The sequence below is a fragment of the Flavobacterium aerium genome (assembly GCF_030766725.1).
Lineage (GTDB): Bacteria > Bacteroidota > Bacteroidia > Flavobacteriales > Flavobacteriaceae > Flavobacterium > Flavobacterium aerium.
The window spans coordinates 1-230,686 of sequence record NZ_JARQWR010000008.1; the positions used below are offsets into that span (position 1 = coordinate 1).

The 230,686-nt window shown below is 33.2% G+C and carries 181 protein-coding genes, 7 tRNA genes and 1 pseudogene (1 of these 189 cut by a window edge); 126 read left to right on the forward strand and 63 right to left on the reverse strand.

What is annotated here, in order from left to right:
* Positions 1–383: 383 nt before the first annotated feature.
* On the forward strand, positions 384–1,724 hold the full coding sequence (locus P6733_RS11750; RefSeq protein ID WP_306353095.1) for a sigma-54-dependent transcriptional regulator: 1,341 nt from the start codon (positions 384–386) through the stop codon (positions 1,722–1,724).
* On the opposite strand, the gene P6733_RS11755 is transcribed toward P6733_RS11750, so the two are convergent.
* Entirely contained in the window at positions 1,704–4,142 is a 2,439-nt protein-coding gene (locus tag P6733_RS11755) for an ATP-binding protein (protein ID WP_306353096.1), read from the reverse strand. The two genes, P6733_RS11750 and P6733_RS11755, sit on opposite strands and share 21 nt — an antisense overlap.
* A gap of 102 nt (positions 4,143–4,244) precedes the next feature.
* Entirely contained in the window at positions 4,245–5,387 is a 1,143-nt protein-coding gene (locus P6733_RS11760) for an acyl-CoA dehydrogenase (RefSeq protein ID WP_306353097.1), read from the reverse strand.
* Between the two features lie 96 nt (positions 5,388–5,483).
* Between P6733_RS11760 and P6733_RS11765 the strand changes: the two genes are divergently transcribed.
* From P6733_RS11765 to P6733_RS11795, 7 genes are all read left to right on the forward strand, one after another.
* The gene (locus P6733_RS11765; RefSeq protein WP_306353098.1) at positions 5,484–6,557 is read left to right on the forward strand and encodes an anhydro-N-acetylmuramic acid kinase; all 1,074 of its coding nucleotides are present in this window, start codon (positions 5,484–5,486) and stop codon (positions 6,555–6,557) included.
* Between the two features lie 120 nt (positions 6,558–6,677).
* Positions 6,678–7,904 carry a Glu/Leu/Phe/Val dehydrogenase dimerization domain-containing protein gene (locus P6733_RS11770; RefSeq protein ID WP_306353099.1) on the forward strand — a complete coding sequence of 409 codons (1,227 nt, stop codon included), beginning with the start codon at positions 6,678–6,680 and terminating at the stop codon, positions 7,902–7,904.
* Between the two features lie 267 nt (positions 7,905–8,171).
* On the forward strand, positions 8,172–9,056 hold the full coding sequence (locus tag P6733_RS11775) for an energy transducer TonB family protein (protein WP_306353100.1): 885 nt from the start codon (positions 8,172–8,174) through the stop codon (positions 9,054–9,056).
* A 23-nt stretch (positions 9,057–9,079) separates the two neighbouring features.
* Positions 9,080–10,300 carry a bifunctional folylpolyglutamate synthase/dihydrofolate synthase gene (locus P6733_RS11780; protein ID WP_306353101.1) on the forward strand — a complete coding sequence of 407 codons (1,221 nt, stop codon included), beginning with the start codon at positions 9,080–9,082 and terminating at the stop codon, positions 10,298–10,300.
* Positions 10,301–10,373: 73 nt separating this feature from the next.
* Positions 10,374–10,448 (forward strand) — tRNA-Val (locus P6733_RS11785).
* Positions 10,449–10,548: 100 nt separating this feature from the next.
* Positions 10,549–11,490 carry a hypothetical protein gene (locus P6733_RS11790; RefSeq protein ID WP_306353102.1) on the forward strand — a complete coding sequence of 314 codons (942 nt, stop codon included), beginning with the start codon at positions 10,549–10,551 and terminating at the stop codon, positions 11,488–11,490.
* 52 nt (positions 11,491–11,542) lie between these two features.
* On the forward strand, positions 11,543–11,791 hold the full coding sequence (locus tag P6733_RS11795) for a GIY-YIG nuclease family protein (RefSeq protein ID WP_306353103.1): 249 nt from the start codon (positions 11,543–11,545) through the stop codon (positions 11,789–11,791).
* Positions 11,792–12,070: 279 nt separating this feature from the next.
* Here P6733_RS11795 and P6733_RS11800 read toward each other — a convergent pair whose 3' ends face one another.
* Complete coding sequence (locus tag P6733_RS11800) at positions 12,071–13,417, reverse strand: serine hydrolase domain-containing protein (protein WP_306353104.1); 1,347 nt, start codon at positions 13,415–13,417, stop codon at positions 12,071–12,073.
* Between the two features lie 206 nt (positions 13,418–13,623).
* On the opposite strand from P6733_RS11800, the gene P6733_RS11805 reads away from it, so the two are divergent.
* The 3 genes from P6733_RS11805 to P6733_RS11815 all read left to right on the forward strand — a co-directional run bounded on the left by P6733_RS11805 (position 13,624) and on the right by P6733_RS11815 (position 16,825).
* Positions 13,624–14,664: a sensor histidine kinase gene (locus P6733_RS11805; protein ID WP_306353105.1), complete on the forward strand. Its 1,041-nt coding sequence runs from the start codon at positions 13,624–13,626 to the stop codon at positions 14,662–14,664.
* A gap of 3 nt (positions 14,665–14,667) precedes the next feature.
* The gene (locus P6733_RS11810) at positions 14,668–15,384 is read left to right on the forward strand and encodes a LytR/AlgR family response regulator transcription factor (RefSeq protein ID WP_306353106.1); all 717 of its coding nucleotides are present in this window, start codon (positions 14,668–14,670) and stop codon (positions 15,382–15,384) included.
* A gap of 499 nt (positions 15,385–15,883) precedes the next feature.
* Positions 15,884–16,825 (forward strand): serine hydrolase domain-containing protein, encoded by a 942-nt coding sequence (locus P6733_RS11815; protein WP_306353107.1) that lies wholly within the window; start codon positions 15,884–15,886, stop codon positions 16,823–16,825.
* A gap of 27 nt (positions 16,826–16,852) precedes the next feature.
* Here the strand turns inward: P6733_RS11815 and P6733_RS11820 are convergent.
* Positions 16,853–17,074 (reverse strand): annotated as a pseudogene (locus P6733_RS11820) (transposase); the annotation flags it as partial.
* 84 nt (positions 17,075–17,158) lie between these two features.
* Here P6733_RS11820 and P6733_RS11825 point away from each other — a divergent pair.
* Entirely contained in the window at positions 17,159–18,073 is a 915-nt protein-coding gene (locus P6733_RS11825; protein ID WP_306353108.1) for a DUF5694 domain-containing protein, read from the forward strand.
* A gap of 189 nt (positions 18,074–18,262) precedes the next feature.
* On the forward strand, positions 18,263–18,970 hold the full coding sequence (locus P6733_RS11830; protein ID WP_306353109.1) for a DUF6090 family protein: 708 nt from the start codon (positions 18,263–18,265) through the stop codon (positions 18,968–18,970).
* A gap of 258 nt (positions 18,971–19,228) precedes the next feature.
* Here the strand turns inward: P6733_RS11830 and P6733_RS11835 are convergent, their stop codons facing one another.
* Complete coding sequence (locus P6733_RS11835) at positions 19,229–19,462, reverse strand: SymE family type I addiction module toxin (RefSeq protein ID WP_306353110.1); 234 nt, start codon at positions 19,460–19,462, stop codon at positions 19,229–19,231.
* Positions 19,463–19,603: 141 nt separating this feature from the next.
* Between P6733_RS11835 and P6733_RS11840 the strand changes: the two genes are divergently transcribed.
* From P6733_RS11840 to P6733_RS11850, 3 genes are all read left to right on the forward strand, one after another.
* A complete protein-coding gene (locus P6733_RS11840) occupies positions 19,604–20,029 on the forward strand; it encodes a helix-turn-helix transcriptional regulator (protein ID WP_306353279.1) in 426 nt (141 codons plus the stop codon).
* A 310-nt stretch (positions 20,030–20,339) separates the two neighbouring features.
* Positions 20,340–21,173, forward strand: a complete 834-nt coding sequence (locus P6733_RS11845) for a CBS domain-containing protein (RefSeq protein ID WP_306353111.1) — start codon at positions 20,340–20,342, stop codon at positions 21,171–21,173.
* 166 nt (positions 21,174–21,339) lie between these two features.
* On the forward strand, positions 21,340–25,044 hold the full coding sequence (locus tag P6733_RS11850; RefSeq protein ID WP_306353112.1) for a YobI family P-loop NTPase: 3,705 nt from the start codon (positions 21,340–21,342) through the stop codon (positions 25,042–25,044).
* Positions 25,045–25,487: 443 nt separating this feature from the next.
* On the opposite strand, the gene P6733_RS11855 is transcribed toward P6733_RS11850, so the two are convergent.
* Positions 25,488–26,672, reverse strand: a complete 1,185-nt coding sequence (locus tag P6733_RS11855; protein WP_306353113.1) for a hypothetical protein — start codon at positions 26,670–26,672, stop codon at positions 25,488–25,490.
* Positions 26,673–26,978: 306 nt separating this feature from the next.
* Here P6733_RS11855 and P6733_RS11860 point away from each other — a divergent pair, with 306 nt between their 5' ends.
* From P6733_RS11860 to P6733_RS11895, 8 genes are all read left to right on the forward strand, one after another.
* The gene (locus P6733_RS11860) at positions 26,979–28,118 is read left to right on the forward strand and encodes a helix-turn-helix domain-containing protein (protein ID WP_306353114.1); all 1,140 of its coding nucleotides are present in this window, start codon (positions 26,979–26,981) and stop codon (positions 28,116–28,118) included.
* A 154-nt stretch (positions 28,119–28,272) separates the two neighbouring features.
* Positions 28,273–29,730, forward strand: coding sequence for a serine hydrolase domain-containing protein (locus P6733_RS11865; RefSeq protein ID WP_306353115.1), 1,458 nt, complete (start codon positions 28,273–28,275; stop codon positions 29,728–29,730).
* 573 nt (positions 29,731–30,303) lie between these two features.
* Positions 30,304–31,362: a serine hydrolase domain-containing protein gene (locus P6733_RS11870; RefSeq protein WP_306353116.1), complete on the forward strand. Its 1,059-nt coding sequence runs from the start codon at positions 30,304–30,306 to the stop codon at positions 31,360–31,362.
* Between the two features lie 172 nt (positions 31,363–31,534).
* Positions 31,535–31,942 carry an outer membrane beta-barrel protein gene (locus P6733_RS11875; RefSeq protein ID WP_306353280.1) on the forward strand — a complete coding sequence of 136 codons (408 nt, stop codon included), beginning with the start codon at positions 31,535–31,537 and terminating at the stop codon, positions 31,940–31,942.
* Between the two features lie 106 nt (positions 31,943–32,048).
* Positions 32,049–33,140, forward strand: coding sequence for a hypothetical protein (locus P6733_RS11880; RefSeq protein WP_306353117.1), 1,092 nt, complete (start codon positions 32,049–32,051; stop codon positions 33,138–33,140).
* 106 nt (positions 33,141–33,246) lie between these two features.
* A complete protein-coding gene (locus P6733_RS11885) occupies positions 33,247–33,495 on the forward strand; it encodes a hypothetical protein (protein WP_306353118.1) in 249 nt (82 codons plus the stop codon).
* Between the two features lie 123 nt (positions 33,496–33,618).
* Positions 33,619–34,305 (forward strand): DUF3667 domain-containing protein, encoded by a 687-nt coding sequence (locus P6733_RS11890; protein ID WP_306353119.1) that lies wholly within the window; start codon positions 33,619–33,621, stop codon positions 34,303–34,305.
* Positions 34,306–34,502: 197 nt separating this feature from the next.
* The gene (locus P6733_RS11895) at positions 34,503–35,063 is read left to right on the forward strand and encodes a DUF6642 family protein (RefSeq protein ID WP_306353120.1); all 561 of its coding nucleotides are present in this window, start codon (positions 34,503–34,505) and stop codon (positions 35,061–35,063) included.
* A gap of 13 nt (positions 35,064–35,076) precedes the next feature.
* Here P6733_RS11895 and P6733_RS11900 read toward each other — a convergent pair whose 3' ends face one another.
* From P6733_RS11900 to P6733_RS11910, 3 genes are all read right to left on the reverse strand, one after another.
* Positions 35,077–35,451 carry a YdeI/OmpD-associated family protein gene (locus tag P6733_RS11900; protein ID WP_306353121.1) on the reverse strand — a complete coding sequence of 125 codons (375 nt, stop codon included), beginning with the start codon at positions 35,449–35,451 and terminating at the stop codon, positions 35,077–35,079.
* Between the two features lie 156 nt (positions 35,452–35,607).
* Positions 35,608–36,009, reverse strand: coding sequence for a hypothetical protein (locus tag P6733_RS11905; RefSeq protein WP_306353122.1), 402 nt, complete (start codon positions 36,007–36,009; stop codon positions 35,608–35,610).
* Entirely contained in the window at positions 36,009–36,200 is a 192-nt protein-coding gene (locus P6733_RS11910; RefSeq protein WP_306353123.1) for a hypothetical protein, read from the reverse strand. Before P6733_RS11910 ends, P6733_RS11905 begins: the two co-directional genes overlap by 1 nt.
* A gap of 92 nt (positions 36,201–36,292) precedes the next feature.
* Here P6733_RS11910 and P6733_RS11915 point away from each other — a divergent pair, with 92 nt between their 5' ends.
* The 3 genes from P6733_RS11915 (at position 36,293) to P6733_RS11925 (ending at position 40,753) form a co-directional block, all read left to right on the forward strand.
* A complete protein-coding gene (locus tag P6733_RS11915; RefSeq protein WP_306353124.1) occupies positions 36,293–36,901 on the forward strand; it encodes a TetR/AcrR family transcriptional regulator in 609 nt (202 codons plus the stop codon).
* Positions 36,902–37,099: 198 nt separating this feature from the next.
* Positions 37,100–38,143 (forward strand): NAD(P)-dependent alcohol dehydrogenase, encoded by a 1,044-nt coding sequence (locus tag P6733_RS11920; RefSeq protein WP_306353125.1) that lies wholly within the window; start codon positions 37,100–37,102, stop codon positions 38,141–38,143.
* A gap of 234 nt (positions 38,144–38,377) precedes the next feature.
* Complete coding sequence (locus P6733_RS11925; RefSeq protein WP_306353126.1) at positions 38,378–40,753, forward strand: outer membrane beta-barrel family protein; 2,376 nt, start codon at positions 38,378–38,380, stop codon at positions 40,751–40,753.
* Positions 40,754–40,860: 107 nt separating this feature from the next.
* Here the strand turns inward: P6733_RS11925 and P6733_RS11930 are convergent, their stop codons facing one another.
* On the reverse strand, positions 40,861–42,645 hold the full coding sequence (locus P6733_RS11930; protein ID WP_306353127.1) for an ABC transporter ATP-binding protein: 1,785 nt from the start codon (positions 42,643–42,645) through the stop codon (positions 40,861–40,863).
* Positions 42,646–42,847: 202 nt separating this feature from the next.
* On the opposite strand from P6733_RS11930, the gene P6733_RS11935 reads away from it, so the two are divergent.
* From P6733_RS11935 to P6733_RS11945, 3 genes are all read left to right on the forward strand, one after another.
* Positions 42,848–43,444 carry a porin family protein gene (locus tag P6733_RS11935; RefSeq protein ID WP_306353128.1) on the forward strand — a complete coding sequence of 199 codons (597 nt, stop codon included), beginning with the start codon at positions 42,848–42,850 and terminating at the stop codon, positions 43,442–43,444.
* 129 nt (positions 43,445–43,573) lie between these two features.
* Entirely contained in the window at positions 43,574–44,623 is a 1,050-nt protein-coding gene (locus tag P6733_RS11940) for a sensor histidine kinase (RefSeq protein WP_306353129.1), read from the forward strand.
* A 2-nt stretch (positions 44,624–44,625) separates the two neighbouring features.
* The gene (locus tag P6733_RS11945) at positions 44,626–45,366 is read left to right on the forward strand and encodes a LytR/AlgR family response regulator transcription factor (RefSeq protein WP_306353130.1); all 741 of its coding nucleotides are present in this window, start codon (positions 44,626–44,628) and stop codon (positions 45,364–45,366) included.
* Positions 45,367–45,368: 2 nt separating this feature from the next.
* Here P6733_RS11945 and P6733_RS11950 read toward each other — a convergent pair whose 3' ends face one another.
* From P6733_RS11950 to gldJ, 3 genes are all read right to left on the reverse strand, one after another.
* Positions 45,369–46,274: a DUF6268 family outer membrane beta-barrel protein gene (locus P6733_RS11950; RefSeq protein ID WP_306353131.1), complete on the reverse strand. Its 906-nt coding sequence runs from the start codon at positions 46,272–46,274 to the stop codon at positions 45,369–45,371.
* Positions 46,275–46,422: 148 nt separating this feature from the next.
* On the reverse strand, positions 46,423–47,712 hold the full coding sequence (locus P6733_RS11955; protein WP_306353132.1) for a UDP-N-acetylmuramoyl-tripeptide--D-alanyl-D-alanine ligase: 1,290 nt from the start codon (positions 47,710–47,712) through the stop codon (positions 46,423–46,425).
* Positions 47,713–47,780: 68 nt separating this feature from the next.
* Positions 47,781–49,460 carry a gliding motility lipoprotein GldJ gene (gldJ, locus tag P6733_RS11960; protein ID WP_306353133.1) on the reverse strand — a complete coding sequence of 560 codons (1,680 nt, stop codon included), beginning with the start codon at positions 49,458–49,460 and terminating at the stop codon, positions 47,781–47,783.
* 235 nt (positions 49,461–49,695) lie between these two features.
* On the opposite strand from gldJ, the gene porU reads away from it, so the two are divergent.
* From porU to P6733_RS12005, 9 genes are all read left to right on the forward strand, one after another.
* Positions 49,696–53,556, forward strand: coding sequence for a type IX secretion system sortase PorU (gene porU / locus P6733_RS11965; protein WP_306353134.1), 3,861 nt, complete (start codon positions 49,696–49,698; stop codon positions 53,554–53,556).
* 40 nt (positions 53,557–53,596) lie between these two features.
* Complete coding sequence (porV, locus tag P6733_RS11970; protein WP_306353135.1) at positions 53,597–54,760, forward strand: type IX secretion system outer membrane channel protein PorV; 1,164 nt, start codon at positions 53,597–53,599, stop codon at positions 54,758–54,760.
* A 9-nt stretch (positions 54,761–54,769) separates the two neighbouring features.
* On the forward strand, positions 54,770–55,252 hold the full coding sequence (cdd, locus tag P6733_RS11975) for a cytidine deaminase (RefSeq protein WP_306353136.1): 483 nt from the start codon (positions 54,770–54,772) through the stop codon (positions 55,250–55,252).
* 148 nt (positions 55,253–55,400) lie between these two features.
* On the forward strand, positions 55,401–56,399 hold the full coding sequence (gene pdhA, locus P6733_RS11980; RefSeq protein WP_306353137.1) for a pyruvate dehydrogenase (acetyl-transferring) E1 component subunit alpha: 999 nt from the start codon (positions 55,401–55,403) through the stop codon (positions 56,397–56,399).
* Positions 56,400–56,404: 5 nt separating this feature from the next.
* Positions 56,405–58,072, forward strand: coding sequence for a pyruvate dehydrogenase complex dihydrolipoamide acetyltransferase (locus P6733_RS11985; protein WP_306353138.1), 1,668 nt, complete (start codon positions 56,405–56,407; stop codon positions 58,070–58,072).
* Positions 58,073–58,218: 146 nt separating this feature from the next.
* Complete coding sequence (locus P6733_RS11990) at positions 58,219–58,896, forward strand: SDR family NAD(P)-dependent oxidoreductase (protein WP_306353139.1); 678 nt, start codon at positions 58,219–58,221, stop codon at positions 58,894–58,896.
* 57 nt (positions 58,897–58,953) lie between these two features.
* Positions 58,954–59,547 carry a SprT-like domain-containing protein gene (locus P6733_RS11995; RefSeq protein ID WP_306353140.1) on the forward strand — a complete coding sequence of 198 codons (594 nt, stop codon included), beginning with the start codon at positions 58,954–58,956 and terminating at the stop codon, positions 59,545–59,547.
* Positions 59,548–59,627: 80 nt separating this feature from the next.
* A complete protein-coding gene (locus tag P6733_RS12000) occupies positions 59,628–60,692 on the forward strand; it encodes a mannose-1-phosphate guanylyltransferase (protein ID WP_306353141.1) in 1,065 nt (354 codons plus the stop codon).
* Positions 60,693–60,803: 111 nt separating this feature from the next.
* A complete protein-coding gene (locus P6733_RS12005) occupies positions 60,804–64,598 on the forward strand; it encodes a gliding motility-associated C-terminal domain-containing protein (RefSeq protein ID WP_306353142.1) in 3,795 nt (1,264 codons plus the stop codon).
* A 17-nt stretch (positions 64,599–64,615) separates the two neighbouring features.
* Here the strand turns inward: P6733_RS12005 and P6733_RS12010 are convergent, their stop codons facing one another.
* The 6 genes from P6733_RS12010 to P6733_RS12035 form a co-directional block, all read right to left on the reverse strand.
* Positions 64,616–65,392, reverse strand: a complete 777-nt coding sequence (locus tag P6733_RS12010) for an ABC transporter ATP-binding protein (RefSeq protein ID WP_306353143.1) — start codon at positions 65,390–65,392, stop codon at positions 64,616–64,618.
* Positions 65,389–66,129 carry an MlaE family ABC transporter permease gene (locus tag P6733_RS12015; protein WP_306353144.1) on the reverse strand — a complete coding sequence of 247 codons (741 nt, stop codon included), beginning with the start codon at positions 66,127–66,129 and terminating at the stop codon, positions 65,389–65,391. The genes P6733_RS12010 and P6733_RS12015 overlap by 4 nt, the downstream gene beginning before the upstream one ends.
* A 74-nt stretch (positions 66,130–66,203) precedes the next feature.
* Positions 66,204–67,052, reverse strand: a complete 849-nt coding sequence (locus tag P6733_RS12020) for a glycosyltransferase family 2 protein (protein WP_306353145.1) — start codon at positions 67,050–67,052, stop codon at positions 66,204–66,206.
* 1 nt (position 67,053) lies between these two features.
* Entirely contained in the window at positions 67,054–67,575 is a 522-nt protein-coding gene (locus P6733_RS12025) for a methyltransferase domain-containing protein (RefSeq protein WP_306353146.1), read from the reverse strand.
* 2 nt (positions 67,576–67,577) lie between these two features.
* On the reverse strand, positions 67,578–68,639 hold the full coding sequence (locus P6733_RS12030; protein WP_306353147.1) for a 3-oxoacyl-ACP synthase III family protein: 1,062 nt from the start codon (positions 68,637–68,639) through the stop codon (positions 67,578–67,580).
* Positions 68,640–68,778: 139 nt separating this feature from the next.
* Positions 68,779–69,159, reverse strand: coding sequence for a group III truncated hemoglobin (locus P6733_RS12035; protein WP_306353148.1), 381 nt, complete (start codon positions 69,157–69,159; stop codon positions 68,779–68,781).
* A gap of 230 nt (positions 69,160–69,389) precedes the next feature.
* Between P6733_RS12035 and P6733_RS12040 the strand changes: the two genes are divergently transcribed.
* The 4 genes from P6733_RS12040 (at position 69,390) to P6733_RS12055 (ending at position 74,855) form a co-directional block, all read left to right on the forward strand.
* Positions 69,390–70,421 (forward strand): hypothetical protein, encoded by a 1,032-nt coding sequence (locus tag P6733_RS12040; RefSeq protein WP_306353149.1) that lies wholly within the window; start codon positions 69,390–69,392, stop codon positions 70,419–70,421.
* Positions 70,422–70,477: 56 nt separating this feature from the next.
* Complete coding sequence (locus tag P6733_RS12045; RefSeq protein ID WP_306353150.1) at positions 70,478–72,778, forward strand: hypothetical protein; 2,301 nt, start codon at positions 70,478–70,480, stop codon at positions 72,776–72,778.
* Positions 72,779–72,879: 101 nt separating this feature from the next.
* Complete coding sequence (locus tag P6733_RS12050; RefSeq protein ID WP_306353151.1) at positions 72,880–73,683, forward strand: zinc-dependent peptidase; 804 nt, start codon at positions 72,880–72,882, stop codon at positions 73,681–73,683.
* A gap of 98 nt (positions 73,684–73,781) precedes the next feature.
* Entirely contained in the window at positions 73,782–74,855 is a 1,074-nt protein-coding gene (locus tag P6733_RS12055; RefSeq protein ID WP_306353152.1) for a T9SS type A sorting domain-containing protein, read from the forward strand.
* A gap of 81 nt (positions 74,856–74,936) precedes the next feature.
* On the opposite strand, the gene rpe is transcribed toward P6733_RS12055, so the two are convergent.
* The 6 genes from rpe to P6733_RS12085 form a co-directional block, all read right to left on the reverse strand.
* Positions 74,937–75,599, reverse strand: a complete 663-nt coding sequence (gene rpe, locus P6733_RS12060; protein ID WP_306353153.1) for a ribulose-phosphate 3-epimerase — start codon at positions 75,597–75,599, stop codon at positions 74,937–74,939.
* 211 nt (positions 75,600–75,810) lie between these two features.
* On the reverse strand, positions 75,811–76,674 hold the full coding sequence (locus P6733_RS12065; RefSeq protein WP_306353154.1) for a sigma-70 family RNA polymerase sigma factor: 864 nt from the start codon (positions 76,672–76,674) through the stop codon (positions 75,811–75,813).
* 182 nt (positions 76,675–76,856) lie between these two features.
* Positions 76,857–79,196 (reverse strand): outer membrane beta-barrel family protein, encoded by a 2,340-nt coding sequence (locus tag P6733_RS12070; protein WP_306353155.1) that lies wholly within the window; start codon positions 79,194–79,196, stop codon positions 76,857–76,859.
* Positions 79,197–79,581: 385 nt separating this feature from the next.
* Positions 79,582–81,729 (reverse strand): polyribonucleotide nucleotidyltransferase, encoded by a 2,148-nt coding sequence (locus P6733_RS12075; RefSeq protein ID WP_306353156.1) that lies wholly within the window; start codon positions 81,727–81,729, stop codon positions 79,582–79,584.
* A 146-nt stretch (positions 81,730–81,875) separates the two neighbouring features.
* The gene (gene rpsO, locus P6733_RS12080) at positions 81,876–82,145 is read right to left on the reverse strand and encodes a 30S ribosomal protein S15 (protein ID WP_306353157.1); all 270 of its coding nucleotides are present in this window, start codon (positions 82,143–82,145) and stop codon (positions 81,876–81,878) included.
* Between the two features lie 151 nt (positions 82,146–82,296).
* Positions 82,297–82,752, reverse strand: coding sequence for a GAF domain-containing protein (locus P6733_RS12085; RefSeq protein ID WP_306353158.1), 456 nt, complete (start codon positions 82,750–82,752; stop codon positions 82,297–82,299).
* A gap of 161 nt (positions 82,753–82,913) precedes the next feature.
* On the opposite strand from P6733_RS12085, the gene P6733_RS12090 reads away from it, so the two are divergent.
* The 6 genes from P6733_RS12090 (at position 82,914) to P6733_RS12115 (ending at position 89,750) form a co-directional block, all read left to right on the forward strand.
* A complete protein-coding gene (locus tag P6733_RS12090; protein WP_306353159.1) occupies positions 82,914–83,330 on the forward strand; it encodes an HYC_CC_PP family protein in 417 nt (138 codons plus the stop codon).
* A gap of 72 nt (positions 83,331–83,402) precedes the next feature.
* Positions 83,403–85,649: a TonB-dependent receptor gene (locus tag P6733_RS12095; RefSeq protein WP_306353160.1), complete on the forward strand. Its 2,247-nt coding sequence runs from the start codon at positions 83,403–83,405 to the stop codon at positions 85,647–85,649.
* 24 nt (positions 85,650–85,673) lie between these two features.
* Positions 85,674–86,012, forward strand: a complete 339-nt coding sequence (locus P6733_RS12100) for a cation transporter (RefSeq protein ID WP_306353161.1) — start codon at positions 85,674–85,676, stop codon at positions 86,010–86,012.
* Positions 86,013–86,162: 150 nt separating this feature from the next.
* Positions 86,163–87,506 (forward strand): hypothetical protein, encoded by a 1,344-nt coding sequence (locus P6733_RS12105; protein ID WP_306353162.1) that lies wholly within the window; start codon positions 86,163–86,165, stop codon positions 87,504–87,506.
* Between the two features lie 292 nt (positions 87,507–87,798).
* Complete coding sequence (locus tag P6733_RS12110) at positions 87,799–89,040, forward strand: dicarboxylate/amino acid:cation symporter (protein WP_306353163.1); 1,242 nt, start codon at positions 87,799–87,801, stop codon at positions 89,038–89,040.
* Positions 89,041–89,054: 14 nt separating this feature from the next.
* Positions 89,055–89,750, forward strand: a complete 696-nt coding sequence (locus P6733_RS12115) for a DedA family protein (RefSeq protein WP_306353164.1) — start codon at positions 89,055–89,057, stop codon at positions 89,748–89,750.
* A 178-nt stretch (positions 89,751–89,928) separates the two neighbouring features.
* On the opposite strand, the gene groL is transcribed toward P6733_RS12115, so the two are convergent.
* The 7 genes from groL to miaB all read right to left on the reverse strand — a co-directional run bounded on the left by groL (position 89,929) and on the right by miaB (position 96,639).
* A complete protein-coding gene (gene groL / locus P6733_RS12120) occupies positions 89,929–91,560 on the reverse strand; it encodes a chaperonin GroEL (RefSeq protein ID WP_306353165.1) in 1,632 nt (543 codons plus the stop codon).
* 76 nt (positions 91,561–91,636) lie between these two features.
* On the reverse strand, positions 91,637–91,912 hold the full coding sequence (locus tag P6733_RS12125; protein WP_306353166.1) for a co-chaperone GroES: 276 nt from the start codon (positions 91,910–91,912) through the stop codon (positions 91,637–91,639).
* 139 nt (positions 91,913–92,051) lie between these two features.
* On the reverse strand, positions 92,052–92,423 hold the full coding sequence (gene secG, locus P6733_RS12130; RefSeq protein ID WP_306353167.1) for a preprotein translocase subunit SecG: 372 nt from the start codon (positions 92,421–92,423) through the stop codon (positions 92,052–92,054).
* Positions 92,424–92,426: 3 nt separating this feature from the next.
* On the reverse strand, positions 92,427–93,317 hold the full coding sequence (locus P6733_RS12135) for a tetratricopeptide repeat protein (protein ID WP_306353168.1): 891 nt from the start codon (positions 93,315–93,317) through the stop codon (positions 92,427–92,429).
* Between the two features lie 37 nt (positions 93,318–93,354).
* Positions 93,355–93,861, reverse strand: coding sequence for an LptE family protein (gene lptE, locus P6733_RS12140; protein WP_306353169.1), 507 nt, complete (start codon positions 93,859–93,861; stop codon positions 93,355–93,357).
* 15 nt (positions 93,862–93,876) lie between these two features.
* On the reverse strand, positions 93,877–95,142 hold the full coding sequence (locus P6733_RS12145) for a sigma 54-interacting transcriptional regulator (RefSeq protein WP_306353170.1): 1,266 nt from the start codon (positions 95,140–95,142) through the stop codon (positions 93,877–93,879).
* A gap of 51 nt (positions 95,143–95,193) precedes the next feature.
* Positions 95,194–96,639 carry a tRNA (N6-isopentenyl adenosine(37)-C2)-methylthiotransferase MiaB gene (gene miaB / locus P6733_RS12150; RefSeq protein ID WP_306353171.1) on the reverse strand — a complete coding sequence of 482 codons (1,446 nt, stop codon included), beginning with the start codon at positions 96,637–96,639 and terminating at the stop codon, positions 95,194–95,196.
* 146 nt (positions 96,640–96,785) lie between these two features.
* On the opposite strand from miaB, the gene P6733_RS12155 reads away from it, so the two are divergent.
* The 8 genes from P6733_RS12155 to P6733_RS12190 all read left to right on the forward strand — a co-directional run bounded on the left by P6733_RS12155 (position 96,786) and on the right by P6733_RS12190 (position 107,172).
* Entirely contained in the window at positions 96,786–97,559 is a 774-nt protein-coding gene (locus tag P6733_RS12155) for a hypothetical protein (RefSeq protein ID WP_306353172.1), read from the forward strand.
* 75 nt (positions 97,560–97,634) lie between these two features.
* Positions 97,635–100,151, forward strand: coding sequence for a type I DNA topoisomerase (gene topA, locus P6733_RS12160; protein WP_306353173.1), 2,517 nt, complete (start codon positions 97,635–97,637; stop codon positions 100,149–100,151).
* A 3-nt stretch (positions 100,152–100,154) separates the two neighbouring features.
* Positions 100,155–101,309: a formimidoylglutamase gene (locus tag P6733_RS12165; RefSeq protein WP_306353174.1), complete on the forward strand. Its 1,155-nt coding sequence runs from the start codon at positions 100,155–100,157 to the stop codon at positions 101,307–101,309.
* A gap of 143 nt (positions 101,310–101,452) precedes the next feature.
* Positions 101,453–102,823, forward strand: coding sequence for a T9SS ring complex lipoprotein PorK/GldK (gene porK / locus P6733_RS12170; RefSeq protein WP_306353175.1), 1,371 nt, complete (start codon positions 101,453–101,455; stop codon positions 102,821–102,823).
* 63 nt (positions 102,824–102,886) lie between these two features.
* Positions 102,887–103,537, forward strand: a complete 651-nt coding sequence (gene porL / locus P6733_RS12175; RefSeq protein ID WP_306353176.1) for a type IX secretion system motor protein PorL/GldL — start codon at positions 102,887–102,889, stop codon at positions 103,535–103,537.
* A 44-nt stretch (positions 103,538–103,581) separates the two neighbouring features.
* The gene (gene porM / locus P6733_RS12180; protein ID WP_306353177.1) at positions 103,582–105,126 is read left to right on the forward strand and encodes a type IX secretion system motor protein PorM/GldM; all 1,545 of its coding nucleotides are present in this window, start codon (positions 103,582–103,584) and stop codon (positions 105,124–105,126) included.
* 52 nt (positions 105,127–105,178) lie between these two features.
* The gene (gene porN / locus P6733_RS12185; protein ID WP_306353178.1) at positions 105,179–106,066 is read left to right on the forward strand and encodes a type IX secretion system ring subunit PorN/GldN; all 888 of its coding nucleotides are present in this window, start codon (positions 105,179–105,181) and stop codon (positions 106,064–106,066) included.
* Between the two features lie 68 nt (positions 106,067–106,134).
* Positions 106,135–107,172 carry an NAD(P)/FAD-dependent oxidoreductase gene (locus tag P6733_RS12190; protein WP_306353179.1) on the forward strand — a complete coding sequence of 346 codons (1,038 nt, stop codon included), beginning with the start codon at positions 106,135–106,137 and terminating at the stop codon, positions 107,170–107,172.
* Here P6733_RS12190 and P6733_RS12195 read toward each other — a convergent pair.
* Entirely contained in the window at positions 107,156–107,560 is a 405-nt protein-coding gene (locus P6733_RS12195; protein WP_306353180.1) for a DUF983 domain-containing protein, read from the reverse strand. The two genes, P6733_RS12190 and P6733_RS12195, sit on opposite strands and share 17 nt — an antisense overlap.
* A 78-nt stretch (positions 107,561–107,638) precedes the next feature.
* Between P6733_RS12195 and abc-f the strand changes: the two genes are divergently transcribed.
* On the forward strand, positions 107,639–109,546 hold the full coding sequence (abc-f, locus tag P6733_RS12200) for a ribosomal protection-like ABC-F family protein (RefSeq protein ID WP_306353181.1): 1,908 nt from the start codon (positions 107,639–107,641) through the stop codon (positions 109,544–109,546).
* A gap of 74 nt (positions 109,547–109,620) precedes the next feature.
* Positions 109,621–110,196, forward strand: coding sequence for a hypothetical protein (locus P6733_RS12205; protein WP_306353182.1), 576 nt, complete (start codon positions 109,621–109,623; stop codon positions 110,194–110,196).
* A 70-nt stretch (positions 110,197–110,266) separates the two neighbouring features.
* Here P6733_RS12205 and P6733_RS12210 read toward each other — a convergent pair whose 3' ends face one another.
* Together P6733_RS12210 and P6733_RS12215 are read right to left on the reverse strand one after the other, a co-directional pair.
* Positions 110,267–110,518: a DUF3601 domain-containing protein gene (locus tag P6733_RS12210; protein ID WP_306353183.1), complete on the reverse strand. Its 252-nt coding sequence runs from the start codon at positions 110,516–110,518 to the stop codon at positions 110,267–110,269.
* A gap of 11 nt (positions 110,519–110,529) precedes the next feature.
* Positions 110,530–111,498, reverse strand: a complete 969-nt coding sequence (locus tag P6733_RS12215; protein ID WP_306353184.1) for an App1 family protein — start codon at positions 111,496–111,498, stop codon at positions 110,530–110,532.
* Between the two features lie 70 nt (positions 111,499–111,568).
* On the opposite strand from P6733_RS12215, the gene P6733_RS12220 reads away from it, so the two are divergent.
* On the forward strand, positions 111,569–112,450 hold the full coding sequence (locus tag P6733_RS12220) for a diacylglycerol/lipid kinase family protein (protein WP_306353185.1): 882 nt from the start codon (positions 111,569–111,571) through the stop codon (positions 112,448–112,450).
* 56 nt (positions 112,451–112,506) lie between these two features.
* Here P6733_RS12220 and P6733_RS12225 read toward each other — a convergent pair whose 3' ends face one another.
* The 3 genes from P6733_RS12225 to P6733_RS12235 all read right to left on the reverse strand — a co-directional run bounded on the left by P6733_RS12225 (position 112,507) and on the right by P6733_RS12235 (position 115,009).
* The gene (locus P6733_RS12225) at positions 112,507–112,956 is read right to left on the reverse strand and encodes a KTSC domain-containing protein (protein ID WP_306353186.1); all 450 of its coding nucleotides are present in this window, start codon (positions 112,954–112,956) and stop codon (positions 112,507–112,509) included.
* A gap of 423 nt (positions 112,957–113,379) precedes the next feature.
* The gene (locus P6733_RS12230) at positions 113,380–113,925 is read right to left on the reverse strand and encodes a DUF3575 domain-containing protein (protein WP_306353187.1); all 546 of its coding nucleotides are present in this window, start codon (positions 113,923–113,925) and stop codon (positions 113,380–113,382) included.
* A gap of 88 nt (positions 113,926–114,013) precedes the next feature.
* Entirely contained in the window at positions 114,014–115,009 is a 996-nt protein-coding gene (locus P6733_RS12235; RefSeq protein WP_306353188.1) for a helix-turn-helix domain-containing protein, read from the reverse strand.
* Between the two features lie 891 nt (positions 115,010–115,900).
* Here P6733_RS12235 and P6733_RS12240 point away from each other — a divergent pair.
* Positions 115,901–117,328, forward strand: a complete 1,428-nt coding sequence (locus tag P6733_RS12240; protein ID WP_306353189.1) for an amino acid permease — start codon at positions 115,901–115,903, stop codon at positions 117,326–117,328.
* A 223-nt stretch (positions 117,329–117,551) separates the two neighbouring features.
* Here the strand turns inward: P6733_RS12240 and P6733_RS12245 are convergent.
* The 4 genes from P6733_RS12245 to P6733_RS12260 all read right to left on the reverse strand — a co-directional run bounded on the left by P6733_RS12245 (position 117,552) and on the right by P6733_RS12260 (position 122,500).
* Positions 117,552–117,624, reverse strand: a tRNA-Met gene (locus P6733_RS12245).
* A gap of 118 nt (positions 117,625–117,742) precedes the next feature.
* A complete protein-coding gene (locus P6733_RS12250; protein ID WP_306353190.1) occupies positions 117,743–118,321 on the reverse strand; it encodes a GNAT family N-acetyltransferase in 579 nt (192 codons plus the stop codon).
* Positions 118,322–118,340: 19 nt separating this feature from the next.
* On the reverse strand, positions 118,341–119,183 hold the full coding sequence (locus P6733_RS12255; RefSeq protein ID WP_306353191.1) for a hypothetical protein: 843 nt from the start codon (positions 119,181–119,183) through the stop codon (positions 118,341–118,343).
* Between the two features lie 179 nt (positions 119,184–119,362).
* Positions 119,363–122,500 (reverse strand): choice-of-anchor D domain-containing protein, encoded by a 3,138-nt coding sequence (locus P6733_RS12260; protein WP_306353192.1) that lies wholly within the window; start codon positions 122,498–122,500, stop codon positions 119,363–119,365.
* 521 nt (positions 122,501–123,021) lie between these two features.
* Between P6733_RS12260 and P6733_RS12265 the strand changes: the two genes are divergently transcribed.
* The 4 genes from P6733_RS12265 to P6733_RS12280 all read left to right on the forward strand — a co-directional run bounded on the left by P6733_RS12265 (position 123,022) and on the right by P6733_RS12280 (position 126,427).
* Positions 123,022–123,249, forward strand: coding sequence for a hypothetical protein (locus P6733_RS12265; protein WP_306353193.1), 228 nt, complete (start codon positions 123,022–123,024; stop codon positions 123,247–123,249).
* A gap of 72 nt (positions 123,250–123,321) precedes the next feature.
* Complete coding sequence (locus P6733_RS12270; protein ID WP_306353194.1) at positions 123,322–124,242, forward strand: hypothetical protein; 921 nt, start codon at positions 123,322–123,324, stop codon at positions 124,240–124,242.
* A 1-nt stretch (position 124,243) separates the two neighbouring features.
* Positions 124,244–125,266 (forward strand): grasp-with-spasm system ATP-grasp peptide maturase, encoded by a 1,023-nt coding sequence (gene gwsG / locus P6733_RS12275; RefSeq protein WP_306353195.1) that lies wholly within the window; start codon positions 124,244–124,246, stop codon positions 125,264–125,266.
* Between the two features lie 105 nt (positions 125,267–125,371).
* A complete protein-coding gene (locus P6733_RS12280; RefSeq protein WP_306353196.1) occupies positions 125,372–126,427 on the forward strand; it encodes a hypothetical protein in 1,056 nt (351 codons plus the stop codon).
* Positions 126,428–126,686: 259 nt separating this feature from the next.
* Here P6733_RS12280 and P6733_RS12285 read toward each other — a convergent pair whose 3' ends face one another.
* From P6733_RS12285 to P6733_RS12295, 3 genes are all read right to left on the reverse strand, one after another.
* Positions 126,687–127,226: a DUF3575 domain-containing protein gene (locus tag P6733_RS12285; RefSeq protein ID WP_306353197.1), complete on the reverse strand. Its 540-nt coding sequence runs from the start codon at positions 127,224–127,226 to the stop codon at positions 126,687–126,689.
* 88 nt (positions 127,227–127,314) lie between these two features.
* On the reverse strand, positions 127,315–128,451 hold the full coding sequence (locus P6733_RS12290; protein ID WP_306353198.1) for a helix-turn-helix domain-containing protein: 1,137 nt from the start codon (positions 128,449–128,451) through the stop codon (positions 127,315–127,317).
* Between the two features lie 390 nt (positions 128,452–128,841).
* Positions 128,842–128,914 (reverse strand) — tRNA-Met (locus P6733_RS12295).
* A 118-nt stretch (positions 128,915–129,032) separates the two neighbouring features.
* Between P6733_RS12295 and era the strand changes: the two genes are divergently transcribed.
* Positions 129,033–129,914, forward strand: coding sequence for a GTPase Era (era, locus tag P6733_RS12300; protein ID WP_306353199.1), 882 nt, complete (start codon positions 129,033–129,035; stop codon positions 129,912–129,914).
* 149 nt (positions 129,915–130,063) lie between these two features.
* Positions 130,064–131,122, forward strand: coding sequence for a sensor histidine kinase (locus P6733_RS12305; protein ID WP_306353200.1), 1,059 nt, complete (start codon positions 130,064–130,066; stop codon positions 131,120–131,122).
* Between the two features lie 12 nt (positions 131,123–131,134).
* Here P6733_RS12305 and P6733_RS12310 read toward each other — a convergent pair whose 3' ends face one another.
* On the reverse strand, positions 131,135–131,626 hold the full coding sequence (locus tag P6733_RS12310) for a hypothetical protein (protein WP_306353201.1): 492 nt from the start codon (positions 131,624–131,626) through the stop codon (positions 131,135–131,137).
* Positions 131,627–131,799: 173 nt separating this feature from the next.
* Between P6733_RS12310 and der the strand changes: the two genes are divergently transcribed.
* Positions 131,800–133,110 (forward strand): ribosome biogenesis GTPase Der, encoded by a 1,311-nt coding sequence (gene der, locus P6733_RS12315; protein WP_306353202.1) that lies wholly within the window; start codon positions 131,800–131,802, stop codon positions 133,108–133,110.
* Between the two features lie 64 nt (positions 133,111–133,174).
* On the opposite strand, the gene P6733_RS12320 is transcribed toward der, so the two are convergent.
* From P6733_RS12320 to P6733_RS12340, 5 genes are read right to left on the reverse strand one after another with little or no spacing between them, the layout of a single operon-like run.
* Positions 133,175–133,987 carry a TPM domain-containing protein gene (locus P6733_RS12320; protein ID WP_372339303.1) on the reverse strand — a complete coding sequence of 271 codons (813 nt, stop codon included), beginning with the start codon at positions 133,985–133,987 and terminating at the stop codon, positions 133,175–133,177.
* A complete protein-coding gene (locus tag P6733_RS12325; RefSeq protein WP_306353204.1) occupies positions 133,987–134,424 on the reverse strand; it encodes a TPM domain-containing protein in 438 nt (145 codons plus the stop codon). Before P6733_RS12325 ends, P6733_RS12320 begins: the two co-directional genes overlap by 1 nt.
* Position 134,425: 1 nt before the next feature.
* Positions 134,426–135,025: a LemA family protein gene (locus P6733_RS12330; protein ID WP_306353205.1), complete on the reverse strand. Its 600-nt coding sequence runs from the start codon at positions 135,023–135,025 to the stop codon at positions 134,426–134,428.
* A gap of 12 nt (positions 135,026–135,037) precedes the next feature.
* Positions 135,038–135,367 (reverse strand): MerR family transcriptional regulator, encoded by a 330-nt coding sequence (locus P6733_RS12335; RefSeq protein WP_306353206.1) that lies wholly within the window; start codon positions 135,365–135,367, stop codon positions 135,038–135,040.
* Positions 135,367–136,344, reverse strand: coding sequence for a M23 family metallopeptidase (locus P6733_RS12340; protein WP_306353207.1), 978 nt, complete (start codon positions 136,342–136,344; stop codon positions 135,367–135,369). Before P6733_RS12340 ends, P6733_RS12335 begins: the two co-directional genes overlap by 1 nt.
* Positions 136,345–136,516: 172 nt before the next feature.
* Between P6733_RS12340 and alaS the strand changes: the two genes are divergently transcribed.
* From alaS to P6733_RS12355, 3 genes are read left to right on the forward strand one after another with little or no spacing between them, the layout of a single operon-like run.
* Positions 136,517–139,144: an alanine--tRNA ligase gene (gene alaS, locus P6733_RS12345; RefSeq protein ID WP_306353208.1), complete on the forward strand. Its 2,628-nt coding sequence runs from the start codon at positions 136,517–136,519 to the stop codon at positions 139,142–139,144.
* A 22-nt stretch (positions 139,145–139,166) separates the two neighbouring features.
* Complete coding sequence (locus tag P6733_RS12350) at positions 139,167–140,120, forward strand: GSCFA domain-containing protein (protein ID WP_306353209.1); 954 nt, start codon at positions 139,167–139,169, stop codon at positions 140,118–140,120.
* Position 140,121: 1 nt separating this feature from the next.
* Positions 140,122–140,733, forward strand: coding sequence for a DUF4230 domain-containing protein (locus P6733_RS12355; RefSeq protein ID WP_306353210.1), 612 nt, complete (start codon positions 140,122–140,124; stop codon positions 140,731–140,733).
* Between the two features lie 12 nt (positions 140,734–140,745).
* Here P6733_RS12355 and P6733_RS12360 read toward each other — a convergent pair whose 3' ends face one another.
* The 4 genes from P6733_RS12360 to P6733_RS12375 all read right to left on the reverse strand — a co-directional run bounded on the left by P6733_RS12360 (position 140,746) and on the right by P6733_RS12375 (position 145,635).
* Positions 140,746–142,503, reverse strand: a complete 1,758-nt coding sequence (locus tag P6733_RS12360) for an aromatic amino acid hydroxylase (protein WP_306353211.1) — start codon at positions 142,501–142,503, stop codon at positions 140,746–140,748.
* A gap of 267 nt (positions 142,504–142,770) precedes the next feature.
* The gene (locus P6733_RS12365) at positions 142,771–143,313 is read right to left on the reverse strand and encodes a DUF4136 domain-containing protein (protein ID WP_306353212.1); all 543 of its coding nucleotides are present in this window, start codon (positions 143,311–143,313) and stop codon (positions 142,771–142,773) included.
* Between the two features lie 51 nt (positions 143,314–143,364).
* Positions 143,365–145,356, reverse strand: coding sequence for a urocanate hydratase (locus P6733_RS12370; RefSeq protein WP_306353213.1), 1,992 nt, complete (start codon positions 145,354–145,356; stop codon positions 143,365–143,367).
* 99 nt (positions 145,357–145,455) lie between these two features.
* Entirely contained in the window at positions 145,456–145,635 is a 180-nt protein-coding gene (locus P6733_RS12375; protein WP_306353214.1) for a DUF5522 domain-containing protein, read from the reverse strand.
* A gap of 28 nt (positions 145,636–145,663) precedes the next feature.
* Here P6733_RS12375 and P6733_RS12380 point away from each other — a divergent pair, with 28 nt between their 5' ends.
* From P6733_RS12380 to P6733_RS12415, 8 genes are all read left to right on the forward strand, one after another.
* The gene (locus P6733_RS12380) at positions 145,664–145,990 is read left to right on the forward strand and encodes a hypothetical protein (protein WP_306353215.1); all 327 of its coding nucleotides are present in this window, start codon (positions 145,664–145,666) and stop codon (positions 145,988–145,990) included.
* A 180-nt stretch (positions 145,991–146,170) separates the two neighbouring features.
* Positions 146,171–146,662, forward strand: a complete 492-nt coding sequence (locus tag P6733_RS12385; RefSeq protein WP_306353216.1) for a hypothetical protein — start codon at positions 146,171–146,173, stop codon at positions 146,660–146,662.
* A gap of 201 nt (positions 146,663–146,863) precedes the next feature.
* A complete protein-coding gene (locus P6733_RS12390; RefSeq protein ID WP_306353217.1) occupies positions 146,864–147,775 on the forward strand; it encodes a 1-aminocyclopropane-1-carboxylate deaminase/D-cysteine desulfhydrase in 912 nt (303 codons plus the stop codon).
* Positions 147,768–148,670 (forward strand): glucosaminidase domain-containing protein, encoded by a 903-nt coding sequence (locus tag P6733_RS12395; protein ID WP_306353218.1) that lies wholly within the window; start codon positions 147,768–147,770, stop codon positions 148,668–148,670. The genes P6733_RS12390 and P6733_RS12395 overlap by 8 nt, the downstream gene beginning before the upstream one ends.
* Positions 148,671–148,675: 5 nt before the next feature.
* Positions 148,676–149,962, forward strand: a complete 1,287-nt coding sequence (gene hemL / locus P6733_RS12400; protein ID WP_306353219.1) for a glutamate-1-semialdehyde 2,1-aminomutase — start codon at positions 148,676–148,678, stop codon at positions 149,960–149,962.
* A gap of 125 nt (positions 149,963–150,087) precedes the next feature.
* Positions 150,088–150,765 carry a response regulator transcription factor gene (locus P6733_RS12405; RefSeq protein ID WP_306353220.1) on the forward strand — a complete coding sequence of 226 codons (678 nt, stop codon included), beginning with the start codon at positions 150,088–150,090 and terminating at the stop codon, positions 150,763–150,765.
* Positions 150,734–152,041, forward strand: a complete 1,308-nt coding sequence (locus P6733_RS12410) for a sensor histidine kinase (RefSeq protein ID WP_306353221.1) — start codon at positions 150,734–150,736, stop codon at positions 152,039–152,041. The genes P6733_RS12405 and P6733_RS12410 overlap by 32 nt, the downstream gene beginning before the upstream one ends.
* A gap of 58 nt (positions 152,042–152,099) precedes the next feature.
* Complete coding sequence (locus P6733_RS12415) at positions 152,100–154,508, forward strand: TonB-dependent receptor (protein ID WP_306353222.1); 2,409 nt, start codon at positions 152,100–152,102, stop codon at positions 154,506–154,508.
* 70 nt (positions 154,509–154,578) lie between these two features.
* On the opposite strand, the gene P6733_RS12420 is transcribed toward P6733_RS12415, so the two are convergent.
* Positions 154,579–154,902, reverse strand: a complete 324-nt coding sequence (locus P6733_RS12420) for a hypothetical protein (protein WP_306353223.1) — start codon at positions 154,900–154,902, stop codon at positions 154,579–154,581.
* Between the two features lie 69 nt (positions 154,903–154,971).
* On the reverse strand, positions 154,972–155,433 hold the full coding sequence (locus P6733_RS12425; RefSeq protein ID WP_306353224.1) for a hypothetical protein: 462 nt from the start codon (positions 155,431–155,433) through the stop codon (positions 154,972–154,974).
* Between the two features lie 60 nt (positions 155,434–155,493).
* Between P6733_RS12425 and P6733_RS12430 the strand changes: the two genes are divergently transcribed.
* The 6 genes from P6733_RS12430 (at position 155,494) to P6733_RS12455 (ending at position 160,627) form a co-directional block, all read left to right on the forward strand.
* The gene (locus P6733_RS12430; RefSeq protein WP_306353225.1) at positions 155,494–155,928 is read left to right on the forward strand and encodes a hypothetical protein; all 435 of its coding nucleotides are present in this window, start codon (positions 155,494–155,496) and stop codon (positions 155,926–155,928) included.
* A 234-nt stretch (positions 155,929–156,162) separates the two neighbouring features.
* Positions 156,163–156,543: a hypothetical protein gene (locus P6733_RS12435; RefSeq protein WP_306353226.1), complete on the forward strand. Its 381-nt coding sequence runs from the start codon at positions 156,163–156,165 to the stop codon at positions 156,541–156,543.
* Positions 156,544–156,629: 86 nt separating this feature from the next.
* Positions 156,630–157,439 carry an MbnP family protein gene (locus P6733_RS12440; RefSeq protein ID WP_306353227.1) on the forward strand — a complete coding sequence of 270 codons (810 nt, stop codon included), beginning with the start codon at positions 156,630–156,632 and terminating at the stop codon, positions 157,437–157,439.
* A 53-nt stretch (positions 157,440–157,492) separates the two neighbouring features.
* Positions 157,493–158,539, forward strand: a complete 1,047-nt coding sequence (locus P6733_RS12445) for a cytochrome-c peroxidase (protein ID WP_306353228.1) — start codon at positions 157,493–157,495, stop codon at positions 158,537–158,539.
* 5 nt (positions 158,540–158,544) lie between these two features.
* Positions 158,545–159,504 (forward strand): transporter, encoded by a 960-nt coding sequence (locus tag P6733_RS12450; RefSeq protein ID WP_306353229.1) that lies wholly within the window; start codon positions 158,545–158,547, stop codon positions 159,502–159,504.
* 193 nt (positions 159,505–159,697) lie between these two features.
* On the forward strand, positions 159,698–160,627 hold the full coding sequence (locus P6733_RS12455; RefSeq protein ID WP_306353230.1) for a glycerophosphodiester phosphodiesterase family protein: 930 nt from the start codon (positions 159,698–159,700) through the stop codon (positions 160,625–160,627).
* An 81-nt stretch (positions 160,628–160,708) separates the two neighbouring features.
* Here P6733_RS12455 and lysS read toward each other — a convergent pair whose 3' ends face one another.
* Positions 160,709–162,415 (reverse strand): lysine--tRNA ligase, encoded by a 1,707-nt coding sequence (gene lysS / locus P6733_RS12460; protein WP_306353231.1) that lies wholly within the window; start codon positions 162,413–162,415, stop codon positions 160,709–160,711.
* Positions 162,416–162,660: 245 nt separating this feature from the next.
* Between lysS and P6733_RS12465 the strand changes: the two genes are divergently transcribed.
* The 3 genes from P6733_RS12465 to lipB all read left to right on the forward strand — a co-directional run bounded on the left by P6733_RS12465 (position 162,661) and on the right by lipB (position 164,346).
* Positions 162,661–162,822 (forward strand): YqaE/Pmp3 family membrane protein, encoded by a 162-nt coding sequence (locus P6733_RS12465; RefSeq protein ID WP_306353232.1) that lies wholly within the window; start codon positions 162,661–162,663, stop codon positions 162,820–162,822.
* Between the two features lie 2 nt (positions 162,823–162,824).
* Positions 162,825–163,580, forward strand: a complete 756-nt coding sequence (locus P6733_RS12470; RefSeq protein WP_306353233.1) for a hypothetical protein — start codon at positions 162,825–162,827, stop codon at positions 163,578–163,580.
* A 61-nt stretch (positions 163,581–163,641) separates the two neighbouring features.
* Complete coding sequence (lipB, locus tag P6733_RS12475) at positions 163,642–164,346, forward strand: lipoyl(octanoyl) transferase LipB (protein ID WP_306353234.1); 705 nt, start codon at positions 163,642–163,644, stop codon at positions 164,344–164,346.
* A 196-nt stretch (positions 164,347–164,542) separates the two neighbouring features.
* On the opposite strand, the gene P6733_RS12480 is transcribed toward lipB, so the two are convergent.
* Positions 164,543–165,460 (reverse strand): helix-turn-helix domain-containing protein, encoded by a 918-nt coding sequence (locus P6733_RS12480; RefSeq protein WP_306353235.1) that lies wholly within the window; start codon positions 165,458–165,460, stop codon positions 164,543–164,545.
* 80 nt (positions 165,461–165,540) lie between these two features.
* The gene (locus P6733_RS12485; RefSeq protein WP_306353236.1) at positions 165,541–166,293 is read right to left on the reverse strand and encodes an alpha/beta fold hydrolase; all 753 of its coding nucleotides are present in this window, start codon (positions 166,291–166,293) and stop codon (positions 165,541–165,543) included.
* Positions 166,294–167,052: 759 nt separating this feature from the next.
* On the opposite strand from P6733_RS12485, the gene P6733_RS12490 reads away from it, so the two are divergent.
* Together P6733_RS12490 and P6733_RS12495 are read left to right on the forward strand one after the other, a co-directional pair.
* The gene (locus P6733_RS12490; protein ID WP_306353237.1) at positions 167,053–170,142 is read left to right on the forward strand and encodes a SusC/RagA family TonB-linked outer membrane protein; all 3,090 of its coding nucleotides are present in this window, start codon (positions 167,053–167,055) and stop codon (positions 170,140–170,142) included.
* Positions 170,143–170,149: 7 nt separating this feature from the next.
* Entirely contained in the window at positions 170,150–171,556 is a 1,407-nt protein-coding gene (locus P6733_RS12495) for a RagB/SusD family nutrient uptake outer membrane protein (protein ID WP_306353238.1), read from the forward strand.
* 63 nt (positions 171,557–171,619) lie between these two features.
* Here the strand turns inward: P6733_RS12495 and P6733_RS12500 are convergent, their stop codons facing one another.
* A complete protein-coding gene (locus tag P6733_RS12500; protein WP_306353239.1) occupies positions 171,620–172,219 on the reverse strand; it encodes a ribonuclease HII in 600 nt (199 codons plus the stop codon).
* Positions 172,220–172,414: 195 nt separating this feature from the next.
* On the opposite strand from P6733_RS12500, the gene P6733_RS12505 reads away from it, so the two are divergent.
* From P6733_RS12505 to P6733_RS12530, 6 genes are all read left to right on the forward strand, one after another.
* Entirely contained in the window at positions 172,415–175,483 is a 3,069-nt protein-coding gene (locus P6733_RS12505; protein ID WP_306353240.1) for a SusC/RagA family TonB-linked outer membrane protein, read from the forward strand.
* Between the two features lie 7 nt (positions 175,484–175,490).
* Positions 175,491–176,894 (forward strand): RagB/SusD family nutrient uptake outer membrane protein, encoded by a 1,404-nt coding sequence (locus tag P6733_RS12510; RefSeq protein ID WP_306353241.1) that lies wholly within the window; start codon positions 175,491–175,493, stop codon positions 176,892–176,894.
* A 539-nt stretch (positions 176,895–177,433) separates the two neighbouring features.
* The gene (locus P6733_RS12515; protein ID WP_306353242.1) at positions 177,434–180,394 is read left to right on the forward strand and encodes a SusC/RagA family TonB-linked outer membrane protein; all 2,961 of its coding nucleotides are present in this window, start codon (positions 177,434–177,436) and stop codon (positions 180,392–180,394) included.
* A 14-nt stretch (positions 180,395–180,408) separates the two neighbouring features.
* Complete coding sequence (locus P6733_RS12520; RefSeq protein WP_306353243.1) at positions 180,409–181,818, forward strand: RagB/SusD family nutrient uptake outer membrane protein; 1,410 nt, start codon at positions 180,409–180,411, stop codon at positions 181,816–181,818.
* A gap of 107 nt (positions 181,819–181,925) precedes the next feature.
* Positions 181,926–183,881, forward strand: a complete 1,956-nt coding sequence (locus tag P6733_RS12525; protein WP_306353244.1) for a putative porin — start codon at positions 181,926–181,928, stop codon at positions 183,879–183,881.
* Between the two features lie 143 nt (positions 183,882–184,024).
* The gene (locus tag P6733_RS12530) at positions 184,025–185,386 is read left to right on the forward strand and encodes a pyridoxal-phosphate dependent enzyme (protein ID WP_306353245.1); all 1,362 of its coding nucleotides are present in this window, start codon (positions 184,025–184,027) and stop codon (positions 185,384–185,386) included.
* Between the two features lie 74 nt (positions 185,387–185,460).
* Here P6733_RS12530 and P6733_RS12535 read toward each other — a convergent pair whose 3' ends face one another.
* Positions 185,461–187,137: a PNGase F N-terminal domain-containing protein gene (locus tag P6733_RS12535; protein ID WP_306353246.1), complete on the reverse strand. Its 1,677-nt coding sequence runs from the start codon at positions 187,135–187,137 to the stop codon at positions 185,461–185,463.
* A gap of 199 nt (positions 187,138–187,336) precedes the next feature.
* On the opposite strand from P6733_RS12535, the gene P6733_RS12540 reads away from it, so the two are divergent.
* From P6733_RS12540 to P6733_RS12650, 23 genes are all read left to right on the forward strand, one after another.
* Complete coding sequence (locus P6733_RS12540; RefSeq protein ID WP_306353247.1) at positions 187,337–188,605, forward strand: DUF2851 family protein; 1,269 nt, start codon at positions 187,337–187,339, stop codon at positions 188,603–188,605.
* A gap of 47 nt (positions 188,606–188,652) precedes the next feature.
* Positions 188,653–188,880 (forward strand): PspC domain-containing protein, encoded by a 228-nt coding sequence (locus P6733_RS12545; protein ID WP_306353248.1) that lies wholly within the window; start codon positions 188,653–188,655, stop codon positions 188,878–188,880.
* 27 nt (positions 188,881–188,907) lie between these two features.
* The gene (locus P6733_RS12550) at positions 188,908–189,765 is read left to right on the forward strand and encodes a ComEA family DNA-binding protein (RefSeq protein ID WP_306353249.1); all 858 of its coding nucleotides are present in this window, start codon (positions 188,908–188,910) and stop codon (positions 189,763–189,765) included.
* Between the two features lie 16 nt (positions 189,766–189,781).
* Positions 189,782–190,924, forward strand: a complete 1,143-nt coding sequence (locus tag P6733_RS12555) for an acyl-CoA dehydrogenase family protein (RefSeq protein ID WP_306353250.1) — start codon at positions 189,782–189,784, stop codon at positions 190,922–190,924.
* Between the two features lie 182 nt (positions 190,925–191,106).
* Positions 191,107–192,477 carry an alpha-amylase gene (locus P6733_RS12560; RefSeq protein WP_306353251.1) on the forward strand — a complete coding sequence of 457 codons (1,371 nt, stop codon included), beginning with the start codon at positions 191,107–191,109 and terminating at the stop codon, positions 192,475–192,477.
* Positions 192,478–192,548: 71 nt separating this feature from the next.
* Entirely contained in the window at positions 192,549–192,743 is a 195-nt protein-coding gene (gene rpsU, locus P6733_RS12565) for a 30S ribosomal protein S21 (RefSeq protein WP_306353252.1), read from the forward strand.
* A gap of 70 nt (positions 192,744–192,813) precedes the next feature.
* The gene (locus P6733_RS12570) at positions 192,814–193,710 is read left to right on the forward strand and encodes a tyrosine-type recombinase/integrase (RefSeq protein ID WP_306353253.1); all 897 of its coding nucleotides are present in this window, start codon (positions 192,814–192,816) and stop codon (positions 193,708–193,710) included.
* Between the two features lie 31 nt (positions 193,711–193,741).
* Entirely contained in the window at positions 193,742–194,044 is a 303-nt protein-coding gene (gene hpf / locus P6733_RS12575) for a ribosome hibernation-promoting factor, HPF/YfiA family (protein ID WP_306353254.1), read from the forward strand.
* Positions 194,045–194,136: 92 nt separating this feature from the next.
* Positions 194,137–194,210: transfer RNA gene (locus tag P6733_RS12580), tRNA-Thr, on the forward strand.
* 33 nt (positions 194,211–194,243) lie between these two features.
* Positions 194,244–194,324 (forward strand) — tRNA-Tyr (locus tag P6733_RS12585).
* An 89-nt stretch (positions 194,325–194,413) separates the two neighbouring features.
* Positions 194,414–194,485, forward strand: a tRNA-Thr gene (locus tag P6733_RS12590).
* Between the two features lie 56 nt (positions 194,486–194,541).
* Positions 194,542–195,729, forward strand: coding sequence for an elongation factor Tu (gene tuf / locus P6733_RS12595; RefSeq protein ID WP_306353255.1), 1,188 nt, complete (start codon positions 194,542–194,544; stop codon positions 195,727–195,729).
* 55 nt (positions 195,730–195,784) lie between these two features.
* Positions 195,785–195,855: transfer RNA gene (locus P6733_RS12600), tRNA-Trp, on the forward strand.
* Between the two features lie 16 nt (positions 195,856–195,871).
* Positions 195,872–196,069: a preprotein translocase subunit SecE gene (secE, locus tag P6733_RS12605; protein ID WP_306353256.1), complete on the forward strand. Its 198-nt coding sequence runs from the start codon at positions 195,872–195,874 to the stop codon at positions 196,067–196,069.
* 10 nt (positions 196,070–196,079) lie between these two features.
* Positions 196,080–196,631 carry a transcription termination/antitermination protein NusG gene (gene nusG / locus P6733_RS12610; protein ID WP_306353257.1) on the forward strand — a complete coding sequence of 184 codons (552 nt, stop codon included), beginning with the start codon at positions 196,080–196,082 and terminating at the stop codon, positions 196,629–196,631.
* A gap of 64 nt (positions 196,632–196,695) precedes the next feature.
* Positions 196,696–197,133 (forward strand): 50S ribosomal protein L11, encoded by a 438-nt coding sequence (gene rplK / locus P6733_RS12615; protein WP_306353258.1) that lies wholly within the window; start codon positions 196,696–196,698, stop codon positions 197,131–197,133.
* 13 nt (positions 197,134–197,146) lie between these two features.
* Positions 197,147–197,836, forward strand: coding sequence for a 50S ribosomal protein L1 (gene rplA, locus P6733_RS12620; RefSeq protein ID WP_306353259.1), 690 nt, complete (start codon positions 197,147–197,149; stop codon positions 197,834–197,836).
* Positions 197,837–197,858: 22 nt separating this feature from the next.
* A complete protein-coding gene (rplJ, locus tag P6733_RS12625; protein ID WP_306353260.1) occupies positions 197,859–198,380 on the forward strand; it encodes a 50S ribosomal protein L10 in 522 nt (173 codons plus the stop codon).
* A gap of 61 nt (positions 198,381–198,441) precedes the next feature.
* Positions 198,442–198,816, forward strand: coding sequence for a 50S ribosomal protein L7/L12 (gene rplL, locus P6733_RS12630; RefSeq protein ID WP_306353261.1), 375 nt, complete (start codon positions 198,442–198,444; stop codon positions 198,814–198,816).
* Between the two features lie 129 nt (positions 198,817–198,945).
* Positions 198,946–202,758 carry a DNA-directed RNA polymerase subunit beta gene (gene rpoB, locus P6733_RS12635; RefSeq protein WP_306353262.1) on the forward strand — a complete coding sequence of 1,271 codons (3,813 nt, stop codon included), beginning with the start codon at positions 198,946–198,948 and terminating at the stop codon, positions 202,756–202,758.
* Positions 202,759–202,822: 64 nt separating this feature from the next.
* Positions 202,823–207,124 (forward strand): DNA-directed RNA polymerase subunit beta', encoded by a 4,302-nt coding sequence (gene rpoC, locus P6733_RS12640; RefSeq protein ID WP_306353263.1) that lies wholly within the window; start codon positions 202,823–202,825, stop codon positions 207,122–207,124.
* A gap of 5 nt (positions 207,125–207,129) precedes the next feature.
* Positions 207,130–207,435, forward strand: a complete 306-nt coding sequence (locus P6733_RS12645; RefSeq protein WP_306353264.1) for a DUF3467 domain-containing protein — start codon at positions 207,130–207,132, stop codon at positions 207,433–207,435.
* Between the two features lie 155 nt (positions 207,436–207,590).
* The gene (locus P6733_RS12650; RefSeq protein WP_306353265.1) at positions 207,591–209,018 is read left to right on the forward strand and encodes an APC family permease; all 1,428 of its coding nucleotides are present in this window, start codon (positions 207,591–207,593) and stop codon (positions 209,016–209,018) included.
* Positions 209,019–209,043: 25 nt separating this feature from the next.
* On the opposite strand, the gene P6733_RS12655 is transcribed toward P6733_RS12650, so the two are convergent.
* The gene (locus P6733_RS12655; RefSeq protein WP_306353266.1) at positions 209,044–209,766 is read right to left on the reverse strand and encodes a LexA family transcriptional regulator; all 723 of its coding nucleotides are present in this window, start codon (positions 209,764–209,766) and stop codon (positions 209,044–209,046) included.
* 782 nt (positions 209,767–210,548) lie between these two features.
* On the opposite strand from P6733_RS12655, the gene P6733_RS12660 reads away from it, so the two are divergent.
* The 7 genes from P6733_RS12660 to P6733_RS12690 form a co-directional block, all read left to right on the forward strand.
* A complete protein-coding gene (locus P6733_RS12660; protein WP_306353267.1) occupies positions 210,549–221,174 on the forward strand; it encodes an Ig-like domain-containing protein in 10,626 nt (3,541 codons plus the stop codon).
* Between the two features lie 70 nt (positions 221,175–221,244).
* Positions 221,245–222,177 carry a PorP/SprF family type IX secretion system membrane protein gene (locus P6733_RS12665; protein WP_306353268.1) on the forward strand — a complete coding sequence of 311 codons (933 nt, stop codon included), beginning with the start codon at positions 221,245–221,247 and terminating at the stop codon, positions 222,175–222,177.
* An 11-nt stretch (positions 222,178–222,188) separates the two neighbouring features.
* Positions 222,189–224,123 carry an OmpA family protein gene (locus tag P6733_RS12670; RefSeq protein WP_306353269.1) on the forward strand — a complete coding sequence of 645 codons (1,935 nt, stop codon included), beginning with the start codon at positions 222,189–222,191 and terminating at the stop codon, positions 224,121–224,123.
* 165 nt (positions 224,124–224,288) lie between these two features.
* The gene (locus tag P6733_RS12675) at positions 224,289–227,798 is read left to right on the forward strand and encodes a beta strand repeat-containing protein (protein WP_306353270.1); all 3,510 of its coding nucleotides are present in this window, start codon (positions 224,289–224,291) and stop codon (positions 227,796–227,798) included.
* Between the two features lie 51 nt (positions 227,799–227,849).
* Positions 227,850–228,758, forward strand: a complete 909-nt coding sequence (locus P6733_RS12680) for a hypothetical protein (RefSeq protein ID WP_306353271.1) — start codon at positions 227,850–227,852, stop codon at positions 228,756–228,758.
* A gap of 65 nt (positions 228,759–228,823) precedes the next feature.
* Positions 228,824–230,227, forward strand: a complete 1,404-nt coding sequence (locus tag P6733_RS12685; RefSeq protein ID WP_306353272.1) for a T9SS type B sorting domain-containing protein — start codon at positions 228,824–228,826, stop codon at positions 230,225–230,227.
* Positions 230,228–230,525: 298 nt separating this feature from the next.
* Positions 230,526–230,686 carry the 5' end (the start) of a hypothetical protein gene (locus P6733_RS12690; protein WP_306353273.1) on the forward strand. The gene runs 9,145 nt beyond the window's last position, so only the first 161 of its 9,306 coding nucleotides appear in the window; its start codon is at positions 230,526–230,528; its stop codon lies off the right edge, out of view.

A 230,686-nucleotide genomic window follows, 5' to 3' on the forward strand; every position in this document is an offset into this window, starting at 1 on the left:
CGCAGGTTATACATTAGAAGAAGCTAATGTTGCTGCAGATGGTGAATACAAACTAGTATTAGCAAAAGATGGAGCTAAAGTAACAGCTCTCTTTACTGCGGCTGGAGAATTCATTAGAGAAGTATAAGAATAACTAGGTAAGATGAGTTATTGAAGAATGTAAATTCTTCATCAAAAAGGAGGTCGTGAGATCTCCTTTTTTGTGTTGTGTAATTATCGTATAAAATTTTCCTTAATGTGATGGTTTGTAAGATACTATTTACTTTAAAATGAGATTGTATTCTTAAAATAATTAGGGAAGAAGGTGTATTATAACAGTTATTAACATTTTTTATTAGTATTAAAATATAAATTTGTAAAATATACAATTTAGTGCCCTAAAAATGAGTTCAAAAATTTTAGTTATTGATGATGATACATCATTCTGTTTAATGCTTCAGACCTTTTTACAAAAAAAAGGGTTTGACGTTACGAATGCTTTTACTGCAAGAGATGCTGCTGAACTGGTAAAAAACCAAGTTTTTGATGTAGTCTTGACGGATATTAGATTGCCAGACAGCGATGGGTTAGAATTATTAAAAACCGTAAAGAAAAGCTCTTTTGAAACACAGGTCATTTTAATGACTGGATATACTGATATTAAGACTGCTGTTAATTCTATGAAATTAGGGGCTTTTGATTATGTTAGTAAACCAATCAATCCAGATGAAATCTTACATACGATTAATCTGGCATTAAAAAAGACTGTGGCAAGCAAAGAAGCACCATCAGAAAAAGAAAAGAAGCCACAGACAAGCTCGATTTCTTTTGTGAAAGGTGTAAGTAACCATTCAAATCAATTGCATGAGTATATCAATCTAGTTGCACCTACAAACATGTCTGTGTTAATCATCGGAGATAGTGGAACAGGTAAAGAGTATATTGCACATTCTATTCACGTACAAAGTAAGCGTAAAGACAAACCTTTTATCGCTGTAGATTGTGGGGCTATACCGAAAGAATTGGCTTCAAGTGAATTTTTTGGTCATATTAAAGGCTCTTTTACTGGAGCTATTAATGATAAGATTGGACATTTTGAAGCAGCAAATGGTGGAACATTATTTTTAGATGAAGTTGGGAATTTGTCTTATGAAGTGCAAGTACAATTATTACGTGCTTTACAAGAACGAAAAGTAAAACCAATAGGAAGCAATCAGGAAATAAAAGTTGATATCAGAGTTGTTGCGGCAACAAATGAAGATTTGTCTGAGGCAGTAAAACGTGGAGATTTTAGAGAAGATTTATACCATAGATTGAATGAATTTTGCATTCAAGTTCCTAAGTTATCAGAACGTAAAAATGACTTGATGATTTTTGCGAATCATTTCTTGGCTTTAGCAAATGATGACTTGGAAAAAGAGGTAGAAGGATTTAGTCCGGATGTAATTGACCTTTTCAAAAGCTATGATTGGCCGGGTAACTTACGTGAGATGAAGAATATTATCAAACGTTCGGTATTGTTAGCAAAATCAGCTTGGGTAACGATGGATGTATTACCTCAAGAAATGTTATTGCCGCCTGAAAAAGACAATAATTTTGCCTTATTCTCACAAGAAGATGAAGCTCTGGCTATCCGACAAGCATTAGAAAAAACAAACTACAATAAAACCAAAGCAGCAATACTATTGGATATTGACCGCAAAACGCTGTATAACAAATTGAAGTTATACAATATTGATCTCTAGTTTTAATTTTGAAATTAACGTGGTGCAATTGTCAATGATAGTATTGACATAAGCTTCTATTTCATTAGGGGTCAACTTTAATGTTTTGTCTTCAATTGGTTCAAGTAAAGTTACAATGCGACGAACTTCCATTTGCTTTAGCATTGGAATCATTTTGTGCGCGATACTAGACATTTCATTCGTATCATTTTTTACCTGAGCATCTTTTAATACTTTACAGTTTTCTTCTGTACTCGTAATGAAGGAGTCAATGATTAATTTCAATGAACTCGGATCATTTTGAGTAAATTGATTCAGACTTCTCAAGTTGTATAATTCTCCAGTATTAACCGTTTTTATGGTCGTATTAAAAACGATATCTTCTGTGTTGTTTTCGAATATGTTTTTTATCAACTGAAATAATTCAGGTAATAAGATAGGCTTAGGATGAAAAGCGGTAAAACCACGTTTCGTGAAATCTTCAAGACTTAGGTCCCTTTTTCCTGAAAGAGCAATTACTGGAATGTTAGATATCGATTCATGGCTATTTCGGATTTGCTGTACTAATTCAAAGCCGTCAATTTTAGGCATTTGAATATCACTAAGAACAAGATCAAAACGCTCCTTTTTAAGTATATTGATGACCTGTGACGCATGAACAGTCGTTTTTATTTGTACTGGGTAATTTGAGAAAATTTCTTGCATTAAAGCCAGTTGAATAGAGTCGTCGTCTACAATTAGAATCTTTTTGTCTTTTAAGAAGTCATATTTTTGTGTGAAGAAAGTTTGATTCTCTATAACATCTTCTTTTTTAGTATTCGATTTAACCAGGGGCAATGTGATGGTGAAAATTGATCCTTGACCTTCTTCACTTTCTACAGCGATGCTACCATCAAGTAATTCAAGAATTCTTTTGGCAATTGTTAAGCCTAAACCAGTACCACCAAATTTTTTCTCAATCCCAGAATGCGCTTGGGTAAATTCTTTGAAAATTAATTGTTGTTGGCTTTTTGGGATACCAATTCCTGTATCTACCACTTGTATCTGGATAGTGGGTTGATCCCTATGATTTTCAATAGTAGCTCTAATAGTAACACTTCCTTCTTGTGTAAACTTAATAGAGTTCGTGATTAAATTCGTTAAAACCTGTTTAATACGATAAGGATCAGAAATGTAATTTTGATCTAAATTTTGATCGATGACCCATTTCAATTGAATGTTTTTATTGGTAGCATTCGGTTCAAGTGGTTCACAAGTATTCGCAATGAGTTCCTTAAAATTAAAACTTATACGGTCAATTTTAATCTTGTCATTTTCTAATTTAGAAAAATCAATCAAATCATTTACTAGTTTCAGTATATAATGAGAAGAATGCTTGATATTTTCTAGATATTGTTTCTGTTTGGTGCCTAAATCGGTATTGCGAAGTAAATCGGAAAAACCAATAACACTTCCCAGTGGTGTTTGTATATCATGAGTAACTGTAGCGAGCAACATGGTTTTACTACGCAGAAGGTCTTCTTTTTCGGCGTTCAAATTTTCCAGTTGCATTCTGTATTTCTGACTTTTCGATAAATCCCGAATAATGATTGAAGAAAATATGATTAGTAAAAATAAAGTTACTGCACCAATCCACGCAATGGTTTGCGTAGTGTTTTCAATGGCTATTTTAGATTCATTGATTTTGACATAGGATTTCTGGAGAATTTCTTTTTCTATAGAAGTTAGGATTATCCTCAGTTGATCAGATATGACTCGGTTTTCATCGAGAAGTTTTTGTTCTCTTTTATAGCCCTCACTTTTCAGTTGGTTGTCTTTTATGAGCAAATCGGTTAATATTTTTTCAAAAGCAAAGGTGAGTGAGTCATTGGATACAGGTAATCGACTTAAGGAATCTAATTGTTTTGGAGATAATACTTCGGTTAGGAATTGTCTAATCTGAGTATCATTTTTAAACTGAATAGGTTTTACATTTTTAACCAATGAATCTTTTACATGGTATATTTTGCCAATGGCGCGATCAAAAGTAGTTTTCTGATTGTATAGATTACGGAAACGGATAATTTCGGTAATACTTTTCTTTTTCTTTTTTAAGAGGAATTGAATGGAATCGTACTTAGAAAGCTGGTCAGTTTCTGCGCTGATCTTAATGGTTTCTATTTCGGAATTTACACTGTCAATTAAACTATTGTAGGCTTTAAGATCTTTGATTGAACCAGTAAGAATAGAGGTTCGACCAACAGACTTGGAAGCATATAGATTTGCAATTGCATTACTAATCTGAATGATTTTTTTGTTATCACTATCTACATCTTGACGTGGGGCAGCAATTTTTAAAATTTCGGTATAAACGAACCAAACGGAAACCGTTGCAATGACAAAGACAAGTAAGTAACCTATGATTACTTTAAATTTTAATGATTTTTGTTTTTCACTCATAACTAGAACTAACGCGCATAAACTATTAGAATTGTAAATTTAACGCAAAAAAAATGTCCAACATAGTTGTTGGACATTTTATAAAGATATTTTTAACGAATACTATTCGCTCAAGATACTTCTAGAAATTACAATTTTCTGAATTTCTGAAGTTCCTTCATATATTTGAGTGATTTTTGCATCACGCATCATTCTTTCTACGTGGTATTCTCTAACATAACCATTACCACCATGAATTTGAACTGCTTCAACTGTAGTGTCCATTGCAACTTTAGAAGCATACAATTTAGCCATAGCACCACTTAAATCATAGTTATTGTGGTTGTCTTTGTCCCAAGCAGCCTTCATGCATAAGTGACGAGCAGCTTCGATTTCAACAGCCATATCAGCCAATTTGAATGCAATTGCTTGATGATTACAGATTTCAGTTCCAAAAGCTTTACGCTCTTTAGAATATTTCAATGCCAATTCGTATGCACCAGAAGCAATACCTAACGCTTGAGAAGCAATTCCGATTCTACCACCCGCTAATGTTTTCATTGCGAATTTGAAACCAAAACCATCTTCACCGATACGGTTTTCTTTAGGAACTTTTACGTCATTGAACATTAATGAATGTGTATCAGAACCTCTGATTCCCATTTTTTGTTCTTTAGGACCAATTTCAAAACCAGGCATACCTTTTTCAAGGATTAATGCATTGATTCCTTTGTGTCTTTTTTCCGTGTCAGTTTGAGCAATTACAATATAGAACTCAGCAGTATTACCATTTGTAATCCAGTTTTTAGTACCGTTTACTAAGTAATGATCACCTTTGTCGATTGCAGTTGTTTTTTGAGAAGTAGCATCACTACCAGCCTCAGGCTCAGAAAGACAGAAAGCACCAATGATTTGACCGGAAGCCAAACGTGGTAAATATTTTTGTTTTTGCTCTTCGCTACCAAATGTTTGTAATCCCCAACATACAAGTGAGTTATTTACAGACATTACTACAGAAGCAGAAGCATCAACTTTTGAGATTTCTTCCATGGCAAGAACATAAGAAATAGTGTCTAATCCGCTACCACCATATTCTGGAGAAACCATCATTCCCATAAATCCAAGCTCGCCCATTTTTTTGATTTGCTCAGCAGGAAAAATTTGTTTTTCATCTCTTTCAATGACACCTGGTAATAATTCGTTTTGTGCAAAATCTCTCGCGGCATTACGAATCATCAAATGTTCTTCGGTAAGTTTAAAATCCATAATATTTTAATAATGATATTTAAAATTTGTTTCAAAAAGGTCTCAAATATACTCCATAAATATGATATTGTCAAGAATGATTGTTAATTTTAGGGCATGAAAAAAGAAAGCTACAACGTTATCGGAGTGATGTCGGGAACTTCATTGGATGGAGTGGATTTAGCTCGAATAATTTTCACGAAAGAAGAGGAGCAATGGAGCTTTAAACTCTTTGAAAGTGAAACGATTTCGTATACTGAAGACTGGGTTTTAAGATTACAATCGGCAATACATTATAAGGAAGAACAACTGCAAGAACTGAATGAAGAATATACTCAATTATTAGGTACAATTATTCATGATTTCATTAATCGATATAGACTAAAAGATATAGATTTAGTTTGTTCACATGGGCATACTATTTTACATCAACCAGATAAAGGATTGACCTTGCAGATTGGTAATTTACCACTATTATCTACTTTAGTAAAAGAGAATATTGTTTGTGATTTCAGGATTCAAGATGTAGCAATGGGAGGACAGGGAGCACCATTGGTCCCTATTGGAGATCGATTGTTGTTTTCAAACTATGACTACTGTTTGAACTTGGGTGGTTTTTCGAATGTTTCATTTGAAGAAAATGGAAATAGAATTGCATTTGATATTTCTCCCGTCAATACGATTTTGAATTTTTATGCGAAACAACTTGGCTTTGAATATGATAATAAAGGAAAGATTGCCCGTGGAGGAAAATTGAATGAAGACTTGCTAAATGAATTAAATGATTTAGAGTTTTATGCAAAACAATATCCGAAATCTTTGGGATATGAATTTGTGAATGATACCGTATTGCCAATCATGGAAGACTTTGTACTCTCAATCGAAGATAAGCTCCATACTTTTGTCGAACATATTGCTCAGCAAATTGCCTTGGCTTTATCTCAAAAAGATTCACAATTGTTGATTACTGGAGGTGGTGCATATAATGATTATTTGATTGAGCGCATCCAATATTATTTACCAGCAATGAAAATCGTAATCCCAGATTCTAAAACAATAGAATATAAAGAAGCGCTAATTTTTGGTTTATTGGGTGTTTTGAAGGTTCGAAATGAAGTAAATGTATTGTCCAGTGTTACTGGTGCAAAAAAAGATCATAGTTCAGGAATCCTATTTCTGAAATCAAGTTAAAATACTGAAAATTAAGGATGTTGAGGATTTATCATATTATCGATAAATAAGCTAAGAAAATACGAACGTAACAGACAGATATTTTTATATTTGTGTAATTTTAAAAATAATGCAAAAATCATGAAGGATTTATTAAAGAAATTTGAAAATAAAGAACCAGAAGTAGTATTTAATTGGAAAGATTCAGAGACTGAAGCTGAAGGATGGACTGTTATTAATTCTTTAAGAGGTGGAGCTGCCGGTGGTGGTACACGTATGAGAAAAGGATTGGATATGAATGAAGTACTTTCGTTAGCAAAAACAATGGAAGTAAAATTCTCTGTATCAGGCCCAGCCATTGGAGGAGCAAAATCAGGAATTAATTTTGATCCAAATGATCCAAGAAAAAAAGGAGTATTACAAAGATGGTATAAAGCAGTTTCTCCTTTATTGAAAAGCTATTATGGAACAGGTGGTGATTTGAATGTAGATGAAATCCATGAAGTAATTCCAATGACGGAAGAGTGCGGTGTTTGGCATCCACAAGAGGGTGTGTTCAACGGACATTTCAAACCAACTGAAGCAGACAAAATTAATAGAATTGGTCAATTGCGTCAAGGTGTAGTGAAAGTGATTGAAAATCCATCATTCTCTCCAGACGTAAACAGAAAATATACAATTGCCGATATGATTACAGGATATGGTGTAGCGCAAGCGGTACGTCATTATTACGATGTGTATGGTGGGTCAGTAATTGGAAAAAGAGCAATCGTTCAAGGATTTGGAAATGTAGGGTCAGCAGCAGCATTTTATTTGGCTGATATGGGTGCAAAAGTAGTTGGTATCATCGATAGAGATGGTGGAATTATCAATGAAGAAGGATTCTCATTTGAACAAATCAAAAATTTATTCCTGAATAAAGATGGAAATAAATTGGTTGCAGATAACATGATGTCATTTGAGGAAATCAATGAAAAAATCTGGAAGATTAAAGCCGAAATTTTCACTCCATGTGCTGCATCAAGATTAGTAACGAAAGATCAAGTTGACAATATGATTGCTTCAGGATTAGAAGTAATTTCATGTGGAGCGAATGTGCCATTTGCAGATAAAGAAATATTCTTTGGACCTATCATGGAAGCGACAGATCAAAAGATAAGTTTAATTCCAGACTTTATTTCAAACTGTGGTATGGCAAGAGTATTTGCTTATTTCATGGAGAAAAAAGTACAAATGACCGATGAGGCTATCTTTAGTGATACTTCAGAAATTATTAAAAATGCAATCGTTAAAGCAAATGCATTAAACAGTTCTAAAACGAACATTAGTGCTACAGCTTTTGAAATCGCATTAAAACAATTAGTATAAAAAACGAACCAATACCTTTCTGTAAAGAATTACAATTTCTTTGTAGGTATTACGTTATTAGCTAGATAAGAGTCAATTTTCAGTTATTGTATTTCATGAAGTTTAAGAATAAGCTTTAGATAATGAAGTATAGCAGCTGAAAATTGGCATTTATAATAGATTTAGCACCATTAAAAGTATAGGTTATAAAAATTGGTTTTATTTTTGCAGCAGAATCAAAGGAAAATAATCCAATTAGTGTAAATTGGCCGATAGAATTTAGAATATATGAAATATTTAGAAACAGAGCAGGAAAAAAAATCATTAACAGCAACGACAATATTTTTTGTAATACTGTTTTTGATCTTCTTTTATCTTAAATTCAATATTACAACTACGGTCCCTGAACTTGAAGGTGGCGGTGGCGGCGGAGAATTAGCCATTAATTTTGGGAATAGTGATTTAGGTTCTGGAAAAGAATTTGAATCGATAGATATTGTTCAACCTACTACAAAAGCAACGAAAGTAGCCGATGTTCAGGATGATGATATTGTAACTCAAGAAACTGAAGATGCACCAGTGATTGCTCAGGTTAAGAAAATTATCAAAAAAGAAGTTGAGAAAAAACCGATCATTAAAGAAGAACCAAAACCGAAGCCTTCTAAATCCACAACAGATGCTTTGTCCAGTATATTGAACAGCTCTAATGCAAAAAGTGGTGATGGTGATGACAATGTAGCCGGAAATAAAGGTAAGGCAAATGGTGATCCTAATGCACGTGGCTACAATGGAGGTGGCGGAAGCGGAACAGGAAGTGGCGGTGGAAACGGAAGTGGACAAGGATTAGGTACAGGTAGCGGATACGGTACAGGAAATGGAAGCGGAAGAGGAACCGGGAATGGAAGTTACCAACTTTCAGGGAGAAAGTTTCTTACAAAACCACAACCCCAATATACTTGTAATGAAGAAGGAACTGTAGTCGTTCAGATTTCAGTAAATAAAAGTGGTAAAGTTATTAGTGCAGAGCCAGGAATTAGAGGAACAACCAATGCAGCCAAATGCTTGTTAGATCAAGCGAAAATTGCAGCGATGAATACTGTAATTAATGCGAGTGCTGATGCACCCGATAAACAAGTAGGTAAGATTATCTATAACTTCAAATTGACAGATTAACTAATCGTTATTTCCGTTAGAAAATGAACTATCAAGAAACGCTGGATTGGATGTTTCATCAACTCCCAATGTATCAGCAACAAGGTGCTTCTGCCTATAAAGAAGATTTAACCAATACGATTTTACTTTCTAATTATTTAGGTAATCCTGAACGAGATTTGCGCTGCATACATGTTGCAGGAACAAATGGGAAAGGATCTACCTCACACATGCTAGCATCTATTCTACAGGAAGCAGGATATAAAGTTGGATTGTATACTTCACCACACTTAAAAGATTACAGAGAGCGAATTAAAATAAACGGTAAAGAAATATCGGAAGATTTTGTTACCGACTTTATGAATCTACACCGTTCCTTTTTTGAAGAAAATCAATTGAGTTTTTTCGAAATGACAGTGGGTTTAGCTTTCGATTATTTTAAGAAAGAGCAGGTAGATATTGCCGTTATTGAAGTAGGTATGGGTGGAAGATTAGACTCTACTAATATTATTACACCTTTGATTTCTGTAATAACTAATATTGGATTGGATCATACCCAATTCCTAGGAAATACACTGGAAGCAATTGCAGGGGAAAAGGCAGGAATTATCAAGCCAAATATTCCAGTAGTTATTGGAGAATATACGGTGGAAACAAAACCGATATTTAGTGCGAAAGCAGAAGCTTGTAATGCACCTATTTATTTTGCTTCCGATCTTGTTCATGAAACATATCCTTCAGCATTATTAGGAGATTATCAAATACACAATAAGAAAACGGTTCTGGAGACCATCACTGTTTTACAAAAGGAGAGATTAATTGAGGTTACGGAAGATAATTGCAAGAAAGGCTTATTAAATGTTATCACAAATACGGGATTACAAGGAAGATGGCAACAAATTCAAGAAGCGCCAAAAGTAATTTGTGATACCGCCCATAATAAACATGGCCTTGTCATTACCTTAAATCAGGTAATGAAGGAACAATTTGATACCTTACATATCGTTTTAGGCGTAGTCAATGATAAAAATTTAGAGGAAGTATTGCCTTTATTTCCAAAAAAGGCAAAATATTATTTCTGTAAACCGAATGTCCCAAGAGGATTATCCGAAGCGATTTTGCAACAAAAAGGAGAAGAGTTTAATTTGATTGGAGATATATATAATTCTGTTTCAGAAGCTTATGCTGGTGCGTTGCGAAATGCAGCAAAGACAGACTTTGTGTATGTAGGTGGCAGTACATTTGTTGTAGCAGAAATTTTATAATTTTTTTGATTTTATGCTTGCAAATATCAAAAAGTGTGCTATCTTTGCCATCGCAATCAGGTAATGATTTATCGGGCGATTAGCTCAGTTGGTTCAGAGCATCTGGTTTACACCCAGAGGGTCAGGGGTTCGAATCCCTTATCGCCCACAAACAAAGCTTCACTAGAAATAGTGGAGCTTTTTCATTTTATGTACCTATGGAATATTACACGTATATAATTTATAGTAAAACGAAAAAAATATTAAATTTGGCTTTAGTTTTTTTTTGTTCATTTAGCAATGCTCAAGACCTACAAGCTATTTCTAAAAAACTTGGAGTAGATAAGCTTACAAAAATAGAGCAAACAACTTTTTATATTTCAAAGAAACAAGATTTATCAGGATTAGTAGACGAAAATTTTCAACCTGTTTTTCCACCAATATTTACTTACTACGAATTTTATTCTGGAACTAATTTTATAAAATTAAAATCTATAGATGAAAAATACACTTTATATGATTTAATAAACAAAAAGAAACTACAGGAAGGCAAACAATGGATTTCGCCATTTCATCCTTTAAAGCTGCATGATAGAATTGTAAATTTTTATTATCTAAGAAATGATGAAAGTGAAGACAATCTCCTTTACAATGAAAATAATGATTTAATTAAAAATTTAAAAAGATATTCGATTTCAGTTCTAGGAGGAGAAAACTATGGTGTTTTAATACTTGAAAATTCAGGCCGTAATAATTTGATAGTAATTGATGAAAAAGGAAAAGAAATTTTCTCCTATCCTTATATATATCAACCCTATAAAGAGAAGGATCTTTTTATAGTAAAAAGTGAGAAATCAAATAAATATGGCATTTTAAATCATTTAGGTGAAAAGATAAAGGAAATAGAATTTGATAATATTTTTTTAAAACAAGACATTATTGTTATGAAAAAAAACAATGTTTACATTGTATCCGATTTAAATTTTAATCCAAAATTTAAAATTCCTGATGTACAAGAAATTGATTTTATTTCAGACGATTTAATTTTAATAAAAATCAGTGATGATAACTGGAAGTTAATTACAAAAGATGGAAAAACTAACTTTCAAATAACTGCAAAAAAGATAGAGTATTTCAAAAATGATAAGCTAAAAGTGATTAATGACTTAGAGACTTACTATGTAGATTTACAGGGTAATAGAATACAATAAATAGGTTTAAATTTTTTTAATCAATCGAAATTTTCTTCAAATCCTGTAAAAAATGTTTCGTAAGGACCACAAACAAAGCTCCACTAGAAATAGTGGAGCTTTGTTGTTTTATGTACCTATGGAATATTACATGTATATAATTTATAGTAAAACGAAAAATAGATATTACATTGGGTCTACCGCTAATCTAGTGGAAAGATTAGTTAAGCATAATCAAAACCATAAAGGATTCACCGGAATCAATTCAGACTGGGAGTTGGTCTATTCAGGGAATTATGGAACAAAAGAAGAAGCCTATTAGCGTGAACTACAGATTAAGAAATGGAAAAGTCGAAAGATGATTGAAAAACTTATAAGCGATTTATCTTAATGATTCAGAGCATCCCGATTTCACATGGGAAGGGTTAGGGGTTCGAATCCCTTATCGCCCACTGTGAGGGATAACAGAAATGTTATCCCACTTTTTTTGACATACAAGATATCCCTTTTTCTCCATTTTGAGGATCAGTTGCAAAAGTTCCTCCAAGACAGGGGCTCCTAAATCCCAAGCCAACTATCTATTATAGAAATTCTCCTTATCTTAAATTATTTTCTTACAACTTATTGATTGTTTATTTTGCGTAAGCTTCATCCCAGTAACTTTTCCTTTTTTGTCTACGATAAAATCAAACTCCGCATTATTTTTTCTGGCATAGAATTTATTTTCTCCTTTTCGCTCCAACAAAACTTTTTGGCCGTCTTTTCCATCTTCGTGCATACTTACAAAAAGATAATTGTTTGCCGCTTCACTTATCTGGAATGTTCCCACATTAATAAGCCCGATCAATTTTGCTTTGTATACTCCACTATAAATTTTAGTCACAGTTGCACTTCTACTTTTATAAATTGTAAAATCTGGATTTTGATAGGTTCTATTGAAATACTTAGAGGCTACGCCCAGCACAATTTCATTGAGCGTTATATTGCCGCCATTTGAAAGTATTGAAATAGACAATCTGTCATTTGGAAAATAAGCAGTAAATGAATGAAATTCATCAATGTTGCCAGAATGCCCGTAACCTGTCTTATCATAAAATGGAGTCATGAACAACCCATACCCAATTGATTTCTGATTGATTTTTCCCATTTGCGCCAATGAATTTTCGGAAACCAATTTTCCTTTTAAAAGCCCATCCATTAATTTTGATAAATCTTCAGTAGTGGAAACCACTGCGCCTGCGGCAAATGTAAAACTCGGATGTGTCTCCGTTTCCTTAGTCCATTTTTCTCCATCAAACGAATAAGAGGCATTCCTTTTCGAGTATTCTTTTTCATCGGTTTCGCAATACGTGTTCTGCAGTCCAATTTTATTTGCAATTCTTACATTTAAATTTTCTGAGTAGGGTATACCGGTGATATCTTCTATAATATAGCCCAAGAGCAAATAGTTGGAGTTGCTGTAAGTGCAATCTTCTCCGGGTTTAAAATCTGGCTTGCCTTGCGTAATTAAGTCTAGCATTTGTTTTTTGGAAAATTTTTTCTGCTTGGAAACATAATAATCATCCCATTCCAGGTAATTGTAAATCCCGCTTGTATGACTTAAAAGATTGCCTACAGTAATTTTATCAGCATTTTTAATATCAGGATAATATTGATTAAGCTTTGTATTCAGCGTTAATTTACCTTCTTCTATAAGCTGAAAAGTGATAATTGCCGTAAAAATCTTTGTGATAGAACCAACCCTGTATTTATCAGAATGATCTGCAAATTTATTGAATTCTCCTTTATAGACAGTTTCCCCATTTTTTTGAAGCAGGACACTTCCTGAAAAAGCATTGTTTTGTTGGAATGAACTCATCAGGCTGTCTATGGATTTTGCATAATCTGGATTTTGCGCAGACATAAAACTAAAGACGCTGAGTGCAAGTGTAAGAAAGATTTTTTTCATTTTTTAAATATTTATTTGATACAAATAAAGTGATGCCCTGCACGGTTTTTTATTTTTTTTGACCAATGGCACTGAAACTTGGACATAAAACTTTTATGCGATTTAAGTACTGCTTGTCTATAAAAAACGGCTGTTGGTGTAAAAACCTGCAGGCTACAGCAGAAAATATTTAACTTTACACTTTTACAGAAGCACTAATGAATTCAATGAATAGACTTAATTTTTCTAGGCTCACGCTAAATGTTGTTTTTGTGGGTTTTATAGTATCTGCCAGTGTAAACAATAACGTTAAAAATTTACCCTTGGGCTTTATTCTGCTATACAACATAATGCTTTTTGTACCTGCATGGATCAATAGTTTGTGGCTGCTCCCAAATTTTCGGCTCCATAAGAGTATCATACGCTATACGGTTGATGCAGTTGCACTTTTTTTAATTTCTGTAATCATTTCCGGACAGTATTTGAAATGGCTATATCATCACTTTGATAAAAGTGAATTGAGTGATTTTACAGCATTGGCAGTAACATCCTCCAGTCCGCAATTATTAGAAGAACATCAGCATTACTTTGATGCCTTCCCTGGAATTATCCTGGTAATGTCTGCTATGGCAATCGGTTATGTGCTGCAAGAATATTTATTGAAAATTAAAAAAGAAGAATCTATAAAAGCGCAGCAAAACATTGCAGAGCTTGTTTTGCTGAAATCTCAGATCAGCCCGCATTTTCTTTTTAACGTCCTGAATAGCCTTTATGCCTTATCGCTTAAAACATCTGAAAAAACGCCGGATGTTATTTTAAAGCTTTCCGATATATTGCGATATTCGTTATACGAAACACAAGAAAAAGAAATTTCCATTATCAAAGAAATACATATTCTAAATACATACATTGATATTGAACGATTGAGAATGCCTTCAAACGCAAGCATTTCCTTTCATTACGACGAAGTAAAGGATTCGATTAAAATTGCGCCGATGCTTTTATTGCCACTGGTAGAAAATGCTTTTAAGCACGGAACCGATTCTACTATTGGTGTTTCTTATATTGAGGCTAATTTAAACTGTGATGGCAAAAGGCTATTATTTGAGTGTAAGAACAGTTTTAAAGAACAGGCAACTAAAGATATTGGCGGAATTGGCATTGAAAACATACGCAAACGACTGCAATTGCTTTATCCTACAAAGCATATATTGAAAATAAAAAAAAATAAAGATACCTTTAGTGTTACTCTTGAAATAAAATTCTAACGAATGATGAGAATAAGATGTTTAGTTGTAGATGATGAAAAACTGGCCCAAGAAGTATTAGTTCACCATATTTCAAAATTTGATATTTTGCAGTTGGAAGGTATCTGCAATAATGTTTTTGAGTTGATAAGTTTTTTAAATAGAAATAAAGAAATCGATTTAATTTTTTTGGACATCAAGATGCCCGAAATAAGCGGAACCGATTTTGTTACAATGTTTAACAATCCTCCTGCAATTATCTATACAACGGCATACAGTAATTATGCTGTAGATGCTTTCAGTCAAAGTGCAGTAGATTATCTGTTGAAACCCATTTCTCTTGAACGATTTTCTAAAAGCGTACAAAAAGCAAGTCAATCTTTAAGACCTGTCCAACAAATTAGTTCAGTGCCAGCTGATAACAACAACTTCTTTTATGTAAAAAGTGATAAGCGCCTAATAAAAATTGACCCATCCGAATTGATTTACATAGAAGGCATGCGCAATTACATTTGCCTTTATACAGAAATAGAAAAAATAGTGGTCCACGGAACGCTGATTACAATTGAAGAAAACTTAAAGCACCTAAATTATATCTGCAGGGTACATAAATCTTTTTTTATCAACTTAAATAAAATTAATTATGTAGAGCAGCATACCATTATACTGGCCAATAAAAAATGTATTCCAATTGGACAAAGTTACCGCGACCAGGTCTATGAAAAAATTAGAATAGTGTGAGCTAGATTAAAAAGACGCTTATTATATTTTAATGTACTTACTAAAAACATATAGTCATCTTCATTTTATACATTCAAATTATACATTCAAAAAATGTCAAAATAGGCATTAGGTGTTCGATTCCAATCCCTGACAGCCCACAAATAAAGCTTCACTAGAAATAGTGGAGCTTTGTTTGTTAATATACTTTACAAATTGCTGAGCTTAATTTTTTTACCTTCTCAAAAAAAGCTAAATCTCAATTTATTAAAAAACATCAATCATAGTATTCTGTTTTTTGTGTAGTATTGTAAAGTTTTACGATATATTGTTTAACACGTATAGATTTATAAAGTGACGGGGATTTATAAATTAGGAGACAGTTTACTAAAAGCCATAAAGAAAACAAAATTAAATTATGCAACATAACAGACAACTATTATCAACTTTCATTTTTCTATTATTTCTGACAAATAATTTATTTGCTCAAACCGAGCAAATAAAACAAATTGACTCTTTGATGAAATGGTCAAACCAAATTGGCATTTTTAATGGAAATATACTTGTTTCGAAAAACAATAAAATAATATACAACGCTTCATTTGGATTTACTGATGCTACTAAAACGAATAGATTAACTACTGACTACAGATTTAATATTGGTTCAATTACAAAAGAATTCAGTGCGGTTGCTTTAATGCAATTGAAAGAAGAAGGTAAACTGAAACTGGACGATAAGCTTTCTAGATTTATTCCTGAATTACCAAAATGGGCAAATGAAGTCGCGATTGAAGATTTATTGCAATACACAAGTGGAATACCTAATGTGAATTGGAAAAGTATTAAAAATGACAAAGATCTTTTTGACGGTTTAATGCACATTGACACACTTGATTTTAAACCAGGGACAAATTACGATTATAACAATAATAATATTTTTTTAAGACAGTTCATTGTTGAACGATTAACAGGGATGAATTATAAAGCCTATACAGAAAAATTCATATTCAAACCTTGTAAAATGAATTCATCTGTTATGACACCTTTTGAAAATGAGGAAAATATAGCCAAAGGATTTAACATTGATTTAGTTCAAGACAAAAAAGATTTACCAATAACTGGAGGGATTTACCTCACAACTATTGATTTATTAAAATGGGTAAATTGTCTTCACAACAATAAAGTAATCAATAAAAAATCACTTTACGAAATAGGTCAACAATTTGATTTGCCAGAAACTCAATCAGCTTTGGGGAAAGCAAAGTTTAAAAACGAAAATTTGATTGAGCATTTACATGATGGAAGAGCTGGAAATTATGAGGCAATTTTAGTTTCAGATATTGATGAAAAGTTTACAATAATTCTATTAGACAATAATTATAAAGGAAAAGTTTTTGAGATTTCAGATAAGATCATAGCAATCTTGAAAAACGAAAAATATAGCTTTCCAAAAAATAATTAAGAAATAACGGATCGCCTAACAACCGTAGGTGCTATGCCGCGACAACGATTCGTCTAAGTCATAACGAAGAAACAAATGAACATCCAGACAGTTCGAACAATACTCTATGAACTTTCTATCTGAATTGATATTATTCAAATAACCTACTAAACGGATTTTGAAAAACACCACAGAATCTATGCTTTCCGGGCCTTCTTGTCCATAATGAAACCTAGTTGCTTTGTATAAAAATCGAAAATCAATTGCCTGAATCCAACAAACACAGATCTTACACGAGATTTGGATATTAGGCTTGATTTAAAGACGGTTTTGTACTTGGGAAATTTGTGTTTAATGGAAAAAACTCGCATCTTTAATCCCAAAATTCAAACTTCGTGTAGCGGCATGACGTTGGCTGCTATCATACTGCAGAAACAAAAAAGTAACAACCAAACCAAAATAAAATATATGAAAAGAATAACGTTAATTTTTGCTTTAACTTTTGGACTTATGGCATCTGGACAAACTCAGAAAACAAAAATTTTATTAATTGGAACTATCCATTTTGAAAACCCACATACAGATACATTTGAATTAAAAGTGGACGATTTTTTGAGTGCAAAGCGACAAAGTGAATTAGAAGACTTAACGAATGTTCTATCGAAAACAAAGGCGACTAAAGTAATGATTGAAAGACCAATTGAAAATCAACGTTCTAACGATAGCTTGTACAATTTATACTTGGCAGATTCTAATAAAATTACAGTTTCAGAAAGAGAACAAATTGGTTTTAGGTTAGCTAAAAAATTAAAATTAAATCAAGTAAACTGTATAGATAAATTTTATGGAATGACACATTATAGTTTAATGGCTGAGACCGCAAAAGAAAATGATCAACTTTATTTACTAAACGATTTAGGAGTCCATGCAAAAGCAATGATAAGTGATTTTGATAATAAATTGAAAAAAAATACAATAACAGAAGTTTTAAAATACATAAATAGACCTGAACAATTAAAAAGAAATTTATCAATTTACCTGAGTTTTATGGCAAAGGTTGGAGCAGGTAAAAATTTTGCAGGAGCAGAAGCTGTATCAGATTGGTATCTAAGAAATCTTGCTATTTATTCAAATATTATGAATCAAATTGAACCTTCGGACAAATATGTTGTTCTAATTTTTGGCCAAGGACACATTCCAATATTAAAGCATTTTTTAGAAAACAATGATAGCTTTGATGTTGTGGAACTTAAAAATGTATTAAAATAATAGCGGTCAACTGTTGGAGCTATTGCACAACTTCTAAAAAGAAATAAAGACTCAAAATCTATATAAAAGTAACCTCATTTTAAGCATTTAGAGCGAGGGTTACTTTTGCTTCAAAATTAGCGTCACGTTATACGTGATTTTTAAGCAACAGAAATAACTAATAAACATTTAAAATTACACAAGTAAATTATGCAAGAAGAAGTAAAAAAACATACTCAAAAAATTTACAAAGCTATGAAAGAACCAAAGCACACTTTTGCTGAAAAAATAAAAGAAGTGTCAATAGAAATATTCATAATCGTTTTTGCAGTAACACTCTCAATATGGTTACATAGTTGGAGTGAACATAGACATCAACAAAAAGAAGTTTCTGTTTTTCTAGGTAATTTAAAAAATGATTTGCAAAATGATATAAAAATTTTGGATGAGGAAAAAAAAGCATATGAAGATACAAATCGTGATTATGAAAAAATTTTAGGACTTACAACTCTTCAACTTGATAGTATACAAAAGTCTAATAAGGAAGTTTATTTTCCGATCTATTCACATGGACCAAAAATAAATATTGGTAATTATGAAGGCTTTAAATCTAGTGGTAAAATTGGCTACATTGAAAACGAAAAATTAAAACAGAAAATCTTAAATTATTACCAAATATTTGTTCCGTCAATTAACGAAGTAGACAGGGTTTACAATGATTATCTATTTAAGTGTTTTGACAAAATGATAGAAAATGCAGATAAATCAGAACAAAAACTATATTCAGATCCAAAATTTAAAAAGGCAATAAAATTTCTTATCAAAATTGGTAAAAATAATATAAGGGTTTATGGCCAAAATGTAAAACCACTGGCAAGTGAGCTTATCAAAGAAATTGAAAAAGAAGAGCATAAATAAAAAAGCGAACGCACAGCAACCGCAGTTGTTGCACAACTTCTAAAAAGAAATAAAGTTCCAGAGATCTATATAAAAGTAACCTCGTTTTAAGCATTTAAAGCGAGGTTTATTTTTGCTTCAAAATGGAATTACTAAAAATTACGCACCGTAAATGGGCTCTTTATCCCTTTTTAATTATCATTTAAATGGACTTTAAAACGAAACAAATCCGTTTGTCTATTCTTTTCACTCCTTTGTTTTAAAGGAACAGCACAAACGCTAACGAATGTCAAAACGTTGTTTTTTTGCCAATGTAATAGTCAGTTTACAGTTTTCTACATAAACAACATCGATCAAGTGACCGGGTTTAAAACCACTTTCTTCAAGCCATTTGCCACTCAGGACAACAATGGGAAGCCTAATGGCTCCACCATCTTTTTGGCCACCATATTTATTACATATTGTTAGCTTTCTGGTTTTTAATGATTTTTTATCCTTATTTTTCATGTTCATAATTTTTTAGATTCAATTACAAAACAAGACATTTACAAGCGTGTATAAAACATACGAAATTTGTATTTTACAGCGCAAAATATCGTTTTTTACAACTATTTTGCTACCTTTAACTTTATAGATTATATTAATTTTGAAACCATGACACACACAAGTAGCAACCACAAAATACACCAAGGTCGAAATATAAAACGTTTCCGGGAAATGCTAGGCATAAAGCAAGATGCACTTGCGTATGAACTTGGCGAAGATTGGAACCAACAAAAAATATCTCTCCTCGAACAAAAGGAAGCTATAGAAACCAGCATATTAAACCAAGTAGCACAAATACTGAAAATACCTGTAGAAGCGATAGAAAACTTTGATGAAGAACAAGCTGTGAATATTATTTCAAATACTTTTAACGACGGCTCTTTTTTAAATACAGGTCATACTCCAGTTTTCAATGTAAACCCAATCGACAAAATCATCGAACTTCACGAAGAGAAAATCGTCCTTTACGAGCGCATGCTTAAAGAAAAAGACGGAATGATGTTAAGATTAGAGAAGTTGATTCAAAACAAATAAACAGCATTACAATAGTATAGAAAAGCTTAACCTTTGGTTAGGCTTTTTTTGTGGATTAAAAAGTAATCGCAATTGTTGTGGAGTTAAACTCAGCTAGCAATTAGTTGTATTTGTGTTAATAAAATTTAGCTATTCGCTTATAATTTTTATTAATTTATGGAATACCGTAATTGTATTAACAAAACATTCAATATGTTTGTAAGTCTTATTTACGAAATGGGTCTATTGCGTTTTTTATTCAGTAGGCGCATGGAAAGTTTCGTGAAAAATGGAGTTGTGTATAATGCTAAAAAAAACTAACTTAGAATCTATGGGATTTGAATTATGGTATTCTGAAACTACGAAAATTTCAAGAAAAGGAACAACATTTAGTGAACTTCAAAATATTTTTATCAACAATATAACAACAAAGTTTATTTACGAACCTTTAGCTTGTTGCAAAGTTTCTGACAATGTCATCGAAGTTAAACGAACTTTGGATTTAAGAGACTTTGATACCCTCGGAGTAGTTGATGATTCTGAAAAAAAAATTGGGTATATAATTCATCAAGAGCTCCAAAATGGTAAAATTTTGCAATATGTAAGACCCTTTGAGACTGATATACTTATTTCAGATTCTACTCCAATTTGCGACTTGCTTGATATATTATCTGAAAAAGAATATGTTTATGTTTTAGATAAAAACTCAATCGAAGGTATTGTAACTCGAGCTGACATCAATAAACCAATTGTTAGAATTTATCTTTTTGGTATTATCTCGTTATTCGAGCTGCACTTAAATTATTGGATTAACAAAAACTATATTGAAAGTGAATGGGAGGCAATATTACCAAAAAAAAGAATAACTACAGCTCACGAAATTTACACGCAAAGAAAAGGAAACAATTCACAACTTACAATTTTGGAATGTATTCAAATCTGTGACAAAAAGTTTATATTAATGAAATGTATTACTTTTCTTAAAATCTTTCAATATTCAAAAAATAAGTTTAAAGACTTATTAGAAAATAGTGAAAATATAAGAAATGAATTAGCACATAGCCAGAGTTCAATTATTGCAAATTTAGATTGGAAGAAATTTGTTTTAACAATATCAGCAATAAAAGAATTTCTTGAGCAATCCGAAAAAAAAATAAAAACTTAAAAGCACTACACACAACAGCTGTTACACTCAATTTGGGTATTTGGCTGAATTTAAAGGTGATTTTGCACTTGGAAATCATACATAATAGAAAATTGCTTCTTTAATTCCTAATCTCAATAAACATCGAAACGTTGTTCTTTTGCTAATCTACAACCAAAAATAAATTATGAAAGAAAAACTACTAAATCGTTTAAAAAAATCAATAACTTGGTTAGAGTCAATACATTATAAATATTCACAAAAAAACATAGATGAATTAGGATATTCTTCACTATCACCAATTGATAATGGTGATGAAAATGGACATTATTCGAAAGCAATTATATGGGCTTTAAAAAACCGAAAAAAAGAAGATATTAAAAATATTGCGTTAACTGGTCCTTATGGTTCAGGAAAGAGTAGTATTTTAAAAACGTTTCAAAAAAACTATAAAGAAAATGACTTAAAATTTTTGAATATTTCTTTAGCAACATTCAAGGAAGAAAAACCTGAATTTGATCCAAACGGTAAAGAAATTAAAGTAGATAAAAAAGATTTATTAAGACTTATTGAGATAAGTATTTTAGAACAAATTTTTTATCATGAAGAAGATAGTAAAATACCAGATTCAAGATTTAAAAAAATTAAAAGTTACAGTAGAAAAAAAATAATTATTTATTCATTAGGCTATCTTCTATTTACATTAGCATTATACAATTATTTCAATAATTATTTCATTCAAAGTGTTTTTAAGAATAATGCAATTAATAGTGAAATTTGTGATTTTATTCATTACAGTAGTATACTAATTATAGTAATTGGAATATTTTTCATTATTATGAAATCTGTACGAATTATTAGTTCAATCACAGTTAATAAGCTTATTGTCCAAAATGCTGAAATTGGTATGGGAGATAGCACAAGTAAATCAATCCTTAATCATCATGTTGATGAGATTCTTTATTTTTTTTCTATCAGACCATATAATGTAGTTATAATTGAGGATTTAGATAGATTTCAAGAAACTGAAATTTTCACAAAATTGAGAGAACTTAATTTACTTCTTAATCATTCGGAAAAAACAAAAAGAAAAGAGATTGTCTTCTTATATGCAGTAAGAGACGATATGTTTACTGACAAAGAGCGCACAAAATTTTTTGATTTTATAATTCCAGTAATTCCAGTAATAAATTCTTCTAATTCAAGTGAAATTTTATTAAAAAAGAAAAGCCAATTTAAATATGCTTTAAGCGATAACTTAATTGAAGATATTTCATTTTTTATTGATGATATGAGACTATTACATAACATTTCTAATGAATTTTATTTATATAAAGAAAAACTTAACGGAAATTTAAATCAAGATAAACTATTCGGAATAATAACTTATAAGAACATTTATCCAAATGACTTTATGAAATTAAGTTATAATGAAGGTAGTTTGTACAAAATTTTTAATTCAAAGTTGGTTTATATAAAAAAATTAATCACTGAGATTGAAAAAGAAATTGAAGACATTAAACCTCAAATAATAAAATATGAAGATTTATTCATTAAAAACATTCGTGATTTAAGACTATTTTATGTAGTTAGAATTGTTGAAAAGTTACCCGGTTTTAAATCTTTTATTGTAAATAATCAAATATTGACCTTAGACGAAATTACTAAAGACGAGAACTTTGAATATTTGAAGACTTCTAATTATAGTTATAATCAAATTGTATATAACATAAACTATCGTAATGATAACATCAGAACACAAGTAGGTAATGTTAAAATCTCTGAAATAGAAAATCTAGTTGATTCAACTAAATCCTATGTTAATAGAGAAAATGAAGTAAATGATATTAAAGAAGGGAAAATCAACTCTTTAAAAGACAAAATTCAAGAATTAGAAAAAAAGAAATTAGAAATTAGAAATTCTAAGATTTGTGATCTATTAAAATCTAATAAATCATCTGACATAGAAATTGATGAAAATCTTAATAAAAACCTAATATTAATCCTTCTAAGAAATGGTTATATATCTGAGGATTATATAGATTATATTTCACTATTCCATGAAGAAAGCATAACACGATCCGATTATCAGTTCCATATAAGTGTTAAAAATGCTACAAAACTGCCTTTTGATTATAAACTTACTAAAATTAAAAAATTAATTCCAAAAATTAATCTAATTGATTTTGAAACTGAATTTATTCTAAATTTTTCTTTGATAGATCATTTATTGAAAAATCCAGTGCTTTACAAAAATCAAATTAATGCTATTTTTTCTAAATTAAAAGATGAGTCAGAAATATCAATAGAATTTATTAATGGTTATTATGATGTGTCAGAAAATTTAATTCAATTTATAAAAATACTTTCTGATAAGTGGAGCAATATTTGGAATTTTATTAGTAATAATGAAATTATTTCAGACTCAAATAAAGATAAATTCTTTAAAAGTATTATCGAATATTCAGATATCAAATCAATTATTACCATTTCAAATAAATCCAATCTAAAAAATAAAATCCTTTCAAATCCTGAATTCTTATCAATTACAGAAGATCATACAAAGCTTAAAAATATTATCAAAGAATTAAACCTTAAGTTCAATCATATTGATTTTGATAATTCATCAGTTGAAATGTTAGATTATATTTATCAAAATAATTATTATCAAATCAATACAGAAATGATAAAGTCAATTATTAAAAAATATGGAGAGTTTAACCAAGTAAGTTTTGATAATTCTAATTATGCAATGATTAAAAACTCAAAAGCAATTCAATTAATAGACTATATAGATAATAATATTAATGATTATATCAACGAGTCTTATACACAAATTTCAACAAACATTAATGAAGAAGAAATTCACTTAATTAATCTACTTAATAATGAAAAATTATTATTCGAAAACAAGGTATCAGTAATTGAACAGGTAGAAACTAAAATATCAAAACTGTCATCTATTGACGATAGTAATTTGTATGCAATTTTACTTGAGAAGAATAAATTAATAGCGACTTGGGAAAACTTATTATATAATTATAATAGCCAAGAAATAGTATTGAATGAAGATGAAGAAGAAACTGAAAAGGAAATTTCAGAATCAAGTATAGATTTTATAAACATCATAGAAAATGCTGAGGAATTATCAAAAACAAAATTACCAACAGAAATAAATATATACGGTAAATTTTGGAAAAAATTAATTCAAACTAATGAAGTAGACAACCAATCTTATGACTTTATCACCAAATCTAACCCTTGGTGGCATAGTGATTTAAATTTTTCTGAATTATCTAAAAATAAAATAAAGTCATTGATAAACAATAATTGTATTAATCCTGTTGCTTCAAGTTATATTACATTAAAAGAAAATTTCAATGGATTTAATATTAAATTATTTGAAAAAAATAAAACAAAATATTTTGAAATAATTGACGAAATTACATTTGATAGCAATGATTTAGAATTAATCTTAAAATCTCAAACTTTTAGCAATACAGAAAAATTAACAATTCTAAATTTATGCAGTGATGTAATTATAATTACAGATAATAATTTAATGCTATTGAGTTCAATAATACTAAATGATAATTCTTTTATTATACAAGACAATATTTTAAATTCTATTCTAACAAATAACTCAGTATCGACAATAAATAGACTAAAACTTTTCATTAAGAACGCTGATAAATATGATTTTACATTTATTGGATCATTTTTATCAAGTTTAGGTGGAAATTATTCTTGGATTAATGATAAAAGTTCAAAAGCTAAACTTCCTAAAAATCAAGAAAACAACCAACTTCTAAATATATTAGCCGAAAAAAAATATATTTCTTCATTCACAGAGATTAATTCAGATTACAGAGTAAATCATAAGAAGAAATAAAAAAACAGTTACTAACTAGCCGTTTGGCGAGATTGTTAATTATGTTGTGAATTCACATTTACATTTGGCAAGAAATTTATCTTAACAGAAAATACTCAATTTTAAACGCCTCAACCTTTCCATGTAACAAAACGTTATCTACAAAAAGAACTAAAAAACAATATGCCAGCAATTTCAATAGAAGTTAGAAAAGACCATAACCGAGAAGAAGTTGCAAAAATTATTGATGCAGTTCATTCTGCAATGGTAACTGCTTTTCAAATCCCGGCAGATGTAGTATGAATAAACTCCTTACCTGTTCGGTACAACAAATGTTACTTCAAAATGGGCATCACTAAAAATTACGTATCGTAAACGGGTTCTTTTTAAGCCGTAAGATATGTACCTATGGAATATTGCAGGTATATAGCTGTTGAAAATCTTTCCAGACAGCCTTCAAGACATCATATTTGCTTTTTATTTTTAGAATTCCAAATGATATATAATAAAAACAAAATGAGCCAGATACTAATTACAACTGTAATGAAAATAACCTGAATTGATGGATGCAGATAATTCGGTTTGTAAAACAATTTATCAAGTGTTTGTAATTTGTTTGTTAGCGCATCTCTATCAAAGGTATTTCGAATTGCATTTAGAGGTTCTTGATTGTTGTCTCTGTAATGAAAAGCATCTTTAGTCAAATTCTTTGCTACAATCTGCGTTTCAATATCGTATTTTTTAAGTAAAATAACCAGCTTATCGAAAGAATGAAGTAAAGAGTCCTGTTTGTATTTGTAAAGTAATTTATATCGTGTTACAGCATTCTGATATTTTTGCTTCGCCAAAGGAACTTTATGAATGGGTATAAATACATGCTGGTTCTCAAGAAATATACAAATATCCTGATCATATTGCGGGCTTACTTCTCGGCCCCTATATATAATTTCCGTACTGTCTTTTATTGTTTTTTTAGAAATAATTCTTTCGGTTAATGCTGTTTTGTCAAATCCTAAAGCATCAAAAATAGCGTCTTTCTTGCTATTTAATTTTTCGTAATTAACCGTTAGCACCTTTAATGTATCAATGCTATAATAATTAGATTTTATCGCAGAATATTCTTTATTTTGAGGATCTTGATAGATCGTATCTTTTAGTGCTATTACTGGATAAGGTTTTGGATATAAAATGTTTTCTATATTAAATAATTTCTCAGAACTGTAAGAAGTATATTTATATAAAAAGGGATTCAAAACATTGAGTAAAAGCTTGTCTTCATTATAATTTTTTTCAGATAATTCTTTTTTTAATTTGGTATTTAACCCGAAGCTATAGCTTATGAAAAAAGTAAAAGTGAGAAATGAAATCAGTAATAAAACGGTACCGATTTTTAAAACGTTTACTAGATTATACTTTTGCTTGGAATGATTTCGAAGTAAAAAAAACAGAAATAAAAGTAAAAATAAACCGCTTACAAAGAAGTGAGAAATTGATACATCATCATAAAACTTGAATCTATAATATTCAGTATAAATATTTATTTTCTTTAGTCCCTCAAACTTCAAATAACCATAAATGAAATAGGCTAAGTGTATTACTGCTAATGTAATTATAGATTTGGTTAGGAATTGCTTCAGTTTCTTGTCCATAAATTTGTTTTGAAAAGTACGATATGAAATTAAACAATTTTGGGAGTTATTGAAAGTATAATTAAAATTTATTGTTTTTTTAAATGGATCTTGTTTTGTAATCAGATAAGTCATAAAATATTGAGCTTCAAGTAGTGATAATTGTTAACGGATCTAAAATTAAAATACAAAATCAAAAGTTGAATTTTTTACTATATTTACTTCGAATCTGGCGTAATCCTGCTAAGGCAATAAACCATGGAATAGGATTAGTAACCAAGAATAAACAAACCTACTGGAAATAAACACTGTATAAAAAAATAATGAATGGGAAAGATTGATTTATTAATTATTGTAACTATAATCTCTTTGTTCATTTTATTATTACTTGTATTTTTTCTGGTTACAGTTAAAGCAAAGTACAAGACCAGTAATTTTCTTTTTGCTGTTTTTCTAACCCTAACAGCAATAGATTCCATTGATCCTTTATTAAACCTAGTCGTTAATAATCCTTCCAATCTGGGAATGCTAAGAAACACATTTGCTTTTTTGCAAATTCCTGTTTTTTATCTCTATGTATTATCCGTTTGCTATTCGGATTTTAAGCTTAAACCAAAATATATAATACACCTCCTTCCATTTTTAATTGGGAATATAATTCTATTGCCTCGTTTTTATACAGTAGATCTCGCTTCCAAAATTAGTTTTATTCAAAATCGTCAAGATATGATAGAACTGCAGTTTACTCATATTTTGTTTCATGTTCAGATTGTTATATATATTATTGCTGTTTTTATGATATTAAGAAAAGCAAAAAAACTATATCTAGAGAATTATTCAGGAGCGAGTATTGAATCCCTGAATTGGTTGTTTCAGTTTACTACAGTACTGACTATTTTATATCTGTTAGCCCTCTTAAAAAACATTTTTAAATTTTCAGATTACCCTTATATTTCTGAATGGATAAAAATTGGACTCATACTATTTCAGCTACTGATTATTTGTTGGTACTTGTTTAAAGCATTAAATAATCCAACCCTCTTTAGAAATATCGATTCAAAACTAAAATTGGTCAAGAATATCATTTCTGAAGAAAAAAATAATGAGCAATTAGTTCCAAATGAAAAGGAGTACAATGAAGAGTTGTCGAAATTAAAGGAGTATATGATTGAAGAAAAACCCTTTCTTAATCCTTCTATAACAATTCAAGATATTTCTGCAGCTATTGGAATTCCTGTTCGAGACTTATCTCTTTTGATTAATCATAAATTAGAACAACATTTTTATGATTTTATTAATGCCTATCGAATAGAGAATGCTATGGATATTTTGAAAGATAGTACAAAAAGTAAAGTAACTATTTTAGAAATTCTATACGATGTAGGTTTTAATTCAAAATCTTCATTTAATACAGCCTTTAAAAAACATACTGGAAATACGCCGACTGCTTATCGTAGAGGCTTGTAAAACAGTATTTTGTAGTTACTCGTACAAGTTACTTTAACCACTCGGTCTAATTCTTCATAACAAATGCGTCCGACTACTTTCATTCGGTCGCATAACGTTCATTTCTTTCTCAGATTTGTATCGAAATAAGTTTTTAACCTTAAAACGCGATACAATGAAAACTTCCTTAAAATTCTTAGCAACACTATTATTAATTACTAATTTTTCTTTTGGGCAAGAGGTAACTAAATATGGTTTTCTTACCGACAGTTTAAATATTGAAAAACAATTAGAAAAACATAAACTGCCAGGATTTAGTCTTGTTGTTTTTGAAAATTACAAGATTGTGTATTCTAATCAATTTGGTGTGAAATCAGCAGATTCAAAAGAAAAGATAAATAAAAACACTGCTTTTTCTACAGCATCAATTTCAAAGCCAATTACGGCCCTTCTTTGTTATATGCTTGAAGAGAAAGGATTGATTAATTTAGATGATCCAATAGACAAGTATTTAAAACGCTGGCATTTGCCAAAAAGTAAGTTTACGGAGAATAACAGCCCAACTTGGAGACAATTTCTTAATCATACGGCTGGTACCACTCAAAGTGGATTTGCAGACTATTATGAAGGAGATACAATCCCGACAATAAAACAAAGTCTTTTAGGACAGATACCGAGATATGATAAAGAAATTGATTTCTTGTTTACGCCAGGAACTAGTTGGGAATATAGCGGTGGCGGTTATGTAATTGTTCAAATGGCATTAGAAGATACTTTTAAGAAACCTATCGCAGAACTTGCAGCAGCGTATATTTTTAAACCTTTGGGCATGAAAAATACAACAATGATTCAGCCTAATGAAAAAGGATTTTTAACAAATGTTACTCTTGTTCACGATGAAAATGGAAAAGTTATTAGAACAGGTTTGCCAATCACACCACAAGTTGGAGCATCAGGAATGTGGTCGACACCAACAGATTTAGCGATACTTTCTATTGAGATTCAAAATGCTTTGCGCAACAAAAATAATAAAGTGATTTCTCATAGTATTGCAGAGAAAGTAACAGCAGTAACAGCTTTAAAAAATGCTGTTGGAGGCTGGAGTTACGGTTGGCAAAAATCTTTTGGTTATAACAACTATGATTGGTTTTCATGTAATGGGTCTAATACAGGGGTTGGAGGTAATATTCTTGCTACTATGACAGACGGAAATGGCGTTGTATATCTTGCTAATGGTGAGAAACCAAATCGTTTTCCTGTAATGAATAATACCCGAATAAAGATTTTGACACTGATGGACTGGAATGAAAAAAGAGCTAACGAAGATATTCAGGAAATACCATTAAGTCTAAAAGAAAAATTAATCGGGACTTATGACGATTTCTTATATGGACAGGAAGTGAAAACCAAAATAATAGAAAAGAATAATCGTCTTTATGTCGAATCTCCATTATTGGAACATTTTAAAGGGAAAAATGAAAATGAGTTACGCTATCTAAAAAATGGATTATTTAAAATTGTAGATTATCCTAATTTATTAAAATTTAATTTCAGTGATGGAAAAGTAAATTCTGTAATCTTGATAAGAGATAATATGAATACTGAAATCCAACTCATTAATGAAGAAAAATAACTATTACCAATCATTATTTAGCAATATGGTGGGGATAGAGTCAATAAAATAAGTTGACAACTGTAAATACAGGTTTAAAAGAATGTGACTGTCTATAGGATATAAAATCCTCATATAGACAGTCACATTTTTCGTTGGTAAGACTTTAAAGTTTTTTTGAGAATACGTCTTTAGAATCGTGTTATCAAGTATCAATTCTGTGACCGATATTTACGGTTTTAGAATTGGGATTTCTCGCCTTTCCTCAGTATGCTATTATGGAAAGATTTGAAATGCTATAGATTTAAAAGATACTACAAAATGCAAGAGAACTATTTTAGAGATTCTGTATGATGTAGGTTTTAATTCAAAATATTTTTTTAATACCACTATAAAAATAGATACGAAAAACAGGTTAGATTCTTGTTTTAAATTGTTGATTAATAGTATTTTGTGATTACTCGTACTAGTGTTTTTAATGATTCGTACTTATTTTTACAAACAAATGCGTTCGATTGCTTTTATTCGGTCGCATAAGATTAATTCCTGCCACATATTTGTATCGAAATAATTTTTAATCTAAAACACGATACAATGAAAACTCCATTAAAATTTTTAGTAGCACTATTATTAATAAGCAACTTTTCTTTTGGACAAGATTCCTTTAAAAAGATTGATTCATTAATAAAAAAGAATTATCAGAATAACCCAGATATAAGTATAAGTGTTGGTCTCATTCAAGGAAATCAAGAGTATTATACGGCTTATGGTAAACTCAGTAAAGAGAGTCAAATTGATGTTAATAGAAAATCGATATTTGAAATTGCATCTATTACTAAGATTTTGACTTCCAATTTAATTGCACAAGCTGCTATTGAGAAAAAATTAAAATTGGATGATTACATTGATGCCTACCTTCCTAAAGCGTATGTATTGCATAAAAACCTTACGAACAAAATAAAAATATCTGACCTTGCTTCTCATCAATCAGGTTTACCCGATATTGATTTTGGTAAACTATTAGAATTAAATCCACAACAGCCCATAAAAAGTGTAACTCAAAAGACATTAGCTGATATTGTAAACAATTGTAATGAATTAATTGATTATGGAAAATACCGTTATTCTACAATTGGTTATACATTACTGGGACAGATATTAGAAAGTGTATACGGAAAGAGTTATGATGAAATCATCAGAGAAAAAATAATAAAGCCTTTAAAGATGAACAATACCTTAACGAAAGACTTTGATGTAAAAAATAGAACTACGGGTTATAACCCAAATGGTGGTGTTCAGGAATTTTTCGAGTGGAATATTACGGCACCTGCTGGATTGATAAAATCAAATGCTTCTGATATGCTTCTGTTTTTAAAAGCAGTATTAAATAATGAAACTACGGTGGGTAAAGCTGCAATACTAACCGAAGAAATCTTTTATAAAAATGAAAATAGAGAAATGGGATTAGGTGTAAACATAATGACGGATGATAAAAATACAATTTATTTAAAATCAGGAGATTCAATGGGACAGTCTTCAATTATATTTTATAACAGGACTAAAAATTGGGGGGTTATTTTATTTCTAAATCAAAGAAACTCAAAAATAAGACAAAACTTATTGAATGAAATTTGTGATACGATCTTGAAATAAATAATCAAATCCAAATTCGGCAGGAGCCTTAAGAGGTCAAGCACCGAATAGTTATGTTTTAAAAGCATTTAATTTATATGAAACACATAGCTATTTTATGACACTCACTAAAACGTTTAATGCAAAATGGTGATTCTCTACGAATACAGGAACACTTAGTTACACTAAAGAAATTGATAATAAATATGACTTTGTGTTTTTTAAGCCAAAACCTCAAGTATATCTATATTCTAATAATACATTTTATGTAAATAAGCTGTTTAACCTACAATTATTGACTTGGTATTTGGGTGATTTGTATTCAGGACTATATCATCGTGAAAGTCGTGCAATAGTAACCGTTGGTATTGAAAAAGATTTCTTCAAAAGTGCATTAAAAATCAATTTTACAGCAAACGATATTTTTAATCAATATTTTAATTCTGGAGATTACAATGTCGGACAAACGAATATATATTATCATAGGACATATTCCAGTAATTACTTCAAATTAACAGCTACTTATAACTTTGGAAGCTTGAAAAAATCGACTTATAAAAATAAGACAACCAGCCAATCCGAGAACAATAGAGTTAATTAGTGATATCTGTTGATTTTATTTTGATTAAAAGATAAATTTATTGCTGTTATGATTAGTAAATTGTGAAATATTTTAGATTTTTACAATAAAAACAAATTAGTAATAGATGAGTCTAGTTTTTGGATGGTATAGCTTTAAAATAAAATCTTATACAGCAGAAGATTTAAAAATTAATAAAGAAGATTGGGGTAATTCGACATTTGAAATCCGTCAAAAAGTTTTCCATTTATTTTGGTTACCCCTCTTTAGTTTAGGAAAAATATATGTCTCCAGAAGACAAGGCAAACTATATGATTTACCAGAGTCAATTATTGCCATACTCAAAACAAAACAAAAAGTTAGAACCCCTTGGTATTCATATTTCATCCCCATATCCATAGTAACAGGGCTCATAGGATTTGGAGTATTTATATATGTTGCGGAATATATGATGAGAAGAAACACGTATGCAAACAACAAAGAAGTATATGAAATATCAGTGAATCATATCCAAAAAGAACTATCAGGATTATCCATCAATTCCTATATAAGAATAATCAATTCGAATAGACCCGATCGGGAAAAGGCTATTTTTTTAAAAGTTATAGAAATAAAAGACAATAAATATAATGTCCAAATAATAGAGGCAAAAATCCCACGCTATTCAAACGAGAAATATTATTTATATAAATTAAGATCAGACACATTAACTTTTACCAAAGGGGAATTACAAAAAGCGATTTGTAATGAATACGATGATTTTATAGAAAAGAAATCTTGTGGATTTAATTTTTTGGGTGGTAATGACAAATACATAATCGATGATATTCAATATTTTGACAGCCCTATAATAGAAGGAAGAATAGATTGGGATTTTTGGGATATAGTAAGAAGAAAAAGTTTTCAATACTCAGAGCAGTTTATAGGAGACAAAGAGGATCGTTCTTGGGTTATTAGCCTTGATTTTCAGAACTTTGGTGTTCCTGCAGATCTTGTGGAGATTAAAAATCTTGAGAATAACATCAAATGGGTAGATAGCCTTCCCATGAAATTTAATACTTATCAGTACTTAGAATACAATACCATTAAAGGAAATACCATAACGGAACCAAGTAAATTAAAATTCAAATCGATATTAATCTTTAAAGATTCACTTAATAAAAAACAGGAATATATAGTGGAAGGCAAGGAGTCATTTTTTACAATAAAAAAGAAATAATTACTTCTTAATTTTAATATTTAAGAATAAAACGAGTGAAAAAAATATATATTTGTTAGCGATATAATCAATATAATAAATAAGGCTTAAGAAATTTTATATTTTTATGAAGAAAAATAAGTTATCAGAATTAACCATTGAAGAACTGAATAACCAAAAGAAAACATTAAAAGGAATTCTAATTGGAATGAGCATTGTAATGCTTATTTTGATTAGTGTATTCATTTATTTAATTGTTAAAAAACAAAATTTCACATTGATTGCATTAGCCCCAGTTTTTCTATTTAGTTTTTTGCCCAGTATAATTCAATTGAGTCAAATTAATACTGAAATAAAATTACGTAATTCAAAATAAGTCGATACCCTGAAAATAATTGAAATGGAAAGTAATTGCCTAAATTGTGATACCCTTATAACTGAAAATTTTTGCAGCAATTGTGGGCAAAAAAAATACAAAAGAATAGATCGAAAATACTTAATGGATGAATTTCAATACTTGATCGTTCATACAAACAAAGGCTTTTTCTATTCTGTAAAAAATATTCTTAAGAATCCTGGAAAAACAGCAAGAGATTTTATCGAAGGTAACAGAGTAAATCACTATAAGCCTATTTTGTTAGCTTTTGTGTTAGGTGGTATTTCGGCTTTCATATCCTTTAAACTCAGTGGATTTAATGAAATATTAACGGAGTATTATGCACAGCAAAATTTACCATCTGCTCTTTCGGGGAAGGTAATGTCATTTTTGTCAAGCTATAATTCATTAATCATGTTACTATTAATCCCATTTATTTCAATTCTAACAAAATTGGCATTTAGAACATGGGGACAAAATTATTACGAACATGTAATCATGAATGCTTACATTCAGTCCTGTTATACAATTATTTCCATTATTATCATACATCCAATTTTATATCTTTTGAGACACAATCTCAATGCTTTTGTTTTGGTTACAAGTTTGTCACTGACGGTCATTCCTTTAATTATGGTTTGGTTTTACAAAGGGTTTTATAAAGAAAAAAGTTTGCAGTCAATAATTTTGAGAGTTTTGTTGATTATATTGATGGGAATAGCGGTTTACGTAATGTTAATAATGGCTATGGCAATTTTATTTGTTATATTTAGTGGACCAGAAACTTTTAAGGCTTTACAACATAAATAAAAAAATAATACCGACGAATGATGATTAAAAGATTGTCAGGGTATTATTCATTTTAAACTCTAAAAACGAACCCTCTTTAAATTTTTTAAAGAGGGTTCGTTTTTTAATACACCAAATGTTTTGTTTTAAGAAAGTCTATATCAAACTAAAAACATACTTTTGTTAGTTATCCAATCACTACAATAAAATGAAATTTTATGGATAATGAAAAATTTATTTTCTGTCTCGAAGCCGTTCCCGATGTTGAAATAGACAATGTTACACCGGTACTCAAAAAGTTAGAAGAACTCGCGTTAGAGCACGGTATTGGCAGTATCTATAAAACCTGTGATACAATTGAAGGATTAGAAGAAAGTCTAACAGCATTGCTTTATGATGACTATAATTTTAAAAATTATGAGATTATCTATTTGATAATGCAAGGAGAAGCAAATAATATATGTTTTAATGGATACTATTATAGCTTAGAAGAGATTGCCGAAATTTTTGAAGGAAGAATGAAAGGCAAGATTCTGCATTTTGCTAATGCAAAAGTAGTAGATCTGAACGAAGAAGAAGCCCAATACTTCTTGGATATTACTGGTGCACGTGCGATTTCGGGTTATGGTGAAGCCTCAAGTATGGTAACAAGTATCAATCTTGATAAAGCCTTCTTTAGCTTGTTTCAAGACGAAGAAGATGTAATCGAAATTGTGGAGCAATTGCATGAGAAATATTATGCTATCTGTAAGCTACTCGATTTTAGATTATATTACTAAGAACGGAATGTTTTTATAAAACTTCCCATTTACCCAATTGCTTTGCGATATCAATGGCGAGTTGTCCATGTTGAGTCATTAAGCCTTGTTCTATCATTCGTTCTGCTCGATCGATGTTCGGTTTACTCCATTTACTCTTTTTAGGATTCCTTGGCGTAAAAGTTAGATAAAAGCTTTCTGCATCTCGTTTTTTACACAAACTATCAATCCACCCAAAACATAAAGCTTCCTCTGTAGCATCATTGAGATTAACACTCTCGACTGTACTCTTTTTATGGTATAAGATTAACCAAACCGATTTTTCCGTCTGACAATTTTCCTGTAACCAATTTCTCCATTCCTTTCTGGTTATAGCATAGATTGCTAATTTCCCATCTTTTGTTTCCATAGCAACTTATTTAAATTAAAATATGACGTTTACGATTCTAGGTTAAATTATCCATTCTATACTCCGTTAAAATAAGAGCAGATTTTTGTAATACTAATGTAAAACTATTTTTAATGTAAATAATATACAATGTTGATTTGTAGTTTATTAAATGAATTAATTTGCGTTTTGTTTTACCTCAGAAATAAATGATCTACTATTCTCAGAATCTCTTTTGTTATGGATAAAATAATAGAATAAAGCACCGCCAAAATAGCATAAAACATCTAATCCATCTGCGGTATATTTGGAGGAAAATTGAGGCATTATCCACTCAAAGAGAATAGAAGTATAAGTAGCAATGAATAGAAGATAGGAAAGCGGATAGGTATAATGTTGATTTTTAACAACGAATTTACGAGTGAAAATTATGGCAATGTGGGCAATAACTGGAACTGCTATGCAATCCGTTAGATAAGAATTAAAGAAAGGTAGAGGTTGTTTTATATGCCGTAAAAGATGTACCACCAACCAAAGTAGACAATAACCCGTAAAGAAAATGTCAAATAAACGTTTCATTAGGCCGCAATTAATACGGCTGCAAAAAGGAGTAATGTACTGATGAACATCATTAAGGCAGCCATGTAAAAAATACTGTTTTTGATTAGTTTAACAATCCACCAATCATTGTCCTTTATCGGTAAAAACATATTTCGTAATTCGTCAAATGAAGCCGCTTCCTGTTCCTGATGTGTTGATTTATTTCCCATACCATATTAATTTAGAACAAATGTACTAATTTTTTAGAACAATAGTTCTAAATGAGCTTTTATTTTCATTTTAATAGTTTTAAATTTGTTGCATGGATACAAAAGCGATAATTCTTAAAACAGCACTGGAATTGTATAATGAGCTAGGAGTGAATACTGTTTCAAGCAGGCATATTGCTGCAAAAATGGGTATAAGCCCTGGGAATCTTCATTATCATTTTAAACATACAGACGATATCATTCAAATGCTGTACAATCATTTGGCAGTTAAATTTGATGCGATAATCTCTACTTTGGAATCCAATGAAGAGATTAGTTTTGATGTATTCCGAGAACAATCAAAAAGCTCTTTTGAATTAGTCTATGAATACCGTTTTATTTTTTTGCATTTTGTAGAAATCGGGATGCGTATTCCATCCGTGAGAAATGATTATTATGCCTTGACACAACGCAGAAAAAATGAATTTGTTTCGGTATTCAACCAACTGATTGCGAAAGGAATTTTTCGAGACGACCTTCCAGAAAGTATTATGGAAAATTTAGTTACTCAGATTTTTATTGTGGGGGATTTCTGGTTGTCAAACAATGAACTTACATTAAAATTAAAAGGAAACGATGCAGTAGAACACTATAGTAATGTGTTTTTCAATATGTTCTATCCTTATCTTACTTCAGTTGCAAAAGAGAATCTTATCCTCTAAATTTAATATTTGCCCTAAGTTGATTAGTTGCTGTTTATCAGTGTGTTAATTTTGTTTTTGATTACAATTAAATTATCATAATTCCCATTTATATAATTTGTTTTTAAAAATAGACACACTAACTTAGCTTAGTCAATGAATAGTATCAAAGCTATAAATTGACACTAACAACTCAAATCTAACTTTAATCTCGTTATTATGATCGCAACAAAAGGATATGCGGCACAAAATGCCGAAACAGATTTAGCACCATGGAATTTTGAACGCAGAGAGGTAGGCCCTCACGATGTTCAGTTTGATATATTATTTTGTGGTGTTTGTCATTCCGATTTACATCAAATTAAAAATGATTGGTTTCCGGGAATTTTCCCAATGGTTCCTGGACACGAAATTGTAGGTCGTGTTATTAAAGTAGGAGACCATGTGAAAAATTTTAAAGTAGGCGATTTAGCAGGAACAGGCTGTATGGTTGACTCTTGTCAAGTATGTGAAAATTGTAAACAAGATTTAGAGCAATACTGCCTAGAAGGAAGTACACAAACCTATAATAGTTTGGAACGCGATGGCAAAACACCAACGTATGGTGGATATTCTAATACAATTGTTGTCCGTGAAGAATTTGTATTGCATATATCAGACAAATTAAACTTGGCGGCAGTAGCCCCATTACTATGTGCAGGAATTACAACATATTCTCCACTGAGACACTGGAAAGTAGGAAAAGGACATAAACTTGCCGTATTAGGCTTAGGAGGTCTTGGCCATATGGCTGTGAAATTTGGAGTTGCATTTGGAGCCGATGTAACAGTATTGAGTACTTCTCCAAAGAAAGAAGCCGACGCCAAAAAACTAGGAGCCCATCATTTTGTAGTTACAAGTGATAAAGAACAAATTAAAGCAGCACAAGGCTCATTTGATTTTATATTAGATACCGTATCTGCCGAACATGATTTTAATATGTACCTATCATTATTAAGAACAAATGGTGTACATATTTGCGTAGGTGTTCCTCCAAAACCAGCAGAAATTGCCGCTTTTAGTTTATTAGCGGGAAGAAAAAGTTTGGCCGGTTCTGGTATTGGCGGTATTGCTGAGACTCAGGAAATGCTAGATTACTGTGCAAAACACAACATTACATCAGATATAGAATTAATTGATATGAAAGATATTGATAATGCTTATGACCGTATGGTAAAAGGAGATGTCCGTTATCGTTTTGTAATTGATATGGCTACCTTATAGCAGATAGAAATTTACTAAAAATAAATACAAAATCCAGATGAGAATTACTCTTATCTGGATTTTGTGTTTTAGATAAATAAATCACTAAGTTAAAAAAAATGCCAAGTATTAATTTTGTTGACTTTTTCAGTGAAAAAAGCAAAATAAAGTTATGATTCACAGAAGTTAAAAGTTAAAAACTGTAACAATTCATTTTTTGTAAAGTCTATAAACCATAATACAATCCATTTACTTATGAGAATTATAGTGATACTTTTTTTCTGCTTTTGTTTAAACCTTTTTGGCACATTTAAAACCAAGGCACAGCAATTAACTTTATCCGGAATAGTACAAGAGAAAATAAAACAACCCTTAGAATATGGGGAAGTTATACTATATAAAAAAGCAGATAGTACAATAGTTCGAAGTACACAAACAGATCTTTCAGGGAAATTTTCACTGAATGCAATACAAGGCGATTATAAATTAAAAATATTCCAATTTGGAAAATTATTTCATTCTCAAAATATCTCATTGTTACAAAATTTAGACTTGGGAATATTAACCATTGAAAATAAAGCCGAAGAATTAAATGAAGTTGTGGTAACTGGTAAAAAACAACTGATAGAACGTAAGATAGACCGTGTGGTTTTCAATGTAGAGAATAGTATTGCCTCGCAAGGGATGGATGCAACAGAAGCATTAAAAAACACACCACTATTGAAAGTCGATGAAACCAATGGCGTTTCTATTGTTGGAAAAAGTGGCGTTTCTGTTATGATAAACGATAAGATGATTAATCTTTCAGGAAATGAATTGATGAACTACTTACAGTCGTTGAGGTCCGATAATATTGCGAAAATTGAGGTAATCACTACACCGCCGGCAAAGTATGATGCACAAGGAAATAGTGGAATTATTAATATAGTATTGAAGAAAAATCAAAATATTGGATGGAGTGGGAATGCATCAACGACCTATATCCGTAAATCACGAGATGGTTTTTCCAATACGGCAGTATTGAATTACCAATCGTCTAAACTAAGTACCTCTTTGCGATTACGACAATACGATACAGAGAAAAAGGCAATCGAAAGAACTAGTTTTCAAGGAGATAATTCTGTATTTAGTGTTGATCGTAGATTAGATATGAATGATGGAGTAGGAGTAAATTTCAGTTTAGATTATAAACTGACTGAACGATCAAAAATTGGATTTGTTTATGACCATGGTAGAACTCATAGCAATATGAATATTAATAATTCCTCCATTTATAAAACATTACAAACACAAGATTCATTATTAACCACTACAGCAAAACATAGATATACCACTCCTTCCCATACGTTAAATGTATACTATGATATTAGCCTTGATACTTTGGGGAAAAAACTAAGTTTTAGTGGAAATTATTTTTCAAATATTTCAGAAAGTAATATCAACTTCAATACACTCAATACCAATACAACACTACCAAATGTAATTTATAATTATAGTAAGATTGATTATAATATTTTGTCAGGACAAGCCGATCTTGAACTACCCTATAAATGGGCAAAAGTAGAAGCGGGATCAAAATATACAATCTTCAAAAACAGTTCTGATATTCAGTATTTTGATTTTCTAAACGAGAACTATATACTGGACCCCAGTAAGAGTAATCTATTCAATTATAATGAACAAAATATTGCAGGATATATTAGTTTAAGCTCCGATATAAATGAACACTGGTCAGTAAAAGGAGGATTACGATATGAACATTCTATCATTGAAGGGAAAATACCATTAACGGATGTAAGGACAAAAAATGAGTATGGAAAATGGTTCCCTTCAATGTATATATCATATAAAGTTAATCCAGATCATATCTTTTCGGTCAATTATTCCAGACGTATTAGCCGTCCCTTCTTTAGAGCAATAAATCCATATCGATGGTACATCAACCAATACTCTTATGCTACAGGTAATCCACTATTAAGGCCAGCCTATGATGATAATTTTGAACTAGGATATTCTTATAAAGGAAAATTATCATTCACACTGTATTACCAAGCGAGTAGTAATAATTATGGACAAGTAGTGACTTTTGAAGATGGAATAAAGATTATAAACTATCTCAACTATTTTGATGAGTATAATATTGGAACAAATATATACTACAATGATACTTTCTTCTCCATTTGGGAAGCAGGGTGGAGTACAAGTATTTATTATAATGAAACCAAAGGGCTAAGCGACAGAATTGTAGGACAACATTCGTTTTCGTTTTATTATACGCTAAATAATACCATTACCATAAATGAGAAAAAGACAACCTTCTTACTATTGAATTTTTGGCAAGGTTTACCATATGCTAGAGGTAATACCCAAATTAAAGGGTCATATAGTTTTAGTCCTGGATTAAAAATGTCATTTTTAGATAAGAAACTAAATGTTAGTGCAGTTTTTAGAGACGTATTCAAATCGGATAAAGGACGAGGGACTTCAACCTATGATAATGCTATAACAACCTTTAATAACTATTATGATTCCCGAACATTTACACTGAGCGTAAATTATAGTTTTGGAAATACGAAAGTAAAAGGAGCGAATAAGAATGTAAAATTTGATGAGAAGAACAGAGCCAATTAATTTTATTTGAGAAGTCTAGTTATTGGACGCTTCAGAGTCTTTAAAGCTTCACTATTTAGTGAAGCTTTTTTATTTAGGACTAAATACTTTCAGTAACGCATCGAAGTTTAAGATTCATCCATCGTTCGGGCAATCTTGTCAATATTGAGACTTCGTGCACTTGCGTCAAAAATCTCTTTATACGTTCCTTTTTGACTATAAATTTCTTCATGTGTACCATGTTCAACGATTCTTCCCTCTTTCATAGCATAAATATGATCGGCATCGATAATTTGCGAAATAGAATGAGAGATAATAATTACAGTTCGATCCTTTTTGATGGCATCCAAACTGTTTTTAATTTGTTCCGTCGCAATAGCATCAAGACTAGCTGTAGGTTCATCCAAGAAAATAATAGGCGGATTTTTAATAAACATACGCGCAATAGCGATACGCTGTTGCTGTCCTCCCGACAATAGTAATGCTTTAGAATTATATTGATCCGGTAATTGCATGATTTGATCGTGGATGTAGGCTTTTTTAGCCGCAATGACAATATCATCCTGCGTTGCATTGATATTACCATAGCGAATATTCTCTTCAATAGTACCATTGAAAATATGGTTTTTCTGTAATACCAGTCCAATGTTGTCCCGTAGAAAATGTGTATCGTATTCATTGATGTCAATTCCGTCTAAAGTGATTTTACCAGAATCTGGAACATAGAACTTATCTAATAGATTGATGATTGTACTCTTTCCAGCTCCCGAAAGTCCCACCAATGCAGTGATTTTATTAGGCTCAATTTTCATGTTGATACCATACAAAGCTTTCGTTCCATTAGGATACGTGAAGTCAACATTTTGGATTTCAAAATTCCCTTTCAATGTCTGTGTTTTGTACGTTCCAGATACTTCTTTCTGATCTTCTGCATTTACAATTTCAAAGAATCCTTCAGAATAAATTATAGCATCATTCATCTCATCATAAATACGATGCAACTGACGAATAGGAGCAGAGACATTGTTGAATAATAGAATATGAAACATAATAGCACCAATGGTCATTTGTCCTGAAAGTACAAGATAAGCAGTAAGGATGATGATGAGTACAACACCTATTTGTTCTACAAACGTTTTTAATCCATCAAAGATAAAACTGATTCGACGCGTCTGCATTTGATTCTCCGTTAAACTACGCTGTAAATCCAATTGCTTTTTGGCCTCAATTTGCTCTCTGTTAAAAGATTTGATGACAGTAATCGAATCAATAATACTCAAAATCCCCTGACTTTTTGATTCTCGAAATCCCCGTAAATTTCGACGCCAGCCACTTAGTTTTTTTGCCTGATTCTGAGTAATAAGAAAATAGATTGGCACAATACATAAACCGACTAATCCAACGTAGAAATTAGCATTGAACATTAAAAACAATGCAACCAGAGAATTTGCAAATAATGGGAGTATATCAATAAAGAAATTTTGGACTAATCGAGTTAAGCTTTCAATACCACGATCAATACGAGTTTGAAGTTTTCCAGATTCATTATTGTTACTGGTATAAAAGGAAAGCTTATAGGTTAATATTTTTTCAATAACGGCTTGGGCTAAATCCTGAGAAACTAAGATGCGGAGTTTTTCACCATAGAATTTTTGTCCAAACTGTACAAAAGCATTGATTAATTCTTTGCTCAGTAAAACGATTGTGATGAATATTAATATAGAAATTCCCTCATTCAATCCTTTACCCGCTTCAATCAATTCCGTAATACTATCTACAGTATACCGCAATATCCAAGCATTTACCTGTGCCGTGAAAGAACCAACCAGAGTAAGTGCTAACGTTGCAAACACTAATAATCTATAAGGTTTTACAAAAGGATAAAGATGTCTGAAAAGTTGTTTAATATTCATAATTACTACAGAAATAATAAAACATGAAATTAATGAATTAATGCTTCGAAACGTTTGATATAGGTCAATAAATTGAATGAAACGGAATTACTCATCGAATGAAGTATACCTTTTGTCCATGTTGAGGTACAGTTGGTCAAATTGTTTTTTACAGCAAATTCATAATATGCTCCTTTGCATATATATTAAAAATCAAATGAAAATGAAAACAATCAATTTAGTGTGGTGGGGAAGCTTACTACTCTGTCTGTGTGCAACAAAAGCTCAATCACAAAATCCATCACCTATTCATGTGGGATTAAAAGGAGGAACGAATTTTACAAAGCTATCCCTTTCGGGAACCGATTTAGATTCGAAATTATCTACAGGTTATTTCGTGGGAGGAATGGCACGGGTGGATCTGATGAAATTTTATATTCAAGGAGAACTTTTATATGCAGAGAAAAAATCGAAGTTGGAAACAAGCAATATGAATGCTAAGGAAACAAAATGGAAAAGTATCGAAATGCCATTGTTAGTCGGTTATAAAATCCTTGATCTTTCGGTAGTGAATGTACGAGTTTTCGGTGGAGGTGTTTATTCTTATGTCATGGATGATAACGTTTCCATCCTGAATAATGTACAACATTCTTACCGAAAATTTGATAAATCGAATATTGGATATTTAGTCGGTACAGGATTAGATGTAGGAAACTTTAGTGTTGACTTACGGTACGAAGGAGGTTTGAGTAATTTGAGTAAAGATTTCAAATCAAAATCAAATACATTCAATGTTAGTGTAGGATACTTTTTTCTGTAAAATCAATGTTACGAAAGAATCATTTATCGATAAAACAGCGAGGAGCCTTTGTGGCTTCTTCGCTGTTTTATTACAAAAATAACTCGTTAATTTGACCCTTGAATGAAACAAAAATACGCAAGCTCATATATGAAATATAATTTACGATATAAACACAGAATATTCATTATCATTTTTTGGGTAATACTCAGTGTAACAATCTGGAGTCAGATGATTCAAGAGTTGTCATTTGGTTTGGCAGCAATAGAAGCATTTTTAATCTTGATTAGTTCCGTTGTTATTGCACATACTTTGAGTGATATATTATTGCCAAAAGCATTGAGCAAAGGAACTATGAGATCTTTTGTGTTGCAATGTATTGGTATGACATTACTATTGGCCATGATGCTAGGAATTATAGGGATGTTTTTTACACGTTTCCAAGTACAAAGTTCTACGGAAACCTTATTTTTTGTAAATTCTAATTTGAAATTATTTTTGTTCCGATTTTGTGTTTCAATACCTTCTGCTTTGTTGATTAATGGTACAGCCTGTGGTCTTAGGTTTTATCAGGAACATAGCAAAATGGAAAAGAATCATGCCCGCTTGCAACAAGCACACCTTGAAGCACAAATACGAATTTTACAAGATCAGATAAACCCACATTTAATGTTTAATGTATTGAATCATATTCATATACTAATGCAGAAAAATGTTGATTTAGCTTCCGTATTACTCATTAAATTTTCAGATATTCTGCGCTACCAATTGTATGAATGCAATCAAGAGTTTGTGTCATTAGGACGTGAAATTGGCTACTTGAAAGATTTGATTGCTGTGGAGCAAATTAGATGGGGAGAAGAACTTCTCGTTGATTGTACCTGGGAGATTAAAGATGCAAAACGAATTATTGTACCGCTGTTATTAGTCCCGTTGATTGAGAATGCTTTTAAACATGTTTCCCGACTTCCTAATGAAAGAGGATATGTGGTTTTGAAGTGTACCCAAGATGAAAATGTACTAACATTAGAAGTGAGAAACTCATTTACCGATCAGTTTATTCGACGCGATAAAAGCCATGGTTTAGGGTTGGAAAATGTAAAAAAGAGACTCAATATACAATATCCAGATCAACATGAATTAATCATTAATAAAACAGACAATGAGTTTAAAATAATTCTAACTTTACAATTAGCGTAAGTATGAAATCAAATTCAATTCAAAAAATGATGGATACCCCAATGCGATGTTTGGTTATTGATGATGAGCCAATTGCTAGAAACGGAATCGTTGATTTTATAAGTAAATTAGATTTTCTAAAAGTTGTAGGAGCTTTTTCGTCCGCTATTGAAGCATCCGAATACATTCAGAATGGAGCGGTAGACTTAATGTTTCTGGATATCAATATGCCTTACTTATCCGGATTAGAATTTCTAGAATCGTTAGAACAACCACCACTATGTATTTTTACTACGGCCTATTCGGAATACGCTTTAGAAGGCTATCGATTACAAGTTGTTGATTATTTAGTGAAACCAATCAGTTTTCAGCGGTTTTATCAGTCTGCACTTAAGGCAAGACAGTTGCACTTGATGAATAGTAAGCAAGCCCCATCAGATACCTTTTTATATGTGAGACAAGGTGATGGTTTTCAAAAGATTTCATGGGTCGATATTCTATACATAGAAGGAATGCAAAATTATGCCAAACTACACTTTAAAGATCAGGTGATTATAATTCATCAAACGATGCTTTGTTTAGAAGAAACACTACCCCAAGAGAATTTTTTCAGAATACATAAATCATACCTTATCAATATTGCTCACATAGATTCTGTTTCAGGAGGACGTTTGTTTATTAACGGGCAAGCACTACCTATTTCAAGAACCCGAAGAGAAGAATTATTGAAAGAGGTAGTGTATAAAAAATTACTCAGCCGTTAATCTTAGAAATGCCATTTTAAAGCCACTGCCCCATAGAATGTAGAGGTGAATTTTGGGTCTGCAACATCACTCGATTTAAAGATGCTTTTTATTTTACGCTCACTAGTTTTAAAAGAACGCATCAACGACGATCCTCCGGTAAGTTGTAAGGTCCAGTTTTTTCCCAATTCAAACTGTGGACGAATACCCGCAATAACTTGTTGATAACCCAATAACATTGATTTGTCATTTCGATTAATTTCAGCAGTCATACCACTTAATTCTACAACAGCTTTAAGATCAAAATTAGGATTCATTTTATAGGCAACTTCTAATCCTTCTGGGAAGTAAACGCGGAATCTTAATTTACCCTGTGTTTCCCAATTAAAGTAGATGTAAGGTAATATCATTGGAACTCCAAAAGCATTCGATAGTATAGGGCCAACACCAAGTGCTAAACGAGGATTAAAATGTTTAATAAATACAACTCCACCTTGTACTAATATATCGTCGGAAGTAATTTGTTCTAAATCGGTATAAACTCCCACAGATCCCATTGCCATTAAAGACCACGTTTTACCCAATGGACGAATATGTTTAAATCCTATTTGAGCATTTAGTAATTCCGTTGGGAAAAGTGATTCTTCATAATTACGATTTGACATTCGAGCATAAGATCCATCTAGAATTAATGACCATGTTTTCGATTTTCCTTCTGCATCTGTTTGAATCGAAAGCGGGATTTCTAGTGATACCTGCATTCTTTTGAAATCACTTGTAGAATCTGTTTTTAAACTGTCTTGTGGTCGTACATAATTTGAAAATGGAATGTACTCTGTTTTAATTTTACCAGAGATTCCAGTTTGAGCAATTGTAGTTTGGGAACACAAGGAAAGGAAACCAATCAAGTAATAAAGCGCGTTTTTCATGTCTATTTTTTAAAAATTTAGCACGAATAACGCAGTAATTCCGGATGAGGTAAAATTTAATTGACAAATGGACTGTTAGTTTTGACCAATGGTATAGAATGGCTTTTCAAAAGAAAAGTCGCTTAAAATATTTTAAGCGACTTTTTGTTTAAGGTAAAAATTCTAAGGTTCTTTCTAGAGCCATTCCTCTGGAACCTTTAATTAATAACGTATGATTTTCGATTCGATATGTTTTGAGATAAGAAGCTAAATCTTCAAAAGTTTCATAAAACTGAAAATGTTTATTTTCTGCTTTAACATTGTAAAAATGTTTTCCAATGAAAAGACATACAGTATTATCATTTTTTGAAGCAACCAATGCAATAATATTTTGATGCTCTGAAGCACTTTCAGGACCAAGTTCAAACATATCACCTAGTATCATGATTTTATGAGGACGATCTAGCTGAATGAAGTTTTCAATAGCCACAGTCATACTGCTTGGATTCGCATTATAGGCATCTAGGATGATTTCATTAGTTCCTTTTTGAACCAATTGAGATCTGTTGTTAGATGGAATATAATGCTCAATAGCGGTTTTTATTTGATCATCACTAACCTCAAAGTATTTCCCGATAGTAATTGCTGCATTGATGTTGTTTGCATTGTACAACCCAATCAGATGGGACTGAATAGTAGCATCATTAAATTGTACTGAAACAAAAGGATTTGCTTGACTATGATTAATAAATACGTTTGCTTCGGGATTTGTTTGGCTAAAGCTATAATGTTTTAATGCACTCGCTTTTTGTGCCTGTATAGGATCATCGAGATTAATAAAAACCATTTTGTTTTGCTCAATCAGATACTGATACATTTCACTTTTTCCTTTGATAACTCCTTCAAAACCACCAAAACCTTCCAAGTGTGCTTTTCCGAAATTGGTAATATAACCATAATCAGGTTTTGCTAATTCACATAAAAAGGCGATCTCTTTTTGATGATTAGCACCCATTTCTACAATTCCTATTTCTGTAGATTCATCAAAAGAAAGCAAAGTAAGCGGTACGCCAATATGATTGTTGAGGTTTCCTACCGTAGCTTTGGTAGTGTAACGTTGTGATAAAACAACATTAATCAATTCCTTCGTAGTTGTTTTACCATTACTTCCAGTCAAAGCTATAATTGGAAGTTTTAGATAATTACGATGATATTGTGCGAGCTGTTGTAAAGTAGTGAGACTATCTTCTACGAGAATAGTCTTTTCGTTTACATAATACTTTTCATTATCAATAATAACATAGGCAGCGCCTTTTTCTAGTGCTTCTGCTGCAAATGTATTTGCGTCAAAGTTATCTCCCTTGAGAGCAACAAAAAGAGAATTTGAACCTATCTTTCTGGTGTCTATAGAAATAGAAGAGCATTCTAGAAATAAAGAATGTATATTTTGTATGTTCATTTCAAAACATTTTTAAAATATAAAAAGCCCTAATGAAAGGGCTTTTTATTATATAATAATAAGTATGATTAATTTCTGGCTTTCTTTTTACCATCTGATTTAGGACCTACTCTTGACATAGCACATCTAAATCCGATATCACTAGTTGCCATATCTTGTGGCAAGTATCTTCTTTGTGCAGGATCTAACCAGTAAGCTCTATCTCTCCATGATCCACCTTTGTAAACTCTTACATTGTCATTGATCAATGTAGTTCTTTTTGAAGAGTGGTCATATTTTCTGATCATATTACCTAAACTATCTGTAGTCACACTGTGTTTTGGTGAATCATACATTCTAGTTTTTTCATCTTCTTTCTTAGCATCACCTTCTTCAGAAGATCCAAAGTCGAAATAACGAGTTGATTGTTTATCACCATCTCTGTAGTTTCTATTGTCACTCTTATCGAAGTTTTGTCTTAAGTAAGTTTCTTTCTCATCAATTGGCACTTGAGCGATTTGACCAGGGAAGTTTCTTGCCATAATTCTACCGTTACTTAAAGTATCGTATTGAATATCTGAAGCAGTTACTAATTCCACTTTTCCATCTTCACCAATTTTGTTTTTAGTATAAACGTTACCTCTATAGTAGTTGAAGTCATTTGCTTCATCATCTACGATAGGTCTGTAAACGTCGGCAACCCATTCAGAAACGTTACCACCCATGTCATAAAGACCAAAATCATTTGGTGGGTAAGATTTTACAGCAGCAGTAATATCAGCTCCGTCATCAGACCAACCTGCAATTCCACCGTAATCCCCTTTACCTTGTTTAAAGTTGGCTAATTGATCACCTTTTACTTGTCTTTTTCCAGAACGAGTATATTGACCTTTCCAAGGATATTTCTTTTTACCTCTGTATGCATTGTATTCTCTGTTTCCTACTAATGCAAGAGCAGCATATTCCCACTCAGCTTCAGTTGGTAATCTATATTCCGGAAGAACGATACCAGAAGTTCTTTGAGCATAAACATTTTTAGCATCTTCTTTAGAAGCTAAAGAGTTTCTTTTTCCTTTAAGAACGATTTCCTCGTTTCCACCGTAAGTTTTAGTTGGACTATTAAGGTAGGTTTCAGTACTAAAAGTATTTTCAGCATTAGCATCTAATGTTTTAGCATCTCTTTTTAAGTAACCTTCTCTTTCAAGTACAGCCTCATTCACACGGTCTGTTCTCCATTTACTAAACTCTACTGCTTGAATCCAGTTAACACCTACCACTGGGTAGTTTGCATAAGCAGGATGTCTCAAGTAGTTATTAGTCATTGTTTCATTATAACCTAAACGGTCTCTCCATACTAATGTATCAGGAAGAGCACCTTCATAGATGTTTCTGTAATTTTCTTCTTCTGGTGGAAAAACTCTCTTTAACCAATCCAAGTACTCCATGTACATAAGATTTGTTACTTCAGTTTCATCCATGTAAAAAGATTGAACGTGCTGTTGATTTGGAGAGTTGTTCCAATCATGCATAACATCATCTTGTACTTTACCCATGGTAAATGTACCACCTTCGACTAAAACTAATCCAGGAGCAGTCTCTTGCTTCTTAAACTTAGAGTTGTACTGGAAACCACCTTTCTTATCGTTAATCTTCCAACCTGTCGCAGAGGAGGCGTTTTTCGATCCAGAATTTTTACTACAACTAGTAAAACCTATGGTTACTGCCAATGCTAACAGTAGTTTAAAAGCCATAATTTTGTTTATTTTCATACTTTTGGTAGGTAATAAATTTTGAGGCGCAATATAATAATTAACCATTAAATTGCAACAACATTTTGAAAATTATTAAAAAAAATATAATATTTTGTTAAATACCTTAACATGCAACGTTAAATACTGTTATTGTACAACGCAAATTTAATACAATTATTATATGAATGGCGCGTATAAATAAATTATTTTTGCTTCTCGTAATATTTAACATTTAATTGCGTTGTTTTAATTGATGAAAAAAATACTTATAGTTTTTTTGGTTCTAATCGCGAATCTCTCGAAGGCTCAGGATAATGGCACTATTGTTTTGAACTGGACTCCGAAAAAGAAAGTTATCGCAAATGCTACATCTGCTGTAATTCCACAGTTTGATGGGGATAAGCAATATTTTGATAATGACCGTAAAGAGCTTTTTTTTCAATTAAAAATACCAGTAAATTCCTATGTAGATGAAAGCTCATTGAGAATCACTAATGTGGTTTTTGAAGCTATAAGTAAAGAAGAAATGGGTGATTTATCGACTTCAAATTTACCTTCAAATGTTAAAAATTCATTGAAAGTATTTAATGCAAGAGATAAAAAATATGCTTTTTTAAGCCTCTCACCAATTGTTAAAGAAAACAATACATATAAAAAAATAAAATCATTTTCGTATTCTTTTAACAGTAATCAATCCCGTCAGAATAGTACGCAATCTACTTCCAGTGTAGCAGCATTATCAAATTCAGTGTTAGCGTCAGGGGAATGGTACCGATTTTATGTAGAAAAATCAGGTGCATATAGGATATCAAAATCTTTTTTGCAAGATTTAGGTTTTAATGTGAGTGGAGTTAACCCGCAAAATATTAAGATATATGGCAATGGTGGACGAATGATTCCTTTGTTGAATAGCACTTTTTATCCTAGTGATTTAGAAGAAAATGCCATTTTCATTGGAGGAGAAAGTGATGGTGTATTTAATGATACAGATTATATTCTTTTTTATGCGGAAGGTGTAGATACATGGAATGATGAAAGTCATACGTTTAATAATTTATATTCGTCGAGATCCTATTATTATATCACAGCTCAGGGCGGAGCCGGTAAAAGAATGGGGAATATTACACCGCCATCCGCAGCAAGTACAGTAACGGTGACGACCTATGATGAAACTCAATACCATGAATTGGATCAGGTTAATTTTGCACGCTTAGGTAGAAAATGGTATGGAGAGCAGTTTAATGTGCAAAATCAACAAAGTTTCGATTTTAATTTTCCAAACCTTATTACTGCAGAACCAATCAAGATTTCTGTTGTTGCGGCATCAGCGGCATTTACTTCAACATCTTTTAAGGTAAATGCAAATAGTCAGGATATTGGTACTGTGAACTTTTCGGCATTGCCAGCAGATGGTCAAGGAGCAGGGAAAGAAAGTTCTTTTACAGGGCAATTCACTTCTGCAACGCCAGCCGTAAAAATAACATTGACCTATAGTAATGGAGGTGTTCCAGGGTCAAATGGATATCTGGATTATATTATATTGAGAGCTAAAAGAAATTTAAGTGGAGTTGGAAAGCAATTTAAGTTTCAATATGATGCGGCGGGAGGAAGTTTTGGAGTAGCCGATTATCGAATCTCAAACGCCAATACGATAAATCAAGTTTGGGATATCACCGATATATATAATGTAAGGAAAGTTGATAATCCAAATTCAAATATTCTTTCATTTAAAGCAAATCTTGGTGAAGTTCGGAAATATTTGGCAACCGATCCGTCCGACTATTATACCCCTTTGAAAGAATCGCAATCAAGAGTTGCAAATCAAAATATAAAAGGAAATATCTTTAAGAATAATCAAGGGCTAATACAAGACATCGATTATCTTATAATTACACCCAATTCACTTTATGGTCAAGCAGAAAGACTAGCAAATTTTCACAGGAATTATTCGCAGTTAAATGTGAAAGTTGTAACGTTAGAGTCGATTTATCAAGAGTTTTCCTCTGGTAAACAAGATATTGGAGCCATTAGAAATTTTGTACGCTATGTGTATTTTAATATTCCTGATCCGTCGAGAAGAGTGAAGTATCTGAATCTTTTTGGCGATACATCATTTGATTATAAAAATCGTATTTCGAATAATACAAATATAGTTCCTACGTTTCATTCTTATGAGCCATCTCTGCAACCATTTGATACAATGACAAATCTATCATTGGTGAGTACGTTTATGTCCGATGATTTTTTCTGTCTAATGGATGATAACGAAGGGAGAATGTTGAATAGTGATAATGAAGGAGTCGATATTGCTGTAGGAAGAATGCTAGTAAGTTCTGCTAAGCAAGCAGAAGAAATGGTAACCAAGGCAATCGATTACTATGATATAAAATCCTATGGGAAATGGCGTAATAATATCGTTATGATTTCTGATGATGCCGATCCCGGAGATGAAATATTACAACAAGAAGTAGATGCGTTGAGTAATATAATAGCACATGAAAAACCGTTTTTGAATGTGAAAAAGATTCACTCTGACTCGTATGTTCAACAAACATCAGCGGGTGGAGGTCGATACCCTGAAGTGAGGAAAGAGATTATCAGTTCTTTCGAACAAGGATCATTGGTCTTTAATTATTTAGGACATGGTGGAGAAGATGGATTAGCGCACGAAAGAATATTCGAGAAGTTTGATGGGCAGAATATGAATAACCCATTCAAGTATCCCTTATTTATTACAATTACTTGTGAGTTCACAAGGTTTGATAATCCATTTAGGCCAACAGCAGGAGAATATACGTATTGGAATCCAAAAGGAGGTGCTGTTGCCATGATTACAACAACACGAGAAATCTTTGTAAACGTTGCAACAGGATTTAATAGAAAACTATCAGAAATTTTATTTTCATACGGATCAGATCAATATGTGACAATTGCAGAAGCATTACGAGAAGCAAAAGCGAGTTATAACAGTTCAGGAACGAGAGTGGTATCCTTTGTGGGTGATCCGGCAATGAAATTAGCCATTCCGAAGCCAAAAGTAGTTTTAACTAAAATAAATGGTGTTCCAATAGGAGCAGCAACAGAAAGTTTAAAATCATTAGCCTTTGTGAAGCTATCAGGTGAGGTAACAAATGAACAAGGGGCTCTATTGTCCAACTATAATGGAGATTTATCCGTTAATGTATTTGATAAAAGAATTAATCGCTCAACTTTAGGAAATGATAACCCTACGGTAATAATGAATTTCACTACTTTAGGCGAAACGATTTTTAGAGGAAATGCGACAGTTACGAATGGGCAGTTTGAGTTCGGTTTTGTAGTGCCAAGAGATATTAGAGTTCCTATTGGACCAGGCCGTGTGAGTTTTTATGCGAAAAAAAATCAACAACTAGAAGATCAAACAGGATACGATAGTATTATTAAAGTAGGAGGGATTAATGAGAATGCTGTAGCTGATAATTTACCACCACGTGTGAAATTATATATGAATGATCAGTCCTTTGTTTCGGGAGGGATTACGAACGCATCGCCTATATTTCTGGCGTTTTTGGAAGATGAAAATGGAATTAATACCGCCAGTGGTATTGGACATGATATTGTTGCTATTTTGGATGGGGATGAGAATAATCCTTATATATTGAATGATTTTTACGAAACAGCATTAGACGATTATACAAATGGAAAAGTACGTTATCCATTTAGAAACTTGGAAAAAGGATTGCATACCCTGACATTTAAGGCATGGGATGTTTATAATAATTTGGTAACTGCAGAAATACAATTTATTGTAATAGGCGATGAAGAGATGAAATTGGATAAAGTGTTAAATTATCCAAATCCATTTGTGAGCTATACAGAATTTTGGTTTTCTCATAATAGACCCTTTGAGCCGTTGGACGTTCAGGTTCAGGTGATGACAGTGACAGGTAAGATTGTCTGGACTCGAAACCAAACGATTGTTACAGAAGGATTCCTTTCTCGAGATATCACTTGGGACGGTAGAGATGACTTCGGAGACCGCATAGGGAAAGGGGTTTATATCTATAAATTGACAGTTAAGTCGACACTTACAAATAAAAAGACGGAAAAATACGAGAAACTTGTAATACTTTAAGAAAATACTATATTTGTTTAATAAACTCTCAAAAATCATAATGAAAAAATTATCAATACTTTTAATTTTCTTGCTCGGAGCAAAATATGCAAACGCACAGGACCGAGTGATAACGACAGGAGTGCCATTTTTAATGATTGCAGCTGACGCTAGATCTGCCGGTATGGGAGATATGGGTGTTGCAACTTCTGCAGATGCTTATTCTCAGCAGTATAATCCAGCAAAATATGCTTTCGCTTTAGATAAACAAGGTTTCTCAGTGAGTTATACTCCTTATTTATCTTCTATCGCAAATGATATCTCATTAGCACAAGTGACTTATTACAATAGAATGAACGAACGTAGTGCTTTTGCAGGGAGTTTACGTTATTTTGGTTTAGGGGAAATTGAATTAAGACAAAATTTCGATGATCAGCCAAATGTTGTTAAGCCAAATGAACTAGCGTTAGATTTATCCTACTCGTTAAAGTTAAATGAGCGTTTCTCTATGGCAGTAGCAGGTAGATATATTCGTTCAAACCTGAGAATTCCAGATGGTAATAATGATGCTTCAGCAGCAAATACTTTTGCTGTGGATATAGCAGGTTTCTATCAATCAGAAGAGCAGGCTTATGAAGATTTTAATGGTCGTTGGAGAGCAGGTTTTAATATTCAAAATTTAGGACCAAAAATCAGTTATAACAATGATGATTTCAGTGGGAACTTTCTTCCTGCAAATCTTAAATTAGGAGGTGGATTTGATTTCATTTTTGATGAATACAATAAATTAGCCGTTACTGTTGAGTTGAATAAACTATTAGTTCCTACACCACAAAAACCAGATTTAAATGGAGATGGTGAAGTAACTTCATCAGAAATTTCACAAAATAATGCGGACTACCAATCTATCGGATGGGTATCAGGAATTTTTAAATCTTTTGGAGATGCTCCAGACGGATTTAAAGAAGAATTAAAAGAATTTACTTATGCAGTAGGAGCAGAATATTGGTACCAAGATTCCTTCGCATTGAGAACGGGTTATTTTAATGAAAGTGTAGAAAAAGGTGCACGTAAATTTTTTACTTTAGGTGCAGGATTTAAATATAACGTGGTTAAATTAGATGTTTCATATTTATTCTCGGCTTCAAAAGTGAGAAACCCATTGGAAAACACATTACGTTTTTCTTTGACTTTCAACTTTGGGGATAAATACGATGAATATTAATAGAATTGAATGAAAAAAATAAATATAGCAACTACATTTTCGGCTTATGATTCTTTAGAAGAACTTTCAGTAGAAGATAAATCATTAATGTTAGAAGCAGTTGAAATTAGAAAAAAAGCATACGCTCCTTACTCTAGATTTAGAGTAGGAGCGGCTGTTTTATTAGACAATGGTGAAATAGTAGTAGGGTCCAATCAGGAAAATGCAGCTTATCCTTCAGGGCTTTGCGCTGAGCGAGTAGCAATTTTTTATGCCGGAGCAATTTATCCCGAAGCTAAAATTTTAAAACTTGCCATTTCTGCAACATCCGATGATAAAGTTGTGACTTCGCCTATTCCGCCCTGTGGAGCCTGTAGGCAGTCTTTAGTAGAATATGAATACAAACAAGATGTTCCTTTTTCTATTTATTTTATGGGTGAAACGGGTGAAATCTATAAGTCAGATTCTGTAAAGAATTTACTTCCGTTTGTTTTTGATAAGAACTTCTTATAAAAAAAACCAAAAACTTCTTTTTTATTTTACTTCTAAGGAGGAATGTCTTATTTTTGCCTTTCGCAAATTTGTGTGAGGAAACTGTTTTGCGTTATTATTAGTGAATAATTGATACTATATTAAAACGGCAAAAGAAAAAAATAGCAAAATGAAAGAAATAACTAAAGAAGTTTACCTAAAGTGGTACGAAGACATGCTACTTTGGAGAAAGTTTGAAGACAAACTGGCTGCATTATACATACAACAAAAAGTAAGAGGTTTTTTGCACCTATATAATGGACAAGAAGCCATATTAGCAGGAGCATTACACGTAATGGATTTATCAAAAGATAAAATGATTACAGCTTACAGGAATCACGTTCAGCCAATCGGTATGGGTGTGGATCCAAGAAAAGTAATGGCTGAACTTTTAGGTAAAGCAACCGGAACTTCTAACGGTTTAGGTGGGTCGATGCATATTTTTTCTAAAGAACACGGATTTTATGGTGGACACGGTATCGTAGGAGCGCAAATTCCTGTAGGTGCTGGTATTGCTTTTGCCGATAAGTATTTTGAAACAGGAGGAGTTACTTTAACTTGTTTTGGTGATGGTGCTGCTCGTCAAGGTTCTTTACACGAAGCTTTCAATATGGCTATGTTATGGAAACTTCCTGTAGTATTTATTGTTGAAAACAATGGATATGCAATGGGTACTTCTGTAGAAAGAACAGCAAACCATACCGATATCTGGAAATTAGGTTTAGGATACGAAATGCCATGTGGCCCAGTAGACGGAATGAACCCAATTAAAGTTGCAGAAGCAATGCATGAAGCAATTGAAAGAGCTCGTCGTGGAGATGGTCCAACATTCTTAGAATTGAAAACATACCGTTACAGAGGACATTCAATGTCAGATGCACAACACTACAGAACAAAAGAAGAAGTAGAAGAATACAAAAAAATAGATCCTATTACACAAGTATTAGATATCATCAAAGAAAAGAACTATGCAACTGATGCAGAGATCGAAGCAATTGATGAAAGAGTAAAAGATTTAGTAAGTGAATGTGAGAAATTTGCTGAAGAATCTCCGTATCCAGACAAAAGCGTTATGTATGATGTCGTATATGATCAGGAGAACTATCCATTTTTACCTCATAAACTATAATTGAAATGGCAGAAATTATAACAATGCCACGTTTGAGTGATACCATGACCGATGGTGTTGTGGCTACATGGCTCAAAAAAGTGGGAGACAAAATAAGTGAAGGAGATATCCTTGCAGAAATTGAAACTGATAAAGCTACAATGGAATTTGAATCTTTCTATTCAGGAACTCTTTTGCACATTGGGATTCATGAAGGAGAGTCAGCGCCAGTAGATTCTTTATTAGCAATTGTTGGAAAAGAAGGTGAAGATATTTCAGCATTATTAGCAGGAAAACCAGCTGCTGAAACTACAGCTGATGCATCGAAAGAAGCTCCAAAAGCAGAAGCTGAAAAACCAGCAGAAGCAAAAGCAACTACAGAAGCTTTACCAAAAGGAGTTGTCGTTGTTACAATGCCAAGATTGAGTGATACCATGACGGAAGGAACGGTAGCAACTTGGTTGAAAAAAGTAGGTGACAAAGTTAATGAAGGAGATATTCTTGCAGAAATTGAAACCGATAAAGCAACAATGGAGTTTGAGTCATTCAATGCAGGAACTTTATTATTTATTGGTATTCAAGAAGGACAGTCAGCTCCAATTGACAGTGTATTAGCGATTATCGGACCAGAAGGAACGAATATTGCGGGTATTGCAGAAAACTATAAAAATGGTGGTGCTCCAGTTGCAGTAGCAGAAGAAAAATCTCCTGCGGCAAGTGCTCCGAAAGAAGCAGCTACAACTGAAACAACTACAGAAAATGATACCGTAGCTAATGATGGACAAAGAGTATTTGTTTCTCCATTAGCAAAGAAAATTGCTGATGAAAAAGGGATTAAATTATCTCAAATCAAAGGTACAGGTGAGAATGGACGTATCGTGAAACGTGATGTTGAAAATTATGTTCCACAAGCCGTTTCTACTCCACAACAAACACAAGTACAACCACAGGCTCAAGGTACTGCACCTGCAAAAACAGAAGCAGTAGTTAAACCATTTGTTCCTGCTGGAGAAACATTCGTAGAGGAGATTAAAAATTCTCAAATGCGTAAAGTTATCGCACGCCGTTTGGCAGAATCTAAATTTACTGCACCACACTATTATTTGACAATAGAGGTTGCAATGGATCAAGCGATGGCATCAAGAGGAGTAATTAATTCATTACCTGATACTAAAGTGTCATTTAATGATATGGTTATAAAAGCTTGTGCAATGGCCTTGAAAAAACATCCACAAGTAAATTCTCAATGGAAAGAAGATGTAACCATCGTAAATCACCATGTGAATATCGGGGTAGCTGTAGCGGTTGAAGATGGACTTGTTGTTCCAGTATTGAAATTCACAGACCAAATGAGTTTATCTCAAATTGGAACTAGCGTGAAAGATTTTGCTGGAAGAGCTAGAAACAAAAAATTACAACCAGCCGAAATGGAAGGAAGTACATTTACAGTTTCTAATCTTGGTATGTTTGGAATCACTGAATTTACATCTATTATTAACCAACCCAACTCTGCAATTTTATCTGTAGGAGCGATTGTTGAAAAACCAGTGGTTAGAAACGGACAAATTGTGGTAGGTAATACCATGAAAGTAACTTTAGCATGTGACCATAGAACTGTAGACGGGGCAACTGGAGCACAGTTCTTACAAACATTAAGAAGCTATTTAGAGAATCCTGTAACGATGTTGGCATAATCCAATAACGATATATATACTAATCCCGTTCCTTTTATTGGGGACGGGATTTTTTTATTATTTTAGCAGTAATATCGGTAACATTCAATAGAATGGATTGGAAATCTTGAGAAAAGGTTTTTAATTAAAAAAATGGACTATAGTAAATGAAAAATATAATAATAACAGGAACAAGTAGAGGGATTGGGCATGAATTGGCTTTACAGTTTGCCAATGCAGGACATCAAGTATTGGCAATTTCAAGAAAAGTTAGTCAAGCTCATGTAGAACATGAAAATATTTCCTGTCTTTCAGTAGACTTATCGAATGAATCAGATTTAGAGAAAGTATCTGTCTTTTTAAACCAAACATGGAAAAAAGTAGATGTCTTAATTCATAATGCTGGTGCAATCGTATTAAAACCTTTTTTAGAAACTTCTACGACAGATTTTGAGAACATATACAAAGTAAACGTATTTGGAGTTGCAGCCTTAACACGAATAGTGTTGCCTTATTTAGGGAAAGGAAGCCATGTGGTAACGATTAGTAGTATGGGAGGAATACAAGGTAGTATGAAGTTTGCTGGACTTGCAGCCTACAGTTCTAGTAAAGGAGCGGTAATAACGCTTTCTGAATTATTAGCAGAAGAATATAAAGAACAAGGTGTTGCCTTTAATGTTTTGGCATTAGGAGCAGTACAAACAGAAATGTTGCAAGAAGCTTTTCCAGGATATTTAGCGCCATTATCTGCGCAAAAAATGGCAGACTATATTTATAATTTTGCTCTAACTGGAAATCAGTATTACAATGGAAAAGTATTAGAAGTGTCTTCAACGACACCTTAAATATAAAAGTCAATTTTAGGTTCGTTGTATTGATAAGTAGTGTTTAACGACTGAAGGATGAAAGATAAATTAAAACCGTATTTACCAGAACATGCTGTAGATCTCGCATTTGAGATGATCAAAGCAAATAATGTTAATCTGAAAATTGTAAATGAACGTGTTACAAGACATGGCGATTATAGGAAAGATGCAACAGGTTCCCATCAGATTACCGTAAATGCTAGTTTGAATAAGTACCGTTTTTTAATGACTTTAATTCATGAGATTGCACATTTGGTTGCTTTTGAAAAATTTGGAAGAGCGATTAAACCACATGGAAATGAATGGAAATATACATTCCAGCGATTAATGGTTCCATATATTAGACCAGAAGTATTTCCAGGGCAATTGTTACCACTATTAGCAAGGCATTTTAAGAATCCAACAGCAAGTAGCGATACAGATGCAACTTTATCATTAGCATTGAAACAATTTGATGAAAAAAATGATAAAAATTATATCTTTGAGATTCCTTATGGAAGTATGTTCCGAATTCATAATGGAAAGATTTTTAAAAAAGGAGCTCAGAGAACAAAGCGCTTTGAATGTTTAGAAGTAAATTCTGGAAAGACTTTTCTTTTTAATCCCAATGCCGAAGTAGAATTATTATAATAAAGAGTTCACTCTCTTTATGAAGTATTATTGTTAGGGTAGGAAGAAGAAAAACCTACTTGAACTATTAAATTATAAAAATGAATAAAAATTATTTTGCAATATTAATGGCTGGTGGAGTCGGATTGCGATTCTGGCCAGTAAGTACTGCTGCTTTCCCAAAACAATTTCATGATATGTTAGGGACAGGAGAGACGTTAATTCAGAAAACTTTTAGTAGGTTGTCAAAACTTATTCCTGCAGAAAATATTTTAATTCTAACCAATGAAATCTACAATGATTTTGTTTTAGAGCAATTGCCAGAAGTAAAACCTGAGCAAATATTATTAGAACCAGATATGCGAAATACAGCACCTTGTATTTTATATGCATCCCTAAAAATAAAAAAGAAAAATCCAAATGCAGTAATGGTGGTTGCGCCAACAGATCATTGGATTGAAGATGAAAATCAATTTATTCAGAATTTAGAACAAGCCTTTCATTTTTGTGCCGCAGAAAAAGCACTAATGACACTTGGTATAAAACCAACTTTCCCAAATACGGGATATGGATATATTGAATTTGATAAATTGGATGCCAATCCGATTAAAAAAGTAGAAAAGTTCCAGGAAAAACCAGATTATCAAACGGCAAAAACCTTTTTTGAAAGTGGTAATTTCTTATGGAATGCAGGAATCTTTATTTGGAGTGTTCCCGCAATTGTAGAAGCTTTTGAAGAATTTCAACCAGCAATGATGGAATTATTCATGAAAGGATATAATTTTTACAATACTCCAGAAGAAGCAGAATTCGTTAAAAACTATTATGGCTTAGCAGAGAATGTTTCGATTGACTATGCTGTCATGGAGAAAGCAGAAAATGTATATGTGTTGCCTGCAACTTTTGATTGGAATGATTTAGGAACTTGGGGGTCATTGCATGAAAAACTGCCAAAAGATGAAAATGAAAATGCAATTGTAAATGCAGCTGTTTTATTGCAAAATGCTTCAAACAATATTATTAGAACTGCTAAAGGTAAAATCGTAGTTGTTGATGGATTGAACGATTATATCATTGTTGATAAGGACGATGTATTGTTAATTTATCCAAAACAAAAAGAACAAGAAATAAAAAGTATTTGTCAAAAGGTTAATGTTTTATTCTAACTGATGAATAAATAACGTAATCAATATTTTTTTAGGAATAAAATGAGATTCTCTTAATTATATTAAGAATATATTAACTATATTGGTTGATTATTTAGTAATTGATAATTTATGAGAAAAACTTTACTTAACCTGAAGAAAATTACTTTTCTTTTATTCTTTTTTCTTTCAGCCCCATGCTTTAGCCAATTGGCTAATTTTACATTAAACGTAGCTCCTACACAAGAAAGTTGTCTTGGTAATGGTAAACTTACCTTTACAACAAGTGGTACTACTCCAGGAGCTTCAATCGTATATAATGTATATTTGTTGCCTAATACAACAGTTCCGTTATCGTCAGTAAACGTTAACTTGGTGGTAGGATTAACAGCAGGTACCTATAGAGTGGTAGCAGTGCAAACCTTGAATGGTGTTAGTAATTCCCAACAAGCTGAAGCAACAATTACCAGTACTATAATTCCATTTTCCTATGATTTAGTAGGAATAAAATCAATTTGTGGTAACGATGGAAAAATTACGGTCAATGTTCTGTCCGGAACAGCTGTATCCTATGAAATTATTTCTGGACCCATTATTTTCCCATTGCAAACGTCAAATGTATTTGATGGATTAGTGCCAGGTGCCTATAGAGTTAGAGCTTTTGATGCCTGTGGAGAAGGTCCAGTACGAACCCACACGATATTACAAATTCCTGTTGGGATAAATATTTCAGAAGGATTTTTCCCTGATAAGAAACTCCCTTCGTGTAATGAAATTAAAGTAGGGCACTTAATCTCAGCACCAAATACAAACAGTATTATTGCTTATCCACTGCAGGTAACCTATACTGTTCATCCACCTGGAGGTGGTGCCCCAATTATTCTGACTCAAACGATTACTAATGGATCTCAATCTGATCAACCCGTAGATAAGGCAATTCCATTTTATAATGGCCTAGCCTATTCGTATGATATTAAATTTGTAGATCGCTGCGGTAATATATTCACCCGTAATAATAACCCAGTAGATCGTAAATTTGAATTTGGAAATAAATTTATATCCATTAATTGTACGGATACTTATTTAATGCTTCTTCCTGAAAATTATGTAGGACCTTATACTATTAATTTTCTTTCTGCACCAGCAGGATTCAATCCATCCACTTTTAATTCAGGACACCCAGGACCTTTTAATGAAGATAGTGTAGACTATGGAGATCTTAATCATGCTATTCCAGCAGGAGATTATACAATACAGATGACGGATGCCTGTGGTAGAACGTTCACAAAAACAATAAGTACGAATGCTGCTCAACCTCAATTAATCGTTAACGCTTCAAACAAAGGTTGCGGGCAAGGTTTAGGGCAAATAGGAATTATTGTTACAGGAGTTGGGATTAGTTCCGTTATTATGACGGCAGCTCCTGTGGGATACAATCATACGATGCCTTATAATGTATCTTCTTTTATCAATGAATTTGGAGGTTTCTACATGGACAATCTACTAGAAGGAGCTTATTCATTTGATGTAATAGATAATTGTGGTAATCCTTATTCAATCAATGTTTTAGTGCCTGGATTTGTACCAGATAATTTGGTTGTTACCTTACGTCCCGGTTGCGATATTGGTTTTGGTTCAGTGCGAATGTTAGGGTTAACGAGCCAATTGGAAGAAGTGACTATTACAGAAGCTCCATCGGCATATTCAGTTACGTTACCACATAATGTTTCGGCAAATATTATTGCAAACGGTACATTCTACATGAATACATTACCAGCGGGAACTTACAAATTTGAATCTCGCGACTCTTGTAATTCTTTACGCATGACAACGGTTACTATTATTGGATACACAATTGCAAAAAATGATATTGTAATTATTGAGAAATGCGGAACTTTCGATATTGACTTAAAACACACGAGTAATTCGGAAGAGATTAATTATTATTGGTTACAGAAATTTGATCCTGTTGCAAATACTTGGGGACATCCAGGTACTGGAGTTGCCTATGCAGAAGGAACACTTCCGACAGTTACAAATTCGAAGCTTTTAACGAACAATACAATCAATTATAATAACGATTACATTGGAAAATTCAGAGTTATTAAACGTTTCCAAGCATTCCCAAATGGAGAACCTGGAGGGTTTATGAACTGTATTCCAACTTTAAAAGAATTTACTGTAATTGGTGGGCCAGCAATTGTGGATGCCTATAGTTTTTCATGTGCGGCAAATATGACCGATGTTGTAATTGTAGCAACAGGAGTTCCTCCATTGAAATATAGAATAACGACAAAAAACGGAATACCATTTACAGTAGAAAATGGAACAAATAATGTTTTTACGGGGCTTGAGCCTGCAAATTATAATTTTCAGGTAGAAGATATTTGTAATAACATAGTCAACCGTCAGTTTGATGTAACAGTACCTTTTTCTTTTGAAATTGCAGGATCGTTATGTAATGGACAAAATGGAGCTTTGGCAGTTCCTGATTTTCCTTTTTTAACATACGTATGGTGGAAAGGAAATGATACTACAAATATATTGAGTACAAGCAGTTCCTTAGATTTTGCCCCTTTTAATGCAGCTACAGATTATGGAATGTACCATGTCAAGATAACTTCTATTTATCCAAATTCATGTATAAATGGAACTTTAGATTATGAAGTGCCAATGAATCATAATAGTCCTAATGCAGGAGATGGAATGACTGTTTCTTATTGTAATAGCGATATGACTGTTGATTTATTTACGCTCTTAGGAACAACATATGATTCGAATGGTGTATGGACGGAAATTACAACTAGTGGTGTTTTATCTGGAAATACTTGGACAGCTACAGGATTAGCTGCGGGTACTTATCAATTTAATTATAAAGTAACAGGAGTGTGTAATAATTCGGATGAGACCATTGTAACCGTGCAATTGAAAGAAGTTCCGGCTAAGCCCGCTATTGATCCAGTAGCGCCAGTGTGTGAAGGAACTACCATTCAGCTTAAAACGATTGCTGTTTCTAATGTGTTATACACATGGACGGGACCAAATGGATATACAGCTTCTGGAGCAAATCCGACGCTTCAAAATGCTACAGTAGGAATGGCAGGTATTTATACTGTCGTAGCAACGCTAAATGGTTGTGCTTCTGAACCTGAAAGTGTCGAAGTAAAAGTGACTGGAAAGCCTATGTTTAATCTAGGCGGAGCAGATATTGTGATTTGTGAAAAGCAAAGTGCTATTATCACTGTACATCCAGAAAATAATTACGATTTATCACAGGCTACTTATACATGGTATTATAATAACCAATTAATGAGTGGTATTACTTCGCCTAGTATTGAGGTTACGGATTTTGGTACTTATATAGTGAAAGTAAATAATAATGGATGTGAAAATGAGCATTCAATTGTCGTTTCAAAAAATCTATATCAGTTTCCTATCAATGTAACTGGTGGATGTGTTAATGATAATTATATTGTAGGTGTCCATGCGGTAAATGGTTCCTTTAATGAAGCTACAGTTGAATATGAATGGACTGGACCAAATGGATTTATAAGTCATATGGCAACAGTAGACATTTCAGGATTAAGCGCAGGAACCTATATTATTACAGTTACCGATGTGGAAGGATGTTCAGCTACCTCTTCATTAGTTGTTCCTAAAACAAACTGTAAGATACCAAAAGGAGTATCACCGAATAATGATGGATTAAACGATACGTTCGATTTAAGTGGATTTGATGTGCTGGAATTGAAAATATTCAATAGATATGGAACCGAAGTTTATAAGCAAAGCAACTACATTAATGAATGGAAAGGTCAAGCTTATAATGGTAATATTCTTCCGGATGCTACGTATTATTATGTGATAAAACTGGCTACAGGTGAAGCAAAAACAGGTTGGGTATATCTAATTACAGAAGACTATTAATATAAAAAAAGCTGGACTTAATGTCCAGCTTTTAATTCTTTTAGGTGAGCCTCTCGAACTTTTTTGAATAGGTTAGAAGAGTATACGAAATCTATAATAGTTTGATTTTCTGTGACGAATACTTCTTCTTTATTTCCTTCCCAAGCTTTTAAACCATTTTTAAGGAAAATAATTTTTTCACCAATCTCCATTACAGAGTTCATATCGTGTGTATTAATGACAGTTGTAATATTGTATTCTTCTGTGATTTCCTTAATTAAGGTATCAATAAGAATAGAAGTTTCAGGATCTAATCCAGAGTTCGGTTCATCACAAAATAAGTACTTAGGATTATTAACAATAGCGCGAGCAATTGCAACCCTTTTTTGCATACCTCCAGATATTTCCGAAGGGAATTTGTTATGTGCATTTACAAGATTCACACGCTCGAGAACAGCATCAACTCGCTTGTTGATTTCAGTATTCCTTTTGTTAGAGAACATTCGCAATGGAAAACCTACATTTTCTGCAACAGTCATGGAGTCGAATAATGCACTTCCCTGGAATACCATCCCAATCTCAGTACGTAATTCTCTTTTTTCATCAGCCGTTAAGTCAGAATAAATTCTTCCATCAAATGAAATTGTACCTACTTCAGGAGTGTGAATACCCAATAAGGATTTCAGTAAAACGGTTTTACCCGATCCACTCTGTCCAATGATTAAATTCGTTTTACCGGTTTCAAAAACAGCCGATATTCCTTTTAATATTTTGGTGCCATTAAAGGACTTTTCAATGTTTTCAATTGTAATCATGAGCTTAACAATAATTGTGTTAAAATATAATTTGCTAGAATAATAACAACACTGGTCCATACGAATGAAACAGTACTGGCTTTTCCTACTTCAAGAGCTCCACCTTTCATGTAGAATCCATGGAAAGAAGGAATTGTAGCTAGAACTAAAGCAAAAACAAATGTTTTAACAAATGCATATACAATATGGAAAGGTATAAATTCCATTTGAAGACCATTGATAAAATCTGTACTAGAAGCAAATCCGCCATATACACCAGCCATCCATCCACCGAGTATTCCAAGGAACATGGCAATAGCAATTAGAAATGGATAAAGCATCAAAGCAACTATTTTTGGGAATATAAGGTAATTCAAAGCATTAACCCCCATTACCTCAAGAGCATCAATTTGTTCTGTTACACGCATGGTTCCAATACTAGAGGTAATATATGAACCTACTTTTCCCGCCATAATAATGGAGATGAAAGTAGGAGCAAACTCTAATATAACAGATTGTCTTGTTGCAAAACCAATAAGCGCTTTTGGAATTAAAGGATTGGTTAAGTTCAATGCCGTTTGAATGGCAACTACCCCTCCTACGAAAAAGGCGATAAATGCTACGATACCTAGAGATCCAATAATTAAATCATCTACTTCTTTAAAGATTAATCGACGCATGACGGACCACTTTGTTGGTTTGTTGAAGATTTCTTTCAACATCAAAAAGTATTTTCCTATTTGTTCTAAATATTTCATTTACTTGATAAATAATGGCTAAAATACCAAATTTTATTGGTTTTCTAGTTGAGATTTTTAAAGGTTTATTTTTTTTAAAAAAGTTTAGACTTCATTTTTTGCCAACGATATTGACGAATAAATTTTCCCTGCTCTTTATCAACCAGATAGGGATGGTTGTTCTTTTTGGCTTTTAAAAAGCCAAGAATATAATCGATGAATAGGAAAGGCTTTTTTTTCATGGTAGCCAATTTCAAAGACGCAATAGTTGTTATGATAAAACCGTAACGAAGACTATAAAAAGCTTCTCCTTGTTTATAGCGGGCTGTTTTGTTATAGTTTGCTCCTGTAGGTTTTAGGTGTTTTACTTTTAATGAAGTATCCGTTACAATTTTCCAATTGTAGTATTTAGCGAGTAATTCATCTACAGTATCCCAACCCATGGCGGTTTTTAGTTTGCCAATTTGAAGAAAACATTCTTTTCGATATGCTTTAAAAGCACCACGAATATGATCCTTGTCGGTTAAATTCTCGAGGATCCATTCCTTGTTTTTTTCTATATATGCAAAACCTCCAACCATTCCGATTTTTGAATCTGCTTTAAAGTGATTTACTATGGTTTCAAAATAATTTAAAGGCAATATTAAATCAGCATCCAGTTTTATAATAATATCATAGTTTTCATCCAGCAAGGCATAACCCTTATTGAAAGCCTGAATAACTTTACTACCCGGCATGTGTGCTTCAGTAGAACTAATATTTAATAACTGTATCCAAGAGTGATTTTTACAATAACTTTCTACAACAGTGGCAGTGTTATCGGTGGAATGATCATTGACGACGATTACTTGAGTAGGTAGTACAGTTTGTTGCACTAAAGAGTCCAAAGTTAGCTTAATGTACTCGGCTTCGTTGTGCGCAGGGATGACAATATAGAATCTCATTTTATATTCTTTCTGCGTAAATAATATAATAACGCGGAGTGAATTGACGTAATAAAGGTCGGATGCCCAGTTTTTTTACAGGATTAGTCCATTTTTCACGATCAATAATTTTCCATCCTGTTTTTTCCAATAACCAGTCCAATTGCCAATCTTCAAATTCGTGATAATGACGATCCCATAAGTCGGTTTTGCTTCGGTAAGCGGGACTGAACCATAAACGCAATGGAACAGAGATTACTAATTTGTCTGATTTTATGTTTTTTAGAATAGTATATGGATTTAGCAAATGCTCAAAAATCTCAAAAGCAGTAAGGACATTATAGTTCCCGTTTTGAAGAACAGTCTGGTCTTCATCTAAATCTTCACCCTGAGTATTTAAAACCGAAAATCCTTCTTCTCGCATAATGAGTGAAAAAGGATTTTCTACTCCCAAATCTAAAATTGAATCAGATTGTGGAATATGTTTTCTTAAAAATTCTAAAGTATGTTTGTATCTTTTATTTGGAAACGTTTTTTCGTACATAGTTAATATCTGTAAACGAAAGCATTGATGTTCATACCAGCGCCAACGGATGCAAAGATAATAACATCTCCTTTATTTAGATGCTGATTTTCAATTTTTCCTTTCGTTAATAAATCAAATAAGGTAGGTACAGTAGCAACACTACTATTTCCCAATTTATGAATACTCATAGGCATAATGTCTTTTGGCGCTTTTTGGCCATGAAGCTTATAGAAACGATCAATAATTGCTTCGTCCATTTTTTCATTGGCCTGATGAATTAGTATCTTTTTTACTTTATCAATAGCGATTCCGCTTTTGTCCAAACTACTTTTCATCGCTTTGGGAACTTCGTTTAAAGCAAATTCATAGATTTTTCGCCCCGCCATTTTTATGTAACGCGTGTCTGGATGAAGGTCTTTATTGAAGGAGTTTCCAAAATATAAGAAGTAAGCTTCATCGTATGAAAATGTAGCATTCTCATATGCTAACAATCCTTCTTGGTCATTTGTTGTGAGTTCTACTACAGAAGCACCAGCACCATCAGAATAAATCATAGAATCACGATCATGCATATCTACTACACGCGATAATGTTTCTGCACCAATAACTAAACAACGCTTTGCCATGCCCGATTTTATATAGGCAGAAGCCTGTAGCATACCTTCTATCCAGCCAGGGCAACCGAAAAGGATATCATAAGCCACACATTGTGGATTTTTGATGCGTAATTTATGTTTTACACGAGAAGCTAAGCTTGGAATCATATCCGATTGGATTGTACCATGTTGAACATCTCCAAAATTATGAGCTAGAATAATATAATCAATTGTTTCAGGGTCTATCTGAGCACATTCAATTGCTTTTTGAGCAGCAATAAATGCAATATCAGAAGTTGTTAAATGATCCTCAACATAGCGGCGTTCTTCAATACCAGTAATCATTTTGAATTTGTCAATCACAACATCATTAGTATGCCCAAAAGCAGTACCGTCTTCATTTAAAAAGATATGTTTATTAAAATCCTGATTGGCGACCTTTACTTCTGGAATATAGCTTCCAGATCCAATTATTTTTATATTCATTGTAGATATTATGATATTTCTATGCTAATTTAGAGATAAATAATTCATGTTGTTTACGAAATTTAGTATGCGCGCATATAATTATGAATTAAGCAATATACTAATGTGGTAAATGTGAATAAGTCAGTAAATTAATATATTATTGCTGATTTGTGTTATGTAATTTGATTTGCATGACAGTTGCAATTGATAATGCCCGTGTTTTAATTTTTTCTGCATTGTCTCCTTTATACAGTAGATCAACAGTTGAATTAAATGTAGCGAGCCAAGTAGCAAAGTGACTTTCTGTTAATTTCATTTTTTGATTTAAATTCAGATGTATTTCAAGAACGTTTCTATTGTAATTTCCTTTATGAAAAAGAGATTGTTCCCAAAAATCAACAATTATTGCGAGATGCTCTTCCATATTAATTTGTGCAACCTCGGTAAAAATATAATTTATCGAATTATCAATAAGGAGTTTCGAATAGAAAGCAGACATTAAAGTTTCTATTTCCTTTCTTGAGGTGATATCTTCCATGGGGATGAAGGTAATAAATAATTAATGTTGGACAAAGTTAATACAGTGAAAATGCTAATAAAATATAGATTGTAATGCATCGTCTGAGGTTGTAACGCTTGATTTTATCTATAGATGTGATATTTTAGTGTTGATGCTCTGTGTTTTGTTAAAAATGGATGATATAAATTAATTCAGCCAAGAATAGTATCAATTAATTTTACTTCCTTTGTCTTGTAAATGATCAGTAAATGGGAAAGAAAATAACGCTTCTTGTACTTGGGTTTTTGCTTTTGATGGCAGGATGTTCCAAACCAAAAGAAGTAAGCACGTCATTTTATCTTTGGAAGAGTATATTGAAAAAAGAAGATGTTGATAGAAAGTATATGGAGGCTTTGCATACTCAAAAATTATATTTTCGTTTTTTTGATATCGATAATAAAGGAAATGGGGCAATACCTGTCGGTGAAATTAAGAAATTTGAAGAGCTACAATTTCCGGCGATACCCGTTGTGCCTGTCATATTTATTACGAATAGAACCTTTGAAAATATTTCTCAAACAGAATTAGATACATTGGCCAATCGTACGGTGAAAAAGATTGATGGATTATACAATAGAATTTTTAAAACTTTTCCATCGGCATATCAGTTTGATTGTGATTGGACGGCAGGAACAAAAGAAAACTATTTCACATTTTTGAGGTTGATTAAAAAGAAGCGAACAGCTGCACATTTGAGTTGTACAATTCGTTTGCATCAAGTTAAGTTTTATAAGAAGACTGGTATTCCACCAGTAGACAGAGGTGTCTTAATGTACTATGCTTCTTCTGAACCGACAGATTTTAAAGCTAAAAATTCAATTTTAGATAATAAAGAAGCTTCGAAGTATATACAAAATATGGAAACCTATCAATTGCCATTAGATATTGCATTGCCTTTGTATAGTTGGGGAATTGTACAGAATACTTTTGGTAAAATAAAATTGATTAATGGCGTTCGAAATTCAGAGTTAAAAGCAAATCCTTCTCTTTACAAAGAAGAAGGCGAAAACTTTTACCGCGTAGTAGAACCTCATTATTTAAAAGGAATGTGGCTGAATAAAGATTTCAAAATAAAAGTGGAAGAAGTAGAGGAGTCTACATTGATTGAAGCGGCTAAAACACTAAAGCATAAACTAAATAATGACAAAATTGAAATCATATTCTATCATTTAGATCAAGAGATTTTAAAACACTATTCAACGGATAAATTACAAACTATACTAAATATTTTTTCATCATGATTCGATTGCGATACCTTATATTTTTAGTCGTTTTTTTTGCACCACTAAAAACATTTATGAATGCCTGTGGAGGTGATTGGGATGAGGATTATTATTACTATAATCTATATGATCAACTTTTGATAAAAGACAAGAGTATAACACCCTTTTTATTGACGTATAATAATGGTTTCTATAGTACAGGTACAGAAAATGATACGCCAGATGAAAATATTCAAGCCTGGAAGAAATTTGCTTCCGATGATCCGGTGATTGCAAATCTATCTGAAAAAGATTGGGCAAATTGGGTATATAAATCAACAATAAAAGATTTAGTGAAATTCAAATATGATTCACAAAAAGCAAAAGCTATTGTTGAATATTTAAGGTATGCCAAAACATTAGAACCCTACGCATTAGCAGATAATGGATGGGAACCTCATAGAGGTGAAAAAGCAAGCGGTACAGTATATCAGGATTTAATCAAAGAAGGGATGGCTTTCTATAAAAACACGCCATTCAATGAAATTAAACTTCGTTATGGATATCAATTAGTTCGTTTTGCCCATTATTCAGGAGAAAATGAACAAGCAGTAAAGCTGTTTGATGCTTATGTGAAGCCATTGGACAATAATAATATTATTTATTATTATGCGCTAGAGCAAATGGGGGGAGTGTTGACAAATCAGAATAAAATTGGCGAAGCATCCTATTTGTTCAGTCGAGTTTTTGATAATACAAAAGACAAAAAAGAAAGTGCTTATTTAAGTATTAAACTTCAGAATGAAAAAGACTGGAAAACAGCCTTGAAGAAATGTAAAAGTGGAAAGGAAAAAGCAGCGCTATATGCAATGAGAGGATACAATGCCTTTAATGATGAGATGGCAGAAGTGGAAAACATTATGAAAGTAGATGCTGGATCACCTTACACAGAATTATTAGCAGTGCGTTATATTAATAAGCTAGAAAGACAAATACTAACAGTGCCTAATGGATATAGCTATTATCAAGACGATAAAGGAGCGCCTACATTTTTAAGCCCTTCTCAAGAAATAACAAACCAGATCAATAAAGCCCAAGAGATTGTGGTGAAGATGATTAAAAATAAAGGTGTTGAGAGAAAAGATTTTTGGAATGTATATTTAGCACACCTGTCTTTCTTGAAGAGAGATACAAATAAAGTGAATGCGATTTTGGATGAAGTGAAAACGAATGATGAAGCTTTATTGAAACAGATTAGCAGGACCAGATTCAATGCCTATTTAGCAAGTTTAACAGAATTAGGAGCCAAAGAAGAACAGAAAATTAAGGAATACCTAGGTCAAAAGTCAGCAGATAAAGACTATATCTATGAGGTTGTGGCTCATGTTTATAAAATGAGAGGACAAGATGCAAAAGCATTCATGGTTCACAATACTATTCCGGCATTATTTGATAATCCAAATTTGAAGATTATCGATGATTTAATTAAATCCTATGAAGGAAACATCCCTTTTGTATTTTTATCTGAAGGGTACGTAGAAGAACCAGTAAAAAATATTTTGGCATCATTATATGATTTAAAAGGAACATATTATTGGAGGAATAATGATTTGCAAAATGCATTAGTATGGTTCAATAAAGTTCCTAATGAATATCAAATGGCAACCTATGATTACAATTGGGAAACGAAAAAAAGAACAAAACGTAAGTTTGGGAAAACGGAATTTAATGGATACAGTAATATTCCAAAGCTAATTTTTAGCAATAGAATAAAAATGAGTTTTGAAGCAGCACAAGGAAAAGTGATGACTGATGTGGTGGTGAATCTGAAAGGATTTTCATTTATTCCTAAAATGATGAATAAGAAAACCTTGGTAACTGCATTAATTAAGCTTGAGGCAATGTCCAAAGAAAACTCAGAGTTAGGAGCACAAGCAAATTACTTACTGGGGAATTATTATCAAAATATAAGTGGAGCAGGTTACTATAGAAATATACCATTTTATAAAGAATCAAATTGGTACAATTCAAATCTGTATTCTACAGGGCAAGAAGTAAAAGTAGATGATTTATCTGCAATGTATAATTATAAAAGCATTGGATATACAGTGATGGTTAATAATGACTTGAAAAAAATACTTGAATACTATAAACTAGCAATAGCCAACTCTAAGGATAAAGAATTTAAAGCAAAAGCTGTGTTTATGGCAGCATCTGTTGAGAGAGATATTTATTTCGGACAAGACTATAATACATGGTATGATCTTAAAAAAGATGCTAATGCAAGAGTATATGATTATTTCAGTACTTTGAAAGTGAGTTATAAAACTACAAAGTTTTATAAAGAAGCATTGTCAAAATGTAAGTACTTTGAATACTACGTTGGAAGAAGCTAAGATTGAAAAATATAAATTATATTTGGAGAGGTGGTCTGAAAAGATCACCTCTTTTTTTACCATCACACTATAAGCCGTTAGATTAATACTATAATAAGAACATGGAAATAATAGAAATAGCATTGGTTTTTGCATTCGTTGTATGGGTAATAGGATATTTGTGGGCAGGAATAATTGAGCCAATATATATGCACTTTTTTAAAAAACCAGTTTATATTCATTGGTCCGTTTTCAAAAAAAGAATCACGCTGGAACAGTTAAATGTACTAGAAAGAGAAAGTCAGTTTTATAATCAGTTATCCTTAAAAAAGAAGGAGTATTTCGAACACCGAGTACATTATTTTATTACAAACTATGAATTTGAAGGTCGAGAAGGTTTTCATATTACAGACGATGTGAAAGTTAGCTTAGCAGCGACCTATGTAATGCTCACTTTTGGAATGAGGAATTATAAGATCAATGTTTTTACGAAGATTATAATTTACCCATCCGTCTACTTTTCGACTAGAAATGAAGAATACCACAAAGGAGAATTCAATCCAAAAATGAAAGTAATTGTTTTCTCTTGGGAAGATTTTATTCAAGGAAATAAAGATAAAGAAGACAATCTCAATTTAGGGCTACATGAATTTGCACATGCACTTCATTTTCACTGTGTAAAATATAAAGATTCCAGTGCGATAATTTTTGCACAAGGCTATCAAGAGATTAAAAAGTATGTAAATAATCCTGAAAATCAGAAATTATTATTAGAGAAAAAATACTTCAGAGCCTACGCCTTTGTTAACCCTGTGGAGTTTATTGCTGTGATTCTGGAATACTTTTTTGAAACCCCCGAAGATTTTAAAAGTAACTTCCCTTTGTTATATCGTAAGGTTTCAATCATGATTAATCACAAAAGTTAATTTATTAGTGATATTTTCAATTAAATCATAAAATTATTGATATAGTATATTATTTTTGTTTTATTTTGGGATATTATTAACCTAATAAATACCCATACATGATTCAGAAAACTACTTTAAAAAGAAATGGCCTTTTTGCAACAAACCCTTTATTCCTATCGTTAGCATTATTCTCCATTTCAACCTTTTCTATTGCACAACAGCAATACATTAACGGTAATCTTTCTACAGGAGCAACATCAAAAAATGGAACAGCAGCTCCGGCAGGCTACACTTGGAGTGAACTTCAAAATGACGCAGGCGTTACTACAATCAGTAATACAAACACAGGATTTGGTGCGGCAATAGCAGGAGATCTTTCTATGGCAGATGATTTTACTGTACCAGCCGGACAAACATGGAATGTGAGTAAGCTTACTTTTTATGCTTATAAAACAGGAGCAGCAGCTACTCCATCACCTTTTAATGATTTAAGAGTTGTGATACACAATTCGAATCCAGCTTCAGGACCAACAGCTATTGTATATGGAGATTTGGACGTGAATATTTTTGGTGCATCAAGTGATGCTTTGATGTATAGAGTAGGGAATACTTTATACCCAACGCCAACTACACCAGGTACATCAAGAAAAATTTGGAAAATCGAAAGTGCTCCAATTACTTTAAGTTTGCCAGCAGGAACATATTGGGTTGAATTCCAAATTGGAGACATTGCTGGAACAGGGAATTTTACTCCAGCGAGTACAGTTGTTGATGCAAGAACTCAAGCGGGTTACAATGCAATTCAGTTTGATCCAGGAACATCTGCTTGGGTTTCCTTAGTAGATACTGGGAATCCAGCTACTGCACCAGATGTTGCTGTAGATATTCCTTTTATTGTTGATTACGGAACACTAGGAGTAGATGACTTGGAAGCGCGTAATAATTTTGCAATGTATCCAAATCCATCCAAAGGAGATTTAAACCTAAAATGGAATAATACATTATCAGATTTGCAGGCAGAAAGCTTAGAGATCTATGATATAAAAGGAGTAAGGGTATTCAGTAAAAAAATTACAGGCACAGATAATGCTTCTGTGGATATCTCAAGTTTAACTTCAGGAGTGTACATGTTGAAATTAATTGATAAGTCAGGAGAGAGCTTGACGGTTAAAAAATTAATTAAAGAATAGTAAGTAAGTATTTTTGTTATAAGTGAAAAGCCGCTGAATCCATAAGATTCAGCGGCTTTGTTTTATATATTGAATAAAGATTTAAATTTTTGTAATTGCTTTTAAATCTTTTATCGTTTCAATGGGATCAGTAGCTTTGAATACAAAACTTCCAGCAACTAATACATCAGCACCAGCTTCAGCAAGTTGTTTTGCGTTTTTATTAGTAACTCCACCATCCACTTCAATTAAAGTAGCAGCATTATTTCGGGTAATCATTTCTTTTAGTTGTTTTACTTTTTTATAGGTATTTTCAATAAAAGATTGACCACCAAATCCTGGATTTACACTCATAATACATACTAAGTCAATGTCATTAATAACATCTTCCAATAAGTTTACATTCGTGTGAGGATTAAGCGCAACACCAGCTTTCATTCCTTCCGCTTTTATGGCTTGAAGAGTTCGGTGTAGGTGTGTACAAGCCTCATAGTGTACCGTTAATATATTTGATCCAAGTTGAGCGAAAGTTTTGATGTAACGATCAGGATCGATAATCATTAAATGTACATCAATAGTTTTTTTTGCGTGTTTGTTGATTGTTTCCAGAACAGGCATTCCGTAGGAAATATTCGGAACAAATACACCATCCATGATGTCAATATGAAACCAATCGGCTTCACTATTATTAATCATTTCAAGGTCACGTTGTAAATTACCAAAATCCGCTGCTAGTACAGAGGGTGCAATTAAAGTATTTTTCATTATTAGTGTTGTTGTTTAGGCAAAGATAAATAAAAGTTTACAGTTTTATGAGGAACAATAAATACAGTTTGCAGAAATTATACAAGGGTATAAAAAAATAAAACTCCGGTAATCAGCCGGAGTTTCAATCATCAATCAAAAAACGAACAGTTATTGAAACTGTTGTTGTCTTCCATTGTTATCTACAAAAGAGATGCCAATGATATGGTTATTAACCTAAATAAGTTTTTAATATTTTACTTCTAGAAGTATGTTTTAGTCTACGGATTGCTTTTTCTTTAATTTGACGTACACGTTCACGTGTTAAATCAAAAGTTTCTCCGATTTCTTCTAAGGTCATAGGGTGTTGATCTCCTAAACCAAAATATAAACGTACAACGTCAGCTTCACGTGGTGTTAGTGTTTCTAATGCACGTTCTATTTCTGTACGTAATGACTCATGGATTAATTCTCTATCAGGATTTGGTGACTCACCAGAACGTAAAACGTCATATAAGTTAGAGTCTTCTCCTTCAACTAATGGAGCATCCATAGATAAATGACGACCAGAGTTTTTCATACTCTCTTTTACGTCATTCACTGTCATGTCAAGTTCTTTTGCAATTTCTTCTGCTGAAGGTGGACGTTCATTAGATTGCTCTAATAAAGCGTACATTTTATTGATTTTATTAATCGAACCAATTTTGTTCAACGGTAAACGTACAATACGAGACTGTTCGGCTAGAGCTTGTAAAATTGATTGACGAATCCACCACACTGCATAGGAAATAAATTTGAAACCACGCGTTTCATCGAAACGTTGTGCAGCTTTGATCAAACCTAAGTTACCTTCATTAATCAAATCGGGAAGTGTTAAACCTTGATTTTGGTACTGTTTTGCTACAGATACAACAAAACGTAAGTTAGCTTTAGTTAATTTCTCTAAGGCTCTCTGATCTCCGGCTTTAATCTTCTGTGCTAATTCTACTTCTTCGTCAGCAGTAATTAAGTCAACTTTTCCAATTTCTTGTAGGTATTTGTCTAAGGAAGCAGTTTCACGATTGGTAACCTGCTTGGTAATTTTAAGTTGTCTCATGTAAGAATCTCCTCAATTTTTAAGTGTACCATAGTTATACGTAACTCAGTGTACAAAAGTTACAATTTTGTTGAAAATATTTTTTATTTAACCTTGTGAAGTCATAAATTAAATATAGAGTGCTTAACTTTAATGCTTTTTTTGAAATCAAATAGTGTTGTAATGTATTGATAATTAATGTTTTATTCTGCTCTATTGGTTTCTTCTTTATTTCCAAATTCCCTTTGGCTATGCTTTGTTTTTTTACTACCCAATTTATAAATTAATGAAAAACGGAAGGATCTTTCATCAAAATAAATAGATTTAGTTTGTTCAACATTGTTCGTGTAGGTAGTTTGTTGCGGTTTGTTGGTCTTTAGGATATCAAATACAGTTAATTTAAATAATAAATTGTTTTTTGTCAGATTATATTTTAGACCCATATCAAAACTAGATGTGCTTTTAAATTCACCAATCAATGCTTTGAATGGAGCATTATACCAAAAATTAACCTCCCCTTGCCAAGACTTCGATGGGTTCAAATTGATAGAGTTGTTAGTGGAGAAATAATAGCACATACCGCTAAAAGACCTGCTATTTGTTTCCTTTTCAAGTTGAGTATCACAATAAAATAAATTCACCTGATTGTAACTCTGTAGCCAAGGAATAGTGTTGTATATGAAAGTTTCAGAAATACCATAGTTATATTGAGTATAGAAATTATCCATTTTTAATAAGGTAGTGTTAGTTGCTACATCAATTATAGGCAACTGAGACATCCCATTCGTTTCTTTAGTCAGGTAGATATTTGAAATTAATTTGTTTTTATAATTGTGTGAAATCTCAATTTTGTCAGTGTAAGAAGGCTGTAAAAAAGGATTTCCTTCAGTGAACGTATAAATATTAAAATACCATCGAAAAGGGTTCAGTCCCCAATACGAAGGACGATTAATACGTCTATTATAATTAAGATTGAACGTATTTTTCTCATTTAATGTATAGGATACATAAACGGTAGGGAATAAACGGAGATAATCATTACTGAACTCTTCATTCGTGAACTTAGATAAACTCTTATTTTGAGTTGATTCCAATCGTATCCCTGCTTGAAAGGTCCATTGTTTGTTTAACGTCTTTTTAGCGCCAAGATAAACAGCCTGCGTATTTTCGTGATAATCAAAATCATCATGTTGAGAAGGCTCTACATTCGGGCTAGAGTTGATATTCTTGAAGTCAATAGTATTATTGTTATTGGTGAAGCTAAATTTTACACCAAAATTAATCTCAATAGATTCTAGAGGATAATTAATATCCACTTTTGTACTGTAATTATTAATGTTTTGTAAACTACTATTATTTGCTTCTAAAAATAAATCAGAAGCATTCGGAGTGTTGAAGGTTGTATTTCGTGATGTGAAATCTCTGCTTTGAGTGATATTGTATTTGAAATAATCAACATCAATAGAGATGTTTTTGCCTAAAGTGTCAATGGTGTGTACAAAATTCAAATTGATGGAATGACGGTAATTGTCTTTGTCGTTTTGACCAAAAGTTGAATTAAGTCCTTCGGGAACATTTGTAAAGCGATTAGACATTTTAATCGTATTAGCATCCGTACTATTAGGGTTAAAAGAACCACCAAAATATTCCATACCAATAGTACTCTTTTCGGTCAATTGATAATTCATGCCAATACGACCTCTTATGAATTCTTTTCTATCTTTCCTTCTAATGTCGCCTTCCCATTGTTGAGTTGGAAATTTTGTGTCTATAGTTTCTAGTGCTGCTTCAGAACCCTGCTTAGCGCCAATATCGATTAAAAAACCAAATCGATCTTTCTGATAATTAAAATTAGCATTACTCAATAGAGCAGAATAGGTAGTTTGAATATAAGTGGATTGTAGTGTGGATTGCCATGAATCTTTAACGGTGGTTTTCATGATAATATTAATCAAGCCACTATTTCCTTCTGCGTCATATTTAGCCGGAGGTGTGGTGATTAATTCTATTGTTTTGATGTTGTCCGAGCTTAATGATCTTAGGTAAGTATTAAGTTCCTCGCCACTCAGTTGTATTAAACGCTCATCGACCATTACGCGGACATCGCTTTTACCAATAATACTAATGGCACTACTTTGAACCCTCACTCCGGGGATTATTTTTATAAGATCAAGTGCATCGCCACCCGAAGAGGAAATACTATTTTCTACATTAAAAATTAGGCGATCTGTTTTACTTTCAAATCGTTTCTGTTCTCTTTGAACAAGTACTTCATTCAACTCGATGTTCTTTGTGAGTTTGAGAATACCTAAGTTCAGGTCGCTTTTAAGTGATATTTCTGAGCTGTAAATTATTTGATTGAGTTTGTATACACTGATGGTGTAAGAACCATTCTTCAAAGAAGTTTTAAATATCCCTTTTTCATTGGTTAGGCTTAAATTTTTCAGAATATCATTTTGATAAAAATGAACTTCAACAAAATCCTGTGGTGTATTGTTTTCATCTGTAACCTGACCTGATACTCTGGATCCTTGGGCTTGCACAAAAGTTGATAATAGCAAGATTAATCCATGAAGCAGTATATTCTTTGTTTTTAAGGGATACTTAAATAAGGTATATATAAAGGTTGGTTGATTCAAAACAGTAGGGCTATTTTATTAATCTTGGGTTAATTAAAGATTAATAAAAATAGTCTTTTTTTGTTTATTTGATATCTTGGAGTATCTTTTTTGTTAAAAAAAACGAAAATGAAAGAATTATTAAGAATATTTAGATTATTTGATTCATTTTTTAAGATTTTGTTTTAATGCGTTTGGATTGATTGGGAAAACTGTAATTTTTTAATCTTATTTTTGGAGAATAATACTTAAAAACCCCGCTCCAAATGAATGAAGCGGGGTTTTTTATGAATTAACCTTAATTTGTAAATTAAGCTTGTGGAGCGTCTTTTTTCTCCTCTCTAGGAGGTCTAGGCATTAAAGCTTTTTTAGACACTTTTGCTTTTTTAGTTTTAGGATCAATACCCATGTATTTCACATCAAACACATCACCAATTTTCATTACATCGGCAACAACTTCAATGCGTTTCCAATCAATTTCTGATACGTGTAATAATGTTTCTTTACCTGGTACAAATTCTACAACTGCACCAAAGTCAAGTAGCTTCACTACTTTTACAGTATAAGTTTCACCTTCAACAGGAGCAAATATTGAGTTTTGAATAGCAGCAATAGCTTTATCCATACCTTCTGGTTTAGTACCTAAGATTTCGATAATTCCAAAATTGCCTTCTTCATTAATAACAATAGTAGTTTCAGTATCAGCTTGTAATGCTTGAATGTTTTTACCTCCAGGTCCGATAATTGCTCCAATGAATTCCTTAGGAATTTCCATTTTAATAATTTTCGGTGCCTTTGGTTTTACAGTTACTTTAGGTGTAGCAATAACTTCAGTCAATTTACCTAAAATGTGTAAACGTCCTTCGCGTGCTTGGTCTAAAGCTTTTTCCATAATGTCATAAGCTAAACCTTCAATCTTGATGTCCATTTGACATGCTGTAATTCCGTCTGCAGTACCTGTAACTTTAAAGTCCATGTCTCCTAAGTGATCTTCATCACCTAAGATATCAGATAATACAGCCCATCTTCCTGTTTTATCATCTGAGATTAATCCCATTGCGATACCAGAAACTGGTTTTACGATTTGTACACCTGCATCCATTAATGCTAATGTTCCAGCACATACTGTAGCCATTGAAGACGAACCGTTAGATTCTAATACTTCAGATACAATACGAATAGTATAAGGGTTTTCTGCTGGAATCATGTTTTTCAAAGCACGTTGTGCTAAGTTACCATGACCAACTTCTCTTCTTGATGTTCCTCTTAGTGGTTTTGCTTCACCAGTAGAAAAAGGAGGGAAGTTATAGTGTAAGTAGAATTTCTCTTCACCTTGTTGAGTAGGAGAGTCAATTACATTAGCTTCACGAGAAGTACCTAATGTTACTGTCGCTAAAGCTTGAGTTTCTCCTCTTGTAAAGATTGCAGATCCGTGTACAGAAGGTAAATAATCAACTTCACACCAGATAGGTCTGATTTCTGTTGTTTTTCTACCGTCAAGACGTAGTCCTAAATCAAGGATAACGTTACGAACTGCTTCTTTTTGTGTTTTGTAGAAGTATTTGCTAACAAGATCTTCATTTTCTGCCAACTCTTCTTCTGTAAATGATGCTTTTACTTCATCCTTTATTAAAGAGAATTTTTCAGTTCTTTCTTGTTTTCCTGTTCCTTCTTTTGCAACTGCATATACTTTATCGTATGCAGCTTCGCGAACTTTAGCTAAAATGGCGTCGTCATTTCTTTCTTCGTCATAGCTTCTTATTTCGCCTTTCCCAACAGCAGCTTTTAATCTTTCTTGAGCAGCAATTTGAACTTTGATAGCATCGTGAGCAAATTTAATGGCTTCAACCATTTCTTTTTCTGAAATTTCTTTCATCTCACCCTCTACCATCGCGATAGAATCTTTAGATGCTCCGATCATCATGTCGATGTCAGATTTTTCTAATTCTTCTCTGCTTGGATTGATTATAAATTTACCGTCTATTCTTGCTACACGAACTTCAGAAATTAGTGTAGAAAAAGGAATATCAGAAAGTGCTAATGCAGCTGAAGCAGCTAAACCAGCTAATGAATCTGGCATTACGTTTTCGTCATGAGACATTAATTGAATCATAACTTGAGTTTCCGCATGATAATCGTCTGGGAAAAGTGGACGCAATACACGGTCTACTAATCTCATAGTTAAGACTTCACTATCACTTGGTCTAGCTTCACGTTTGAAAAAACCACCTGGAAAACGTCCAGCAGCGGCAAATTTCTCACGATAATCTACAGTTAAAGGTAAAAAGTCAATACCTGGGCTCGCTTTACGAGCAGATACAACTGTGGCAAGCAACATAGCATCGCCCATTTGTACTACTACTGAACCGTCGGCTTGTTTGGCTAATTTACCGGTTTCGATTGAGATGCTTCGTCCATCTCCCAAATCGATGATTTCTCTAGTTACTTTAGGAATCATAAGTTGTAATTTTTTGATTAAACAATGGGTTTCAAGTTGTGTTGTAGTTGTTGTGTGTAGTTGTGCGAAACCCAATGAAAAACCAAACTTTTTCTGTTAATATATAAAAAACAAAAAGAGGCGCGCGGGCACCTCTTTTCTTGTGATTATTTTCTGATGTTTAATTCTTTGATAATCTCACGGTATCTGTTAATCTCTTTTTTCTTTAGATAATCTAGTAAGCTTCTTCTTTTACCTACCAACATCACTAGAGAACGCTCTGTGTTGAAATCATGACGATTTTTTTTCAAGTGTCCTGTTAGGTGATTGATTCTAAATGTGAAAAGTGCAATTTGCCCTTCAGCTGAACCTGTGTTCGTTGCTACTTTACCGTGTTTTGCGAAAATTTCTTCCTTAACTTCTTTAGTTAAATACATGCCAATATTATTTTAATGATTCTTATGTATATGATATAGCTTTTATATCAAGGCGCAAAGGTAATATTTATTTTTAAAACTACAACTAAAAATTACATTTCAGTTTAAGTTTTATTGGAGGCTATTATTTCCTCCTTATTATTATAGTATACTAGAAATGTTTTGCGATTTCTTTGTTTACAAATTCTAAGAAATGTTCGTCCATTTCTGTGAAAGGATCTATTACATTAGAATCGATATCTATTTGCCCGATATTTTCTCCATTGACAAACAATGGAATTACAATTTCCGATTTAACCGTAAAGCTACAAGCAATATAATTATCCTGTGCTGCTACATCGGGAACTACAAAGTTCTGATTGGATACTGCAACTTGACCGCAAATCCCTTTTCCAAATGGAATAACAGTATGGTCTGTAGGAGCACCAGCATAAGGACCTAATAATAATTCTTCCTTAGAACCATTTCGGAAATAAAATCCGACCCAGTCATAATAGTCAATATTGTCCTTTAATAAGTGACAAATTTGCAAAAGCTTCTCTTCTCTTAAAGTATGAGTATGAGAAAGTATATCGGTTACCTTTGGTTTTAGTTCTTCGAAAGTCATTGTTTTTTTCTTTTTACAAAAGTATTTAATTATGATTCTTTTGAATGATATAGAAATGTTAAAATACGAATTGAAAATTTTATCATTATTTGCTATAATTAAATCATTGCTAGAACAGATGTTTTAGATATTTTTGTATCCGAAATCATTTCCTATATAAAATGAGCCTGAAAAAATGTACATTATTCTTTTTAACTGCAATGCTGATGTTGTCAAACATTGGGCTGGCATTTAATGTGCATTATTGTGGGGGAGAAATTGCCTCAGTTTCGACTGTTTATTTTATGGATGATTCTTGCGCTATGCCAGTGGCAAAAGACCAAAAATGTTGTAAGAGTAGCGATGTCAAGTCCGATTGCTGTAAAAGTAAAGTTGTTCATTTACACGATAAAACGGATACCGTTATAGTAAAAACATTTTCTTTCAACATAGATCACTTATTCCGATTTGATGAATGGGAATCTTTGACTGCACTAGGGTATGTACCCTTACAGACTACTGAACTTCAGTATTATTACTGTGATGCAAATGCACCTCCGCTATTTAAACTATATTGCCAATACACTTTATACGCTTGATTCGAATGTTTTTATAATCGTTTAATCACTAACCATGTGATTTTTACTAATGAGAACATTTAAATTTAGATTATGCATAAACAAATTATAGTAATACTATTTGTGATGCTTTCTATAAATGCCTTTTCACAGGAAGAGCTGAAAGGTATAATTTATGAAGCGACAGAAGCAAATAAAAACACACCATTATTTGGTGCCAATATCAATTGGTTAGGAACATCAATTGGTACACAGACCAATGAAAAAGGAGAATTTTTATTACCCTACAAATCAGAATACACCGCAATAGTTATTACGTTTATTGGACTGAAATCCGAAACAATAACTATAGCATCACCAACCTTTATAAAGCATACGTTAGAGCCTGATAATACACTGGATGAAGTTGTGATTGAAGAAAAACGTAAAAGTTTACAACGCTCTTATAGACAAGTGGCCAATGTAATGACGTTGAGTAGCAAGGAACTATTGAAAGCGGCATGTTGTAATCTTTCCGAAAGTTTCGAGACCAATCCATCTATTGATGTGAATTTTTCAGATGCTATTACAGGGAATAAACAAATCAAAATGTTAGGGCTTACAAGCCCTTATATATTAATAGCAGAAGAAAATATTCCTTCCGTTCGCGGCGCTTCTCAAGCCTATGGATTGTCTTTTACGCCAGGAACTTGGGTAGAAAGTATTCAGATTACAAAAGGAGCAGGTTCAGTTGTCAATGGTTATGAAAGTATTTCGGGACAAATCAATACCGAATTAATTAAACCAGTAAATGATATTCCATTCTTTCTAAATGCCTATGCTTCTACCGATAGCCGATTTGAGTTGAATACCCATTTCAATAAAAAAGTAAATGACAAATGGAGTACAAGTTTGTTTTTACACGGAAACACCAGAGTGTCAAAAAATGACATGAATGATGATGGTTTTTTAGACAATCCTTTAGCCAAACAAATTAATGTACTCAACCGTTGGCAATATACCGATGCGGAAAAAGGATGGGTAAGCTTTCTGAATTTTCGTTATATGAAAGATGAAAAGCAATCTGGGCAAATGGATTTTGATCCGAAGTGGGATAAGTTGACAACCAATTATTGGGGATCTGAAATTAATACAGAGAAAATAGATGCTTCCGCAAAATTAGGATATGTATTTCCAGATATGCCCTATCAGAGTATTGGGATTCAAGCAGCATTTAATAGCCATAAACAAGATTCTTATTTTGGTTTGAATCAGTACAATATCGATCATAAGAGTTTATTTTCAAATATAATTTTCAATTCGATTATCTCGAATACATTGCATAAATTTTCAACAGGATTGAACTTTATGTACGACCATTATGATGAAATGTTGAATGTTAATGATTATGGAAGAACAGATAATTCAGTAGGCGCATTTTTTGAATATACCTACGATAATACAGATGATTTTAGTTTGATTGCTGGTGGTCGAATGGACTATCATAATCGTTTAGGATTCTTTATTACACCAAGATTACATGCTCGTTATAATCCTTGGGATAGAGCGGTCATTAGAGCATCTGTAGGAAGAGGAAAACGAAGTGCTAATATTTTTGCAGAAAATCAATCACTACTTTCCACCTCTCGTACTTTTCAAATATTGAATACGAATGGGAATATTTATGGGTTAAATCCAGAAATAGCTTGGAACTACGGGTTGAGTTTCACACAAGGTTTTTCTGTTTTTAATAGAAATGCAGAAGTGGTAGTAGATTTCTACCGCACCGATTTTCAAAACCAAGCGGTTGTTGATTTATACCAAAGTCCTCAACAAGTAATCTTCCATAATCTGGAAGGAAAATCATTTGCCAATAGCTTTCAGTTTGAATTCAATTATGAAGTATTGAAAAGCCTGAATTTAAGAACAGCCTATAAGTACTATGATATTCAAACGGATTATCTAAGTGGAAGAAATCAGAGTCCATTACAGGCAAAACATCGATTTTTCGCTAATTTAGCCTACGAGACACCTGTGACGGACAAAGGAAAACAGTGGCGATTTGATTATACCTATAATTGGTTAGGAGAACAAAAACTACCAACTACGGCATCCAATCCAACCCAATACCGATTACCAGAATATTCTCGTGCGTTTTCTTTAATGAATGCTCAAGTAACTCATGTTTTTTCATCCAAGTTTGAAATATATGTGGGAGCAGAGAATATTACAAATTATAGACAAGACAATGCTATTGTAGGAAGTGATGATCCTTTTGGTGCTTATTTTGATAGCTCGATGATTTACGCGCCTATTTTTGGTAGAATGTTTTATGGCGGATTGCGCTTTAGTATTAAATAACTTAGAATTTTAAAAAATAGAGAAATGATGAAAAAAATGTTTTTTATACTCGTGTTTACTGTGATGGGGATTACTGCTCAAGCACAGGAAAAAAGTAAAAATGCCAAGTATGATGTAGAGGTAAAGGGAAACTGTGAACTCTGTAAGAAAAGAATTGAAAAAGTAGCCTTTAGTGTTTCAGGAGTGAAATCCGCAGTTTGGAATCCAGAGGACAAAAAACTTCATGTGATTTTAAATGAACAAAAGAATGATTTAGTAGCAGTAAAGAAAGCTGTTGCCAAAGTAGGACATGATGCTGATGATGTTAAAGCTACAGATGATGACTACAGTAAATTACATCATTGTTGTTTGTATGAAAGATAATAGAATGTATTCAAACTCTTTATGGATTTCTGTAAGGAGTTTGTTTGCTTTTTAGAAAGCAAATAATGCAATCTATAAATACGCAGTAAAGTACCCGTTACGCAATTCATGAGTGACGAATGCTATTTGAATTGAATTAAAATATAAAAAATGAAGAAGATTAAATCCGTGTTTGTTTTTCTTGGACTAACAGTATTAGTATGGTCTCAGAATATGGAAGCACAAGAATTAAAAAAGATTGAAGAAACAGCTCCACCAAAACAAGAATTTTGGAAAGACCGAAAAATCTTTCTGAATGAAGAGGGATCAAATTATTTGAAATTTGCGATACTCGCACAGGTATGGGTTAGAGATATGCAGTATAATCCAGGATCTACTATTTTTGGAGAACCCAAAAATAATGGAACAGATATTGGGATTCGTCGTTTTAGAGTTCAAATGTATGGTCAGATAGCCGATCGTGTTTTTATTTATTCTCAAGTAGGACAAAATAACTTCAATAATATTTCAGATCGTAAGCAAGGGTTTTTTCTTCATGATGCAGTAGGAGAATATGCCTTAGACAAAGAGAAAATATCGCTTGGAGCTGGATTGACAGGATGGGCGGGTCTTTCTCGGTTTTCATCTTCTTCGGTAGGATCATTTATGGGAATGGACGGTGCTTTGTTTTTAGAAAGTACAAATGATGTTAGTGATCAGTTTGTTCGTAAACTGTCCGTGTATGCCAAAGGTAAATTAGGCAAGTTCGATTACCGTGTAACGATTGCACAGCCTATGGCAATTCAAAAAACAGTGGGATATGTTCCTACGTTAGGAGAGCGATCAAGCTTTTCTCCAAAACCACCAGAAATGCAATACAATGGATACTTTCAATACCAATTTAAAGATCAAGAATCGAATTTGATGCCCTATGCAACAGGTACCTATTTGGGCAAGAAAAATGTACTGAATATTGGAGCAGGATTTATCTATCAAAAAGATGCCATGTGGCAAAAAATGGCAAATGATACGACTTACTCTAATATGGTACACTTGTCTGCCGATATATTTTATGATGCACCTATTGGAACAAAAGGAGAAGCAGTAAGTGTATATGGGAATTTCACCCATTATGATTTTGGGTCCAATTATATTCGTAATACAGCGCCGCTAAATCCTGCAAACGGAAGTAATGATCCAACCATTTTAAACGGTGGTGGAAATGGATTCCCAGCTTACGGGACAGGGAATGTGTTGTATGCACAAGTAGGTTATAAATTTAAAGATAATCTAATTGGGAAAACAACATTAATGCCTTACGTTGCTATGCAGCATGCGCATTATGAACGTTTAAATCAAGATATGAATTTTTATGATATAGGAGTAAACTGGCTATTGGCAGGACAGACTTCTAAATTTACAGTGTCATATCAAAATAGACCAATTTATAATACAAGTGGAGATTTAACAGGACATAAAGGAGCAGTAACGGCACAATATCAGGTTTCGTTTTAATTGACCTTTTGTCATGCCATAATAATTAAACAAACGTGTAGTGAAGGCTTCGGTTTTTTTTATGAATATGTTTACCAAATCTTAGGATTAATATAATCTGAATTATGACGATGCTTAGTGGAGTATTAATAAATTTGATTATTAATAAAATGGAATGTTAAATAGGAGATTGAAAATTAAATAAACAATTCATTTTAACACCCTGTTTTGCTGGATTATTCCTAAAATTATCGGTTTTAACATTAAAATAACGAAAAAAATAGTTACTTTCACGACCCTAAAAAAGAGATAAATGAAGAGTAACAATAAACTGTTTATTGCGATAATAATTGGATTAGTGTTAGGAGTAGCATTAGGAGGAATTATACATTATGAGTATCAAGATGTTAAAGTCGAATTTGCTAAAAACATAAAGCTATTAGGTACTGTTTTTATTCGACTTGTTCAGATGATCATTGCCCCATTAGTTTTTTCAACTTTAGTAGTTGGAATTGCCAAAATGGGTGACATGAAAATGGTAGGTAGAGTTGGCGGAAAAGCTATGGCCTGGTTTTTGTCAGCATCATTAATGTCATTAATGGTTGGTTTGGTTTTAGTGAATTGGTTAAAACCTGGAGTATCAACGAGTATTAAGATGGAAGACTTAGGATCTGCCGATGATCTTTTAAAATCAAGTCAATCCTTTTCATTAGAACAATTTGTAACGCACGTCGTTCCAAAAAGTATATTCGAATCCATGGCAACGAATGAAATCCTACAGATTGTAGTATTTTCAATATTGTTTGGAATCGCCTTGTCTTCTTTAGGGAATGCAGGAAAACCATTAATCAAAGCACTAGAGGCGGTGTCGCATGTCGTTTTGAAAATGGTAGGTTATGTGATGTGGGTAGCTCCATTAGGGGTACTAGGAGCAGTAGCAGCAGCAGTAGCAAATTATGGTTTTGAAATCTTCGGATTTTATGCCAAATATTTAGTGTCATTCTGTATCGGAATTATAGTGTTATGGATAATTCTGTTGGCAGTAGGATATTCGATATTAGGAAACCGTGTTTGGGATTTAATGAGAAGAATTAAAAGTCCATTGTTAATTGCTTTTTCTACTACAAGTAGTGAGGCCGTTTTTCCAAAACTAACAGAAGAGTTAGAGCGTTTTGGATGTGATAGTAAGATCGTTTCATTTACATTACCATTAGGATATTCGTTTAATCTAGACGGAAGTATGATGTACATGACTTTTGCAAGTATTTTTATTGCTCAAGTATATGGGATTGATATGCCGTTAGAAAAACAAATTTTAATGTTACTGGTTCTAATGCTTACAAGTAAAGGAGTGGCAGGGGTACCTAGAGCATCTTTAATTGTAATTGTTGCGACTTGTGCAATGTTTGGAATACCACCAGAGGGAATTGCTTTAATTTTGCCTATTGATCATTTCTGTGATATGGCAAGAAGTATGACCAATGTTTTAGGAAATGCTTTAGCGACAAGTGCTGTAAGCAAGTGGGAAGGTAAATTAGAAGAAAGTATAGATTAGTTAAATTTTTGTAGATGAATAATTTTGATTGGTTGCAGCTTATAAATCCTGAATTCTATATTTCAATGGAATTAGGAGGGGTGCGAATTGGGTTGTACGTAGTGCTTTTTATCATATTTGCTGAAACAGGATTGTTTGCCGGGTTCTTTTTGCCAGGCGATAGTTTATTGTTCTTGGCAGGAATTTATAGTAAAGAATTAGTTGAACAACTATTTGTTGTCGATAGCGATTTTTTAAATGTTGTAATATTAGCGTCGCTTATTGCGACAGCTGGAATCATAGGGAATATTGTGGGATATTGGTTTGGCGCGAAAAGCGGTGAATACCTGTATAATAAACAAGAGAGTTTTTGGTTCAAGAAGAAATACCTATTTCAATCAAAAGATTTCTTTGAGAAATATGGAGGAAGAGCCATTGTCTTTGCTCGTTTCTTGCCCGTTTTAAGAACTTTTGCACCGATTGTTGCAGGGATTGTTTTGATGGATAAAAAGAAATTCATGTTCTATAATATCCTAAGCTCTATCCTTTGGTCATTCAGTTTGATTATGGCGGGGCATTATTTATATGGGTTTTTCTTATCGAACTATGAGATTGATTTGAAAAAACACATTGAAATCATTATCATTATCATTGTATTGATTACAACAGTTCCGGTAATCGTTAAGTTTCTTAGAAAACCAAAAGAACAGGATACCAAGAGTAATCTATAACATATAATTCTATTTAGTAATAGAATATAAAACCCCAACTGGTCTATAATAGAGTAGTTGGGGTTTTCTGTTTTAGGGAAAGATACATTGTAAGGTGAGCTACTGTTTCGTAATGTTATCCCATAAAAAAAGGTTGTCCGTTAAGACAACCTTTTTTAATATATAGAGATGTGGTTTATTACATCATTCCTGGCATACCTCCGCCCATTGGCATTCCGCCACCAGCGTTTTCTTCTTTGATTTCAACTAAAGCACATTCAGTAGTTAAGATCATTCCAGCAACAGAAGCTGCATTTTCAAGTGCAACACGAGTTACTTTCTTAGGATCGATAATACCTGCTTTAAGCATGTCAACATACTCGTCAGTTTTAGCATTGTATCCAAAATCACCTTTTCCTTCAGCAACTTTAGCAACTACTACAGAACCTTCAAGACCTGCATTTTCAACAATAGTTCTCAATGGAGACTCAACAGCTCTAGAAACGATTTGGATTCCAGTTGCTTCATCAGCATTATCAGCTTTTAGGCTGCTAAGAACGTTTTTAGCTCTTAATAAAGCAACACCACCACCAGCAACGATTCCTTCTTCTACAGCTGCTCTAGTTGCGTGTAAAGCATCATCAACACGGTCTTTTTTCTCTTTCATTTCAACTTCCGATGCAGCCCCTACATAAAGTACAGCAACACCACCCGCTAATTTCGCTAAACGCTCTTGTAATTTTTCTCTATCGTAGTCAGATGTTGTAGAATCCATTTGACCTTTAATTTGGTTTACACGATTTTTAATCATGTCAGCATCACCTGTACCACTTACGATTGTAGTATTGTCTTTGTCAATAGTAACTCTTTTACAAGTACCTAACATTTCAATTGTAGTGTTCTCTAATGTATAACCTCTTTCTTCAGCGATTACAGTACCACCTGTTAAGATAGCGATATCTTCCAACATTGCTTTTCTTCTATCACCAAAACCTGGAGCTTTAACAGCAGCGATTTTTAATGAACCTCTTAATTTGTTTACTACTAATGTAGCTAATGCTTCACCATCAACATCTTCAGCAATAATTAATAAAGGTTTTCCAGATTGTGCCACTGGCTCAAGAACTGGAAGTAAATCTTTTAATGAAGAAACTTTTTTGTCGTACAAAAGGATATATGGACTGTCTAATTCAACTTCCATTTTCTCTGAATTTGTAACGAAGTAAGGAGAAAGATATCCTCTGTCAAATTGCATACCTTCTACAACGTCAACGTATGTATCCGTACCTTTTGCTTCTTCTACAGTGATAACACCTTCTTTTCCTACTTTACCAAAAGCAGTAGCGATCAATTCACCAATAACTTCGTCGTTATTTGCTGAAATTGAAGCGATTTGTTTTATTTTATCAGTAGAGCTTCCTACTTCTTTAGCTTGTTTAGCTAAATCGGCAACGATAGCTTCTACAGCTTTGTCAATTCCTCTTTTTAAATCCATTGGATTAGCACCAGCTGCTACGTTTTTCAAACCTTCTTTTACGATTGCTTGAGCCAAAACTGTTGCTGTTGTTGTACCATCACCTGCTAAATCATTAGTTTTTGAAGCTACTTCTTTAACCATCTGAGCTCCCATGTTTTCTAAAGTGTCTTTTAGCTCAATTTCTTTTGCTACCGAAACACCATCTTTAGTAACTGTTGGTCCACCAAAAGATTTTCCAATAATTACATTACGACCTTTAGGTCCTAAAGTTACTTTTACTGCATTTGCCAATGCGTCAACTCCACGTTTTAAACCATCACGTGCTTCTATGTCAAATTTTATTTCTTTTGCCATGGTATGTTTTTTAAACTATTAATTTTTTTCGAGATCATGGACCTCAATATTTCAATACTAATTTTGTTGAGCAAGATTAGATGATCGCAAGGATGTCATCTTCTCTCATGATAAGATAATCTTTACCTTCAAATTTTAAATCTGTTCCAGAATATTTACCATATAAAACAGTATCGCCTACTTTTACAGTCATAGTATGGTCTTTAGATCCATTTCCTACAGCTACAACAGTACCTTTTTGAGGCTTTTCTTTTGCCGTGTCAGGAATGAAAATCCCAGAAGCTGTTTGAGTTTCAGCTGCAACAGGTTCTACAAGAACGCGATCTGAAAGTGGTTTAATGTTTAATGCCATAATTGTATATGTTTAGATTATTGTTATTTTGATGCAATTAAGGTTTCAGAAATTATGCCAATCCCATAAACTGCCAATATTGGTTATAAAAAAAAATGCCAGCACTGACATGCTGGCATTTTCTATATATGTAATGCGATTATTTTGCTGGTTGTTCTGTTGCAGCAGGTGCTTTTTCTGGCGTTGTTGCAGCAGGTTGTTGTACTCCGTTTGCAGGTGCTGTTGTTGTAGCTGCAGGAATTGCTTTTTCATCAATGATTTTAGAAGTATTATCACTTAAACTTCCTGAGAAACTTAAACTAGATAATAAGATCAAAACAATTAATAATGTAGCTAATGCCCAAGTACTTTTATCTAAGAAATCTGTAGTCTTTTGAACACCACCCATCATTTGTGAACTTCCGAAAGTTGAAGATAATCCTCCTCCTTTAGGGTTTTGTACCATAATGACTACGATTAGTAAAAAGCAAACTATTGTAATTAATACTAAAAAAATTGAAAATGTGCTCATTGTTTAATTATTATTTTGTTGTAATGTCTTAATATCTTCTATTCGGTCTGCAAAGAAAGTACTTTTTTCTGGATATTTCAAAATTAATATTTCATAAGCTTGAATTGCTTTTTGATATTTTTTTTGTTCCAAGTAAACTTTGGCTAAAGTTTCAGTCATTAGATAAGAATTATCAGCATTGCTACGTTCCGAAACTATAACGTTTATAGGCGTTGTTTTGCTTGTAATTATTTTTGGACTGGTTTCAATGAATTTGTCAATCAACTCATTTTTTTTCTGTCTTTCCTCGTCAATTTCTTCAATTACCTCCTTTTTTTCTATTGGAGCATCTTTTTCTGCCCTGTCAATTGGATTAAAATTCGCTAATTGCAACCATTCTTGGAAAGAATGTTTCTCTTCTCTTGAAAAATCTAATGGCTTACCTATTTCGAGTTTTTCAGTAACGAGGGTTGTAGTGTCTTTTTGAGGTTCTTCAACTACTATTTTTTCTTCAATACTACTAGTAGCTTCTTTAATTGTATTCTTGATGGATTCCTCCAAAGTGTTAGCCTTTGGTTCTGGAATAACAATTTCAGGGGCTATTTCTTCTTGATCAATTACTTTAATATCCAAAATCATTTCTTCCTGATCATCGTGGAAATCATTTTGAAGTGTAGTAAAAGTATCAGAAGTGATGAAATCAAATAAAATACTTCGGTCCGTAGTATGAGCCGCTGTAGTTTTAAGCATTTGATTGTATTTGAAACTATCCTGGTTGTATAAACCTTTTAGATATAAAGCCCTTGCGCTTTGAAAAAAAGGAAACTCTTCCACAATTTTCTCCAAAGAGAGCGTATGCTTATCATGGATAGCATCAGGTTTATGTAATAGGTATGTAAAATCAGTTAAGTTCAAGGTTTTCGGAAATTCAGAAATTTTTAAATAACAAGGTTTACCACTTTGCTAATGAAGCATTGAAGATATCTTGTGTAATTCTTTCGTATACAGCATCTAGTGCTTCCGAAAGTTTTGCGCCTACTAATTGTGTTGAGCCATCATAGTCATAATAGAATGAGAATCGTTTTTCGAAATCATCATCCGGTTTATTCTTATTTCTAAAACGCACATTCACCGCAACGTTAAGTCTGTTTTGAGAAGCCTTTTGATCTGCAGTAGCCGTCATTGGACTAATTCGGAATTCTACAATTTCCCCTTCATAAGTTAAATCCCCACCAGAATTAGTTAAACTAAGATTCGTTTGATTCTGAATCAAATCCTGTAATCGGATTGTGAAAATACGTTCAATCCCCGGTTCAATTAAATCTGCGTTATTTTGAAAATAATTGACCTGAAATGTTTTAGCATCAATTTTACCTGTTCCAGTAAAATTGTAATACGAGCAATTACTGAATGTTAAAAACAGCAATGAAGCGAAGATGATATTTCTAATTTTAATCATATTAAAGCAAAGATACTATAAATCAAATTGTTTTATTTTTCTATATAAGGTTCTTTCAGAAATTCCTAATTCATCTGCGGCCGCCTTACGTTTACCTTTGTTACGTTCCAAGGCCTTCTTGATGAGTTCGATTTCTTTTTCTTCCAAACGCAATGTTTCTTCTTCTTCCACTGTTTCTGCAAAAAGATAATGATCTTCACGCTCATCAAAATCATCCTGATTGTTGTTCTCAGAATGCATTACAGATAAACGAGGTTCTTCTTCTTCAAAATCAATTTCATTATGCTCTTGATGAGAACCGTATATTTTTTGAATAAGATTTTTATTTGTTTCCTGAACTTTGTGGTGATTGCCATTCTGCATTAATTCCAACGTCAGTTTTTTCAAATCATTCAAATCACTTTTCATATCAAACAAGACTTTGTAAAGAATTTCTCTTTCATTACTAAAGTCACTTTCACTCTTTTTGTCCTTTATTACAGCCGGAAGACTATTTCCTTCTGTCGGTAAATAAGATTGAAGTGTTGCAAATGATATATTTCGGTTGGTTTCCAATACAGAAATTTGCTCAGCAATATTGCGCAACTGTCGGATGTTACCACTCCAGCGATATTTTAATATCAATGAAACGGCATTGTCATCTAATTTGATAACAGGCATTTTGTATTTATAAGCAAAATCAGAAGCAAACTTTCGGAATAATAAATGAATATCATCTTTACGCTCTCTTAAAGGAGGTAAAGCAATTTCCACGGTGCTTAAACGATAATATAAATCTTCTCTGAATTTTCCTTTTTCAATAGCGTCAAACATTTGAACGTTAGTTGCAGCAACGATACGTACATTTGTTTTTTGAACTTGAGAAGATCCTACTTTAATGAATTCACCATTTTCAAGCACACGCAATAAACGAACTTGAGTGGTAAGGGGTAATTCACCAACTTCATCTAGGAATATAGTACCGCCATCGGCCACTTCAAAATATCCTTCACGAGTAGCAGAAGCACCCGTAAAAGCACCTTTCTCATGACCAAAAAGTTCACTATCTATCGTTCCTTCAGGAATTGCACCACAGTTAACAGCAATATACTTACCGTGTTTTCTATGGGATAATGAATGAATTATTTTTGGAATACTTTCTTTTCCTACACCACTTTCACCTGTTACAAGAACAGAAATGTCAGTTGGGGCAACTTGAATCGCTTTTTCTATAGCACGATTGAGCTTCGGATCATTACCGATAATCTCAAAACGTTGTTTTGTGGCTTGTACAGATTCCATATCTTAAATTAATAGCAGATATTCAGGTTCATGTTGAAGAACTTGAATACCTTAATTGTTTACCGATAATCCGAGAGGTTCTCCTATCAAAGTTCCAGAAGTACAATCAGTAATTTTTACCAATACAAAATCACCTACAGAAAAGGTGGATTTTGGGAATACAACGGTAGCATTTTGAGAACTTCTCCCAGACCATTGCACTTCTGATTTTTTTGAAACTTTTTCAACGAGTACTTCTACAGTAGTACCGATATATTTTTTCTTATTGTCTAGACTATGTATTTGTTGTAAATCAACAACTTCTTGTAAACGTCTGCTTTTTACTTCTTCAGGAACATCATCAACCATTTTACGAGCCGCCATTGTACCTGGTCGTTCAGAATAAGAGAACATATAACCAAAGTCATACTTCACATATTCCATTAAACTTAAAGTGTCCTCATGATCTTGTTCCGTTTCCGTTGGGAATCCGATAATCATATCCTGAGAAATAACACAACCTGGAATAATATTTTTGATGTTATCAATCAATTCCATGTATTCTTCTCGGGTATGCTGACGATTCATTTCTTGCAAAATACGAGTACTTCCCGATTGTACAGGTAAATGAATGTGGTTACATATGTTGTTATATTTAGCAATAGTATGCAATACATTTTCATGCATATCCTGAGGGTTAGAAGTTGAGAATCGAATTCTCATTTTAGGGAAAGTTTCGGCAACGATACTTAAGAGCTGTGCAAAATCTGTTGAAGTTGCTTTTTGCATCTCACTGGCTTTTTCAAAATCCTTTTTCAATCCGCCACCATACCATAAATAGCTGTCTACGTTTTGACCCAAAAGAGTAACTTCTTTGAAATTGCGTTGTTGTAAATCTGCGATTTCCTCAATAATACTTTGTGGTTCACGACTACGTTCCCGACCACGAGTAAACGGAACAACACAAAAAGTACACATGTTATCGCAACCTCTTGTAATCGAAACTAAAGCAGAAACACCATTCGTTAATAATCTCACAGGAGAGATATCACCATAAGTTTCCTCTTTGGATAGAATTACATTTACGGCACTTCTTCCATCTTCAACTTCTCTTAGTAAATTGGGTAAATCTTTGTAAGCATCTGGGCCTACAACTAAATCAACAATTTTTTCCTCTTCTAGAAATTGGCTTTTCAAACGTTCTGCCATACAGCCAAGAACACCAACTTTCATTTTAGGATTTATTCTTTTTACAGCATTATATTTTTCTAGTCTTTTACGAACCGTTTGCTCCGCTTTATCACGGATAGAACAAGTGTTGACCAAAACTAAATCTGCTTCTTCAAGAATTTGTGTAGTATTATAACCTTCATTCGCCATAATAGAAGCTACAACTTCACTATCCGCAAAGTTCATTTGACAGCCATAACTTTCTATAAAAAGCTTACGAGTATTTTCTTTTTTAGGTTCTAGAACAAGGCTTTGTCCTTGTTTATCTTCATCAATTGTCTTTTCCATATGTGTCAATCACGCGATTGTTCCTTAATCTACAAAGATAGAATAATAAGTTAAGGTGACATAATGACATATAAAAATTTTAATTTTATTTTTATATCATTGCACTTTAAATATTTAACATAAATAGGTTTTATTCCTTTATTAGTATGAGTTATTTCCAGATTGTTTCTAAGATTGAAAAAGGTATTCCAATTGATTTTGGAAACGTATTAAGTAAATCATTTGATTTGTTTAAAAAGGTATGGCTGCAAGGTTTTTTACACCTTATTATTGTAATAGCAATTACACTTCCAATGATTGCAATTGTTTTTTCACCATTGATGTTGCTTTCTGTAGGAGAATCATATACCACTGATTTTGATGTTGACGATCCAGCATTTTCAATAACATTGATTATTGCAATGATCATTTGTGGAGTAATAGCAGTGATTTTAACGACGACAATAGCGATAGGTACTTTGTCTGGGTTTTATTATATATGCAAAGAGGCTGATATGATGGGGGATACCAATGCAGGTTATTTCTTTAGATATTTGTCGAAGAAATACTTTTTGAAAACCTTAGGATTAGGAGCGGCATATATTGGTATAATGATTTTAGGGTATGCTTGTTGTTTTTTACCATTACTTTATTTGATGGTGCCTCTAAGTCTTTTTACAGTAGTCTATGCATTTAACCCAGATTTTACCATTTCAGAAATTATTAATATTTCCTTTAAAATGGGAAATAAAAATTGGTTTATGCTATTTGGTTTAGCTGTTGTTGGAGGAATGATTGCGCAATTAGGAATACTATTGTGTGGTATTGGATTGCTTTTTACAATGTGTTTTACGCATTTGCAATTGTACTATGTTTATAAGGATACAATAGGTTTTGATAGTGATGCAGAAATCAATGAAATAGGAGTAATAGAAGAATAACGTAACGATTAATTAAAGGCGCAACAGTATAGTTTGTAAAAAATCATATACTTTTGTCCGACAAAATAAAGATAGATGGCAAAGAATTTAGTGATCGTGGAGTCGCCGGCTAAGGCAAAAACAATAGAGAAATTTTTAGGGAAAGACTTTCAAGTAGAGTCAAGTTATGGACATATTGCCGATTTACCATCAAAGGAATTGGGTGTAAATGTAGATGATGATTTTAAACCTAAATATGAAGTTTCTGCTGATAAAAAAGCTTTAGTAAAGAAATTAAAAGACTTGTCAAAAAATGCTGAAACAGTTTGGTTAGCAAGTGATGAGGACCGCGAGGGTGAGGCTATTGCATGGCACTTGGCGGAAGAGTTGAAATTGGATGAAAAAAAGACCAAACGTATTGTTTTTCATGAGATTACTAAAACGGCCATATTAAAAGCAATTGAAAACCCAAGAGGAATCAATTACGATTTAGTAAATGCGCAACAAGCTCGTAGAGTATTAGATAGACTAGTGGGATATGAATTATCTCCTGTTTTATGGAAAAAAGTAAAAGGAGGATTATCTGCTGGAAGAGTTCAATCCGTATCAGTACGATTGATTGTAGAGCGAGAAAGAGAAATTCAGAATTTTAAGGCAGAAGCATCCTATAGTATAGTTGCTGAATTTTCGAATGAATCGGGTAAAACGTTTAAAGCGAAATTGCCAAAGAATTTTTCAACGAAAGCAGAAGCAGAAGCATTCCTTGCTAAAAATGTAGGATCAACTTATAAAGTAGCCGATTTAGAAACAAAGCCTACTAAAAAATCTCCTACGGCACCATTCACCACTTCAACATTACAACAAGAAGCTGCAAGAAAATTGTATTTTCCAGTAGGGGTAACCATGATGATGGCGCAAAGATTATACGAGGCGGGGTTAATTACCTATATGAGAACCGATAGTGTTAATCTTTCAAATGAAGCAATGACTGCTGCAAAAGAGGAGATTATTAAATCATACGGTAAGGAATTTAGTAAGCCTAGAACATTTGCCAATAAAAATAAAGGAGCGCAAGAAGCGCACGAAGCGATTAGACCTACAGATATGTCAAGACATACTGTGAATATTGATCGTGATCAGGCGAGATTATATGATTTGATCTGGAAAAGAACATTAGCTTCTCAAATGAGCGATGCAGAATTAGAAAGAACAAACGTTAAGATTGATGCTTCAAACCATAAAGAAGTATTTGTAGCGACTGGAGAAGTCTTACTTTTTGAAGGATTCTTGAAAGTGTACTTAGAAGGACATGATGATGAGGATGAAGAACAAGAAGGAATGTTGCCAGCAATGAAAGTAAATGAAAAATTACTGAACAATTACATTACTGCAACAGAACGATTCACAAGGCCAGCAGCCCGTTATACAGAGGCATCTTTGGTAAAGAAGTTAGAAGAATTAGGAATTGGTAGACCATCTACTTATGCGCCAACAATTTCTACAATTATCAACAGAAACTATGTTGAAAAAGGGAATTTTGAAGGACAAGAAAGACCATACATTCAGTTAGTGTTTCAAGATGGAAAAACGGTTGAGAAAAAATTAAAAGAAAATGTTGGATCAGATAAAGGAAAATTAGTTCCTACAGATATTGGAACTATCGTAAATGATTTCTTAGTCAATCACTTTAAGACTATTTTAGATTATAATTTCACAGCAAAAGTAGAGCAGGATTTTGATGAGATTGCCTCAGGAAATGAAAACTGGACGAAAATGATGCGTGATTTTTACAATCAATTCCATCCAAACGTTATCGAAGTTGAAGCAAATGCAGAAAGAGAATCTGGAGAACGAATTTTAGGAGTAGATCCAAAAACAGGAAAACAGGTAAGTGTTCGATTAGGTAAATTTGGACCAATGGCTCAAATTGGGGAAGCAGATGATGAAGAAAAACAATTTGCAAGCTTAAGAACTGAACAAAACATTGGAACCATTACGCTAGAGGAAACTTTAGATTTGTTTTTATTGCCAAAAGCATTAGGGGAATATAAAGGAGAAGAAGTAGAGGTAAATAATGGTCGTTTTGGACCTTATGTGCGTCATGGAAAAGTTTTTATCTCTTTACCTAAAGGAGAAGATCCGTTAGATGTTACATTAGAGCGTGCTGAAGAATTGATTAAAGAGAAAGAAAAAGCAGATGCGCCGATTGCAACTTATAAAAATGAACCCGTACAAAAAGGAGTGGGGCGTTTTGGACCGTTCATCAAATGGAATGGTATTTTTATTAATGTAAGCAAAAAATATAATTTTGATAATTTATCCCAATCAGACATCGAAGAATTGATTGAAGATAAGTTGCAAAAAGAAATTGATAAAGTACTTCACAATTGGGAAGACGAAGGAATCAAAGTTGAAAAAGCACGTTGGGGAAGATCAGTAATTACAAAAGGCAAGATAAAAATTGAATTGAGTAAAGATGTTGATGCAGCAAAGTTGACACTGGATGAGGTAAAAGAAATGATTGCAAAAAAAACACCAGAGAAAAAAACAACTAAAAAAGCAACCACGGCTAAGAAAACGACAGCAAAAAAGGCAACAGTCAAAAAGAAATAAGAAATGGAATTTGATTTTTTGGAACCCATAAGTGGGGAAATTACAGAATTTATTAAAGAACTCTCTCCGCAGACTCTAGGACATAAAGTTGTTTTTCATACAAAAGATGAATTTCCAAACCTCGAAGAAGTAAAAATTGCGATTATTGGTGTTTTAGATAATCGCGGTTTAGGAGGCGGAGCAGTAGAAGTCGATTTAAGCGCCTTTCGTAAGGAATTCTATAGTCTGTATCCTGGAAACTGGGATGCTTCAATAGTTGACCTTGGAGATATTCATAAAGGCAATACAGAAACTGATACGTATTACGTATTGGAGAAAGTTGTGTCTAAGCTTATAAAAGGTAACGTAATTCCTATTGTTATAGGAGGTTCGCAGGATTTAACCTATCCGCTATACCGCGCCTTTGATCAATTGGAGCAAATGGTGAATTTGGTATCCATTGATAATAAGTTTGATTTTGGGAAAGAATACCAGTATACATCGGCCAATTCGTACCTGACTAAAATGATTATCGATGAACCTAATAATCTGTTTAACTTTAGTAATGTAGGGTATCAAACCTATTATAATGCGCAGGAGGAGATTGATTTAATAGAAAAATTGTTTTTTGATGCTTACCGATTGGGCGAAATTTCTAACAACCCCTCTATTGCAGAACCGGTTTTTAGAGATGCAGATTTAGTGAGTTTGGATTTAACGTCCGTCAAATCATCAGATTCGGGTAATTTTGCTACTTTTACTCCTAACGGATTTAATGGGAAAGAGATATGTTCCTTGTCAAGATACGCTGGTATAAGTGATAAAGTTTCTGCTTTTGGAATCTTTAATCACGGTAGTACTGTAGCCGAATCAGTATTGATGGGACAGATTATATGGTACTTTATTGAAGGGTATCATTACCGATCAAATGAATATCCTTTTGGTAGTCGAGAACATTATATTAAATATATTGTACCGATGGATGATGAGGAATTAGTGTTTTTTAAGAGTAATAAAACAGACCGATGGTGGATTGAGATACCATTTGCGATAAATGGTAGTAATAAATTAAAGAGAAATGCGTTATTACCTTGCACTTATGATGATTATTTAGGGGCATGTAATCAGGAGCTGCCTGAACGTTGGTGGAAGACGCAAAGGAAGAATATAATTGGCTAATTTATTTTAATTTTAACAGTTATGGCATAATATTAACCTTAGCTAAATAAAAATTAAGATTTTTTTAATAAATAATTGTTTTTTTAAAAATAAATAAATAGGTTTACGGCCTTAAAATATAAATACATAATAACCCAATTTATATGAAGAAGTTTATTGCATTTACAGCAATTTTATCATTATTGTTTAGCTGTGGTTCAAACGACAGAGGGGAACTAGTAGGAGTTAAAGGAAAGAAATGGCATCCTGAGAAGCCGTATGGTATGACATTGGTTCCAGGGGGATCATATATCATGGGTAAATCAGATGACGATTTAGCAAATGTGCAAGATGCTCCGACCAAAACTGTTACTGTGCGTTCGTTCTATATGGATGAAACCGAAATCACAAATAGTGAATATAGGGAGTTTGTTGAATGGGTTAAAGACTCTACAATGAGAGTTCGTTTAGCAATTTTAGCAGATGAACTAGGACAAACTGCCGGAAGTGGTGGTATTGGAGATTTCGCTTTTAGTGATACAGATCCAGCAAACATGTCAGCGTATGACAAATACATGTACGAAAACTATTATAGTGTTGGAACATCGGATGATCCATATGCGGGTAGAAAATTAAATCACAAAGTGAAATTAATTAAAGACCCACAAAAATATCCAGATGAATATTACACTGAAGTAATGGACTCTATGTATTTACCAGCAGAGGAATCTTACAATGGTTTAAGAACTATTGATGTAACTAAATTGAAATTCCGTTATACATGGATGGATATTCAGGCTGCAGCAAAAGCTAAAACTGGAAAACGTAAAGACTTCATCAAAACAGAACAAGTGCAAATTTATCCTGATACCACTACATGGATTAAAGATTTCGCTTATTCATATAATGAACCAATGCACAATGATTATTTCTGGCACCAAGCTTATGGAGAATATCCTGTAGTAGGAGTGAGCTGGAAACAAGCAAAAGCTTTCTGTGCTTGGAGAACTTTAAAAAAGAACTCTTGGATTAAAAAGAAAAAAGGTAGAGATCAAGTAAACTCATTCAGATTACCAACTGAAGCAGAGTGGGAATACGCTGCTAGAGGTGGACTAGAATCTGCAACTTACCCATGGGGTGGACCTTACGCTAAAAACGACAGAGGATGTTTCTTAGCGAACTTTAAACCAAATAGAGGAGATTATGCTGCTGATGGTGCTTTATACACTGTAGAAGCAAAATCATACGATCCAAATAATTACAATTTGTACAATATGTCTGGTAACGTAGCAGAATGGACTGATTCTTCTTACGATGCAGGAGCATATGAATATGTGTCAACAATGAATCCAAACGTTTCTGATGCAACTAACATGAGAAAAGTAACACGTGGTGGATCATGGAAAGATGTTGCTTATTTCTTACAAGTAAGTACAAGAGATTACGAATATGCAGATTCTGCAAGAAGTTATATCGGATTCAGAACTGTACAAGATTACATGGGAACACAAACCACCGGAAACGGAATGAGATAATTTGAATTATTTTAACCAACCTTTAATTATATTAACTTAACAAACTAAAAACTATTTATTTTTATGGCAATTTTAAGTAAAAAAGTAATGAACTTCTCCTATGGTATGGGAGCTGCAGTAGTAATTCTTGGAGCACTTTTCAAAATTACTCACATCGAGATAGGTCCTTTAACAGGGAACTTAATGTTAACAATTGGTCTTGTAGTAGAAGCTTTAATTTTCGCTATCTCTGCATTCGAACCAGTAGACAATGAATTAGACTGGTCTCTTGTATATCCTGAATTAGCAGGTGGAGACGCTAAAAAGAAAGAAGTTAAAAAAGCGGCAGAACCAACTGAAGCTCAAGGTTTATTATCTCAAAAATTAGATAATTTATTAAAAGAAGCTAAAATTGACGGTGAATTAATGTCAAGCTTAGGAAACAGTATTAAAAATTTCGAATCTGCAGCAAAAGGAATTGCTCCTACAGTAGATTCAATTGCTTCTACTAAAAAATACAGCGAAGAATTATCTTTAGCAGCAGCTCAAATGGAGTCATTGAACAGTTTATACAAAGTTCAATTAGAAAGCGCTTCAAGAAATGCAGAAGCTAATAAAGAAATTGCTGAAAATGCTGGAAAATTAAAAGAGCAAATGCAATCTATGACTGCAAATATTACTTCATTAAACAATGTATATGGTGGTATGCTTTCTGCAATGAGCAACAAAAACTAATTAGGATAAACAACTTTACTCACAAAAAAATAAACTAATTAGAAATGGCAGGAGGAAAATTAACCCCTAGACAGAAGATGATTAACCTGATGTATCTGGTTTTCATCGCGATGTTAGCATTAAATATGTCCAAAGAAGTATTATCGGCTTTTGGATTGATGAATGAAAAATTTGAAGCATCGAATGAATCTTCGAAACTGACGAATGACCAAATGATGCAGGCATTAGATACTAAAGCTGCTGAAGCTAAAGGTGAATTTGCTGTAGCATCGGCAACTGCGCATAAAGTTCAAGCATCTAGTAAAAAGTTCTATGATTTCATAGCTACTTTAAAAACAGAAGCAATGAAAGGCGTAAAAGCTGAAGGTGGTAAATTACCATACGAATCAATGGATAAAGGTGATAACCTTGATAACAGCTGGTTCATCGGTGATGGATACACTAAAAGAGGTAATGAAGTTATGAGCGCTATTGAAGCTTATAAATCTGAAATGAAAACTGCACTTGGTGATGAAAAAAAATATTCTGCAATCTTAAATCAAGTTAATAAAGCATTTGATGTTTCAGATGTTAAAACTAAAGATGGCTTAAAAGATAAATTTTTAAACTACCACTTTAAAGGTTTCCCAGCAATCGCTTCTATAGCAAAATTATCTGCTTGGCAAAGTGATGTTGAAAAAGCTGAATCTGATGTAATCAGTGCTGCTTTAGGAAAAGCTGCGGTTCAAGCTGCTTCTTATAGTAACTATCAAGCAATTGTAGTTTTAGAGAAAAATGCTTACTTCCAAGGTGAAACAGTAAAAGGTAAAGTTGTATTAGGTCGTTATGACGAAAACACTAAACCTACATCATTCCAAGGTCCTGGTCAATTAGAGAACGGACAAGCTGTAATTTCATTGACAGCTGGTGGAATTGGTGAACAATCAATCAATGGACAGTTTACATTCTTAGAAGACGGGAAAAGTATTCCTTTAAAATTCGAAGGTAAATATGTTGTTGTACCAAGACCTAACTCTGCTACAATTTCTGCAGACAAAATGAATGTTGTATATAGAGGTGTTAAAAACCCTATGTCTATTTCATTTGCTGGAGTAGCGGATAACAGTGTAACTGCTTCTGGACCTGGATTATCTAAATCTGGTGCTTCTGGTAAATATGTTATGGATGTTACTACAGTTCAAGGACGTGAAGTTACAATCAACGTAACAGGTAAATTACCGGATGGTAAAACTGTTTCTGACAAGAAAACATTCAGAGTTAAAGGTATTCCTAGCCCTGTTGGAACAATTAGAGCTGAGTCTGGAACTGTAAAAGGTCCTAAATCAAGCTTAGAAATTTCTACAGTTGGAGCTAAATTGGAAGACTTTGATTTCGAAATCGGATTATCTGTAACTGGATTTGCTATTAAAGCATCTGGACAACCTACAGTAATCGTTTCTGGAAATAAATTAGATGCAAGAGCTAAAGCTGCTATTTCTAAAGCAGGTAGAGGTGATGTAATTATTATTTCTGAAATTAAAACTAAATTAGACGGAGCTGGAAATTACATGTTGCCAAAAACTTCACCAGTAGCTTTCGAAATACAATAATTAGTTTAAGATTGGCGTTTTAGCACTTAAACAACTTAAAGAATATTAAATTATGAATTGGAGAAATTTTTTATTAGTTGTCATTCTAACAGGAAGCGTATCATCTTTTGCGCAATCTAATTTGCTTAATGCAAAAACACCAGATCAAATTGGTGTAAAAACTGCTGCTCAGGAATCTGCTGATAATGACAAGCCTTTACCTTACGGTTACGTACACGATAGAGATATCTTGATGGGTAAAAGAGTTTGGGAAATCATTGATTTAGATGAAAGAGTTAACTTTCCTTTATTGTATCCTATCGATACAATGGATATCGGATCAGAGAGAAGATCTTTGTATGATGTTTTGACAAAAGGAATTAAATCTGGTAAAATCACTGAAGTGTATACGGATAGTTATTTTACTTCTAAAAAAACGTATAAAGATGTTGAAGCGTCGTTATCAAAAATTGATACAACAGATGCTGGTAGAGAACAATTTAATGCGGGAGAAAAAATATCTGAAGAGTACATTACAAGAAGAGATTTAACATCTCAAGATGTAACTGACTATAAAATTTTAGGATATTGGTATTTCGATAAACGTCAAGGTGAATTAAAATACAGATTGTTAGGAATAGCACCTGTTGTACCAGATGTTTATACTATTGACAATGAAGAAAAAGACTACGTAGAGTTGTTTTGGGTTTATTTCCCATCTGCTCGTGAAGTACTTCATGAAGCAAAAGCTTTCAATGACAGAAACTCTGCTATGCCATTTACATTTGACCACTTGTTGAATTCCCGTAGATTTAGTGCGGTGATTTATAAAGAAGAAAACGTACAAGGAGATAGAAAAATTGAGGACTACATGAAAGAAAATGCTCAATTACAATTATTAGAATCTGAAAGAGTAAAAGATAAAATTCGCAACTTCGAGCAAGATATGTGGAACTATTAATACAAAATTTCTCCAATTCAATTCAAAACTCTTACCTTATTTGGTAAGAGTTTTTTTATTTTTGCCATATGATAGACTATTTAATTGTAGGTTCGGGTTTAGCCGGTATTTCTTTTTCCGAAGTTGTACTGAAAAATAATAAAACCCTATGTGTTTTTAATGATAACTCACAGCAATCTTCTCAGGTTGCCGGAGGACTTTATAATCCAGTGATATTAAAACGCTTTAGTGAGGTATGGCAAGCTCAGGAACAAATTACACTATTGGATTCCTTCTATGCTGCATTAGGAGAAAAACTAGGTGTGCAATTAGATTTTAAAATGCCAATACTGCGAAAATTCTTTTCAGTAGAAGAGCAAAATAACTGGTTTATTGCAGCCGACAAACCTTTGTTGTCTCCCTTTCTTTCTGTTGACCTTATCAATAAAAAGTACAATAACTTTCCATCTCCTTTCGGTTTTGGAGAAGTATTGCAGACCGGATATGTTGAAACAGGAGTATTAGTAGAGGCTTATAAAAAATATTTAAAGTCAATTGATTCATTTATAGAAGGAACTTTTGATTACGATAAATTGCAAGTCAAGGATGGTTTTGTACAATATGAAGATATTAAAGCAAGACACATCATATTTGCAGAAGGCTTTGGGATGCTCTCTAATCCATTCTTTAAAGAATTGCCATTAGATGGAACTAAAGGAGAGTTATTGATCATTAAAGCGCCAGATTTGGATATTGACGTAGTGATCAAAACAAGTGTTTTCATTTTGCCACTAGGAAATCATTTGTACAAAGTAGGAGCAACATACAATTGGAAAGACAAAACAAACTTACCGACAGAAGAAGGAAAGTTAGAGTTAGTTGAGAAAATAAAAGAATTAATCGATTGTGATTTCGAAATCGTCGAACATTTAGTAGGAGTAAGACCTACGGTAAAAGATCGCCGACCATTATTGGGTACACATGCTCAGTATGCCAATATTCATATATTAAATGGATTAGGCACACGCGGAGTAATGTTAGGACCAGCAATGGCACAACGACTGTATGATTTTATAGAATTTCAGAAACCCTTAGAAAGAGAAATAAATATTAGCCGATTTGTTTAGCCTTATAATCGGAAACAGCATTCTTATCATAATCGATAAAGAAGTTAATCCAGATATTTCGAGAGATTCTCATAATAAAAGGCATAAAAACAACTAAGGTAGCAATGATGGCAATAAAGGCTGTTTTTAAGTTTGTTCCAATGAAAAGATAGCAAATTACAAAAGCCGCAACACCAAAAGCAATACCAACACCATAGCTAACGTACATTGCACCAAAGAAAAAGGAAGGTTCAATTTTATATTTAGTGCCACAATGTGAACATTGCTCGTGCATTTTGAATGTTTTACTGAGTAAAAAGGGATTTTTTTCCATATACATACTCTCTTCTTGGCATTTAGGACAAGTTCCTGTTAAAATGCTATATAGTTTCGTTCCTTTTTTTAACATTTGCAAAAAATTTAGATTATTGCAAATTTACACCACAATTTGATAATAAAATAATTGAATACTATAAAATACATATAAATGCTTAATATACATAATTTATCAGTCTCGTTTGGAGGAACATATTTGTTCGAAGAAGTTACCTTTCGTTTAGGCGCAGGGGATCGTGTGGGATTAGTGGGAAAAAACGGAGCAGGTAAATCTACGATGTTGAAAATTTTAGCAAAAGACTTTGCACCCGATTCTGGCAGCATTGCTACAGAAAAAGAAGTGCGAATGGGTTTCTTGAGACAAGATATTGACTTTGAACAAGGTCGTACCGTTCTTGAAGAAGCTTACCAAGCCTTTGTTGATATCAAAATTGTAGAAAAAAAATTAGAAGAAATCAATCATCAATTGGTGACCCGTACAGATTATGAAAGTGATGAGTACAGTCAGATTATTGAAGATTTAAGCGATTATACACACCGCTTTGAATTATTAGGAGGATACAACTATGTTGGGGATACCGAAAAGATTCTTTTAGGATTGGGATTCAAAAGAGAAGTATTCAATAAGCTAACTGATACTTTTTCTGGAGGGTGGCGTATGCGTATTGAATTAGCAAAACTATTATTGCAATCCAATGATATCCTTTTACTGGATGAGCCTACCAACCACTTGGATATTGAATCCATCATTTGGTTAGAGCAATTCCTTAGAAATTATCCAGGAGTTGTGGTGATTGTATCACACGATAAAATGTTCTTGGATAATGTAACAAATCGTACGATTGAAATTTCATTAGGGAAAGCCTATGATTTTAATAAGCCTTATTCGGAATACTTAGAGTTACGCCATGAAATCCGTGAGAAACAACTAGCAACCCAAAAGAATCAGGCGAAAAAGATTGAAGAAACTGAGAAATTGATTGAGAAATTCCGTGCGAAAGCATCGAAAGCTTCTATGGCGCAATCTTTAATCAAGAAATTGGATAAAGTTGAACGTATCGAAGTAGATGAAGACGATAACTCTGTAATGAATATTACATTCCCAGTTTCATTGACACCCGGAAGAGTTGTTTTGGAATTAGAAGAAGTTTCTAAAAGTTATGGCGAAAGTGTCATCCTAAAAGATATTGACTTATTAGTAGAACGCGGAAGCAAAATTGCTTTTGTGGGACAAAATGGTCAAGGAAAATCTACGTTGATTAAATTAATCAATAAAGAATTTGAATATTCAGGAAATGTAAAATTAGGACACAATGTACAAGTTGGATATTTTGCACAGAATCAAGCAGAATACTTAGATGGTGAAATTACATTGTTACAAACAATGGAAGATGCAGCGACCGATTCAAACCGTTCCCGTGTACGTGATATGTTAGGTTCTTTCTTGTTTAGAGGCGATGAAGTAGAGAAGAAGGTAAAAGTCCTTTCAGGAGGAGAAAGAAACCGTCTAGCGCTCTGTAAATTGCTTTTACAACCATTCAACGTGCTAATGATGGATGAGCCGACGAATCACTTGGATATAAAATCTAAAAATGTATTAAAAGCGGCTTTGGCAAAATTTGAAGGAACATTAATTATCGTATCTCACGATAGAGATTTCTTGCAAGGAATGACGAAGACTGTTTTTGAATTTAAAGATCAGAAGATAAAAGAATATTTAGGAGATATCAACTACTACTTAGAACAACGTAATATGGAAAATATGCGTGAAGTAGAAAAGAAAGATGTAGTGAAAAGTACAGCCCCTAAAGAAAACAATAAAGTTTCCTATGAAGATCAGAAAAAGTCTAAATCTTTACAAAATAAACTAAGTAAAGTTGAAAGTCAGATCAAGCAATTGGAAAATGATATTCAAAGAGATGATAAATTATTATCCTCAAATTATGATAAGCACATTGAAGACGCTTCATTCTTTAAAGCCTATAATTTAAAAAAAGCAGAATTAGATAAACTGCTAAATGAATGGGAGCAAGTACAAGAAGAGATTGATAATGCGTAAGTAATACCTTTCATTATTTTTGAATGTTAAAATGTTTATTGTATCTTCACTTGTTCTAATTAAAAATATATAAAATGAAGAAATTAGTTCTTGGAGTTGTAGTAGCATTTGCACTGTTTTTTGTTTCATGTAATAATATGATTACGACATCAATTGATGTAGATAGTCCTTTTGAGACGGTAACCGTTAAAGGTGAATATACTTTGAAGGTACCACAAGGTATCACAGAAGTTGTGCCGGAAGATGCTTGGTATTCCTATGAAGGTACAGACGAATCGAATGCCTTTAAGGTAAAAGCAGAAACCATTAAGCAAGAAGGTTACGAAAAAAGAAGAAAAGAAGAAGGAACATTAGATAAATTCCCTTACGGATTAAAAGGATGTAGCGATTATAATTTTGATTATTACGTTCAGAGGGAAAAAGAAGCCAAAGAAACTACTGTAGTAATTGATACCACAATTAATTCATTACCAGCCAAAGTTTATAAATTCAGTGTAAACTCAGTAATGTTGGATATGAAAATTATGGCAGCTTACATAGAAGGTAAAGATAAGAAAATACAAAGAGTTATTGTTGGCTATCCAGTAAATGCAGTAAATGGAGATGTTGCTGCAGAGAAAATAATCTACTCTTTTCAATCTACTTTATAAAAAGATTGATATCCTATAAAATAAAAAAAGCATCCTTTATGGATGCTTTTTTATTTTTGCTCAATATAGATTATACTTCTTCGACATAATCCATGAAATTATTCATTAATTCTTCCTGCTCCTCTTCAATTTGCTGAAAACGATAATGTTCTCTTTTTCCATTTTCAAGGACAAAAAGACTTCTTCCAGATTCATAAGGGAGAAAATTTGTTTCGAGAAACTCCCAAGTTTTTCCGACAGGATGTACAAGATGATCATAATCCATAAATTCTTTTTTTACACGATATGTTTTTCCTTTTATAAGTTGGTGGACACTATTCATAAGATTTATATTTAATCAATTAAACCAATTTTTTTAGAATGCTCAATAGCTTCCTGACTATCTCTGAAATAACAAATGGCAACCCCCATACTCTCAATGTTTTCCAAAGCAAGGATGACCTTTTGTTTTTTTAAAGAAGTAGTTTGTCGAATATAAACAGCCTTTAGAGAAACAGGAAATATTTTACAAATGGATTCATATAAAAAAGGATCCTGCTGTGAATCATCACCCAATAAAACATATTTTAAATGCGGATAAAACTCCAAGATGTGTTTTATTTTTTCAAACTTATGATCATGACTTCCACGTCCAGTGAAAAGGAAATCCAATAAACTAGTTTTGATATCCTTCAAAAGCAACACTGCTCTGGGTAATTCATGTAATTCTGTAAACTGAACAATAAAACGATATAAATTCCATTCACTACTAGATACATAAAAGAAAGCATTTTTTTCTTCAATATTATTGCGCCCCGCAGAACTTAAAGCCTGATAATGGGGAACAACATCGTCAAACAATTTACGTGCATTAATATTACGCCACAGTAAAATGTAAATTTTCTTAAAAATATTTCGGGTATGCGATATCAAGAAAGTATCATCAATATCCGAAATGAAACCCAATTTCCCTTCATGAGGTTTAATGAATGTTCCTTTGGAAACAATTTCTTTTCCGTTGTGATGCAGCGTAACTTGATAGTCGTGCCATCCACCTTCCAGAGCAGTATTTAAGGGAATGCTAAATTGGAAAAGACCATCATCAAGCGTCTTGGTATGAATTTTGACACCATGACAATCTAAATAAACATCAGCATTTGAAATTGTCTTAATACGAAACATTCGAATGATAGCAGCAGCATGTTTGAAGCTCTTTTTTTCAAATTCATACGTGCTGGCCTTATCTCGTTTAAAAGCGTGACCCATTACGATTAGTTCCTGATCGTTGGCATAACCACGGTAAAGTTTTAAGGTAGGCTTCATTAATTTGACAAAGAGTTTTATGTTTCGCGTAACAAATTAATTATATTTAATTTAAAAAAGAAATATGAGTATGCAAAAGAATTGTATAATGATTGTAAATCCTATTTCAGGAGACTTGGATAAAGAAGAGTTTATTGAAGCGACAAAGCAATTTGCTCAGAAAGAAAAGACGCATTTGGTCGTGTATGAAACTACGGGAAAAGAAGATGAAAAGAAGATAAAACAATTGTATGCAGAACATTTGCCAGAACGTGTTATTGTAGCAGGTGGAGATGGTACGATTAAAATGGTAGTAGAAGCATTAGAAGAAGAAGATGTAATTATTGGAGTATTACCTGCAGGATCGGCAAATGGATTGTCAGTTGATTTAGGATTACCAGAAGATTTAGAAGAAAATTTAGAAATAGCATTCAATGGAGATTATATCGAGATCGATGTAGTATCTATTAACGGTATAAAGAGCTTGCATTTAAGCGATATTGGTGTAAATGCAGAACTGATTAAGAACTATGAAAATAGTACAATACGAGGCAAATTAGGCTATGCATTACAAGCTTTCAATACACTGAGTGATTTAGGAGATCCATTTCATGCAAAGATTGAAGCCAATAAAAAAACGATTGAGACAGAAGCTCGAATGATAGTAATTGCCAATGCGCAAAAATATGGAACGGGTGTTGTGATTAATCCATATGGAAATATTAACGACGGAAAGTTTGAAATAGTAATACTTAAAAATTTAGACCTATTGGTTATAGGAAGAATACTATCGGGGAATATGCCTATTGATGATGATAATGTAGTAATCCTTTCAACAGATAAAGCTACAATAACGACAGATGACCCCATAAGTTTTCAGATTGATGGAGAATATTGCGGAGCAATACAACATCTTGATGTAGCGATATTGCACAAACAAATGAAAGTAGCAGTCCCTAGTGCAGTTGAATAAAACAAAAAAAGCGATCTTAAATTAAGGTCGCTTTTTTTATATATTTAGTTTGTAGTTTATTCTGCCGCTACAATTTTACTCATACTTCTGTAAAGGAAAGCATTGTAAATATGTCTACGAGCAAAACGCCCCGGAGAATCTGCATTTACCATTTTGATATAAGTCGCTTTAGGAACACTGAAGTATTCGTAGCTACTACCATCAAGGAAATTTACTTGTAAAATTGAACGATCGTAGAAAAACTCATGAATATTAGACGTTGAAATAGTCTTAGTGTATTCAGGAAGATTCTTTTCCTGTGTTTCAGGAGCGATACTTACTAGGAAATGGTAAGCCTCAATAATAGCTTTACTTTTTTCTTCAGCAGCCAATTTTTCTTCGTGGTTATCAGCAAATTTATCAGGGTGACAGTCTTTCATACTGTTTCTGTAAATTGTTTTCAATTCCTTTAAAGTGGCTGTTTTAGTAACGTCCAAAAGTTTTCTGTAATCAGCAATTTTTTTCATAAAATGATTTAATGTTACTTTAGATTTTCTGAGATATAAAGTGTTTTGTAAGTAAAATCCTTTGTTTCAAAAAAAATAATTCGCGCAAAGGTACAATGTTTTTTTGAATGATAGATTATGGAAATGTTATTCCCTCTTTTTTGAATAAATTTCCCCAATGAATAACGCTTTTTAGAAGTGCTATAAAACAGAAAAACCATCAAATATATTGGATGGTTTTTCCTTTGTAGCCCTAACAAAGCAATTGTCTAATTCTAAATTATGTCCTCTTCGATTTGACTTTAAAATAACAATCCTGACGATACAGAACAGGAACCTTTTATTGTAAGATTTAAGAACTCTTAATGTGAGCTAACTACAAAAATATTCTTCTTTATATTCTCGTATGTACCGTGTTATAAGATGTTTTATTGAATTATCGTTTTAAAACCTATAACCTACATGAACACCAAATCTCACAATTTGGTCGTGGTCAGTCTTGTCAGAATTAAATAATTGTTTCCCCCAACCAAGGTTGACTTCAAATGTAAATCCACTTTTAGTAACCCATTTGTTTCCTAAGCCTAAACCAAGAGAAAGATCAATTACATCAGAACCTTCAGTAAATTTTGAATTATCATTTACATCATATATTTTTTTTCCGTCAATTGAGCTTAACATTCCAAATCCTTCAGCAAAGAAACCAGAAGCAAATTTCTTTCCAAAATACCTTCTATAATAAGGGGTGATTGAATAATTTAAATCTTTTTTATTTTTTGTATTGTCAAATACTTTAAAAAAAGAAATTCCTAATGATGAATTATGATTTAAATATCTTTCATAACCGGCTTCTAAAGATCCAAATAAAGGATTAAGCGCATTTAATTTAATTTCATTGTTTTTCTGATAAGGATTTGCATCAGTTTCATTTTGAGCGTTGACAGAATGAAAGGCAAACAAAATGATAAGTAGTAAAAAGTTTTTTTTCATAAAAAGTGATTTGAATTATTTAAATCCAAAATTCACATAATAAAAATTTCATGAAGTTTCAAAAGCTTAAAAATGTATAAATTGGCACCTATTTGCTGGTGTTTTTATATTCATTTGGTGTTTGACCAGTAACTTTTTTAAAGGCTTTATAAAAAGTTGTTTTCGAAGTGAACCCAGATTCTAATCCCATCGTCAATAAATTATAGTTTTCATATTCAGAATTTGAGATCATTTCTTTGACAGCCTCAACTCGATATTGACTGATGTAATGAGCAAAGTTTTCTCCCGTTATTGTGTTTATAATTTGTGAAACATATCCAGGGCTTATGCCTAGTTTTTCAGCGACTTTTTCTCTGTTTAATGTACTGTCAGTATAAATGTGCTGTTCTTTGCAAAGAAGTTCCAGTTTTTGAAAATAAAGATTATCTACCGTGATAGCTTCTCTAGTTTCTTCTAATGAACTATTTTTTACAATTTGTAGATTGGTATATGAAATTGCCAAATCTGTATTTAGAAAATTAGAAACAGCATCTTTGTTTTTGGCCAATTTGTATTTGTAAATGCCTTTATAAGTAGTCCAGTGAATTAGGAATGTTGCTGCTATAGCCACAATACTCAAAGCAGAAGAAATGTCATAATGAAGAAATATACCCGTTATCCAAGTAGTTATCCAAGAGAAAAGTAATAAAGAAAAAAGGTTAAACAAGATAATGATCCATTTATTTTCCGGTGTGTCTTTTAAATGTCTTATCATAAAATAAGAGTAGATTAACATAAATGGGATGAATGTAATTACTAAAATAAGGTGAATCTGAGAAAATATGTTGATTAAATTGTTTCCCGACTCAGGGATTTTATAAACTCCTGCAATACGATCAAGATCGGTTGTAATTCTAAGAACAACCGAATAGGCAAACGGAATAAAGCACAAATAAATTTTTTGTTTGCTTTTTATAGTATCATCAACCCGGTTTATAATAAACATAAATAAGAAAACTGGTAATAGCAATGACCACTCGACATGGTCAAAAAAGCGTAGAAAAGGATATTGAGTAAATACTTTTTCAATTTCAAAAACATACATTAGCAAAATTAATGAAAGTATAAATAGTAAGTAGGCCAGATATTTATTTGAATTACTATTGAATAAGGAAGACTTTAAAATAATTAAGCCTAAAACCATTCCCTGAAAAATTGCAATATTTAAAAGTGTTGTATAAATCAATTCTTTAATATAAAAGTTGTTTTTAAGATTTGTTTTGGGATATCATGCTAATTAGTCTTTTGCTAAAACATAGCTAATTTCATATGAATTGACAGGACGAAATTATATTAATACGGATGATTTTTCTTAATGGATTAAGAAATGATTAACTAAAAGGACTTATTAATTTGTATTAAAAAACAACTTAAGAGGTTTTTAAGAGGCGGATTTGCAAAAGCTGTTCCAAAAAGATTTTCGGATTTTTAGCTGTTGAAATACTACTGTGTAAGACTGGATTTGTCCAGTTTTAAGGAGTTAAAGCCTTAGTTGTTTTTTATGCCTATTATTTTTGACGAAGCGAATCAACTTAATCATTTGAAATTTATATGGAATTAAATTGTTTGTTTTTTCCTGTTGAGATTTTGTACACGGTTAGTTCTTGTCATGAAATATGTAGTTTGTTAGAAAGAGTGAAATATATTTAAATCTTACTTTGTCCATTATCTAAATTTTGTTCCTATTTTAAAGATTTACTTTCGGATTCGAGTTATTAAATAATAAGTTTATACTATTGTGTTAAGCGACACTCCAAACAGTAAAACAATAAAAATTGTTTTTTTAATAGAATGGAAATGGCTTTGATTTAGAACATTTATCCCATTTTATATGATTCCTTAATTGAAGTTTTAGTATAATACATGTTTTGTGTGATTCCTTTTTTAACTTATCTTCGTCGCTTATACATTTAATTCTTTTTAAAAAATCTAATTTGTGAAAAAAAGCCACGAAAACGTAGAAGAAAATCAGCTTAAACGAGGGTTGAGTAATCGCCACATTCAGTTAATTGCCTTAGGTGGATCAATTGGAACAGGACTTTTCCTAGGTATTGGTCCAGCAGCTGTATTAGCAGGCCCATCAGTTATTTTAGGGTATGCTGTTGCTGGAATTATTGCTTTTTTTATTATGAGACAACTCGGTGAAATGGTTGTTGAAGAACCTGTGTCAGGAAGTTTTAGTCATTTTGCGTATAAGTATTGTGGTCCTTTTGCGGGTTTTGCGTCGGGTTGGAATTATTGGATTTTGTATATTTTAGTTAGTATGGCTGAACTTACAGCCATTGGTGTTTATGTGCAATTTTGGTGGCCTGAAATTCCACTGTGGGCATCCAGTCTCTTTTTCTTTCTGGTTATTAATGCTTTGAATTTTGCCTCCGTAAAAGTTTATGGAGAAACAGAATTCTGGTTTTCAATCATAAAAGTTGTTGCAATTATTGCAATGATTTTGTTTGGAACTTACTTATTAATAAGTGGTACAGGAGGAGAACAAGCAACAATTCAGAACTTATATAACGATGGAGGTTTCTTTCCAAAAGGTTTCTTTGGAAAAGCTACTGATGGTAGTTTTCAAGGTTTATTAGCCGCAATGGCGCTAATTATGTTCTCTTTTGGAGGTTTGGAACTAATAGGAATTACGGCTGCTGAAGCAGAAAATCCAGAAAAAAACATTCCAAAAGCTACAAACCAGGTTATCTATAGAATTCTTATATTTTATGTCGGTGCATTGGTTATTCTATTTGCTTTGTCGCCTTGGCAACAAATTACGACAGATAGTAGCCCATTTGTAATGGTTTTTCAAAATTTAAATGGAATGGAATTCGACTTGTTTGGCAATAAAATTTTCTTTACACGTCTTATTGCTAATGCGCTTAATTTAATTGTATTAACCGCAGCTTTATCGGTATATAACAGTAGTGTATATAGTAATTCACGCATGTTATATGGTTTAGCAGATCAAGGTAATGCCCCTAAGTTTTTAAAGAAGTTAAACAAACAATCAGTACCAATTAATGCGATCTTAATTTCTTCATGCTTTGCAGCGATCTGTATTTTAATAAATAAAGTAATTCCAAAAGAAGCTTTTAGTATTTTAATGTCTTTGGTAGTGTCTTCTTTGATTATTAATTGGGTTATGATTTCTTATACACATCTAAAATTTAGGCGTGCGAAAGATAATGAAAACACAAAAACAAAATTTGCTTCGTTGTTTTATCCCGTAAGTAATTACATCTGTTTGGTATTCTTATTCGGTATTCTATCCATCATGTGGATTACTAATATGAAGCTATCCGTAGAATTAATTCCTATTTGGTTAGGTATTCTTTTTGTGTGTTATAAAGTTTTAAAACAAAAAAACAAGTAGTTTTTACTATACTATTCATCTATTAGGTATTGATTATCAACACACAGTTGATTGTCAATACCTTTTTTTATAGTATGCCGAAAAAGCAAATGTCTCCTGACTTCGCATCTGTAACGATGATCAAATAAAGTTATTGAAAAGAATAGAAAAACGAGTGTAGTGTTTTTTTACAGAAGTAAATATAAACAAAAAAGCCTCAGATTTCTCTGAAGCTTTGTCTTAGTAGCGGGAACTGGACTCGAACCAGTGACCTTCGGGTTATGAGCCCGACGAGCTACCTACTGCTCTATCCCGCGATGTTTCGGGTGCAAAGATACAACTAATTTCATAAAAACCAAGATTTTTTTTGAATTAAACGTTTTTAATGACGCTAAAGCCTTGTGAAATAAGGATAAGTAGGTCGTTAGTAGTCGTTTATATTGTCAATAAAAGTTGCTGTTTAGTAGCATCCCATTCTTTTTTAAGTAAAGCATATTGGAATTCACTACCCCATTTTCCTTTAAAAAAGATATTTTCTATAAAATGACCTTCTTGTCTAAAGCCTGTACTCTTTAATAATTGAATGGAAGCGGCATTTTCGGCATCAACAATTTCTACAACACGATGCAATTCTTTTTGATCGAATAAAAATGATAAAATTGCATGGAACGTTTCTTTAGCATAACCTTTACGTTGTTCAGTATGAGAGATGGTAATACCAACTTCGGCAATACGGACATCATATTGATCTAACTTTATGGCACAATCACCCACGATCTTGCCTGTAGTAATATCTTCTAGACCATATTGAATCCATTCTCCAACTTTTCCAAAAAGCAAACCTTCTTGATTCGTGATAAAAGCAAGACATTCCTCTTGGGTCATTACATCAAATCCTTGGTATTTTGTTACCTCAGGATTAGAGCGGTAAAAATGGAAGTCTTCAAGATCTTCTCTTTTAAGGATTCGGATTAATAATCTTTCGGTGAGTATATTTATTTTTTCTAAAGTCATTTTTGTTTTTGATTGAGAGTTAATGATGATTTTGTATCTCGGTAACAATACGTTTTTCAAATTCTGTCATGATTTCTTTTCTATAATCATTAGTATAGTATTGTGGAAGGTATAGATACGTTGAAAGTAATTTTAAAGTAGAAAGACTATCATTACCATAAAACTGAATTTCAGTATAGGACGTTTTGAAATTTATAGTATCCAACTGAGATAACTTATTATAGTCCAAAATTAAGGCAATCGTGTCATTTAAGGCTTGAGTATTAAATACATTCGTTTTGCTGTTAAAAACAATTATTGCCCCTTGGTTTTTCATGATGTTAAGCTGTTCTAATTGCGCTTTATTGAAACGGGATATAAGCTCTTGTTTGGAGAAATTAAAAGGATACTCTTTGTCGATAATTACAAGATCTGCTGATTCATTAGGTTTTTGGGAAGTAGCTATAAAAGCAAAACAAGAAATGAAGAAAAGAGTATGAAACATTACCGGTTTAAGTTTTATATTAAATTGTTTCTGAAAAACAATAAATGACAGCCCGATGCTGAGTAATGCAATAAGATCGGTAAGATCAACGGTTCGATGAATGGGAATATTTATTGTATTGAATATATCAATTAAAGGTTGAGAAAATGCACTCTTCCAATAGATGAAGAATACGGCAGTAGCAATATGAATTGCTTTTGCCTGTTTTGGAAATAATGAACTGAAAAAAAACGGAAATGCAAATAGGCCAGCAAAATCAGAAAGTTTACCGGTTATGTCATTATGATATGCCGATTTAAGTACCCAATCATTGAGTAGTAAAGCAGCTAAACATAGTATGAAAAGCGGATGCCCTAATTTGTTTTTTTGATTATTCATAAACACTATTTAAATGTGATTTCAAATCAGATCTAAAGCGAATATAAATAAAATAACAATGTGTCGAACTGTAGTGTTTTTATGTCTCACAGTTAAAGCAAAGAATTTATTTTCTAAAAAAAAATAAAAACTCCGGTCAGCCTAAGCCAACCGGAGTTAAAAAAGAACTTTTTTTAGTATTAGTTCACAATGATTTTTTTAGTAGAAACAGTGTTACCTGTTTTAATAACAACCATGTAAATACCTTTTGGAGCATTTCCTAAATCAATAGTTTCTTGAGAAGAAACATTTTTAGAAAGGATATTTTTTCCTAAAGAATCATAAACCATAATGTCAGCATTCTCATTAGCTGAGAAACCAACCTGGAATTGACCATGATTTGGATTAGGGTATAATTTCACTTCGTTGTTAGAATTCTCAACAACATTACCTAAGTCAAGAGAAGAAGGTCTTGCAGAAGAAGAATTACAGTTCCAAGAAAGATCATCAATGATAGTTCTGTTACCTGTGTTTACAATTTTGATTGTTACATTTCCAGTAACATTGATTGCTTGAGAGTAAACAGAAGTAGCTGTAGAAGAAACAACGATATCACCACCGTATTGAACATCATTTACATATACTTTTAATACAGAGTTGTCTGTGAAAACTCTTTGGTAATTGAATGTCAATGTACCAATACCACCTGCAACAGGAGTAGTATTTGTTAATGTACCTGTTCTTAAAGTAATTGCTTTACCAGTTAATACTTGATCAGCTCTAGCATCTGTTGCAGACCAAGCTACACCATTGTCTCCAGTCCAAACTCTTGTGATATACGCATTACTGCTGCTACCTAAGTTTGTAAATGTTTCAGAACCTCCTACACATGGTGCAACCAATGTAACGATCTGAGCACTTGTTGAGTTTTTAGTATAAGCAGGACCTCCAATACAGTCACCAGAATTATAAGCGTAAACAGTAAGGATGTAAGTCGTTGAAGGATTAAGATTTGATAAAGAGAATGTGCTGTTTGTCCCTACATAAGCAACAGTTCCACTTCCAAAAGCAGCACCTGCAACATAAACCGTTCCATTTGATGGATTAGTTGTAAGAGCAGATGTACTGATTACTGCTAAATATCCACCAGCAGTAATATTTGTAATCTGTACATCAGCAGAAGTAGAAGTAACATTAGTAGACGTTACAGTTGCAGTTCCAGCAGGAGCAACACAATTGTCTAAAATGTTAGCTTTTAAACTTACTTCACAAGAAGCTTCGTCTGCATCATTACTTTCGATTTTTAAAGTAGCCGATTGAACACCTGGCGTAGCATTGTTGAAACGAACTACTACATTTTGTGAAGCTAATGAAGCTACAGTGAAAGGAGCTGCAGGAGATACAATTGTGAAACTAGTAGCACCAGTTACTGTAAGTGCAGTAACATCTAAATTTTGTGCACCTTTATTTTCAATAGAAAAAGTAACATCACTATTTGTATTAGCAACAACATTACCGAAATCGATTGTGAAAGCACCACAAGCTTTTTGAGCTAAATTGCTATCCACTAATTGTAATTCTGGACGATTAGGAATTTCATAACAACCCCATTTCAAATCGTCAATAATAGTTCTATTACCACTATTTTTGATTTCAATAGTTACAGGACCTGCTAAATCAATTCCTTGAGAATATACTGCAGTTGAATCAGATGTTACAGTGATATCACCACCATATTGAACACCATTTACAAAAACTTTTAATGTAGAATCACCGTTGAATACTCTTTTGTAGTTAAAAGATAAAGTACCAATTCCACCAGCGATAGGATTTGTGTTTTTTAAAGTACCTGTTCTTAAAGTAATTGCTTTACCTGTTAAAACTTGATCTGTTCTTGAATCTGTAGAAGTCCAAGCTACACCGTTATCACCTGTCCAAGAGATTGTAGTATAAGTACTTGAGTTACTACCTAAGTTTGTGAAAGACTCAGAAGCACCAATACATGGAGCAACAGGAGTAGAGAAAGAAGCTGCAACTGGCTCAGCACTATTGTATAATGGACCACCACTACAATCTGTTGTGTTGTAAGGGAAAACAAAAAGATTGTATGCTGTGCTTGGTGTAAGACCAGTTAAAGAGAAATTAGCTGCAGTTCCGTTGTAAACAACAGTTCCACCACCAAGAATTTCACCTACAGCATAATTAGTAACATTTACTGGACTAGCTGTAAGAGCAGAAGCAGTAGTGATTACAGCAAGATAACCTCCAGCAACAATACCTGTTGTAGAAGCATCCACAGAAGTAGCTGTGATATTGTCTAAAAAGAAATCACCTTCAGCAGTGCTAGGAGCAACACATGGTACTAAAGCAGTACCTTTTAACGCTACTACGCATGAAGCTTCATCAACATCATTGCTTTCAATTGTTAAAGTAGAAGTTTTTGCTCCAGCAGTAGCACTGTTGAAACGAACTAATACGATAGTAGAAGCAGATGGCGCTAAAGAAAGTGGAGCAGAAGGAGAAACAATTGTAAAGTCAGTAGTATTGCTTAATGTCAATGCATTTACAGCAAGAGCAGTAGTACCAACGTTTTTAATTGTAAAAATAGCATCTGAGTTTGAACTAACAGGATGCGCATTAAAATCTAAAGTAAAGTCTCCACATGGGCGGTTTGTATTTGATGAGTCAACTAATTGTAATTCTGGTCCAGTTGCTGTTGAATAACAATTCCAAGAAATGTCATCTACAATAGTTCTGTTACCACTATTTCTAATTTCGATATTTACGTTTCCAGCAACGTTAATAGCTTGAGAAAATACGGATGTACTAGTATCTGAAGATACTGTAATATCCCCACCGTATTGTACACCATTTACGAAAACTTTTAAAGTTGAGTTTCCTGAGAATACTCTTTTATAATTAAAAGTAAGCGTACCAATACCACCTGCAACTACAGAAGTATTTTTTAGTGTACCCGTTCTTAGTGTAATAGCACGACCTGTAAGCGTCTGATCCGTACGAGCATCAGAAGCAGACCAAGCTACACCATTATCACCATTCCAAGTTCTTGTAGAGTACACGTTTGTACTGCTACCCATATTTGTAAAAGATTCTGTACCACCACCAGCACAATCCAATGCTTTTGCGAACAATGGAGAGATGGTTGCGTTGTGCATGTTAGACCAAAGGCTTTGATCTACTGTAACTTTCCCTGTTTTGTGGGCGATAGGGGAGTTAACTACTGTTTTACCCAAGTCACTTGATAACTTCTCTTTTCCAAAAGAAATACCTGCTATACTTGATAAAACTAAAGCTAGGAAAAATCGTTTTTTAAACATAATTAAGAAAATTTAGAATTTTTTGGGAGTGAAATCTCTTTTTATTAAGGACAATCTACCTGCAGGGTTTTATCGCTTTAATATTCCAAATCTAATTTTAATAATCTCGAGAGATGCGATTTTAAAGATAAGAATCTATTAAAAAAAAGTTATTAAGAAACGTATTTTTAGGGCGTTGTATTTAGTAATTAACAACTAAATGAAAGGTTATTATGAGAATTCCGCAATTCATTGTTAATGAATTGCGAAAAGTTCATATTCTGCATTAGTTCGCAAAGTGTCCGCTAAAATGAGGGAAATGTTGTTGTAATAAGTTAGTAAATACAATTCAGATGGATTTTTTTAATCTTCATGTAAGTACATTCTAAAAAAAATGACCTTGATAGGTTCAAATTAGCCTTATTCTTTTGTTTATAGAACTTATCGTTATATGGTTTAATTTGCTAAAAAAATAAATTTGATTTAATATTTTGTAATAAGTATAAGATATACTTATTGTTTTAATTTAAAAAATATGATTTATGAGAAAAATTGACTCAAGACTATTCGAAAAATTTGAAATGGAAAAAATGGATAAAGAAATTTATTCAAAAATTCTAGGTGGTAAAACTAGACCAATTCCTGGAGGTACAACAAATGATTGTACTGGAACCGGAGGTGATTGCTGGGATCATGATTGTGGGACAAATGTTGTTGATGATGCAACATGGACTGGTGGTAAAGATAATGGTGATGATACCTGTAATTAGTTTTAATTTCTAAATTAAATTTAAAAAAGACTTCACTTAGGGGAGTCTTTTCTCTGAAAAAAACTTAATTATATGATGAAAAATAGCATTTACTTACTACTTGTTTTTTTTACTATTATTATGAAATCTCAAAATCAGCGAGATATCTTTATTAAAGATTCAATATTACCAATTCTTAATTCTAGTCGAATTGAAGGTCGTTCAGACTATATACTTGTAAAGAATAGGATTAATAGCTTAGAGAAAAAATATGGCTATGAGGTTTTTTTAAAGAAAAGGTTGCTTGATGGTAGCTATATAAACCATGATTTTTCATTTTTTAAAAAAGAATTATCGATTTTAGTGAAAAAACATGGTTTTAATGCAATATATATGAAGGGTGATGAAGCCTATTTTAATGCTCTTATGCAAGGAAATTTAGCAAGTTGGTTTAAAAAGATGTATATTCAGAATCATATGAAATGGTTAGAAAATAACTTTGAAAAGCAAATTGATTTAAAGCAAATTAATGAGATTAATGTTAAAGATCAAGCGATGGCAAGATTAGGATTGGAGCTATATAATTTAACAAAATCAGATACATTATTAAATAAGGAAGTAAAAAATATTATAGAAGATTATAATTATGAAAATCTCAACACTTTGTTATTTATATCAAAAAAGTATAATTTATTACCAAATGATAAAAACTTTGCAGTAATACAAGATTCTTATAATTCTGCAATAATCCATAGTTTTCAATCTAAACGATATCTTGATAAAGTATGGTATTTGCTTTTTCCATATTATAGAATTGCAAATTTAAAATATGAGGAAACCGATGTAATGTTCCGAAACTATGACTTTTATGCTTACTTGAATTTTGGGTACCAGGTATTCAATTCCTTTAGAATTCAACAAATTCCGGAACAATTCAGAAAAAATAATGATGAAATCCCGATCAAGGATAAAAAATGGTTAGAGGATCTTAAGAAAGAACTTCATTGGGATTGATATGATATTAATAATTTCAAGTATGGATGATCTATCAACAAATGATGTAATAGATTGGTTAAGGTATTATAATGAGGAGTATTTAAGGATTTCGGAATTTGATGAAATTTTATATGATAGAGTAATTATAACAAATAAAAGATTTGAAGTAATATTAAAAATAAATGATGTAGTATATCAGTTATCAAATTTCAAGGGGTTTTGGTATAGGCGAAGTCATTTTAAGTTATTTTTTAAAGGCTTAGAAATAAAGTCAAAATTGGATAAGGAGCTAAATAGACATTTATTTACGGAAGCTCATGAAATCCATAAATTAGTCAAAACGTATATTGAGATAAGGTCAATAAATAAGCAAGATGATATTTATTTAAATAAGCTTGATGTGTTAAGAGCTGCCTCTGAATTAGGTATAAAAATTCCGAATTCAATTGTGACCAATAATAAAAAAGATTTGATGGTTTTTTATAATGAAAACAAACAACTAATAACGAAAAATTTTTCACAAGGTATTTTTGTAAAATATAGAGGGATGAATTTAGGGAGCAGTACAAAATTTGTAGATAGCAAAGTGATTGAAGATTTACCAGATTTATTCCATTATAGCTTGTTCCAAGAAATGATAAATAAGTTGTTTGAAGTAAGAGTTTTTTTTATAAACAATCAATATTATGCATCTGCAATTTTTTCGCAGAATAGCGAAAAAACAAAACTTGATTTTAGAAATTATGATAGAAATAAACCTAATAGAACACCACCATTTAAGTTGCCAAAAAATACCTTAGAAAAATTAAAATTATTAATGAAGGAAATTAATATTAATTCAGGGTCAATTGATTTGATTGTTTCAACTTCTGAGGAATTTATTTTTTTAGAAGTTAATCCAATTGGTCAATTTTCACAAGTATCATTGCCTTGTAATTACTATTTAGAAAAAGAAATAGCAAAGCAATTAATAAATAATAAAAATGGATTTAACAAAGTACAAAAATCTTCCACCTATAATAAAAGTAGCAACGTTTTATAATCCGAACAATAGTAAAAGAACTAGCTTATATGTGAAATCTAAAGAATATCAAACAGACTTATATCCTAAAAGAATATTTTATAAACCTATCATACTTTAAAAGTAATGATTCTGAAATGGAATGCAGAAACGCCAGCCGTCAAAGGCTTTGTAAGAAGTTGTGTATATGATTTAACAAGACAAACCTATGACTTTATCCCAAATGAAATTTATAATATTATTTCATTTGAGAATAGGAACGTTGATCAATTGTTTTTTCAAAAAGATGAGGTAAATAAATCATGGTTAAAAGTATTATTAGATAAAGAATATTGTTTCCATATTCCAAGCGTGTTTGAGGATTGTTTTCCAGATATAAAGTTTAATTGGATTAGTCCATCTATAATTACAAACACTATTATTGATATTAATAGTGTTAATCACGAATTAGAATTTAAATTGTTGGAATCATTGAATTGTAAATATTTAGTCATTAGGTTCCTAGATCCTTTTAATTTAACTGAGATTGTGAAATTTCTTCATGAAAAAGTTAATGATTTAACTTTTAAGTCAATTGATGTTGTAATTGAAAAAAATGTAAATATTCCAAAGAAAAATTATGACATAGTTGAGAGGCAAATTTTTAAAGAAATAAGTCAAGTAACAAGTGTGAGTTTTTTTGGAAGTAAATATAGGCAAGGCAAAATAGAAAAGTTTATGCCTAGTTTTATTGTTGATATTCGTGTTTTTTCTGAAGCACAGGAGAATAATGTTTATTTTAATAGGAAATTGTATATTACAAGTGAAGGAGATGTTAAAAATGCAATAGAGGTAGAGGATAATTATGATAAGATAAATAAATTCACAACGAAAGATGATGTGTTAAAAATTATAAATGGAAATGATTTTAGTGATATTTGGAGGATTTCAAAAGATAAAATAGATGTCTGTAAGGATTGTGAATTTAGATATATGTGTGTTGATAATAGGTTTCCAATGAGAAGAAATAATGATAGTTTTTATTATTTGAATGAATGTTCATATAATCCATATATTGCAAAGTGGTCATTTGAAGATGATTATATGAGTTTAAGTGAATTATCGATTGGGAGTACTCAAAGTATATTTGAAATAAATATTCATTTAATCAATACGATTAATGAAATTTTATGGAAAGAATAATTGATTATTCTATCTACGCTATAAGAAATTTAAAAATACTAAAAAAGATGCCCTATTTTCTTTTTTAGTAATATGATTTCTTTGATCAATAATTTAGAAATCAAAGAAGTTATAGATGACTAAACAAAAAGCCTTTCATTTCTGAAAGGCTTTTACTTTGTAGCGGGAAGCATTCAAATATCTAACCAATTTATGAATGATTTTAATAAAGTTATCGCAAGAATTTGACGTATTCTTTTAGATTGAATTATAAGTTTTATTAAAATCTATATCCAGCACTTAGGCCAAATTTTGCAACAATAGTATGATCTGTTTTATCTGCATTGAATAATATACCGCCATAACCAAGATTTGCTTCAAAAAGAAATCCGCTTTTACTGACCCATTTCCAGCCTCCGCCGGCACCGAGAGCAAAATTAATAACGTCGGGATTCTCGGTATATATTGAATGATCTTCTGAAGTGTATATTTTTTTACCATCTGTAGAAGCTAGCATTCCAAATCCTTCAACAAACCAGCCTGATGCATATTTTTTACCAAAATATCTTCTGTAATACGGAGATATTGAATAATTTAAATCTTTTTCATTTTTTGTATTATCAAATACATAATAAAAAGAAAGCCCTAATGATGAATTATGATTTAAATGTCTTTCGTAACTAACCTGAAAAGATTGCAATAAAGGTGCAAGTGCATTTAATTTAATTTCATTATTTTTCTGATAAGGATCAGTTTCATTTTGTGCTTTAGCAGAATAAAAGACAAACAAAACAATAAGCAGTAAAAAGTTTTTTTTCATAAAAATTAATTTGAATTATTTAAGGCCAAAATTCATATAAGAAAAAATAGAAAAGGTCTCAAAAGCTTAAAAATGGATAAATTAATACTTATTTACTGGTGTTTTTATACTCATTAGGTGTCTGGCCTGTATGTTTTTTAAAGGCTTTGTGAAATGTTGCTTTTGAAGTAAAGCCAGATTCCAGACCCATTGCTAGCAAATTATAGTTCTCATATTCAGAATTGGAGATCATTTCTTTTACAGCTTCAACCCGATATTGATTAATGTAGTTGGCAAAGTTGTCTTCTGTTATTGTGTTTACAATTAGTGAAACATATCCCGCACTTATACCCAGTTTTTCAGCAACTTTTTCTCTGTTTAACGTACTGTCAGTATAAATGTGCTGTTCTTTAAAAAGAAGTTCCAATTTTTGGAAATAAGGATTATCTACTGTGATAGATTCTCTATATTCTACGACCCTTATATCTTCTAACATTTGAGTATTACCATATGAAAGAGTTAAATCCTGGTTTAGAAAATTATAAACTGCCTCTTTGTTTTTGGCAAGTTTATATTTGTATATACCCATATAAGATGTCCAGTGAATTATGAATGTTGCAGCTAAAGCCAAAATGCTCATAGTGGCAGAAAGGTCAAATTGAATAAATAAGCTGGCTAGGTAGATAATAAGAAAAGCAAATATCGATGAAGAAATGATTGTTAGTAAGGTAATGATCCATTTTTTTTCCTGTGGATCTTTTAAATGTCTTATCAAAAAATAAGAATAACAAAGAAGAAATGGAATAAATGTAACTGCTAGGATAAGATGAATTAGACCAAGTATTTTGAATATATAGATGCTTGACTCAGGAATAGTATAAATTCCTGCAACATGATCAAGATCACGGGCAATATTAAGGATGGCAGAAAAAGCAAATGGAGTGAAATACAAATAGAATTTTTGCTCACTTTTTGCAATTTTATCAATCCGGTTTATAATAAATAGGAATAGAAATGGGGGTAATAGAAATATCCACTCGATGTTATCAATAAAGCGTAGAAAAGGATGGGCGGTAAACACATCTTCAATCTCAAAAACATGATTTAGTAAAATAATTGAAATTGTAAATAGTAAATAGGCCAGATATTTATTTGAATTACTATTGAATATAGAAGACTTTAAAATAATTAAGGCTAAGACGATTCCTTGAAAAATCGCAATATTTAAAAGTGTTGTATAAATCAATTTTTTTTTAAGATAAAAGTTATTTTTAGGATTTGTTTTTGAATATTATAGTATTTAGTTACCTCTTCAAAATATAGCTAATTTCACACGAAATAGCAAAGCGAATTTATAGTAATGTAAATGATTTTCTTAACGGATTAAGAAATGATTAACTAAAGTTATTTATTAATTGTATAAAAAAACTTAAACAATTTTTTAAGATTCTGATTTGTAAATCCTGTTGCAAAAAAATGGTTTTCCAGCTGTTGGATATTACTATATAAGTTTAGATTTATTCAGTTTTAATGATTTGAGACTTTAGATACTTTTCTAACTATTTTAATAATTAATATATCTTCAAATGTAATAAAAGCAAAAAAGCTTCAGATTTCTCTGAAGCTTTTATCGTTGTAGCGGGAACTGGACTCGAACCAGTGACCTTCGGGTTATGAGCCCGACGAGCTACCTACTGCTCTATCCCGCGATGTTTCGGGTGCAAATATACGACGGATATCTGAAATTACAAGCATAAAAGAGAAAAAATGTTTTATTTCTTCTATTCGACTGATATAACTACCTTTGTACAATAAATAAATTTTAAAATGTCACATAAAGCAGGTTTTGTTAATATTATAGGTAATCCCAATGTTGGGAAATCAACCCTCATGAACGCGTTTGTTGGAGAACGTTTGTCGATTATTACGTCTAAGGCGCAAACGACACGCCACCGTATTCTTGGGATTGTAAATGGTGAAGACTTTCAGGTAATTCTATCTGATACTCCTGGGATCATCAAACCCGCCTATGAATTACAATCATCAATGATGGACTTTGTGAAGTCTGCCTTTGAGGATGCTGATATTTTAATTTACATGGTGGAGATTGGAGAGCAACATTTAAAAGATGAAGCTTTCTTTAATAAAATCATCCATGCTAAAATTCCAGTATTATTATTACTGAATAAAATTGATACGTCAAACCAACAACAGCTAGAGGAACAAGTAGCTTTCTGGACTGAGAAAGTACCGAATGCTGAAATTTTCCCCATATCTGCATTAGAGAACTTTAATGTAACGGAAGTTTTTGGACGTATTTTAGATCTTTTACCAGTTTCACCACCATATTACCCTAAAGACGCTTTAACAGATAAGCCAGAACGATTTTTCGTAAACGAAACAATTCGCGAGAAAATCTTATTGAACTACAGTAAAGAAATCCCATATGCGGTAGAGATTGAAACAGAAGAATTTATTGAAGATGATGATATTATTCGTATTCGTTCACTAATCATGGTGGAACGTGATACACAAAAAGGAATCATCATTGGACACAAAGGAGCTGCCTTGAAGAAAGTAGGAGTAGAAGCAAGAGCCGATTTGGAAAAATTCTTTGGAAAACAAATACACATCGAATTGTATGTAAAAGTGAATAAAAATTGGCGTAGTAATGCTTACCAATTAAAACGATTTGGATACAATCAATAAATAAATAAATGAAAAACGCGATTTGATAACAAATCGCGTTTTTTTATGCCTTTACTTTTTTGCAGTTTTTACTTACTTTTTCGATTTGCGAAACTCTAGGTTTCGGTTCCTTTTTATGTATATTTATCTGGTAATTAAATCCCCGAATTATGCCAAATCTATATGCTAAACTTTCTAGCTATAATTTCCTGTCTAGAAGTTATTCCCTCAAGTTTCTCTTTGTTGCTTTTGTTGGAATCCATTTACCTCTCATTGGTCTTATTGCTTTGTTAGTTTTTAATAAAGAGTATTTTACGCCACTGTATTCCATTCTTGTCGCTTTGTTGTTTACCTTAATCGCTGCATTTTGTACACTCTTTGTATTGCACAAATTATTAGAACCCTTACGTCAGGCCAAAGGAGCGTTGAACAATTATTTAACAAAAGAAGAACTACCCAATTTACCCACTCATTTTCAAGATGAGGTAGGATTATTATTGAAAGATTTACAAAGTACCTTAACACAACTACATCAATTATCGGAAGATCGACAAGATTTGATTTATTTGTTATCGCACGATTTGCGTTCACCTTTAATTCAGGTTATTAATTTTTGTGAGCTAATACGAGAAGAAACTAATCTGGAATTGATTGCAGAGTGGAGTGTAAGCTTAGAAGAAGAAATGGAAACACAGCTCAATTTCATTAAGAATATGATGATTTTATTGCGTAAAAATGATGGAGAAACAAAAGAATTAGTCCGTAGGAATGTGTCAATTTCCGAAATGATGGAGGAAGTTTTGGGAAGTCTTAAAATGTCAATTCATTCCAAGAAGATTATTATACATAAGAAAGTAGAGTCGGGAATGACGGTTAAAGTAAATCCAGATTTATTCAAGCATGCCTTGCTTAATATTTTGGTGAATGCAATAAAATTCTCCTACCAAAATGGGGCAATCGATATATCCTGTTCCCGAGAAAAGGATGGAGCAATCGATATTAAAATTAAGGATTACGGAATTGGTTTTGATAAACCAGCACAAGAAGATATATTTAATAAGTTCACGGTACAACTCCAAAAAGGAACCTTAGGAGAAAGCTCTAATGGTTTAGGATTGTATCTGACAAAGAATATCATTACAAAACATAAAGGAACCATTACAGCCTTTTCCGAAGGAACGAATAAAGGAGCTGTTTTTAAAATTGTAGTACCAATAATAGAGGAATAATCTCAGGAAGCATTAAATAATCTTGTTCATGAGATCAAGTAATTCCTGTGCTTGTGTACTTGCTTTTTTACGTTTCAAACGAGCAATAAAATAAAGCAGGAGCCATACAATAATGACAACACCCATGACTAGAAAATCGAAACTGGACGTTTGATGATTGATCCATTTAGAATACACAATTACGGCAAACACAATAAAAATAATAGCAAGAATACAATGTAATCCTACAAAAAGTACCCATAATACAGGGTCAGGACTATATAATACCTTGACTAGAGTTTTACTGTCTTCGCGTTTTTCAAGTTCGAGCCGTAGATTAGGAGACCAATATTCGCGATCCAGTAAACCAACGCTAAGCCAGATATATTGGTCGCTGTTTTTGATTCTTAATTTTGGTTCAGTTGTAGATTTTAAAGCCTCACTTGATGATTTAATTTCATCGATAGATTTTGAGCTGATTTTGTCAAAACGGGGGCGTAATCGAAGTTTGTTTTCTAAATTCATAGCGAAACATTTATATAATTAAAGATACTATATATTTTTGTGAATTTTAATAAATAAATGTTAAATGCTAGTTTTCAATTGAGTAGCATTTAAGGCTTATAAATCAATGTCTTAAAAAAAAATAAAAAATGTGCTAATGAAACACTACCTTTGCAAAATATTTAAAAATACACATGAATAATATTGTAGCCATAGTAGGAAGACCAAATGTAGGGAAATCCACCCTTTTCAATAGACTGATTCAAAGGAGAGAAGCCATTGTGGATTCTGTAAGCGGGGTAACTCGTGATCGTAATTATGGAAAAAGTGAATGGAATGGAAAGGAATTTTCTGTAATTGATACCGGTGGATATGTTAGAGGTTCTGATGATGTTTTTGAAGGTGAGATTAGAAAACAAGTAGAGTTAGCAATCGATGAAGCAGATGTTATCATCTTTGTCGTAGATGTAGAAGAAGGTATTACACCAATGGATGCTGCTGTTTCTAAATTATTGCGTAAAGTAACAAAGCCAGTTTTATTAGCTGTTAATAAAGTAGATAATGCAATGCGTGAAAAAGACGCAGTTGAATTCTATAATTTAGGTTTAGGAGAATACTTCACATTTGCAAGTATTTCTGGAAGTGGAACAGGAGATTTATTAGATGCTTTAATTGAAGCGTTCCCTGAGAAACCAGAACCAGTAAAAGAAGAAGTTGAATTACCTCGTTTTGCTGTAGTAGGAAGACCTAATGCGGGAAAATCTAGTTTTATCAATGCATTAATTGGTGAAGACCGATATATTGTAACTGATATTGCAGGAACAACGCGTGATTCTATTGATACGAAATTTGACCGTTTTGGTTTTGAATTCAATTTAGTAGATACAGCAGGTATTCGTAGAAAAGCAAAAGTAAAAGAAGATTTAGAATTCTATTCTGTAATGCGTTCGGTAAGAGCGATTGAGCATAGTGATATTTGTATCCTTGTTATCGATGCTACTAGAGGATTTGAAGGACAAGATCAGAGTATTTTCTGGTTAGCAGAAAAGAATAGAAAAGGAGTAGTAATCTTAGTGAATAAATGGGATTTAGTAGAGAAAGATACACACTCAACTAGAGAATATGAAGCACAAATTAGACAAGAGTTACAACCTTTTACAGATGTGCCAATTTTGTTTGTTTCTGCAATGACAAAACAAAGATTATTGAAATCATTAGAAACAGCAGTACAAGTTTTTGAAAATAGAAAACAAAGAATTGCAACGTCTAAATTGAATGATTTAATGTTGCCTATTATTGAGAACATGCCACCACCTGCTTTAAAAGGAAAGTATGTGAAAATTAAATATTGTATGCAGTTGCCAACACCAACACCTCAGTTCGTGTTTTTTGCTAATATGCCACAATATATTAAAGAGCCTTACAAACGTTTCATCGAGAATAAATTGAGAGAGCATTTTGATTTTTCAGGAGTGCCGATTGATATTTATTTCAGACAGAAATAAGAAAATAGACCCAATAAAAAAACCTGCAATTTGCAGGCTTTTTTGTTTATATACGTTTAAGGTTTTACCAGCTTCCGCCAGAACCACCACCGCTGAATCCGCCACCGCCGAAGCCGCCGCCAAATCCACCACCTCCGCCACCAGAGCTTCCTCCGCCGCCGAATCCTCCAAAACCACCTCCGCCACTACGGCCAAGACTACTTAAAATAATCATTTGAGCCAAGTCAAATCCACCGCCACCGCGACCACCATTGTTACCATTATTCTTGTTTTTAGACATGATAATAATAAAAATAATGAAAATGATGATGAATATAATAACCCCAGCTCCAGATGAATCGTCTTTGTTCTGGATGCGTGTACCCTTGTATTTACCTTTTAGGACTTCAAATATGGCATAAGTACCTTTGTCTAGTCCATTGTAATAACTTCCAGCTTTGAACTCAGGGATAATGATGTTACGTGTAATCTCACCACCAATTCCGGCTGTTAAACGATCCTCAACACCATATCCTGGAGAAATCCAGATATTACGTTCATTTTTTGCTAATAAGATAAAGACACCATTGTCTTCTTTTGCTTGTCCAACACCCCATTTCTGAGCCCATTGAGCTGACAAAAGACCGATGTTTTCACCTTTTATAGATTCAATCGTTACGACTACAATTTGAGTAGAAGTTGAATCAGAGTATTTGATGAGTTTATTTTCTAAACTTGCTTTTTCTTCAGCGCTTAATAAATTTGCATAATCATATACACTCGTTTGGAATTTTGGTTTCTCAGGTATTGTAAACTGTGAAAAACCAACCTGTACGAATGCGATACAAAGCAGTAATTGTAATGCGAATTGCTTCACAATGAATTTTTGAATTCTCATTATCCTTTAGAGATATTATCAGGTAATTCGTTGACGTCATCTTCAAGGGAAGGGAAGTGCTTTTTCAAACGCTCACCTGCTTTTATGATTCCGTCAATAAGACCTTGTTTAAAGTTTCCGTTTTTAAAATGGGCTACCATAATGTCTTTTGTGCTGTCCCAAAACTCAGCCCCTACGATATCATTAATTCCTTTGTCGCCATAGATTACAAATGTTTTGTCCTCTATCGCAAGGTAAATTAAAACACCATTACTTAATTTGGTTTTGTCCATGTTTAAAAAGTGAAAAACTTCCATAGCCCGATCAAACGGATCTATGGAAGTAGTTTTTTCTAAATGAACTCTAATCTCGCCCGAAGTATTATTTTCGGCAATACGTATTGCCTCAACAATTTCTTGTTCGTCTTCAGGGCTTAAAAAGTCTTCTACTTTTGACATTTTATTTTAAATCAAAATTTACTTCTACTGGTTTTTGTGCAGATGGTTCAGCATCAAAATAAGGTTTACCTTCAAAGTTAAACCAACCCGCAAGTATAGAATTCGGGAATGTTTTAACGTGATTATTGTACGGTTTAATAGCCTCGTTGAATCGAACTCTAGCTGTTTGGATCGTATTCTCTGTACTGGTAAGCTCATCTTGTAATTTCAAGAAATTCTGATTTGCTTTCAAGTCAGGGTAACGCTCAACTGAAACTAATAAACGAGATAATGCACTACTTACACCACCTTGAACTTCATTAAATTGTTTTAATTGTTCTGGCGTAATGTTAGAAGGATCAATCGTTGTAGCGGTAGCTTTTGCACGTGCTTCAATAACTGCAGTTAATGTACCTTTTTCAAAATCAGCAGCACCTTGTACAGTTTTTACTAAATTTCCAATTAAATCATTTCTTCTTTGGTAAGACGTTTGGACATTACCCCAAGCCTCAGAAACATTTTCATTCAGCGTTACAGCAGTATTGTTAAAGTTTTTTGCCCAAAGAAATACGATTAAAGCAATTACGCCTATTACGATTACGGGAATTAGCCATTTTTTCATTTGTTTCTGGTTTTAAAGTTGATTTTTAATGTTTATTAAGTTAGCTCTTACAGCTTCTAATTTACGAATAATTTCAAACTTATCTAAAGTTTTTTTCTGACCCTCCTTTAAGTGTGTTCTCGCACCATCCAGTGTAAATCCTCTTTCTTTAACTAAGTGATAAATTAATTGTAAGTTTTTGACGTCTTCTGGGGTAAACATACGATTTCCCTTCGCATTCTTTTTTGGTTTCAGAATATCAAATTCCTTATCCCAAAAGCGAATCAATGATGCGTTCACCTCAAAAGCTTTGGCAATTTCTCCAATGCTGTAATATCTTTTTTCTGGTAAGTCTAAATGCATTAATCGAGTGCTTGATTTTCTTGGTTAGCTAATTTTGAAATGGCTAGATATTCTGCTGCGGAAATATTTCCGTAATAGAAATTAATAGGGTTAATTACTTCGCCGTCTTTGTGTACTTCATAATGTAAATGTGAAGCTTCAGATCGACCAGTATTACCCACATATCCTATAACATCTCCTCTTTTTACACGCTGCCCTGGTCGAACATTGTATTTGCTTAAATGCGCATATAAAGTTTCGTAACCATACCCATGTTGGATTACTATATGATTCCCATATCCTGTGGCTGTATTATCGGCACGATTAACAACACCATCTCCCGTAGCAAAAATAGGTGTTCCAACTTTAGCAGAGAAATCCATTCCGGCATGGAATTTTTTAATCTTGGTAAATGGATCACTTCGGTATCCAAATCCAGAAGCCATGCGTTTTAAATCTTCATTCTTCACGGGTTGAATAGCAGGAATAGCGGCTAATAATTTTTCTTTGGCAGAAGCCAATTTTATAATTTCATCCAAGGATTTTGATTGAATCACTAATTGTTTGGAAATAATATCAACACGTTTTGTAGTGTTTTTAACCAATTCCGAATTATCATATCCATCCAATTCTTTATAACGATTGATTCCGCCAAAACCAGCTTTTCGTTGTTCATCAGGAATGGGAGAAGTATTAAAATAAATACGATATAAATTATTATCACGGTCTTCTACATTCGCTAATACTTCATCAATCTGATCCATTTTTTTATCAATGATTGAGTAACGAAGCTTTAAATTTTCAATTTCACGAGCTTGCAAACGGTCCTTTGGTGTTTCAAAAAAAGGTGTATTTAATAATATTACAAAACAAATAAATCCAAACAATGCAGAAGCAGCTAGGAATAAAAGAATATAACTCAGCTTTCTACCTTTTTTGGGTTGAATTTTCCGATATGCTAAATTTTCTGAATCGTAATAATATTTTACCTTCGACATGTTTTAAAATATACTATTTTTGCACCTTACAAAAAAGGAGAATCGCTTTAATGGTTATTGATAGACGAACAAATTTAATAAATGTTTCGCTTGTTTAGTCCATTTTTTTCAATCGTTTAACTTTTTGTTGTAAATTGTTTTTCACGTTTAATTTTATTTCAATCTATATTTTATGAAATCGCAAGATATCAGAGCTCAATTTCTCAGTTTTTTCCAAAGCAAAGGTCATACCATTGTACCTTCAGCACCTATCGTAATTAAAGATGATCCAACTTTGATGTTTACGAATTCGGGAATGGCCCAGTTCAAAGAGTTCTTTCTTGGGAATGGAACACCAAAAAGTAATCGTTTAGTGGATACACAAAAATGTTTGCGTGTATCGGGAAAACACAATGATTTAGAGGAAGTAGGTATTGATACTTACCACCACACGATGTTTGAAATGTTAGGAAACTGGAGTTTTGGTGACTATTTCAAAAAAGAAGCGATTCATTGGGCATGGGAATTATTGACAGAAGTATATAAGATTGATAAAGACATTTTATACGTAACTGTTTTTGAAGGAAGTGAAGATGATGGATTGTCAATAGATCAGGAGGCGTATGATATTTGGAAAACAATTATTGCAGAAGATCGTATCCTTTTAGGAAGTAAAAAAGATAATTTCTGGGAAATGGGAGATCAAGGACCATGTGGACCATGTTCTGAAATTCATGTAGATATTCGTTCCGCAGAAGAAAAAGCAAAAGTGCCAGGGAAAGACCTCGTAAACATGGATCATCCACAAGTAGTGGAAATCTGGAATAATGTATTTATGGAATTCAACCGTAAGGCAGATGGCTCTTTAGAGAAATTACCAGCACAACACGTAGATACAGGAATGGGGTTTGAACGTTTATGTATGGTTTTACAAGGCGTACAATCCAACTATGATACAGACGTATTTACACCGCTAATTCAGAAAATTGAAACAATTACGGGTGCAAAATACACGATAAAAGCTTCTAATGACGAAGAAGAAAAAGTAAATATTGCTCTTAGAGTTATCGCTGATCACGTACGTGCCGTTGCTTTTGCGATTGCAGACGGACAGTTGCCTTCAAATACTGGAGCAGGATATGTAATCCGAAGAATTTTGAGAAGAGCAATTCGTTATGCATTTACTTTCTTGGATCAAAAAGAACCTTTTATTTATGAATTAGTTGATACATTAAGTAGTCAAATGGGAGCATCATTTCCAGAGATTACAGCACAAAAATCATTGGTTCAAAATGTAATTAGAGAAGAAGAAAACTCATTCTTACGCACTTTAGACCAAGGATTACAATTGTTAGAAAATGTAATCAATTCAACAAAAGAGAAAACAGTTTCAGGGCAAAAAGCCTTTGAATTATATGATACATTTGGTTTTCCAATCGACTTAACAGCATTAATCCTAAGAGAAAGAGGATTATTGCTTGATGAAGCTGGATTTGAAGCAGAAATGGAAAAGCAAAAATCACGTTCTCGTGCTGCATCAGAAGTAAGTACAGATGACTGGACGATACTTGTTCCGGGTAATACTGAAACTTTTGTAGGATATGACGAATTGGAAAACGAAGTGAATATCACACGTTACCGTAAAGTTGATTCTAAAAAAGACGGAAAGCTATACCAAATCGTTTTGGATAATACACCGTTCTATCCAGAAGGTGGAGGGCAAGTAGGAGATAAAGGAGTTTTGATTACACCAAACGAAACAATTGAAGTAATTGATACTAAAAAAGAGAATAATTTAATTTTACATTTTACCAAAACGTTACCATCAAATCCTTCAGGAAAGTTAGTAGCGAAAGTAAATGAAAAACTAAGATCAGACTCTGCTAGTAATCACTCTGCAACTCACTTATTGCACCAAGCATTGAGAAGTGTTTTGGGAACACACGTAGAACAAAAAGGATCTCTAGTAAGTCCAAATTATTTACGTTTTGACTTTTCTCACTTCGCTAAATTAACAGAAGAAGAATTGCAACAAGTTGAAGATTTTGTAAATGCAAGAATTCAAGAGCAATTACCATTAGTAGAACGTAGAAGTATTCCATTCCAACAAGCAGTAGACGAAGGAGCAATGGCTTTATTTGGGGAGAAATATGGAGACAATGTGAGAGCGATTAAGTTTGGTCAAAGTATGGAATTATGTGGAGGTATTCACGTGAAGAATACAGCAGATATTTGGCATTTCAAAATCAACAGTGAAGGAGCAGTTGCAGCAGGAATACGTCGTATTGAAGCGATCACAAATGAAGGAGTAAAAGAATATTTTGCAGAACAAAGCAATACCTTAAAAGAGATTGTGAGTACTTTGAAAAATGCACAAGATCCAATCAAAGCAGTAGCTTCTTTGCAAGAAGAAAATGCAAAACTGAAAAAACAATTGGAAAACCTGTTAAAAGATAAAGCGAAGAATTTAAAAGGAGAGTTAGCTGCTGAAATTAAAGAAATCAACGGAATCCAATTCCTAGCAAAACAAGTAGCTTTAGATGTAAATGGAGTAAAAGATTTAGCGTACGAATTAGGGACATTAGGAAATAATGTATTCTTAGTTTTAGCTTCTGCCGAAGAAGATAAAGCAACATTAACGTGCTATATCTCGAAAGAATTAGTAGCAGAACGTAACTTAAATGCTGGTCAGGTAGTTCGTGAATTAGGGAAATACATCCAAGGTGGCGGAGGTGGACAACCTTTCTTTGCAACAGCAGGAGGTAAAAATCCAAATGGAATTGCTGAAGCCTTGCAACATGCCGAAGGTTTTATAAAATAATTACTTCCCTAAAGGGAAGTGAATGAAATACAATATGAATTTCAGAACCCAAATACCCATTTCAAAAAGTAGTAACCCGATGGATTACTCTTCTAGAGTGGTGTCTTTGGGTTCTTGCTTTGCAGTCAACATCAGTCAGAAATTAGAATACTTTAAATTTCAGAATTACTGTAATCCTTACGGGATCCTATTTCATCCCTTGGCAATAGAAAAAGCAATCGATTTTGCTTTGAGACAAAAAGAATTTACTGCGGAAGATTTATTTTTTCACAATGAACAATGGCATTCCTATGATGTGCATTCTGACTTGAGCCATGCAAATCCAGAAGTGGTATTACAATCACTAAATGAGATAACGAAAGTAATGCACTCACAATTAGTTTATGCTACACACGTTATAATTACATTAGGGACAGCGTGGGTGTATCAAAATGTAGAGAGCAATCATATTGTTGCAAATTGCCATAAAGTGCCTCAAAAGCAATTTAAAAAAGAATTATTGACAGTTGAACAGGTTAGAAAAAGTTTGAAAAATATTATCTTTAAACTTCAAGAAGTGAATCCAACCCTTCAGATTATTTTTACGGTTTCCCCGGTACGTCATATAAAAGATGGTTTTGTAGAAAATCAACAAAGTAAAGCCCATTTGATTGCGGCAATACATGAAACCATGAAAGAAGGAGTAACCTATTTTCCGTCGTATGAGATTATGATGGATGAGTTACGAGATTATCGTTTTTATACCGAAGATATGATTCATCCTAGTGTTGTTGCAATTGATTATATTTGGGAAAGGTTTTCTAATTCTTGGATTGAGGACGAAGCCAATAAAATTATGACAAAGGTAGATGATATACAAAAAGGATTGAGGCATAGACCATTTAATCCCGATTCAGCAGGGCACCAAAAGTTTAAGTTAGGATTGACAAAAAAGATAAATGACCTGAAAGTTCAATATCCATTGATGAAATTTTAATATGAAAAAGATAATTGTAGGCGCTTTAATTATTGTAGCAATATTTGCGATATTCAAATATTGTGACCTGAAAAAAACGGAGAACGAAAACCTATTTCGCAATACAAATCTAATTCAACAACAAATAGAAAATGTTGGAAAGTTAGTCGTTACCGAGGGACATTTTTCAGAAGTACTCACCTACAAAGACAAGCAAAATTATTTATTGGATTTCTTTTCTTTTGAGAAAAAAGCATTGATTGTTATTAATGCGGATGTATCAGTGTCCTATAACTTAAGAGAGATACAATACGATATTGATGAAAAGAATAAAGTAATTACAATTAAGAATATTCCTAAGCCAGAAATAAAAATCAATCCAAATATTGAATTTTACGATGTAAATCAAAGTCGTTTGAATCCATTTACGGGAGATGATTACAATAAGATAAATGCAAAAGTAAGAGTAGAATTAGCAAAAAAGATTGATAAATCTTCGCTTAAATCCAATGCTCAGAATCGTCTAATTAGTGAGTTGCAAAAGATATTAATTCTGACCAATTCAATGGGTTGGACATTACAATACAACAATCAGAAAATTGATAATGAATCAATCGATGAGGTTGTATTGTAATGAATATAATTTTTATGCTTTTTGATTTTCTAGAATTAAATCCAAACCACCAGAAATTAAATGAGCAATTTCAGGGCGTGATTTCTTAAGACCTTCCAAATACGTTACCACTTTTTCTAAAAAGTCAAAATCATTTATACGATGAGCTTGTTCTGCTATTTCTACAGCAAGAAGCCAATCTTTTGGATGCTTTGTAGTCAATGCATTGAAGATTGTTTTGATGTCGATTGTAGCATCTTTTCCTTCACGTAAATCACGGATACCTTTGTATAATGCTTCCAATTCTGATCTTTCAACAGTAACCTTAGATTTGATCGTTTTGCTAGAAGGAACGTGTGTAATCATGTCAAAACTTTTCACATCAGCAGGGCCAGAGAATCCAGAGATAATTTCTTTACCTACAGCCATATCATAAATACCCCATTCCGGTTGGAATAAGACGGTATCCCCATGGGTTACGGTACAATCTTTAAAACTGATTAGAATAATCTTTCCTTGTAAGTTACGAGAACCTGTAATAATTTGTCCAGATACTTTAACACCACCTTCAAATTCCAATTCTACTTTTTCTCCTTCGTAAATAGCATAGGCTTTTAAATCTCTTGGGCTCATATCTTCAATGGAGATATTAATGCCTTTTAAGGTTCCTACAGGACTTCCAAAGCCTTCGGCATGATAGTCTGTTCCATGACCTACTAATTCTTTTTCGCGGTACGATAAAGCAGTTTTTCCAGTTGTTTGGATGTATATTGGTTCACCTTCGTGCTCAATTACATTGGTAAGTTTTCCTGAAACTTGAATTCCAGTACTCAACTCAATAGTACCAATAGCATTGGATTGGATTAATTTTTTTACACTGCTCAATCCGCCTGTACGTAAAGCCATTTTATTGGCAAAATCTTCTAATACAGAATTCAATTGTGCAAAGTCACAGGTTACAAAAAGTTGCGGTTGTGGTTTTGTAATATCAAAACTTTTTTCTGCAGATTCAATAGAATAGGGTAGTTTTTCTACTGCATCAGTCATACACCAAGCACTTTCTCCAATGGAAGAAAGTAATCCTGCACCGTAAATTTTAGGATTTTCAACTGTACCGATTAGACCATATTCTACAGTCCACCAATGTAAGTTTCGGATACGTGCCATTTCAGACATTTCTCCCATATTGTTTTGTAAATATTCTACTTGTTGTTCGGCTTTAATAATATCAGCCTCTGGTGTTCCTTCTGCTTCTTTTAAGATAGAAAGTAAACGAATAGCTTCGTACATTTCATAATCTTTACCCGATGAAATAGCTTTAGAGCCAATCTCACCAAAACGTCTTAAATATTCGGCATATTCAGGATTAGCAATAATCGGAGCATGTCCTGCACCTTCATGAATAATATCGGGAGCAGGTGTATATTCAATATGTTCTAATTGACGGATGTCAGAAGCAATAACTAATACTTTGTAGGCTTGAAATTCCATAAAAGCATTGGGTGGAATAAAACCATCTACAGCAACAGCTGCCCATCCAATTTCTTTAAGAATACGATTCATGCCATACATACTTGGAATAGCGTCAATAGAAATTCCAGTTTTGTATAGACCTTCAAGGTAAGATTCATGAGCTACTTTGGTAAGATAATCAACATTTTTACGCATAACATAGCGCCATACTGCCTGATTTATAGGAGTATATTCATCATAATCCTGTGGTTTGATGAATTGTTTCAGATGCTCAGGTAATCTTTCGATTAATGGATTCGTTTCAAATACTGAATTCATGAGTTATAGTATCATTGTTATTGGAATTGTAAAATTACAAAATGTATTCCATCCGTAAAAAGAGAAAAAGCTTTTTAAATGATGTAAAATGATAAAATTAATATAAATGTGTCCTAATTTTTAATCAGACCCTAATTCTTAGGGAATATTTTTGTCTTTTCTATAGTTTGATAGCGATAGATTTTAAATCAGATATAGGTATAAAAAAATCGGCTGAGGTAATTAATTACATCAGCCGATCAGTTTATTTAAATAGTGTGTTGGGTATTATTTTTGTTTGATTTGAGGTGGAAATTGAGCAATGATTTTAGCGACAAATTCATTGATACGCTCTTCTTTTTTACTCATACTCTGAGTAAGAACGCCAACACCAACACCTTGCCAAACCAATTCTTTTTTTCTACCATCTATTAAATCGATGTATAATGTTCCTTCCGTAGTTGTGCTTACACTAGAGTATCCGCCTCCCCACATCCATGGATTCCAACCATATCCCCAGCCGTAACCCCAACCAGCATTGAACTGGTTTACGCTTACTTGCTCACGTGATTTGGTGAAAATATTTACTAATAAATCAGGATTTTCACTTTTGGTTAATCCTTTTTTAGTTAGTTCATTATCGATTGCACGTAAAATTCGTTTTTTATCCAAATCTGAAATCTCAACTTTATCGATTCCGGTTTTGTAAAAAGCAAACGTTTTGTATTGAGAAAAATCTACATTTTTATCAAAGTCAGTTTCTACTCTTACTGATGCGCAAGAACTCACCAGAATAAGTAAGAATAACGGTAGTATTTTAAGTGCTTTCATAACTTTTATTGTATTTATTAATGATCGTTGTTTTGTGAACGAGAATGCATATTAGAAATCTAGAATAGAATCATCTACTATAGTAGGGATGGTTACTTTTAGTAAAGGTTGCGTTTCCATTGCTCTTTTAATGGCAAATATAGCACCTTCATTTCGTGCCCAGTTTCTTCGTGCAATTCCATTATTTACATCCCAGAAAAGCATTGATTCTAAACGTCTTGAAGCTTCCTTTGAACCATCAAGAACCATACCAAAACCACCGTTGATTACTTCGCCCCAGCCTACGCCGCCGCCGTTGTGAATACTCACCCAAGTAGCACCTCTAAAACTGTCTCCAATCACATTATGAATGGCCATGTCTGCAGTGAAACTAGAACCATCATAGATGTTTGAAGTTTCGCGGTAAGGAGAATCCGTTCCTGAAACATCATGGTGATCTCTACCCAATACAACGTAACCAATTTCACCAGCAGCAATTGCTTGGTTAAAAGCTTCAGCAATTTTAGTACGACCTTCAGCATCGGCATATAAAATACGTGCTTGAGATCCTACCACTAATTTGTTTTCCTGAGCACCTTTAATCCATTGGATATTATCCTGCATTTGTTGTTGGATTTCTTTTGGAGCAGTTTTAGCAATCGTTTCCAATACTTGGCATGCAATGGCATCCGTTTTTGCTAAATCTTCTGGTTTTCCACTAGCACAAACCCAACGGAAAGGACCAAAACCATAATCAAAACACATAGGGCCCATGATATCTTGTACATAGCTAGAATATCTGAATCGTAAACCATCTTCTGACATGATATCGGCACCAGCTCTAGAACTTTCTAGTAAAAAGGCATTACCATAATCAAAGAAATAAGTTCCTTTGGCAGTATGTCTGTTCACAGCAGATGCATGTCTTCTTAATGTTTCTTGTATTTTTTCTTTAAACAATTCAGGATTATTCGCCATCATATCATTTGAAGCTTCAAAACTCATGTCTACTGGATAATAACCACCAGCCCATGGATTATGAAGTGAAGTTTGATCACTACCTAAATCGATATAAATATTTTCTGTATCAAATTTTTCCCATACATCTACCACATTTCCTTGGTAAGCAATGGAAACAACTTCTTTATCCGCTTTTGCTTTTCGTACACGTGTAACTAATGCGTTGATATCAGTAACTACTTCATCAACCCATCCTTGTGAATGTCTAGTTTGAACTGCTTTTGGATTTACTTCGGCACATACAGTAATGCAACCTGCAATATTACCGGCTTTAGGTTGTGCTCCGCTCATACCACCTAAACCTGAAGTGACAAAAAGTTTTCCTGCTAGTCCTTCACCATCTTTAGCAATTTTTCTTCCGGCATTCAATACTGTAATAGTTGTTCCATGTACAATTCCTTGTGGACCAATGTACATATAGCTACCCGCCGTCATTTGGCCATATTGTGAAACACCTAGTGCATTGAATTTTTCCCAATCATCCGGTTTAGAATAATTTGGAATCATCATACCATTAGTGACAACAACTCGAGGTGCTTCGGCATGAGAAGGGAACAATCCCATAGGATGACCGGAATACATGACTAAAGTTTGCTCATTTGTCATTTCTGCCAAATATTTCATTACTAAACGATATTGTGCCCAGTTTTGAAATACTGCACCATTACCGCCATAAGTAATTAATTCATGAGGATGTTGGGCAACTGCGTGATCCAAATTGTTTTGAATCATTAGCATAATAGCTTTTGCTTGTTCCGATTTTCCGGGATATTCGGAAATTGGACGAGCATATATTTTATAATCAGGATGAAAACGATACATGTAGATACGACCATAAGTATTCAATTCTTCCATGAATTCCTTCGCTAAAACAGCATGATGCTCAGCTTCAAAATAACGTAAAGCATTTTTCAGCGCTAGTTTCTTTTCTTCTGGAGTAAGTATTTCTTTGCGTTTAGGAGCATGATTTATTGATAGGTCATACGGTCTTGCTTGTGGAAGAGTATTTGGAATACCTTCTAGAATTTGTTCTTGAAATGTCATTTTATCTTGTATTAAGTACCTCGTTATTCGGAATTATGCTAAAGTAATACAGTTTTTTGTATTGGCATAAAATGCCCGGCTTTAAACATCCGATAAATATTATTTTTTGTTATTAGTATTTGTATTTTTGTCGAAGCCGTAAGGGCAATGGCGACAACCATTTTTACAGCAATACCCTCTTTTTAAATGGAATTTTTCTGTAAATACTTTATATCCCTCAGGAGTCAGGTAATAATCTTCTCCTTCGGTTAATTTGTTTTTAGAATCCTGATTGCTCATGCATACAAATTTATAAACTTTAGACTGAATGTTTTTAATTGTATCTAAATATTTAACACCAAAAGGCTTTAGCGGACTTACGCTTTGGCCATTTATTCTAGTTCGTGAGAAAAAACATAAGGAAGATACTGTATTAATAAATCATGAAAAAATTCATATTCGGCAACAAATAGAACTATTGATTGTTCCTTTTTTTCTATGGTACGGCATAGAATTTTTATACCGATATTATCAAAAAAGAAATTGGCATCAGGCCTATCGGAATATTAGTTTTGAGCGAGAAGCTTATGGTGAAGAACAGGACTTAATCTATTTAAAAAGAAGAACATTTTGGCGTTTTTTGAAGTATGTTTAAAACGAGATTGTGAGGCATAATGGAATAAAGAACATTCGTTTAATTTCACGGGTAAATAATAAGGATTTTATATAATTCTGAATTGGTGTCGTTTATAATTTAAATTCTATTCAGATATTAAATGAGTAAGAATATTTTTCAGTAACTTTATCTAAACCAATATTTTAAACCATAAATAGTATGAAATTAACGAAAACACTAGGAGTAATTGGTCTGATGGGATCAATGCTATTTATTGCCTGCAATGGTAAGAATTCTGAATTAGAAAAAGAATTAGCTGCTGAGCATTCCAAGTTGGAAGCAGAGCATAAAACACTTGAAGAGCTTCATACGAAAATGGAAGCGGAACATATGGCTTTCTCTGAAGCTCATAAAGCACTAAAAGAAGCTGATACGAGTGCGCATAATAAAATTGAAATGGAACATGAGAAGTTATTAGCTGCCCATGCTGCATTAATTGAGAAACATACCAATATCATTAAAGCCCATGATGCACTAGAGAAAAAACATGCCGAAGGAAAAGAGACTGATGAGCAGATTAAAAAAGACCATGACGAAATGAAGAAAGAAGATGAAATGCTGATTGAAGATCATAAAAAAATAGAAGCAGATCATAAGATGATGACAGAGCAAGACAATAAGATAAAAGAAGAAGACAAGATGAATATTTAATGAAAAAAGCCACTTTTTAAAGTGGCTTTTTTATTTTCATAATATGACAGATATAGTAGATTCTAGAGTAGAATTTAAGGATGGAAACATATTGTGGTTATATTCCTTTGAAATAGAGGATAGAAATGCTGTTAAAACTGCTTTTTTGAGAAAAAATTAAGGAAGCATTATATTCAATTAGTCTATTTTTGCAACAAACCAATGATTTTGATTGAAGTAAAGCACCAAATAATAAATTTTCATGAAGCAGGCGTTACTCTTACTGTTAAGAGGGAAGATTTAATTCATCCTTTTGTTTCGGGTAATAAATACCGAAAATTAAAATACAATTTACTACAAGCAGAACAGGAAAATAAGAATACACTATTAACTTTTGGTGGTGCTTTTTCAAATCATATTGCTGCTACAGCAGCAGCAGGTTCTAAGTATGGTATTGAAACGATTGGGATAATTCGAGGAGAAGAATTGTCTTCAAAAATAAGTGAAAACCCTACGCTATCATTTGCTCAGGAACAAGGAATGAAATTACAGTTCATTTCTAGAGAAGAATACAGGAATAAAGCAGAAGCATCTTTTTTGAAGGATCTTCGAGATCAATATGGGGATTTTTATTTATTGCCAGAAGGAGGGACCAATGCATTAGCGGTCAAAGGATGTGAGGAGATTCTAACGGCAGAAGATACTGATTTTGATTATATTTGTTGTGCTGTTGGAACAGGAGGAACAATAGCAGGCATTATAAATAGTGTAAAACCACATCAAAAAGTGCTTGGATTTCCAGCCTTGAAAGGTGATTTTTTGCAAGAAGAGATTCGTAAATTTGCCAAAAATGAACAATGGGAGCTAATCTCCGAGTATCATTTTGGTGGATATGGTAAGGTTACAACAGAATTGATTGCTTTTATTAATGAAATATATCAGAAAAACGATATTCCTTTAGATCCTATTTATACTGGGAAACTGTTTTTTGGCGTTATGGATTTAATACATAAAGGTTATTTTCCAAAAGGGACAAAAATAATGGCAATCCATACTGGAGGTCTTCAGGGAATACAAGGAATAAATAAAAAATTAGAAAAAAAACATCTTCCAATAATAAATGTCAATGTATAAAAAAATTTCACTTCTGATTATTATTGCGCTATTTGCAAGCTGCAAATCGACAAAGTCAACCGTTAAGAATAGTAGGAACTCAAAATCTAAAACGGAAATTACTCGCAATACCAAAAGACCAATAGTCACTAAGAATAATTCTACAGCAAATAAAAATTCAAATTCAGGTTCAAATTCTACGTCAGAAACATTAGAATCTACTTCAAGAACAACAGTAACCAGTGATTTGGTTTTAGGATATATCAGTTCATACAAAGGTGTTGCACAAAGTAATATGAAGGAATATGGTATTCCGGCAAGTATTATTCTAGCACAAGGAATTTTAGAATCAGGAGCTGGAAATGGAACATTGAGTAGAAAAGCCAACAATCACTTTGGTATTAAATGTCATAAAGAATGGACTGGAGATAGTGTGAAACACGATGATGATGCACTACAAGAATGCTTTAGAAAATACACTGACCCATCAGAATCATATAAAGATCATGCTTTGTTTTTAACGACTCGAAGCCGTTATTCAAAACTATTTACTTTGCCAAAAGGAGATTATCAAGCTTGGGCAAAAGGCTTAAAAAATGCAGGATATGCTACCGATCCAAAATATCCAGACAAATTAATTGGATTAATTGAACGATACAATTTACACCAATACGATACAGAAGTATTAGGCGGGAATTTTGTTCCAACGTCCAAACCAGTAGAAACCAGACCAGTTGTAACGACAACTACTACAACACCAGAAGTGAGTGATCCAAATGCAACATATAGAGTTGAAAAAGGAGAAACACTGTATTCAATTTCCAAAAAATTTGGAATCACTGTAGACGAATTAAGATCGAAAAATAATATATCAGACAATGCCATATCCATTGGGCAAGTTCTAAAAATTAAATAAATATAATGTTATACCAAAGAAGTAGTCAGCTATTTGCTGAAGCGGAAAAAGTTATCCCAGGAGGAGTTAATTCACCAGTTCGTGCCTTTAAGGCAGTAGGAGGAACACCTATTTTTGTGAGAGAAGCAAAAGGAGCTTATTTATATGATGAAGATGGAAACCGATTAGTAGATTATATTAATTCATGGGGACCAATGTTATTAGGACATGCTTATGAACCTGTAGTAAATGCTGTTATTGAAAAAGCAAAATTGGGTACCTCTTTTGGAATGCCTACAGCTTTAGAAACTGAAATTGCAGCTTTGGCTGTAAAAATGGTACCCGGAATAGATAAAATAAGATTTGTAAACTCAGGAACTGAAGCCTGTATGAGTGCAGTGCGTTTAGCAAGAGGATATACAAAAAGAGATAAGATTATTAAGTTTTCGGGATGCTATCACGGTCACTCTGATTCCTTCTTAATTCAAGCCGGAAGTGGCGCTGTAACTTTTGGTGCTCCAAATAGCCCAGGTGTAACAGCTGGTACTGCAAAAGATACTTTATTAGCCCGTTACAATGATTTGGCGAATGTAGCTGAAATTATTGAAGCGAATAAAAATGAAGTTGCAGCAATTATCATTGAGCCTGTAGCAGGAAATATGGGATGTGTTCCTCCGCAAGATGGTTTTCTTCAAGGGATACGAACATTATGTGATCAGAATGGTATTTTACTAATCTTTGATGAGGTAATGACAGGCTTCCGTTTAGCAAAAGGTGGAGCGCAGGAATTATTTAATATCAATGCTGATATTGTAACTTTTGGAAAAGTAATTGGTGGTGGATTACCAGTAGGAGCTTTTGCTGCTCGTGCAGAAATCATGAATTATTTAGCACCACTAGGACCCGTATATCAAGCAGGAACATTATCTGGAAACCCATTGGCTATGGCAGCTGGACTTGCGATGTTGAAAGCGATTGATGAGGATCCGGCAATCTTTAAAAGATTAGAAGAAAAAACAGCCTATTTAGAAAAAGGAATCCGCGAGAAATTAACTCAGCACAATGTAACCTTTACAATCAATAGAGTAGGATCGATGATTTCGGTGCATTTTGATGAAGCAGCAGTAGTTGATTTTCAAACGGCTGCCAAAGGAGACAATGAAAGCTTTAAGAAGTTCTTTCACGGACTTTTGAAAGAAGGAATATATATTGCGCCATCGGCATACGAAACATGGTTTATAACGGATGCATTGACGTATGAAGATTTAGATTTCACAATCGAAGCAGTAAATAAAGTTGCAAAAACGCTATAAGATTTTATAAAAAATAAAAAGAAGTAACAAAGCCACAATCCATTGTGGCTTTGTTGTTTAAAATAATTGCTTAGTTTTATGTTTTTCTAATGTGCATCAAAACGGATGTTTATCTAATTATTTGAATGAAAATATTAATCATTGAAGACGAAATTGAATTAGCCGAAAGTATAGCGGAATACCTATCAGGTGAAAATTATATTTGTGAATTTGCGGCCACGTTTCAGCAGGCTCAGCACAAAATAGAATCATTCAGTTACGATTGTATTTTATTGGATATTATGTTGCCCGGCGGAGATGGTATGAAGATTCTTTCAGCATTAAAGAAAGAAAACAAAGAAGACGGGGTGATAATAATTTCTGCAAAAGATTCTTTGGACGATAAAATTACAGGATTACAATTTGGAGCAGATGATTACTTGGCAAAACCATTTCATTTATCGGAACTTGCAGCCCGAATCTATTCTGTAATTCGAAGAAGACAATTTTCAAATTCCAATAGTATAGAACAAAATGAATTGCATATCGATTTGTTATCTAAAACAGTTTCAGTAAATAATAAAACGGTTATATTAACCAAAAAAGAATTTGATTTGTTGCTCTATTTTATAGGAAATAAAAATCGGGTAATTTCAAAAAGCACATTGGCAGAAAATCTTTCAGGTGACCTAGCTGAGATGCTAGATAATTATGATTTTGTATATGCCCACATTAAAAATTTAAAAAAGAAACTAACAGAAGCAGGATGCGAGACGTATCTTAAAACAATTTATGGGACAGGATATAGATGGGAAAGTGAGTAAGTTATTACAAAAGCCTTTCAAGATTTTTACAGTATATGCGCTTTTAGTTTTATTAGCGAGTATTCCCGTATATTATTTTATCGTAGATCGAATTTGGCTAGGGGAATTGGATGAACATAATGAAACGATTGCTCAGAAAATAGAAAAGGAATTAAATGCGTTACAGTTAAATGACAACGAACTTGATTACAGTCTAAAACTATGGAATAAGGTACAACCTGGAACTAATTTAGTAGAAATTAAAGACGGTGTTAAGAAACAAGATTCAATCTACATCGTACTACGTCCAAATCCGTATGATATAAAAGATATTAATCGTTATAGATGCCTTTCCAGATCGATCCATCTGAATGAAAAAATATACCATCTCACGGTAGAGACAAATGTTGAAGAAACAGAAGAAACCATTGTCGCTATTGCAATCATTACATTTTTCTTTTTTGTACTACTAGTTGTTGGTTTTCTAATTTTAAACAAAAGATTATCGGCACAAATATGGAAACCATTTCAAAGCACATTGAATAAGCTCAAAGCGTTTAATTTGAATGGATTAGAGAATATAGAGTTGGAGAAATCCGATATTGTTGAGTTTGAAGAATTAAATGCTGTTTTAAATAAACTTATTGAAGGAAATATTTCGGCTTTTCGTATGCAAAAAGAATTTACAGAGAATGCCTCTCATGAACTACAAACCCCTTTAGCAATTATTCGATCCAAAATTGATTTGTTATTGCAAACAGAATCCCTAACGGTAGATCAATATAATATTATTGAAGATATAAATAAGGTTATTACGAAAGTGTCCCGAATCAATAGAAATCTATTATTGCTTTCCAAAATTGAAAATCAGCAATATTCTCAAAAAGAAGAGATAAATATTAGCATGGTTTTACATGAAAATCTTACTTCTTTACAAGAATATCTTGAAGATAAGAGTATACATTTGGATGTAAAAGTGTTGGATAATGTTCTCTTATCAGGAAATAAAGTTTTGATTGAAATTATGATGAATAACTTGATTTTAAATGCGATCCGACACAACTATGAACATGGAACCATTGAAGTTGAATTATTCGAAAATAAACTTATTATTTCTAATTCTGGTAAGATCGCTTTGAAAGAAGAAAATTTGTTTAGACGATTTTCTGGTGCTACTACGGAGAAGGTAGGTAGCGGTTTAGGACTGGCAATTGTGAAAGAAATATGCAATTCATACCATTGGAACATACACTATAACTTTATAGATAATACACATCAATTTACCGTAACCTTTTAAATTCAGAATTTCTTCTAAATTGTGTACGAGCTTTGTTGAAATTAAAAAATAGATTTCGATGAAACGCACAATTTTGATTACCTTTTTTCTGCTTTTTAGACTGATAAGCCATGCTCAGGATACAAAAGTAACGCTATCGGGTGAAGTGATAGATAAAGAAATGAAAAGCGGATTCCCATACGCAAATGTTGTATTGAAAAATACTAAAAGCAATACATTTGTTACGGGAACAATTACTAATGAAGCAGGACGATTTGTGCTTCCAGAAATTCAACAAGGAGAGTACGAACTTACAATTACTTACTTAGGATATAAACCCTACAGTCGGAATATCTTAGTCGGAAAGCTAAGTTCATTTCTAGACTTAGGGAAATTCGAACTAGAAGAAGATGCCAATACTTTAGAAGAAGTGGTGGTGGAAGCCCGCACAGAAGAAATATCGTCCAAAATGGATAAAAAAACCTTCAATATTCAAGAGAACATAAGCCAACAAGGAGGTTCAGCCTTGCAGGTTATGCGAAATTTGCCAAGTATCACGGTAGATCAGGCCGGTAAGGTACAATTAAGAGGAAGCGATAAAGTTATGGTTCTTATTGATGGAAAACAGACTGCATTAACAGGATTTGGAAGTCAAGCAGGATTAGATAATATACCTGCATCCGCTATTGAAAAAATTGAAGTGATAAATAATCCATCTGCAAAATTTGATGCAAATGGAAATGCGGGAATTATCAATATTATTTTCAAAAAAAATAAACAAAATGGGTTTAATGGTAAAGTAGGAATGACTTCGGGAATTGGCGCTTTGGGAATTAAAAAGGAAAATTTGCCAAGCATACGACCACAATATAAACTCAATCCCAAAAATAATCCATCGCTATCCTTAAATTACAGAACAGATAAAGCCAATTGGTTCTTTCAAGGAGATTTGCTTTCGCAAAAAGCCCTCAATAAGAATGAATTTACAGATCGTTTGTATAATGATGGATCAATTGTAAGACAACAATATCAGGAGAACAGAACACAGACAGCTACAACTCTAAAAATGGGAGTAGACTTATACCCTAATGAGAATAATACATTTAGTTTTTCAGCATTATACAATAGAGAAGCCCATATTGATCGTGGAGATTTGCCTTATTTTAATGAAGACTATTCCGTTCGAAATAGATTGTGGCAATTTTATGAAGATGAAGTAAATACCGCCTTGGGATTATCTGGAACCTATGTACATAAATTTAAAAAGCCAGGTCAGACACTAAATGTGAATTTTAATTATACATTCCATCGTGAAGATGAAAAGTATTTTATGACCGACATAAAGCCAACAATACAAGGAAATGACGCCTTTAAGCTTATAGCAGATCAAAATGTAACAGATATTAATGTAGATTATGTAAAGCCCCTAAAGCATGGTAAAATTGAACTAGGCACAAAATTTCGTTGGCGTTATATTGCAACAGATATGTTATTTATTCCCGGTGCAAATTCCATGTTAGACACGGATGCAGATGGTTGGGCAGATTATAATGAATTCATCCCTGCAGTGTATGGTAATTACGTATTTGAATCTAAAAACTTTGAGTTAGAAGCAGGAGTTAGATTAGAATATGCGAGTATCGATTATAAAATAATTCCAACACATAATACCTATAAAAGTGACGGCTATACTTATTTTCAGCCTTTCCCAAATCTCCGACTTACTTATTTGATGAATGATCGCAATAAGATTTCATTCTTTTACAATAGAAGAGTTGATAGACCTGATGAACAAGATTTGAGAATATTTCCAAAATATGACGATCCTGAGATATTGAAAACAGGTAATCCATTATTAAAGCCACAGTTTACTCAAACCTTAGAGTTAGGCTATAAAATGAATTGGAATACGGGATCTATATATTCTAGTATTTATCATAGAATTACCCAAGATATATTAACACGCATACTTACAAATGTTCCAACGACTACAGTAATAAATTCAATTTCTCAAAATGCGGATAAAGGTTTTAATACTGGGATTGAAATTATCTTAAATCAAGAAGTTACGAGTTGGTTTACTACAAATGTGAGCCTAAATGGGTATCAAAATAGAATTAATGCATTTACTATTGAAAATACATATCCAATACCAATTTCTTACAGCGCCAAAGAACAAAAAAATTACGCTGGAAATGTAAAACTAAATGAGATTTTCAAATTGCCAAAACAAATTGATTTCCAAGTGACAGGAGTTTATATGACTTCAGATATTATTCCTCAAGGAAAAATAAAATCGAGATTTTCAATTGATTTAGGAATCAAGAAAATTATTCAAAAAGGAAGAGGAGAATTGTTTGTGAATGTTAGTGACCTTACAAATTCAATGCGAATTAAGAAAGAAATTGATGGAGATGGATTTCAGATTAGAAGTACAGATTTCTACGAAACACAAGTGTTTAGACTAGGATACAGTTATAAGTTTTAAAATTCAGGAATATTCATAAAATAAAAAAACTCACCATTTGGTGAGTTTTTTTTGAGAGAGGATTAATATATTAATGTGTCAACTTTTTCAATACTTCAGGTTTTGCATCTAATTTTGCCATTTGCTCTTGAGATAACGTAGCTCTTAGTTTTGCGTCGATAACTTTAGAAAGCTCATTAATTCTTTCTTTAGACAGTTTGCTATTAATAATATCGCTGTTTTTGTAAACGAATAATTGGTAAATGTCATGTTTCATTGGATCTTGCAATGGGACAATTTTTACTAACTGTTCTATGTTCTCTTGGGCAGCCTTTGCAACAGCTTTATTTTCCTGTGCATTTGCGTTAATTGCGAAAGCAAAAAATAACGTGATAATGGCAATTATTTTTTTCATAAGTTTAAATAGTTTGGTATTTTATTGTCCAAATCTAATTAATTTATGATACAATACAAAATTAATTTATTATTTGTCCATTTTTTTTGAATCTCTTTTTTTATTATGCATTCTGTGAGCAAATTTTGCTTTTTGATCATCTTTTGCTTTTTCCCATTTAGCAAATTGTTCTGTAGAAAGGATTTTTTTCATTTTATCTTTTCTAACAATTTGGTCATCTAAACGTTTGCTTGCTTTAGCATAACGCTCATCTGCAGAAAGTTTTTGATCTGAAGTTGTATTGTTTTTTCTCTCATTCATTCGAATCTCTCTGTTCTTTTGATCTTCTTGCAAAAGCGTTTTAACATCTTTTTGTTGAGAAGCACTTAGACCTAAATCAAGGGTCATTTTTTTTACTTGCAATTCAACTCTTTGTTCAGGAGTAAATTGTTCAACCTGAGGTTTGCTCTTACGATCTTGAGGAGCATTCTTTTCTTGTGCAAATGTTGTAAAACTAACAACCATTAATGCCGCAATAACTAACTTTTTCATAAATTCTTTTTTTTAAAGGTTATTGAGATAAGACATTAAAATCCTGAAAAGGTTTAATTTATGTCAAAAATAATGTCGTACGGAGGCTTTGTTTCCGTTTTTGATTTGTATTTTTGCCCCGTGAAAAAATACCTAGTAATCATATCAATGTTAATCTTGTTGAAACCAGTTCTACCGGTTTTACAATACGCCATTAACTACGATTATATTGCAACAGTATTATGTGTGAATAAAGATAAGCCCGCTATGGCTTGTAATGGAAAATGTCATTTGATGAAAGAATTGGCCAAAGCATCAGAAGATGAAAAACCAATCTCATCCGATAAGAAAAACACTGTGGTAGAAACAGTACACTTGTTTATCGAAGATATTAAACCATTTGAATTCAATTCTTTCAACACCGCTTTGTATTCAAAATTAGAAACCAAGTATATTAATCTATATACTCATTTGGAATTAACTTCAATATTCCATCCACCAACCTTTACGGCCTAAATAAAACGATAGAATAACTATGCCTATTATTTTCGATTATCCAGTCGAGAATCATATTGCTATAATTTCTATTGTACTCTATCTATTGTTGGAATACTTCCAAAATAGAAATCATCACACATTTATTTTAATGCAAATAGCTTTGATATAAAGCTAGAATTGCATGCCATTAAAACAAAACAATAAATCGACGGAATACATTCAAAGTGTTCCGAATGAAATGTTTATACTATTTTGAAAAAACTTTTAGTCATCATAACATTGTCAATACTATTGAAGCCTATTTTTCCGGTTTTTCAATACATACTTCAATATGATTACATCACGAAGGTACTTTGTGAGAACAAAGATATACCAATTATGGGATGTAATGGGAAGTGCTATTTGATGAAGGAATTGGCTAAATCATCTGCAGATGAAAAGCCTTCTTCAACCGACAAAAAGAATAGTACTATTGAAGTAGTGTATCTTTTTATTGAAGCATTACCGGATTTTAATATACTTCGTTTTGTTGATAATACCCTAAAGCATATTCCATTGCTTTATACAAATTTATATACCCACTTTAATTCATCCTTTGTATTTCGTCCTCCCATTTTAAAATTTAATCTATAGCCTTTACAGGCAAATTTGAATACGTCCATCATTTGGATGCATTCAATGATTAATTATAAATATTTTAAACAATAAATTGGATTACAATGAACTTTACATTAAGAAATATAGTAGCAATAGCTGCATTTGCAGTAGTATTTACATCATGCAGTAATGATGATGATGCCATCACAGCCGTAGATGGAAAAGGAGAAGTTGAACTTACGTTCGATAACTCGGTTAATGGAGATAACCTAATTTTAGGAACGACCTACACGAACTCAAATAATGAAACTTTAAAAATTAATCGCTTCTCTTATATCGTGAGCAACTTTGTTCTAATTGACGATAAGGGGCAAGAATATACATATCCAAAAGATAAAAGCTATTTTGTGATTAGTGAAGAAGCAAATAAAACAACTTTTCATTTAGAGAATATTCCAGTTGGAAACTATACTAAAATAAAATTTGGATTAGGAGTAGATCAAGCAAAATATGCAACAGGAGAATTAGCCCAACAAGAATTTTGGGATGAAGCTGCGGCAAACAATTTAACTTGGACTTGGTCTACAGGATATAGATTCATCAATTTTGAAGGAACATTTAGTTCCCCAGCTGTAACAGGATCAAAAGCATACCAAGTACACTTAGGAAGTAATAGTGCAACAGATAATTACAGAGAGGTAACCCTTAGTTTTCCTACTACGGCACGTGTAAGAACAGATGCTTTCCCTTCAGTTCACTTGATAACAGATGTGAATAAAGTATTGGACGGAGAAACTAAAATCAAATTGTCTGAAGCAATGAATGGAGCAGGAACAGCGGCAACAATAATGGGTGGAGCAAAGTTGATTTCAATAGCAAATAATACGAAAGGAATGTTTGTTGTAGATCACGTACACGCTACAGGACACTAGTATATAACGTATGAAGCGAGTGTAGCACCGTTGCGCTCGCATACTTTTTACAGATGAAAAAATACATATCTATACTATTGATGGCAACCCTTTGGAGTTGCCAGTCGAACGATGATAGCAGCTATACGGAGATTAATGAACCATTGGAATTTAAAAAACCATCTAATTTTCCTGATTTAACCTATAATATGGGTAATAATCCGCCAACGCAAAAGGGATTTGAATTAGGGAGAAAGTTATTCTATGATGTCCGACTTTCTTCGGATGGTACAGTGTCGTGTTCATTTTGTCACGAGCAAGCCTATGCCTTTACACACCATGGTCATGATTTTAGCCATGGAGTAAATAATCTAGAAGGGATACGAAATGCTCCGGCAGTTCAGAACATGGCTTTTCAATCAGAATACTTCTATGATGGAGCTTCAAATAATCTTGAAATGCTATCGATTGCACCCATTCATAATCCAGTGGAAATGAATGAAACATTGGCTAATATTGTGCTGAAATTAAAGGATGATCCTCAATATAAAAAACTATTTTCTGCTGCTTTTGCAAATGGAGAAATCAGTTCAAATAACCTATTGAAAGCCTTAGCACAATTCATGACCATGATGGTTTCCAGTAATTCGAAATACGATAAATACGTTCGAAATGAACCTGGAGGAGCCTTAACCAGTCAGGAGCTTCAAGGATTGAATCTTTTTCAGGTAAAATGTGCCAGTTGTCATGCAACAGATTTATTTACCGATAGCTCTTTTAGAAATAATGGACTGCCGCCAAATCCGCATTTAGATGATAAAGGAAGAGAAGTAGTGACGGGATTTGATGATGACCGATACAAATTCAAAGTGCCTAGTTTGCGTAATGTTGAAAAAACAGGACCCTACATGCACGATGGACGATTTGGATCACTAGAGTCTGTTTTGAATTTCTATACCAATGGAGTTCAACATTCGGTCACATTAGACCCGCTATTGAATCAAAACGGAACTTTGGGTATCTCATTGTCACCAGAAGATAAAACAGCCTTAATTGCCTTCTTAAAAACGTTAACGGACCAACAATATATTGCTGATCCAAGATTTTATTACAAAACATAAATACAATGAAAACTAAAATAATAGTATTAGTTCTAGCAGTTCAATTTACTTTTTCGGCTTGGGCACATGAAATAAAAGACCCTGTAACTCGATTTACTTACCAACGAATGATGTTGGAAGAAGATGATTGTGACGCATGTGGATGTTCTGCTAATGGTGGTGGAATGAGTTTTAGCTCGATGCTTAACAATAACTTTGTTGGAGTACGCTACTTTCACCAGAGTTATAGTAGTCGCGACGGAATTTTTAAAAACTCTCCTTGGATTGATGAAAATTTTAATACGATGCAAGTATGGGCAAGAGTTCCTGTTGCTAAGAATATTCAGATAATGGCTTTGGTTCCGTATCATTTTCACAACAGTGAGAAAACAGCAGGAGATCAAACGATTAATGGTATAGGTGATATTACAGTATTGGGACTTTATAATGTTTTTCAAACGAAAAGCGATAGTGCAGCAGTTAGACATCAAGTTCAATTAGGTGGAGGTGTAAAAGCACCTACAGGAAAATACGATCGTGCAAATAATGGAAGCGTTAATCCAAGTTTCCAAGTGGGTACAGGAGCATGGGATTTTCTTTTAGTGTCAGAATATGTGATTCGTAAAGATAACTTCGGATTGAATACAATGTTGAATTATACCATTAAAACAGAAAACAAACAACATTATCAGTTTGGAAATCAATTGAATTATGGTAGTACATTGTTTTATACTTTCTCTAATACCAAATATACTTGGGTGCCACAAATAGGTGTTGCAGGAGAAGTATATGAAACCAATCGCAGTTATGGAGAAGACTTAAAAAATACTTCAGGAGATATCTTTTTTGGAAAATTAGGTGTTGAGGTAGGTTTGGATAAATTCTCAGTAGGGTTAAATGCAATGCTACCAATAAATCAGAATCTAACGGGTGGCTTAGTAGAAGCGAATTATCGTTTTGCAGTGAACTTGAATTACAATTTGTAGATTACAACTATTGCAAGAAGAAGTATAAAGAGTGGCTATCAGGTTTTGATAGTCACTCTTTTTTTATGGAAATACTAATATTTATGGACGAGTAGATTAGTAATATTTCTAAATGTTTTCTTAAAGCTTTGGAGTGAAAAAGAGAGTTACCGTATATATTTTATACTTTTGAAACAAAATATTCAACTGCTTTATGTCATTTAAATTACGTCTATTATGTGTTGCACTAGTAATGAGCCTTGGAGGCTTTAGTGCAATGAGTCAAACTTCAGAATATCACTTAAAATTTGATACTCCCGAAGAACTTCAAGCTTTTTTAAAGTTTGATAAAAAGAAATCAATTCCTTTGATTAGTGCACACCGAGGTGGTCCGGCTTTTGGATTTCCAGAGAATTGTACCCAAACTTTTGCCAATACAATCAAATACCATCCAGCAGTAATCGAAACCGATATTGCCTTGAGTAAAGATTCCGTTTTGGTGATGATGCATGATAATACTTTAGATAGAACAACAACAGGAAAAGGTAGGATTGATAATTATACTTTTGACGAGTTGAGACAATTAAAGCTGAAAGATAATAATGGAAGAGTTACCGATTTCAAGATTGAAACATTAGATGAGGTTTTGCAATGGAGTAAAGGAAAAGTAATTTTGAACTTAGATATCAAACGTGGTGTTCCATTTCGTATGATTGTTGATGCAGTGCGTAAGAACAAAGCAGAAGCCTATTCGGTAATTATTACGTATAATGCCAATCAGGCAGCAGAAATTGCAGCTTTAGCACCAGAATTAATGATTTCAGTTTCAGCACGTGGAAAAGAAGATGTAGAACGTTTGGAAGGAATGGGTGTGAAAGTGGAGAAAATGATTGCTTTTGTGGGTATTTCTGAGCCTAAAAAACCAGTATATGATTATCTACACAGCAGAGGAATAAGCTGTATTCTAGGAACGATGGGTAACTTAGATAAAAGTGCTGAAGCAAACGGAGATGTTTTGTATTACAACTTAGTTAAAAATGGAGCCAATGTACTTTCTACAGACCGTAATCAGGAAGCAGGAAAAGAAATAATGAAATACATTGCAGAGAAGAAATTAACGTCAAAACATATGGTAAAAGAATAAAATTTAATTCTTTACAGAAAAGAAAAACCCCAATCTTACTAATAAGATTGGGGTTTTTTATAGCGTACAATTGGATTTTAATTATCCAAGATATTCAACCACTTTATTCTCTCCGTCAACCACAATTTTAATCAAAGCGTTTTTAGAAAGATTTTTTGTAGAAGCATCCCATTTTTTACCGCTTAAATCCGACTTAACTTTCAATAAATTTAATGGCATAGCATTGTCATTAGACTTAAGAAGCTCAATAATAATTTTTTCTTCTTCCGTCATTTCAATTTGAATCGCTTTTTTCTCCGGACGCATTTGTGGGAAAAATAAAACTTCCTGAATAGAACTATTATTTGTCATCAACATAGTCAAACGGTCAATTCCAATTCCAATCCCAGATGTAGGAGGCATACCATATTCTAAAGCTCTAATGAAATCCTGATCAATAAACATAGCCTCATCATCTCCTTTTTCAGATAATTTTAATTGCTCTTCAAAACGCTCACGTTGATCAATAGGATCATTTAACTCAGAATAAGCATTAGCTAATTCTTTACCATTTACCATTAATTCGAAACGCTCTGTTAGCTCAGGATTATCACGGTGTGACTTGCATAAAGGACTCATTTCTTTTGGATAATCCGTGATGAAAGTAGGTTGAACATACAAATGCTCACATTTTTCACCAAAAATCTCATCGATTAGTTTTCCAATACCCATTGTTTCATCTACTGCTAATCCTAGTTTTCGGGCTACATCACGCAATTCATCTTCTTTCATGCCAGCAACATCATAGCCAGTATGGTCTTTGATGGCTTGTAAAATAGGAACACGTGGATAAGGAGCTTTGAAATCAATAGTTTTATCCCCTACAGTAACAGCAGATTTACCATGAACTTCAGTAGCAATTTTCTCTAATAATGTTTCAGTAGTATCCATCATCCAGTTGTAATCCTTGTAAGCAACATAAAGTTCCATTACGGTGAATTCTGGATTATGGGTACGGTCCATTCCTTCGTTACGGAAGTCTTTTGCAAACTCATAAACACCATCAAAACCACCAACAATCAATCTTTTTAAATACAATTCATTAGCGATTCTCAAATATAGAGGAATGTCTAAAGCATTGTGATGAGATATAAATGGACGAGCGGATGCACCACCTGGAATAGGCTGTAATATTGGCGTTTCCACTTCTAAATATCCTTTTTCATTGAAGAAATTACGAATTGTATTTGTAATTTTTGTTCTTTTAATGAAAGTATCTTTAACGTGATCGTTTACGATTAAATCGACATAACGACGACGGTATCTTTGTTCTGGATCACTAAAGGCATCATGTATTTTGCCATCAGCATCTGTTTTTACAATCGGTAGAGGTTTTAAAGCTTTCGCTAAAACCGTTAGTTCATGAACATGAATTGAGATTTCACCGACCTGCGTTTTGAAAACAGTACCACGGATTCCAATAAAATCACCAATATCTAGTAATTTTTTGAAAACAACATTGTACATCATCTTCTCTTCATCCTGCGAAATATCATCACGACTGATGTAGATTTGAATACGGCCTTCGGCGTCCTTCAACTCTGCAAAAGAAGCTTTTCCCATAATTCTACGACTCATCATTCGGCCTGCTAAAATAACCTCCTTACCGTCAAACTTTTCAAAATCAGTAAGTATTTCAGAAGAATACGCTGAAGTTGTAAATTCTTGGGCTGGATAGGGCTCAATTCCTAGCTGACGCAATTGTTGTAAAGCATCTCTACGTAACAGTTCTTGTTCAGATAATTGCATGTGATTAAAATTTATTTTTAAAGATGGCAAAGATAGTGAAAAAGTGTTTATTTGCAGGGGAGTTTAACCGATTAACAATTTTAAAAAGATATGTTACAATTTAATATGCTTTTTGTGGTTGTTTTAGAAAAGGTTAAGAGGAAGATTCTTAAATTTATGACAGAATAAATTTGAAGAATTTAAACCTGTTTTGTAACAAAGTAAGAAATAAATAGTCTTACAGAAAAGAATAAATTTGTAATATCATGAGTATTTGGCGCGTATTATTATCCATATTTCTCCCACCTTTGGCTGTATTAGACAAAGGATGTGGATCGGTTTTAATTGTTTTACTTTTAACTTTTTGCGGTTGGGTACCCGGAACAATTGCTGCTTTAATTATTTTAAATAACCCTAAAAACAACTAAACATGTTGAAAAAAACACACTTTTTATGGATTAATTTTTTACTGTTAATCTCAATGACGAGCTGTCAATTTTCTGAAAATATTTATATTGATGAAGCTGGAACTGGTAAAATCGAATTTGATCTTGATGGATCAAGTATAATGGAGCTGGCTGGTGGTCAATTAGGGAGCGAAAAAGATTTAAAGAATATGGACTCCACATTTGTTTTTGCTGACCTGTTGAAAAACAAAAAAGATAGTATTTCTTTATTGCCACCAGAAAAACAAGCTCTAATAAAATCGCTTGAAAAACTAACCATGCGCATGCTGATGAATGTGGAGAAAAAGCAAATGCAAGTAACGTTGACTTCTAAATTTGATAACGTCAATGAAGTTCATAATATGATGGCATCGATGAAAAATGTCAGCGATTTGGATAAGAAATCAAAAGACACAAAAAATCCATTAGCAGCCTTGTCTGAAGCCGATAATATAGACTTGAGTTATTCATATAATGGAAAAGTATTTAAAAGAACAGGAAAAATTATTGATGCCGCTGCACAAAAAATGATTGTTGATAGTTTAGAGAAATCTAAAATGTTTTTGGAAACATCAATGTACACTCTGAACTACCATTTTCCTAGAAAAATTAAATCAGTATCAAATAAAAAGGCTGAAATTAGTACCGATAAGAAGAGTCTAACACTAGGAGTGAAATATACAGAATATATTGAAAAACCAGAAGTTCTGAATTTAGAAGTCGTTTTAGAAAAGAAGTAATTAACAAAAAATAATGCTATTGTAGTAGTATCTTTGTAGTGTTAATTATGAATAAGTGATCATGAATAAGAAAGTTATACTTCAAGATTTAGGCCTAAAAGATTACAAGGAAACTTGGGATTATCAGGAGACCATTTTTAAAGAAATTCTAGATTTAAAAATAAGAAATAGAAGAGAAGAGCTAACATTAGAAACACCAAATTATCTTTTGTTTGTAGAACATCCTCATGTTTATACTTTAGGAAAGAGCGGAAGCATGGATAATATGCTGTTGAATGAAGATCAATTGGCTGCAAAAAATGCAGTATTCTATAAAATTAATCGAGGAGGAGATATTACGTATCATGGACCCGGTCAAGTAGTGGGATACCCGATATTAGATTTAGATAATTTCTTTACAGATATTCATAAGTATTTACGCTTTTTGGAAGAAGTAATTATTTTGACTTTAGCAGAATACAGTATAAAAGGTACAAGAAGTGATGGGGAAACAGGGGTATGGCTTGATGTAGGCACTCCATTTGCTCGAAAAATATGCGCTATGGGTGTAAGAGCCAGTCGATGGGTAACCATGCATGGATTTGCTTTAAATGTAAATGCCGATTTAGGTTATTTTGATAATATCATTCCTTGTGGAATTCGTGGGAAAGCAGTTACCTCATTACAAGTAGAATTAGGCGTGGAAAGAGTCGATGAAGAAGAACTAAAAAATAAAATAAGTAAACATTTTGAAGTTTTGTTTGAAGCAGAATTACAAATGAAATAAACCTTATAAACTTAAAAAATCCCATACTAGACAGTATGGGATTTTTTTTTAGCCCAAAAGTTAGAAAAGCAAATGACAGGTTAAAGAGAGTAGTTTACGAAGTAAGAAATCATTGTCAGTAACTATTTTACATCTATCGTTATCCAATTTCTTTATAAATAATCCCTTAGGAGGAAAGATTTTTGAGAGAGAAATTCTAATTAAAACTTGCTCGAAATTCCAAAGGAGACAGAGCAGTTTTAATCTTAAACAATCGGCTAAATGATTGTGGGTGTTCAAAACCTAATTCATAAGCAATTTCACTTACAGACAAATTTGTTGTGGATAATTTTTCCTTTGCATTTTCAATCAGCTTATTATGTATGTAATTCTGTGTACTTTGTCCTGTTAACACTTTAAGTAGTCCGCTTAGGTAGCCAGGAGATACATTCAAGGATGCTGCAATGAATTGTACAGTTGGTATTCCATCTGTTGTCAAAGTATTATTTTCGAAATAATTGTCCAGTAAGTTTTCTAGGCGTTCTAAGATAGAATGGTTGCTTATTTTTCGGGTAATGAACTGACGTTGATAATATCTATCAGCATAAGTAAACAGCAGTTCAAGCTGAGCAATGATTACGACTTCACTAAATTTATCGAGGTTTGCCTGATATTCCTGTGTTATGTTCTTTATGATACTCAAAATAACCATTTCTTCTTTGTCAGAAATGAAAAGGGCTTCATTAGAAGAGTAACTGAAATAAGCATATTGCTTGATTGATTTGGCCAAAGGAGTATTCCATAGAAAATCAGGATGTAGTAGTAATATCCAGCCAGAGCGGTCGATTCTGTTTTCTTCTTCTACATCAATTTCAAATACTTGTCCTGGAGCCATGAAAAATAAAACACCTTCATTAAAATCACCAGACTGCTGACCATACTTCATCTTTCCCTTAAAATCGCGGTTGAAAGAGATCGAATAAAAATCGAATATCAAATTCATTTGCGCCATGCAAGGCAATTTTACAAATTGAGAATCAATCACACTGATTAATGGGTGCTCTGGCTTGGGAAGTCCCATCACCTGGTGATATTCGCTGATTGTTTTAATTCTATTAGGTTCTTTGTTTTCCATATTTGAAGTTAATCATTAATAGTTAGAGTTGTTGTGTTTTAGAAGAATATCCTCTTTAAAAACGGAGTACAAGGAGTGACTTATTTCTGATCATTTAATACCTCACCGAGCTTTTTTACTAGGTTATCAGGTTGTTCACGCATAGAATAATGGCCACCTTCAAAAGTATAAACTTTCCAGTTTCTTGCTTCGGCACGATTTCGTCCCATTTTATCAGCAGCAGGATCACTTTGACCATTTTTTGTCATTACAATAAAGACAGATGGAATCTTTTTTGCTAATGGATTTTTTATTTTGACTGGTTCGGTAAATGTCTTTAACGATTGTGGTACATCCATAGGGGGTGTAGGTTGTGGAGTGCCAACTGGATAAACCATGCCTTTTTTTATATTGCCTTCTGTCATTGGGGCCCAATAGTCTCCATAAACGTCTTTGGCACTTTCTCCATTGTTAGGTATCATGGCGTCTAAATAGATCAGCTGTTTAATCCGATCTGGAACTTGCTCAGCTACGCCCGAAATAACGATTCCTCCAAAGCTATGTCCTACCAAAATGACATTATGAAGATTCTCAAATTTGATCACATTTACAATATCGGCTATAAACGTACTCATGTTGATTTTTGCGTTTGACAAATGTACCCTTTCACCAAGTCCAGTCAGAGTTGGACGATAAACAATATCTCCATTTACACTTAAAATGGAATCTACTTTTGCATAATCCCAACCACCATCCCAAGCACCTGGGACAAATAAAAAGGTTCGAGGATGTTCTGTCTGACCAAAACAAACGGAAGAGATTGCAATACTTAAAATAAAAAATAACTTTCTCATAAGATTTTTGATTAAAATAAATTACTTTATACTACAAATTTGGGCAGAAATAAATCGCTCTACATAACCAAATCTCCTTTTGTTGTAACAAATAATACGATTTATGAACTGTCGGTATCTTGTTTTTACAAAAACAAAAATTAAAGTCTTATTGTGGTATTTAAAGAGCTTATTTTTATGATTATTACTTTAAAGAAAAGATATCTTGCGCCAGTAAAGTTTTAATAGAATATTGATTGTAGTGATATACGATCCCTATTAAATTTATTTGAGTAGTTAGTTTAAGCCCATACAGCGTGTATGGGCTTTTTTTATGGCTCAACAATTTGGGGAGTTAAATAGTAAAAGTTTTAATTTCTGAAAATAATTTTATTTATAGCATACTATTCTAAAGTTCGAATTATGATTTTATGAAATAATTAAAAAAATAGGACTTAATGTGATGGGAAATGGACTTATAATACTTCTAGAGATAGTTATATAAAAATATATTGCACTTCATAAAATGTATATACAATCATAAGTCAATAATTGTCAAATTATAACTTGTGTTTTCATGAATACTCAGCTTTATAGCTTGACGAAGTGCTCTCTGTAGATATTGTGATAAAGTAATCAGAATATTTTTTGAGTGAGTTGTAGTAATGATGAAAAGAAGAGGGTAAGAGAATGATTTTATCCTTGTAATTATCAAATTTTAAGTATGCCTTGGGACTTCTTTTTTGATAAAAAACTAATTAATAACACTAACTCAAAAAAATGGAAAATTATTTTAATAAAAAAAAGAACAAGGTTCTTGTTTTGCTGTGTTTGATGATTGTTCAGTTTTCATTTGCTCAGGAAAAGACTATATCAGGAACTGTTATAGAAGCCGATGGACTTCCTTTACCAAGTGTGAACATAATGGTTAAAGGAGAAAAGAAAGGTGTTCAAACAGATCTTTCTGGAAAATATGCAATTAAGGCTAAAGCTGGCGATGTATTGCTTTTTACCTTTTTAGGAATGAAAGATGTTGCAATCACAGTTGGTAATTCTGCTAAAGTAGATATTACAATGAAAGACGACGACGCTCAAGTTTTAGATGATTTAGTGATACTTGGTTATACAAAGAAAAAAGCTTCTGAAGTCACAGGGTCATCAGTAACCATAAAATCAGATAAAATTAAGGATGTTCCAACGGTAACTGTAGATCAAGCTTTACAAGGAAAAGTAGCTGGATTGCAGATTTCCCAATCCTCAGGAACACCAGGTTCAGTACAAGATATTAGAATTCGTGGTGCAGGCTCAATTACAGCCAGTAATGAGCCATTGTATGTGATTGATGGAGTACCAGTTGTAAATTCAGATTTTGGGGGAGGAAAAAATGCGAAAGGTATTTCGGCATCTTCATCTTTATCTGCTTTATCTGCGATTAATAGTAAAGATATTGAAAGTATAACCGTTTTGAAAGACGCATCAGCAACATCAGCTTATGGTGCAAGAGGTTCTAATGGAGTGATTGTAATTACAACAAAAAGCGGTAAAGCTGGGAAAACAGTTTTTAATGTTTCTACATCATTAGGGTTTCAGAACAATGCAGTCGAAGGTCTTAAACCATTAACTGGAAATCAGCGAAAAGAATTATTTCTAGAAGCATTATACAATACGTATGGAGCTTCACAGAATTTTACAAAAGAAAATGCAATAGATTATTATAATGCAAATGCACAAACACTAGATGGGAGAAGACTACAAAACTGGAACGGAATAGATGGGAATTGGGCTAAAAGATTGGAAAATAAAAATGCCACCGTGCAAACCTATGATATTTCAGTTAGTGGTGGTGATGAAAAATCTACTTTTAATGCTTCTTTGGGTCTCAATAAGACAGAGGCTACAGTCGTTGGGGCAGATTTCCAGAGAATTTCGGGAGCTTTAAGATATACAAAAGATTTGACGGAAAGATGGCATTTGTCTACTTCAATGAATGTCTCAAATTCAAGACAGAGAGGTATTTTAGAAGGGGCTGGTTATTTTAGTAACCCTTATATGACAAAATATTTTATGAGTCCATGGGAGCAACCTTATAATCCAGATGGATCTTTGAATATTGATTTGAATACTTCAATTCCAAATACATTATATACTCTCAAAAATAATATTATAAAAAATGATTTAACCCGTGCATTATCGAATACTTCATTATTGTTCGATATTACAGATAAATTGAAATTTAAGTCAGTAGTGGGATTAGATTATAATTTAGCTGTATTCCATAGATATAATAACCGTTATGAAGGAGATGGGCAATCATTGAATGGTTCTGTAGAACAATCTGTTGGAAGAAATCTGAATATAGTAACACAGAACTCATTAAATTATAGATTCAAATTGGGTGAGGAACATAACTTTGATGTTACTGGATTATTTGAATTTCAAAAAAACACCTATAATATTCTGGAAGGTTATGGGCAAAATATAGCTTCAGATGGGTTATTCTATTTAGGTACAACTTCTCAGAATCAATCTACTTCTTCTGTTTTTACAGATTGGTATAATGTGGCTTATTTAGGGATGTTTGATTATAATTTTGCTGGGAAATACGTAATAAGTGCATCATACAGAAAAGAAGGGTCGTCTCGATTTGCTGATGGACAACGTTTTGGTGATTTCTGGTCAGTAGGTGCAGCATGGAATATTCATAATGAGGAATTCCTGAAAAATACTATTTTCAATACACTTCGATTAAGAGGTTCGTATGGAACTAGTGGTAATTCTTCAATTGGAGATAATAAATACCAAGCTTTATTATCCTATGATGTAAATTATGCTGATAATCCAGCAATATATCCATCACAATTTGGAAACAATAATTTGACTTGGGAAAGTAATAAAACAACAGATGCAGGATTTGAATTTGGTGTGCTTAATAATCGAATATCTGGAAGCTTGGCCTATTATAATAAAAACACATTCGATCTGTTACAGGAAGTTAGAATGTCTTATACAACAGGACATGCTACACAATTGGTAAATGCAGGAGATGTAGTGAATAAAGGGGTTGAGATGCAGTTAGATATTGATATTTTTAGAGAAGGAGCATTCAAGTGGTCAGTATCAGGAAATTATGCAACAGTGAAAAATGAAGTTACTCGCTTAGCAAAAGATATGCAAGGGAATGATATTAATCAGACGACAGCATATAAAACAATTAGGGTAGGTGAGCCAATTAATGCCTGGTTTATGCGAAAATGGGCAGGTGTAGATCCGTTAAACGGTAAACCATTATGGTATGTAAATGGTGTTGATGGGGCAACAACTTCAAATTATAATGAAGCTAAACAGGCACTTCAAGGAGGTAGTCCATTGCCAACTTATACTGGAGGATTCTCAACACACTTTGAATTTAAAGGGTTCTTTATTGATGCCAGTTTGTATTTCTCTGGAGGAAATAAGATATATGAAAATTGGTCATCATATACACAAAGTGCTGGACGCGGAGCTTTTTCAATTTACAATGGAGCTGAACCGTTAATGAATAGATGGCAACAACCTGGTGATATTACAGATGTTCCAAAAGTTGAGTTTACAGGCACGGGAAGTAATGCGGCAAGTACATCCACCCGTTTTTTATATGACGGTGATTATATCAGAATTAAAGATTTAGTCTTTGGATATAATTTTGATAGTGCTATGATTAAAAGAATGGGATTTGATGGAGTATCAATGTCTGTTAGAGGTACAAATTTACTTACTTATGTGAAAGATAGCCGATTAAAATATGACCCTGAAGTTCGAGCAGATGGTATGACAAATTTGACAACACCACCAGTGAAATCTGTAGTGTTTGGTTTAAACTTAAAATTTTAAGAAGAAGATGAAAAAGATATTTTACTCAGTTTTTGTACTATTATTATTAGTTGGAATTACTTCTTGTAATAATGATGATTTAGATCCGACAATATCAGATAAAAAAGATATTGAAAATGTAAAGACAGTCTCAGATTTAAAAGGTTTGATGAATGGTGCTTATAATGGAATGACTAATGCAAGTTATTATGGTAGAGATTTTGTTATTTATGGCGAAGTACGTAGTGATAACACCTATGCAAATGGTAATTCAGGGCGGTTTACAGCAGTAGGAGCAATGCTTCAAACTAGTACCAGTGCATATCCTACTGATACTTGGGATATTATATATAGGGTAATTGCAAATTGTAATATTGTAATTAATGCTAATGTGGAAGGTGATATTTCAGCTGTTAATTATGTAAAAGGTCAGGCCTTGGCTTTAAGGGCTTTAGCGCATTTTGATTTAGTAAAATTGTATGGGCAACAACATGTGAATCAAGGGGGGGTAAGTGCTTTAGGTATACCTTATATTACAAAATATAAAGATTTAAATAATTTATATCCTGTAAGGAATACAGTTCAAGAAGTGAGAGATAAGGTTTATGTAGATTTAGATTTAGCGATTCAAAAAATGCAAATAGGTATTTCTTCAGCAAATTCGACTAAAGAAGAAATAAGTTTAAATGCAGCTAAGTCGATAAAATCGAGAATAGCCTTGTATTTTGGAGATTGGGAATTAGCTAAAATAGCTTCACAAGAGATCATTGATTCAAATCAATTTTCAATTTCGTTAAAAGATAAATATAAAGATTCTTTTAAGGATAAGGAAACAGGGAACTCTATTTTTGAATTGGCATTTCGTACGAATGATAATAATGGTAACAATAGTTTGAAGCAGATTTATCAAGCAACAAATTATGGAGATATACAAGTATTAGAAGATTTAGTAAACATTTTCGAGCCAACAGATGTTAGATACAATGGAGATCTTTCAGTTGGAATTCCAAGTCAAATGATTCGTAAAGTTTCAAATAGATGGAGAAATTATGGGAAGTACCCTGAATTAGATAGTAATGTAAAATTAGTCCGTATTGAAGAGGTTTTTTTAATCAATGCAGAAGCTAGATTTGAATTAGATAGTTCAGACCCAATTGCATTAGTAAACTTAAATAAAATACCTATGAATAGAGGAGCATCTTTATACACAGATGTAACGAAAGATAATATTTTATTAGAGCGAAGAAAAGAGCTTTGTTTTGAAGGATTTCGATTTGATGATTTGGCCAGAAGCCATAAAAATATTCCATTAGTAAGTACTAATGAACAAACACATGAAGGGCCGATATATGGATCAATCAGATATGCCTTTCCAATTCCGTTATCTGAAATAACAGCGAATAATAATATAATTCAAAATGCGGGATACAATTAATTTTTCCTGTAGTAAAATTTTTAAGCCTCAATTTTAATTGAGGCTTTTTTTATAAAAAAAAAACTATAGTTCGAGTTTTAATTGTTCGGGTAATAATTTAAAAGACATGCGATGGTATTTTGTAGTGCCATATTTTCGAATAGCTTCACGATGCTCTAGAGTAGGGTATCCTTTATTTTTTTTCCAATTGTACATTGGGAACTCTTCATGAATTTTGTCCATATAATCATCACGATAGGTTTTTGCTAATATAGAAGCTGCTGCAATACTCAAGTATTTTGAATCTCCCTTAATGATACAGCTATGAGGTATGTCTAGAACAGGTTTAAAGCGATTGCCATCAACAATAATGTAATTCGGTTTTGGGTCTAATTTCTTGATGCTTTCCTGCATAGCATAAATAGATGCATTTAAAATGTTAATTTCATCTATTAATAGGGGTTCAATATGAGTTACGGCACAAGAAATAGCAATTTCTTCTACAATAGGTCGTAGGTAAACTCTCTTTTTTTCTGTTAATTTTTTGGAATCATTTAGAAGCTCATTGATGTAAAATTCTGGTAGAATAACTGCTGCAGCCGTTACTGGGCCTGCTAAACAACCTCTTCCGGCTTCATCTGTTCCAACTTCTAATGTTAAGCCAGAGTAATTATTGAGTAACATTTGTGATTTTTATCAAAAATACAAAAATATATACAAATTTAGCAAGGTATTGCTTGTTATTTTTGTTCAAAAAAACACTTTGTATAATTTTATCTTTTTTTTGTTAAAATAATCTCAAAACCCCTTATTTTACTGGATTTTTTTCTTTAAGATTTTATTAAGACGTTTGCGTTAACTAACTCAAATAAAATTAATATGAGATCGAAATTTAAATGGATTTTTACGCTATTATTGGCGTTTTCAATGCAGTTTTCGTTCGCGCAAGAAAAAACTATTTCTGGAGTAGTAACCGAAGGGGGATTGCCATTACCAGGAGTGAATGTAGTTATTAAGGGTGCGACAAGTGGAACACAAACAGATTTTGATGGTAAATACGCTATCAAAGCAAAACCAGGAGATGTAATTATGTTTACATTTTTAAGTATGAAAGATGCTGCTGTAACAGTAGGAGCATCAAATACTGTAAATGTAGTAATGACTGGTGATGCACAAGTATTAGATGAACTTGTAGTCTTAGGATATTCAACTAAAAAATCTTCACAAGTTACTGGATCATCAGTAATGATAAAAGCAGATAAGATTAAGGATGTACCAATGGTATCTGTAGATCAAGCTTTGCAAGGTAAAGTTGCAGGTTTACAGATTTCACAATCTTCAGGAACACCTGGATCTGTTCAGAATATCAGAATTCGTGGTGCAGGATCTATCACAGCAAGTAACGAACCATTATATGTAATTGATGGAGTACCTGTAGTGAACTCTGATTTTGGTGGAGGTAAAGATGCAAATGGAGTTTCTTCTTCATCCTCTTTATCAGCATTAGTATCTTTAAATAGTAAAGATATTGAAAGTATTACCGTATTGAAAGATGCATCTGCAACATCTGCATATGGTGCACGTGGATCAAACGGGGTTATCGTAATTACTACAAAAAGTGGTAAAGCAGGTAAAACAGTATTTAATGTATCTACTTCATTAGGTTTTCAAAACAATGCAGTAAAAGGATTAAGACCATTAACTGGTAATCAAAGAAAAGAGTTGTTCCTTGAGGCAATATACAATACGTATGGAGCTGCAAATAACTTCACAAAAGATCAGGCAATAGGTTACTATAACGATAACTCACAAAGTTTGGATGGTAACCGTTTGAAAAACTGGAATGGAGTTGATGGTAACTGGACAAGAGAATTAGAAAATAAAGATGCTACAATTCAAACGTATGATATCTCTGCAAGTGGTGGAGATGATAAATCAACGTTCAATGCATCGTTAGGTTTAAATAAAACAGATGCTACTGTTGTTGGTGCGGATTTTCAACGTATCAATGGAGCGTTTAAATACACAAGAAACTTAAATGATAAATTGCGTATTTCAACATCTGTAAGTGTATCGAATTCAAGACAAAGAGGTATTTTAGAAGGATCTGGAACATTCAGTAACCCTTACTTAACTAAATATTTCATGAGTCCATGGGAACACCCATACAATGCTGATGGATCTTTGAATATTGATTTAAATACTTCAATTCCAAATACATTGTATACATTGAAGAATAATATTGTGAAAAACGATTTAACACGTGCTTTATCAAATACTTCACTTCAATATGATATTACAGATAAATTGAAATTTAAATCTGTAGTAGGTTTAGATTACAACTTGTCAACTTACCACAGATACAATAACCGTTACGAAGGTGATGGATTAGCTGTAAATGGATCAGTTTACGAATCAATCGGAAGAAACTTTAACTTAGTAACACAAAACTCTTTGAATTATAAATTCAATTTAGGAGACCATAACTTTGATGTTACAGGTTTATTTGAACACCAAAAAAATACATACAATTTATTAGAAGCATCAGGACAAAATATAGCTTCAGATGGATTATTTTTAGTAGGAACAACTTCTGAAAATCAAGGAGTGTCTTCAGCTTTCACAGACTGGTATAATGTAGCTTACTTAGGGATGTTCAATTATAACTATGCGGGAAAATATGTATTAGATGCATCATTTAGAAGAGAAGGATCTTCAAGATTTGCAGACGGACAACGTTTTGGTAACTTCTGGTCAGTTGGAGCAGCTTGGAATATTCACAATGAATCATTCATGGAGAATACTATTTTCAATACATTGAGAGCAAGAGCTTCTTATGGTACATCAGGTAACTCTTCAATTGGAGAAAACCTATACCAAGCATTATTATCATACGATGTAAACTATGCTGATAATCCAGGAATTTACCCATCACAATTTGGAAATAGCAAATTAACTTGGGAAAGTAACAAAACATTTGATGCAGGATTTGAATTTGGAATCTTGAATAATAGAGTATCAGGAAGTTTTGCTTATTATAACAAAAACACATTTGACTTATTGCAAGCAGTTAGAATGTCTTATACAACAGGACATGCTACTCAATTAGTGAATGCAGGTGATGTTGTGAATAAAGGTATTGAGGCGCAATTAGACGTTGAGATCTTTAGAGAAGGAGCATTCAAATGGTCTGTATCTGGTAACTTTGCAACAGTACAAAATGAAGTAACTCGTTTAGCAAAAGATACACAAGGAAATGATATTAATCAAACTTCAGCTTACAAAACTACAAGAGTAGGTGAGCCAATCGGAGCTTGGTTTATGAGAAAATGGGCTGGTGTAGATCCTGCAAATGGAAAACCATTATGGTTTGTAAATGGAAAAGATGGAGCTACAACATCTAATTACAACGAAGCGCAACAAGCACTTCAAGGCGGTAGTGCATTACCTACATATACTGGAGGTTTCTCTACTCATTTTGAATTTAAAGGTTTCTTCGTTGATGCTAGTATTTATTTTGCTGGTGGAAACAAAATTTACGAAGATTGGTCTTCTAACACAAACAGTACTGGACGTACTCCATTAGTAACATACAATGGTGCTGAACCATTAATGAACAGATGGCAACAACCAGGAGACATTACAGATGTACCTAAAGTCGAATTTACAGCTACAGGAAGTAATGCTTCTTCAACATCAACTCGTTTCTTATACGATGGAGATTTCTTAAGAATTAGAGATTTAGTATTTGGATATAACTTTGATGGAGATTTCATTAAGAGAATCGGTTTTGAAGGACTTAGTATGTCATTGAGAGGAACAAACTTGTTCACGTATGTAAAAGACGATAGATTGAAATACGATCCAGAAGTTAGAGCGGATGGATATACAAATTTAACTACACCTCCTGTGAAATCAGTAGTGTTTGGTTTAAACTTAAAATTCTAAGAAAAAGATGAAAAAGATATTATATTCAATTTTTGCAATGTCTTTGTTGCTTGGAACTATGACATCATGTAATAATGATGATTTAGATCCGACTTTGGCAGATAAAAAAGATATTGAAAACGTGAAAACAGTTTCAGATTTAACAGGATTGTTAAATGGAGCTTATAACCGTATGACAAACGTTTCGTACTACGGAAGAGATTTTATCATTTACGGTGAAGTACGTGCAGATAATACATTTGCAAATGGTAACTCAAACCGATTTGTACAAGAAGGAGCTATGGATGTGCTTTCTACTTATACTAACCAAACGAATACATGGGATATCATGTATAAAGTTATAGCAAACTGTAATATTATTATTGCAGCAGATGTAACTGGTGATGAAGGTGAAATTAACTATGTAAAAGGACAAGCTTTAGCTTTAAGAGCTTTAGTTCATTTTGATTTGCTAAAGTTATATGGACAACAACACGTAAATGGTGGTGGACTAAATGCTTTAGGTGTTCCTTATATTTCAAAATACAAAGACATGAATAATTTGTATCCTACTAGAAATACAGTGAATGAAGTTAAGAATTTTGCCTTTGCAGATTTGAATTTAGCAATTCAAAAAATACAAGCAGGAACTGCAAGCGGTAACTCAAAAGAAACTGTCGGTATAAATGCAGTAAGAGCAATTCAAGCTAGAATGGCTTTGTATTTTGGAGATTGGCAATTGGCTAAAACAGCATCTCAAGAGATTTTAGATACAAACCAATATACAATTACTGCAAGTGATAAGTATAAAGATTCATTTGATTCTAAACAATCTGGAAATTCAATTTTCGAATTAGCTTTCAGAGGAAACGATAACTTAGGAAACAATAGTCTTACTCAAATTTACCAAGCTACAAACTATGGTGATGTTCAAGTTTTACAAAACCTAGTTGATCTTTATAGTGCTACTGATGTTAGATCTAATGGTGATCTTTTTCCAGGTGAGCCAAGTCAAATGATTCGTAAGGTTTCAAACAGATGGAGAAACTATGGTAAATATCCAACATTAGAAAGTAATGTGAAAATTTTCCGTGTTGAAGAAATTTATTTAATCAATGCAGAAGCTCGTTTTGAATTAGATAATGCTGATCCAATCGCATTAACGAACTTAAATGCTATTCCTGCACGTAGAGGTGCTGCTGCATATGCTTCAGCAACAAAAGCTAATATTTTATTAGAACGTAGAAAAGAATTTGCTTTCGAAGGATTCCGTTTTGATGATTTAGCAAGAACAGGTCAAAGTATTCCAAATGTTGATCCACAACAAACGCATGGTGGTCCAGCATACGGATCTACAAAATATGCTTTCCCTATTCCGTTAACCGAAATTACAGCAAATAGTAATTTAGTTCAGAACGCTGGGTATAATTAATAAGTTAAGTTTTTAGATATAAAAGCCGTCTCAATTCGTTGAGACGGCTTTTTTTATGTTTATGCGATATATACATAAATAGTATGCATGTTAAATTTTCAAGATTTCATGCATAAATTTAATGGTAGTAAATCATTTATTTATACAGGCTACTTTATTGAAAATAGGCAATTGGATTCTGTATATATCATTAGGACTTTGTACAGGATTTACTACAGAGTGTTTGTGTGGTTTAAGAGTTGTGTTTTTTGTTGAAAGTATTGTAAATACTGGGCATTGCGAGTGTTTTTAATTAACATAAAATTTGTATAATATTAAATTTGAAGATGCTTTATGGTGGTTTTTTAGTATTGAATTTTATGTAATTATTACCTAAACGTTTTAGGATATTTGTATTGTTTGGCTTTCTTTATTGCACTATATGTTGTTTTATGTAGTATTTTTTTTGATGTGTTTAATGCATATTATTTTTACGAACACTTGTTTATTTAAGAAATAATTAAGAAGTTTGCGTAATAACTAACTCAAATAAAAATAATATGAGATCGAAGTTTAAATGGATTTTTACGCTATTACTAGCGTTTTCAATGCAGTTTTCGTTCGCACAGGAGAAAACTGTTTCTGGTGTAATCACCGAAGGGGGATTGCCTTTACCACAAGTTAATGTACAAGTAAAAGGTACAAATCGTGGTGTTCAAACTGATATGGATGGTAAGTATGCTATTAAAGCGAAAGCTGGTGAAGTACTTGAATTCTCATATCTAAGTATGAAAACTCAATCAGTAACTGTTGGGGCAAGTAATGCTGTAAATATTGCAATGGTAGCATCTGCTGAGGAATTAGAAAATGTAGTTGTAGTTGCTTATGGTAAACAAGATAAGAAGACAATGGTTCAAAGTGTAGCTATTGTAGGTCTTGATCAAATAAAAGATATACCAGCAATTTCTCCACAAGAATTATTGCAAGGTCAGGCTGCCGGTGTACAAGTGGTAGGTTCTTCTGGTATTCTTGGTTCTGCACCTGTAATTAAAATTAGAGGGGTAGCTTCTATTAGTGCAGGTGGGTCTCCACTAATTGTAGTGGATGGAGTGCCTTTGAATGATAGAGATATGACAGATAATCAAGGTGGAAATCAAGGTTTAAACCCACTAGCGGATATTAACCCTGCAGATATTCAGTCCTTTTCGGTTCTTAAAGATGCAGCTGCAACAGCGGTGTATGGATCAAGAGGAGCAAATGGAGTAATCTTGATTACAACTAAGTCCGGTAAAAGAGGTCAAAAAACTAGTGTTTCATTAAACGTTTCTACCTCTATTTCTGAGAAAACAGATACAATGGATATATTGAGTGCGGCTCAGTTCAAACAATATTTAATTGATAGAGGAAGTGCGCCAAGTACATCTACAACTTCATATGATTGGATTAAAGGAGTAACACGTACAGGAATTTCAAAAGATGTTGATTTTAGTGTTTCTGGTGGTGAGGAAAAAACAACTTTCTATTTAGGAGCAAACTTTAAAGATCAACAAGGCTTTATTAGAGGAAATAACTTGAGAAAAAATGGTGTAAGATTGAATTTAACTCATCAGGCAACTGATTGGTTAAAAGTAGGTGCTAATATGGCAGCTTCTGAAACTAAAATCGACCGTGTTGGTGCTGAAAATAATACTGCAGCTCCAATGACGACAGCATATTTGCAAAGTCCTTTAGGTTCACCATATGATGCACAAGGAAGATACCAAAGATTAGGATTGCCAAATGTTGTAGCGATTGAAGATTTAGATATTAATTTTGCGAATACATTTAGAGTGTATGGAAATGTTTTTGCGGAAGCACAACTTTTTGACGGATTAACGTATAAAGCTGATTTTGGAGTTGATAGAATTCAATTAGAGCAATTTCAAAGACAAATGGAATTGAATACTGAAGGAGGTTATGGATATAATGATGTTTCGCAACAAAATAAATATGTATTTACAAATACATTGAATTTTAATAGACGATTTAATGATGTACATGAATTTAATGCAGTTGCGGGTATTTCTTATGAGAAAATAGATGTAAGAAGTATTACAGTTGAAGGAACAGGTTTTCTTTCTGATGCATTAATTAATGTTACTTCTGCTGCTCAAAAAACAACTACCTCAAATGCAACTTCAGCAAGTAGTTTAGTAGGTTATTTTACAAGAGCTGGTTATGTATATGATGGTAAATATTCTGTTGAAGGATCTTTTAGACGTGATGGCTCATCTAGATTTGGAGCTAATAATAAATTTGGTAATTTCTGGTCAGTTGGTGCTGCTTGGGTAGTGTCAAGAGAAGAGTTTTTAGTAAATTCTACATGGTTATCAAATTTAAAACTTAAAGGTAGTTATGGTACTGCTGGTAATGATAGAATCGGTGATTATGGTCATTATAGTAATTTTACTGGGGGTATACTTGGAGCATATGCAGATAATGGAGGACAAGTATTTGCAACTCCAGCTAATCCTGATTTACAGTGGGAAAAAAGTAAATCATACGATTTAGGTTTTGAATTAGGTATGTTCAATAATCGTGTGAAATTAGAAGTTGATTACTACAACAAGAAAACGGAAGATATGTTGTTATTTGTTCCGATTCAATCAACAAATGGTGGTTTAAATGGATACACTAAAAATGCTGGATCTATGGAAAATAAAGGATTTGATATCACTTTATCTACTGTAAACGTTAAAACAGATAATTTTGAATGGTCATCTTCTATTAATTTTGGAATTAACAAGAATAAAGTTTTAGATTTGCCTGGAGCGAGTCAAGATTTAGATGGGAATCGTTATGTATCTGGTGGTAACTACCAAAGAGCAATCGAAGGACATTCAGTGAATTCATTCTTCTTAATCCGTTACAATGGAATTAACCCTCAAACAGGTAATGCTGAATGGTTAGATAAAAATGGTAACGTAACATTAACGCCAACTGCAAATGATAGAGTTATTGTAGGAGATGCAAATCCTGATTTCGTTGGAGGTTTCACAAATACGGTGAAATGGGGTAATTTTGACTTAAATGTTTTAATAAACTTCAGTTATGGTAATGACATCTATGTTGAAGGTTTACAATTTACGGACGTAGTTGGTGGTGGATTCAACAAGCGTGTACAAATGTTAAACTACTGGAAACAACCAGGAGACAATGCTCACGCTCCATCTATGACAAGCCCAACTAGATCTACTTTCAATCAAGCTTCTACAGCACAATTGAAAGATGGTTCTTACGCTAGATTGAAAAACTTAACATTAGGGTATACTTTACCAAAAGATATCGTAAATAGATTTGGTTTTGTACAAGGTGTTAGATTGTATTTTACAGCAGTTAACCTTTATACATTAAAGAGCGATGAGTTGAAAGGTATTGATCCAGAGGTTTCTAGTAGAACTTCTAATTTAGGTCAAGGAGAAACTTTCTTCTCTGCTCCTCAATCAAAAACGTTCTTGTTTGGTGCAAGATTAACATTCTAAAAAAAAAATAAGCGATGAAAAAATATAAAATTTTAATAACAGGGCTCTTGGCAATGGGATTGTTCTCAGCATGTCAAGATGAATTAAATTTAAAGCCAGAAGATGCGTCTCCATTAGATGTAGTGTTTTCAAATAAAAATCAGGCTTTAGGAGCATTAACAGGGGTTTATAGTACAGCGCAAGATATTAATGCTTTTGCAGGATCTCCTCAATTGATGGGGGAATGGCAATCAGATAATGTTCAGTTTGAAGGTTCGTTCCCGACTTTTCAAGATGTCTACCAATATTCTGTGAATGCAGGAAATTCTTCTATGGCTGCTGCATGGAGATTTCATTATAAAACCATTGGAATGGCTAATTTTGTAATTAAATACACTCAAGACGTACCAGATGTAGATCCTGATGATCCATTTACAGATGAAGAAAAAGCAGACGCTATAGGTCAGGCAAAAGTAATGAGAGCATTAGGACATTTTAGTTTGTCGACATATTTTGCACAACCGTATAATATTCAAAATGGTGCTAGTTTAGGTGTGCCGATTATTACAGAGCCATTTGATGTTCTTCCTGCAGCAACAGTTGGTAGAAGTACTTTAAAAGAAGTATATGATTTTATAGAAGAAGATCTACTGTATGCTGAAGAGAATATTGTAAATGTAGATAGAACAAGAGCAACAGTTGCTGCCGCTCAAGCCTTATTGGCTAGATTATATCTATATAAAGGTGATTATCCTAAAGCAATTGAATATGCTAATAAAGTAATAAATACTGCTGGCGTAGCCTTAGCGACAGATTATACTTTTTACAATACAACAGGTCCAGAGATGATTTTTATTATTGATAATACTGCTGCTGATGGACAAACTGGGAATGAAGGTTTCTCAGGTTTATTAAATGGTGTAAATTTTGGCGGTCGTGGAGATGCTCCATTTTCACCAAATTTGATTGCTGATTTTAACACTGAACCGGCGGATTTAAGATTTGTACAAAAAAGATTAGGAAGAACATTTAATAACACTATGATGTTCTTTACTACAAAGTTTCCTGATGGGACAACTAAAGCAGATGATGTTCCTTTAGTAAGAGCTACTGAAATGTATTTAACTAGAGCTGAAGCTAACTTTAAAAATGGTTCTGCTATTGGTGATTCACCTTTGAATGATATCAATAAATTAAGAGTGAGAGCTAATTTAACGCCAGCTGCTACAGTAACTTTAGCGAGTATCTTAACAGAGCGTAGAAAAGAGTTGTGTTTTGAAGGATTCAGAAGGATGGATCTTTTAAGAAATGGTATGGCTCTAAGAAGACCTGGTATGCTAAATGAAGCTGAATCAGCTGCAGGAGCTAATAAAACAATTTTCCCAATTCCAACTCGTGAGGTGGATTTGTCTGATGGGAAAATGGTTCAAAACCCTGGATATTAATTCGAGATAAGAATTAGTAATTCATATACTAAAACCCATCAAGAGTTTCTTTTGATGGGTTTTTTTATTTAAAAAAAATTATCTTTGCCCAAAATGGTATGCTCTTTATGATCAAGAAACTAATTATAGTACTGTTGTTAGTCGTTCCCTTTATTGCACTAGCTCAAGACAAAAAACAAGGAACGAAAGACGATGGAAAAGAAAAGAAAGAATTAAGCTTACGTGAGAAAGCTGAAAAAGCCAAAGCCAAAGCTAAGGCAGAAAAAGCCCCTATTGAGTTATACCAAATTATTACACTTGAAAGAGATACGACTTTAGTAGATACTTCTCTAACAATCCAAAAAGAATATAAGTTTAATTATCTACGAAAAGATAATTTCGGATTATTACCTTTTGCAAATCCTGGACAGACATATAATACCTTAGATTTTGGATTAACAAAATACGCTGCTTTCCCTGAATTTGGATTTAAAGCTAAACACTTCAATTATATGGAAGTGAGAGATATCAAATATTATTCAGTAGCTACCCCAATGACAGAGCTATTTTATAAATCGGTATTGGAACAAGGTCAAATGCTTGATGCATTTATTACATTAAATACATCCAAAAATTGGAATTTTTCTATTGCCTATAAAGGACTACGATCTATAGGTAAATACATTAACAATACTTCAAGTACAGGAAATTTTAGATTCACTACCAGTTATCATTCTGATAGCAAGCGTTACATCCTAAATGCTCATTTTACGGCACAAGATATGTTGAATAATGAGAATGGAGGAATTGTCAATACGGCCAATTTTGAGAGCGGTGAAAAGCCATATACAGAACGTCCACGATTAGATGTGTATTTTAGAGATGCCACTTCATTATTAAAAGGAAACCGCTATTTTTTCGACCATTCTTTGAGAATCAATAAAGAACATGGAGATAATAATTTACTGATTACCCATCAGTTTAATTATGAAAATAAAATATTTGAATTTAAACAACCTACTGTTAGTAAACGATTTGGGAATTCTTATTTGAGTAGTAATATATTTGATAAAACTCGATACAATAAGATGTATAATAAAGTTGGAGTTACTTATCAGAATAGTACTATTGGAGAACTACAGTTTTTTGTAGATGATTACCGATACAATTATTACTACAACAGAGTTACAATTGGTAATATAGAAACTGGAGAAGGATATATTCCAAACACATTAAACGACAAGATTAATAATGTAGGAGCTGAATATAGATATCAAAAGAATAAATGGAAAGGTGCCTTCTCTTATTCTAAATCATTATCAAAAACATCGATGATGAATTTGAATGCAAATCTATTGTATACAATAGATGAGAAAAATAGTGTATCATTCCAATACCAAAACCTTAGCAAGTTACCAGACTTACAATATAACCTATATCAAAGTAATTACATCGCATACAATTGGTCTAATAATTTTAAAAATGAAAAGATCAATACGCTAAATGTAGAAGCCAAAACACAATGGTTGAATGTTGCACTGCAAGTAAGCAGCCTTAAAGATCATTTGTATTTTAAGAATGCTGGAGTTAGCGATACGTTATTGTTAATTTCACCACAGCAATATGATAAAACAATTAACTACCTGTCAGTAAAGGCAAGCAGAGAATTTAGAGTAGGTAAGTTTGCTTTGGATAATACAGTGCTTTTTCAAAAAGTTGATCAAGAAAGTAATGTGTTAAATGTACCACAATGGGTAACAAGAAATACTTTATATTATTCAGATCACTTGTTTAAAAGAGCCTTGTTTTTACAAACTGGTGTTACATTCAATTATTTCACGAAGTACCATGCAAATGACTATAATCCATTAATAGGAGAGTTCTATATTCAAAATCAAAAAGAAATTGGGAGCTATCCAACATTCGATTTCTTTATTAATGCGAAGATTAGACAAACCCGTGTTTACTTAAAAGCAGAACACCTAAACTCTAGTTTCACAGGATATAACTTTTATTCTGCACCCAATTATCCCTACCGTGATTTTACAATTCGCTTTGGTTTAGTGTGGAATTTCTTCACATAATATTCAATCATATAAAAAGTAAAAAAGAGTAGTTTTGAAAAGAGCTGTACTACTCAAAACAAATATTTATCTTTGTACCCGAAAAATGAATGAAGATTGTTTTTATTCATAAAAACAATACTATAATTAATGTATACCAAATAATGAAATACGCAAAAAACATATTAGAAACTATTGGAAATACACCATTAGTTAAATTAAATAAAACAATAGAAGATGTTGAAGCCTTAGTATTAGCTAAAGTTGAAACATTCAATCCAGGAAATTCTGTAAAAGATAGAATGGCTGTAAAGATGATTGAAGATGCAGAAGCAGATGGACGTTTAAAGCCAGGAGGAACTATTATTGAAGGTACTTCCGGGAATACAGGAATGGGATTAGCTTTGGCAGCGATTGTAAAAGGATACAAGTTAATTTGTGTTATTTCAGATAAACAATCCAAAGAAAAAATGGATATTTTGCGTGCAGTAGGCGCAAGAGTAGTAGTATGTCCTACAGATGTAGAACCATCCGATCCACGTTCATACTATTCTGTATCAAAAAGATTAGCAGAAGAAACACCAAATGCATGGTATGTGAATCAATACGATAATCCATCAAATGCGATAGCACATTATGAACAAACAGCGCCAGAGATTTGGGAGCAAACAGAAGGTAAAATTACACACTTTATCTCAGGAGTTGGAACTGGAGGAACAATTTCAGGAATTGGAAAATATCTGAAAGAAAAAAATCCAAACATTAAAATCTGGGGAATTGATACCTATGGGTCAGTATTCAAAAAATACCATGAAACGGGAATCTTTGATGAGAATGAAATCTATTCTTATATCACAGAAGGTATTGGAGAAGATATATTACCTAAAAATGTTGACTTTTCAATTATTGATGGTTTTACAAAAGTAACAGATAAAGATGCAGCCGTATACACGCGTAAAATTGCTTTGGAAGAAGGAATCTTTGTTGGGAACTCAGCAGGAGCAGCTTTAAAAGGATTGTTACAATTAAAAGAACATTTTAAACCAGAAGATGTCGTAGTGGTATTATTCCACGATAGCGGAAGCCGCTATGTAGGAAAAATGTTTAATGATGATTGGATGCGTGAAAGAGGTTTCTTAGACGAAGAAATTACAAAAGCAGAAGACGTAATTAAAGATCATATTGACAAACCATTGGTTATTGTACGTACTGAAGAACTAGTTTCTCATGCTATTGAACGTATGCGTAAATATAAAATTTCTCAAATACCAGTAATTGATACAAACGGATTTGTTGGATCTGTAGATGAGACGGATTTATTCCGTAGCTATGTAGAAGATAAAAATATTGCAGAGAAACCAATTAAAGAAGTAATGGGGGCTGCTTATCCTATTGTAAAGATGAATACTCCAATCGAAGAAGTATCAAAATTGATTAATAAAAATAATCAAGCAGTACTTGTTGATTTAGGAAATGGAAAACACCATATCATTACAAAACATGATATTATTAGTTCTATAAAGTAAATAAGAACTTCATTATATAAAAAGCCCGATCCTATAAAGATCGGGCTTTTCTATTTTTAAAAATTAAAGTTGAGCTATTCTCCAATTAATACACCAGAAACATTCCAAGAACTAAAACTATTACCCTCTGGTTGCCCTTGTGGTATTGTAATACGCATAGTATGTTTCCCAGCTTTTAAATCTCCTAAATCGATGTTGATTGGATTAGTAAGCGTTCCAGGGCACCAATTTGAGCGACTGTAATCTGAAGATGATAATCCATTTGGGAAATTCCCTGAAGCAGGATTAAACAAGCGATATGAGCCACAATCTTGTCTCCATGGAATAAATGCAAACATTTCTTTTTCATCAAGAAGAATCGTGTTTTTCTTAGGAACAAATTCATCACCATTTTCCCATCCGCCATGACCCGTTGTAATATAACGGAGTTTTACATTTTTTAAGTCTTTAGTCAAGTTGAAAGATACTTCTAAACCCTTATCATTATTAAATAAAGTGGCGTATTCCTGACCAGCCATTTCCATTACATTCGTTGTGTTGAATAATGGAATCACAGTAGACTGTTTAAGTTTACTTTCCTCCTCTTCATGTATTGTAATATTTAGATTTATCTTATGACCTCCTTTATCATAATTTCCTATAAATACACCAACCCACATTTCTTGATTATTTAATGTAGTTTGTAATTCCGATATATCTTGACGATAAGGGACAATTTCATGCCATGTTTTATCTTTCAATTGAATATGATTGTATTTTTTGATGCCAAAAGGAGTGAAGAAACGCATAAGTTCTATTAATGGAGAATAGTTTTCAGTGCGAATAATTCCCTGATATTTTTTTCCATTCCCATTTTCGTAAATAGGGAGCGTATTAGCACCATTTTTTAAACCATCGAGAAAGGATGATGACTGATCCATTGGTATAACAAATACAGAACCAGTTCGATCATAAGCATCACCATTGGATTGCTCTGTAAGATCTACAAAAATTTGACTGCCCAATTTGATTTCAGGAAATTTCACCTTTTTCAAAATAATTGTCCCATTTGCAAAGCGAAGTATACTATCATTAGACTTTGCAGTATCAGTGAAATTTAGAATCTCCTCTTTAAAAATAGACAGAGTAGTGAAATGGCTTTTCCAAAGTAAATCCCTATAAGATAATAAATCCACTGTGTCAGTCAAGTGATTTGGATGAACAATTGATTTTGGAAAAGATTTAAGTTTAGTAATTGAAGTTGCTGTAATAACGGAATTCCCATTTCGATTCATTTCAAGGACTAATCCCAAATTTTGACCCAATACAGTAGGAGCACCTTTAACCTTTAAATCTAGTGTAAACCAAAGTTCAATAGTATTTGAGTTAATGATTGTTTTAGCCTTTTGACATTTGTAACCTACTATTGTTTTGAATTCAGAAATAATTTCAAAAGTCTGTTTTGAAAGAGATAAACTATCTGTGGTTGCAATAGCCCTTTGTGAACTGAATTGTGCAACTTGAGTAAAATCAGTGTTTTTTTTGCGATTAATAAAAATCTGTTCATAAGGAAAAGAACTTTGTTGAGAATAGATTTTTTTTGATGTGACGACAGTTTCAACTTCATTAGTAAAAACCAAAATAGGATCTTGATTTTCAATTAGTTTACCATTACTGCTTTTTTGATACGTAATTTCAAAAGTAGGAAGCCCTTTTTGCGCACAAATTAAGTTATAACAAAAAAAAGGTAGTAGAATAAATAGTTTTTTCATTTGTATAGGATTGGTCTACAAATATAAAAGAATCTTGAAGAAAAGGATAAAACGAATAACAATATAAAAAATGTCTTATTGCACTATAAAAATACAATTCTACAGCCCCTTTTATGTAGAACTTCAATTAACTTGAGATTTTAAACTTGAGATTTTTACATGAATAATTAAGCCAAAGAAAAGCATGCAATAAACACATATGAAAGAAGACTTTTTACATTACTTATGGCGGTATAAAAAATTTACGTTGACAAATTTGCAGACAACGCAAGGAGAATACATTACAATAATTAATGTTGGACAGTATTTGCAATTGAGTGGACCAGATTTTTTTAACGCTCAAATTATTATAGGAAACCAAAAATGGGCAGGGAATGTAGAAATACACTTAAAATCATCAGATTGGTATGTTCACAATCATGAAAACGATGAAGCCTATGAAAATGTGATAATACATGTGGTATGGGAAGATGATATGGCAGTCTTTAGAAAAAATAATTCAGAAGTTCCAGTACTGCAATTGAAAGAATATGTTTCCCAAGAGATGATTAAGAACTATACCACATTGAGTATTACTAAAAAATGGATTTATTGTGAAGAAGAACTCAAAAAAATAAATAATTTCATTATAAATAATTGGCAGGAACGCTTATTCTTTGAACGTTTAGAACGAAAAGCCATAGACATAGAACAAGAATTAAGAAGAACAGATAATGATTGGGAAGCCGTTTTGTTTTATGCATTGTCCAAAAATTTTGGATTAAATACAAATGGAGAACAATTTTTAAAAATGGCACAATCAATACCATTTACAGTTATTCGAAAAGAAAGATTTGATATTTTGAATTTAGAAGCCCTTTTTTTCGGGAGAATAGGACTGTTATTATTTCCAAAGGAAGATCAATACTATAATAACTTAAAAAAACGATTTGAATATTTGCAAGAGAAATACCAGCTTAAGAAAATACATATTGATTCCGTTCAATTCTTTAAGCACAGGCCCGATAATTTCCCGACAATTCGATTGTCTCAGTTAGCATCAGTGTACCATTCACAGGACAATTTGTTTTCGAAAATAATTAAATGCCACAATATTGAAGAACTCTATTCTATTTTTGAAGTAACAACATCAGCCTATTGGCAAAGTCATTATCTATTTGATCGAAGCAGTACTTGGAAAAAGAAAAAAATATCCAAGAACTTTATCCATTTAATTATTATAAATACGATAATCCCAATTCAATTTGCCTATGCAAAATATAGAGGGAAAGATGCTGCAGAAGAAATAATAAAATTTTTAAAAGAAGTACCGCCAGAAGTAAATGTAATCATTGATAAATTTTCAAGATATGGGATAAAATCCAAAAATGCATTTGAGACACAAGCGCTAATTCAATTAAAAAAAGAATACTGTAACCATAGAAGATGCCTTAACTGTGCCATTGGAATGAAATTAATGACAGGCTAAATTTTTTAGGTATATTTACAAACAGATTAATAATTTAAAATTTAAACATGGCATTTATAACGCAACTACGATACTTCTTTGAAAAACATGGCTTTCATGTTTCGTCTCGATTAGCCGATAGATTAGGAATGCGTGCCAGTAGCGTACGATTATTTTTTATTTATATTTCATTTGTTACAATTGGATTATGGTTTGGAGTATACCTAACTCTAGCTTTTTGGATAAAGTTGAAAGATATGTTTTATGCAAAACGAAGCTCGGTCTTTGATTTGTAATAAAAGAATAAATACAAATAATGGGAAATGCAATTCTTCAAGTATACTTCGCAACAACGAATAGGAATCCTATTGCTCTTTACAGTAATAGTAGGACTACAACTTGCTTATTTTTTCATTGAAATAAACATCCAAGACGACAATAATATAGAAGCAAAAAAAGAATGGCTTTCATTTCAAAAAGAAATTGACTCTTTAAAATATCAAAAAGCGAATACAAAAGAAACCATTTTTCCATTTAATCCCAACTTTATTACAGACCATAAAGGATATCGATTAGGGATGAGTATAGCCGAAATAGATAGGCTATTAGAGTTTCGAAAAACAAATAAATTTGTCAACTCAGCACAAGAATTCCAATACGTCACTAAAATTTCAGACACTCTACTAAATAAGATTTCACCCTATTTTAAATTTCCAGAATGGGTGATAAATAAAACGAAAAAAGAGAATTTCGCTTCCAATATTGATAAAAAAGAAAAGACCATTGTTGTAGATATTAATAAGGCTACGCAGGAAGATTTGATTAAAATATATGGTATCGGACCAGCCCTTTCTGAAAGAATCTTAAGTAAAAGAAAACTATTAGGGGCCTATGTTTCTATGGATCAGATGTACGATGTCTATGGGTTATCAGAAGAAGTTATCCAGAAATTGAAGCTAAATTTTAATGTTTCAGATCGTTCAGAAATAAAGAAATATAACATTAATAATGCTTCAATCAAAGAATTATCACAATTCCCATATTTTAGATATTCACTGGCAAAAGAGATCGTTACCCATAGGAGTATGAAAGGAGATATAAAAAAAATTGAGGATTTAGTAGAGATTAATGAATTTCCTGTTGATAAACTAAAAATTATTACCTTATATTTGGAATTCTAAAAAAAAACATATAAAAATGGATTTTAATTATAGTGATGCGCAGGTAATGATCGCACAATCGATCAGAGATTTTGCAGAAAAAAACATACGACCATTCATTATGGAATGGGATGAAGCTCAGACATTTCCAGTTGATTTATTCAAAAAATTAGGAGAAATGGGATTCATGGGAGTATTAGTTCCTGAAGAATTAGGTGGTTCAGGTTTAGGATATCACGAATACATTACAATTGTTGAAGAAATATCAAAAGTTGATCCTTCTATCGGATTATCAGTTGCTGCACACAACTCTTTATGTACAAATCATATCCTTACTTTTGGAAATGATGAGCAAAAGAAAAGATGGATTCCTAAATTAGCTACGGCCGAATGGATTGGAGCTTGGGGATTAACAGAACATAATACAGGATCTGATGCAGGAGGAATGAATACAACCGCTGTGAAAGACGGAGACCATTGGGTGATTAATGGAGCAAAAAACTTCATTACCCATGCGAAATCTGGAAATGTAGCAGTAGTTATTGTTCGTACAGGTGAAAAAGGAGACTCTCGTGGAATGACAGCATTTGTTATTGAGCATGGAACACCAGGCTTTACAAGTGGTAAAAAAGAAAACAAACTAGGAATGCGTGCAAGTGAAACTGCAGAGTTAATCTTTGATAACTGTAGAATTTCAGACGCAAATAGATTAGGTGAAGTAGGAGAAGGATTCATCCAAGCAATGAAAATTTTAGATGGAGGAAGAATTTCTATCGGAGCTTTATCATTAGGGATTGCAAAAGGAGCATATGAAGCAGCTTTAAAATATTCAAAAGAAAGACACCAGTTTGGTCAGCCAATTAGTAATTTCCAAGGAATTTCATTCAAACTAGCTGATATGGCTACAGAAATTGAAGCATCTGAATTGTTATTACATAAAGCAGCATTCTTAAAAGACAATCACAAGCCAGTAACTACATTAGGAGCAATGGCAAAAATGTATTCTTCTGAAGTATGTGTGAAAGTAGCAAATGAAGCTGTACAGATTCATGGTGGATACGGATATACAAAAGATTACCCTGTAGAGAAATTCTATAGAGATTCTAAATTATGTACAATCGGAGAAGGTACAACAGAAATTCAGAAATTGGTTATTTCAAGAAACCTTTTAAAAGAGTAATTAAATTACAATTTTATTGTATAAAGCCTGTTAGTCAAAAACTAACAGGCTTTTTTATTAAAAAAAATATCTTTTTAAAATAGTTTTTAACACTACAACGTTTGCGTAAGTCTCGAGGTTAGTAATTGTATATTTTATACGGTTGTATTTTATAAATTAGATAGAATTTAACCTAAAATGATATGAAAAATTTATTATTTACCATTGTGTCTCTATTGTTTCTATATAGCTGTAATAGAGAAGAAATCGTTGATGAAACATCAGTTTCAAGTAGTAATTCTGCTAAAATTGCAAACCAAGATTTAATAGCGCGGGCAATTGGAGGTAAAGTGATGATGCAAGCCTTTTATTGGGATGTACCAGCAGGTGGTACTTGGTGGAATACAGTGACCGCAAAAATACCAGCTTGGAAGAATGCAGGTATAGATGCAATTTGGTTACCACCTGCAACAAAAGCACATAACGGAACTTTTTCTATGGGATATGATCCTTTCGATTATTATGATTTTGGAAGCTATGATCAGATGGGGAGTGTTGAGACTCGCTTTGGTTCTTTGACGGAAATTCAAAGTCTGATTTCAACAGCCCATGCTAATGATATTAGTGTAATTGCCGATATTGTAATTAATCATAATAGTGGGGGAGCATCAGAATCAAATCCATATACTGGAGGAGCAACCTATACAAAATTTCAACCAGCCTCGGGATTGTTCATCCGTTCCGCTTCAGATTTTCATCCAAATGATATTCATGCCAATGATAGCGGTTCTTTTGGAGGATATCCAGATCTCTGTCATGATAAAAAAAATGTACAAGATTGGTTATGGAATAATGCTAATTCTGTTGCAAAATATTATAAAAATGTCATGGGATTCGATGGTTGGCGATTTGACTATGTGAAAGGTTTTGATCCTTCCGTTGTCAAGAATTGGAAAAATGCCGTAGGAGGATTTTCCGTAGGAGAATATTGGGATGGAAATGTAAATACATTAGACTGGTGGACAAGTCAAGCAGAAGCGAGTGCTTTCGATTTTGCATGCTATTATGCAATGAGGGATGCATTCAATGGGAATAACTTAAACAATTTAAATAATGATATGTTGTGGAAAAGAAATGCTTCTAGAGCAGTAACTTTTGTAGCAAACCACGATACAGATGAGATTTATTCTAATAAATTACTAGCCTATGTTTATATACTTACACATGAAGGATATCCAACGTTGTTTTATAGAGACTATGAAGAATGGTTGGATAAAAATAAATTAAACAACCTAATCTGGGTACATAATAATCTTGCCTCAGGAACCACTAATATCCTTTATGCAGATAATGATGAGTATGTTGCGAGGAGAAATGGTTACAATAGTAATGGCTTAATAGTGTATATAAACACAAGTGACGCTTGGCAAGAAAGATGGGTTGCTACAAATTGGAGTAATGCCATAATAAAAGATTATACGGGAAATTCCAGTTGGGAACCAGTGACTCAGGTTGATAAATGGGTGAAAATTCAAGTGCCACCAAAGAGTTATACCGTTTGGTCAAAAAAATAATTCAATGTTTTAGTTTGAAATTGAAAAATTATTTATAAGTTTGCACCCTTAACGAGAGGAGGTGTTATATTATGTTGATTATACCAATTAAAGACGGAGAAAATATAGATAGAGCGTTAAAACGCTATAAGAGAAAATTTGACAAGACTGGTGTTGTAAGACAACTAAGAGCTCGTCAACAATTCACGAAACCATCTGTTGTGAAAAGAGCACAAGTTCAAAAAGCTGCTTACATTCAAAACATGAAAGACAATTTAGAAAATTAGATAATAATTTTTTCGATATAAAACCGTTAGTAGGTAAAGTTTAATAACTTTGTCGCTAACGGTTTTTTTTATGGAAAATTTTAAGGAATCATTTCGGGATTATCTGCAGTTGGAGAAGAAATATTCTTTACTAACCGTTAAAGCTTATTTGCAAGATGTCGTTTTTTTTGAAGAATTTATTGCAATAGATTTTAATCAAAAAAGATTAGATCAAGTTAATTATAGTCAAATTAGAAGTTGGATTGTTCAGTTAGTGGATAATGGGGTTTCTAATCGATCAGTAAATCGAAAAATAGCATCTCTTAAGGCTTACTATAAATTCTTGCTTAAAACGAAGCAAATTGAGTTTAATCCATTGTCAAAACATAAGGTTTTGAAAACCCCTAAAACACTGCAGATTCCTTTTTCAGAAAAAGAATTGATGGGAGTGTTGAAAGAAGAGAATTTTGCTTCCGGTTTTGAAGGAACGCGAGATCGATTAATTATAGAGCTGTTTTATGTTACAGGGATAAGACGAGCAGAGCTAATTGAGCTTAGATTGAAAAACATTGATTTGTCTACAGGTGTGATTAAGGTCGTGGGTAAACGAAATAAAGAAAGAATTATACCGATTTTGCCAGTGATTAAAAAGCAATTTAACGTATATATAACAGAAAGAAATGGGTTGAATGAGGTTGTGGATGAAGAATATTTTTTTCTTACCAAGAAAGGGAATAAATTGTATGATTCGTTTGTTTATAGGTTAATAAATGACTACTTTAGTGATGTCTCAGAGAAGGTAAAGAAGAGTCCGCATATTTTAAGACATACATTTGCGACTCATTTATTGAATAACGGGGCGGATTTAAATTCAGTAAAAGAGTTATTAGGACATTCTAGTTTGGCATCGACACAAGTGTATACACACAGTAGTTTATCAGAACTAAAACAAGTATATGGTGCGTTCCATCCCAGGAATAAAAAGTAACTCTAAAGTTTAACCATAAAAATATTTGATTATGAAGGTAAATGTTCATGCAGTTAACTTTAATGTTGACGTAAAACTTGTAGAGTTTATTCAAGAGCGAATGGATAAGTTAGAGAAATTCTATGATAAAGTGGTTTCTGCTGATGTTTTTTTGAAGGTGGAGAATACAAGTGACAAAGAAAATAAAATTATAGAAGTTAAAATTCATGTCCCTGGAGATGAGTTTATAGTTAAAAAACAGTGTAAAACCTTCGAAGAAGGCACTGATTTGGCATCAAGTTCATTAGAAAGAGTTTTGCTTAAGAGAAAAGAAAAAACAAGAGCACATATATAATTCATAATTTTTTTCAAAAAATGTTTTGATTAAAAAATAAAATATATACATTTGCAGTCCGTTAGAAATAGCGGACTTTTTTTATTGATAATGCCGATGTAGCTCAGCTGGCTAGAGCAGCTGATTTGTAATCAGCAGGTCGTGGGTTCGAGTCCCTCTATCGGCTCTGTTCTTTATAAGATTGAAATTTAATGGTTTAGGGGAGATACTCAAGCGGCCAACGAGGGCAGACTGTAAATCTGCTGGGTAACCTTCGTAGGTTCGAATCCTACTCTCCCCACAATTATCATTAAAAAAGCAAAATCTGAGATGATTTTGTGATTAATGATGTATGTCCTGTTCGCCGACAGATAGGAGGAAGATTTTTTTGCCGGTGTAGCTCAGGGGTAGAGTGCTTCCTTGGTAAGGAAGAGGTCACGGGTTCAATTCCCGTCATTGGCTCAAGTATAGTAAGAATTTGAACACTAATATATAACTAAGATTAAAAATTAAGTAAAATGGCAAAGGAGAATTTTAATCGTTCCAAACCGCACTTAAATATAGGTACAATTGGACACGTGGATCACGGAAAAACTACTTTAACTGCTGCTATTACGAAAGTATTATCAGATGCAGGTTACTGTCAAGCAAAAAGCTTTGATCAAATCGATAACGCTCCAGAGGAGAAAGAAAGAGGTATTACTATTAATACATCTCACGTAGAGTATGAAACTGCTAACCGTCACTATGCGCACGTTGACTGTCCAGGTCACGCGGATTACGTGAAAAACATGGTTACAGGTGCTGCTCAAATGGATGGTGCTATTTTAGTAGTTGCTGCAACAGACGGACCAATGCCACAAACACGTGAGCACATCCTTTTAGGACGTCAAGTTGGTATTCCAAGAATCGTTGTATTCATGAATAAAGTGGATATGGTTGATGATGCTGAGTTATTAGAGCTTGTTGAAATGGAAATTAGAGACTTATTAAGTTTCTATGAGTATGATGGAGATAATGGTCCAGTAATTCAAGGTTCAGCTCTTGGTGGATTAAATAATGATGCTGCATGGGTTCCTAAAATTTTGGAATTGATGGAAGCTGTTGATAGCTGGATTGAAGAGCCAATCCGTGACGTTGCAAAACCTTTCTTAATGCCAGTTGAGGATGTATTCTCTATTACTGGACGTGGAACTGTTGCAACTGGACGTATCGAAACTGGTGTTGCTAATACTGGAGATCCAGTAGAAATCATTGGTATGGGTGCTGAAAAACTAACATCTACTATTACAGGAGTTGAAATGTTCCGTAAAATATTAGATAGAGGTGAGGCTGGAGATAACGTAGGTATCCTTTTAAGAGGTATTCAAAAAGAAGACATCAAAAGAGGTATGGTTATCTGTAAACCAGGTTCAGTAAAACCACACGCTAAATTCAAAGCTGAGGTTTATATCTTGAAAAAAGAAGAAGGTGGACGTCACACTCCATTCCACAATAATTACCGTCCACAGTTCTACGTACGTACAACTGATGTAACTGGTACTATTTCTTTACCAGCAGGTGTAGAGATGGTTATGCCAGGGGATAACTTAACTATTGATGTAACATTATTAAGCCCAATCGCTTTAAACGTAGGTTTACGTTTCGCTATCCGTGAAGGTGGTAGAACAGTTGGTGCTGGTCAAGTTACTGAGATTGTAGAGTAATTATTTACAATAATATCTAACCAGTAGTAATTTTATTACTACTGGTTTTTAATAAACGGGCGTAGTTCAAGGGTAGAATAGCGGTCTCCAAAACCGTTGATGGGGGTTCGAATCCCTCCGCCCGTGCAAAAACATATATAAAATGACAAAAGTTGTTAATTATATTTCTGAAGCTTTCGGAGAGTTAAAAAATAATGTTACTTGGCCAGAATGGGCAGAAGTTCAACGATTAACCATTGTTGTTGCTGTTTTTTCAATTTTGTTTGCACTTGCTACTTGGGGTGTAGACGTTGCATTTGCGAAAGTTATTGCAGGTTTTTTTAGTTGGATTAACGCTTAATTTTTTTGTGATGACTGACAATAGTGTGAAAAAATGGTATGTGGTAAGAGCAGTAAGCGGACAAGAAAATAAAGTAAAAGCTTATATCGAAACCGAGATAAACAGATTAGGAATGTCTGATTATATTTCTCAAGTATTAGTTCCTACTGAAAAAGTAGTGCAAGTAAGAGATGGGAAAAAAATCAGTAAAGAAAAAGTTTATTTTCCTGGTTATGTAATGATTGAAGCAAATCTTACAGGAGAAATTCCTCATATCATCAAATCAATAACTAGTGTTATTGGGTTTTTGGGTGAAGTAAAAGGAGGAGATCCTGTTCCTTTAAGACAATCAGAAGTAAATAGAATGTTAGGTAAAGTAGATGAGTTAGCAGTGAAAACTGATAACCATTCTATTCCTTTTAATATAGGTGAAACTATAAAAGTAATTGACGGACCATTCAATGGTTTCAATGGAACTGTGGAAAAAGTCAATGAAGAAAAGCGTAAACTTGAAGTAATGGTGAAAATTTTCGGAAGAAAAACACCTTTAGAATTGAGTTTTATGCAAGTTGAAAAAGTATAATTTTTTGTTACATAATAAACCACATCAATCGCTTCCAAGATCGATGTGCTAAATTTTTTAAGAAATGGCTAAAGAAATTAGTAAAGTAGTTAAACTACAAGTTAAGGGAGGTGCTGCGAACCCGTCGCCACCGGTTGGACCTGCTTTGGGGGCTGCTGGAGTTAATATTATGGAGTTCTGTAAGCAATTTAATGCTAGAACCCAAGATAAACCCGGCAAAGTATTACCAGTACAAATTACTGTGTATAAAGACAAATCTTTTGATTTTGTTGTTAAAACGCCACCTGCTGCTATTCAATTATTAGAAGCTGCAAAAGTAAAGTCTGGTTCTGGTGAACCTAATCGTAAGAAAGTAGCTAACGTTACTTGGGATCAAATTAGAGCAATTGCTGAAGACAAAATGCCAGATTTAAATGCATTCACTATTGAGTCTGCTATGAGTATGGTTGCTGGAACAGCTAGATCTATGGGTATAACTGTAACAGGAGACGCTCCTTTTTAATTAAGAGAAAGACATGGCAAAATTGACAAAAAAACAAAAAGAGGCTGCATCAAAAATTGAAAAGAATAAACTGTACTCTTTAAAAGATGCTTCTGCATTGATTAAAGCAGTTGCTTCTGCAAAATTTGATGAGTCTGTTGATATCGCGGTTCGTTTGGGTGTAGATCCAAGAAAAGCAAATCAAATGGTAAGAGGTGTAGTAACATTACCTCATGGTACAGGTAAAGACGTAAAAGTACTTGCTTTAGTTACTCCAGACAAAGAAGCGGAAGCTACTGCTGCTGGTGCTGACTTCGTAGGTTTAGACGATTACTTACAAAAAATTAAAGACGGTTGGACTGATGTTGATGTGATCATTACTATGCCAAGTGTTATGGGTAAATTAGGTCCATTAGGAAGAATTTTAGGTCCTAGAGGTTTAATGCCAAACCCTAAAACTGGTACAGTAACTATGGATGTTGCTAAAGCAGTTCAAGAAGTAAAAGCTGGTAAAATTGACTTTAAAGTTGATAAAACTGGTATCGTGCATGCTGGAATTGGAAAAGTTTCTTTCGGAGCTGACCAAATTACTGACAATGCCCAAGAAATTATTCAAACATTAATTAAACTTAAACCAACTGCGGCTAAAGGTACTTACATTAAGAGTATTCACTTGTCAAGTACAATGAGTCCTGCTATTGCATTAGACCCTAAAGCAGTATAATTGGTAGTTAAAATATTTTATTATGACTAGAGAAGAGAAATCAAGAGTTATTGAAGATTTAACTGCACAGTTGGCTGGAACTAATGTTGTTTATTTAGCAGACATTTCTGGTTTAAATGCAGAAACTACTTCAAACTTAAGAAGAGCTTGTTTTAAAGCTAATATTACATTAGAAGTTGTTAAAAATACATTGCTTGAAAAAGCGATGGAAGCTTCTGATAATAACTACGGTGACTTACCATCAGTATTGAAAGGTAACACCTCAATCATGATTGCTGAGAGTGGAAACGCTCCTGCTAAAATCATTAAAGAATTCCGTAAAAAATCTGACAAGCCTTTATTGAAAGGAGCATATATCAGCGAAGCTGTATTTGTTGGAGACAACCAATTAGACGCGTTAATCGCTCTTAAATCTAAAGAAGAAGTTATTGGAGAAATCATTGGATTACTTCAATCTCCTGCTAAGAATGTTGTTTCTGCTCTTAAATCAAGCGGAGGTAAATTGGCTGGAATTCTTAAAACATTATCCGAGAAAGAAGGATAATCTAGCGCGTACGCACTTTATAAATTATATATTACAAACTATTTAAAAAACGATAGAAAAAATGGCAGATTTGAAACAATTCGCAGAACAATTAGTTAACTTAACAGTTAAAGAAGTTAATGAATTAGCTACTATTTTAAAAGATGAGTATGGAATTGAGCCTGCAGCTGCTGCTGTAGTTGCTGGTCCTGCTGCTGCTGGAGATGCTCCAGCTGAAGAAGCTCAAACTGAATTTAATGTTGTATTGAAAGATGCAGGTGCTTCTAAATTAGCAGTTGTTAAATTGGTAAAAGAACTTACTGGTTTAGGTCTTAAAGAAGCTAAAGAAGTAGTTGACAGCGCTCCTAGCGTTGTTAAAGAAGGTGTTTCTAAAGAAGAGGCTGAAGGTCTTAAAAAATCTTTAGAAGAAGCTGGAGCTGTAGTTGAGCTTAAATAAGCTATACTTAAGTTTATAGAACTAGGTTTAGGCCTTGAGAAGAGACTCTCAAAGGCCTAAACCATTTTTCGTATAATATAATTTATGCGTTTTTTTATACTTTTTTTTTAATCAAAATTTTGTCCATTGATGATAACAAATCAGACTGAAAGATTAAATTTTGCCTCAACAAAAAATATTCCTGACTATCCAGATTTTCTTGATATTCAGGTTAAGTCTTTTAAAGATTTCTTTCAACTTGAAACTAAATCTGATGAAAGAGGCAACGAAGGTCTTTATAATACCTTCATGGAAAACTTTCCAATTACAGATACAAGAAACCAATTTGTATTGGAGTTCCTTGATTACTTTGTTGATCCACCACGTTATACAATTCAAGAATGTATAGAGAGAGGTCTAACATATAGTGTACCCTTAAAAGCAAGGTTAAAACTATATTGTACTGATCCTGAACACGAGGATTTTGAAACTATTGTTCAAGATGTATATCTTGGAACAATTCCGTATATGACGCCAAGTGGTACTTTTGTAATCAATGGTGCTGAACGTGTAGTTGTATCTCAATTACATAGATCTCCTGGTGTTTTCTTTGGTCAATCATTCCATGCTAATGGTACAAAATTATATTCTGCGAGAGTAATTCCTTTCAAAGGTTCTTGGATTGAATTTGCAACCGATATCAATAGCGTAATGTATGCTTACATTGATAGAAAGAAAAAATTACCAGTTACAACTCTTTTCAGAGCCATAGGTTTTGAAAGAGATAAAGATATCCTTGAAATATTTGATCTTGCTGAAGAGATTAAAGTTTCAAAAACAGGTCTTAAAAAATATATCGGTAGAAAATTAGCAGCTCGTGTATTAAACACATGGCATGAAGATTTCGTAGATGAAGATACTGGTGAAGTAGTTTCTATCGAACGTAACGAGATCATCCTTGACAGAGATACCATTATCGATAAAGATAATGTGGAAGAAATCATTGATGCTAACGTTAAAACTATTTTGTTACATAAAGAGGATAATAATCAAGCAGATTATGCTATTATCCACAATACGTTACAAAAAGATCCAACGAACTCTGAAAAAGAAGCTGTTGAGCATATTTACCGTCAGTTGCGTAATGCAGAACCGCCTGATGAGGAAACAGCTCGTGGTATTATAGATAAATTATTCTTCTCAGATCAACGTTATAACTTAGGTGAAGTTGGTCGTTATAGAATGAACAAAAAACTTGGTTTAGATATTCCAATGGAAAAGCAAGTGCTTACCAAAGAGGATATCATTACCATTGTTAAATATTTGATCGAATTGATCAACTCAAAAGCTGAGATTGATGATATTGACCACTTATCTAACAGACGTGTTAGAACTGTTGGAGAACAACTTTCTGCACAATTTGGTGTTGGTTTAGCTCGTATGGCTAGAACTATTAGAGAGCGTATGAACGTTAGAGATAACGAAGTATTTACACCGATCGATTTGATCAATGCTAAAACTTTATCATCTGTAATTAACTCTTTCTTTGGTACAAACCAATTATCTCAATTTATGGATCAAACGAATCCATTAGCGGAGATTACACACAAAAGAAGATTATCTGCCCTTGGACCTGGAGGTCTTTCTAGAGAAAGAGCTGGTTTTGAGGTGCGAGATGTTCACTATACTCATTACGGACGTTTATGCCCGATTGAAACTCCAGAGGGACCAAACATTGGTTTGATTTCATCTTTAGGAGTTTATGCGAAGGTAAACGGAATGGGCTTTATTGAGACACCTTACCGTAAGGTAGATCAAGGGAAAGTAGATTTAATATCTACTCCTATATATTTGAGTGCAGAAGAAGAAGAAGGAAAGTTGATTGCACAAGCAAATATTGAAATGGATGCAGATGGTAATATTACTGCTGATAAAGTTATTGCTCGTGAAGAAGGTGATTTCCCAGTTGTAGACCCTGCTAAAATTGACTATACTGACGTTGCGCCAAATCAAATTGCATCGATTTCTGCTTCATTAATTCCTTTCTTGGAACATGATGATGCGAACCGTGCGTTGATGGGATCAAACATGATGCGTCAAGCTGTACCGTTATTAAGACCAGAAGCTCCAATTGTTGGAACTGGATTAGAGCGTCAAGTAGCTTCAGATTCAAGAGTGTTGATCAATGCAGAAGGTAGTGGTACTGTTGAGTATGTAGATGCAAACATTATTACTATTAAATACGACAGATCTGAAGAAGAAAGAATGGTAAGTTTTGACCCAGATGAAAAAACATACCAATTAATTAAATTCAGAAAAACGAATCAAAGTACAAGTATCAACTTGAAACCTATCGTAAGAAAAGGAGATAGAGTAGTGAAAGGACAAGTACTTTCTGAAGGATATGCTACACAAAATGGAGAATTAGCTTTAGGTAGAAACCTTAAAGTAGCGTTCATGCCATGGAAAGGATATAACTTCGAGGATGCAATTGTAATTTCTGAAAAAGTTGTACGCGATGATATTTTCACATCTATCCACGTTGATGATTATTCATTAGAGGTTAGAGATACGAAACTTGGTAACGAAGAATTAACGAATGATATTCCAAACGTTAGTGAAGAAGCTACTAAAGATTTAGATGAAAACGGTATGATTAGAATTGGTGCTGAAGTAAAACCTGGCGATATTCTAATTGGTAAAATTACACCAAAAGGTGAATCTGATCCAACTCCAGAAGAGAAACTTTTAAGAGCAATCTTCGGAGATAAAGCGGGTGATGTAAAAGATGCTTCATTAAAAGCTTCTCCATCATTACACGGTGTGGTTTTAGATAAAAAACTTTTTGCTAGAGCCGTAAAAGATAAACGTAAGCGTTCAAAAGATAAAGACGATTTAGGGAAACTTGAAACGGATTTCCAAGTGAAATTTGAAGAATTAAAAGACAGATTAGTCGATAAATTATTCAATATCGTAAACGGAAAAACATCACAAGGAGTTATGAATGATTTGGGTGAAGAAGTTTTACCAAAAGGTAAAAAATATACTCAAAAAATGTTAAACTCTGTTGAAGATTTCGCTCACTTAAACAAAGGAATGTGGACTACAGATGATGAAACCAATAAAATGGTTAATGATTTGATCCACAACTATAAAATTAAGTTGAATGACCTTCAAGGTGCATTAAGAAGAGAGAAGTTTACAATTACTGTTGGAGATGAATTACCATCAGGAATTTTAAAATTAGCGAAAGTATATATTGCTAAAAAGCGTAAACTTAAGGTAGGAGATAAAATGGCAGGTCGTCACGGTAACAAAGGTATTGTTGCTCGTATCGTTCGTCATGAAGACATGCCTTTCTTAGAAGATGGAACACCAGTTGATATCGTGTTGAACCCACTTGGGGTACCATCACGTATGAACATTGGACAAATCTATGAGACTGTTCTTGGATGGGCCGGACAAAAATTAGATAGAAAATTTGCAACACCAATTTTTGATGGTGCAACTTTAGATCAAATTAATGAATTTACAGATGAAGCTGGAATTCCAAGATTTGGACATACATATTTATACGATGGTGGTACTGGAGAGCGTTTCCATCAACCAGCAACTGTAGGTGTTATCTACATGTTGAAATTAGGACACATGGTTGATGATAAAATGCATGCACGTTCAATAGGACCATACTCATTAATTACGCAACAACCTCTTGGTGGTAAAGCACAATTTGGTGGACAACGTTTTGGAGAGATGGAGGTTTGGGCTCTTGAAGCTTATGGTGCATCTAGTACACTTAGAGAAATTTTGACTGTTAAATCTGATGATGTTATTGGTAGAGCTAAAACTTACGAAGCTATCGTTAAGGGTGAAACTATGCCAGAACCAGGATTACCTGAATCATTCAATGTATTAATGCATGAATTAAAAGGTCTTGGATTAGACATTAGATTAGAAGATTAATTCATTTGGGAGCAGTTCTGCTGTTCCCAATTTTTAGTGTTTTTTATAAATCGATATTACGATTATGATGAATAGAAATAAAGATAAAAATACCATAAAGAGGTTTAACAAAATTTCGATAGGATTGGCATCACCTGAATCTATCTTGGCGGAGTCAAGAGGTGAAGTGTTGAAACCAGAAACTATTAACTATCGTACGCACAAACCTGAGCGTGACGGTCTTTTCTGCGAAAGAATTTTCGGTCCAGTTAAAGATTTCGAATGTGCTTGTGGTAAATATAAAAGAATCCGTTATAAAGGGATTGTTTGTGATCGTTGTGGTGTTGAAGTTACGGAGAAAAAAGTACGTAGAGATAGAGTAGGACATATCAATTTAGTTGTGCCAATTGCTCATATCTGGTATTTCCGTTCACTTCCAAATAAAATTGGTTACATTCTTGGTTTACCTTCTAAGAAATTAGATATGATTATTTACTACGAAAGATACGTAGTAATTCAAGCAGGTATTGCTAAGAATCCTGATGGAGAATCATTAAAGAGATTAGATTTCTTAACAGAAGAAGAATATTTAAATATTTTAGATACTCTTCCTATGGAAAATCAATACCTTGATGACCATGATCCAAACAAATTTGTTGCCAAAATGGGAGCAGAGTGTATCATGGATTTATTAGCAAGAATTGATCTTGATGATTTATCTTACCAATTAAGACATAGTGCTAACAATGAAACGTCTAAACAACGTAAAACTGAAGCATTAAAAAGATTACAAGTAGTAGAGTCATTCCGTGAATCTAACTTAAACAGAGAGAATCGTCCAGAATGGATGATTATGAAAGTTGTTCCAGTTATTCCACCTGAATTGCGTCCATTAGTGCCGCTTGATGGAGGTCGTTTTGCTACATCAGATTTAAATGATTTATACAGAAGAGTAATCATCCGTAACAATCGTTTAAAACGTTTAATGGAGATTAAAGCGCCAGAAGTAATTCTTCGTAATGAAAAACGTATGCTACAAGAATCTGTAGATTCGTTATTCGATAATACAAGAAAAGCATCTGCTGTAAAAACGGAATCTAACAGACCATTAAAATCATTATCTGACTCATTAAAAGGTAAACAAGGTCGTTTCCGTCAAAACCTTTTAGGTAAACGTGTGGATTATTCTGCTCGTTCGGTAATTGTCGTTGGACCTGAGTTGAAATTATTTGAATGTGGTTTGCCAAAAGATATGGCAGCTGAATTATACAAACCTTTTGTAATCCGTAAATTGATTGAAAGAGGTATTGTTAAAACAGTAAAATCTGCTAAGAAAATTATAGATAAGAAAGAGCCAGTTGTATGGGATATCCTTGAAAATGTAATTAAAGGACATCCAGTATTACTAAACCGTGCTCCTACTTTACACAGATTAGGTATCCAAGCTTTCCAACCAAAATTAATTGAAGGAAAAGCAATCCAATTGCACCCATTAGTATGTACGGCATTTAATGCCGATTTTGATGGGGATCAAATGGCGGTACATTTACCATTAGGACCAGAAGCTATTCTTGAGGCTCAATTATTGATGTTGGCTTCTCATAACATTCTGAACCCTGCAAATGGTGCGCCTATTACTGTACCTTCTCAGGATATGGTCTTGGGTCTATATTATATGACCAAAGAACGTTTGTCTACAGAAACACATAAAATTTTAGGTGAAGGCTTAACTTTTTATTCTGCTGAGGAAGTAAATATTGCATTAAACGAAGGAAGATTAGAATTGAATGCTTCTGTGAAAATCAGAGCTAAAGATTTTAATGAAGCTGGAGAATTAGTGTACCAAATTATTAAAACTACTGCGGGACGTGTATTATTTAATGAAGTAGTACCAGAAGCAGCTGGATATATTAACCAGGTATTAACTAAAAAATCTTTAAGAGATATTATTGGTGGAATTTTAAGTGTAACAGATGTACCTACAACTGCTGCCTTCCTTGATAATATGAAAGATATGGGGTATAAATTCGCCTTTAGAGGAGGATTATCTTTCAGTTTGGGAGATATTATTATTCCAGAGCAAAAACCTGAATTAATTTTAGATGCTAACGAGCAAGTAGATGCAATTTCTGTAAACTACAACATGGGTCTTATCACTAATAACGAGCGTTACAACCAAGTTATTGATGTGTGGACTTCTACCAATGCTAAGTTAACAGAGTTGGCAATGAAAAATATTAGAGAAGACCAACAAGGGTTCAACTCAGTATATATGATGCTTGACTCTGGGGCGAGGGGTTCTAAAGAACAGATTCGTCAGTTAACAGGTATGCGTGGTTTGATGGCTAAGCCAAAAAAATCTACTGCAGGTGGTGGAGAGATTATTGAGAATCCAATTTTGTCTAACTTTAAAGAAGGTCTTTCTATCCTTGAGTACTTTATCTCTACTCACGGTGCACGTAAAGGTCTTGCGGATACGGCTTTGAAAACGGCCGATGCGGGTTACTTGACAAGAAGATTACACGATGTATCTCAAGACGTTATTGTTAACATTGAAGATTGTGGTACATTAAGAGGTGTTGAAGTTTCTGCATTGAAAAAGAATGAAGAGATTGTTGAAACATTAGGAGAAAGAATTTTAGGACGTGTAGCGTTACAAGACGTTATTAACCCTTTAACTTCTGAAATCTTAGTTCATGCAGGCACACAAATTACTGAAGCATTAGTTAAAACGATTAACGCAGCTCCAATCGAAAGAGTGGAAGTACGTTCTCCATTAACTTGTGAAGCTCAAAAAGGTATTTGTGCTAAATGTTACGGTAGAAACTTAGCTACTGGTAAAATGACTCAAAGAGGTGAAGCAGTTGGTGTAATTGCAGCACAATCTATTGGAGAACCAGGTACACAGTTAACACTTCGTACATTCCACGTAGGGGGAACTGCAGGAAATATCTCTGAAGAATCTAGCATTGCTGTTAAATTCAGTGGTAGATTAGAAATTGAAGATCTTAAAACTGTAAAAGGTGAAGATAATGAAGGAAATACTTCTGACATTGTAATCTCTCGTTCTACAGAATTGAAATTAGTAGATGAAAAAACAGGTATTGTATTAAATACACACAATATCCCTTATGGATCAAGTATTTTTGTGAAAGATGGTGATGTAGTAGAAAAAGGTACAGTAATCTGTAAATGGGATCCATATAATGGAGTTATTATTTCTGAATTTACTGGTAAAATTGCTTACGAAGATATCGAACAAGGACAATCGTTCCAAGTTGAAATCGATGAGCAAACAGGATTCCAAGAAAAAGTAATCTCTGAAGCAAGAAATAAAAAATTAATTCCAACTTTATTAATTTATGGTAAAGACAATGAATTAATTCGTTCTTATAACTTACCAGTGGGTGCCCACTTGATGGTTGACAATGGTGAGAAGATTAAAGCAGGTAAAATTTTAGTAAAGATTCCACGTCGTTCTGCAAAAGCAGGGGATATTACAGGAGGTTTACCAAGAATTACAGAGCTATTAGAAGCTCGTAATCCTTCTAACCCAGCTGTAGTTTCTGAAATCGATGGTGTGGTATCATTTGGTAAGATTAAAAGAGGTAACCGTGAGATTGTAATTGAATCAAAATTTGGTGAAATCAAGAAATACTTGGTTAAACTATCAAACCAGATTTTAGTACAAGAAAACGATTACGTAAGAGCAGGTGTGCCATTGTCTGATGGAGCTATTACTCCAGATGATATTTTAAGAATCCAAGGACCTTCTGCTGTTCAACAGTATTTGGTTAATGAGATTCAAGAAGTATACCGTTTACAAGGGGTAAAAATTAATGACAAGCACTTTGAAGTAGTAATTCGTCAAATGATGCGTAAAGTTAGAATCCAAGATCCAGGAGATACTCTATTCTTAGAAGATCAATTGGCTCACACAAGAGACTTTATCGTTGAAAATGATAAATTGTACGGAATGAAAGTTGTAGAGGATTCAGGTGATTCTGAAAACTTGAAAGCGGGTCAAATTATTACACCACGTGAATTACGTGATGAGAATTCGTTACTAAAACGTACTGATAAAAACTTAGTGATCGCTAGAGATGTAATTACAGCTACAGCAACACCAGTTTTACAAGGTATTACACGTGCTTCGCTTCAAACGAAATCATTTATTTCTGCAGCATCATTCCAGGAAACTACAAAAGTACTGAATGAAGCAGCTGTAGCAGGTAAAGTTGATGGACTTGAAGGTCTAAAAGAAAACGTTATTGTAGGACATAGAATCCCAGCCGGTACAGGTATGAGAGATTATGAAACTATAATTGTAGGTTCAAAAGATGAGTATAATGAATTAATGGCGACGAAAGAAGAATTTAATTATTAATACGTATGAGTGATTCTAAACAACAACAGATTAATATTGAATTGGATGAGAAAACAGCTGAAGGAGTTTATTCTAATTTAGCAATTATCAATCATTCATCTTCTGAATTTGTACTTGATTTTGTATGTATTATGCCAGGAATTCCTAAAGCTAAAGTGAAGTCAAGAATTGTCTTGACGCCACAACATGCAAAACGTTTGTTGAAAGCTATTGGAGAGAATATCCACCGTTTTGAAAGCGCCCATGGTGAAATAAAAGACACGGAACAACCTTCCATACCACTCAATTTTGGTCCTACAGGACAAGCATAATAAAAAAGCCCCAAAGTAATTTGGGGCTTTTTTTATGTCTATAAAACACTTTTATTGATGCTTTGAAAAAAGAATATGCTTTTAATAAAAGTATTCTTTTTTTAGATATCTTTAACACTTTGTCAAGTGTATAACAGAACAATAACGTGTGATTTATGGAAGTAAAGCAAGAAGAGAATAAGACATTAAAACGTGAATTAGGATTATTAGACGGAACAATGCTAGTTGTTGGTTCTATGATTGGATCCGGGATATTCATTGTTAGTGCTGGGATAACTCAAAACATTGGTAGTGCTGGATGGTTAACGCTGATATGGGTTCTTACTGGTATAATTACTCTAATTGCTGCAGTAAGTTATGGAGAGCTTAGTGCAATGTTTCCTAAAGCAGGTGGACAGTATGTGTATCTAAAAGAAGCTTATAGCAAACTAATTGCTTTTTTGTACGGATGGAGTTTTTTTGCTGTTATTCAAACCGGTACTATTGCCGCGGTAGGAGTTGCCTTCTCTAAGTTTGCAGCATACCTCTACGAGCCGTTAAGTGATGAAAACATAATATATACTATCGGTGCTTTTAAACTGAATGCAGCTCAATTAGTGTCCATTCTAATGATCATTATATTAACGTATATCAATAGTAAAGGAGTTCGGAATGGAAAGTTTATTCAAACAGTTTTTACGATTACAAAAATAGCATCACTATTTGGACTTATTGTTTTCGGTTTCATATTGGCTGCAAAGGCAGATATATGGAATGCCAATTGGACAGATGCCTGGAGTGCTCAGACATTTGATAAAGGAACTGGAACTTGGGTTGGTATCAGTGGAATGGTGTTATTCTCAGCAGTAGCAGCTTCAATGGTAGGTTCGTTGTTCTCAAGCGATGCTTGGGTAGGAGTGACCTTTATTGCTGGTGAAATGAAAAATCCACAACGTAATGTGGGATTGAGTTTATTTCTAGGAACACTTATTGTAAGCGTTATTTATATTTTGGCCAATTTGATGTATATCGCCGTAATGCCATTACATGAAATTGCTTTTGCAAAATCTGAAAGAGTCGCCGTTGAAGCAGCACAATATATATTTGGAGCAACAGGTACTATTATTATTGCTGTCATGATTATGATTTCAACTTTTGGGTGTAATAATGGATTAATATTAGCTGGAGCAAGAGTATATTATACAATGGCACAAGATGGACTATTCTTTAAAAAAGCAGCACAATTAAATCGGAATAGTGTACCAGGTTGGGGATTATGGATCCAATGTATTTGGACCTCTGTATTGTGCTTGACAGGTAAATATGGCGATTTATTAGATTATGTAATGATTATTGTAGTCATTTTTTATATTCTAACAATATACGGTATTTTCATTCTACGTAGAAAAATGCCCCATGTTGACCGTCCATATAAAGCTTTTGGTTACCCAATTTTACCAGCCATATATATTATTATAGCAACAGCACTTTGTATAGCATTGCTAATTGATAGAACCAGTACCTGTGGTTGGGGTGTTGTAATTATGCTAACAGGTATTCCTGTATATTACTTGACTAATAAAAAGAATAAATTGAAAGAATAATAAAGAGTATTCTGTAGAATACTCTTTATATTAAATTGACTCTTTCTAGTATATCCCCAATTCGTTTAATCTTATCCTCTAGTGACGAACTAATACTTTCACCATTAAAGAAAGAAAAAACCATTTTTACATTCCATACTTCATCTATTTCAGATAAAGATAATTCTATTTCAGGATGTAAATCTTTCTTCTCATCAACCAAAGTGATTTGCTCTGGGTATGCAGAGTTAAGTTCAACTTTATTGATGAATAAGCCTTTCTCCTTCGAAACAATTACATAAATGTTATTCGTTTGGATCTCATAGATATTAGATTCCTCACATAATACATAAGAATTCTCTTCTAATAAAGGGTACATGTTATTTCCTACAACCTGAAATGCTCTGGATTCCTTTCCTTTTAGAAAAGGGAAATTGTATTTAGGTAAATTATCTAACAATGTATTGTTATTGCCTAATACATATTGAAACTGTACTTCTCTACCAATTAATGGTGTTTCAGTGGCATAAAGCGTTTCTTTCTTTTTATAATCTTCTCTTCCTAAGAGAATTTTATTTAAATCTACATCATATAGTTCACAAATAGCGATTATTGAAGGGTAATCCAGGCTATTTCTCTTTTTCCATGTAGAAATAGTGTTTGGTTTAATGTTTAAAATCGTAGACAACTCAATGTCTGTGTTTATTTTTAATGTTTTCTTTAATCGTTTTAAAATTAAATTCGCATTTAGAGAATTATTTTCTTGCATATTCTCAATTTGTGTTATACTTTTACTCTAGTGAATAAAAATGAGTTTATAATATAGATACTAAATAATTCTAAATCGTTTTGGTGACTATAAAAATGGCTTACTTTTTAAATGTTAATCACAAAGTGCGATTTTTTAATTTTAAAAATACGCTACGAGCTTATAGGTTTGGATAAATAAATTTCCAAAAAACGAATAAGAAGTAGGTTGAAAGATATGGGGCTTATCTTTAATAACTTAGGATTAAAAAAATTATTATGTTTTATAACAAAAAAATTAATCGCGATATAAATGTTCATATATATCACATTACAAAAATAGATTTTTTATTAAAATAAAAATTATAAAAGAACCATAAATTATCATAATTAAAAGATAAAAAGTGCTAAAAATCAGTTAGATGGCATTTTGTGATTAGTTTATCGATGTTTTTAACTTTTAATCGTATTGTGTATGAAATTGAACTCTACTTTAAAAAATAATTTCTCCATTTTTTACTTTTCTTATTTCGTCATTTTTTGCGTCGGACGAGTTTACTTATTCTCATACATAAATCATACCACATTATTATGGAAGAGTTTAAATAGTACTCTACTTGGATTATTATTCCCCGATGTAAATGATACAAATAAGGATAAGATAGCCAATGCAAATAAAGGATTACTTCAATCCAATTTACTTACAAGAATTTCTAATCAATATAAATATAGAAAACAGCGTATGAGTCATAATTACTTGTTGCTATCTGGTTTTTCTTTTCAACCTTTTAATCTCTCTGCAATATGAAAACATACTTTACAATAAAAAATTTGACGGTAAGTCAAAGATTTTTAGGGTTGCTATTGCTTTTAATGGTCTTTTCTAACTCATATGCGCAAAACGTATGTCGTCCAACTTCGCAAACAAATAGCCAAGCAGGTGTATTATGTATAGGGATGAGTATTGTTGATCCTGGAAAGGCAATTGACAATGATCCAACTTTAACTACATACGCATCATTAACAAATGCTGTTGGATTACTGTGTTTTGTTGAAGAAACTTTTGTTCTCAATCAAACAGCAAAAGCAGGCGACCAAGTAGTGATATATTTTACTACAGGTAATGGAGTGTTAGATGTCTCATTATTATCTAACGTTTCACTTCAAGGTAAATTTAATGGAACTGATGTGGGACCAGTAGTTCCTTTGAACAGTCCATTATTGAACCTTAATTTGCTATCTGCAAATGGTATTGCACAGATAAAGTATACTGTACCAAATGATACAAATCAAATTAAAATTCAGGTTGGAGGACTTTTAAATTTATTAGTGAACTTAAAAATTTATGATGTTCGTTTGGATTTTGTGAAACCAACAATTGTTGGAGGAGCATCTCAAACAGTATGTTTGGGACAATCCACTACGCTTTCTGCTACAGCAGCAGCAGGAACATCAATTGCATGGTATAGTTCACTAACTTCCACAACTCCGTTGTCTACGACTGGAAGTTATACTACACCAAATTTAACAACTCAAACGACCTATTATGTAAGTGTTTCAAGAAATGCAGGATGTGAAGGGGATGAACGTACACCAGTTGTGGTGGATATAATTAATCCTATTGCCCCTGCTATTAGTACTGTTGGAACAGCAATTTGTTCTGCAACACCTACACAATCTACAACCTTGTCTGTTGTTAATCCAGTACTAGGAACTAGTTATAGTTGGTTTACTACATCTACTGGAGGCGTAGCTTTACAGACCGGTAATACATATTCACCAACAGTTGCATTAGGAGTTACTACTTATTATGTAGAAGCTTCTATCGGACTTTGTAAAAGTGCCACACGAACACAAGTTAATGTTACTGCTACAGCAATACCAGCCTTACCTACAGTTTTAACACAGAGTGTTACGATTCAATCAGGGCAGAATGCAACTTTAACAGCGACAACTTCTGAACCAGGTGTTGTTATTGATTGGTATGATGTTCCAACAGGTGGATCTGCCTTAATCAATAATTCTAATACTTTTACAACACCAATATTAACAGCAACAAAAACATATTATGTTGAGGCAAATCATTTAACAACAGTTTGTGTTAGTCCAACTCGTGTTCCCATTACAGTAACAGTTCTTACAGGAGTACCAGCAAATTGTTTGGCAGCTAATAGTCAACAAACAAATCAAAATGGTCTATGTTTATTTTGCGGATCTACTAATCCAGATTATTCAGTAGACAATGATAACAATACTGCTGCTAGAATTACTGTACCAGTAGGACTGATTACTGGTTGGATACAACAAACATTACAATTTAGTACCGCTGGAAAAGTAGGTGATATTATAGATGTCGAACTAGGTATTCCCGGTGGATTATTAGATTTAGGTGTTTTAAGTTATATCACATTAGGAACCTATAACGGAGCAACCTATAATAATGATAGAGTAGCTATAAATAACCCTCTTTTAAATGTTCAGCTATTAGCAGGAGGACGTTTCCGTGCAAGTTTTGTAGCCGGAGCAACCTTTGATCGTATTGAAATTCGATTAGGTGGCTTAGCATCTGTATTAACTAGCCTTGATATTTATGGTGCAACCTATAGATTCAAAGCCCCAACGATTTCTGGAAATGCTACAATATGTAATGGACAATCCACAACATTAACAGCCGCCGCAGGTCTAGGGGAAACAATCAATTGGTATGATGCCATGACGGGTGGTACTTTATTGAGTAATACAGCTGCATACACGACTCCAACTTTAAATGCGACCACTACTTATTATGTTGAAATAACACGTGGTAGTTGTGTCAATAGCGAAAGACTACCAGTTCAAGTAACGGTAAATAATCCAATTGCGCCTGTAGTAGACGCTTTAGGAACAAATATATGTGCTGGACAAACAACAACATTAACAATTCCTTCTCCAGTAGTAGGAACAACATATAATTGGTATGATGCTGCAACAGCCGGTACTTTATTAGGAACAGGAACAAGTTTTACAACTTTGGCATTAACAGCAGATAAAAGCTATTATGTTGAGGCAGTAATTGGAACCTGTATAAGTCCTACACGTACACCAGTAAATGTTGTGGTGAAACCTTTACCATTAGCACCAACTGTGGCTTCTCAAACAGTAACAATCCAATCTGGACAAAGCGTAGTTCTACAAGTAAGCAGTGCAGAGGCAGGAGTAGTGTTTGATTGGTATACAACAGCAACTGGAGGTTCACCAATAGCAACTGCTACTAGTACTTATACTACACCATCACTAACAGTAAATACAACCTATTACGTTGGAACTAGAAACTTAGCCTCAGGCTGTACAAGTTCAACAAGAACAGTAATAAATGTAATTGTGATTTCTACACCTGCTGGAGGCTGTTTAACAGCTAATAGTCAAATACCAAATCAAAACGGTATTTGTTTAGCTTGCGGTGTCACAAATGATGGTGACTCAGTAGATGGAAATAACAATACTGCAGCACACCTTTCTATCCCTGTGGGATTATTAGGAGGATGGATTCAACAAACGTTGCTATTTGGCTCTACAGGTAGATCAGGAGATATTATTGAAGTAGAGTTGGGTATACCAACAGGACTTATAGATGTAAGTGCATTATCTTATATTAGTTTAGCTACTTATAATGGAGTAAACTTCAATAATGACCGTACACCAATAAATTCTGGACTATTAAATGTACAATTATTAACAGGTAATCGATTTAAAGTAAGTTTTATTGCTGGAGCAACATTCGATCGTGTTGAAGTTCGATTAGGTGGTTTGGCAACATTGTTAACAGCTTTAGATATATATGGAGCTTCATATAGATATCCTGCGCTAACGGTTACTGGAGCCACAGCCCCTATATGTGCTGGACAAACAGCAACGTTAATTGCAACGGTTACCGGAGGAGATATAGTCAATTGGTATGATGTACCAAGTGGAGGAGTAGCGCTAGCAACAAATACAGCAACCTTTACTACACCAACTTTAAATGCAACGACTACTTATTATATAGAAGTAAGTCGTGCAGGTTGTATAAATAGTATTCGTCAGGCAGTAACAGTGAATGTCTTGTCAATTCCTATTGCAACAGATGTTACCATTGCGAGTAGCCTAACAGCTTCATGTGCAGGAGATATTGTACTGACTCCAACAACAACTGTGGTAGGCGGACAATTTAAATATTATACAACACAACTTAAAACACAGGAAATTACAACAGGATATGCTGGACATCCAGGTGTTACATATTTAAAAAATCCAACTACAGGATCTCTTACCATTAGCGGGTTAAATGCAACAGGGACGCCTTATAATTATTATGTTTCTGTAGCCGCAGGCGGACTTTGTGAAAATGAAATTAATACCTTAAAACAGGTAACAGTAAATTTCCCAGCAAGTACAGTTTTAGATGTAACAACTCCATTGAGTGGATGCGCTAAAGTAAATCTAAAAGATGCTATTTTAAATTTTGATATAACAGGGAATACAACCTATACCTTTTTTGATGCGTCAAACAATCCTATAACAGCTCAAGTAGCAGCCAATATAACAACTGGAGGTATATACTATATACAAGCACAAGCGAATAATGGTGATTGTCCATCAGTAAAAAAACCAGTAACAGTTGTTGTTAATCCATTACCAACATTAACGGTGTCTAGTGCGCCATTAGTGGTAAATATTGGATCAACAGTAATATTGAATGCAACATCAAATGCTCCATTTGTATGGTATGATTCTCAAGGAAATGTATCATCAAATGTAGTAGGACCATTTACAGCAGCAGGATTTTATACTTTTACAGTAATTGCTTCAAATGGAACCTGCTCAGTATCTGCAACAGTATTAGTCAACGTTATTGATCCTGATAGCTGTCCATTATTAACAGAAAGAGTATATGCATCTATGCAAAGTTCTGGATCTATCATTACTGGTGGAGTTACAAATGGCCCAGCAGCAGTAGATGGAAATCCACAAACCTACTCAACCATAACAACAGGTTTAGGTCTATTAGGTATTGGTACAACATGGCAAAATCTACAATGGACAAATACAATTGCAAAAGGAACTCCAGTAACAGTGAAATTAGGATCTGCCTATAGCGGAGTAACTTTAGCTGGTGGAGTATCAATTGTAGGAACTAAGCGAGATGGTTTAGGTAATCCGATTGATATTGGTGTTTTACAATCAATATCAGGATCATTATTAAATTTATTATCCGGGCAAAATACATTTGAATTTACTTTTGTTCCTTCAAATACATCAGGACCTCAAGATTATGATGGTATCCGAATTTCATCAGGAGCACTACTTAGTGTTGCTCAAAATACAAATGTATATGATGCATATTATGATCAATCAGTTTCGACAATAACTTGCGGACAAGGAGATATTGAAGATATATTCTATGGAGCAGTAGATTTAGGAATTGGTGCATTAACAGCGACAGTAGGTGTAACCGATGCTTGGAAAATTGCAGACAATGATGTGTCAACTTACGCAACAATGTTTACAGGCGTGGGAGTATTAGCAGCGGCAGATTTGACAGTGTCATTTAGAACACCGACAATTGTTGGAGATACCTTGAGATTAGTAGTTTCTAAACCAGGAACTGTTTTAGGAGTAAATTTATTAACAGGATTCAGCATACAACGTTTCTTAGGAAATGTTGAAGTAGGAGCACCAATTAATAACACAAGTACATTATTAAGTATTAAATTATTAAGTGGAGGCTCAATGGCTATGGTAATTGTATTCCCACAAGCAGAACCATATGATCGTGTTAGAATTAGATTAGGTGGTGTTGCAGGAGTATTAGATTACCTTAGAGTACACAGTATTGATCGTGTGACCAATACGAAAGTTGTAGGTGGAGATATTAATAATAAAGTCATAGCCTGTCCAGGAGATCCAATAACCTTAGAAGTCCCGCCAGATGCTTGTGCAAATTATATTTGGTATGATTCTCCAATTGGTGGAAATGTAGTTGCAAATGGCCCAACATATTTTGTTTCGGCAACATTATCTCCAGGAATTCATAAATTCTATGTTCAGCCAGTTCGATACGGTTGTGAAGCTTTATCAAGAGGTGAAGTAACCGTTGAAATTAAAGCTACAACACCAGTAAACACTGTAGCAAGTGTAACAATAAATGGAGGAACATCAACAACAATTTGCGCAGAAGATGGAAATGTAACATTGCTAGCGACATTAAATGCATTACCAGTATTGACTAACCCAGTATACCACTGGTATAGTTTTAATGGTACAACAAGTACTTTAATCGTTGGTCAAACAACTCCACAATTAGCAATTACAGGATTAGTTCCTGGAACCTATACTTATTTTGTAGGAGTAAGTTCAGATGAATATTGCGAAACAGCAGAACCAGATAGAAAATCGGTAACGTTTACAATTTTACCATTCTCTAATACAGATGATATAACCGTAAATAATGCATCAATTTGTCAAAATCAAGATGCAATATTAACACCGTCAAGTACCTTGTTAAATCCAGTATTCTCTTGGTATTTAGATAATAATAAAACACAACCTATAATAAACGGAGCAGTAATTGGCGGTATTACATATACAGTTAGTGCTACAGGAGTTTTAACAGCTGCTGGATTAACAAGTGTAATGAGTCCAGTGACTTATTATGTAGCTGTTGCAAGCGACAATACATGCCCGAATAAAAATGGGGAATTAAAAATTGTGACTGTTATTGTAACAGATCCGGCTACACCAACGACGGATGATACAACGCAAGATTTCTGTCAAGCTAACGGCCCAACAATAGCAAGCATTCAAGTGAATGAGCCAAATGTTGTTTGGTATAATGTACCAACAGGAGGAACGGCTTTAGTGTCAACAACACCTTTGATTAGTGGAACCTATTATGCAGCATTAGTTGATGCAGGAACAAGTTGTGAGAGTTCAGTTCGTTTACTAGTTACAGTAACTGTAACGGACCCAGTGACACCAACAACAACTAATGATACACAGGATTTCTGCCAGGCAAATAATCCAACGGTGGCTAGCATTCAAGTGAACGAGCCAAATGTAGTTTGGTATAATGCGCCAACGGGTGGAGCAATAGTAGCGCCAGGGACGGCTTTAGTGAGCGGAACCTATTATGCAGTTTTAGTTGATGCCACAACAGGATGCGAAAGTTCAATTCGATTACTAGTAACAGTAATAGTAAATGATGCAGCTACACCAACAACAACTGATACTACTCAAGATTTCTGTCAAGCAAATGATCCAACAGTGGCTAGTATTCAAGTGAATGATCCAGGCGTAATATGGTATAGTACCCCAACAGGAGGAACAGCTTTAGTTTCAACAACACCTTTGGTTAGTGGAACCTATTACGGAGCATTAGTAGATGCAATAACAGGATGTGAGAGTTCAGTTCGTTTAGCGGTAACAGTAACAGTAAATGATACGGCTACACCAACAACAACTGATACTACCCAAGATTTCTGTCAAGTGACTAATCCAACGGTAGCGAATATCCAAGTAAATGAGCCAAGCGTAATTTGGTATGACGTTCCAACGGGAGGAACAGCTTTAGCTTCAACAACAGCCTTAGCTAGTGGAACGTATTATGGAGTATTAGTAGATGCAATAACAGGATGTGAGAGTTCAGTTCGTTTAGTAGTAACAGTGATTGTGAATGATGCAGCTACACCAACAACTACTGATACTACCCAAGATTTCTGTTTAGCAAATAATCCAACAGTGGCTAGTATTCAAGTGAATGAGCCAGACGTAATATGGTATGGTACTCCAACAGGAGGAACAGCCTTAGCTTCAACAACTGCTTTAGCCAATGGAATTTATTATGGAGCATTAGTAGATGCAACAACAGGATGTGAGAGTTCAGTTCGTTTAATGGTAACAGTGACTGTGAATGATGCAGCTACACCAACAACAACTGATACTACCCAAGATTTCTGTCAAGTTACTAATCCAACAATAGCGAGTATTCAAGCCAATGAGCCAGGCGTAATTTGGTATGGTACTCCAACAGGAGGAACAGCCTTAGTTTCAACAACTGCTTTAGCCAATGGAATATATTATGGAGCATTAGTTGATGCAACAACAGGATGTGAGAGTTCAATTCGCTTAATGGTAACAGTGACTGTGAATGATGCAGCTACACCAACAACAACTGATACTACCCAAGATTTCTGTGAAGTTACTAATCCAACGGTGGCTAGTATTCAAGTGAATGAGCCAGGAGTAATTTGGTATAATGTATCAACAGGAGGAACAGCCTTAGCTTCAACAACAGCTTTAGCAAATGGAATTTATTATGGAGCATTAGTAGATGCAACAACAGGATGTGAGAGCTCAGTTCGTTTAGTGGTAACAGTGACTGTGAATGATGCAGCTACGCCAACAACAACCGACACTACCCAAGATTTCTGTCTAGTAAATAGTCCAACGGTTGCGAGTATCCAAGTGAATGAGCCAGGCGTAATTTGGTATAGTACTCCAACAGGAGGAACAGCCTTAGCTTCAACAACAGCATTAGCAAGTGGAATATATTATGGAGCATTAGTAGATGCAACAACAGGATGTGAGAGTTCAGTTCGTTTAGTAGTAACAGTGACTGTGAATGATACGGCTACACCAACAACAACTGATACGACCCAAGATTTCTGTCAAGTGACTAATCCAACAATAGCGAGTATTCAAGCCAATGAGCCAGGCGTAATTTGGTATAATGTACCAACAGGAGGAACAGCCTTAGCTTCAACAACAGCTTTAGCAAGTGGAATCTATTACGGAGCATTAGTAGATGCAATAACAGGATGTGAGAGTTCAGTTCGTTTAGTAGTAACAGTGACTGTGAATGATGCAGCTACACCAACAACAACTGATACTACCCAAGATTTCTGTCAAGTGTCCAATCCAACAGTAGCGAGTATCCAAGCCAATGAACCAGGTGTAATTTGGTATAGTACTCCAACAGGTGGAATAGCTTTAGTTTCAACAACTGCTTTAGTAAGTGGAACGTATTATGGAGCATTAGTAGATGCAACAACAGGATGTGAGAGTTCAGTTCGTTTAGTAGTAACAGTAACTGTGAATGATGCAGCTACACCAACAACAACTGATACGACCCAAGATTTCTGTCTAGCAAATAATCCAACAGTGGCTAGTATCCAAGCGAATGAGCCAGGCGTAATTTGGTATAGTACTCCAACAGGAGGAACAGCCTTAGCTTCAACAACAGCTTTAGTAAGTGGAATCTATTATGGAGCATTAGTAGATGCAACAACAGGATGTGAGAGTTCAGTTCGTTTAGTAGTAACAGTGACTGTGAATGATGCAGCTACGCCAACAACAACTGATACTACTCAAGATTTCTGTCAGGTAAATAATCCAACGGTGGCTAGTATTCAAGCCAATGAGCCAGGAGTAATTTGGTATAGTACTCCAACAGGAGGAACAGCCTTAGTTTCAACAACAGCTTTAGCAAGTGGAACCTATTACGGAGCATTAGTAGATGCAATAACAGGATGTGAGAGTTCAGTTCGTCTAATGGTAACAGTGACTGTGAATGATGCAGCTACACCAACAACAACTGATGCTACTCAAGATTTCTGTCAAACAACAAACCCAACGGTGGCTAGTATTCAAGCGAATGAGCCAGGTGTTATATGGTATAGTACTCCAACAGGCGGAACAGCATTAGCTTCAACTACACCTTTAGTGAGTGGAATCTATTACGGAGCAATCGTAACAGGTGGTTGTGAAAGTTCAGTTCGCTTAGTGGTAACAGTTACAATTACAAATCCTGCTACACCGACAACGAATGATACAACACAGGATTTCTGTCAAATAACAAATCCAACGGTGGCTAGTATTCAAGTCAATGAGCCAGGAGTTGTATGGTATAGTACCCCAACAGGTGGAATAGCTCTAGCTTCAACTACACTTTTAGTAAGTGGAACCTATTACGGAGCGATAGTAACTGGAGGTTGTGAGAGTTCAGTTCGTTTAGTAGTAACAGTAACAATTACGGATGGACCTACACCAACAACAACTGATACTACCCAAGATTTCTGTCAAGCAACGAATCCAATTGTGAGCAGTATTCAAACGAATGAGATTGGTGTTATATGGTATAATACTCCAACAGGAGGAACAGCCTTAGCTTCAACTACACCTTTAGTAAGTGGAATCTATTATGGAGCATTAGTTAATGCAATAACAGGATGTGAAAGCTCAATTCGTTTAGTAATTACGGTTACAGTTACAGATGCAGCTACACCAACAACGACTGATACTACCCAAGATTTCTGTCAAGATTCTAATCCAACGGTGGCTAATATTCAAGTGAATCAATCAAACGTTGTATGGTATAGTACTCCAACAGGAGGAACGGCTTTAGCCAGCAATACACTTCTAATTGAAGGGACTTATTATGCGGCTTTAGTGGATGCAACAACTGGTTGCGAGAGTTCAATACGTTTAGCAGTTGTCGTAAACTTCTTTGATCAAACAAATGCAGTTATTACAGGAGGGGATGGTAGTGCTTGTGTATTTGAACAAGTAACATATACAACTACTGCAGGAATGTCAGATTATGTTTGGGTTGTAGACGGAGGAACTGTAATTAGTGGTGGTTCAACAGTAGACAATACAATAACAATATCTTGGACAAATATAGGAGCTGCTTCAGTAAGCGTATCGTATACAAATGTGAATGGTTGTAACAACGATACTTTTGGTACACTGGATTTAACAGTAGCAACATGTTCTGATATTACAATTACTAAAACAGTTGATAATCCAACACCGCTAATTGATGATAATGTAGTATTTACAATTAAAGTCAATAATGTAGGATCTGGTCAATTCATAAATTTAGTAGTAACAGAGCTTTTACCAAATGGATATGCTTTTGTAAGTGCAAGTACATCAACAGGTACTTACAACCAATTATCAGGTTTCTGGTCAATCCCAACACTTAATGCAGGTCAGACAGCTACGCTTACAGTAACGGTTAAGGTTTTACCTACTGGTGAATATCTTAATACAGCTAGTATCACGACATCTACACCAGTTGATTTGAACGGAGATAATAATGAGGCCTCAGCAACAGTAGACCCACTTTGTTTGATTGTTTATAATGAATTTACACCAAATGGAGATGGATCAAATGATAACTTCAAAATAGACTGTATTGAGAAATATCCTGATAATACATTAGAGATATTTAATAGATATGGAAATCTTGTATACAAAACAAGAGGATACACTAATAATTGGCAAGGAACAATTAATGTGAAAGACGCAATTATAGGAAATGATAATAATTTACCAACAGGAACTTATTATTATGTACTTGATACAGGTGACGGTATTACTAAAAAAGGATGGGTATACATCATGAGATAAGTATGGACTTCTATGAAGGTTAGCTTATTGCTAACCTTCTTGAAATTACTAAACTAAAAAATTAAAAAGTATGAAAATCAGTACCATAATAAAAGAAAAATACTTTCTATTAGTATTTGTGATGACTTCAGTAGTTGTTACCGCACAACAAAGTCCACAATACACTCAGTATATGTATAATACCATGGCCGTTAATCCTGGATATGCAGGTTCTACTGGATCTTTGGAAGTAATAGCATTGCACAGATCACAATGGGTGGGAATATCTGGAGCACCACAAACACAGAATTTGGGAATCCATTCCCCATTAAGTAATGATAAAGTTGGATTAGGACTTAATATTATTAATGATAGATTAGGTCCATCTAATGAAATTACGGTAGATGGGAATTTCTCCTATACTTTACAAACGGGATACGATACTAAGCTTGCTTTAGGTTTAAAAGCTGGGGCAAGAATGTTAAACGTAGACTGGTCTAAAGGACGATTCTATGACAATAATGATGTTTTATTAAACACAAATATCAATAATAAATTTATGCCCTCAATCGGAGCCGGTGCCTATCTATATTCAGATGTATGGTATGCAGGATTGTCCATCCCAAATTTTATCCGATCTGATTATTATAATGATGTGAAAGAATCTGTGGTTTCAGATCAATTACATTTCTATGTAATGGGGGGATATGTATTTAATTTATCAGAAAGTCTGAAATTCAAACCAGCACTTTTGGCAAAAATTGTAAACAATGCTCCATTAACTGTAGATGTATCTGCAAATTTTATGATACAGGAAACGGTTACTTTAGGAGCTTCATATAGATGGGATGATTCTGTAAGTGCATTGGTAGGATTCCAAATTTCACAAAGCTTCTTTGCGGGATATTCCTATGATTACTCTGTAACAGATTTTAACAAGTACAATAGTGGTTCACATGAAATTGTTTTAAGATTTCAAATGCCACAGAAATCAAGTCGTATCAGATCACCAAGATTCTTCTAAACTAAAAAGCCATGAAAAAAATAATTACTATAGGTTTGTTTTTCTGTATGACCTTCGGTTTTGCACAACAAAAATTGAAAATGGCCGACAAACTATTTGCTGACCTCTCTTATATTGAAGCGGCTAAAGTTTATGAAGAATATCTAAAAGATGTAGATAAACCAGGTGTTCAGACATTAAGAAACATTGCTGATTCCTATTATTTTGTGGATGATAGCAGAAATGCACTGAAATATTATAAAAGACTATATGACGTACAAGGCGATAACTTGACAGACCTATGTTTTTTACGATATATTCAAGCAATGAAAGGTGTTAGAGACTACGATCAGGCAGATGTATTAACGAAAGAATACCTTAAAAGAAAAGGGAATGACAAAGAAATAGCTCATTATCTTTTAGAGAAAAAAGGATTTGATAGTGTACGTCAAGCTCCAGTTTTATATAAAATTAAAAACTTAGATAATAATAGTACAAAATCTGATTTTGGAACTGTTTTTTATAAAGATAAAATTGTTTTTGCATCGAGTAAAGACACTACAAGATTTAATAATAAACTGTATTCTTGGAACGAACAACCATTTTTAGACTTATACATTGCTGAAAGAAGTATGGCTGATGGATCTCTGTTCAATGAAAGTTTTTTCATGCCAGAAATATCATCAAATTATCATAATGCAACCTTGACGTTTTCATCAGACTGGAAAACGATGTACTATACAACGAATAATACAAAAGGTAAGCGAAAACTATTAAATGATAAAGGAGGAACAAATAATCTTCAAATCTTAAAAATTACACTTGATGATGCCGGTAAGATTGTAAAAAGAGAAGGAATGCCATTTAATAGTGATTCTTATAGTGTTGGACACCCTTGTTTAAGCCCAGATGGGAAATGGTTATTTTTTGTTTCTGATATGCAAGATGGATATGGAGAAAGTGATATTTATGTTGTGGAAGTCTTTGAAGATGGTACAACTAGCTCTCCTCGAAATTTAGGAGATCAGGTGAATACTATTGGAAGAGAAATGTTTCCATATTTTGTAGATGGAGTTTTATATTTCTCATCCGATGGACATTATGGATACGGAGGTTTAGACATATTTGAAAGTAAGATGAATGGTCGATTTAATTTTTCTACACCGACAAATTTAGGAGAGCCTATCAATAGTAATAAAGATGATTTTGCTTTCATTATTGATAAAACATCTAAATATGGATATATTTCCTCAAATAGAACGATGGGGAAAGGTGATGATGATATTTATTCTTTTACAAAATCTAAATCAATCTGTAATCAATCAGTATCTGGAAAAGTTATAAATGAAACCTCAAAAATAGCTATTGAAGATGCAACAGTAAAAGCATACGATCAATTTAATGATTTGGTTGCAGAATCTACAACTAAAACAGATGGAACTTATGAAATGTCCCTTCCTTGTAATACGGTCTATAAGGTAATTGCTTCAAAAGAAAAATATAGTGTTGATCAAAAATCAATTACAACGAAATCTGGAGAACCAATGAAAAATGTAGATTTCCAATTAGTCAATATTGATGATCTTATCGATAAAGATAAAGACAAAGAAAAAATCAAAATTAATCCAATCTATTTTGAATATAATAAATCGGACATAACACCTCAAGCAGCTACAGAATTAGACAAAGTTGTTTTTGCGATGGCTAAATTCCCGAATATCAAAATCAAAATAGAATCACATACAGATTCTAGAGGAACAGATTCTTATAATTTGAAACTATCAGATGATAGAGCAAAATCTACTCAAACCTATATACTATCAAAAGGGATTGATTCTAGTCGTATAGAAAGTGCAATAGGATATGGAGAAACTCAATTAGTAAATGGATGTTCAAATGGTGTTAAATGTACAGAGAAAGAACACTTAGCAAATAGACGTTCAGATTTCATTGTAATTCAAAAATAAAAGAATTATCAATTGATGAGAGAATTTTAAAATTCCCAAATAAAATACTTCTCATTATTATACACTAATAATGAGAAGTATCTAATTATAACCTGCATGAGTTCTTGTAGCCCCTATAAAAAATGTTTATATCAGTTAAGTATTGCTTTACTGATTTTCCTGTATATGAACATTAATGTTTATGGGCAAACCAAAGTTTATGCAACAAATTATGGAGCTACTTCAACAACCGTATTATTAGCAGTTGGAAGTGTTACTAATCCAGGCAATGCGATTGGAGCTAATTTATCTGCAAATTTTGCAGAATTAAATATTGGAAGCCTTGCTGGAAGTGCTTCTGCAAATCTTCAGTTGAAGTTTATTAATGGCACACAAAATTTACCAGCGGGTACATCGATTTATGTTCGTTTAGATAATACAACCAATACAGGATTATTAGGATTATTACTAGCCAGTAATGGATTTGTTGCAGCTTATAAAGACGCAGCTTCAGGAAATAGTCTTACAGATTCTTCTTCAGGTACATTAGTAACTCTTGCAAATACAGACGTTCAAGTTCTAACAATTTCGGGGGCTTCCTATGTAAAAATTACACCTACAGCATGTTTTAACTCAATTCGTCTTTCAATCAATACAGCCGGATTATTAGGGTTATTGTCTGGAGCTAATCTAAAAGTATATCATGCCTATTATGAATGTCCAACAATAACAATTCCTACACCAGCTGCAATTTGTGCAAATACTGGAACAACATTAAGCGTAACGAATCCTGCAACATGTGGAACATATAATTGGTATGACGCATCCACTGGAGGAAATTTACTAGGCTCAGGCAGTAATTTTAATACAGGTAATCTAGCAAGTACTAAAACATTTTATGCTGCATATTCTGGAATTGATTCCACATGCGGTAGAGTAGCGGTTACAGTTACGGTCAATCCGTTACCTATAGCATTTATTGTGAGTGGTTTTGGATCATATTGTCAAGGTGGAACAGGTTTGCCAATTAATTTGTCAGGCAGTGAGACCGGGGTGAATTATCAATTACAATTAGGAGGAGTAAATACAGGTTCCCCAATAGCCGGAACAGGTAGCGCTTTGGTTTTTCCATTACAAACAGCTATTGGTACCTATACCGTTGTAGCAACAAATACTACAACAAACTGTGTTGCGACGATGAGTGGTAGTACACCAATTAGTATTAATCCGTTACCAACACTATTTACAGTCAGTGGAACTGGATCATTCTGCCAAGGTGGAACTGGATTAGCAATTAATCTATCCGGTAGTCAAACGGGTGTAAATTATCAGTTACAATTAGGTGGAGTCAATACGGGTTCTCCAATGGCGGGAACAGGAAGTGCATTTGCATTTCCTTTACAAACTATCGCAGGCGTTTACACTGTTATAGCGACCAATAGTAGTACAACTTGTACAGCAACTATGAGTAGCAGTGCAACGATTAGTATAAACCCATCTCCCACATTATTTACAGTAAGTGGTGGCGGATCTTTCTGTCAAGGCGGAACGGGATTAGCAATTAATTTATCCGGCAGTCAGACAGGTATAAATTATCAATTAAAATTAGGAGGAGTCAATACAGGTTCTCCAATGGCTGGGACAGGTAGCGCTTTGGTTTTTCCATTACAAACAGCAGCGGGCACTTATACAGTTGTAGCCACTAATGCTACAACGAATTGTGTTGCTACAATGAGTGGTAACGCTACAATTAGCATTAATCCGTTACCAACATTATTTACAGTAAGTGGTGGTGGATCATTCTGCCAAGGCGGAACGGGATTAGCAATTAATTTATCTGGCAGTCAGACAGGTATAAATTATCAATTAAAATTAGGAGGAGTCAATACAGGTTCTCCAATGGCTGGGACAGGTAGCGCTTTGGTTTTTCCATTACAAACAGCAGCAGGTACTTATACTGTTATAGCGACCAATAGTAGTACAACTTGTACAGTAACTATGAGTAGCAGTGCAACGATTAGTATAAACCCATCTCCTACATTATTTACAGTAAGTGGTGGCGGATCATTCTGCCAAGGCGGAACGGGATTGGCAATTAATCTATCTGGCAGTCAAACAGGAGTAAATTATCAATTACAATTAGGCGGAGTCAATACAGGATCTGCACTAGCCGGAACAGGGAGTGCTTTAGTTTTTCCATTGCAAACAGCAGCGGGTATGTATACAGTTGTAGCCACTAATGCTACAACGAGTTGTGTTGCCACAATGAGTGGTAACGCTACAATTAGTATTAATCCGTTACCAACACTATTTACAGTCAGTGGTAGTGGATCTTTCTGCCAAGGCGGAACAGGATTGGCAATTAATTTATCAGGTAGTCAAACGGGTATAAATTATCAATTACAATTAGGCGGAGTCAATACAGGATCTGCACTAGCTGGAACAGGGAGTGCTTTAGTTTTTCCGTTACAAACAGCAGCGGGCGCTTATACAGTTGTAGCCACTAATGCTACAACGAATTGTGTTGCTACGATGAGTGGTAACGCTACAATTAGTATTAATCCGTTACCAACACTATTTACAGTCAGTGGTAGTGGATCATTCTGCCAAGGTGGAACGGGATTAGCAATTAATTTATCAGGCAGTCAAACAGGAGTAAATTATCAATTACAATTAGGTGGAGTTAATACAGGATCTGCGCTAGCGGGAACAGGAAGTGCTTTAGTTTTTCCGCTACAAACAGCAGCGGGCACTTATACTGTTGTTGCTACTAATGCTACAACGAGCTGTGTTACTACAATGAGTGGTAACGCTACAATTAGTATTAATCCGTTACCAACACTATTTACAGTAAGTGGTAGTGGATCTTTCTGTCAAGGTGGAACGGGATTAGCAATTAATTTATCAGGTAGTCAGACGGGTGTAAATTATCAATTACAATTAGGCGGAGTCAATATAGGATCTGCACTATCCGGAACAGGGAGTGCTTTAGTTTTTCCATTACAAACAGCAGCGGGCGCTTATACAGTTGTAGCCACTAATGCTACAACGAGTTGTGTTGCTACAATGAGTGGTAGCGCTACAATCAGTATTAATCCGTTACCAACACTATTTACAGTCAGTGGTAGTGGATCTTTCTGCCAAGGCGGAACAGGATTGGCAATTAATTTATCCGGCAGTCAGACAGGTATAAATTATCAATTACAATTAGGAGGAGTCAATACAGGATCTGCATTAGCCGGAACAGGGAGTGCTTTAGTTTTTCCATTGCAAACAGCAGCGGGTACGTATACAGTTGTAGCCACAAATAGTGTAACGAGTTGTGTTGCCACAATGAGTGGTAGTGCTACAATCAGTATAAATATTTTACCGACAATTACTTTAGGAACAAACCCTAGAGTTTGTAAAGGAGTGACAATAGCTACTTTACCTTATAGTTCTACTACAGGTAATCCAATAACATACAGTATAGAATGGAATAATGCTGCAATATCTGCAGGATTTGTCAATATAAATAATAATACATTAAGTGCTACAATCGATTTAGTGATCCCTACAGGAGTACCAGCAGGAACATACAATGGTGTAGTTCGTGTGAAAAATAGTACTTGTGAAAGTATTAGCTATGCTTTTGTACTAACGCTTTACCCAAGTCCAAGTTATCCAGATTTGAGTATTGATTCAGCAACAGATTAATAAAATAGAATTCCCCAATTTAAATAACTAATTATATTAAAAACTCTACCGATGAAAACAAAAATTACAACTTTTAGAAATAGCATGGTTGCATTCCTGCTATTAGGATCTTTGCATGTTTTTGCTCAAAATCCTGTATTTCAATCTCCAATTTCAACACCAACAAATCTACAAGTTGGAACACAAGTCTCAACTGCAACTACTGTTACAGTAGTGGATGGTGCAGTACTTTTTTACAATCCAGCAACTACTGGACCAACATTTACATTGTCAGCAAGTTTAACAGATAGTGGTACACCAGTACAAACATTTACAAGTTATTCTTGGCATGAAATTACTAAGTCAGGAGGGAATGAGGTTGAAGGTACTGTATTAGGAAGTGCCCAAACTCTTGTTATTGGTTCAGCTGCTGATGGAATTGAGCCAGGTTACCATAAATATAGAGTATATGGAAATGTAGCCAATACAGGAGTATCTTGTCAGTCTGCATACGAAGATATTATTCTTTTCGTATTACCTCCATTAACAACTACAGCTGCAGTATCTAGTGGAACTTCATTTGCATATTGTACAAATAATCTTCCAGATGCCAGTACAGGTTTAGTTTTTAATCCTACAATAGTATACGATGCAGCACATCCATTGTATAATTCAGGATTTGCAAATCCTGCGGTAAGTGACTTTACATTGACATACAAATGGTATGCAATAAAAGATGGTAATACAGCTGCACCAATTGATTTAGGTACATCTTTAACAGCTACTGCTCCAATTTTTACAGATCCAGGAACTTATACATTTTTTGTAGAAGTAGAGTATATTAATACAATTAAAGATAAAGGAGCAAGAACTTATGTTACTTACAAAGGTCAAGTAATGAACGGAGCTACTGCGGTAACTGTTGTAGTTTCTCCAGCACCAGGCGCACCAACAATTACTATTACTGGAGTAACAGACTAAACCGAAATAAAGTTATTTTAATTACCTGCTAAAGTCTCTTTAGCAGGTATTTATAATTCATTCTAATGAAAATAAAAAGGCTTGCTTTTATTATTTTTTTTCTAGGTTGTTGGCAATTTATTTTAGCGCAAAATCCAACTGTAATTTGGGTTTCTCCGGGTAGTTCAGTACACTTAAGTGCAACTTCTACGGGCGCCACAAGTTACCAATGGTACTATAATGGGCAAATTATACCCGGTGCTCAACAACCACAATATACAGCAACCCAACAAGGGAATTATACAGTTGTGTCTTATAATGATGTAGGATGTACATCATCCGTATCAAATACGATTGAAATTCACTTTAATACAGCCCCATCCTCACCATCAGGACAATTAGCACAAAGTTTTTGTAGTGATCTTGTTCCTACCGTTGCAAACCTTATTGTAACAGGACAAAATATTTTATGGTATTCTTCATTAACAAGTACAACACCATTAAGTAGTACAACAGTTTTAACGACAGGTACATATTATGCTACACAAACAATTAACGGTGTTGAAAGTACTACCCGTTTGGTAGTGCATGTAACTCTTATATCAGCTAATCCACCTGGAACACCAAGTTCAGAACAATATTTTTGTTGGACAAACAATCCAACTATTGCTAATATTGTAGTCATTGGAACCAATATTAAATGGTATGATAGCCCAACAGGAGGAAATTTAATTTCATCTACACAAGCCTTAACAGATGGAACAACCTATTATGCTTCACAATCTGTATCAAATCTATTATGTGAAAGTATAAATCGATTGGCTGTAAAAGTATTCCTCAATCAATGTACTGACTTGTCTATAACAAAAGAAGTAGATATAAATAATCCTATTACAGGTGCAGCAGTTTTCTTTACGATTAGAGTTACCAATCAAACAATAATTGCAGTAACAGGTATTGAGATAAATGAAAGTATGCCATCAGGATATAATTATCTATCACATTTTACAAATTCAGGATATTACAATGCAATTGCAGGAGTATGGAATATACCAGTATTAGCAGGATTAGGCCATGCGGAACTGAAAATTAAAGCGAAAGTTTTAGCAGATGGAAATTATGTGAATGTAGCAACAATCACAGGATCTAATCCACCCGATACAAATCCAACAAATAACAGTGCTGAAGCGTCCGTGCAACCATTATGTTTGACAATTTACAACGAGTTCTCGCCTAATGGAGATGGTATTAATGAAACCTTTATGATAGATTGCATCCAAAACTATCCAAACAACAGACTTCAGGTTTTTAATCGTCTAGGGCTTTTAGTATATGAAAAACGACAATATGATAATACATGGAGAGGAACATCTTCGGTCCAAGTTGTAGGAGGATCCAATGGGAAATTACCCGAAGGAACTTATTATTATGTTCTAGATTTAGGTGATGGAAGTAAGGAAAAAGTAGGTTGGCTATACATTGCACGTTAAATTATTGTAACAAATTAATTTTTTAAATAATAAAGCATACTCTTTTAATACGAAAAAGAGTATGCTTTTCTTTTTTTCGACTGTATTTGATTTCTGAAATTCAAAATTTGCCGTTTTTTCAGGGATGTATAATAAATTTACAATATATAGTATGATGCAAGTAAATATGGTACATGGCAATGTATATCTTAAAGTGATAGAGGAAATCAAAGGAAGTGTTAATATAATCATAATGTAATTAATTTTTTTGAATAGTAAATCTCTTTAACTTTGATATGTTACACTCAAAAAAAAAATTATGGCAACAACTTTACCCAAAGTGTTTTTTAAAACGCTCATTTTATTCGTGCTCTTAATTGGAGCCCCCACACTTTGGGGACAAACCGTTACAATTCTAAGTGAAGATTTTACAGGTATAGCGGGAAATAATACCAGTACATCTGGTTCTAGCACAGCATG

What these genes read in the sequence shown, in the direction of transcription:
- P6733_RS11750 (WP_306353095.1), top strand. Translation starts at nt 384, where the DNA reads ATGAGTTCAAAAATTTTAGTTATTGATGATGATACATCATTCTGTTTA.
- P6733_RS11755 (WP_306353096.1), bottom strand. Translation starts at nt 4,142, where the DNA reads ATGAGTGAAAAACAAAAATCATTAAAATTTAAAGTAATCATAGGTTAC.
- P6733_RS11760 (WP_306353097.1), bottom strand. Translation starts at nt 5,387, where the DNA reads ATGGATTTTAAACTTACCGAAGAACATTTGATGATTCGTAATGCCGCG.
- P6733_RS11765 (WP_306353098.1), top strand. Translation starts at nt 5,484, where the DNA reads ATGAAAAAAGAAAGCTACAACGTTATCGGAGTGATGTCGGGAACTTCA.
- P6733_RS11770 (WP_306353099.1), top strand. Translation starts at nt 6,678, where the DNA reads ATGAAGGATTTATTAAAGAAATTTGAAAATAAAGAACCAGAAGTAGTA.
- P6733_RS11775 (WP_306353100.1), top strand. Translation starts at nt 8,172, where the DNA reads ATGAAATATTTAGAAACAGAGCAGGAAAAAAAATCATTAACAGCAACG.
- P6733_RS11780 (WP_306353101.1), top strand. Translation starts at nt 9,080, where the DNA reads ATGAACTATCAAGAAACGCTGGATTGGATGTTTCATCAACTCCCAATG.
- P6733_RS11795 (WP_306353103.1), top strand. Translation starts at nt 11,543, where the DNA reads ATGTTTCGTAAGGACCACAAACAAAGCTCCACTAGAAATAGTGGAGCT.
- P6733_RS11800 (WP_306353104.1), bottom strand. Translation starts at nt 13,417, where the DNA reads ATGAAAAAAATCTTTCTTACACTTGCACTCAGCGTCTTTAGTTTTATG.
- P6733_RS11805 (WP_306353105.1), top strand. Translation starts at nt 13,624, where the DNA reads ATGAATAGACTTAATTTTTCTAGGCTCACGCTAAATGTTGTTTTTGTG.
- P6733_RS11810 (WP_306353106.1), top strand. Translation starts at nt 14,668, where the DNA reads ATGATGAGAATAAGATGTTTAGTTGTAGATGATGAAAAACTGGCCCAA.
- P6733_RS11815 (WP_306353107.1), top strand. Translation starts at nt 15,884, where the DNA reads ATGAAATGGTCAAACCAAATTGGCATTTTTAATGGAAATATACTTGTT.
- P6733_RS11825 (WP_306353108.1), top strand. Translation starts at nt 17,159, where the DNA reads ATGGAAAAAACTCGCATCTTTAATCCCAAAATTCAAACTTCGTGTAGC.
- P6733_RS11830 (WP_306353109.1), top strand. Translation starts at nt 18,263, where the DNA reads ATGCAAGAAGAAGTAAAAAAACATACTCAAAAAATTTACAAAGCTATG.
- P6733_RS11835 (WP_306353110.1), bottom strand. Translation starts at nt 19,462, where the DNA reads ATGAACATGAAAAATAAGGATAAAAAATCATTAAAAACCAGAAAGCTA.
- P6733_RS11840 (WP_306353279.1), top strand. Translation starts at nt 19,604, where the DNA reads ATGACACACACAAGTAGCAACCACAAAATACACCAAGGTCGAAATATA.
- P6733_RS11845 (WP_306353111.1), top strand. Translation starts at nt 20,340, where the DNA reads ATGGGATTTGAATTATGGTATTCTGAAACTACGAAAATTTCAAGAAAA.
- P6733_RS11850 (WP_306353112.1), top strand. Translation starts at nt 21,340, where the DNA reads ATGAAAGAAAAACTACTAAATCGTTTAAAAAAATCAATAACTTGGTTA.
- P6733_RS11855 (WP_306353113.1), bottom strand. Translation starts at nt 26,672, where the DNA reads ATGGACAAGAAACTGAAGCAATTCCTAACCAAATCTATAATTACATTA.
- P6733_RS11860 (WP_306353114.1), top strand. Translation starts at nt 26,979, where the DNA reads ATGGGAAAGATTGATTTATTAATTATTGTAACTATAATCTCTTTGTTC.
- P6733_RS11865 (WP_306353115.1), top strand. Translation starts at nt 28,273, where the DNA reads ATGAAAACTTCCTTAAAATTCTTAGCAACACTATTATTAATTACTAAT.
- P6733_RS11870 (WP_306353116.1), top strand. Translation starts at nt 30,304, where the DNA reads ATGAAAACTCCATTAAAATTTTTAGTAGCACTATTATTAATAAGCAAC.
- P6733_RS11880 (WP_306353117.1), top strand. Translation starts at nt 32,049, where the DNA reads ATGAGTCTAGTTTTTGGATGGTATAGCTTTAAAATAAAATCTTATACA.
- P6733_RS11885 (WP_306353118.1), top strand. Translation starts at nt 33,247, where the DNA reads ATGAAGAAAAATAAGTTATCAGAATTAACCATTGAAGAACTGAATAAC.
- P6733_RS11890 (WP_306353119.1), top strand. Translation starts at nt 33,619, where the DNA reads ATGGATGAATTTCAATACTTGATCGTTCATACAAACAAAGGCTTTTTC.
- P6733_RS11895 (WP_306353120.1), top strand. Translation starts at nt 34,503, where the DNA reads ATGGATAATGAAAAATTTATTTTCTGTCTCGAAGCCGTTCCCGATGTT.
- P6733_RS11900 (WP_306353121.1), bottom strand. Translation starts at nt 35,451, where the DNA reads ATGGAAACAAAAGATGGGAAATTAGCAATCTATGCTATAACCAGAAAG.
- P6733_RS11905 (WP_306353122.1), bottom strand. Translation starts at nt 36,009, where the DNA reads ATGAAACGTTTATTTGACATTTTCTTTACGGGTTATTGTCTACTTTGG.
- P6733_RS11910 (WP_306353123.1), bottom strand. Translation starts at nt 36,200, where the DNA reads ATGGGAAATAAATCAACACATCAGGAACAGGAAGCGGCTTCATTTGAC.
- P6733_RS11915 (WP_306353124.1), top strand. Translation starts at nt 36,293, where the DNA reads ATGGATACAAAAGCGATAATTCTTAAAACAGCACTGGAATTGTATAAT.
- P6733_RS11920 (WP_306353125.1), top strand. Translation starts at nt 37,100, where the DNA reads ATGATCGCAACAAAAGGATATGCGGCACAAAATGCCGAAACAGATTTA.
- P6733_RS11925 (WP_306353126.1), top strand. Translation starts at nt 38,378, where the DNA reads ATGAGAATTATAGTGATACTTTTTTTCTGCTTTTGTTTAAACCTTTTT.
- P6733_RS11930 (WP_306353127.1), bottom strand. Translation starts at nt 42,645, where the DNA reads ATGAATATTAAACAACTTTTCAGACATCTTTATCCTTTTGTAAAACCT.
- P6733_RS11935 (WP_306353128.1), top strand. Translation starts at nt 42,848, where the DNA reads ATGAAAACAATCAATTTAGTGTGGTGGGGAAGCTTACTACTCTGTCTG.
- P6733_RS11940 (WP_306353129.1), top strand. Translation starts at nt 43,574, where the DNA reads ATGAAATATAATTTACGATATAAACACAGAATATTCATTATCATTTTT.
- P6733_RS11945 (WP_306353130.1), top strand. Translation starts at nt 44,626, where the DNA reads ATGAAATCAAATTCAATTCAAAAAATGATGGATACCCCAATGCGATGT.
- P6733_RS11950 (WP_306353131.1), bottom strand. Translation starts at nt 46,274, where the DNA reads ATGAAAAACGCGCTTTATTACTTGATTGGTTTCCTTTCCTTGTGTTCC.
- P6733_RS11955 (WP_306353132.1), bottom strand. Translation starts at nt 47,712, where the DNA reads ATGAACATACAAAATATACATTCTTTATTTCTAGAATGCTCTTCTATT.
- gldJ (WP_306353133.1), bottom strand. Translation starts at nt 49,460, where the DNA reads ATGAAAATAAACAAAATTATGGCTTTTAAACTACTGTTAGCATTGGCA.
- porU (WP_306353134.1), top strand. Translation starts at nt 49,696, where the DNA reads ATGAAAAAAATACTTATAGTTTTTTTGGTTCTAATCGCGAATCTCTCG.
- porV (WP_306353135.1), top strand. Translation starts at nt 53,597, where the DNA reads ATGAAAAAATTATCAATACTTTTAATTTTCTTGCTCGGAGCAAAATAT.
- cdd (WP_306353136.1), top strand. Translation starts at nt 54,770, where the DNA reads ATGAAAAAAATAAATATAGCAACTACATTTTCGGCTTATGATTCTTTA.
- pdhA (WP_306353137.1), top strand. Translation starts at nt 55,401, where the DNA reads ATGAAAGAAATAACTAAAGAAGTTTACCTAAAGTGGTACGAAGACATG.
- P6733_RS11985 (WP_306353138.1), top strand. Translation starts at nt 56,405, where the DNA reads ATGGCAGAAATTATAACAATGCCACGTTTGAGTGATACCATGACCGAT.
- P6733_RS11990 (WP_306353139.1), top strand. Translation starts at nt 58,219, where the DNA reads ATGAAAAATATAATAATAACAGGAACAAGTAGAGGGATTGGGCATGAA.
- P6733_RS11995 (WP_306353140.1), top strand. Translation starts at nt 58,954, where the DNA reads ATGAAAGATAAATTAAAACCGTATTTACCAGAACATGCTGTAGATCTC.
- P6733_RS12000 (WP_306353141.1), top strand. Translation starts at nt 59,628, where the DNA reads ATGAATAAAAATTATTTTGCAATATTAATGGCTGGTGGAGTCGGATTG.
- P6733_RS12005 (WP_306353142.1), top strand. Translation starts at nt 60,804, where the DNA reads ATGAGAAAAACTTTACTTAACCTGAAGAAAATTACTTTTCTTTTATTC.
- P6733_RS12010 (WP_306353143.1), bottom strand. Translation starts at nt 65,392, where the DNA reads ATGATTACAATTGAAAACATTGAAAAGTCCTTTAATGGCACCAAAATA.
- P6733_RS12015 (WP_306353144.1), bottom strand. Translation starts at nt 66,129, where the DNA reads ATGAAATATTTAGAACAAATAGGAAAATACTTTTTGATGTTGAAAGAA.
- P6733_RS12020 (WP_306353145.1), bottom strand. Translation starts at nt 67,052, where the DNA reads ATGAGATTCTATATTGTCATCCCTGCGCACAACGAAGCCGAGTACATT.
- P6733_RS12025 (WP_306353146.1), bottom strand. Translation starts at nt 67,575, where the DNA reads ATGTACGAAAAAACGTTTCCAAATAAAAGATACAAACATACTTTAGAA.
- P6733_RS12030 (WP_306353147.1), bottom strand. Translation starts at nt 68,639, where the DNA reads ATGAATATAAAAATAATTGGATCTGGAAGCTATATTCCAGAAGTAAAG.
- P6733_RS12035 (WP_306353148.1), bottom strand. Translation starts at nt 69,159, where the DNA reads ATGGAAGATATCACCTCAAGAAAGGAAATAGAAACTTTAATGTCTGCT.
- P6733_RS12040 (WP_306353149.1), top strand. Translation starts at nt 69,390, where the DNA reads ATGGGAAAGAAAATAACGCTTCTTGTACTTGGGTTTTTGCTTTTGATG.
- P6733_RS12045 (WP_306353150.1), top strand. Translation starts at nt 70,478, where the DNA reads ATGAATGCCTGTGGAGGTGATTGGGATGAGGATTATTATTACTATAAT.
- P6733_RS12050 (WP_306353151.1), top strand. Translation starts at nt 72,880, where the DNA reads ATGGAAATAATAGAAATAGCATTGGTTTTTGCATTCGTTGTATGGGTA.
- P6733_RS12055 (WP_306353152.1), top strand. Translation starts at nt 73,782, where the DNA reads ATGATTCAGAAAACTACTTTAAAAAGAAATGGCCTTTTTGCAACAAAC.
- rpe (WP_306353153.1), bottom strand. Translation starts at nt 75,599, where the DNA reads ATGAAAAATACTTTAATTGCACCCTCTGTACTAGCAGCGGATTTTGGT.
- P6733_RS12065 (WP_306353154.1), bottom strand. Translation starts at nt 76,674, where the DNA reads ATGAGACAACTTAAAATTACCAAGCAGGTTACCAATCGTGAAACTGCT.
- P6733_RS12075 (WP_306353156.1), bottom strand. Translation starts at nt 81,729, where the DNA reads ATGATTCCTAAAGTAACTAGAGAAATCATCGATTTGGGAGATGGACGA.
- rpsO (WP_306353157.1), bottom strand. Translation starts at nt 82,145, where the DNA reads ATGTATTTAACTAAAGAAGTTAAGGAAGAAATTTTCGCAAAACACGGT.
- P6733_RS12085 (WP_306353158.1), bottom strand. Translation starts at nt 82,752, where the DNA reads ATGACTTTCGAAGAACTAAAACCAAAGGTAACCGATATACTTTCTCAT.
- P6733_RS12090 (WP_306353159.1), top strand. Translation starts at nt 82,914, where the DNA reads ATGAGCCTGAAAAAATGTACATTATTCTTTTTAACTGCAATGCTGATG.
- P6733_RS12095 (WP_306353160.1), top strand. Translation starts at nt 83,403, where the DNA reads ATGCATAAACAAATTATAGTAATACTATTTGTGATGCTTTCTATAAAT.
- P6733_RS12100 (WP_306353161.1), top strand. Translation starts at nt 85,674, where the DNA reads ATGATGAAAAAAATGTTTTTTATACTCGTGTTTACTGTGATGGGGATT.
- P6733_RS12105 (WP_306353162.1), top strand. Translation starts at nt 86,163, where the DNA reads ATGAAGAAGATTAAATCCGTGTTTGTTTTTCTTGGACTAACAGTATTA.
- P6733_RS12110 (WP_306353163.1), top strand. Translation starts at nt 87,799, where the DNA reads ATGAAGAGTAACAATAAACTGTTTATTGCGATAATAATTGGATTAGTG.
- P6733_RS12115 (WP_306353164.1), top strand. Translation starts at nt 89,055, where the DNA reads ATGAATAATTTTGATTGGTTGCAGCTTATAAATCCTGAATTCTATATT.
- groL (WP_306353165.1), bottom strand. Translation starts at nt 91,560, where the DNA reads ATGGCAAAAGAAATAAAATTTGACATAGAAGCACGTGATGGTTTAAAA.
- P6733_RS12125 (WP_306353166.1), bottom strand. Translation starts at nt 91,912, where the DNA reads ATGGCATTAAACATTAAACCACTTTCAGATCGCGTTCTTGTAGAACCT.
- secG (WP_306353167.1), bottom strand. Translation starts at nt 92,423, where the DNA reads ATGAGCACATTTTCAATTTTTTTAGTATTAATTACAATAGTTTGCTTT.
- lptE (WP_306353169.1), bottom strand. Translation starts at nt 93,861, where the DNA reads ATGATTAAAATTAGAAATATCATCTTCGCTTCATTGCTGTTTTTAACA.
- P6733_RS12145 (WP_306353170.1), bottom strand. Translation starts at nt 95,142, where the DNA reads ATGGAATCTGTACAAGCCACAAAACAACGTTTTGAGATTATCGGTAAT.
- miaB (WP_306353171.1), bottom strand. Translation starts at nt 96,639, where the DNA reads ATGGAAAAGACAATTGATGAAGATAAACAAGGACAAAGCCTTGTTCTA.
- P6733_RS12155 (WP_306353172.1), top strand. Translation starts at nt 96,786, where the DNA reads ATGAGTTATTTCCAGATTGTTTCTAAGATTGAAAAAGGTATTCCAATT.
- topA (WP_306353173.1), top strand. Translation starts at nt 97,635, where the DNA reads ATGGCAAAGAATTTAGTGATCGTGGAGTCGCCGGCTAAGGCAAAAACA.
- P6733_RS12165 (WP_306353174.1), top strand. Translation starts at nt 100,155, where the DNA reads ATGGAATTTGATTTTTTGGAACCCATAAGTGGGGAAATTACAGAATTT.
- porK (WP_306353175.1), top strand. Translation starts at nt 101,453, where the DNA reads ATGAAGAAGTTTATTGCATTTACAGCAATTTTATCATTATTGTTTAGC.
- porL (WP_306353176.1), top strand. Translation starts at nt 102,887, where the DNA reads ATGGCAATTTTAAGTAAAAAAGTAATGAACTTCTCCTATGGTATGGGA.
- porM (WP_306353177.1), top strand. Translation starts at nt 103,582, where the DNA reads ATGGCAGGAGGAAAATTAACCCCTAGACAGAAGATGATTAACCTGATG.
- porN (WP_306353178.1), top strand. Translation starts at nt 105,179, where the DNA reads ATGAATTGGAGAAATTTTTTATTAGTTGTCATTCTAACAGGAAGCGTA.
- P6733_RS12190 (WP_306353179.1), top strand. Translation starts at nt 106,135, where the DNA reads ATGATAGACTATTTAATTGTAGGTTCGGGTTTAGCCGGTATTTCTTTT.
- P6733_RS12195 (WP_306353180.1), bottom strand. Translation starts at nt 107,560, where the DNA reads ATGTTAAAAAAAGGAACGAAACTATATAGCATTTTAACAGGAACTTGT.
- abc-f (WP_306353181.1), top strand. Translation starts at nt 107,639, where the DNA reads ATGCTTAATATACATAATTTATCAGTCTCGTTTGGAGGAACATATTTG.
- P6733_RS12205 (WP_306353182.1), top strand. Translation starts at nt 109,621, where the DNA reads ATGAAGAAATTAGTTCTTGGAGTTGTAGTAGCATTTGCACTGTTTTTT.
- P6733_RS12210 (WP_306353183.1), bottom strand. Translation starts at nt 110,518, where the DNA reads ATGAATAGTGTCCACCAACTTATAAAAGGAAAAACATATCGTGTAAAA.
- P6733_RS12215 (WP_306353184.1), bottom strand. Translation starts at nt 111,498, where the DNA reads ATGAAGCCTACCTTAAAACTTTACCGTGGTTATGCCAACGATCAGGAA.
- P6733_RS12220 (WP_306353185.1), top strand. Translation starts at nt 111,569, where the DNA reads ATGCAAAAGAATTGTATAATGATTGTAAATCCTATTTCAGGAGACTTG.
- P6733_RS12225 (WP_306353186.1), bottom strand. Translation starts at nt 112,956, where the DNA reads ATGAAAAAAATTGCTGATTACAGAAAACTTTTGGACGTTACTAAAACA.
- P6733_RS12230 (WP_306353187.1), bottom strand. Translation starts at nt 113,925, where the DNA reads ATGAAAAAAAACTTTTTACTACTTATCATTTTGTTTGCCTTTCATTCT.
- P6733_RS12235 (WP_306353188.1), bottom strand. Translation starts at nt 115,009, where the DNA reads ATGTATGTTTTTGAAATTGAAAAAGTATTTACTCAATATCCTTTTCTA.
- P6733_RS12250 (WP_306353190.1), bottom strand. Translation starts at nt 118,321, where the DNA reads ATGACTTTAGAAAAAATAAATATACTCACCGAAAGATTATTAATCCGA.
- P6733_RS12255 (WP_306353191.1), bottom strand. Translation starts at nt 119,183, where the DNA reads ATGAATAATCAAAAAAACAAATTAGGGCATCCGCTTTTCATACTATGT.
- P6733_RS12260 (WP_306353192.1), bottom strand. Translation starts at nt 122,500, where the DNA reads ATGTTTAAAAAACGATTTTTCCTAGCTTTAGTTTTATCAAGTATAGCA.
- P6733_RS12265 (WP_306353193.1), top strand. Translation starts at nt 123,022, where the DNA reads ATGAGAAAAATTGACTCAAGACTATTCGAAAAATTTGAAATGGAAAAA.
- P6733_RS12270 (WP_306353194.1), top strand. Translation starts at nt 123,322, where the DNA reads ATGATGAAAAATAGCATTTACTTACTACTTGTTTTTTTTACTATTATT.
- gwsG (WP_306353195.1), top strand. Translation starts at nt 124,244, where the DNA reads ATGATATTAATAATTTCAAGTATGGATGATCTATCAACAAATGATGTA.
- P6733_RS12280 (WP_306353196.1), top strand. Translation starts at nt 125,372, where the DNA reads ATGATTCTGAAATGGAATGCAGAAACGCCAGCCGTCAAAGGCTTTGTA.
- P6733_RS12285 (WP_306353197.1), bottom strand. Translation starts at nt 127,226, where the DNA reads ATGAAAAAAAACTTTTTACTGCTTATTGTTTTGTTTGTCTTTTATTCT.
- era (WP_306353199.1), top strand. Translation starts at nt 129,033, where the DNA reads ATGTCACATAAAGCAGGTTTTGTTAATATTATAGGTAATCCCAATGTT.
- P6733_RS12305 (WP_306353200.1), top strand. Translation starts at nt 130,064, where the DNA reads ATGCCAAATCTATATGCTAAACTTTCTAGCTATAATTTCCTGTCTAGA.
- P6733_RS12310 (WP_306353201.1), bottom strand. Translation starts at nt 131,626, where the DNA reads ATGAATTTAGAAAACAAACTTCGATTACGCCCCCGTTTTGACAAAATC.
- der (WP_306353202.1), top strand. Translation starts at nt 131,800, where the DNA reads ATGAATAATATTGTAGCCATAGTAGGAAGACCAAATGTAGGGAAATCC.
- P6733_RS12320 (WP_372339303.1), bottom strand. Translation starts at nt 133,987, where the DNA reads ATGAGAATTCAAAAATTCATTGTGAAGCAATTCGCATTACAATTACTG.
- P6733_RS12325 (WP_306353204.1), bottom strand. Translation starts at nt 134,424, where the DNA reads ATGTCAAAAGTAGAAGACTTTTTAAGCCCTGAAGACGAACAAGAAATT.
- P6733_RS12330 (WP_306353205.1), bottom strand. Translation starts at nt 135,025, where the DNA reads ATGAAAAAATGGCTAATTCCCGTAATCGTAATAGGCGTAATTGCTTTA.
- P6733_RS12335 (WP_306353206.1), bottom strand. Translation starts at nt 135,367, where the DNA reads ATGCATTTAGACTTACCAGAAAAAAGATATTACAGCATTGGAGAAATT.
- P6733_RS12340 (WP_306353207.1), bottom strand. Translation starts at nt 136,344, where the DNA reads ATGTCGAAGGTAAAATATTATTACGATTCAGAAAATTTAGCATATCGG.
- alaS (WP_306353208.1), top strand. Translation starts at nt 136,517, where the DNA reads ATGAAATCGCAAGATATCAGAGCTCAATTTCTCAGTTTTTTCCAAAGC.
- P6733_RS12350 (WP_306353209.1), top strand. Translation starts at nt 139,167, where the DNA reads ATGAAATACAATATGAATTTCAGAACCCAAATACCCATTTCAAAAAGT.
- P6733_RS12355 (WP_306353210.1), top strand. Translation starts at nt 140,122, where the DNA reads ATGAAAAAGATAATTGTAGGCGCTTTAATTATTGTAGCAATATTTGCG.
- P6733_RS12360 (WP_306353211.1), bottom strand. Translation starts at nt 142,503, where the DNA reads ATGAATTCAGTATTTGAAACGAATCCATTAATCGAAAGATTACCTGAG.
- P6733_RS12365 (WP_306353212.1), bottom strand. Translation starts at nt 143,313, where the DNA reads ATGAAAGCACTTAAAATACTACCGTTATTCTTACTTATTCTGGTGAGT.
- P6733_RS12370 (WP_306353213.1), bottom strand. Translation starts at nt 145,356, where the DNA reads ATGACATTTCAAGAACAAATTCTAGAAGGTATTCCAAATACTCTTCCA.
- P6733_RS12375 (WP_306353214.1), bottom strand. Translation starts at nt 145,635, where the DNA reads ATGAGCAATCAGGATTCTAAAAACAAATTAACCGAAGGAGAAGATTAT.
- P6733_RS12380 (WP_306353215.1), top strand. Translation starts at nt 145,664, where the DNA reads ATGTTTTTAATTGTATCTAAATATTTAACACCAAAAGGCTTTAGCGGA.
- P6733_RS12385 (WP_306353216.1), top strand. Translation starts at nt 146,171, where the DNA reads ATGAAATTAACGAAAACACTAGGAGTAATTGGTCTGATGGGATCAATG.
- P6733_RS12390 (WP_306353217.1), top strand. Translation starts at nt 146,864, where the DNA reads ATGATTTTGATTGAAGTAAAGCACCAAATAATAAATTTTCATGAAGCA.
- P6733_RS12395 (WP_306353218.1), top strand. Translation starts at nt 147,768, where the DNA reads ATGTATAAAAAAATTTCACTTCTGATTATTATTGCGCTATTTGCAAGC.
- hemL (WP_306353219.1), top strand. Translation starts at nt 148,676, where the DNA reads ATGTTATACCAAAGAAGTAGTCAGCTATTTGCTGAAGCGGAAAAAGTT.
- P6733_RS12405 (WP_306353220.1), top strand. Translation starts at nt 150,088, where the DNA reads ATGAAAATATTAATCATTGAAGACGAAATTGAATTAGCCGAAAGTATA.
- P6733_RS12410 (WP_306353221.1), top strand. Translation starts at nt 150,734, where the DNA reads ATGGGACAGGATATAGATGGGAAAGTGAGTAAGTTATTACAAAAGCCT.
- P6733_RS12415 (WP_306353222.1), top strand. Translation starts at nt 152,100, where the DNA reads ATGAAACGCACAATTTTGATTACCTTTTTTCTGCTTTTTAGACTGATA.
- P6733_RS12420 (WP_306353223.1), bottom strand. Translation starts at nt 154,902, where the DNA reads ATGAAAAAAATAATTGCCATTATCACGTTATTTTTTGCTTTCGCAATT.
- P6733_RS12425 (WP_306353224.1), bottom strand. Translation starts at nt 155,433, where the DNA reads ATGAAAAAGTTAGTTATTGCGGCATTAATGGTTGTTAGTTTTACAACA.
- P6733_RS12430 (WP_306353225.1), top strand. Translation starts at nt 155,494, where the DNA reads ATGTCAAAAATAATGTCGTACGGAGGCTTTGTTTCCGTTTTTGATTTG.
- P6733_RS12440 (WP_306353227.1), top strand. Translation starts at nt 156,630, where the DNA reads ATGAACTTTACATTAAGAAATATAGTAGCAATAGCTGCATTTGCAGTA.
- P6733_RS12445 (WP_306353228.1), top strand. Translation starts at nt 157,493, where the DNA reads ATGAAAAAATACATATCTATACTATTGATGGCAACCCTTTGGAGTTGC.
- P6733_RS12450 (WP_306353229.1), top strand. Translation starts at nt 158,545, where the DNA reads ATGAAAACTAAAATAATAGTATTAGTTCTAGCAGTTCAATTTACTTTT.
- P6733_RS12455 (WP_306353230.1), top strand. Translation starts at nt 159,698, where the DNA reads ATGTCATTTAAATTACGTCTATTATGTGTTGCACTAGTAATGAGCCTT.
- lysS (WP_306353231.1), bottom strand. Translation starts at nt 162,415, where the DNA reads ATGCAATTATCTGAACAAGAACTGTTACGTAGAGATGCTTTACAACAA.
- P6733_RS12465 (WP_306353232.1), top strand. Translation starts at nt 162,661, where the DNA reads ATGAGTATTTGGCGCGTATTATTATCCATATTTCTCCCACCTTTGGCT.
- P6733_RS12470 (WP_306353233.1), top strand. Translation starts at nt 162,825, where the DNA reads ATGTTGAAAAAAACACACTTTTTATGGATTAATTTTTTACTGTTAATC.
- lipB (WP_306353234.1), top strand. Translation starts at nt 163,642, where the DNA reads ATGAATAAGAAAGTTATACTTCAAGATTTAGGCCTAAAAGATTACAAG.
- P6733_RS12480 (WP_306353235.1), bottom strand. Translation starts at nt 165,460, where the DNA reads ATGGAAAACAAAGAACCTAATAGAATTAAAACAATCAGCGAATATCAC.
- P6733_RS12485 (WP_306353236.1), bottom strand. Translation starts at nt 166,293, where the DNA reads ATGAGAAAGTTATTTTTTATTTTAAGTATTGCAATCTCTTCCGTTTGT.
- P6733_RS12490 (WP_306353237.1), top strand. Translation starts at nt 167,053, where the DNA reads ATGGAAAATTATTTTAATAAAAAAAAGAACAAGGTTCTTGTTTTGCTG.
- P6733_RS12495 (WP_306353238.1), top strand. Translation starts at nt 170,150, where the DNA reads ATGAAAAAGATATTTTACTCAGTTTTTGTACTATTATTATTAGTTGGA.
- P6733_RS12500 (WP_306353239.1), bottom strand. Translation starts at nt 172,219, where the DNA reads ATGTTACTCAATAATTACTCTGGCTTAACATTAGAAGTTGGAACAGAT.
- P6733_RS12505 (WP_306353240.1), top strand. Translation starts at nt 172,415, where the DNA reads ATGAGATCGAAATTTAAATGGATTTTTACGCTATTATTGGCGTTTTCA.
- P6733_RS12510 (WP_306353241.1), top strand. Translation starts at nt 175,491, where the DNA reads ATGAAAAAGATATTATATTCAATTTTTGCAATGTCTTTGTTGCTTGGA.
- P6733_RS12515 (WP_306353242.1), top strand. Translation starts at nt 177,434, where the DNA reads ATGAGATCGAAGTTTAAATGGATTTTTACGCTATTACTAGCGTTTTCA.
- P6733_RS12520 (WP_306353243.1), top strand. Translation starts at nt 180,409, where the DNA reads ATGAAAAAATATAAAATTTTAATAACAGGGCTCTTGGCAATGGGATTG.
- P6733_RS12525 (WP_306353244.1), top strand. Translation starts at nt 181,926, where the DNA reads ATGATCAAGAAACTAATTATAGTACTGTTGTTAGTCGTTCCCTTTATT.
- P6733_RS12530 (WP_306353245.1), top strand. Translation starts at nt 184,025, where the DNA reads ATGAAATACGCAAAAAACATATTAGAAACTATTGGAAATACACCATTA.
- P6733_RS12535 (WP_306353246.1), bottom strand. Translation starts at nt 187,137, where the DNA reads ATGAAAAAACTATTTATTCTACTACCTTTTTTTTGTTATAACTTAATT.
- P6733_RS12540 (WP_306353247.1), top strand. Translation starts at nt 187,337, where the DNA reads ATGAAAGAAGACTTTTTACATTACTTATGGCGGTATAAAAAATTTACG.
- P6733_RS12545 (WP_306353248.1), top strand. Translation starts at nt 188,653, where the DNA reads ATGGCATTTATAACGCAACTACGATACTTCTTTGAAAAACATGGCTTT.
- P6733_RS12550 (WP_306353249.1), top strand. Translation starts at nt 188,908, where the DNA reads ATGCAATTCTTCAAGTATACTTCGCAACAACGAATAGGAATCCTATTG.
- P6733_RS12555 (WP_306353250.1), top strand. Translation starts at nt 189,782, where the DNA reads ATGGATTTTAATTATAGTGATGCGCAGGTAATGATCGCACAATCGATC.
- P6733_RS12560 (WP_306353251.1), top strand. Translation starts at nt 191,107, where the DNA reads ATGAAAAATTTATTATTTACCATTGTGTCTCTATTGTTTCTATATAGC.
- rpsU (WP_306353252.1), top strand. Translation starts at nt 192,549, where the DNA reads ATGTTGATTATACCAATTAAAGACGGAGAAAATATAGATAGAGCGTTA.
- P6733_RS12570 (WP_306353253.1), top strand. Translation starts at nt 192,814, where the DNA reads ATGGAAAATTTTAAGGAATCATTTCGGGATTATCTGCAGTTGGAGAAG.
- hpf (WP_306353254.1), top strand. Translation starts at nt 193,742, where the DNA reads ATGAAGGTAAATGTTCATGCAGTTAACTTTAATGTTGACGTAAAACTT.
- tuf (WP_306353255.1), top strand. Translation starts at nt 194,542, where the DNA reads ATGGCAAAGGAGAATTTTAATCGTTCCAAACCGCACTTAAATATAGGT.
- secE (WP_306353256.1), top strand. Translation starts at nt 195,872, where the DNA reads ATGACAAAAGTTGTTAATTATATTTCTGAAGCTTTCGGAGAGTTAAAA.
- nusG (WP_306353257.1), top strand. Translation starts at nt 196,080, where the DNA reads ATGACTGACAATAGTGTGAAAAAATGGTATGTGGTAAGAGCAGTAAGC.
- rplK (WP_306353258.1), top strand. Translation starts at nt 196,696, where the DNA reads ATGGCTAAAGAAATTAGTAAAGTAGTTAAACTACAAGTTAAGGGAGGT.
- rplA (WP_306353259.1), top strand. Translation starts at nt 197,147, where the DNA reads ATGGCAAAATTGACAAAAAAACAAAAAGAGGCTGCATCAAAAATTGAA.
- rplJ (WP_306353260.1), top strand. Translation starts at nt 197,859, where the DNA reads ATGACTAGAGAAGAGAAATCAAGAGTTATTGAAGATTTAACTGCACAG.
- rplL (WP_306353261.1), top strand. Translation starts at nt 198,442, where the DNA reads ATGGCAGATTTGAAACAATTCGCAGAACAATTAGTTAACTTAACAGTT.
- rpoB (WP_306353262.1), top strand. Translation starts at nt 198,946, where the DNA reads ATGATAACAAATCAGACTGAAAGATTAAATTTTGCCTCAACAAAAAAT.
- rpoC (WP_306353263.1), top strand. Translation starts at nt 202,823, where the DNA reads ATGATGAATAGAAATAAAGATAAAAATACCATAAAGAGGTTTAACAAA.
- P6733_RS12645 (WP_306353264.1), top strand. Translation starts at nt 207,130, where the DNA reads ATGAGTGATTCTAAACAACAACAGATTAATATTGAATTGGATGAGAAA.
- P6733_RS12650 (WP_306353265.1), top strand. Translation starts at nt 207,591, where the DNA reads ATGGAAGTAAAGCAAGAAGAGAATAAGACATTAAAACGTGAATTAGGA.
- P6733_RS12655 (WP_306353266.1), bottom strand. Translation starts at nt 209,766, where the DNA reads ATGCAAGAAAATAATTCTCTAAATGCGAATTTAATTTTAAAACGATTA.
- P6733_RS12660 (WP_306353267.1), top strand. Translation starts at nt 210,549, where the DNA reads ATGAAAACATACTTTACAATAAAAAATTTGACGGTAAGTCAAAGATTT.
- P6733_RS12665 (WP_306353268.1), top strand. Translation starts at nt 221,245, where the DNA reads ATGAAAATCAGTACCATAATAAAAGAAAAATACTTTCTATTAGTATTT.
- P6733_RS12670 (WP_306353269.1), top strand. Translation starts at nt 222,189, where the DNA reads ATGAAAAAAATAATTACTATAGGTTTGTTTTTCTGTATGACCTTCGGT.
- P6733_RS12675 (WP_306353270.1), top strand. Translation starts at nt 224,289, where the DNA reads ATGAACATTAATGTTTATGGGCAAACCAAAGTTTATGCAACAAATTAT.
- P6733_RS12680 (WP_306353271.1), top strand. Translation starts at nt 227,850, where the DNA reads ATGAAAACAAAAATTACAACTTTTAGAAATAGCATGGTTGCATTCCTG.
- P6733_RS12685 (WP_306353272.1), top strand. Translation starts at nt 228,824, where the DNA reads ATGAAAATAAAAAGGCTTGCTTTTATTATTTTTTTTCTAGGTTGTTGG.